The following is a 230686-nucleotide window of genomic DNA, read 5'->3' on the forward strand; positions in this document are numbered from 1 at the left end:
TTATATAAACCTTGTAAACCGTTCTTATAAGGAGACTTTCCACGTAACAGATGAAGAATATTTAGATCGTTTATATTATGAGTCGTTTCATCATACAGAAATTATAGAGCTCGTGGAAGAAATCTTTATGACAGAAGTGAAAGTGCGTAAACAAATGTTATTGCCGCTTGGAATTGAGCGAAAGCATTTTGAAGTATATGGAGCGCCGATTATCGGGACGAACCATGAATGGAAAGGGATTGTTCTTGTATTCCATGACATTACTGAGCTAAAGAAATTAGAACAAATGAGAAAAGACTTTTTAGCGAATGTGTCTCATGAACTAAAGACACCGATTACTTCTATTAAAGGTTTTTCAGAAACGCTCTTGGACGGTGCTATGGATAATAAAAAATTCTGCGAACATTTCTTGCACATTATTTTAAAAGAAAGTGAACGCATGCAAGGGTTAATTGAAGATTTATTAGATTTATCAAAGATTGAGCAACAAGGATTTAAATTGAGTATGGGGACCGTTGATATGAAGGGACTTCTTGAAGACATTCGTATGGTCCTTGATAACAAAGCAGGAGAAAAAGAAATTTCTTTACAAGTAAATGCGCTAAAAGGAGTCTCGGTCATTGGAGATCCAAGTCGTTTGAAGCAAATCTTTATTAATTTAATGAATAACGCAATCGTATATACGCCGGCTGGAGGCGTTGTTTCTGTAGAATTAGCAGAAGATAAATATAATGCTTATATAAAAGTATCGGATACCGGAATTGGTATTAGTAAAGATGAAATTCCGCGTATTTTTGAACGCTTTTACCGAGTGGATAAAGCGAGAAGTAGAAATACTGGTGGTACAGGCCTTGGATTATCGATTGTAAAGCATTTAGTTGAGGCACATCACGGTACGATTACAGTGGATAGTGAAGTTGGGGAAGGGACAACATTTACAGTTGTTTTACCAAAATCAGCAACTGAAAAATAGGATGAAGGATGTTTACAATATATTAACAATGGCTTAATTAAATATTAATAAAGGTCTGTTAATATAATACATGAAAACCCCTTCATCCAAGGAGTAATTTTGGACGAGAATGGTTATGCTGTTCTCGTCACTTCCCTTTTATGTTAGTAAACGTTTGTATATATGATAGAAAATAGCCGTTATTTTTCTTCTCTCTATTAGTCATGTTAATATAGAGAGAGGAAAGGAACGGTTTTTTCTGTGAAAAAAATCATTTCAAATTTGTATGGGGAGGTTTCTGGTTTGGAAAAAAAGGTCGTATTAGTAGATGGTAATAATATCGCGTATCGTGCTTTCTTTGCACTACCGCTTTTAAATAACGACAAAGGTATACATACGAACGCAATTTACGGTTTTACAATGATGTTAATGAGAATATTAGAGGAAGAAAAACCAACGCATATGTTAGTAGCGTTTGATGCGGGTAAAACGACATTCCGTCATAAAACGTATAGTGAGTATAAAGGAGGACGTCAAAAGACTCCACCTGAATTATCAGAGCAATTCCCGTTTATTCGTGAGATGCTTGATGCATTCAACGTACCGCGTTATGAATTAGAAAATTATGAAGCGGATGACATTATGGGGACGTTAGCGAAAGAAGCGAGTGAACAAGGGTTTCATGTAAAAGTTATTTCAGGAGATAAAGACTTACTGCAACTTGTTTCAGATAATACACTCGTATGTATTCCTCGCAAAGGGATTACAGAAGTGGATGAATATACGAAAGAAGCTTTATTTGAGAAATATAGCTTATCACCAAAGCAAATTATCGATATGAAAGGTTTAATGGGAGACCAGTCAGATAATATTCCAGGTGTACCAGGAGTTGGTGAAAAAACTGCGATTAAATTGTTAACACAGTTTGAAACGGTCGAGGCAGTGTATGAAAATATAGATCAAGTAAGCGGGAAGAAATTAAAAGAAAAGCTAGAAGCAAATAAAGACCAAGCTCTTATGAGTAAAGATCTTGCAACTATTATTACAGATGCACCGATTACAGTGCATGTGGATGATATGGAGTATAAAGGGTATGAAGCAAGTGATGTGATTCCAATGTTCGAGAATTTAGGATTTACATCCCTTTTAAATAAATTAGGTGTTACGCCAGAAGAAACGACTCCAGCTGAATTAGATGATATTACATTTGATATTGTGGAAGAAATTACAGAAGAAATGCTTCAGCAAGATAGTGCGCTTATTGTTGAAGTACAAGAAGATAACTATCACAGAGCGGACATTCAAGGTTTTGGTATTCAAAATGAAAATGGCTGTTACTTTATTCAAACAGACATTGCTCTTAAGTCAGACGCTTTTAAAGAGTGGCTTGCAGATGGAGAAATGAGAAAGCATACATTTGATGCGAAGCGTGCAATCGTTGCACTTAAATGGAACGGGATAGATATGCAAGGGATTGACTTTGATCTATTAATCGCTGCTTATTTACTTGACCCGGCTGATACGGATAAAGATTTCCGTACTGTAGCAAAAATGAAAGAAACACATGCTGTGAAATCCGATGAAGAAGTTTACGGAAAAGGTGCGAAGCGTGCTGTTCCAGAGCTAGAAGTAGTAGCGGAGCATGTAGCTCGTAAAGTGCACGTATTATATGATGTAAAGCAAACATTCGTAGAAGAGTTACAAAAGAATGAGCAATATGAACTGTTTACAGAGTTAGAATTACCACTTGCGCGTGTATTAGCTGATATGGAAGTAAAAGGTGTAAAAGTTGATACGGAGCGTCTTCGTAATATGGGAGAAGAACTTGCAGGTAGATTAAAGGAAATGGAACAGGAAATTTATAAGCTTGCGGGAACAGAATTTAATATTAATTCACCGAAGCAGCTTGGTGTTATTCTGTTTGAAAACTTAAACTTACCAGTTATTAAAAAGACGAAAACAGGTTATTCTACGTCAGCTGATGTACTAGAAAAGCTTATGGATCGCCATGAAATTATTCCAAACATTTTACATTATCGTCAATTAGGGAAACTAAATTCAACTTATATTGAAGGTTTATTAAAAGTTGTACATGAAGATTCATCTAAAATCCATACTCGTTTCAATCAAGTATTAACGCAAACAGGTCGATTAAGTTCAACGGATCCGAACTTGCAAAATATCCCGATTCGATTAGAAGAAGGAAGAAAGATTCGTCAGGCATTTGTTCCATCAGAAGAAGGATGGATTATGTACGCGGCAGATTATTCACAAATTGAACTTCGTGTATTAGCTCATATTGCAAATGATAAAGGGCTAGTTGAAGCGTTCCAACATGATATGGATATTCATACGAAAACAGCGATGGATGTATTTGGCGTTGAAAAAGATGAAGTAACTTCGAATATGAGACGACAAGCGAAAGCTGTCAATTTCGGAATTGTATATGGTATTAGTGATTACGGTCTTTCACAAAACTTAGGAATTACAAGAAAAGCAGCAGCGGAATTTATTGAAAAGTATTTAGAAAGTTTCCCTGGTGTACAAGAATACATGAGTGACATCGTAAAAGATGCGAAACAAAAAGGGTATGTGGCTACATTATTAAATCGCCGCCGTTATATTCCGGAAATTACGAGTCGTAATTTCAATTTACGTAGCTTTGCTGAGCGTACGGCTATGAATACACCAATTCAAGGGACTGCGGCAGATATTATTAAAAAAGCAATGATTATTATGGCAGACCGTCTAGAAGAAGAAGGATTACAGGCGCGTCTACTTCTGCAAGTACACGATGAATTGATATTTGAAGCGCCAAAAGAAGAAATTGAAAAATTAGAGAAGCTTGTACCAGAAGTAATGGAGCATGCAATTGAACTCGCAGTTCCGTTGAAAGTTGATTATTCTTACGGTCCAACTTGGTACGACGCAAAATAAGGAAGTGATGAAATGCCTGAATTACCAGAGGTTGAAAACGTCAGACGGACACTTGAAAATCTTGTGACAGGAAAAACAATTGAAGATGTCATTGTTACCTATCCAAAAATAGTAAAACGTCCGGATGATGCAGAAATCTTTAAAGAAATGCTAAGAGGCGAGAAGATTGAAAATATAAAGCGAAGAGGAAAGTTTTTGCTTTTATATGTAACGAATTATGTTATTGTTTCACATTTGCGTATGGAAGGTAAGTTTTTACTGCATCAAGAGGACGAGCCAATTGATAAGCATACACACGTCCGTTTCTTATTTACAGATGGAACTGAACTACATTATAAAGATGTGAGAAAGTTTGGTACGATGCATCTCTTTAAGAAAGGTGAAGAATTGAATCAAATGCCTCTTGCTGACTTAGGTCCGGAGCCGTTTGATGCTGAATTGACACCGCAGTATTTACAAGAAAGATTGCAAAAGACCAATCGTAAAATAAAAGTCGTATTATTAGACCAGCGTCTTTTAGTAGGGCTTGGAAATATATATGTAGATGAAGTTTTATTCCGTTCTCAAATTCATCCGGAACGAGAAGCTTCGTCTTTAACAGCAGAAGAAATTGAACGAATTTACGAGGCGACTGTTACAACGTTAGGTGAAGCAGTGAAGCGAGGCGGAAGTACAATTCGAACGTATATGAATTCGCAAGGGCAAATTGGCTCATTCCAAGAACTTCTAAATGTATACGGAAAAAAAGGAGAACCGTGTGTTACTTGCGGTACGATATTAGAAAAAACAGTTGTCGGCGGAAGAGGAACGCATTACTGCCCGATTTGTCAGCCGAGAATATAGAAAAGAGATAACATCGGATAGGCATTTGTCATATACATACAGCAGGGCTATGTATAAGGGAGGAGCTTACCGATGTACCTTTATTTATCTCTTATTTTATTAGCTTTTACATTAAGCTTAGATAGCTGTAGTGTAGGGCTAACATATGGTTTAAGAAGCGTAAGAATTCCACTAAGATCAATTATAATTATCGGAATGTGTTCAGCGGCTGTTATGCTTGTTTCAATGGGAATTGGACATATGATCGCGAAAATATTTTCACCTGTTATCGCAACGCGTATCGGTGGGCTTGTTCTTATTGGAATAGGAATTTGGGTATTATACCAATTTTTTCGAAGTGAGAAAAAAGAAGAACCAAAGAAAGAGGAGAAGGTTTGGAAATTAGAAATTGCTTCGCTCGGGCTAGTGATTCAAATTTTACGGAAACCGACTGTTGCAGATTTTGATAAATCAGGCACCATTTCTGCAGGAGAAGCATTGCTTCTTGGTATCGCTCTTTCTATAGATTCGTTCGGTGCTGGAATTGGTGCATCTTTATTAGGGTATGCGCCCGCTATGATGGCGATATTAGTTGCGGTTATGAGTTCTTTGTTTTTATTTATTGGAATGAAACTTGGAACGGTTTTATCAAATATGAAATGGTTACAAAAATTTACATTCCTGCCTGGGGTATTACTCATTATTATTGGAATTTGGAAAATGTAAGTATGGGCGTGGAACATTAGTTTCGCGCCTTTTATATTGTGAGGAGGATTATGATGACAGTAGTAATTGGATTAACGGGAGGCATTGCAAGCGGAAAAAGTACAGTGTCTCAAATGTTTCGTGAACTGAGTATACCAGTTATTGATGCAGATATTATTGCGCGAGAAGTTGTAGAACGAGGAAAACCAGCATATAACAAAATTGTAGAAGTGTTTGGAACGGAAGTATTACAAAAAGATGGAGAACTGGATCGGCCGAAATTAGGAAGTGTCGTTTTCTATAATGAAGAAAAACGATTGCAGTTAAATAAAATTGTTCATCCTGCAGTGCGTGAGGAAATGAATACGCAAAAGGAAATGTACATAAAAGAAGGTATGCAAGCGGTTGTGTTAGATATACCTCTCTTATTTGAAAGCAAATTAACAAGTCTCGTTGACCGCGTTTTAGTTGTAGCGGTTAAGCCACATACGCAATTAGAACGTTTAATGAAACGAAATAATTTTTCAGAAGAAGAAGCAACAGTTCGTATTCAATCTCAAATGCCGTTAGAAGAAAAAGTGAAGCATGCAGATGAAGTGATAAATAATGATGGCACAATTATGGGAACGAAAACACAATTACAGGTGATTTTAAAGAATTGGAACATTATTGACTAAAAAATTGTGAAATTAATGAAAATGCTTAGTGACATATCCCCTTTTTGTGTTATACTATTATTGGGATTGGAGATAAATAGTATAACGCATTCAAGGGGGATAACATATTATGACTCGTGTGGCAATTAATGGATTTGGACGTATTGGGAGAATGGTATTTCGTCAGGCAATAAAAGAAAGCGCATTCGAAATTGTAGCAATCAATGCAAGCTATCCATCTGAAACGTTAGCACATTTAATTAAATATGATACAGTTCACGGCAAGTTTGACGGAACAGTAGAAGCATTTGAAGATCACTTATTAGTTGATGGGAAAATGATTCGCCTTTTAAACAACCGCGATCCAAAGGAATTGCCTTGGACAGATCTAGGTGTTGAAGTTGTAATTGAAGCAACTGGTAAATTTAATTCAAAAGAAAAAGCAATTTTACATGTTGAAGCTGGAGCGAAAAAAGTTATTTTAACAGCGCCTGGTAAAAATGAAGATGTAACAATTGTAGTTGGTGTGAACGAAGACAAATTAGATATTACAAAACATACTGTTATTTCAAATGCATCTTGCACAACAAACTGTTTAGCGCCTGTTGTTAAGGTGTTAGATGAGCAGTTTGGAATTGAAAACGGTTTAATGACAACTGTTCACGCTTATACAAATGACCAAAAAAATATTGATAACCCACATAAAGATTTAAGAAGAGCACGTGCTTGCGGACAATCAATCATTCCGACAACGACAGGTGCCGCGAAAGCGCTTGCAAAAGTTCTTCCGCACTTAAACGGAAAACTTCATGGTATGGCACTTCGTGTACCAACACCAAACGTGTCTCTTGTTGACTTAGTAGTAGATGTAAAGCGTGATGTGACAGTTGAAGCTATTAATGAAGCATTCAAAACTGTTGCAAACGGTGCGTTAAAAGGCATTGTAGAATTCAGCGAAGAGCCTTTAGTATCTATTGACTTTAATACAAATACACACTCAGCTATTATTGATGGTTTATCTACAATGGTAATGGGTGATCGTAAAGTGAAAGTACTTGCTTGGTATGATAACGAGTGGGGCTACTCTCGTCGTGTTGTAGATCTTGTAACGTTAGTTGTTGACGAATTAGCGAAACAAAAAAATGTGCAACATATTTAAGTGAATAAGGGAGAGGGCAAGTGAATATTTGCCCTCTTTTTTTATTTTTTTCTGAAAAGGAAAAAAATTATATAAGTATATTTTTGAAAGTGGACATACCACGAAACGTTGTGATTACTGTATTTGTGAATCGTTTATTTTTTTTAGGGAAAAGTAAAGAGGAAAATATGACAGAAAATCGAAAAAACTGTTGTTGCAAAATGAAAATAAACAAAGTATACTAACACTCGTAAACTTAAGAGCTGAGGTACGTAGTCACTACTTAAAGGGTTAGGACCTCTCTGGACTAACTTTCCCCCGTGGTAGTGGAGCAAGCCAAATTGCAAATTAGTTTTCAATTCGAACAGTTAGAATAAATTTACAAGGGGGAACTGTAGAATGGATACTATGGATACGATGGGTCGTCACGTAATCGCTGAACTTTGGGATTGCGATTTCGACAAGCTTAATGACATGCCGTATATTGAACAATTATTTGTGGATGCAGCACTGAGAGCTGGTGCTGAAGTGCGTGAGGTTGCTTTCCATAAATTTGCACCACAAGGTGTAAGTGGAGTAGTAATTATCTCGGAATCACATTTAACAATTCATAGCTTTCCGGAGCACGGTTACGCAAGTATTGATGTTTATACTTGTGGGGATCGTATTGATCCAAATGTTGCTGCAGAATATATTGCAGAAGGTTTAAACGCGAAAACGCGTGAGAGCATCGAGCTTCCTCGAGGCACTGGTAGCTTCGAAATTAAGCAGAGAGAAACAAAAGCTCTTTAAAAAAGAACATAATTGATTTAAAATGTAAAGAGGTGTATAATGCACCTCTTTTTTAGTTTATAAAAAAGGGAAAATATAACGTACTCGTTAGTGAGATAAATTGAGCTCTTACGAATAAGTTAGCACCCCATCTACCATCTTATTTTTGAAAACGAGATGATAAAATAATGTGCTTAAACTTAAAGTGGTAAGAGAGTTAGAATGAGTTATATAATATTGTATATATATTGTCAGATGAAGTAAGTAGAGAAAAAATAAAGAGTATAGTGTAAAGGAGTGAATATATTGCGTTGTCCATCCTGTTCGCATAATGGTACAAGAGTGTTAGATTCGCGTCCGGTAGACGAGGGGCGCTCTATTCGAAGAAGGAGAGAGTGTGAAAGTTGTTTAAGTCGCTTTACGACATTTGAAAGAGTAGAAGAGTCACCTCTTATCGTTGTAAAAAAAGAAGGCACACGAGAAGAGTTTAATAAAGAAAAGATTTTGCGCGGCTTAATTAAAGCGTGCGAAAAAAGACCAGTATCTTTAAGACAATTAGAAGAAGTAACTCAAAGTGTGGAACGTGAACTTCGTAATTTAGGTATATCAGAAGTGAAAAGTGATATGATTGGTGAAATTGTTATGGAAGAACTGCGTGATATTGATGATGTTGCTTACGTGCGTTTTGCTTCTGTATATCGCCAATTTAAAGATTTAAATGTATTTATTGAAGAATTAAAAGATATACTGCAAAAAGAAAGAGAGTAGAAGTTGTATTTTATTCTCTTTACATACCGTAAGTAATGAGATAAGAGAGCTAGAAGCGAAAGCTAATAGCTCTTTTTCGCTAAGAAATTATATAATGAAGATAGAACGAATGAAGTAGAGGATAGATTGGATGAGAGAAAGGAAAAGCAAGAATGGAAAAACAGTCATGGATGGAGCTATTGCCAATTGATCGTTATAAAGTAAGTGCGAAAGGGTTACTGCATAATTACGACCGAAAAGTGTTAACGATGTTGTATCAGCCGTTAATAGGTAGTAGAGCTTTTAGCTTGTACATGACACTATGGGGAGAGTTAGAGCAAGATCGTGTGTTTGGAAAAGAGAATACACATCATTCCCTTATGGTGACCATGCAAATGCAGCTTCCCGAAATATATGAGGAACGAGTAAAGTTAGAAGCAATTGGGCTTTTGAAGGTATATATTAAGAAAGAAAAAGATATTCGAATGTTTATATACGAATTGCAACCACCTTTATCTCCGAAGCAGTTTTTTGATGATATTGTGTTAAGCATCTTTTTATACAATCGATTGAGTCGGACAAAATATAATCAAGTAAAGCAATATTTCTTAGAAGAAGAATTTGATTTTGCTTCTTATGAAAATGTTACGCGTTCTTTCAATGATGTGTTTGGTTCGTTTAATCCAGGACAGCTTGAGCATGCGCAAGAAGATCTTCGTATTCCAAAAACGACAGCTATGCCAAGTAACGAGAAGGGAGACTCTCCAAAAGTTTGGAATGATTTCTTTGATTTCTCCTTATTTGTAGATGGCTTGTCCGCTCTTGTCCCTAAAAAGGCGATTACAGATCAAGTGCGAGAATGTGTCAGTACACTTGCTTACGTGTACGATGTAGATGTGTTATCGATGCAAAATATCGTTCTTGGTACGGTGACAGAGATGCAGACAATTGATATCGAAAGGCTTAGAAAAGGAGCGCGTGATTGGTATCAGTTCGAAAACGGTCAAGCGTTACCTGTATTAAGTGAAAGAGTACAACCTCACGCTGCACGTATGATGGAAGGGAAAGAGCCTTCTACGCAAGAAGAGATGTTAATAAAACAGTTAGAGGAAATCTCACCAAAACAACTATTAAAAGAAATCTCTGGTGGTGCAGAGGCGACAAAGGCTGACTTGCAGATCGTTGAAGATGTAATGATCAATCAAAAATTAACGCCAGGTGTTGTGAATGTACTTATTTATTACGTTATGCTACGCTCAGATATGAAGCTTGCGAAAACGTATGTGGAGAAAATTGCTGGGCATTGGGCACGTAAAAAGGTCGGTACAGTAGCTGAAGCAATGGCGTTAGCGAAAGAAGAAAATCGTCAATATCAAGAATGGGCTGAGACGAAGAAAAAAGGCCGTACGTCGAAGAAAACGATAAGAAAAGAAATGGTACCAGATTGGCTGAAAGAAGAGCCGAAAGAACAAGAGAAAGAAACAGTGAAGAAAGATGTAAGTAAGAAAAAAGATGCGAGTACGTTAGATGATGAACGAAAACGACTAGAAGAAGTGTTAAAAAAATATAAGCGTGATTAATAGAAGAGAATGAACGCTCTTTGAGGTGAGAAAATGGAGCATATTCAAAATTCATTTGCAAAGTTAATGGAAAATAAAAATTTTAAAAATAGATATGAAGTATTAAAGGCGGAAGTAATGGCACATCCGCGTGTGAAAGAATTTATAGACGAACATCAAGGTGAAGTAACAACTTCTATGATTGAGCGCAGCCTTGTGAAGTTATACGAATATATTGGACAAAGTGTAGGTTGCGTAGATTGTCCGGATCTAGGTTCGTGTAAAAACATGCTGCAAGGATATGAGCCGAAGCTCGTTATCCAAGGGAAGATGATTGATATTCAATACGATCGTTGCGTTAGAAAAGTAGCATATGACGAGAGAAAGAAATATGAAAAACTCGTTCAAAGTGTATATATGCCAACTGACATTTTACAGGCAACGATGGAAAACTTAGATCCTTCAGATTTAGATGCGCGTATTGATGCAATTGGTGCTGCCAATGAATTTTTAAGTGCATATGAACCTGGTAAAAAAGTGCAAGGTTTATATTTGTACGGTAAATTTGGTGTAGGGAAAACGTATTTGTTAGGAGCAATGGCGAATGAGCTTGCTCAAAAGAAAATAAGTTCGATGCTCGTATACTTCCCTGAATTTCTACGTGAAATTAAAAGTTCGATTCAAGATAACTCGATTGGGGAAAAGATTGATGCAGTGAAACGCGTACAAGTTTTAATGCTAGATGATATCGGAGCAGAAGCGATGTCAAGCTTTGTGCGTGACGATGTGCTTGGTGCAATTTTGCAATTCCGTATGTTAGAAAACTTACCGACGTTCTTTACGTCTAACTTTGATTTCAAGGAATTGGAACATCATTTAACGTATACACAGCGTGGTGAAGCAGAACAAATGAAAGCAGCACGTATTATGGAACGAATTAAATATTTAGCGAAGCCAATTCCGATTGGCGGGAAAAACCGACGTCATAAGTAAAGAGTAAGCTGAAAAGCTTGCTCTTTTTTCGTTTTGAACACTTTTCAGAATAGGTGAATTGTAAAACGAAAAACTTCTTATAGAAAATTCATTGTAGCTTGTATCATTTTTTTCTCCCTCCCTTAATATATATAAAATTAGCAAGCCATATTGAGTGGATTTTCTAACGATAGGAAATGTAATTCTACTAAGAGTGAACTTCCACGGGACGGACTCTTATAGGATTTGTAACGTATAGATACAATCCTTTAGAGCAGGGATAAAAGGGGGGACAAAAGTGATTGAAATTTGCTTCGAAGAAAAAAATGATGCTATGCATGTATATAGACAACTATTGAAAAGAGCGGAACTGTTATATAAGGAAACGAGTGTGTATTTACAGGAACAAAAAGTGGTGATTCATATACCAGTATGTGAATCGAATTATATTGAAAAGATTTTATTGCCGGTAATGGTATATTTCATTGTGAATGTAAAGCAAAATGAGTGGATTTATACAATCTTAAAAGAGAAGTTTTTTTATGAAGAAGAGGAAGAGTGTCATCAAATATTGCATATGGCACAAGAGATTTTAAAGGGAAGAAGAAAAGAGATTGCTCGAGAATTAACACGTCACACATTTGAATCATATATTAAATCCTCTTTAAATAACTGGCTTTGTGATCCGCTTTCGTTCTCGTTTTCATCATATGTTCGTTTTCGCCTTCGTACATATAGGGAAATGGTAGCTAAGCTTGCTGAAGTGTCGATTGATGAGTATAAGTTGGAACAAGAATATCAAATGTTTATTGAGACGCTAAGGCAACAAGTGCGTAGCCGAAAATCACGTTTGTCCTGTGTGCATCTTGTTTTTGATGAAAGCTTTATTTTCTATGATGATAAAGGTAGACGTTTAAAACAGGAGAAATTGGTCCAATATATAGATGAGGAATTATTGAAGCAAAAGGATGTATATATTGATACGAAAGTAATTGCACCACTTCTTTCTATTTCGCCGAAAAAAATTTATTTATATACGAAAGAACAAGACCATAATATGATTATTACTTTGCGAAATGTATTTCAAGAACGGGTTCAATTACATGGATTACATGAGTTTGAGCGCAATGTGAAAAATTTAAAAAATAAAGGTAACGCCCTTGATTTTCTAAGTTTTTGAGCATATAATTACCTACATAAATGAAATATATTGAAATGTCATGATGAGGACATGAGTAGTTTTCTACGATTTTCAGAGAGGGAAGCCTTAGGGTGTGAGCTTCCTAATACGGGATTATTACTTACCACCTCTAAACTTTAGCAGTGAACGGTTTTTTCTAGTAATTGCTAACGGACAACACCGTTATGTTGAACTTGAGCAATTAACAATAATGTTAATTGGAACAAGGGTGGAACCACGAATTCAACACTCGTCCCTTTTTACGGGATGAGTGTTTTTTATTTTGAAAAAAAGAGGAGTGACCAGTGATGGCAGATGTAGTTAAAATTACTTTCCCTGATGGAGCTGTGAAGGAGTTTCCAAAAGGCGTAACAACTGAAGAAATCGCAGCTTCTATTAGCCCAGGCTTAAAGAAAAAAGCTGTGGCTGGAAAATTAAACGATGAGATGATCGATCTTGTTACACCAATCGAAGAAGACGGTGCAGTTTCTATTATTACATTAGATTCTGAAGATGGCTTATACATTTTACGCCATTCAACAGCCCACCTATTAGCACAAGCGTTAAAACGTTTATATAAAGATGCTAAGCTTGAGCTTGGCATTGGTCCAGTAATTGAAAATGGCTTCTACTATGATATTGATATGGAAGAAGCAATTACAGTTGAAGACTTCAAGAAAATCGAAAAAGAAATGCAAAAAATTGTGAACGAGAACTTAGAAATCGTTCGTCATGAAGTGCCACGTGCAGAAGCACTTCGTCGCTTTGAAGAAATCGGCGATGAGTTAAAATTAGATTTAATTAACGATCTTCCAGAAGATGCAGTTATTTCAATCTATGAGCAAGGCGAATTCTTCGACCTTTGCCGTGGTGTTCACCTTCCATCTACAGGGAAAATTAAAGTGTTTAAATTATTAAGCGTTGCAGGTGCTTACTGGCGCGGCGATAGCAATAATAAAATGCTACAACGTATTTACGGTACTGCATTCGTTAAGAAAGCAGAATTAGATGAGCACTTACGTATGCTTGAAGAAGCGAAAGAGCGTGATCACCGTAAATTAGGTAAAGAATTAAAACTATTTACTAATAGCCAAAAAGTAGGACAAGGTTTACCACTTTGGTTACCAAAAGGTGCAACTATCCGCCGCATTATCGAGCGTTACATCGTTGATAAAGAAGCAAGCTTAGGCTATGATCACGTATACACTCCAGTACTAGGAAGCAGAGAGCTTTATGAAACTTCTGGTCACTGGAATCACTACCGTGATGGTATGTTCCCATCAATGGAAATGGATAATGAAGAGTTAGTTCTTCGTCCGATGAACTGCCCTCACCACATGATGGTTTATAAAAATGATATTCACAGCTACCGTGAATTACCAATCCGTATTGCGGAACTTGGAACAATGCACCGCTATGAAATGTCTGGAGCATTATCTGGATTACAACGTGTACGCGGAATGACTTTAAACGATGCGCACATTTTCGTTCGCCCAGATCAAATTAAAGAAGAGTTAAAACGTGTTGTAAACTTAACTCTAGAAGTGTACAAAGATTTCGGTTTAGAGAACTATTCATTCCGTCTATCTTATCGTGACCCAGCTGATACTAAAAAGTACTATGCTGATGATGAGATGTGGGAAAAAGCACAAGGTATGTTAAAAGAAGCTATGGATGAAATGGGTCTTGATTACTATGAAGCTGAAGGTGAAGCAGCATTCTACGGTCCAAAACTTGACGTTCAAGTTCGTACTGCTCTTGGAAAAGACGAAACACTTTCAACTGTACAATTAGACTTCTTACTTCCAGAACGCTTTGAATTATCTTACGTTGGTGAAGACGGTAAACAACATCGTCCAGTTGTAATTCACCGTGGTGTTGTATCAACTATGGAACGTTTCGTAGCCTTCTTAATTGAAGAATACAAAGGTGCATTCCCAACTTGGTTAGCTCCAGTTCAAGCGCAAGTAATTCCAGTTTCTCCGCAAGTACATTTAGACTATGCGAAGAAAGTACAAGATGAATTACGTCGTGCTGGTATCCGTGTTGAATTAGATACTCGTGAAGAGAAAATTGGTTACAAAATCCGTGAAGCACAAATGCAAAAAATTCCGTACATGCTTGTAGTAGGTGACAATGAAGTAACTGAAAACGGCGTAAACGTACGTAAATATGGTGAACAAAAATCAGAAACAATTGCATTAGATGCTTTTGTTGATATGATTAAAGTAGAAGGAAAACGATAAGACAGAGCCGCGGTATACCGCGGCTTTCTTATGTATTAGAAAAAAGAAAAACTAGAAAAAATAACCAAACAATACTTATCATAAAAAAGTATTGCAAGTATGGTAGTTGTTTGTTACAATATTTCTTGTTGTTAGTAAAACACATCGCGTCTTCTTGACAGACGTCATGTCCTATGATAAACTCATCAAGGATAATAGAATATTGTTTTGTGGAACAAGTAGAAGCACCCGCTTCTCACCTGATGGACGCATTCGCAGTTTACAGGTAAATGTATTTCTTACTTAAGAATTTACAAGTGTGGGTGTCGTATGCCCGCACTTTTTTTGTCGGGTTCTATGACTACAAAAGATGTTCTGAAAAAACCTTGGAGGTGGCTTACTATTAGCAAGGATATGATGATTAACGAGCAAATTCGTGCACGTGAAGTACGTTTAGTTGGTGCAAATGGCGATCAACTTGGAATCAAGTCTCGTAATGACGCTTTAGACTTAGCTGCAAATCTTAATCTTGATTTAGTATTAGTTGCTCCAAATGCGAAACCGCCAGTATGCCGCATTATGGACTACGGTAAATTCCGCTTTGAGCAACAGAAGAAAGAAAAAGAACAGCGCAAAAATCAAAAAGTAATTAGCATGAAAGAAGTTCGTTTAAGTCCAACAATTGATGAACACGACTTTAACACAAAACTTCGTAATGCTATCAAGTTTTTAGAGAAAGGCGACAAGGTTAAAGCGTCAATTCGCTTTAAAGGACGTGCCATTACTCATAAAGAAATCGGTCAACGTGTTTTAGATCGCTTCTCAGAAGCTTGTGCTGAAGTTAGTACAATTGAATCTAAGCCTAAAATGGAAGGACGTAGTATGTTCTTAGTTTTAGCACCGAAAAACGATAAGTAATAGATAGAGGAGGAAATACCTATGCCTAAACAAAAAACTCATCGCGGCTCTGCAAAGCGTTTCAAAAAGACTGGATCAGGTAAACTGAAACGTTCTCACGCTTACACAAGCCATTTATTCGCTAACAAATCTACAAAAGCTAAACGTAAACTACGTAAAGCTGGTGTAGTAAGCGCTGGTGACTTCAAACGCATTCGTCAAATGCTTGACAACTTAAAATAAGTTCGGCTGATATATAGAACAATTAGGAGGTAATATTATGCCAAGAGTAAAAGGTGGTACAGTTACTCGTCAACGTCGTAAAAAAGTTATAAAATTAGCAAAAGGTTACTACGGTTCTAAGAGTACATTATTCAAGGTTGCTAACCAACAGGTTATGAAATCTCTAATGTATGCATTCCGTGACCGTCGTCAAAAGAAACGTGACTTCCGTAAATTATGGATTACACGTATCAACGCAGCAGCTCGTATGAATGGTCTTTCTTACAGCCGCTTAATGCACGGTCTTAAAAATGCTGGCATCGAAGTTAACCGCAAGATGCTTGCTGACTTAGCTGTTCATGACGAAAAAGCTTTCGCTGAATTAGCAACAGTTGCAAAAAACAACATTAACTAATTAATTAGTTGAAACCTTAGAAGATTTTTCTTCTAAGGTTTTTTTATTTGTATGCAAAGAGAAGTATGTCGTTATCGATATGACAAAATCAATATAAAAGCTATAGTGATATAGAAGAATATATATATGAAGCCAGGAGAATTCTCCTGGCTTTTTTCAATTATCCCCCTTTGGAAAGAAGAGTATCTTTCCTACCTGAAACGACACTGCTATAATGGAAAGATGATATGGAACTTTCATCAGATAAAATAAATTTTTTATCAGTGGACAATCCCCGGATAATGATTAACTATCACCAATCGGAGTGAACAATCTAATAGTGATGATTGAAACGTATTTGTAAATTAAGGACAAGCTATTTTGTAAAGAGATAAATGGCTGACTTATTAATAAGAAACGAAAAATAATAATGAACTTTGAGATGAAACAACATTGTTGCGTAAAATGCGATGTTGGAGGAGGACAATAGAATGGACTTACTACAACTATTTAAATTACAAAAAGAATTAGATGACCGTATTGTGAAAGAGCATGATTTACAACCGAAAAAGTTGTTAAAAGAAAAAATGTTAGCTCTTCTTGTAGAAATTGGAGAACTTGCAAATGAAACACGTTGTTTTAAATATTGGAGCAACAAACCAGCATCAGAACGTGAAGTAATATTAGAAGAATACGTAGATGGCTTGCATTTTATTTTATCAATCGGAATTGATTTAGGTATTGATAAAAACTTCCTATTCTATAAATGTGCACAAACGAATAAAACACAAGTAGAAATTTTCTTAGACACATATGCCAAAGTAATTCGTTTTACAGATCAACCATCTATTACGAACTATATTGAATTATTTACAAGCTATCTTCGACTTGGACAAGCGCTAGAGTTTGAGCAAGAAGAGATTGAAAAGGCATATTTAGATAAAAATGAAGTAAATCATCAGCGTCAAACACAAGGATACTGATTTAATTTTTGAATATTTCAATTTCCTTTTGTATAATGAAGTGACTGAAGAAAAAGGAGGGTGTTGGCAATGACAAAATTAGACGCGACATTGACAATGCTAAAAGAATTAACAGATGCACGTGGTATTGCGGGTAACGAGCGTGAACCACGCGAAGTAATGAAGAAATATATTGAGCCGTTTGCGGACGAACTTTCTACTGATAATTTAGGAAGCTTAGTTGCGAAAAAAGTAGGGGAAGAAAACGGCCCGAAAATTATGGTTGCAGGTCATTTAGATGAAGTCGGCTTTATGATCACGCAAATTGATGACAAAGGTTTCCTTCGTTTCCAAACGGTTGGTGGCTGGTGGTCACAAGTTATGCTTGCGCAGCGCGTGACAATTGTAACGCGTAAAGGAGATGTAACAGGTGTAATTGGTTCAAAACCACCGCACATCTTACCTCCAGAAGCGCGTAAAAAGCCAGTTGAAATTAAAGACATGTTCATCGATATTGGTGCTTCTAGCCAAGAAGAGGCAATGGAGTGGGGCGTACGACCAGGAGATCAAGTTGTACCTTACTTTGAATTCCAAGTGATGAAAAATGAAAAAATGTTACTTGCAAAAGCATGGGATAACCGAATTGGTTGTGCAATTGCAATTGACGTATTAAAGCAGTTAAAAGATGAAAAGCATCCAAACGTTGTATACGGCGTAGGGACTGTACAAGAAGAAGTTGGCCTTCGTGGCGCGAAAACATCTGCGAATTATATTAAACCAGATATCGCGTTCGCAGTAGATGTTGGCATCGCTGGAGATACGCCAGGTGTAACGGCAAAAGAAGCGCAAAGTAAAATGGGCGATGGACCACAGATTATTTTATATGATGCGTCTGTTATTGGTCATACTGGTTTACGTGACTTTGTAGTTGATGTTGCTGACGAATTAGAAATTCCGTATCAATATGATTCAGTAGCGGGCGGAGGAACGGATGCAGGTGCCATTCATATTGCTGTAAATGGTATTCCGTCTATGGCAATTACGATTGCAACGCGCTACATTCATTCTCATGCGGCAATGTTACACCGTGATGACTATGAAAATGCAGTGAAGTTAATTGTAGAAGTTATTAAACGTCTTGATAAAGAGGCTGTACATAACATTACATTTAATTAATAGAAAAAGCGAAGGAGATTTTCCTTCGCTTTTTTATGTTTTAAAAAGGTCGTTCTAATCCTGCAGCAGTATGAGCTCCTAAAATAATTAAACGAGTTAATTGCATGGCCATAAAATGCGGGGTATAAATCATCCCTCTTTTTAACCATGACATAATCATCCCGATATGAGCTCCTGTCACATAACTAATTAAAATATCACGAGGAACCATAAGATCTTTATCATCTGGCTGTGAAATAGACAAGCTTAATGTTAAATGTGTTTGTATTGTTTTCATCATTTTATAAGAGTAGTTTCCAGCGGCTTTATCACCAAGCATAACGTTATAGAAGTTCACATTTTCTGCGATATGTTCGAACAAAGCCAAAAATGTCGGATGTGGTGAATCAAATGTAAGTTGAAACTCTTCTTTATTTCTATTTTTCGGCTTAATAACTTCTGTTAACTTCTCTAACATTTCTTCAATGCTTTTGTCTAATAGGTCATATTTATCATGGTAATGGCTATAAAACGTAGCGCGATTTACAGGAGCACGTTCTGCAATATGTTGAACAGTTACATCATCAAATCCTTTTTCGCCTACTAAAGCGACAAAAGCATCCTGTATGAGTTGTCTCGTCCGCTTTACACGTGGATCATTTGTATTTTTAATAGACATTTTTACTTCCCCTCGTTTAATTTTCTATACTTAAACAACATATAGGTATTATATTGTTGTTTAAGCGACATTTCATGCGTAAATTGTCGGTTGTAGATTCAAAATAATTATTTATAATTATAAACGATAGTCCTTCAGAAATCAGCACCGCTCGCAGGTAGATAAATTTCAATTTACACCGCAGATGGTGTGATTTTTTTGTTTAAAAGTTAATATAATTAACAATTAAACAATCTAAACAATAAGGACGTAAATAGTTTAGAAAAAAATTATATGCGATATAAGGAGAGGAATGCAATGAATCAGTTTCGAAGAATGGTGATTATCAACATTATCACATTAATTGTACTAGTTGGCGGCGGTATTGGCGGTTATTACTATTACAATCAAGCGGAAAATTATTTAAAAACAGAAAATGCAAAAATTGATGGAAAGGTAATTCCGATTGCATCACCAGTAGCAGGTAAATTAACTGACTGGAAAGCTGAAGTAGGAAAGAATTACAATGAAAATGATAAATTAGGTGCTGTTACTGTAGCGGCAGCAAATGGAGAACAAACAGTAGATGTAACAATTCCACAAAATGCAACAATTGTACAATCAAATGCAACGACAAATGCTTTCGTTGGAGCAGGTAGCCCAATTGCTTATGCATTTGATATGAACAACTTATGGGTAACAGCAAACATTGAAGAAACAGATGTTGACGATGTACAAAAAGGTCAAGATGTAGATGTGTATGTAGATGCATACCCAGATACAACGTTATCAGGAAAAGTAGAGCAAGTTGGATTAACAACAGCGAATACATTCTCTATGTTACCATCAAGCAACGCAACAGCGAACTATACGAAAGTAACACAAGTAGTACCAGTTAAAATTTCTTTAGATCATAGTAAATCAGTAAATATTGTTCCTGGAATGAATGTGTCAGTTCGTATTCATAAGTAAGGGGGAGATGAGATGTCCTCAATTGCAATTGCAGGATATGCACTATTTTGTATAATCGTCTTCTTCCTTGTAAATCGTCTTTTACGAAAGAAAAAAACGAACGTGGGAGAAGAACAAGTCCCAGCCGTAAATAAAATAGAAGTAAGTAAGGTAGAAACAGAAGAGAAAGAAATTGAACGAAAGCAAGAAGCAGAAATTTCTAATGTAGTTGAGTTAGAAACAGGAAAGCAAGAAGAAGTAAAACAAGAAAAAGAAGTGCGGAAAAAACAAATGTCTACGCCTGTAGAAAATGTGAACGTAAAAGCAGTTGTAGCTGTATTAATTCTCGGCATGTTCGTTTCTATTTTAAACCAAACAATTATTAACGTTGCATTGCCTCCGTTAATGAATGAATTTAATGTATCAACTTCAACAGCACAATGGTTAATTACAGGCTTCATGCTTGTAAATGGTATTTTAGTACCGATTAGTGCCTTTTTAGTTTCACGATTTACGTATCGTAAATTATTCGTAGCGGCAATGTTATTCTTCACGGTAGGATCTATCATTTGTGCTATTTCAGGAAACTTTACAATGATGATGACGGGCCGCGTTATTCAGGCGGTGGGTGCAGGTATTTTAATGCCGGTTGGTATGAATATTTTCATGACATTATTCCCGCCTCATAAGCGCGGAGCAGCGATGGGATTACTAGGTGTAGCGATGATTTTAGCACCAGCTATCGGACCAACTGTAACGGGCTGGGTGATTGAAAACTATAGCTGGAACTTAATGTTCTATGCGATGTTTATCATCGGTTTAATTATTACATTCCTATCTTTAAAATTCTTTACACTAGCTCAGCCAGTATCTAAAACGAAGTTAGATGTATTCGGTGTTGTTAGTTCAAGTATTGGACTAGGTAGCTTATTGTACGGATTTAGTGAAGCAGGAAATAATAGTTGGACTAGTGCAGAGGTTGTTATTTCACTTATCATTGGTGTAGTAGGTATTGCGGTATTTATTTGGAGAGAGCTAACAACGGACAATAAAATGCTTGATTTACAAGTGTTTAAATACCCAGTATTTACTTTTACTTTAGTAATTAATGCAATTGTTACGATGGCATTATTCGGAGGTATGTTATTACTTCCGGTATATCTGCAAAACATTCGCGGTTTCACACCGATAGAATCAGGTTTATTACTACTGCCAGGATCATTAATTATGGGGATCATGGGACCTATTGCAGGTAAACTATTTGATAAGTATGGTATTCGTCCGTTAGCAATTGTCGGTTTAGCCATTACAACGTTTGCGACATATGAATTCACAACGTTATCGATGGATACACCGTATAGCGTTATTATGACGGATTATATTATACGTTCGATTGGTATGTCATTCATTATGATGCCAATTATGACAGCAGGTATGAACGCACTGCCGATGAAATTAATTTCTCATGGTACAGCAACGCAAAATACGTCAAGACAAGTAGCTGGTTCAATTGGAACAGCGATATTAATTACACTTATGACGCAACAAACGACTGCTCACGTAGCAGATTACGGCAACATGTTAACAACGTCAAACCCAATTTTAGTTGATAAAGTACACGGCATGGGGCAAAGTTTAGCAGCTATTGCTGGATCAGCGCAAGCAGGAGATGCGATGAGCACGCAACTATTATTTGGACAAATTTCAAAGCTATCTGCAATTAACGGTATTAACGATGCCTTCTTAATTGCAACGATACTCGCAGGGATTGCTTGGGTGTTATCGTTCTTCTTACCGTCAGGCAATAAATCAAATAGAAAAGCAGGGAATTAATTTCCCTGCTTTTTTTGTGCTTTTTATAAAAGGAATTCAACTAAATATAGAATGAATCCCCTGCAGACATGAGTCCCCAAAAAATAACCCCTAATATTCCTGCAATAAAAATAATGAATCCCATATTGCGTATACTTTTAATTTTTGCTTTTAACCCAATGAATCCCGCTAATAATCCAGTTAAAGAAAAAAGGATCCAGTATAGAGAAGTTGGAATAGGAAGGATTGTATCACCATTAATCCCCATGCTCCAAAAAACATAAGGTAGCAAGGTAAAGGATAGGCTGAGTATCCCTGTTAAACAAATGAGCAATTTGCGATGTTTAATTCCTGCAATAATTAAAAAAATACCGCCAAAAAGCCCACATAGAGTAAGAAGTGGTACATAGAAAATCCAAAGTAAGCTCAAAACGTGCATATATAATCTCCCTCTAGTTAATGAGTTATATTTTACTGCATAAGGTTTATTTTGGATATTATTAATGAATATGTATAAATTGATAGAAATGAGTAGTACCGATACGAATTAATAGATGTAGAGTAAGTTAGAGAGGAGGGGGCTCGTGAAAATTACAGAAGAGAACGTTGTGAATCAGCTAAGGAAAAGGAACGAAAAAGCATTATATTTTATTATCGACCAGTACGGCGGACTTATAAAAAGTATTATTCAGAAGCATTTAGCTTCGTTCGAAGATGTGCAAGAGGAATGTATGGATGATGTGTTATTGGCGATTTGGAATCATATTGAAAAGTATGATGAAGAGAAAAATACTTTAAAAAATTGGATTGCGGCTATTACAAAATATAAATCTATCGATTATGCGAGAAAATATGCGAAGGCAGTAAATGAAAAAGGGATAGATCACATAGATGAAATAGCGGTACATACCGATACGACTAAAAGAGAAATTAGTAATGATATGGAACATATATTAAATCATTTAAAGAAGAACGATAAAGAAATCTTTATGAAGCATTACGTGGAAGAAGATAGTGTAGAAGATATTGCGGAGAAAATGGGAGTGAAAACTTCTTTTATATACAATCGTCTATCAAGGGGTCGAAAGAAGTTAAGAGCATTATTTTTACATAACCGGATGAAATAAATAAGAGAAGAGGTGAAGGGAATGAAAGACCCATATGAAATGTTAAATGATATAAAAATGGATGAGAATGAATATGAAGAGATTAACTTAACTCATATAGAGAAACAGAAAATAAAAAAGCGAGTTCGTAAAAAAATAAACAAGAACAAAGCTCATACGAAACGGAATGTAGCGATTATAACATCTGCTGCGGCATTATTTATCATAATGATGACTGTAGATATGAGAAGAATGATTGCAGATATACCGTTAATCGGAAGTAAAATGGAAGACTACGTAAACAGTAGAGGCGAACCTTTAAAAGAATATAAAACGACAATAGGACAAACAGTTTATGATAACGGTGTAGAAGTACGGTTAGATGAAGTGATGATAGATGAAGGGCAGATTATTGTTAATAGTACGTTTAAGTCTAGTCGAATCAATTTAGAGGGTTCTTATCCTAGTCCTGATATTTATATAAATGGAAAACAGTTAAATGGCAGTGGTAGTGGTGGAGACAAGAAAATAAATGAGTACACGTATACATTTTTTTCAAATATAGATTTAAAAGATGATGAAATGAATCCTCTAGAAATTCGTGGAGAATGTGATGTACAAGTTGTATATAGGGATATTTCTTTAAAAGAGGGCAATTCAACATGGAAAGGAGAATGGGGCTTTTCCTTCAAAGCGTCTGGAGACAAAATAAAAGCTGAAACGAAAACAATCCCAATCCATAAGCATTTTAAATTAGAAAATGGTCAAAAAATAGAAGTGGAAGATTTAAAAGTTTCTCCTATATCTGCGAAGTTGAACTATAAGATGTTGAATGGAACAAAATTAGAGGTGAAATTTATCGCGAAAGATCAAGATGGAAAAGAGTTAATACCACATTCAGGCCTTACACTATCGAAAAATAGTTATTGGCGATTTGAAAAACTAGAAGATCGTGTAACGAAAATTGTTCTGACGCCTGTTCTAACTTCTGGTGAAGAGAGAGAAAAGAAAACGAATTATCGAAAAGTGTTAACGGAAGAAGAGTTTGAAGTTGTGATAAAAGAGTGAAAAGAGGTATCGCGATGATACCTCTTTCTAACTTAAGAATGCCAACATATTATTCATAATATGAAATAACATAGCTGGAATAATGGATTTTGTTTTTTTACATAAAATCGCCATTAATAATCCCATGAAGAAAGTAATGACCATTACTCCAAGTGAGTATGTATGAGCGATACCGAAGAAGAAGCTTGTTAAGATCGCTGCAATCCAAAATGGAAAGCGCTCTGAGAAGAAGCGAAGTATAAAGCCACGGAAAATAAGTTCTTCAAAAATTGGTGTAAGTATAGCGAAACCGAGAAGTAATAATATTTGATACTGCTTAAAAACGTCTAAGTTTAGTGCGGAAGATTGCTGCTTTATTGCGTCTTGGAACATATAATTTAATAAGATGTAATTGAGTAAAATGTTTATAGCGAAGAAAAGAAGTAAGTATACGTATGTACGCCATTCTTTCAGTGCTTTAAAGTTAAATGATTTTAGTAGTAATTTTTTTGCGGGTTCGAATTTAAAAATGAAGAATAACAACACGGCTAGTTGTAATACGGTACTTGCGGTATTTACGATAGATTCATACAGGGCAATTTGTTTTTTATCTGTAAGACCTGCTGTATAAATTGTTAAGGGCATTGCGAGGAACACAGTAATAAGTCCGGTTCCGAACAAAGCGAATAAAACGGAGCTAATAAATTGTCCCCATGACATAGAGTATTTCTGTTCATTAGAAAGTTGTGTAGCGGGTTGCATTTATAAAATCACCTCTTTATATTTGTATATTTAATTATAAAACATTCCGTTTTCGGGTGTAATGTTTAAATATTACATACAAAGGTGTATTTTCCATAAAATAATAAAAGAGGTATCACCCTATAGTGATGCCTCTTTCTTATTGATAACTATGTTCTGCCTTGTTATTCGATTTTGATTGCTCTATTTGTAATTCACGTTCTACCAATCGGTCTAACTGCTGAATAGCTTTAAGTGCTTTTTCATAAGAAATCGTTCTATAATGGTGCGCTCCGCCCGGTTCTTCATCTGCTTCATCTGCCCATTTAATAATGTTTTGAAGAGATGTCCTTTCAATTTCTTGCTGTACTAAGAAAGAATCTGTATGAAGAAGAATCGCGATAGAAATTTCTTTTGCTAGTTTCGGATGTTCTCCTAATCTAATAAGTAATTTATGAGCTCTTTCTGCTCCTTTAATTGCATGGATATCATTCTTTTTATACAAGTCATAATCCCATTCTCCCTCACTGTACCATGTGTGATGTCCGATATCATGAAGGAAACCAGCTTTTGTTGCAGCATCGACTGAGGCGTGATGCTTTTTAGCTAAGTGAAACGCATGGTAAGCGACAGCAATCGCGTGGACCATCCCAGAACGATTTACGTATTTTTGTGTAATATGGTGTTTGAAAATTTGTTCAAGCGTAATACGGTGCATAAAACATTCACTCCTTTTTATCTAATGGTGTCTATAAAGAAAATCGATCGGTTTAAATGTATTTTGAATATTGTACTCCATCTGTGTAGCGTTAGTAAAGTAGAAATGTTTAGGAGAAGAAAAATTTTATAGACATAAAAGGTCACCTTAGTTTTTTTCTAAGGTGACCTTTTATTGTTTATTTTTTTAATCCTTGCTCCAGTGTTCCTAACATTTCGTGTTTTTCATTTTCATCAGCATTTTTCCAAATGACTTCGAATAAAACGCCAAGACCTGGAAGCATTTTTTCTTCACCGCTTTGAATTGCATCGACAATCGTTTCTTGTAATTGATCTTGTGAATTTCCAGATACATTCGCTAATACAGCACCGCGTAAATTAAAACTCATTGCTTTCACCTCTTCTTCAGAATTGAAACTGACGTTAGTTTTTGTTCTTTTTTATGTAAATATGTATGAAAAATAGGCTATAATGATAAGACAAGAAGAGAGGGAAATACATATTATGAAAAACATTGATTCAGTGCAAAATCCGCGTGTGAAGCAGTGGAAAAAGCTGCAGACGAAAAAAGAGCGCGATAAAAAAGGTTTATTTTTTGTAGAAGGATTCCACTTAGTGGAAGAAGCTTTAAAAGCAGGAGTTGTAACAGAACTTATCGTTTCTGATCAGACAGATCTTCCGAAAGATTGGACAGTTAATGATGTGGAAATGTATATCGTACCTGAAGCAATCGTAAAAGTACTTCGTGAAACAGAAACGACGCAAGGCGTATTTGCTGTTTGTGAGAAACACGAGAGTGAAGTAGCTCTTGCTGATGGGAAGTTTCTTTTATTAGATGGCCTTCAAGACCCAGGTAACTTAGGGACAATTATTCGTACAGCTGATGCAGCTGGTATTCATGCTGTTGTGCTTGGAGAAGGATGCGTTGATGCATATAATAGTAAAGTGCTTCGTTCTACACAAGGTTCTATTTTCCATTTACCAGTTGTAAAAGGGAACTTAGAAGAGTGGATAGACAAGTTAAAAGAAAATAACGTTCCTGTATATGGAACCGCTCTTGAAAATGGAGTTCCATATGGTGAAGTAACACCAGCTGGTAGTTTTGCATTAATTGTAGGAAATGAAGGAAGTGGCGTAAGCGAAGAAATTCTTGCAAAAAGTGATCAAAACTTGTATATTCCGATTTACGGCGGGGCAGAATCATTAAATGTTGCGGTTGCAGCAGGGATTTTAACGTATTATTTGCAAAGCCCAGTTGCGAACAAATAAAAAACTTCTTATAATAAGTTGAAGTATATTATATTAAAAGTTAAATAACGAAAAACGTTGATAGAGAAGAGTAACTTACAAAATCGCCATAAAGGGAGAGAATGCCTTAGACTGAAAGTATTCTTATGGTAGACGGAAGTGAATTCACCTCTGGAGTTGACGCCAGGACCATATATATGTAAAGGCGTTCCGGTCAGAATTGATCGTTATAACTAATGAGTGGGCAGACCTGGTCTGTCAATTTAGGGTGGTACCGCGAATTTACCTCGTCCCTTTTTGGGAGCGAGGTTTTTTTATTTTTAAAATTAGGAGGGTTCCAAATGGAAGCACGTTTAAAAGAGCTAAAGCAAAAAGCGTTAGAGCTTATTGAAGAAGCGAAAGAGCTAAAGGGCTTAAACGACGTACGCGTAGCGTATTTAGGGAAAAAAGGTCCAATTACAGAAGTATTACGCGGCATGGGAAAATTATCAGCAGAAGAGCGTCCACGTATGGGAGCATTAGTAAATGAAGTACGTGAAGCGATTCAAACGCGTCTAGACGACAAAATTGGTAACTTAGAAAAAGCAGTAATTGAAGCAAAATTAGCTACTGAAACAATTGATGTTACACTACCAGGTCGTCCTGTTGAAACAGGTTGTCACCATCCGTTAACAGCTGTTGTTGAACAAATTGAAGATGTATTCATCGGTATGGGTTATGAAGTAGCTGAAGGAACAGAAGTAGAAAAAGACTACTACAACTTCGAAGCATTAAACTTACCGAAAGATCACCCAGCGCGTGATATGCAAGATACATTCTACATTACAGAAGAAACGTTACTACGTACACATACATCTTCTGTGCAAGCACGTACGATGGAAAATAATAAAGAAAAAGGCCCGATTAAAATTATTTGTCCTGGTAAAGTGTATCGCCGCGATGACGATGATGCGACGCATTCACACCAGTTCATGCAAATTGAAGGTCTTGTAATTGATAAAAACATTCGCATGAGTGACTTAAAAGGTACACTGCAAGTATTCGTGAAAAAGATGTTCGGTGAAGATCGTGAAATCCGTCTTCGTCCAAGTTTCTTCCCATTCACAGAGCCATCTGTAGAGATGGATATTTCTTGTATGATGTGTCACGGCAAAGGTTGCGGCACTTGTAAAGGAACTGGCTGGATCGAAATTTTAGGCGCAGGTATGGTTCACCCGAACGTACTTGAAATGGCTGGTTATGATTCAAAAGAATATCAAGGTTTCGCATTCGGTATGGGCGCAGAGCGTATCGCAATGTTGAAATACGGCGTAGATGACATTCGTCATTTCTATACAAATGATGTACGTTTCTTACAACAATTCAAACGAGCGTAAGGGAAGGAGAGGATAAGTATGTTCGTATCATATCGTTGGTTACAAGAGTATGTAGATATTAAAGATGTAACAGCACAAGAACTAGCAGACAAAATCACGAAAAGTGGTATTGAAGTAGAAGGTGTTGAAGTATTAAATAAAGGTGTAAAAGGTGTTGTAGTTGGTCACGTATTAGAATGTGAAAAACACCCAGAAGCTGATAAATTAAGCAAATGCTTAATCGATATCGGTGAAGAAGAGCCAGTTCAAATTATTTGTGGAGCTGCTAACATTGCAAAAGGTTTAAAAGTACCAGTTGCAAAAGTTGGAGCTGTACTTCCTGGCAACTTCAAAATTAAAAAAGCAAAACTACGTGGTGAAGCTTCTCACGGTATGGTTTGTGCTCTTCAAGAGCTTGGTATTGATGGGAAACTAGTTGCGAAAGAATACGCAGACGGTATCTTCATCTTCCCAAGTGACGCTGAAATTGGTGCAGATGCACTTGAAATTTTAAACTTACATGATGAAGTACTTGAGCTTGGTTTAACACCAAACCGTGCAGATTGCTTAAACATGTTAGGTGTTGCATATGAAGTCGCTGCTATTTACGGCCGTGAAGTAAAACTTCCAGCTATCAACTTACAAGAAACAGCAGAAAAAACTGCTGATTACATTTCTGTAAGTGTAGAAGCGAAAGAAGAAAATCCGTTATATATTGCGAAAATGGTAAAGAACGTAAAGATTGGTCCATCACCAATGTGGATGCAAACGCGCCTTATGGCAGCTGGCATTCGTCCAATTAGCAACGTAGTTGATATTACAAACTACATTTTAATGGAATACGGTCAACCGTTACATGCATTCGATTACGATAAATTAGGTTCAAAAGAAATCGTTGTTCGTCTTGCAAAAGAAGGCGAAAAAATTGAAACGTTAGATGATCAAGAGCGTACGTTACAAGATCACCATCTTGTAATTACAAACGGAACAAAAGCTTTAGCTGTTGCTGGTGTAATGGGCGGAGCGGATTCTGAAGTTACAAACGAGACAGTAAACGTTTTAATTGAGTCTGCATACTTTGCAGGTCAAACAGTACGCCGTACATCAAAAGACTTAGGTCTTCGTAGTGAATCAAGTGCACGTTTTGAAAAAGGAATCGATCCAACACGTACATTTGAAGCAATTCAACACGCAGCTGCTTTAATGGCGAAATACGCTGGCGGAGAAGCACTTGAAGGTGTAGTAGAAGCTGACAACTTACAAGTACAAGAGCGTACAGTATCTGTTACTGCTGAAAAAGTAAACCGTGTATTAGGTACAAATATTTCTGCAAGTGAAATGGGTACAATGTTCACAAACTTGAAATTCCCATTCACAGAAGTAGAAGGAACATTCCATGTGAATGTACCAGCACGTCGTCCTGATATTACAATTTCAGAAGACTTAGTAGAAGAAGTGGGTCGTCTATACGGTTATGACCACATTCCAGTTACATTACCTTCTGGAACAATGACTCGTGGTAAATTAACATCAGCACAAACGAAACGTCGTAAAGTACGTCGATTCCTAGAGGGTGCTGGTTTATATGAAGCTATCACATATTCATTAACAAGCGCTGATAAAGCGAAGCAATATATGGTTGAGCCAAATGAAAAAGCTCCTGTAAACCTTGCACTTCCAATGAGTGAAGAGCGTAGCCAACTTCGTTTAAGTTTAGTACCGCAATTACTAGAAGCTGTTTCATATAATGTGGCACGTAAAAACGATAGTGTTGCTTTATACGAAGTAGGTTCTGTCTTCTTACCAACAGAAGCAGGAGAACTTCCGAAAGAAGAACAACATCTTGCAGGTGTTATGACAGGACTTGCTCTTCACCATGCATGGCAAGGTGAGAAGAAAGTAGTAGACTTCTTCGTTGTGAAAGGTGTACTAGAAGGATTATTCGACGTACTTGGCGTTGCAAACCAAATCACTTATGCACCAGCAAAACGTGAAGGTATGCACCCAGGTCGTACAGCTGACATCGTATTAGATGGCGAAGTAATTGGTTTCATCGGTCAATTGCACCCAGAAGCAGAAAAACAATTAGATGTGAAAAATACATTCGTATTCGAATTATCTCTTGTAAAAGTATTTGGTGCAGACGCAGAAGAAACTTACTACGCAGCAATTCCACGTTTCCCATCTATGACACGTGATATGGCTGTTGTCGTAACAAAAGAAACAAAAGCTGGCGAAATGAAGCAAGTCATTGCTGAAGCTGGCGGAGAACTTCTGAAAGACGTAACGTTATTCGACTTATACGAAGGTGAAAAAATGGAAGAAGGCAAGAAGTCACTTGCATTCTCTATGACCTACTTCGATGCAGAACGTACGTTAACAGACGAAGAAGTAACAGAAGCACATAACCGTGTATTAACAACGGTAGAAGAGAAATTTGGTGCGGAGTTACGTAAGTAATAAAAGATTGCCGGATTCAGTCCGGCAATTTTTTTTATGGCACGATTGTCGGAAAATCGATATATTACAAAAATCGCTGATATATTTGGAGTTACGATCGATATATTGCGAAAATTGCTGATATATTTTTTGGTATCTTGCATCTTTCTCTCGAATGTAGTACATTAATTTTAGTTTAACAAAATGAAAGACGATGATAAGGAAAAGTAGTATATACTATAATCCAAAGCGAGTCGGGGACGGTGAGAGCCTGATGAGGCGGTATATGTGAAGAACACCTTGGAGTTGCTAACCGAAATTGAATCTTGTATTCAAGAGTAGACTTAGACGGGAATCCGGCCTGTTACAAACCGGGAAGTATGTATTACATACGAGTTAAAGTTGGTCTTTATGACAAATTGGGTGGTACCGCGAAGTTTAACCTTTCGTCCCTTTATGGATGAAAGGTTTTTTTGTATTTAAATATATGTGCAAAGGAGAATTTCACTATGGAAAACACATTAGTAAAAAGTCTGTATAGAGATACAGATAAATACGCAGGTCAAACAGTACAAGTATCAGGGTGGATTCGTAACTTACGTGATTCAAAAGCATTTGGTTTCATCGAATTAAACGACGGTAGCTTTTTCAAAAGCGTTCAAATCGTTTTCGATACAGAGTTAGAAAACTTCAAAGAAATTGCAAAACTTCCACTTAGCTCTTCAGTTAAAGTAGAAGGTACAGTAATTGCAACGCCTGGAGCGAAGCAACCATTTGAAATTAAAGCAGAAAAAATTGATATCGAGGGCTTATCAGATTCTGATTACCCACTTCAAAAGAAACGTCACACGTTTGAATACTTACGTACAATTGCTCACTTACGTCCAAGAACAAATGCATTCTCTGCAACGTTCCGTGTACGTTCTGTCGCAGCATTTGCGATTCACCAGTTCTTCCAAGAGCGTGGATTCGTACATGTTCACACACCAATCATCACTGGTAGTGATACAGAGGGTGCAGGCGAAATGTTCCGCGTAACAACGCAAGATTTAAACAACGTACCAAAAGGTGAAGACGGACAAGTTGATGAATCAAAAGACTTCTTCGGCAAAGAAACAAACTTAACAGTAAGTGGACAGCTGAACGCTGAAGCTTATGCATTAGCATTCCGTGACGTATACACATTCGGACCTACATTCCGTGCAGAAAACTCAAACACAACTCGCCACGCAGCTGAGTTCTGGATGGTTGAGCCGGAGATTGCATTCGCTGAATTAGGCGACGTAATGGATCTTACAGAAGATATGCTGAAATATGCAATGAAATACGTACTAGAGCATGCACCAGAAGAAATGGAATTCTTCAACAGCTTCGTTGATAAAACAGTTCTTGAGCGCATGAACAACGTAATCAACTCTGACTTCGGTCGTATCACATATACAGAAGCAATTAAAGTGCTTCAAGAGTCAGGTGCTGAATTCAAATATCCAGTAGAATGGGGTATTGACTTACAAACAGAGCACGAAAGATACTTATCAGAAGAAATTTTCAAACGCCCTGTATTCGTAACTGACTATCCAAAAGACATTAAAGCGTTCTACATGCGTATGAATGAAGATGGAAAAACAGTAGCTGCTACTGACCTTCTAGTTCCTGGCATCGGCGAATTAATCGGCGGAAGCCAACGTGAAGAAAGAATGGACGTTTTAGTAGACAGAATTAAAGAATTAGGTATGAACGAAGAGGACTACTGGTGGTACTTAGAACTTAGAAAATACGGCGGTACAAAACACGCTGGATTCGGTCTAGGTTTTGAGCGCTTCTTAATGTACATCACTGGCATGGCTAACATCCGTGACGTAATTCCATTCCCAAGAACTCCAGGTTCTTCTGAGTTTTAAGATATGAAAAAGCGAGAGGGTTTCCTCTCGCTTTTTTCCTTTTCGGCAAGAAGACTCCATCTGATTTGTGTTACGGGTGAAATCCAACAATTCAGGTGGAGATGAATTGTTGCATAGTTTATTACCCCGTAGCAAAAAGTAACGCGAAGGGGTGAATATAAATGAGTAAAAAAGTAAAAAAAGATCATTCAAGATCAAGCCTAGGTTCTCCAGAAGTAGAAGGACAAGGAACGACGACACATGAAACAGGTTCTCATAAAGTATCTTCATCAAATAAGAAGCAGAAAAGAAGCTAACATAAAAAAGGAGAGTCTTGGCGGCTCTCCTTTTTTTATATGCATTACACCTTATTATCATTAATTTCTTTTGTAATTTTATCTACATCTTTGTCTAATCGATCTAAATAGAAATACCACAGTAAGCTCATGAACACGTAATAGATGGCCATAACGCCAAGGTTATCAGATATGTTTTCGAATGTGGATTTAGTAGTGAACAAAACTCCCCAAATGGTAGAAATAATGAAGTAAGAAAGCGGGCCTACGAGGTGTACGAAAACATATAATAATTTTTTAACTTTTACAGCGTTCATATGAAAAACCTCCTTTTTCTAATCATAGATTCAAGTTCCTCACAGAAGTGTTGTAGTTTTGTTGGATTGTGTATTAACAAGCGGGCATCGTGTTTCCCGATAAATCTTCGAATCCGAAAGTTTAATAAGAAAGAACGGCCGTAACGCTCTATTAAATCGTTGAACTCTCGTTGCTCACTTAGTAGCTGAATGTTTTCTCTAATTTCAAACTGTCTTTCGTGTGGATCGCCTAGTAAAATATTTAGAATCATTTGTAGAAGTAGCAATGGGAATCTCCTCCTATGTTAGAATAATCTGTATATTTTAATTGTAACAAAAATAAAAGGACAATAGTAGAGTGAAACAAAAAACAGGAGTTTGTAAGCTCCTGTTTTTGTCGATACTATTTTAATAAGCGAAACGCCTTCTCCCTATTAGCAAAATGCATTTTTACAAACTCAGGTAATCTTTCTTTACCAAGCTTTTGAATTAATTTAGCGGCTGCAATATCAACTTGTTTACCAGCACCTTTTGGAAGTGGCATGCCAGCTTTTTTGCTTAGTTCGTTAAACTGTTTTACGAATGAGTAACGAGCTAAAATAGAAGCAGCGGCTACTGCTAAATGGACGCTTTCGCCTTTCGTCGCGAAGTAAACATTTTCACGCTGTACCTGCTTTTGCTTTACTAAATATTTGTAGTATGTATCAGGTTGTGTGAATTGATCGATTAAGACGCCTTCAGGTTTTGTAGGTGCAATTTTAGCTAATAAGTTTGTAATAGCTTTATTATGCAGTAAAGCTTTTAACTTACCTTGGTTGTTTCCTTTATCAAATAGCTCGTTATATTTTTCATTATGAAGGACAAGAGAGCTGTAAGGAACAACGTGTAGAAGTTGTTTTGCAATGGCAGTAATTTGATCGTCATTTAAGTTTTTAGAGTCTTTTACACCAAGTTCTTTTAACAGTGGGATTTGCTTAGCATCCACATATACAGCAACTACTGTCATCGGTCCGAAGAAATCACCAGTACCAACTTCATCTGACCCTACGATAGACATTGTACCGATGGAAGTAGGGGGTGCATAACGGTGTGAATCGGCAGATTTTTTTACAGCTGTTTTCGGTGTTTGAGAGACAGTTTGCCAACGAGAAGCTTCTGCTTCAGCACGGCCACCTTGGAACATTACTTTTCCAGATTTATAAGCTGTAATCGTGCAAGACGGCACCTTTGCCATGAAGATTCCGCCTTGTGGGGTTTTTGGGCTAAGTGCCTGTTTGTATTGTTGTTTCATGTCTTCAATTACTGTAGAATTTGTTTGAATTACGATAGAATTTGACATAGTGGTCGCCCCTTTTTTTATATTGTTATTTTTATCATATCGGATTGTTCTTTCTGTTTCCATAATATGATGGTTCATGGTATGATAAACTTTAGGATTCTGTACGTGATTGGAGGCCGGTGAGTTGTCACAACAAAAGGGAAAGAAAAGTCGAATTAATGTAGAAATCTATGGTCAACAATATTCAGTTGTTGGCGATGAAAGTACAAGTCATATCCGCATGGTAGCAGCGATTGTGGATGATAAAATGCGCGAACTCAATGCCAAGAATCCTTCGCTTGACACGAGTAGACTAGCGGTATTGACGGCGGTAAACGTCATACACGATTACATAAAATTAAAAGAAGAACATGAGAAATTGAAAGAAAGTATGACAAAAAAAGGAATGGAATAACATGATTGATATTATTATCATTTTACTGCTTGTTATGGGATTTTTCCTCGGCTTACGCAGAGGGTTTATTCTGCAACTTGTAAAGTTAACAAGCTTTATTATCGCATACCTTGTTGCATACTGGTACTGTAAAGATTTAGCGCCAGCACTTGCGAAATTTATTCCGTATCCATTTGATAAAAACGTATCTGTTCCAGAATGGATTGATGCAAATAATATTGAGACAGTATTTTATCAAGCGCTTGCGTTTATCATATTGTTTATTATTACAAAAATTGCACTTTCATTACTTGGTAATTTGTTAAATATGTTTGCAGAAATACCGGTTTTAAAGCAAGTCAATGCGTTTGCGGGGGCAATCCTCGGATTTTTAGAAGTATATATTATTTTGTTTGTTTTAATTATCGTTGGAAACATTCTTCCAATTGAACAAATACAAACACCATTACAAAAATCATCAATTAGCAAAATAATTGTAGACGATACACCGATTCTTTCTGAAAAGGTGAAGGAACTATGGCAGACAGGTAGCAGAGTATAACTTCTCTTTTTTCGGAAAGAGGAGTTTTTTTCTATGAAAGAAAGGCGGGGCAATGATGAAGGTAAATAAAAAACAAGTTATTAAATTATTAGAGACAATCGGTCTGTTTATGGAACTAAAGGGCGCGAATCCATTTAAAATATCTGCATTTCGTAAGGCGGCGGCAGCGTTAGAAAGTGACGATCGCAGTCTTTCTGAAATTGAAGATTTCACGAAGATTCCGGGCATTGGAAAAGGAACAGCGGCAGTTATTCAAGAATATATAGAATCGGGAACATCTGAAGTATTACAAGAGCTTGAGAAAGAAGTGCCAAGTAGCTTATTACCGTTATTAAAATTGCCAGGACTTGGTGGTAAAAAGGTGGCTAAGTTATATAAAGAACTTGGTGTTGTTGATATGGAATCGCTAAAAGCGGTTTGTGAGGAAAATAAAGTACAAGCTTTAGCAGGTTTCGGTAAGAAGACAGAAGAGAAAATATTAGAAGCAATCGATCAAGTAGGATCTCGTCCAGAGCGTTTACCAATCGCAATGGTATTGCCTATTGCCGGGGAAATAGAGGAGAAATTGTCGAATATTGCTGAAGTAATTCGTTTCTCTCGCGCTGGTAGTTTGCGCCGAGTTCGTGAAACAGTGAAAGATTTAGACTTTATCATTGCAACGTCAGAACCAGCTACAGTACGTGAGCATTTACTGCAATTCGATAATATGATTGAAGTAATCGCAAGTGGAGATACGAAAGTTTCTGTTCGTCTTCAATATGAATATGATATTTCAATCGATTTCCGTTTAGTAAAACCTGAAGAATTTATTACAACTCTTCATCATTTCACAGGATCAAAAGACCATAACGTAAAAATGCGCCAAATCGCGAAAGATAGAGGCGAGAAAATTAGTGAGTACGGTGTAGAAAACTTAGAAACAGGTGAAGTGAGAACATTTGAAACAGAAGAGGAGTTCTTCTCTCATTTCGGTCTTCCATTCATTCCACCAGAAGTGCGTGAAGATGGAAAAGAAATTGAATTAATTAAAGAGTATCCGAACTTAATTCAATTCTCTGATATACAAGGTGATTTACATATGCATACAACATGGAGTGACGGTGCCTTTTCGATTGAGGAAATGGTACAGGCATGTCGTGCTCGTGGTTATAAATTTATGGCAATTACCGACCATTCACAATACTTAAAAGTAGCGAATGGTTTAACGAAAGAGCGCCTTTGTGAACAAGCGAAAGAAATTGAACGTATGAACGAAAAGTATCCAGACATTACAATTTTACGCGGAATTGAAATGGACATTTTACCAGATGCAACACTTGATTTTGATGATGAAGTATTAGCAGAATTAGATTATGTCATTGGAGCGATTCACTCTAGCTTCTCACAAGACCGTGAAACGATTATGAAACGTCTTCGTGCTGCGCTGGAGAATAAGCATGTCACAATGATTGCCCATCCGACAGGACGCCTTCTTGGGCGTCGTGAGGGTTACGATGTAGATACAGATTTATTAATTGAACTCGCAAAAGAGACAAATACAGTTTTAGAATTAAATGCGAATCCAAATCGTCTAGATTTAAGCGCGAAATTATTAAAACAAGCACAAGATGCTGGTGTAAAAGTAGCGATTAATACGGATGCTCATACGCTTGAAATGTTAGAAGATATGGAAACAGGTGTAGCGGCAGCACGTAAAGGTTGGATTCAAAAAGATAACGTGATTAACACGTGGGATATCGAACGTTTATTAGACTATATTAAACGTAATAAGTAACACAAGGGGGACCTGCAACATGTTAGAAAGAACGTTGCGTGTATTAGAATACAATAAAGTAAAAGAACAATTACTTGAACATACAGCCTCTTCACTTGGCCGTGACAAAGTGAAGCATTTAGTGCCAAGCACTGATTTTGAAGAAATTGTAGAAATGCAAGATACAACGGATGAAGCAGCGAAAGTCATTCGTTTAAAAGGTAGTGCACCATTAGGTGGTATTACGGATATTCGCTCAAATGTGAAGCGTGCAAAGATTGGGAGTATGTTAAGTCCAAATGAACTACTTGATATTGCAAATACAATGTACGGTAGTCGTAATATGAAACGTTTCATCGAAGATATGGTTGATAATGGTGTGGAGCTTCCAATTTTAGAAACTCATGTCGCTCAAATTGTATCTTTATATGATTTAGAAAAGAAAATTACAAATTGTATCGGTGATGGCGGTGAAGTAGTCGATAGCGCAAGTGATAAACTGCGTGGTATTCGTACTCAAATTCGTACTGCGGAAAGTCGTATTCGTGAAAAGTTAGAAAACATGACGCGTTCTTCCAACGCGCAAAAGATGTTGTCTGACGCGATTGTAACGATTCGTAACGAACGTTACGTAATCCCAGTAAAACAAGAATACCGCGGTGTATATGGCGGTATTGTCCACGATCAATCAGCTTCTGGGCAAACGTTATTTATTGAACCACAAGTCATTGTAGAGTTAAATAACGCGCTTCAAGAAGCACGAGTGAAAGAAAAACAAGAAATCGAACGCATCTTATTGATGTTAACAGAAGAAGTGGCAGTAGAAGCGGATATCGTTTTATCTAACGTAGAAGTAGTTGCGAATCTTGACTTCATCTTTGCGAAAGCTTTTTATGCGAAGCGAATTAAAGCAACGAAGCCAATTGTAAATAACGAGCGCTATATGGATTTAAGACAAGCACGTCATCCGCTTATTGATCCAGAAATTATCGTGCCAAATAACATTATGTTAGGTAAAGATTTCACGACAATTGTTATTACAGGACCGAATACAGGTGGTAAAACAGTTACGCTGAAAACAGTTGGTATTTGTGTATTAATGGCGCAATCTGGCCTTCACATTCCAGTAATGGATGAGTCAGAGATTTGTGTATTTAAAAATATCTTTGCCGATATCGGTGATGAGCAATCGATTGAACAAAGTTTAAGTACGTTCTCCTCACATATGGTGAACATTGTTGATATTTTAGAAAAAGCTGATTTTGAAAGCTTAGTTCTATTCGATGAATTAGGTGCTGGAACAGACCCGCAAGAAGGGGCTGCATTAGCAATTTCAATTTTAGATGAAGTATGTAATCGTGGTGCTCGCGTTGTTGCTACGACGCATTACCCAGAATTAAAAGCATACGGATATAACCGTGAGAAAGTTATTAATGCGAGCGTTGAGTTCGACGTGAATACATTAAGCCCAACGTATAAATTATTAATCGGTGTACCAGGACGTAGTAATGCCTTTGAAATTTCGAAGCGCCTTGGATTATCTGATCGCGTGATTGATCAAGCTCGTAACCACATTAGTACAGATACAAACAAAATTGAAAATATGATTGCGAAGTTAGAAGAAAGTCAAAAGAATGCAGAGCGTGACTGGAACGAAGCAGAAGCACTTCGCAAGCAATCTGAAAAACTGCATCGCGAATTACAGCGTCAAATTATTGAATTTAATGATGAGCGCGATGAAAAATTATTAAAAGCGCAAAAAGAAGGGGAAGAAAAAGTCGAAGCTGCAAAGAAAGAAGCAGAAGGCATTATTCGAGAACTTCGTCAATTGCGTAAAGCACAGCTTATAAACGTGAAAGACCATGAGCTTATTGAAGCGAAGAGCCGTCTAGAAGGTACGGCGCCAGAGCTTGTGAAGAAACAAAAAGTAAACGTGAAAAACACAGCGCCAAAACAACAATTACGCGCAGGTGATGAAGTAAAAGTGTTAACGTTTGGTCAAAAAGGTCAATTACTTGAAAAGGTAAGTGATACAGAGTGGAGCGTACAAATTGGTATTCTGAAGATGAAAGTGAAAGAATCCAATATGGAATACATTAATACACCGAAGCAAACTGAGAAAAAAGCGGTCGCAAGTGTGAAGGGTAGAGATTATCACGTTTCGTTAGAGCTTGATCTTCGTGGTGAACGTTATGAAGATGCAATGATGCGCGTTGAAAAATATTTAGATGATGCACAGCTTGCAAGCTATCCGCGCGTATCAATTATTCACGGTAAAGGAACAGGAGCGCTTCGACAAGGTGTACAAGATTACTTGAAGAAGCATCGCGGTGTGAAAAACTACCGCTACGGTGACATGGGCGAGGGAGGCCTAGGCGTAACAGTTGTCGAATTAAAATAGCAAACAACGAAACAAAGGGGAACCATTATATGTTTATGGACAAACTTGCAAAAGTATTGTTAGCTTGTTGCGGAATATTTTTGGTGATTGGGGTTATTTATTTAGTTGTTTTTGCGAAGTAAACGAGCGTCAATCGTGGCAGAGTGATATTGCCATAGATTGACGCTTTTAATATATAGGAAAAGGAATAAGCTATGAAAATCAACCAATACATAAGCGAAGCAAAATCTTGCTCAAGACGCGAAACAGACCGTCTCATTAAAGCAGGACGCGTGGCTATTAACGGCGAAATATGTACGCACGGTGCACTCGTGAGCGATGGTGATGTGGTAACGATTGATGGACAGGTTATTGCAAAAGAAGAGAAGGAAAAGGTGTATATTGCCTTTCATAAACCAGTTGGTATTACTTGTACAGCAGCCGAGCATATTGAAGATAATATTATCGATTATATCAATTACCCAGAGCGTATCTTTCCTGTTGGGCGATTAGATAAAGCGTCGGAAGGACTAATCTTATTAACGAATGACGGTGGGATTGCAAATCAAATTTTACACGGTGATCATGAGCACGAGAAAGAATACATCGTTACGGTTGATAAGCCGTTTACAGATTGGTTTATTGATGAGATGTCCAGCGGTGTAAAGATTAAAGATGGAATGACGAAGCCTTGTAAAGTGACAAGAATGGATCAATCTACATTTCGCATCGTTTTAACGCAAGGAATGAACAGACAAATTCGTAGAATGAGCCGTGCTTTCGGGTTTACTGTAACAAAGCTAAAGCGGGTTCGTATTCTGAATATAGAGCTAGACGATCTTGAAGTGGGAAAATGGCGGAGCGTTACATCTGAGGAATTAGACATTTTAATAAATCAGTTATAGGGAGGAAAAATTTTCTCCCTATATTTTTTTGTCAGAAAAAATAAAACTATTGATTTTTTAAAAAATAGCCCATATAATAAAAAACAACAAGTTTCGACAAGATATTTTATAAAAGTAATGATGAGGACATGAGTTGTTTTTGACGATTCTCAGAGAGGGAAGCCTAGGCTGTGAGCTTCCTAATACGGAAAGACAAACTTACCACCTCTAAACTTCAAGAGTGAACTGCATGATGCATTGTAATTCTTGGCGGATAAAACCGTTATCAATTTACACGAGCTATAAAATGAGCTTATTTTGTTATAAATTCATTTTATTAGAATAAGGGTGGAACCACGATTTCAACACTCGTCCCTTTGTTAGGGACGGGTGTTTTTTGCGTTCTTTTACGGGGAAGTATGCTTGAAAGAGGATATGTGACGGCCTTTAATTCAGAATATTTTGTCAATATAAAAATATGTAGGAGGTTAGTAGAAATGAAATCATCTTTAAAGTTTTCTGAGATGTTTGCAATAAGTTTAATGTTGTTTGCACTATTTTTCGGTGCAGGTAATATGATTTTCCCGCCGGCTTTAGGGCAAGGTGCTGGAACAGACGTATGGATCGCGTTATTTGGCTTTATCGTAACAGGTGTTGGATTACCTTTATTAGGGGTAATTGTTATAGCTCTAAAGGGAGATATTAATGAGCTAGCGGGACGTGTACACCCTGTATTCGCACTTGTTTTTATCACTGCAATTTATTTATGTTTAGGCGTATTCGTAAGTGTTCCACGTACAGGAACAGTTGCTTATGAAATGAGTGTTGCACCATTTTTACCAAGTGAGATAGCTGGTCAATCGTATCCACTTGTTATCTTTACATTCATTTTCTTTGCAGTAACTTTCTATTTAGCTTTAAACCCATCGAAATTAGTGGGCCGCATCGGTAAAGTATTAACTCCGATTTTGTTAGCTGTTATAGCAATTATCGTAGGTAAAGCAATTATTACACCAATTGGAGAATTTGGTGCACCGACAGAAGCGTATAATGCTCCGCTCTTTAAAGGTTTTATTGATGGATATTTAACTTTAGATGGACTTGCAGCACTTGTTTTCGGAAATGTTGTTATTAATGCCTTAAAAGCAAAAGGCGTTACAAATAAGAACAGCATTGCAAAAGTAACAATCTTTGCAGGATTTATTGCAGCGCTCGGTTTACTACTTGTTTATTTAGCACTTGCTTATCTGGGAGCTTCTAGTGTGTCTCTTGGAATGGGAGCAAACGGAGGGATTATTTTAACAAACGTTGTAAATCATTTATTTGGTAGTTACGGAACTTTATTATTAGGGATCGCAATTACAGCGGCATGTTTAACAACTTCTGTAGGTATTGTTGCAGCTTGTGGGGAATATTTTTCTTCCTTATTACCAAAGTTTTCTTATCAAAAGATTGTTTTCATCTTCTGTGTATTAGCATTTATGGTAGCAAACCTTGGGTTAACTCAGTTAAACGCATTAGCATTACCGATTTTAATTGCAATTTACCCAATTGGTATCGTACTGATTGTATTATCACTTGTTGAAAACTATATTCGTCTTCCATTAGCTATGTATGTAGGCGGTATTGTAGGTTCATTTGCAATTAGCTTCTTTGATGGATTGCATAATGCAAATCTTCAAGTAGCGGCCCTTGCTCCTATCTTAGATAAAATTCCACTATATAGTGTAGGGATTGGTTGGCTAGTTCCGGGTATCATTGGAATTGCAATTGGATATGTAGTTTCTTTATTTCAAAAGCAAGAAGTTGCTGTAGAAAAATAGTGAAAAGAGGCTTTCTATGAAAGAAAGTCTCTTTTTTTGTAGAAAAAATTGTATATAGGGAAATTTAGATATTAAAAATTTTATACGTAATATAGTTGACAAAAAAATTAGCATTAGGCTAAGATTGACTTAGTTGTGGAAATATTTGAAGGAAAGTGAGGAGTGAAAGGTATAAGGTTTTCTATAACGATATCATTTTGTAGATAGAGGTGATAGAGTAGGAGAATGGTGGTTTTATTTTTTTTGACCTTCATTGAGAATGATAATCATCAAAAGAAATAGGGACTTATGTTAAAATGTAAATCGCTCTTTATAAGGAATAGGGAGGGATATTATTTTTAACACGTAATGAGAATGATAATCAATAATATCTACATTACATAAATAAATTACAATTAAATAATGATAGAGGATTATTATTTTTTTCTTATAAATTGAGAATAATTATCATTTTCAAAAAAGTATGGATGAAAGATAAACAAGGAGGAAGTAAGCCAAATGAGAAAGATTTCTGTATTACCCGCTTTTATTATAACGTTCGTATGTATGCTAGCTTTTCTTGTCATGCCATATGGGAAAGTTTCAGCACAACTAGCTGACGGTACTTATGATATTAACTATGTCATTCAAAAAGCGGAAAATGATTCAGCTTCAATGGCAAATGATTATTTTGAAAAACCAGCTAAGTTAGTTGTAAAAAATGGTGAGATGAGAGTACAAATTCCGATGAATCATAGTGCTTGGATTACAGAATTTAAAGCACCTGAAAACGGGAATTTTGTTGATGCAAAAGTTGTTAGTAAAGATGAATCAGCAGATAAAAGAACTGTAGAGTTTAAAATAGACGATTTATCTAAGCAAGCAGCTGCAAAAATTCATGTTGTTGTACCGAACGTAAATTATGACCATAACTACACAATTCGCTTTGCGTTTGATGCAAATGTAAAAGCGGTAGGTGGAGAAAATAAAGCAACTACTGTAACAAAGAATAATGATCAAACAAAAACAGATACACAAGTAAAAGAAGAAGTGAAGAAAGAAGAGAGTAAAGAAGCAAATATAGAGGCAAGCAAAGGAACAAATGAAAGTGGAAAAGCTGAAAAAACAGATAATCCAAAAACAGGTGATGAAGCACGCATTGGAATATTTGCAGCGTTAATTCTTATTTCAGGTGTTTTCTTAATTCGTAAAGTGAAGTTAAGTAAATAAATCTTTTGAAGGGCGATGAATATATGTTTAAACAATTAAAAATGATTATTGGCGTATTTGCTGTTTTATTTACGTTTATCGCAACACTAGGTTTACAAGATGCAGAGGCTGCTACAAAATTAGCTGATGGAAAATATAATATTGCTTTTACTGTATGGAAAGGCGATAAAGATGAATCATCTAGAATGAATAGTTATTTTGAAAGCCCAGCAACATTAACAGTAAAAAATGGAAAACAATATGTTTCATTTAAAGTGAAAGATAGTGCTTCTATTAAAAGTTTACAAGTAGAAAAAGATGGTCAATTTGTAGAAACAATCGTGTTAAGTGAAAACAAAAAAGATAATACTAGAGTTGTAGAATTTGAAGTTGCTGACTTGTCAAAAAAACTAAATGGCAAGGTGAAAATTAATATCCCAATTATTAATTATAATGCTTCATATGATATTCGTTTTGTATTTGATGGGAACAGTATTAAATAATTAAAAAATTTCCAAAAGGGAGAGTCGTTCCATTGAACAGGTATGTAAAAATTATTGTTGCTATGTTTTTAATGGCATTTACATTCGTATCAACATTACAACCGCTTGCAGTTCAAGCAGCAAGCCAACTAGCTGACGGTGAATATTCAATCGGTTTCAAAGTTCTTAAGGATACATCAGATGAAGAATCTATGATGAATCAATACTCTGTAAGTCCAGGAACTTTAAAAGTGAAGGATGGGAAGAAGAAGGTATCCTTTACGTTAGAACATAGTTCATGGATTACGAAGTTTGAAACAGAAAAAAATGGCCAGTTTGTTGCGACAAATGTAATTAGTGAAGATAAAGAAAAAGATACACGAGTAGTAGAATTTGAAGTGGACGATGTAGAGAAAGTATTAAATGCGAAAGTAAAAGTGGACATAGACTTTTTAAATTATCATCATGATTATGATGTGCGTATTGCATTTGATCAAAATAGTATTACACCGATTCATGTAGAAAAACCAAATGAAAAAGAGGATCCAGCAAATAAGCCAGATCCAAATGAAAAAACGGATCCAAGTCAGAAGCCCGACCAAAAGCCTGACCCAAATCAACAACCCAATTCTAACACAATTAACGATGGGAATTATAGTATTCCATTTAAAGTGTTAAAAGATAAGACAGATGAAGAATCTAAGATGAATACCTACATGGTAAATCCAGGAGTATTAAAAGTAGAAAACGGTAAGAAAAAGGCAATTGTAACACTAACAAGTAGCTCATTAATTAAAAATTTCCAAACGGAAAAAGATGGCGCATTTGTTGATGCAAAAGTAGTGAGTGAAGATAAAGAAAAAGATACAAGAGTAGTAGAGTTTGAAGTGGACGATTTATCAAAAAAATTAAATACAAAAGTATTTATCGAAATGGCATCAAGAAACTATAAGCAAACACATGATGTACAACTTTTATTTGAACAAGATAAACTTGAGTCAATTAAGAACGAAGAAAAGCAACCAGACGGTGATAAAAAGCCAGAGGTAGAGAAGCCGAATGTTGAAACAATTAAAGACGGTGAATACAGCATCAATTTCAAAGCCTTAAAAGATCAAACAGAAGAAATTTCAATGATGAACACGTATACGAAGAGTCCGGGCGTATTAAAGGTGAAAGATGGTAAAAAATATGTATCATTTACATTAACGAATAGTGCATGGATTACAAAGTTTGAATTTGAGAAAAATGGTTCGTTCGTTGATGCGAGTGTATTAAGTGAAGATAAAAAAGCTGATACACGCGTAGTGGAAGTAGAAGTAGATGATTTATCTAAAAAGTTAAATGCAAAAGTAAAAGTAGATATCGATTCAATGAATTATCATCATTTCTACGACATTCAATTCGCATTTGATAAAGATAGCGTTAAACCGTTAGACAATCAAGGCGGAAACGATAATCAAGGTGGAAACGACAACCAAGGCGGAAACGACAACCAAGGTGGAAACAATAACCAAGGCGGAAATGACAACCAAGGCGGAAATGACAACCAAGGCGGAAACGATAACCAAGGCGGGAACAATAACCAAGGTGGGAACAATAACCAAGGTGGGAACAATAACCAAGGTGGAAACAACAACCAAGGTAATAACACAACCATTGATCCAAAAGCCCTTAAAGATGGTGAATACAGCATTGTCTTTAAAGTTCTAAAAGATAAAACAGAAGAAATCTCAATGATGAACACATATACAAAAAGTCCAGCTGTACTAAAAGTGAAAGATGGTAAGAAGTATGTATCGTTTACATTAACGAACAGTACATGGATTACAAAATTTGAGTTTGAAAAGAATGGTTTTTTTGTTAACGCAAAAGTGTTAAGTGAGAATAAAGAGCAAAATACAAAAGTAGTAGAGTTAGAAGTAGATGATTTATCTAAAAAATTAAACGCAAAAGTAAAAGTAGATATTGATGCGATGAATTATCACCATTTCTACGATGTTCAATTTGTATTTGATCAAGGTAGTATAAAAGTTTTAGGTAATCAAGGCGGAAACGACAACCAAGGTGGAAATGACAACCAAGGTGGAAATGACAACCAAGGCGGAAACGATAACCAAGGTGGAAACGACAACCAAGGCGGAAATAATCAACCAAAAGTAATAGTTGATCCGGAAAATTTAGTGGATGGTCAATATGATATTCCATTTAAAGTGTTAAAAGATAAAACAAATGAGCTTTCAAAGATGCATGACTATACTGTACACCCAGCAAAATTAATCGTTAAAGATGGTAAAAAGTACATTGAGATGACGTTGAAAAATAGTGCATGGATTACAAAATTCCAAACGGAAAATAACAGTCTTTTTGCTGATGCGAAAGTAGTAAGCGAAGATAAAAATGCAAATACGAGAGTAGTGCAATTTGAAGTAAGTGATTTATTTGCAAAATTAAATGCAAAAGTAAAAGTTGATATCAATGAAATGAACTACCATCATTTCTACGATGTCCAAATTCAATTTGATACAAATAATATTGGTGCGTTAGGCACGATTAAAGAGGATCCAAAAAAAGATCCGAAAAATGATCCGGACAATCCAGTGATTACACCGAAAGTAGATAATGTGAAAAAAGTAGATAATCCTGATTTTAACCGAAATGCAGATGATAAGAAGAAAAAAGAAGATCAAAAAAATGATTCAAAAAAAGAGAAAAACTCAAAAACGGCAGATACAGCACAACTAGGTTTATACATGGTGCTATTGCTTGGGTCACTTGCTTTACTAGTTCGTAAATATAGAGCAGGAAGATTGTAATTTTTGGAGTCTTGATGCATGTTCGCATGCATCAAGACTTGTTTCATATTGTTTGGAAAGGAGTGGTGATTGAGAGTGAAGAAAATTGCTAGTGTACTAATGGCTATCATTCTATTAGTGAGTATAGCTGGATGCTCGGCGCCCAAAAAAGAAGCAGCAAAACAGGTAAAGAGTGAGAGTAAAGAAAGAATTGTTGCAACGACAGTTGCTGTTACTGAAATTATGGATGCATTAGAAGTAGATTTAGTTGGTGTTCCAACAAGTACGAAAGATTTACCAAAGAGATATAAAGGTTTACCTGAAGTCGGGAATCCGATGAGTCCTGATATGGAAAAGGTAAAATCGTTAAAGCCGTCAGAAGTATTATCCGTGACAACACTTGAATATGAATTAAAGCCAGTTTTTGATGGTGTGGGCATGAAAGCAAACTTTTTAGATTTAACAAGCTTGAAAAATATGCAAAATTCCATTAGCGATTTAGGTAAGCAATATGGACGTGAAAAGCAGGCTGAAGCAGTTGTAACGAAGTTAGATAACAAGGTTGCAGAGATTAAAAAAGCAGTAAAGGGAAAGAAAGAACCGACAGTGCTTATTTTATTAGGTGTACCAGGGAGTTATTTAGTAGCAACAGAGCATTCTTATATTGGAGATTTAGTGAAACAACTAGGTGGTAAAAATATTGTGCAAGGTGAACAAGTAGAGTATTTAGCTTCTAATACAGAGTATTTAAAAAAAGCTGATCCAGATATTATTTTACGAGCAGCTCATGGTATGCCTGATGAAGTTGTGAAAATGTTTGATAAAGAATTTAAAACAAATGATATTTGGAAACATTTCGCTGCAGTTAAAAATAACCGTGTTTACGATTTAGAAGAGCGCTTATTTGGGACGACAGGTAATTTAGCAGCAATTGAAGCGTTAGATGAATTGAAAAAAATGATGTATCCGTGATGCATTTTAATATAAAGGAAGAGTGGAATGAATAAAAAAACTTGGAGTTTCCTCATTGTTACTGCATTGCTTATTGTTATGACATCATTGTCAGCGATGAAAGGGAGTTTAGAAATAGGTATTGTTGAGCTTGTGCAAGGGATATTTACAGGGGGGAATGAAGATGTTGAAGTGATTAAAGATTTACGTTTCCCACGTATTATTATTGCACTATTTACTGGAGCAGCTCTGGCCGTTTCAGGTGTGCTTTTTCAAGCTGTTATGAAAAATCCACTTGCTGATGCTGGGGTAATCGGGATATCTTCTGGAGCAAGTTTTATGACACTTGTTATTATTACGTTATTCCCGCAATTCTTTTTCTGGACACCAGTATTCGCCTTTTTAGGTGGTGCGTTTGCATGTTATCTCGTTTATGCATTTTCATGGAAGTCAGGGTTAAGTCCGCTTCGCATTATTTTAGTTGGTATAGCTATTAATGCAATGTTCACTGGATTAAATGAATCGTTCATTACGATTTGCGGATACTTCATTAAGAGTATTAAGCAAACGACGACTTCTAACATAACGATGAAGACGTGGGGCGATGTAGAAATAATGGTTACATATGGAACAATTGGTCTTATTCTTGCTCTGTTTGTAGGAGCTTGGTGTAACTTATTATCGCTACAAGATAAGACTGCGAAAAACTTAGGTTTGCACGTGACGAGAGTTCGTCTTATTATTTCTGCTATTGCAGTACTTTTAGCAGCAGTATCAACAGCAATTGCAGGTGTAATTGCTTTCGTAGGATTACTCGTTCCGCACATTTCAAGACAACTAGTCGGTTCGGATCATAAAGTATTAATTCCATTTTCTGCTCTTGCAGGAGCGTTATTAATTTTGACGGCGGATACGATTGGAAGGTTAATTGTGCCACCTAACGAAATTCCAGCAGCGACGATTATGGCAGTGATTGGTGGACCATTCTTAATATTCTTGCTTAGAAAGAGTGATAAAGTTCATGGAAATTAAAAATGTAACCTTTTCGTATGATAATGTAACGGATCGATTAAAGTCGGTTAGTAGTGAAATAGAAATTGGTAAAATTACAACAATTATTGGTCCAAACGGTTGCGGGAAATCGACATTACTTGGTGTGATGTCAAGAAATCACGACCCTCGTAGCGGAGAGATAATACTCGATGGGAAGGCGATTAGTCAATATAAACCGAAAGAGTTTGCTAGAAAGTTAGCCGTTGTCCATCAACAAAATGAAGCACCGGCAGACATGACGGTAGAGAAATTAACAAGTTATGGTCGTATGCCTCATAAAAATATTTTTTCCTCGCAAACTGATGAAGATAGAGAAGCAATCGAAAGGGCTTTAGCATGTACGAATTTGCTAAGTAAACGTGATAAAGAGATTCACGCCTTATCTGGTGGAGAAAGACAACGTGTTTGGATTGCCATGACGTTAGCTCAGAAAACACCAATGCTCTTTTTAGATGAACCGACAACATATTTAGATATTTATTATCAACTTGAAATATTAGAGCTAGTAAAAGAGTTAAATGAAGTACATGGATTGACAATCGTTATGGTATTACATGATATCAATCAGGCGATTCGCTATAGTGATCATATCATCGTTATGAAAGACGGCGAAATTGTTACGAAAGGTAAGCCGAATGATGTTGTGACAGAAAGTATGATAAAGACGATATACGGTGTAGATGTCGTTGTAAAGCAAGATGAAGATACAGGGTTGTATATGGTCCCAATGGGTATTTAAATATGCGAACAATCCGTTTTGAGGTGATAATTTGAGTAGTAAAAAAGAACGGAAGAAGAATTCTTTTTTTCAACGAATACTTACAGTTGTTTTTTTAGGTACCTTTTTCTATTCAGTATATGAATTAGGTGATATTTTCATGGATTACTATGAAAATCGTAAAGTAATGGCCGAAGCACAAAACATTTATGAAAAGAGTCCGATGGAAGAGCAATCAGAAGACGGGGAAGTACGTAAACAGTTCAAAGCTCTGCAGCAAATTAATCAAGAAATAGTTGGATGGATTACGATGGATGATACACAAATTAATTATCCAATCGTTCAGGCGAAAGACAATGATTACTATTTATTTCGTAATTATAAAGGTGAAGATATGAGAGCAGGCAGCATTTTTATGGACTATCGTAATGATGTGAAATCTCAAAATCGAAATACTATTTTATATGGTCACCGTATGAAAGATGGTTCTATGTTTGGAAGTTTAAAGAAAATGTTAGATGAAGAGTTCTTCATGTCGCATCGTAAATTATATTACGATACATTATTTGAAGGATATGATCTTGAAGTGTTCTCGGTGTATACAACAACAACTGATTTTTATTACATTGAAACGGATTTTAGCAATGATACGGAATACACATCATTTTTGGAGAAAATTCAAGAAAAATCGCTGTACAAAACGGATACAAAATTGACAGCGAGTGATCAAATCGTAACACTTTCGACGTGTGACTATGCACTTGATCCGGAAGCAGGAAGGTTAGTCGTGCATGCGAAACTAGTAAAGAGACAGTAAAAAAAGTATAGAATATGAGAAGTGGTAACGCTTCTCATATTCTATACTTTAAAAAAGAAATATGTTTACTGTGCTGCAGCCATTGGCATACGTACAACTTCAACATTGTAGTAAGTGATTCTATTATCAAGAATATATTCTGGCATCCCGCCTTGATGTGAGTGAGCATCTTTAAATGCTGAGCTCTTCGTCCACCCCTGGAAATCTTCTTTTGCATTCCAGCGTGTGCTAATTGTTACTTCATCATGATCAACTGTATTTTGCGTTAAAAGAACTTCTAATCCTAAAAAGCCTGGCATCGTTTCGACTTGACCTACTTTATTAAAACGCTCAATTAATTTATGCCCATTTCCCTTTGTAATTTTAGCTGTATTTGTAACAATAATCATGTTTTATTCCTCCTATAAATATAGCCTTTATTTTCGAGAACTCATATACATCAAATGATAATGAAAATCATTATCATTGTCAATGGTAAATGTGAAATAAATAAGTTCTTTTATTATTTTGGCCAGTAAGATTTCCATTTCAAAATGTAGTAAATATGTGGCGGTTAAGTGAGAGAATGAGCGAGTTGTACTAGCAAAGCAATAATATGGTATAGTGAAACGAGGCTGTTTTTTCAGGCTCGTTTTTTAAATGCTTCCTATAGAGAAAGCATGCAAATGGAAAGGAAGTTATTATATGCGATCAGAAGTAACTGTAAAAATAAAACCGAAATTTATAAAAGAAATTAAAAGTGGATATCCGCTTATTTTAAAAGATGCGATTCAAAATTTAAATGATGTTCAGGAAGAAGGAACAATCATTAAAGTAGTAGATGAGAAGAACAATTTTGTCGGAAAAGGTTATTATGGAAAACAAAATAAAGGATACGGCTGGATTTTAACGAGAAAAGAGAGTGAACAAATTAATCAATCTTTCTTTGAAAGTAAAATAAAATCTGCCTTACATAAACGAAAGCAATTTTACAAATCAAGTGATACGACAGCATTCCGTGCCCTAAATGGTGAAGGTGATGGTCTTGGAGGCTTAATTATCGATTATTATGACGGCTATTATGTAGTCAGTTGGTATAGTGAAGGGATTTATACTTTCAGAGATGAGATTATAGCAGCTCTTCAAAAAGTAGCAAACTTTAAAGGGATTTATGAGAAAAAGCGTTTTGATACGAAAGGGAAATACATTGAAGGCGATGATTTCGTAGCAGGAGTACGCGGTGAGTTCCCGCTTATCGTAAAAGAGAACGGTGTGAACTTTGCTGTTTATTTAAATGACGGAGCGATGGTTGGTGTATTTTTAGATCAGCGTAACGTTCGAAAACAAATTCGTGATAAATATGCAAAGGGGAGAACAGTATTAAATATGTTCTCTTATACGGGTGCTTTCTCTGTATTTGCAGCGCTTGGCGGAGCGAGTAAAACGACGAGTGTCGACCTTGCAAATCGTAGTTTAAGTAAAACGATTGAGCAATTTAGTGTAAATGAAGTTGATTATGAAGCGCAAGATATTATTGTAGAAGATGTATTTCTTTACTTCAAATATGCAGCTAAGAAAAAGATGAAATTTGATATGGTTGTACTTGATCCTCCAAGCTTTGCACGCTCAAAAAAATATACATTTAGTGCAGCGAAAGATTATAAAAACTTACTAAAAGAAACAATTGCGATTACAGAAAATAATGGGATTATCGTTGCTTCTACAAATTGTAGTGCATTCGATATGAAAAAGTTTAAAGGCTTTATCGATACAGCATTTAAAGAAATGAATGGCAAATACAAAATATTAGAAGAACATTCTTTACCAGAAGATTTTCGTACCATTGATCAATTTAAAGAAGGAGACTATTTAAAAGTAGTTTTCATTGAGAAAATTAAAGGTTAATAAAGAAAAAGGAGCTCGAGTTTACTTGAGCTCCTTTTCTTATTGAACGATATTTTGTACTCTACCGACTTGCCCATCCTGCAATCGCACTTTAATGCCATGTGGATGAGAAGGGGAGTTTGTTAAAATATCTTTTACAATTCCACGTGTTAATTTACCGGTGCGTTGATCTTGTTTTAAGACAATGTCAACTTCAAGACCGGGTGCGATATTAGAACGTTTTTGTCCGTTCATTTATACACCTGTACGTCTACGCTGGTTGTTTGTTTTCTTCGTTTGTTGGTTTTGTAATTTTTTCGTTGCTTGGCTTTGATTTGTATTATTTGAACCATTTCCATTTCCTTGCTTTTTCTTTGCAAGTTGTTCACGCATTAAATCAGCTAAGCTTACTTTTTTGTTTTCTGACATGATAAGTCTCCTTTATATAAAGTTAATTATGAACAATAGTAGTGAATTTTATCATATCATTGTTATGGAAGGAAGGGAAGTTGGTTTGAAAATTCATATAATTGTTTCCAGTCTGTAGTAGTTACGATACAATTGAATTGTTAACGTTTGTAAAAAGGGGATAGACATATGTCACATCATATTTTATTAGTTGAAGACGATATTTCAATTCAAGAGATGGTGGAAAAGTATTTAATAAAAGAGGGCTTTCAAGTTACAATCGCATCTGATGGAGAAGAAGGCGTGAACACATATTTAAAAGGTTCATTTGATTTGATTATCCTCGACATTATGATGCCAAAGCTAGATGGCTTAGAGGTTGTGCGAATCATTCGGGAAAAAAGTGCAGTTCCGATTTTAATGATGTCGGCAAAAGATACAGATGTTGATAAAGCTGTTGGATTAGGACTGGGAGCAGATGATTACATTTGTAAGCCATTTTCTATGATTGAATTGGCTGCACGTGTAAAAGCGGGTATTCGGAGGTCTACGAAATATTCGGCTACAGAAACAACAGAAAAGATGATTCAAATTGGTGATTTAGCAATTGATCCAATTAATTTTACGGTTGAAAAAAACGGAAAGCCCCTCAAACTTACTTTAAAAGAATTTGAGATTTTAAAGCTATTCGTAAAGAATCAAAATCGTGTATTTACGAAAGCGCAAATATATACGTTAGTTTGGAACGAAGAGTATTACGGTGATGATAATGTTATAAATGTTCATATGAGGAGATTGCGCGAGAAAATTGAAAGTGATCCATCTAATCCAGAGTATATTAAAACGTTATGGGGCATCGGCTATAAGTTGGAAGTGATGTAATATGGTCAATTTGTTAATAGGTATTATTTTTATATTGTTATGTGTCATTTACATACAGTATAAAATGAGGAAAAACAGTAGCAAAAATTTACGATACACATACGAAAAGTTAGAAAGTATTGTAAATGAACAAACAGGCGAGAAGTTACTTGTTATGACAGATGATCTAGAATTGCAAAAATTATTAGTGGCAATTAATCAATTATTAGCTGCAAAACAGAAAACGAATGCAGATCATGCGAAAGTAGAAATTTCGATGAGAAAAATGCTTTCCAATATTTCACATGATTTAAAGACGCCACTAACAGTTATTCTTGGATATACAGAAATGTTAAATAAGGATAAAACGATAAATAAAGAAGAACAGCAAATATTACTTGAAAAGGTGCATGTGAAAACACTAGAAGTAATGGAACTGATTCATAAGTTTTTTGATTTAGCAAAATTAGAATCTGGTGACAAGGCAATTGAGATGACAAAAGTATATATGAATGAAGTTTGTCGCGAGAAGATTTTATCTTTTTATGATTTAGTGACGACGAAAGGGTTTCAAGTTCATATTGATATACCAGAAAGAAATATATATGCACTTGGAAATGTAGAAGTATTAGGTAGAGTATTGAATAATTTAATATCAAATGCGATTACATATGGAGACGATGGAAAGACACTCGGTATGACGTTAAGAGACGATGAAACGAGTGTGTATATAGATGTATGGGATACAGGAAAAGGAATTGATGAATCTCACATTAATAAAGTGTTTGAGCGTATGTACACACTTGAAGATTCCAGAAATAGATTGTATCAAGGAAGCGGTTTAGGATTAACGATTACGAAAAGGCTTGTGGAAGCGATGGACGGAGAAATACATCTTTCTAGTAAGCCGTATGAAAAAACAATTTTTACAGTGGTATTAAAAAAGATACTGTTTTAGCTTGTAGAGAAGTAGATTCTACAAGCTTTTTTTCAGCGTAAGGAATTTGTAAGGAACGGGTAAGAAAAAAGAGATTTCCGTTGTCTATTATAGAAGTATAAAGTAGTGCGAAAGGAGAAAATGACATGACATATATATTAAAAACGAATCAGCTAACGAAAGTGTTTAAAGGGAAAGAAGTTATTTCTAACGTTAACATGCATGTGAAAAAAGGAGAGATATACGGTTTCTTAGGACCGAATGGTGCAGGTAAAACAACGATTATGAAAATGATCACAAATTTAATAAAACCGACGAGCGGTGATATTGAAATTTTTGGTGAGAAGTTAACGGATACATCTTATGAATTGTTAAAGCGCATGGGGACAATTATCGAATATCCAATCTTTTATGATAAATTAACGGCGAAGGAAAACCTAGAATTACATTGTGAATATATGGGGTATTACGACAAGAACGCAATCGATCATGCTTTACATTTAGTGAAATTGCACGGTATAGATGATAAAAAAGTAAAAGATTTTTCATTAGGTATGAAGCAACGACTTGGTATTGCAAGGGCGATCATGACAAAGCCAGAATTACTCATTTTAGATGAACCAATTAACGGTTTAGATCCAATTGGTATTAAAGAATTAAGAGACTTATTTAAAATGCTCTGCAAAGAATATGGTATTACGTTATTAGTCTCTAGTCATATTTTAGGCGAGATGGAACAAATGGCGGATACAATTGGTGTAATTCAAAATGGAAAACTAATAAAAGAAGTTTCAATGAAGAGTATTAACGGAAAACAAACAGAGTACATTGAAATTACTGTTCCTGATGTGAAGCGTGCAGCTTATATTTTAGAAGATAAACTTGGCATAAAAAATTATAAAATAATGAGTGGAAACATGATTCGTGTGTATGATACGTCAGCGTCTCAGCAGGCCATTTCAAAAGCACTTATTATGAACGATGTAGAAATTGAAAGTATTAATAAGAAACATAGTTCCTTAGAAGAATATTTCTTAAATGTAATGGATGGAGAGGGCATTCATGCTTAATGGATTGCTAGTGAATCTAGTAAGTGGATGGATCGTAATGTTCATAAGTGGGATTTTATATTATAGGAAACCAGAGCGGAAATGGTTGCTAATTCTACTAGTGATAGGAATGTTAAGCGTAATTACTGCTGGAATTAGAATGTTAACAGCGTAGAGAGAGTTATATAAAGAATGGAGGCGTGGTTTGTATGCTTAGATTAATGAAGCTTGAGTGGAAAAAGCATCGATTATCTAGTTACTTTAAAAGTGTAGCAATTTGTATTATAGCAATTTTCGCTGCAATAAGCCTTATGGCATTAGGAATGAAAGCCGAGGGAGACGTGCTTTTCTCTGACTTCACACAGAACATGGCTTTAGCAAATATTGTTATTAGGATAACATTCATTATTTTTAGTTCGGTTATTTTATCACGTTTAGTAATTGATGAGTATAAGAACAAAACGATACAACTATCATTTATGTACCCGCTGCAAAGGAAAATGTTAATGAGAGCGAAATTAACAATTGTTTTTTGTTTTTGTTTTTTGAGCACGATTATCGCTACTTTCATTATTAGTTTGCTCGTATATTTTGTGAGTCCAATGATGGGACTGATTGAAACGCCAGCTACGATAGGTGAAATAATAGCTATCGTTCCAACTACTTTTATAAGTGCATTTATGATATCTGGTATAAGTTTAATTCCTTTATTTTTTGGGATGAGAAAGAAATCGACACCGACAACGATTACTTCGGCAGTAATAATTGGTATGCTGATTAGTGGTAACGTTGGTCCTGGAAACGGTCAAGTAAGTATGTTTGATTTTATAGCTATCCCAATAGTGCTCTGTTTATTAGGGATTTTCATTAGTTATTTATCGTATCGTAAAATCGACAAGATTGATGTGGCGTGAAGCAAGCATAAAACAACAACGAACTGGGGTATGAATGTTGAAAAAAATAATAGTAATTGCAATTTTACTTATTACAATTGCTAGTGCGATTTTTGGTTTTAAGGTGTTTCAGGGGAAAGGTTTTAAGAAAGAAAAGTCTTTTGAGATAAATCATATAAAAGAAATAGAAGTAGACAATGAAAACTGGGATATTGAATTTAAAAGTACAGACGCTAATAAAATAGTAATTTTGGTTCAAGGTAAACGAGTAGATAAAGAGATAGATCCCGTCGAAATAGAACAAGCAGGGAATAAAGTTATAGTTAAGCAAAAACAAAAGGCGACCAGATTCTTTAATGGTTTTACGTTTAGGAAGAAAAATAGTATATCTATAGCTGTTCCGAAGAAAGAAATAGATAAAATTGTATTAAATAATAAATCGGGTGATGTGAAAATAAAAGATATAGTAGTAAAAAGTATTGTGACAAAAGGCAACTCTGGAGATGAAATGATTGTAGGACTATCGGCCGAGAAAGGTGAGTTCACATCCGAAAGTGGAGATTTAATGTTAAAAGATAGTTCGTTACAAGAAGTAAATATAACTTCTACTACTGGCGATAATTATGTGAGAAATATAAAAAACGAAAATATGAACATCACTTCAACATCTGGGGAAGTATTACTGAAAGATATGAAAGAAGGAAAATCATTATTTGTAGAAACAAAATCAGGAGATATTGGCGTACGGTATAAAGGTGTTCCGACATCTTTAAAACTCACGGCTAAAAGTAATTCGTCTGACGTAATGGTGAATGTAAATGGACTTAAGAAAGATACAAATACAGAAAAAATAAAAGAGGGAACTATTGGTGATGCAAAAAACGAAGTGAAGATTTTAAGTAAAACAGGAGTAATTTATATTGATTAAGTCTTATGAGGAAGGAGGACTATCATGCTACGTTTAATGAAGCTAGAACTGAAGAAGTTTAAGCTTGGATGGTATGTAAGGGGAGCGATTATTGCAAATATCGCTATACTGGCATTACTGATCTTTACGAGCATCGTTTCTCAAATAGAAGGAGATCCAGAAATAAGAGATCCGCAGATGATTTTGTTAGCGGCTAGTACATTAGTAAGGGCAACATTTATTATTTTTGGTAGTGTGTTAATCGCAAGGTTAATAATTAGTGAATATAAAAACAAAACAATATTACTTATGTTTTCTTATCCAATTAACCGAAAGAAAATGATGGCTAGTAAGTTGGCTATTACAGCGGTAGTAACATTTATAACAGTTATTTTATCTAACATTTTAGTAGTAGGAGTTTTCTTTGGGATAGATAGTTATTTTTCAATTCTTCCTAATCCATTTACAGTAGATCAATTGACGCAAGAAGGAATAAAACTGGTTCCTTTAGCTATTGCAACTGCGGGAATGAGTTTAATCCCATTATATTTCGGAATGCGTAAACGTTCAGTGCCAACTACAATTGTTTCATCCCTTATCGTTGTATCAATTGCAATGAATAGCACTACGTTTTCTGTAGCAACTTTTCTTCCTCTTCAACTAGCATTGGCAGCAATTGGAGTTGTGATTGCATGTTACGGAATTAAAAATATAGCGAAGGAAGATATAACAGTATGACAAAAATAAGAAAAAAGAGTTGGCGTTACACCAACTCTTTTTTTGTATATGTATGCTTCGTTACTACTCTGTAAATTTGGAGTGTTTGCTTAAATACGCTTGCACTCCTGGAGAAATATTAAAGTTATTAGGACTTTTATATTCAATAGTAAACTCTCCGTCTTTACTTGTCTCAAATGAGATTGCATAGCTATTCATTTTAGCATCGTAAGAAGTATTTTTGACTTCCGCATCTAGATCAAAGTATTTTGTAATATATTCTTTTGATTCCGTAACTGCTGTTTGTTTTCCCCAAGGGGTACCATAACTTGTGAAATAAAGAGATGCGCTGATAACTCCAATAATAGAAGTTAGTAAAATAGTTCCCATAACTATTTTTTTATTTTTCGTATTCAATTTGGTTGCTCCTCTTCATAATATGTATTCATTTTAACGTATTTTTCCATAAAACAACCATTTGGTAAAAATAGTTTCACATGAAACAAGTTACAGAAAAAGACAAGATGTGTAAACACCTTGTCTTTTTCTGTAGTTACATTTTAGGAGCTTCCATTCCAGCTGCAGCCCATTCTTCTTTTGCAGGACCATATACGCCAGGGACTGTTAAGTCGGCTTGTCGCATTAAAACCGTCATTTGTCCGCGATGGTGATTTTGATGATTAATAAGTGTCATTAAAAATATAGAATTCGGCATAGGACGACCAAAGAAGTCATTAATAGTAGCTAAGTCTTTATCCGTCCATTCGCCTTGAAGAGCTTCAACAAAATCTGCACTCACTTTACGGTATTCATCAGCAATTGTTGTTGCAGAAGTTGGTACAGGGTAATCTTTCGTTTCTCCTTCAAACTTAAGCCCTGTGCCAGATAGTATAACTGGAATTGCCGTCACGATATGCCAAGCAACTCTGCCTAACGTCCAGTGTCCAGGTGCAATTTCTTGTGACAAAGATTCATCTGTTAATGCATTGAGCATTTTTTGAGTAGACTCAGCCTCGTATGTCCATGATTGCAAGAAGCCTTCAATAGTTTGGTACATGTTATCCCTCCTCGTTATGTTCATAGGTTAAATTCGTGAAAAAAAGATAGTTTCCTTTTGACCTTATAAGAATGAATAAAAAAGGAGACTTCCAAGAAGCTCCTTTTTAACTTTCTTCCAACTCTTCCTCACCAACCATAAGAAATAAGGTGCTCCAAGTACAGCAACATTCAAATTTGCGCTAACGATAAAGAGTTGAATAATTGTTGAGCTGAGAGCTGAAATACCGATTTCTATTAAAGCAAGGGTTGTTGAGCTAAATCCTAATTTCCATGAAAAAAGGACAATTTTAACTGCAAGTAGTCCGCCGATGAATACACCAATTGGATTGAAGTTTATATGTATATGCAGAATAGAGAAAAAGAATTTCGTTTGAGCAAGAAGGCGAAAGTACAAGCAAAAAGAGAGAAAATCGCATGTAATAATTACTAGAATGTATGGAATAAATCTGTGTTTATCCCCACTAGGTAAAGTGTTTTTTTGTTATTTAGATAGGTGTTTTCTAACTTGGTGATTTTACTTAAAAGATCGAACGTAAAGGAAGTGATCAACATGTCTTCATGGAGCAATAATATAAATGGATATTGTGGGTGTAATAATCAAAATGGTGTACATGTTGATTCATGCTGTTTTAGTTGTGATGGGACAGTTCCTAAGCTGGGTCCAACAGGTCCGACGGGCCCAACAGGTGACACAGGCCCAACGGGAGCAACGGGCCCAACAGGTGACACAGGTCCAACGGGAGCGACGGGAATAACAGGTTCAACAGGTCCAACGGGAGCGACGGGAATAACAGGTTCAACAGGTCCAACGGGAGCGATGGGAATAACAGGTTCAACAGGTCCAACGGGAGCGACGGGAATAACAGGTTCAACAGGTCCAACGGGAGCGACGGGAATAACAGGTTCAACAGGTCCAACGGGAGCGACGGGAATAACAGGCTCAACGGGTCCGACGGGAGCAACAGGAATAACAGGTTCAACAGGTCCAACAGGAGCAACAGGAATAACAGGTTCAACAGGCCCAACAGGAATAACAGGTTCAACAGGTCCAACAGGAGCAACAGGAATAACAGGGGCAACAGGCCCAACAGGAATAACAGGTTCAACAGGTCCAACGGGAGCAACAGGGGCAACAGGAGCGACGGGAGCAACAGGAATAACAGGGGCAGCAGGTCCAACAGGAGCGACGGGAATAACGGGTCCGACGGGAGCAACAGGAGCAACAGGTTCAACGGGAGTAACAGGAGACACGGGGGCAACTGGCACAAGTATAACTGCAACATACGCTTTTGCAAATAATACATCGGGAACAGCGATATCGGTACTTCTTGGTGGAACGAATGTCCCGCTTCCGAATAATCAAAATATTGGTCCAGGTATTACTGTTTCTGGGGGGAATACAGTATTTACGGCTGCAAATGCGGGGAATTATTATATTTCATATACGATTAATATAACGGCTTCATTATTAGTCAGTTCGCGGATTACAATTAATGGTGCACCTCTTGCTGGAACAATCAATTCTCCTGCGTTAGCAACTACATCATTTAGTGCAACAATTATTACGACTCTTGCGGCTGGAAGTGCCATTAGTTTGCAACTATTTGGTTTGTTAGCTGTTGCAACATTATCAACAACTACACCAGGAGCTGTGTTAACGATAATAAGATTAAGCTAAATAATAACTCTCTTATTCTTTTAAAATTAGGAGAGTTTATACATATAATAAGAAGTTAATGGAGTGAAGCATAGTTATACAAAAGTCAGAATATTATGATTGTAACGTTATGGCGACTATAATATAATGAAACCAACCATCATGAATGAACATTCATTTATTTTTATGTATTTGAAGGGGGAATGAAGGTGGAAAAACCATGGTTGAAAAGTTATCCAGAAGAAATTCCAAGTACGATTTCTTATGATATTCAGCCGCTTCATGGATATGTGGAACAGGTGGCTTCCCGTTATCCAGAAAAGAAAGCGCTTCACTTTTTAGGGAAGGATATTACATTTTCAGACTTCCACGATAAGGTGAAGAGGTTTGCAAATTATCTTCAAAAACTCGGTGTGGAAAAGGGTGATCGAGTTGCTATTATGTTGCCGAACTGTCCGCAATCTGTAATTGGTTATTATGGTACATTACTTGCGGGAGGTATCGTAGTACAAACAAATCCACTATATACAGAAAGAGAATTAGAATACCAGCTTCATGACTCGGGAGCAAAAGTAATTCTTTGTCTCGATTTAGTGTTTCCAAGAGTAACGAATGTTCAATCTGCTACAAAAATTGAACATATTATCGTAACTCGGATTGCGGACTTTTTACCCTTCCCTAAAAATTTACTTTATCCATTTGTACAAAAAAAGCAGGCAAATCTTGTTGTGAATGTGTCGGAAAGCGAAACGATTCATCTATGGAAATCAGTAGAACGAGAAAATAATGTTAATGTTGAAGTGCCTTGTGATCCTGAAAATGATCTAGCTCTTTTACAGTACACTGGAGGAACAACTGGATTTCCGAAAGGCGTTATGTTGACGCATAAAAACCTTGTTTCGAACACTTTAATGGGAGCTCATTGGCTATATAATTGTAAAGAAGGGGAAGAAGTAATTCTTGGTGTCCTTCCGTTCTTTCATGTGTATGGGATGACAGCTGTAATGAATTTAAGTATTATGCAAGGATATAAAATGGTGCTGATTCCGAAGTTTGATATGAAAATGGTTTTTGAAGCGATAAAAAAACATAAAGTCACACTATTTCCAGGGGCACCGACCATTTATATTGCTCTATTAAATAGTCCCCTCTTAAAAGAATATGATATTTCTTCTATTCAAGCTTGTATTAGTGGATCTGCCCCGCTTCCTGTAGAAGTACAGGAAGAGTTTGAGAGAGTTACAGGTGGGAAATTGGTAGAAGGTTATGGATTAACGGAGTCGTCGCCAGTTACACATGGGAATTTTTTGTGGGAAAAACGCGTGCCAGGAAGTATTGGTGTGCCGTGGCCAGATACAGAGGCAAACATTATGTCACTTGAAACTGGAGAGGCTTTACCTCCGGGTGAAATTGGTGAAATTGTTGTAAAGGGTCCTCAAATTATGAAAGGGTATTGGAATAAGCCAGAAGAAACAGCAGCTGTATTACAAGACGGATGGCTTCATACAGGGGATGTTGGTTACATGGATGAAGATGGATTTTTCTATGTGAAAGACCGTAAGAAAGATATGATTGTTGCGAGTGGATTTAATGTGTATCCTCGCGAAGTAGAAGAAGTATTATATGAGCATGAAAAAGTGCAAGAAGTAGTGACGATTGGAGTTCCCGATCCGTACCGGGGAGAGACAGTTAAAGCATTTGTTGTGTTAAAAGAAGGTGCGGAGTGTTCTGAGGAAGAATTAAACCAGTTTGCGCGTAAATATTTAGCGGCTTATAAAGTGCCGAAAGTATATGAGTTTAGAGATGAACTGCCGAAAACGACAGTCGGAAAAATTTTACGCCGTGTCCTAATAGATGAAGAGAAAAGAAAAAATGAGGATGAGCAAACGGGCTAAGGCCCTTTCTTTTTGAAAAAATAGGATTGACACTTTTCTAAATAGTCAGTATTATAAGAATATGAATGACTATTCATTCAGTCATCTTCTTGAAGGGGACAGTAAAGTGAAGAAAAATAGACCGAAATACAATCAAATTATTGATGCGGCAGTCATTGTGATTGCGGAGAATGGGTACCACCAAGCGCAAGTTTCTAAAATAGCAAAGCAAGCTGGGGTAGCTGATGGCACGATTTATTTATATTTTAAAAATAAAGAAGATATATTAATATCCTTATTCCAAGAGAAGATGGGAGATTTTGTCGAAACAATTCGTCAAAAAACAGCAGGAATTGAAAGCGCTGTATCGAAGTTATTCATGTTGGTAGAAACGCACTTCTTGCTGTTATCACAAAATGATCCTCTTGCTATCGTTACGCAATTAGAGCTAAGACAGTCCAATCAAGACTTACGCCTGAAAATAAATGAAGTATTAAAAGGCTACTTACAAGTTATGGATGAGATTTTAGAGACAGGTATAAAGCAAGGTGAATTCCAAGCGGATTTAAATGTTCGCGTGGCAAGACAAATGATCTTTGGAACAGTAGATGAAGTTGTGACCAATTGGGTAATGAGCGATCATAAGTATGATCTGGTCGCACTTTCAAAAACGGTACATGGGCTACTTATTGCAGCTTGTGGTTATCGTCAATAATGGGAGGGATCATGTTGAAATTCCTATCTGTAAGAGTTGAAGATCATATCGCGGTGGCGACGTTAAATCATGCGCCGGCAAACGCGATGTCTTCACAAGTTATGCATGACGTTACTGAATTAATTGATCAAGTGGAGAAGGATGATAACATTCGTGTTGTTGTTATTCACGGTGAAGGGCGCTTCTTCTCGGCGGGAGCAGATATTAAAGAATTTACATCTGTTACTGAAGCGAAGCAAGCGACAGAATTAGCGCAGCTTGGACAAGTTACGTTTGAGCGTGTTGAAAAATGTTCAAAACCAGTTATCGCGGCAATTCATGGAGCGGCACTTGGCGGCGGCCTTGAGTTTGCTATGTCTTGCCACATGCGCTTTGCAACTGAAAGTGCAAAACTTGGTTTACCTGAATTAACACTTGGATTAATTCCTGGATTTGCAGGTACACAGCGATTACCACGTTATGTTGGGAAAGCGAAAGCTTGTGAAATGATGTTAACAAGTACACCGATTACTGGTGCAGAAGCATTAAAATGGGGACTTGTTAACGGAGTTTTTGCTGAAGAAACATTTTTAGATGATACGCTTAAAGTTGCAAAACAGATTGCTGGAAAAAGCCCAGCGACGACTCGTGCTGTACTAGAGTTATTGCAAACGACGAAATCGTCTCATTATTATGAAGGTGTACAACGCGAAGCTCAAATCTTTGGTGAAGTATTTACGGGTGAAGATGGAAGAGAAGGTGTAGCGGCGTTTTTAGAAAAACGTAAGCCTTCATTTAGTGGCAGGTAGTTCAATTATTTTTTTAATATAAATTAACAGAAAATTAAAATTGATAGAATCTTTCTGAAAAACAAGGGGGTAAATGGAATGAACATCTACGTACTCATGAAACGAACATTTGATACAGAAGAAAAAATCGTAATTAAAAACGGTGCAATTTACGATGGCGAAGCGGAATTCATCATCAACCCTTACGACGAATATGCGATTGAAGAAGCAATTCAAGTAAGAGACGCACAAGGTGGCGAAGTTACTGTTGTAACAGTCGGTGGCGAAGATAGTGAGAAAGAACTTCGTACGGCATTAGCGATGGGCTGCGATAAAGCTGTATTAATTAATATTGAAGATGATGTGGAAAATGGTGACCAGTTCACGACAGCAAAAGTACTTGCTGAATATTTAAAAGATAAAGATGTAGATTTAATTTTAGGCGGGAACGTTGCAATTGATGGTGCATCTGGACAAGTTGGTCCACGCGTAGCAGAAGCGTTAAATATTCCGTACGTAACGACAATTACAAAACTTGAAATTGACGGTACAAACGTGAAGATTGAGCGTGATGTTGAAGGTGATACGGAAGTGATTGAAACTTCATTACCAGTTTTAGTAACAGCACAACAAGGTTTAAATGAACCTCGTTATCCATCGCTTCCAGGTATTATGAAAGCGAAGAAAAAGCCACTAGAAGAAGTAGAATTAGATGATTTAGATTTAGAAGAAGATGATGTGGAAGCAAAGACAAAAACAATTGAAATCTATTTGCCTCCTAAGAAAGATGCAGGAAAAGTGTTACAAGGCGAGCTGCAAGATCAAGTAAAAGAACTTGTATCGTTGCTCCATACAGAAGCGAAAGTAATCTAATAAAATACGAAATTATATATGCAGGAGGGAAAATCTATGGCTCGTAAAGTATTAGTAATGGGTGAGGTTCGTGATGGATCGCTACGTAACGTTTCGTTTGAAGCGGTAGCAGCAGCAAAAACAATTGCAGAAGGCGGTGAAGTAGTAGGTCTTCTAGTTGGAGACAGCGTTGCCTCTTTTGCAAATGAATTGATTCATTACGGTGCAGATCGCGTTGTGACAGTTGAAAATGATAAATTAAAATCATATACATCTGATGGTTATGCACAAGCATTTTCAGCTGTATATGCTGAAGAAAAGCCAGAAGGTATTGTATTTGGACATACAGCAATGGGTAAAGATTTATCACCAAAATTAGCAGCGAAGCTTGAAGCTGGTCTAGTTTCTGACGTAACTGCTTTAGATGTTGAAGGTGGAAATGTTATCTTTACTCGTCCAATTTACTCTGGTAAAGCGTTTGAGAAGAAGATTGTAACAGACGGTATCTTATTTGCGACAGTGCGTCCAAATAACATTGCGACGCTTGAAAAAGATGAGTCTCGCAGTGGTGACGTGTCTTCTATTACAGTAGATGTGAAAGATTTACGTACAATTATTCAAGATGTCGTCCGTAAGACGGCAGAAGGTGTTGACCTTTCTGAAGCGAAAGTTATTATCGCTGGTGGACGCGGTGTGAAGAGTGAAGAAGGATTCAAGCCATTAAAAGAGTTAGCTGACGTATTAGGTGGCGCTGTTGGAGCATCTCGTGGTGCTTGTGACGCTGAGTATTGCGATTACTCATTACAAATTGGTCAAACTGGTAAAGTTGTTACGCCAGACTTATACATTGCATGCGGTATTTCTGGTGCGATTCAGCATTTAGCTGGTATGTCTAACTCAAAAATAATCGTTGCGATTAATAAAGACCCAGAAGCAAGTATCTTCAAAGTAGCTGACTATGGTATTGTTGGCGATCTATTTGAAGTCTTACCTCTTTTAACAGAAGAGTTTAAAAAGTTAAAAGTACATTCATGATTTGAGTACCCTTGAGTTCCAAGTGAAGTACCCCTATATATAGAAAAGGTGAGAGATCCCCTGTCTCTCATCTTTTTAGTATTTAATCCGTATTTTTATATAGTATAAAGGAACACTTTTTTGTTACAATACATAACGATACATATTATTCGCCACGTATATAAGTTAATGATATACTCTTGGTAGAATATACTTGAAGGAGGAAATAAAATGGCAATTGTAAATGCAAATGACCAAAGCTTCGCAGCTGAAACTAGCGAAGGTGTTGTATTATTAGATTTCTGGGCACCTTGGTGTGGACCTTGTAAAATGATCGCTCCTGTATTAGAGGAAATTGATGCAGAATTAGGCGGAAAAGTAAAAGTAGTAAAAGTAGACGTGGATGAAAACCAAGAAACTGCTCGTCAATTCGAAGTAATGAGCATTCCAGCTCTTTTCGTATTAAAAGACGGTAAAGTAGTTGATCAAGCGTTAGGTTACAAACCGAAAGAAGCGTTAGTAGAATTAGTTTCTAAACACTTCTAAAATAAAGGGCTACCATTTGGTAGCCTTTTTTATTTTCCTTTTTTACACCTTTCCGTTACAATAAAAGAACGTATGTTGGGTGTTTTGGCATAGTATGTTTTCATGTGAAAATAAAGATGCTAAGCATGTAGAAATGGAGGGTAACGAGTGCACGAACATTTAAAAGAAAAACTGGCTATTTTACCAGATCAACCTGGTTGTTATTTAATGAAAGATAAGCAAGGAACGGTTATATATGTCGGAAAGGCAAAAGTGCTTAAAAATCGTGTGCGCTCGTACTTTACTGGTTCGCATGATGGAAAAACACTGCGGCTTGTAGGAGAAATTGTAGATTTTGAATATATTGTAACCTCCTCAAATCTAGAGGCTCTCATTTTAGAGTTAAACTTAATAAAAAAACATGATCCAAAATATAATATTCAATTAAAAGATGATAAAACATATCCTTTTATTAAAATTACAGCTGAGAAACAGCCGCGATTACTTATTACGCGAAATGTAAAAAAGGATAAGGGGAAGTATTTTGGTCCTTATCCGAATGCACAATCAGCTCATGAAACGAAAAAGCTGCTAGATCGTATGTATCCGCTTCGTAAGTGCTCAAATATGCCAGATAAAGTTTGTTTATATTATCATATGGGTCAATGTTTAGCGCCTTGTGTGAAAGAAGTGACGGAAGAACAAAACAAAGAAATTGTAGATGAAATTATTAAGTTTCTAAATGGTGGGCATAAAGAAGTTCGTTCAGAATTAGAAACAAAGATGTATGAAGCTTCAGAGAAACTAGAATTTGAACGTGCAAAAGAGTTGCGGGATCAAATTGCTCATATCGATGCGATTATGGAAAAACAAAAGATGATTATGAGTGACTTAGTGGATCGTGATGTGTTTGGGTATGCAGTTGATAAAGGATGGATGTGTGTTCAAGTTTTCTTCGTTCGAAAAGGAAAGCTAATTGAACGTGATGTTTCTATGTTTCCAATCTACGATGAACCAGAAGAGGGATTTTTAACGTTTATCGGTCAATTTTATGAGAACAGCAGTCATTTTAAGCCGAAGGAAATTGTCGTTCCAGGAAGTATAGACTCAGAGTTAGTAGAGCGCTTTTTAGAAGTTGAAGCGACACAGCCGAAACGTGGTAAGAAAAAAGATCTTGTAGAATTAGCAAATAAAAATGCGAAGATTGCTCTTGAAGAGAAATTCTACTTAATTGAACGTGATGAAGAGCGAACGATTAAGGCGGTAGATCATTTAGGGAAGCAGCTCGGGATTGAAACACCTTATCGTATTGAGGCGTTTGATAACTCAAATATTCAAGGGACAAATCCTGTTTCTGCAATGATTGCTTTTATCGATGGGAAACCAGCTAAGAAAGAATATAGGAAATATAAAATTAAAACGGTTCAAGGACCAGATGATTATGAGTCTATGAGAGAAGTTGTGAGACGCCGTTATACAAGGGCACTGAAAGAGAGTTTGCCTTTACCAGATTTAATCATTATTGATGGTGGAAAAGGGCATCTGGCAGCTGTAAGTGATGTTCTAGAAAACGAACTCGGTTTATATATTCCGATGGCAGGGCTTGTAAAAGATGACAAACATAAAACCTCCCATTTAATTATTGGAGATCCACCTGAACCTGTGATGCTTGAGCGAAATAGCCAAGAATTTTATTTATTGCAGCGCATTCAAGATGAAGTGCATCGATTTGCGATTACATTCCATCGTCAATTACACGGGAAATCTGTCATTCAATCAGCACTGGATGATATTCCTGGAATTGGAGATAAACGAAAAAAGATATTGTTGAAACATTTTGGTTCATTAAAGAAGATGAAAGAAGCTTCTTTAGCTGAATTTGTCGAAGCGGGTATGCCGAAAAATGTCGCAGAGACGATTTATACTTATTTAACAGATAAGAAGACGTTGTAGTTTACAACGTCTTCTATTTTCTGGTATAATTTCTGAAGATTTAAAATAAACCTAACTGAATGAAAATACAAAAAAGTCAACTAAACTTATATGTCTAGTTGACTGTAGGTAATGCTACACTTCAATGAGATCTTTTATATCCCATTTCACAAGAAATGTAATAGAGTCTGAACGTTTTTTCTTTTCTTCATAGGACTCTGCAACGACGTTTCGTTGCTTTTGAATTTGTTCAGCGATGAATCCAGCTTCTAATTGATAAGAAGAATGTCTGTTTTGTTTTTGACGTTCAGCGATGAGTGTGCCTTTAAGTTGGAACTGCATTTCACGACGCTTATGTTCAATAATACTTAAAGTGCCCCAGCCAGCTTTTTCAAAGAACTGAATGACTTCTTCAATTGTTTCTAGTGGATATTTTCTTGCAAGGTTTCTACCAGACCAGTATAAAATACCATCTAAATCGTTACCGATTAAATCAGGTAGTAATTCTTCACGTAGCAATTCATAAGCGAAGGCGTTCAATGAAACATCTTCTAAAGATGTTGTATCGATTGTATTTTTACTCACAATATTCCCCTCTTTCTATAGGGATTATTATATAACATTTCTCATTTATAAAAACAGATTTTTCTTTGGGGAAATCTGAATATATAAGAAGAAAAAAAGAATTGGCAAATTATATGCAAATTATGTATACGTTTTCTTGACGCTTCGACAAAAATAGGAGTAAAATGAACTTGGTATCAAATTATGCTGAAATATTTCGAATAATTTTTTCAGTTTTTCTTATGCCAATAGTGAAAAAACATTATTGTTGTAAACTAATCTGAAAACAGCAGTCAAACATTCAAGGGGGGTAATGGGGACATGAAAGGCCGCGAGTATACGTTTCGTAAGTGGCACTCATTAATGGGGGTCATCCCGGTTGGTGTCTTTTTGACGCAACATTTAATTGTAAACAACTTTGCAACACGAGGAGCAGAGGCTTTTAACAAAGCTGCAGGCTTTATGGAGCTCCTTCCATTCCGGTACGCGCTAGAGATTTTCATCATCTTTTTACCGATACTGTACCATGCTATATATGGCTTATATATTGCATTTACAGCTAAGAACAATGCGGTTTCTTACGGTTATTTCCGTAACTGGATGTTCGTCTTCCAAAGAATTTCAGGTATCGTTACACTGATTTTCATTTCTTGGCACGTCTGGGAAACTCGTATTCAAGCAATGCTAGGTAAAGAGGTAAACTATGATATGATGGCAGATATTTTAAACAATCCAGCTATGTTTGCATTTTACTTGGTCGGTGTTGTTTCAACAATTTTCCACTTTGCAAATGGACTATGGACATTCTGCATCAGCTGGGGAATTACAGTATCTCCACGTTCACAAAGAATCTCTACTTATGTAACATTAGCTATATTCTTAGGTCTATCTTATGTAGGTGTGAGTGCATTATTAGCGTTCATCGATCCACAGCTAGCAAACCAGTAAGGAGTGGGAGAGCATGAAAGGGAAACTTATAGTAGTCGGCGGTGGCTTGGCTGGCTTAATGGCAACGATTAAAGCGGCGGAAGCAGGAGTAAATGTTGAACTGTTTTCTTTAGTACCAGTAAAACGTTCGCATTCTGTATGTGCCCAAGGTGGAATTAACGGTGCCGTAAATACGAAAGGTGAAGGGGATTCTCCATGGATCCACTTTGACGATACAATTTATGGTGGGGACTTCTTAGCGAACCAACCACCAGTTAAAGCAATGTGTGAAGCAGCACCTGGTATTATTCATTTAATGGATCGTATGGGTGTTATGTTCAACCGTACGGAAGAAGGACTTCTTGATTTTCGTCGTTTTGGTGGAACACAACATCACCGTACAGCATTTGCTGGTGCAACAACTGGACAGCAATTACTATACGCATTAGATGAGCAAGTACGTCGTCACGAAGTAGCAGGACTTGTAACGAAATATGAAGGTTGGGATTTCTTACGAGCTGTTGTTGATGACGAAGGTGTGTGCCGAGGAATCGTTGCACAAGACTTACAAACAATGGAGATTAAAAGTTTCCAAGCTGATGCCGTGATTATGGCAACAGGGGGCCCTGGTATCATCTTTGGAAAATCAACTAACTCTATTATTAATACAGGTACAGCAGCTTCTGCTGTATATCAACAAGGCGCATATTATGCAAACGGCGAGTTCATTCAAATTCATCCAACGGCAATTCCTGGAGACGATAAATTACGTCTTATGAGTGAATCGGCACGTGGTGAAGGTGGCCGTGTTTGGACATATAAAGATGGTAAACCATGGTACTTCCTAGAAGAAAAATATCCGGCTTACGGAAACCTTGTACCTCGTGATATTGCAACGCGTGAAATCTTTGACGTTTGCGTAGAGCAAAAACTAGGTATTAACGGTGAAAACATGGTGTACTTAGATCTTTCTCATAAAGATCCGAAAGAACTGGATATTAAACTTGGTGGAATTATTGAAATCTATGAGAAGTTTACAGGTGATGATCCTCGTAAACTACCAATGAAAATCTTCCCAGCAGTTCACTATTCAATGGGCGGACTATGGGTTGATTATAAGCAGATGACAAGTATTCCAGGTTTATTTGCAGCAGGTGAGTGTGATTATTCTATGCACGGTGGAAACCGCCTTGGTGCGAACTCACTATTATCAGCAATTTACGGTGGTATGGTAGCAGGACCGAACGCGATTGAGTATATGAAAGGTCTTTCTAAATCGTCTGATGCTGTTTCATCTACTGTATATGAGCAAAATGAATTAATCGAAACAGAGAAATTTAACAATATTTTAACGCTTGATGGTAACGAAAATGCATATGTTCTTCATAAAGAGCTTGGAGAATGGATGACAGATAACGTTACAGTAGTTCGTGAAAATAAAAAGCTACTAGAAACTGATGCGAAAATTGAAGAGTTAATGGCGCGTTACAAACGCATTAACATTAACGATACAGCGAGATGGAGTAACCAAGGTGCTTCATTTACACGCCAACTTGCAAATATGTTTGAGTTAGCACGTGTTATTACAATTGGCGCATATAACCGTAATGAGAGCCGCGGGGCGCATTACAAACCTGAATTCCCAAATCGTGATGATGCAAACTTCTTAAAAACTACGATGGCGAAATTTGAAGGAGAAGGAAATGCACCAGCATTCCATTACGAAGAAGTGGATGTTTCATTAATTAAACCACGTAAACGTGACTATTCTTCAAAACATGATGTAGCTGCTAAGGGTGAAGAGAAGGGGGATAAGCAACATGTCTGAGAAAACAATCCGCCTCATCATTACGAGACAAGATGGACCAGATGCACAAGAGTTTGACCAAGAGTTTGAAATTCCATATCGTCCAAATATGAACATTATTTCGGCACTGATGGAAATTCGTCGTAATCCTGTTGATTCAAAAGGAAACCAAACGACTCCGATTGCATGGGATATGAACTGTTTAGAGGAAGTATGTGGCGCATGTTCGATGGTGATTAACGGAAAACCACGTCAATCATGTACAGCTCTTATTGATCAGTTAGAACAACCAATTCGCTTAAAACCAATGAAGACATTCCCAGTTGTACGTGACTTACAAGTTGACCGTAGTCGCATGTTTAACGCTCTAAAACGCGTTAAAGCTTGGATTCCAATTGATGGTACGTATGACTTAGGACCAGGACCAAGAATGCCTGAGAAGAAACGTCAATGGGCTTATGAGCTTTCAAAATGTATGACATGTGGTGTTTGCTTAGAATCATGTCCAAACGTAAATAGTAAATCTGACTTTATTGGACCAGCACCGTTATCACAAGCTCGTTTATTCAACTCACATCCGACGGGTGAAATGCATAAAGCAGATCGCTTACGTGCAATTATGGGAGATGGAGGACTTGCAAACTGTGGTAACTCTCAAAACTGTGTGCAATCATGTCCAAAGGGTATTCCATTAACAACTTCAATTGCGGCATTAAACCGTGATACAACAATTCAATCGTTTAAAGATTTCTTTGGTAGCGACAATAACTATTAATAAATATTGCCTCTTCATGTTGAAGAGGCAATATTTATAACTTTATTTTTCTGTTTATTCTGTTTATTTTGAAGGCGAAAAGGAGAGGAAACAATGAAGAGGATTTCTTATATTGAAGACTTTGAGCGATGGGAAAGTGGTTTTTCATTTTACAATCCTGTAAAAGTTCGTTTTGGTGAAGTAGATATGTTTGGGCATGTAAATAATGTCGTTGCCTTTACCTATTTTGAAGAAGCACGTATCGCATTGTTTAAAGAACTTGGGTTTATGCAAGAATGGACGCATGAATCTTCAGAAACGATGATCGTTGTTGCAGATTTACAATGTAATTTTATTAAGCAAATATATTTTGATGAACAGTTGAAGGTGTATGTAAAAGCGGGATCGGTTGGGAATTCTTCTTTAGATTTGCATTACATGGTGAAGAATACGGCAGGAGAAGTTTGTTTAGTTGGTCGTGGAATGATGGTTCAAGCATCGAAAAAAACGGGAAGAGGCGAACCGTGGCCTGAAGAATGGAAGAAAAAATTACTACAATGATAGAATGAAAGAAAAATAAGAGAGCAATTTGCTCTCTTATTTTTTGTCTTCCATCGCTTCTTCTAATGTTAAATGATGTTTATATATGTATGTAGCATACGGGTCTCCAACGTAGCGCAAATGCCACGGTTCATATGAATATTCTGTTGTTTCTGTTTTATCTTCTAAATAACGAATGACAAAGCCAAATTCATGGGCGTGTTTTGCAACCCATTTTCCTTCGGCTGTCTCTCCAAAAATAGGCTCTAATTGGAATTTAGCAGATTTTGAACTAATATCCATTGCTAAACCAGTTTGATGTTCACTCGTACCAGGAATGGCACTTACTGAATCAGCTTCAGCTTTTCCTTGACGTCTAACGTATGTATCATGTAATGATTTTTGGCGTTTGTATGAACGATAACCAGATACAGCTGTAAGTTCAAGTCCTTCTTTCTTTGCCGCTACAAACATATTTTCAAGCGCATCTGCAGCATCTTTGCGCAGTAGCGTTTTTTCTTTATCTTTTGGACTAGTAAATGGTACGTTTGGTCTTGTTAAATCTTCAGGTATGTATCCGTCTGGTAGTTTTCGATGTTTATTCACTAAGACAAGATTAGACTCTGGATTTGTTACAACGGAAAAATCATTGTCTAGCTTCTTTGCATTATGATCAGCTTTCGGAAAAGCAGGAATCTCTTCTTTTTGGTGATTACTATGCTGTTGACTTTCGACAGCTTTTGCCCCATTTTGTAGTGGTGATTTAGAACCAAAGTAAGCGAAAGAAGTGATACCGATTACAATAGTAGTGGCAGAAATAATGATTATCTTTTTCATGATGCCTTGTAATCACAGTCCTTTCTTAATAAAATATGTATTGTTTTTATTATAAGTCTAGTTTGTTGAAAAAGAAATATAAGAGTCGTAACGTAATAGAAATGCAAAGAAAATGTCAGAAAATGTGTGAAATTGTAGTATTTTTTTATTTAATTCATTTCTTATCTTTCATGAAATGAATTTTTTATGTAATATATATACATAAGAAGATGTAGCGATTATCGAGAATAAAGAACTTCTTGTATAGACTAGGAGTGAATGGGAATGGATTTTGCAACAATTATTGGACTTATTTTAGGATTTGTAGCAGTGGTAGTAGGGATGGTCGTCAAGGGCGCTGACGTAAATTCCTTATTGAATCCTGCCGCAGCATTAATTATTTTTATCGGTACATTTGCTGCAGTATGTATCGCATTTCCGATGAATCAACTAAAAAGGGTTCCAAAATTATTTAAAGTTCTTTTTGGTTCAAATAAAAAGGATTTAAGTTATGAACAGTTGCTAGAATTATTTGTTCATTGGACATCAGAAAGTAGAAAATACGGTATTTTGTCTTTAGAGCAACAATTAGACAAAATTCAAGATGAATTTCTTTTGCGTGGTATGAAATTTGTGATTGATGGCGTATCCGCAGAAGATTTAGAGCAAATTTTAGAAGCTGAATTAGAAGCGATTGAAGAAAGGCATGCAAAAGGAGCGGCAATTTTTTCTCAAGCTGGTACATATGCACCGACATTAGGGGTTTTAGGTGCTGTTATTGGTCTTGTAGCTGCACTTGGCAATTTAACTGATATTGAAAAGTTAGGTCACGCTATTTCGGGTGCTTTTATTGCAACGATTTTTGGTATTTTTTCAGGCTATGTATTATGGCATCCATTTGCAAATAAACTAAAGCAAAAATCTGCAGCTGAATTAGAGAAAAAACGTTTAATTATTGATTGTTTATTAATGTTACAAGAGGGTACATATCCGTTTATTATGAAGAACCGCATTTTAGGTGCACTTTCTGCAACTGAGCGTAAAAAGCTAGAAAAAGGAGCAGAAAAAAATGCGGAGTAAAAAAAATAGAAGAGGCAAAAAGAAAAAACACGAAGAACATATCGATGAAACTTGGTTAATCCCTTATTCTGATATGTTAACGTTGTTATTTGCATTGTTCATCGTTTTATTTGCGATGAGTAGTATAGATGCTGCGAAGTTCAAACAGATGGCAGTAGCATTTCGAAGCGAATTAGCAGGTGGAACAGGAAATAAAGAGTTTTTAAGTGATCAGAAGCCAAATGATGAAAAGGAATTATCAGCAAGTAGCCTTGAGGCAGAACAAGCAAAAAAACAAGAAGAAGCTAGAGAAAAAGAAAAAAAAGAAATGGATGAATTGAAAGCATTACAAAAAAAGATTGATCAATATATTAATGAGAAACAATTATCCTCTTCTTTTCAAACTAAATTAACTGAAAAGGGATTAATGGTGACAATATTAGAGAATGTGCTGTTTGATTCGGGGAAAGCAGATGTGAAGTTAGAATCACTAGGGATTGCAAAAGAGATGTCTAGCTTACTTGTTTCAGCGTCACCTCGTGAGATTACAGTATCTGGTCATACGGATAATGTCCCTATTGCCAATGCGCAGTTTGCATCGAACTGGGAATTAAGTACGCAGCGTGCAGTTAATTTTATGCAAGTATTACTCCAAAATAAAGAATTACAACCAGAAAAATTTAGTGCGATTGGTTACGGAGAATACCGTTCAATTGCTCCAAACGATACACAAGAAGGAAAGGCAAAGAATAGGCGTGTGGAAGTGTTTATCTTGCCTTTAACAGAGAAGGGAAAATAAAGAGGATGGCGAATGCCATCCTCTTTATTTTGCATCAAATGATTTTAAGTTGTCGCGACGGATTTTATCTTTTTCTGCATCTGATTTTTTGAAATCATAATCATATAAAGCGCCTTCCCAATCACCATACATTGGATTCGGGAAAATAATAAATTTCTCACCAAATTGTGCTTTCGAATCTGATACTGCTTGATTGCGGTCTTTTACAGACTTTCCATCAAAACCAGTGAAATCAGATAAGTTATCACCGAAGAATAAGACGATATCATGTGTTTGTGAAACGAGTTCACGTCGTTTTTCTTTTCCTTTTTCTTTCGGATCTTGTAGTAATATATGTTCTTTCGTTGCTTGAGGAGCACCTACACGCTCAAGATTTTTAATTGTTGCATCTAGTTGGTCCGTTTTACGATTTGAGATGTAGTAAATATCTACACCTTTAGATTCTGTATATTTTAAGAAATCAATTGCGCCTGGAAGGGCTTCAGCTTCAGCCTTATTAATCCAGTCATCCCATTTATACGGATAGCCTTTTCCTGTTTTTACGCTCATTGCTTGATGAGGACTGTTGTCTAAAACCGTTTCATCTAAATCAAGTACGATAGCAGGCTTTTTCTCTGTCCCTTTTGCAAGAGCTGCATCAAGCTTCAATTGACCGATATTGTATCCTTGGTAGTAAAGTGCTTTCGTTTCACCGGCTGTTTGATACCATAAATCAGCCATTAATTGCTGTTCTGTTAATTTTACTTTTTCTTCTTTTGCCACTGTTTTCTCTGGTGTTCCTGAACATGCTACAAGCGATGTAGATAGAACCGCTACAGATAATAAAGTGGTAATACCCCTCTTCATCTTCATATGTATCCTCCTTGATGTTAGAAAATCATCTTATATTATATATTAAAATATAAAAATTTTTTTATGAACATTTGCATATTGTCTTTTGTATATATAGTAGTATGTCCTATATTAGAAAGATGAGAAAAATGTTGGAAATCATTTTGTCAATTATAATTGTCGAAACGACAATTATAATTGACAAATAACATGATGTTATTTACAATTTTAACTAAATAGAACAAATGATGGATTAAGGAGATGTTACATACTAAGAGGATGAAGTGTAGTGCTATATTTTATCCTGAATAAACATAGTCTTTGAAAGAGAATATGAATGATATTAAAGGGGAGGCTTTATACTTTGAGTTTACAAATTCAAAACTTAACGAAGCAATTTGGGGAATCAAAAGCAGTTAATGGCTTGCAAATTTCGTTACCAAAAGGTGAAGTGCTAGGATTACTTGGACGAAATGGTGCAGGGAAAACAACGACAATCAAAATGCTTCTCGGATTATTAACGCCTAATGAAGGCTCTATTACATGGGATGGAAAATCATTTGGGACTAGTGGGGTAACGATTGGGTATTTACCAGAAGAAAGAGGTTTATATACAAAAAGTAGAGTAATAGACCAGTTGCGATATTTTGGTAGATTAGAAGGAATGTCGAAAAAAGAAGTAGATCTGGCTATTGATCACTGGTTAGAGCGATTAGCGATACCGGAATATAAATTTAAAACGGCAGGAGAGCTTTCAAAAGGGAACCAGCAAAAAATCCAATTAATTGCTGCCCTTCTTCATAATCCTGAACTTCTCATTTTAGATGAACCATTTAGCGGACTAGATCCAGTTAATGCTGGGATGTTAGCTAGCATTATTGAAGAACAAGTACAGAGCGGAAAGACCATTATTTTATCTAGTCATCGTATGGAACAAGTAGAGGCTTTTTGCCAACATGTATGTATTTTGAAAAAAGGCGAAGCAGTCGTAAAAGGCCAGTTAAGTGATATTAAAAAAGAATACGGTTTCCGTAATTTAACGATTGAAGATACAGAAGAGAATGTGAAGGGATTAGAAGCTATACATGTATCGTATGAAAAACAACAAGGCCTTCTTTATATGCAAGTACAAGATGATGCAGAAGCTCTAAAGATTTTACAAAAATTGCAAGAACAAGGTGTTACCTTACGACAATTTAAAATGTTAGAGCCGACGTTAAACGAAATCTTTGTAGAGAGGGCGAAATAACGATGCGTAAATTTTCTCACGTATTTTCATTTTATTTCAGGGAAGCATTTTTATCTAAAAAATCATTAATCATGAGCGCGATTTTATTTTTAATTGTTTTTGGGATTTTTGCGTTCAATCATTTTACTTCAAGTAATGATAAAAATAAGGATAAAGATAAAATTGCAGTTGTGACAGAGAGTTCTACATATAAAATACAAAAAGAAGAGTTAACTAAGTTATTACCATCAGCTAAATTAACAATTGGTTCAAAAGAAGATTTCAATAAACTGCATAAACAAGTAGAAGAAGGCGAGTTAGACGGTTTGTTTCGTGTAACTGAAAAGAATGGAGTTCCAGAAGTCACGTATATGTTTAATGGGTTCGCTAGTGAAACAAATTCTACAATTATAGCTAGTTATTTAAAGGGAAAATATATGGCGGTAACAGTTGCTAAACATAATGTTTCACCAGAAATTGCACAACAATTGCAAACCGAAATTTCTGTGAAACAAGAAGCAATAAAAGATCGTTCTGCCTCTGCCGGAATTGCATATTTCTTCATATTCGCTTTATATATGTTTATTGTTGCGTTCGGAAGCACAATTGCGATGAATATTGCTTCTGAAAAAGCTTCTCGCGTTATGGAAGTTATGATTCCGAAAGTAAAACCTCTTACGATGATGTATGCAAAAATTTTAGCGGTTGTTTCAACGGCGTTATTACAACTTGTCATATTGGCATGTGGTTATTTAGTTCCTTATTTACTAGGGTGGGTAGATTTAGAAAATGGTTCCTTATTTGGCGTAATTGATGTTACAAAGTTAGATGCAAAAATAATCGGTATGTTCCTAATTTATTTTGTTACAGGATATTTCCTGTATGCGATGATGTATGCAGCTGCTGGTGCGGTTGTTTCTAAGACGGAGGATTTGCAAGGTGTAATGCTACCGATTTCAATTTTAATAATTGCAGCATTCTTTATAAGTCTTAAATCGTTAGGTGACCCAAATAGTACTATCGTTGTTATAAGCTCTTATGTTCCGTTCTTTACCCCGATGGTTACATTCTCACGCTTTGTAGCTGGTGAAACTGGTATGTTAGAAATTATGATAACATTGGCGGGGCTTTTAGCGACAATCGGTATTTTAAGTGCTGTTACAAGTCGCATTTACGTAAATGGCGTAATGAATTACTCAGACAAAGTGAAATTTAAAGATTTAGCGAAGTTTATAAAGCGTCAATAATGAGAGAAAAGTATGATTTCCTATTGGAATCATGCTTTTTCTTTATGTATAAATTAAAAATAGTATATAATAATAAGAGTCGTCTTTTAATAGAATGAATACAAAGGAGGGTGTGCAGATGGGGATTAGTAGTCGTTTTACAGTAGGTGTTCATATGTTAACGTTACTTGCGATAGATCGAAACTCTCGCTGTACCTCTGAATGGATTGCTGGTAGTGTGAATACAAATCCAGTTGTGATTCGTCGCATTACAGGAATGTTGAAGAGAGCAGGACTTGTTGATGTACAAGCTGGTAAAGGTGGTACGACACTTGCTCGTGATTTAGAAGAAATTACATTACTTGATGTATATAAAGCAGTGGAAGTTGTAGAAGAAGGACAACTATTTTCCTTCCATGAAAATCCCAACATTGAATGTCCAGTAGGAGCTAATATTCAATCAGTATTAGAAATTATTTTAATGCAAGCGCAAGAAGCGATGGAAAACGTACTTGCAAATGTAACGGTAGATCAATTAGTTACAAACTTAAAGTCTAAAATGAAAGAGTAAAAAAGCGAGCAACCTCATAATGAGGGCTCGCCTTTTTTTATTCAGAAATATTGAAAATTCTATTTTTCAGTATTTAAAATGAATTTACCAACAATAGCTGCTACGATACCACCAAGAATTGGTGCTACGATGAATACCCATAGTTGAGAAAGTGCTTCTCCGCCAGCGAATAGAGCTGGTGCGATACTACGAGCTGGGTTAACAGAAGTTCCAGTTAACGGAATTCCTAATAAGTGAACTAAAACTAATGTGAAACCAATTACTAATCCTGCTAGAGAAGAACTTCCTTTTTTACCTGTTACAGCAACGATAACTAAAATGAATACGAAAGTTAAAATAAATTCAACTAGAAATGCTCCAGATAAACCAAGAGTTCCAAAACCATTTTGACCTAAATTATCTAAAGGTGTTTTAGCAGAGCGTAAAATCGTTACTAACGTTGCAGTTCCTAATAAACCACCTAAAATTTGAGCTAATACATAATAACAAAGTTCCATAGCGTTCATTCTTTTGTTGATGAACATAGCTACTGATACTGCTGGGTTAATGTGACATCCAGAAATTGTTCCGATGCTATATGCCATAGCCACAATAGATAGACCGAAAGCCATAGCGATTCCTAATGTTCCAATTCCTTCAATTCCGCCGCCAATGACAGCTACTCCAGTTCCGAATAATACAAGTACAAATGTACCAATAAATTCAGCGATTGCTTTTTTTAACATAATTTACCTCCTAATATTGCGCATGAAACGTATTATAACATAGGTTTTAGTATAAACAGCTAATGAAATACTATTCTGATAAGGCGAAATAGGGGGACAATAAAAAAAGAGTATAGTTCTTTGTTAGAGAACTATACTCTTTTTTATGCAGTTTTTTTCTGCTTAATGACTGGGGCAGAACGGTTTAAAACGCTATTTGCAACCATTCCTAACATAATAATAATCATTCCAAGTAGGGAAAGACCACCAGGAAATGAACCATTCAAGAAAACAATTTCGCCAAGCACGGTAAAGACCATCGTTCCAGCTTGCGTTGCTTCAACAGCTCCAAGTAGAGAGAGGTTATCTTTGGCTAAGTCAGTAGCAAAGAAAAATGTCATCGTCGCAATCACGCCAGAACATAAGGCTAACAAAAATCCTTGCAACATTTGGCTGGATGTTGGAATACCGGTAGTAGAAAATCCATATATACCAAGTAAAATTGTTATAGGTAGACTTCCTATTGCCATTCCTAATACACGTTGGAACGTATCAAGACGTCCGCCAACAAGCTCCATCATTTTTCGGTTGCCGAATGGATATAAGAAGGCTGCTACTACGACAGGTAAAAAACCTGAAATGAACTGAGTCATTGTAATATGACCTGCTGCAGTCGCTTGCATACAAATTACACCAAGTAAAATAAATAATGCGACATATAAACTACGAAGTGGAATTTTTCCGCGTACAAGTTTTGTGCCTAATTTCGTTTCTATTTTAACGAAGAATAACGGTGATAAAAGTAGCCCTGCTAATATAGTAACTTGCCAAGTTCCAGCAACGAGCCAAGCTGGAGAAAAGACAGCTGCGAAACTTAATAAAGAATAGAAACCAATACCAGCAACGGACCCCCATCCGATCCACGCTAATGGATGTTTCTTTAATTCTTCCCATAAACCCTTTAAGTTTTTGCGAAATAAAACGATAAGGAATAAAATAGGGAGAGCAAATAAAAAACGGAAGGAAGCTGTCCAGGCCCAGCTCGTTCCAGATACATTCATCGCTCGATTAATAATAAAGGTTGCGGAAAAAAAGGCTGATGATAAAAGGCCTAATAAAATTGCGCGCATGAAGCATAGCACTCCTTTCGGAATTTGATGATTACGTATAGTATAATATACTTTAAAATAATAAAAGTAAACTATTTTATACTTTAAGGTGGTTTTATAGATGAAAGAACATGAAGATATGCAAACGAAAGAAGTCATTCAGCAAGTAGGTCAGCTGTTAAGACAAATTCGAAATGAACAAAAATTAAGTTTAGAAGAATTAGCCCAAAAAACTGGGGTTAGTAAATTAACATTAGGAAAGATTGAAAGAGGCGAAACGAATCCGACGTTAGCTGTCATTTGGAAAATAACGAAAGGGTTATCGATTCCTTTATCGCGATTGATGGTTGTTGGAGAACCTGTAGCTGTGGCGCGCTGCGGAGAAGGATTTGCAGTAGATGTAGGACAAGCATGGCATTTAGAAACGATGTTCCGCTATACGAAAGAAACGGGGATGGAAATGCATCGTGCTTGTTTAAGATCGAATAGTATATATGAACCAGAAGCTCATCATGAAGGTGCTATTGAGCTTGTAACAGTAATGAAAGGGAAAGTATCGATTCAAGTAGAAAGCGATGTATACGAATTAAATGAGTTTGACTCTATTCAATTTGAAGCGAATAAAAAACATAGTTATAGAAATGAAGAAGATGAAGTAGCAGTATTACATTTAACGATGAAATATTCTTCATGAAAAAATCCCCTATAGAAAAATCTATAGGGGATTTTTTATACGCTATGCTCAAATAGATGAAAGAATGTTATTAGTAAGAGCGTGGCATAAGTAATAAACAAATAAAATAAACTAAAAACCCCGTCCCAAAACATAAAATAGCAATGACCCAAAGTATGCGAATGAGAGTAGAGCTAATATCAAAATATTCCCCTAAACCACCGCATATACCAAATAGCATTTTATCAGTTTCGGATTTACATAATCTTTTTGACATCTTCCAATCCACTCCTTTTTATCCCGCTTTAACGGGCAGTAAGACCTCCACCTAAAAATTCAGCGAAAGCAAAGAAGTTAGGTGGGGATTAACTGCCCGTAAAAGCCCGATTGGTTTAACTAATGATCAGTGGGGGGATGAACAAACCCCCCACTGATCAAAGTTTCACTTTATACCAAGCTATATACTTCTATTCTATATGGAAATTTATGAGAAGACTATGAGGTTGTATGACATTTTTTTAGAGAACAGTCGTATTAATTGTCTTAATTTTCAGTTGATATTAAAATTATAGTAAGAGGTAACTTTTAATAAAGGGTGGGGGAAATAGAGATGACAGTATATTGGCTGACTAACGTAATGCTTGAATCAGGGTATACATATGAAGAGGGGAGAATTTCCCAAACAGAAACAGAGTTATGTAGTTTACTCATTGAAGATGGACGAATTAAAAAAATGATAGCAGGGGCTGTTCAAGAGGAAGGAGTATTAATTCTTGATGCTAAGCGTTTATTAATTTTGCCAGCTTTTGAAGAGATGCATATTCATATTGATAAGACGTATTATAGTGGTCCTTGGAAAGCTTGTATGCCAGCAGAGAATATTTTTACGCGTTTTCATGAAGAAGAAAAAATTCTGCCGAAGCAATTAGCAACTGCTCAAGATAGGGCGGAAAATATGTTAGCGTTATTGCTTCGAAATGGTGCAACGAATATTAGAACGCATTGTAATGTTGATCCGATTATTGGACTTGGTAATTTGGAGGCGACGTTAGCGGCGTTGGAAACATATAAAAATCAGGTTTCTGGTAGAATTGTTGCTTTTCCGCAACACGGATTATTGCGCAGCAATTCTGTGCAACTTGTGAAAGATGCGATGCGTATGGGTGCGCATCTAGTCGGTGGAGTGGATCCAGCTACAGTGGATAATGATATTGAAAAATCATTACATACCATTATGGATATCGCAGTAGAATTTAATGCAGATGTTGATATTCATCTGCATGATGCGAATAATCTTGGGACGTTTACGATGAAGCGATTGGCAAGTTTAACAGAAGAAGCGGGATGGCAAGGTCGCGTAACAATTAGTCATGCACTTGGACTTGGTGGTGTTACGGATAAAGAAGTTGAAGAAGTGGCGGAAAGACTAGCTGCTTTAAATATTGATATTACTTCAACGGTGCCAATTGGGAAACAAGTAATCCCAATTCCGTTATTAGATAAAAAAGGTGTGAAAGTTTCATTAGGAAATGATAGTATTACTGATCATTGGTCACCGTTTGGCACAGGTGATATGCTGCAAAAGGCAAATCGATTAGCGGAACGTTTTGGGTGGAGTGACGAAAGGTCTTTAGGAAAAGCCCTTCACTTTATTACGGGTGGAAAAGAAACGTTAAACAATGAAGGGAAGCGAGCATGGCCGAATGTAGGAGATGAAGCGAGTTTTGTTTTGACGAATGCAACATGTACTGCTGAAGCGGTAGCGCGTCAAACAGAGAAACGTTTAGTCGTGCATAAAGGGAATATTGTTGTTGGAAGTTTAAATGAGGTGGAATTAAATAATCTTGTGTAAAAGAATCGTGTGAATGTTTTGAGGAGGGTTCTAATTGTGAGTGTAGAACCCTTCTTTGTTATGCTTGCAATATATTTCTTATAGGGAAGCTAGAAAGGATGAAAAATTTGGACAATCAACATAACCAAAATCATATTATGGGAACTTTGCAATGGTTTATATTTTTATTAGCGAATTCAATTGCACTACCAATTGTCGTTGGCGGATTATTTCATCTTACGACGGAAGAAATATTTTATTTAATGCAGCGTACGTTTTTTGTAGTTGGTATATCTTCTTTTTTACAAGGGTGGCTTGGACATAGACTGCCAATTGCGGATGGACCAGCTGGATCGTGGGTTGGAGTATTTACCGTACTTGCTTATGCAACGGCCGGGCAAGATCAATTACATAGTACGTTGCAAATTTTAGAATTAGGAATGATAATTTCCGGTGTTATTTTAATAGGATTAGGAGTCACTGGTTTTATCGGACGTATTTTATTTTTATTCACGCCGCTTGTGACAGGGACGTTTTTACTTTTATTATGTTTACAATTAAGCGGTGTATTTCTAAAAGGAATGCTAGGAATTACTGCTACTGTTTCTCAAATCGATGGATTTACAGCGATAATTGCGTTTAGCATATTTCTTTTCGTTATTATACTATCTAACTTCGGAAAAGGTTTTGTCAAAAGTTATGCGGTTTTAATAGGATTAATTAGTGGGTGGATTCTTTTTCTCATTGCAGGAAAAATGACGATTCCATCTCAAGTAACTCATTTTGTGCAACTTCCACATGTATTTGCTTGGGGACTTCCAAAGTGGAATACAGGTATGGCTGTATCCAGTTTCGTTATGGTATGTATTTTAGTTTCAAATACAGTGGCAGCTATTATAGCAATTAATCAAGCTACCATTCAAAAGGGGACTATTGAACAAAAACAGTTGAAGGGTGGTACGTGGGTTGGAGGGATTTCGCATATCATTTCTTCTGTATTTTCAACTGTAGGTGTCGTGCCGTTACCAGCAACGGCAGGATTTATACGTTTAACGAAACAAAAATATATACGATCGTTCTTACTAGCATGTTTGTTACTAGTCGTAATGTCGTTGTTTCCAAATATTATTCGTTACTTAGCATCGTTACCACCCGCTGTCGCATCTGCGGTTTTAATGGCTTCGTTCGTACAGTTAATTGGAATTGGGTTTCATAATATAAAACAAGTGCCAATGAGCGAAAGGAATGTAACGGTTTTAGGAGTTTCTGTATTATTTGGAAGCGGTGTTATGTTTTTACCGTCTGGAGCACTCCAATCACTGCCGTCTGTTATGCAATATATATTCGGAAATGGTTTGTTCGTAGGTACAGTTGTCAGCATATTACTAGAACAAATATGGCGTAATGAAAAGTGAGTGGATACAAAGAGTGTCTGCACTGTATAAAAGTCTAAAATAACATGTGAAATAAAGCCTATTTTCATTCACCACCCGCACATTTCGTTCATACAATATCTTGACTAAATAAACACCCAACTTACACATACACGGCTCTGGCTTAAGCAAGGAGGTTTATACCAGTTGAAGGAAAAAGCGTATCAATCTAAACCGTTACTCACAAAGAGAGAGAGAGAAGTATTTGAATTACTGGTTCAAGATAAAACAACGAAGGAAATTGCAGGTGAACTTTTTATCAGTGAAAAAACAGTACGCAACCACATCTCAAACGCAATGCAAAAGCTAGGAGTTAAAGGACGTTCACAAGCAGTTGTTGAGCTTCTTCGCATGGGAGAGCTCGAACTATAAAAAGAAAGCCGACTTTTATATGAAGAGTCGGCTATTTTTCTGTTTATATTTTGAACTTAAAAAGGTATCTCAGACTTTGAGAAGGAAGATATGTTTAAGAAAGAAACGTTAAAAATAACTACTTTATAACATGATGAGGCATTCAGGGTAGGTATCTTTGTCATTTATGAATAAGAAGGTGCAAATATGAAGTTGTATTTTAAGGATATGGAGATAGGTGAAATTAAAGATGTTTTTGGAGACATGCCATGGATGTATGGAACAATTCGTCTATCTGAAAATAGTAAACCGTTCCAAAAATATTTTCGTGAGATGGTAGACGAAGATAGTGGATTTGATTTTGAAAGCATGGATCCTGAATTTTTATATGAAGGAAATTGGTCTGTTTTTGATGAGGATAATCAGCAGTATTTAGGGATTGATATACCTGCTATTCATATGGAGGATAAAACGATTGCGTGGCGTTGGAGATAAAAGTTATAAGGTTGTGAAAATCTTCGTACGAAAGAATTCAAACGATAACAACAAGTTGACTTTTATACAAAAGTTCAGCTTGTTGTTATCGTTTTTTCCGCTTGCTATATGAATGATAAGAACATTTTATACATAAATAGGTAGTAAGGAGGGGATATGTTGAAAAGGATATTGTTAGTTTCAACAAGCGCTCATAATATGAATGGACACCCGACTGGTTTGTGGTTGGAAGAGCTCGCAGCTCCTTATAATGTGTTTAAAAAGGCTAAGTTCGATGTTGATATTGTGTCGATAAAGGGCGGTAAAGTACCTATTGATAGAGTGTCTATTCCAAATGGCATACCTCGTGAATTTAAGTATGTCGCTTCTTTATTGCAAAATACGAAGCCAATCTCAAATGTTCGTTTTTCAGATTATGATGCAGTTTTATTTGGTGGTGGGCACGGAGCGATTGTAGATTTTCCAGGTAATCCATATGTTGCAAATTTGATTGAGAATATGTACAACAATAACAGAATTGTAGCGGCTGTTTGTCACGGAGTAAGTTCTTTAGTCGGTGTAAAAAATAAAGATGGCTCGTTTTTTGTTGCCGGTAAGCGTATAACAGGTTATACGAATGATGAGGAAAAAGCTGTGCTTTTAGAAAAACGAGTGCCGTTTTTATTAGAAAGTAAATTGAAAGAAGAAGGAGCTTTGTTTTATGTTGCTCCAAATTTCACGCCGCATGTCGTAGTAGATGGGCGTTTAATTACAGGGCAAAATCCGCAGTCTAGTATGGAAATAGGGAAAGCTATAAGAAGAGCTGTCAATAAATTATAGAAAAAGTGCTCGCTACTCATAAAGATAGCGGGCACTTTTTCTATAGTATAAATGCCCCCTTAAACTAAAAAGATGTATTGAGTATAGTGACTTCATTTATAATTAATCGTGAATTTGCTATACTATTTTGTATGGACAAAAGGGGAGGCTCTTTTAATGAGAAAAGTTGCGTGTGCAAATACTTATATTAATAAAATAAAGCCCATTATTAGAAAAACGAGTTTTAGCCAATTGAAAATAGATGAAATTGCGAAATATATGGATATTAGTAAAGCTACTTTATATAAACGTTTTTCTTCAAAAGATGAGATTATTGAAGCGGTGGTAGAAGATTTTATGAACTACCTTCTTGAAGGAGATGCGGATAATCAAGATGAAAGTATGTCTTTTGCAGAACGTTTCCAAAAGACGTTTATTCACTCTTTGAAATGTGTGACATATATTTCTGATGTCTTTTTACAAGATTTGAAAGAGGCATATCCGCACTTATCTGATCGGTTAGTTGCTGCACAACAAAATCGTAATCATAATTTGCAAATGTTTTTTGAAGCTGGTATGGAACAAGGCTACTTTAATAAAATGAACGCACAATTATTTATGGTGCAAGATGATGTGATGTTAAGACGTATTATAGATCATTCTTTTTGTATTCAGTACGATATTACGTTAAAGAAAGCGATACTTGATTTTTATCAACTAAAGAAGTACCAACTTTTTAAACCAGAGTATATAGAAGCAATTGATGATTCGGAAATTGAAAAAGAAGTTATTGCTATTTTGCAAATGATTTCGTAAAAAAGCAGGTTTTCCTATAGTAATGGAAAACCTGCTTTTTTTATTACATGTTATTTTTTATGTGTTGTAATACTAATTCAGCTACTGGACCACCTGAAGCTGGGTTTTGACCAGTTATAACACGATTATCTTCTACAGCGTAAGCTTCCCAAGGTTGCGCGGCTTTTTCGTAAAGCCCTCCATTTTTAATGAGTTCATCTTCTGTTAAAAATGGAACGAATTGATCCAATTCAACTAGTTTTTCTTCTTCATTTGAGAATCCTGTTACTTTTTTACCACTAATTAAGCGTTCCCCATTATTTAATGTGATATGAAATAAACCAGCAGCTCCGTGACAAACAGAGGAGACGATTCCGCCATTTTCATAAATGTTGCGGCTAATCATTTGAAGTTCTTTATTTTCTGGGAAGTCCCAAATTACACCGTGACCGCCTGCGTAATAAATCGCAGCGTAGTCTGCTGGATTCACTTCACTCGGTTTCATTGTAGAACCGAGACGATTCATAAATTTTTTCTTTTGATACCATTCCCAATCGACGCTCTCCGCCATTGCTAAACTATGAGGATCAATCGGTGTATAGCCACCTTGTGGGCTGACATAATCTACTGTGTAACCAGCTTCTTCAACTTTTTTAACGAAATGGACAGCTTCACCAAGCCAAAGCCCCGTCGCTCTATTTAAATTTGGATATTTTTCTACGCTCGTTAATACAACTAACATTTTTTTCTTCATCATAATCCTCCTATAATGTTTCTTCTATATAAAAGTTCTTTATTTACTTAATTTTATTAAGTTAGAAATTGCAAATTTGAATATCCATGTCAGTCCTCCTTATATCGGATTCGAAATTAGTGTATAACAATCTTTGAACAAAGTAAACCAAAAACACTTAATTAGTTTACTTTGTATACTTTTTGTTGACAAACTGTAATGCTGAAACTATGATAGTTCCATGAATATCGAACAATATACATGCTTCGTTTCGAATTCAGTTTGTCGCGCGATAAATTTATACATTTGATGAAGTTGTTTAGTTGTGATAGCGGAGCTAAACAACTTTACCCCGCTATTTGCCGGGCAGTAAGATCCCGATTGGTGAAGGCTAATAATCAGCGGTGGATGAAGCCCCTGTTAATTAAAGTTTCACTTTATTTTTCATTTACAGTTACTACAATCAGGAGAGGTGTTACACATGGGGAGAGATATAATTAACCATTCAAAATGGTTTGTTTTCACATTATGTTTTATCGTTTTATTAGGACCGATGAATGCGGTTTTATTTAATGTAGCGTTAGAGGATATGGCGAACGATTTATCCATTAGTCAATCGAAAGTAAGTTGGGTTGTAGTAGGGTATTCCTTAGTTGTCGGTATTGGTTCGATGATCTACGGGAAGTTGGCTGATCGTTATAGTGTAAAAAAACTATTAATTATTTCAATTATCATATTTGTAGCGGGTTCTATTATTGGATTTATGAATCAATCTTATGCGATTACCATTCTTGCAAGATTAGTGCAGGCGAGTGGGGGCGCGGCGTTTATTGCGCTTAGTATGATTGCAGTGGCAAAATTAGTTGTTCCTGATAAGAAGCCAGGTGCATTAGCGATGATTAGTTCTTCTATTGCATTAGCGATAGGTATTGGTCCTTTAGTTGGCGGGGCTATTACAAATACATTGGGGTGGCCATATTTATTTTTATTTATGGTTATTTCAGTAGTTGGGATTTTCTTGCTTATAAAATTTATGCCAGAAGAAGCGCAGCATACGGATGAAGCGTTTCATTTTGATTACATTGGAGCGGTGTTATTATTTGCGTTCATTACGACTGTTTTATTAGGTGTAAATATTAATAGTTGGCTATTTATGTTATCGGTAGCTTTCTTATTTTTATTCACGGTTCGTATGAAGAACGCGGAGCATCCATTTATTGATATTGAGTTGTTTACAAATAAACCATTTCTTCGTTTAATAGCGGTCGGATTTATAATGAATGTGGCGCTATGTGCTAGTTTATTATTATTACCATTGCTTTTAGGCAGAGAGCACGGATTGTCTCCATTTGTTATCGGAATTGTTTTGTTTGTTGCATCACTTTTTGGTATTGTATCTAGTTTTATTACTGGAAAGATTGTCCCTTCGTTTGGAAATGTGAATATGATTTATGTAGCGTCTGTCATTATGATCGTTGGCTTTTTAATTTTGGGGTTTATTCCGAATGGGAACATAGTCGTTATTGTAGTGGCGATTATTTTAACGTTTATGAGTTATTCAGCCATTCAAGTATCATTAAATACATTTATACCGAAAACATTACATCCGGCTAAAGTTGGAGTCGGTCTTGGTTTATATAATTTAATTAATTTTTTCGGTATGGCATTTGGACCAGCTGTAGCGAGCAAAATTATGGAATCTACAAATAGTTATCGTTTGAATTTTATTTTAATCGTCATTTTAATCTCTGCTCATTTCTTCTTATTAATAGGAATGTCGTCTTTCCAAAAAAAGATGGAGTAATAAAGTGAAACTTTAATTAGTGGGGGCATCCCCCACTAATTATTAGTTAAACCAATCGGGCTTTTACGGGCAGCCCGATCCCCACCTAACTTCTTTGCTTTCGCTGAATTTTGAGGTGGGGGTCTTACTACCCGGCAAATAACGTGGTAAATACGCATTTTATATAGAAGAAACCGACTTTCATATAGAAGGTCGGTTATTTTTCTGTCTTGCAAATTATGAAAAAAAGGAGCAAAATAAAAAAGGTCCTAGTCTATATAGGTACAAATGAAAATTTTCATACAGAAGCAGTTTAAGTTAGCGAACTTAAAGTGTGTAAAATATAATGATAAAAAAAGATGATGAATGAGAAAACGGGTGATGAAGTTGAATAGAGCAATCGGTGTTATCGATTCAGGAGTTGGCGGTTTAACAGTAGCGAAGGAATTAATTCGTCAGTTGCCGAAAGAGCGTATTATATATTTAGGGGATACGGCACGTTGCCCTTATGGTCCACGTTCTCGAGAAGAAGTGCGTCAATTTACGTGGGAAATGACGGAGCATTTACTAGATTTAAATATCAAAATGTTAGTTATTGCGTGTAATACAGCAACTGCGGTTGTATTAGAAGAGATGCAGAAACAATTACCAATTCCAGTGGTAGGGGTTATTCACCCAGGATCACGTACAGCTTTAAAAGTGACAAACACGTATCATGTTGGGATTATTGGAACGATTGGAACGGTGAAAAGTGGTGCATACGAAGAAGCGCTAAAGTCTATTAATAACCGTGTTATGGTAGAAAGTTTAGCGTGTCCGCCTTTCGTTGAGCTTGTAGAGAGTGGAAATTTCGAAAGTGAAATGGCGTATGAAGTTGTACGAGAAACGTTGCAACCGCTGAAAAATACTGATATTGATACACTTATTTTAGGTTGTACACATTATCCAATTTTAGGTCCTGTTATTAAAAAAGTAATGGGAGATAAAGTACAACTAATTAGTTCAGGTGATGAAACAGCGCGCGAAGTAAGTACAATTTTATACCATAGTAAAATGTTGAATGAGGGAGAGGAACAAAGTGATCATCTCTTCTTAACGACAGGAAAAATAGGCCTATTTAAAGAAATTGCATCAAAATGGTTCGGTCAACCGATTGAAAATGTGAAACATATTCATTTAGAAAAAGAATAATAGTAGAATCCATATAAGTGAGCTCCTGAGAAATCAGGAGTTTTTTTGTTTATAGGAAGCACAGCTTGTTCTAAAAAGTGAAACAGCTCGTATACATAATAGTACAAACTTAGATTTTAGGGGGGAATGGCATGCCTAAATCCACTTTTAAATGGGTTGTTGGTGCTACTGTGAGCGCTGTTTTACTAACAGGGTGTGGCTTTATAAATCAGGAGAAAGCAACGGAACAAATTGATCCGCCAAAACAAGTTACGTATACAGAGGGTGGAAAGAAAGAAGTAGCTAAGAAAGATAAGCAAGGACAAACGGTAAATAGAGAACTATACCTTGTTGATAAAAATGGCTATGTTGTACCGCAAACGTTAGCTATACCTACTCCGAAAGCAAATGAGGTCATTCAGCAAACGTTAGAGTACCTTGTGAAAGATGGACCGGTAACGAATCTATTACCGAATGGGTTCCGTGCAGTCATTCCAGCGAATACATCGATGACACTAGATTTGAAAAAAGATGGGACGGCAGTCATTGATTTCTCTAAAGAAATGAAAAACTATGCAAAAGAGGAAGAGCGTCAGATGGTTGAGTCAATAGCCTGGACGTTGACGCAATTTAAAGAAATAAAACAAGTGCAGTTCCAAATAAATGGTGAGAAATTGGCGAAGATGCCTGTTGGTGGTACACCACTTGGTGAAGGGGTGAGCCGTGCTAATGGTATCAACTTCGATGATGAACAAGTAGCGGATGTAACAAATACAAAACCTGTTACACTTTATTTTATGGCACAAAATAATAATAAGCAGCAATACTACGTACCAGTAACACGCCGCGTTGTAGAAGGAAAAGAAAATGATTATGCAGCAATTATAGATGAACTTGTAAAAGGACCGATTCATCAATCGCTTCTGAATGATTTTAATCCAGGAGTTAAGTTGATTACGAATCCGAAGTTACAAGATGGAAATCTTACATTAAACTTTAATGAAAATATATTTATAAACCCAGATAAAAATATGGTTTCAAATTACGTATTGAAGTCGTTAGTTTTATCTTTAACAGAAAAGAAAGGCGTGAAAAGTGTTTCTATTGAAGTAAATGGTAAAGCGAATCTTATAGATGAAAAGGGCGGAAAGTTAATAAAACCTGTCGATCGTCCAGAAAACGTGAATACAGGTAGTTTTTAATCTTCAATAATTTGATATACTTAAGTAAGAAAGGGGAATTGCTTTTTTGGTTCCCCTTCTTTTATTGTATACATATCATACATTTAAATTTGGCTATACTAACAAGTAGTTATGAGGAGGTTATTTTTATGCGAGTAGATGGTAGAGAGAAAACAGAATTACGCCATATACATATTCATACGAATTATTTAAAAAATCCAGAAGGGTCAGTATTAATTGAAGTTGGGGATACAAAGGTAATTTGCTCAGCGACAATTGAAGAGCGTGTCCCACCGTTTATGCGTGGAGAAGGAAAGGGCTGGGTAACAGCTGAATATGCGATGATTCCACGTGCAACAGAACAACGTACAATTAGGGAATCAAGTAAAGGGAAAGTAACAGGACGTACAATGGAAATCCAGCGCTTAATTGGACGAGCTTTACGTGCGGTAGTTGACCTAGAAGCACTTGGTGAAAGAACAGTTTGGATCGATTGTGATGTTATTCAAGCGGATGGTGGAACGAGAACTGCTTCTATTACAGGTGCATATGTAGCAATGGTATTAGCGTTCGAGAAGTTATTACAAGCAGAAAAAGTATCTAAAATTCCAGTAAAAGATTATTTAGCAGCAACGTCAGTAGGAATTGTTGAAGAGCAAGGTGTTGTTTTAGATTTAAACTATGTAGAAGATTCTAAAGCAGACGTTGATATGAACGTGATTATGACTGGAAAAGGCCAGTTTGTTGAAGTGCAAGGAACAGGAGAAGAAGCGACGTTTAGCAGAGCGCAGTTAAATGAATTACTTGATGCTGCGGAACAAGGTATCTTCCAACTAATCGACATGCAAAAAGAAGCGTTAGGTGACATCGTATCTCATATAGAGTAGAGGTGGAAAGTATGAAACAAGTTGTTGTAGCGACAAAAAATATGGGGAAAGTACGTGAATTTGCTGAGTTATTTGAGCGATTTGATTTAGAAGTAAAATCATTGCACGATTTTCCTCATATTGAAGAAGTCGAAGAAACTGGTGAAACATTTGAAGAAAATGCGATCTTAAAAGCGGATAGTCTGAGTAGACAGCTGAATGCGATCGTAATCGCGGATGATTCAGGTCTTATTGTAGATGCTTTAAATGGAAAACCAGGCGTGTATTCAGCTCGTTTTGCTGGAGAGCCGAAAGATGATCAAGCGAATATTGATAAAGTGTTACAAGAATTAAATGAAATAGCGTTTGAAAAGCGTAAAGCTCGTTTCTACTGTGCATTAGCAGTGGCTTTCCCTGAAGGGGATAAAAAGCCTGTCATTGTAAACGGGACGTGCGAAGGGTATATTTTAGAGCAGCGCCGCGGGGAAAACGGCTTTGGATATGATCCGATTTTTTATGTGGAAGAATATAAAAGAGCGATGGCGGAACTAAGTTCAGATGAGAAAAATGCCATTAGCCACCGTGGACGTGCTCTTCGTAAGCTAGAAGAAAAAATCCCTGAATGGTTTTTAGGAGAATAAGGGAGAGAGATTGATGAAAGCTTTAATCGTAAGCGATAGTCATAGCTCTGTGAAGGAATTACAGCAGTTGAAAGAGAAATATGAAGGAAAAGTAGATGTCATGATTCATTGCGGTGATTCAGAGCTAACGCCTGCTCATGAAGAGCTGCAAGGTTTCCATGTTGTAAAAGGGAACTGTGATTATGCTAACTTTCAAGACGAAATTGTAACTGATGTAGATGGCATTCGTTTCGTAGTTGTGCACGGACATCGTCATAACGTGAAAATGACATTACAAACATTAGCGTACCACGCAGAAGAGGTAGGGGCGCAAGTTGCATGCTTCGGACACTCTCACGTATTAGGTGCAGAATTAATCGACGGCGTTTTATTTATTAATCCAGGCAGCATTTTATTACCGCGTCAGCGTGTAGAAAAGACATTTGCTTTATTAGAAATGGATGAAAATCAAATGGAAGTTCGTTTTGAAACATTAGACGGACAACTAGTTGAACAAGCAGTTTTTAAAAGAGGATAAGAAAAATTATCCTCTTTTAAAAAAGGTGTTGACTTTATGTATGGTTATACATATAATAAATATTGTCGATAGGGCAACGGCGCTAACGAAGAAAAATAAAATAACATATGCGGGTGTAGTTTAGTGGTAAAACAAGAGCCTTCCAAGCTCTGGTCGAGAGTTCGATTCTCTTCACCCGCTCCATGTCCCAGTAGCTCAGCCGGATAGAGCATACGCCTTCTAAGCGTACGGTCGGGAGTTCGAATCTCTCCTGGGACGCTAAAAAAACCTTGTTATCTTTTGATAACAAGGTTTTTTATTTGTCTAAAAATTGATATATGTGCAAAAGGTGTAAAAAAATAACGTAATATATGGTAATTATTATGTGTAACGGATTAAAGTGCATTAAGAAAAGAGCGCCATTTATGCGCCCTATTTCTCTTGTTTAATTTAAAGAATCAATAGGCTTATGAAGGAACTTAAATCCATATCTGTATTAACCCAATCGTTCACTTAGAATGTTATAAAACTTTTTACCATTCTAGTAAGATTGAGCACCGTTATCGGAACTTATCCCCGACAGTGTGTTACAATTAATAGAAGCGGAAAACGAGAATCTCCAATTGACTGGACTTGTGATTGGTTGGACAGTTTAAGAAGGTTGTATAAAAAAGGGAGATGGCGCAAAGATGGCGAGATCAAATGAGAATGATTTAACGGAGAAATTGGCAGAAGGTCACCGGAAATATGGTGATGGCAACTTTACAGTACAGAACATCGGTGATGAAACTAACCCAGATTGGACTGTCATAAAAAATGTGAGGAAGGGATCGGCAGGCATTCGTGAAGGAGAAGATATATTAAGACTGCGATCAAAATATATAAAATAGTACGGAAATGAGCGGGCCGAGAGTTCGAACCTCTCCTGGGACGCTAAGAAAACCTTGTTATCTTTTGATAACAAGGTTTTTTGTTTGTTTTAAATTAATTATTAATAAACTTCTCAAAGACAAAACCATAATCTTTCACGTTATATTGTTTCTTCGTATCAACGAGCCAGTTAAAGGCGATCTCGTTCATTTCTTTAAATTGTTCTGCTAAATTTACTTGTGCGTTTGAAATACGGCTGAAAGCGTTAGATGCCATATCTAGACTTTTATGTGCATACTGCAATGTAATATCGTTGTCGTATGAAATTTCTTCTATTTTAAGTAAAGCCTTATATAAATCTTTTAATTCTTCAATATGTTTTTTATGAACATCAATTGAATAATGCTCATCTCCCATTTGAAACTTAATTTCTACATCTAAATCAATTGTTCCCGCAGTTTCAAGTGCTACATTTTTAATTTGATATTTACTATAGCTAAAGCGGCGTAGTGTACGTTTTTTACTTGTTGCACTTGTACCATCTAGGTGGATTAATCCTTTGTTTGTGAAACAATATTCATCTGATTTTGATTTAATTAGAAAATAAATTTTCTCCCCATCTTCATGCATCACGTAATCATCAGCATCAACTTTATCATAATCTTTCGGTGTGATGACAGAACCTACATCGCTTAGTCCTAATACATCTGCAGCCATTTTCTTAAACATATAGAATCCCCCTTGTAAATTAAATTCTTAATTGTATAAAAATATATTAACACGATTTCAATAAAGTGTTTTCATATAATTAAAAACATTTGAAGGTAAGTTAAGAAAAGTAACGAATAATTATTTCAAACCTAAGTTATTTAGTAAATCTATCAGTTTAAGAGTGGATTCTCCGAAAAATAATCAAGAGAAAAAAGTTAATTTTGCAAGTAATTATAGAGAAATTCCGTGAAAACCTCTCAAGTAATATGAGGTTTTTTTCTATCCATTTTGAAATCTTACAATTCTGTAAGGTAACTGTAAGGAAGTTCGATGGTAACAAATTGCTAATCCTCTATAATGAAGGTAACAACGATAAAACGAGGAGGAAGAAATGATGAAAGGATTAATCGTAACGGGTTTAACAGTTGCTTTTGGATTTGTAGCGTATGAGAAATTAACGTATGTAGTTGATGTTGTAAAACATTTAATTGCTTAGTAAAAAAACTGCCATGAGAGGGAAAGGGAATGAGTGAATGAATGGAATGGTTATTTGGAATTATAGGTACTTGTAGTGTAGTGTTATTGTTCTTTGTCCCGAGTGGTATACTTAGTTCGACAACGAGTTTGTTCTTCTTAAGTTTGTTTGCTTGTACGATGCTTATTATTATGTTTTTAATGAAGCGAAGTAAACCAATCTTCTATTTTAGCATGATTGTTATGGCAATTATTGTTCTCCAAATTATTACCCTTGTTATATACCCCACTATTATAAAAGCTTTCCATTAATGATGAATCCTCTGCTTTAATTGCTGAGGATTTTTATTTGTACATTTTTAATTTTTAGTAAGGATTTGTTTATATTGAAATATAAAAATTAAATATTTCCATATTTCAAACAAAGGGTTTTGGGATGTTGTGTTCTTATTACTCATTTGATATATTTACTTTAAAGATAATTAAAATCTAGAAAAAGAGGCGGACGTATGGATAAAAAAGAAAATACGGTCGTATTGTTTCCACAACTATCAGAGCGATATATTGATGAAGGTTTTTTAGCACTGAAAGAGCGGAAATTCGAAGATGCATTGCGCTGCTTTGAAATATTACGTCAGTATAATGCAGAAACGGAACAAACGGAACTCGCTTCTGTTATTTGTTTGTTAGAATTAAAACATATGGAAGAAGCGAAAGACAAATGTGAACAGTTACTTGAAACAGGAGCTGTATTATTTGGTGATATTCTTGAAACATATGTGACGATTTTAGTTCAAACAAATGATTATGAAGGTGTCATTGAAATCGTTGAAAAGGTTTTGCAAACGAAAGATGTAATGCCTGAGCAAAAGGAAAAATTAGCACAGCTCGCTTTATTTGCAGAAGGTATGTTAAGTGAAGTAGATACGTCACTAGTCGATTCGAATTTTGAATTGGATGAGTTTACTAATGAAATGTTTGGAGAAAACTTTGGACAAAAGCTAAGAGCGATTCAGCAACTTTCGTTAAAAGACTTGGATCTTGCATTACCTATTTTAAAGAAATTTTTAATAGACGAAAAACAGCACCCTTATTTGAAAACTTCTATTTTATATAAAATGATAGAAAATCAAATAGAAGAAGAGATAGAGGTAGAAAAGTTTGGGAATACAATCAAGGTGATTCCAGCATTTACAGGTCATAATGAGGAGCAATCCGATAACATTATACATACATTATCAAGCCGATTAGAGCAAAATTATCCCGATATATTTGATGCTATGGTTACATATTGGAAAGAATTGCGAATTAGCGTTTTCCCATTCGCTCTATTAATGGATAAAGTGGAGATTTGGGCTGCTGTTTTAGAGAGAATTGGAAGAAAGCGTTTCGGATTGACTATTGATGAAGAAGAGCTTATGACAGCGTATAATATTGAATTAGAAGAGTTTCATATTGCCTATCAATGGTTATTACGTGTTGAAAGAGAAGGATATTTGCCCGTATAATTATGAAAAAGAATCGTTCGGTTCTTGAAACGAGCATATTCTATGTTATAATGTAAGGGTTGCAAAAGGCAGAAATCTGCCTGTTTGTAAGAGAAGAGAAGTGTAATTCTCTTACTTAATATGTTTCATATTATTCTCGAACAAAATATACCGTAGTTGTCTTTTAGACAATTAGTAGATTGGAACAGTATATCTGAAAGCTTTTGCTAGAGGATTATTTGTACTTTTGTTATTTCAAAAAAGAGATAATGAAGATTTTAATCTATAGAGGTATGTGCATACATTATTATAGTTGGAGGGAAAGAATAAATGGCTGCAAAATGGGAAAAATTAGAAGGTAACGTAGGCGTTTTAACAATCGAAGTTGATGCTAAAGAAGTAAACAACTCTATCGACGCTGCGTTCAAAAAAGTAGTACAAACAATCAACGTACCAGGTTTCCGTAAAGGGAAAATGCCTCGTCCGTTATTCGAACAACGCTTTGGTATCGAATCTTTATACCAAGATGCTTTAGATATCATCTTACCAAAAGCATACGGTGAAGCGATCGATGAAGCTGGTATCTTCCCAGTTGATCATCCTGAAATCAACATCGAGAAGTTCGAAAAAAATGCTAACCTTATCTTCACTGCAAAAGTTACAGTGAAACCTGAAGTTAAATTAGGTGAGTACAAAGGTTTAGCAGTAGAAAAAGTTGAAACAACTGTAACTGACGAAGATGTAGAGAACGAATTAAAATCTTTACAAGAGCGTCAAGCTGAACTAGTTGTTAAAGAAGAAGGAACTGTTGAAAACGGTGATACAGCTGTAATCGACTTCGAAGGTTTCGTTGATGGCGAAGCATTTGAAGGCGGAAAAGGCGAAAACTATTCTCTTGCAATCGGTTCTGGTACTTTCATCCCTGGTTTCGAAGAGCAAGTAATTGGTCTTAAATCTGGTGATTCTAAAGAAGTTGAAGTATCATTCCCAGAAGAGTACCACGCTGCTGAATTAGCTGGTAAACCAGCTACATTCAAAGTAACAATTCACGAAATCAAAACAAAAGAACTTCCTGAGTTAAACGACGAGTTCGCTAAAGAAGCTGACGAAGAAGTTGCAACTCTTGACGAATTAAAAACAAAACTTCGTACAAACTTAGAAGAAGGCAAAAAGCACGAAGCTGAGCACAAAGTGCGTGACGAAGTAGTAGAATTAGCTGCTGCTAACGCTGAAATCGAGATTCCAGAAGCTATGATCGACACTGAGTTAGATCGTATGGTTCGTGAATTCGAGCAACGTTTAAGCCAACAAGGTATGAACCTTGAGCTTTACTACCAATTCACAGGTACTGACGCTGACAAGTTAAAAGAGCAAATGAAAGAAGACGCTCAAAAACGCGTAAGAATCAATCTTGTTCTTGAAGCTATCATTGAAGCTGAAAACATCGAAGTTACTGAAGAAGAAGTAACTGCAGAAGTTGAAAAAATGGCTGAAATGTACGGTATGCCAGTAGACGCTATCAAGCAAGCTCTTGGAAGCGTAGACGCTTTATCTGAAGACCTTAAAGTGCGTAAAGCTGTAGACTTCTTAGTAGACAACGCTGCATAATAAAATAACAAGGCGCGATTTTAATCGTGCCTTGTTTTATAAATATAGAAATATATTTATAAAACTTTTCGATGAAGAAGGAAAACTTCCTTTACAAGTCGAATATACATATTTCAAAAGTTTTAAAATTTTTTTATTTGTACATAACTAGTCATATTATTTGTATTTCTCGCCACGTAGTGACATAATATGTATTTACATACGATACATTTATCGTGTACATACGAAGGCAAGAGGTTAGCACTTTGTAAGGGGTGTGAAAATATGTTTAAATTTAATGATGAAAAAGGTCAATTAAAATGTTCTTTCTGTGGTAAAACACAAACGCAAGTTCGAAAGTTAGTTGCAGGTCCAGGTGTTTACATTTGTGACGAGTGTATCGAACTTTGTACTGAAATTGTACAAGAGGAGCTTGCGAAGGACGAAGAAGTAGAATTCAAAGATGTACCGAAACCGGTAGAAATTCGTGAAATCTTAGATGAGTATGTCATCGGACAAGATAACGCGAAAAAAGCACTAGCGGTAGCGGTATATAACCATTACAAACGTATTAATTCTAACAGTAAAATTGATGATGTAGAATTAGCGAAGAGTAATATTTCACTTATTGGGCCAACTGGTAGTGGTAAAACATTATTGGCACAAACATTAGCGCGTATTTTAAATGTTCCATTTGCAATCGCGGACGCAACATCTTTAACAGAAGCTGGATATGTAGGGGAAGATGTAGAAAACATCTTACTAAAATTAATCCAAGCAGCTGATTATGATGTAGAGAAAGCGGAAAAAGGAATCATTTATATTGATGAGATTGATAAAGTGGCACGTAAGTCCGAAAATCCATCAATTACACGTGATGTATCTGGTGAAGGTGTACAGCAGGCACTTCTGAAAATTTTAGAAGGTACTGTAGCGAGCGTTCCACCTCAAGGTGGTCGTAAGCATCCGCATCAAGAGTTCATTCAAATTGATACAACGAACATCCTATTCATTTGTGGTGGAGCGTTTGATGGCATTGAGCCAATTATTAAACGTCGCCTTGGTGAGAAAGTAATTGGATTTGGTGCTGAGAAGAAAAATGCTGATGTAAATGAGAAGCATGTTTTATCTCACGTTTTACCAGAGGATCTTTTAAGATTCGGTTTAATTCCGGAGTTTATCGGTCGTCTTCCAGTTATTGCGAACCTAGAGCCGCTTGATGAAGATGCTCTTGTAGATATTTTAACGAAACCGAAAAATGCACTTGTTAAGCAATTCCAAAAATTATTGGAGCTTGACGATGTTGAGTTAGAGTTTGAAGAAGGTGCACTAGTTGAGATTGCGAAAAAAGCAATTGAACGTAAAACAGGTGCTCGTGGACTTCGTTCTATTATTGAAGGCTTAATGCTTGATGTAATGTTCGAACTTCCATCTCGCAAAGATATCGAGAAGTGTATTCTGACGAAAGAAACAGTAGCTGATAATGAACCGCCGAAATTGGTGTTACAAGACGGTACTGTACTTGATACAAAAACATCTGCATAGTGCGAAGAAGAAACAGCAATTTTTATAATTGCTGTTTTTCTTTATGTTTAGCTATGTTCCTCCGCGGAAATACTAAATGATAAAACATTGCAGGAGGAAATAAATTATGAGCTGGACAAATATATTTTTACTTGTTCAACTTGTTTTTGGTGTAATTGTCGGATTGTATTTTTGGCATTTACTTCGAAATCAGCGAACACAAAAAGTTTCAATTGATCGAGAATCGAAAAAAGAATTAGAACAGCTTCGTAAAATGCGTGAGATTTCTTTAACAGAGCCGCTTGCGGAGAAGGTACGTCCTACATCCTTTTTAGATATTGTAGGGCAAGAGGACGGGATTAAGTCGTTAAAAGCGGCTCTTTGTGGTCCGAATCCGCAACATGTAATTATATATGGTCCGCCAGGTGTCGGGAAGACAGCGGCAGCACGTCTTGTATTGGAAGAAGCGAAACGCAATCCGAAATCTCCATTTCGTACGAATGCAACATTTATCGAACTTGATGCGACGACAGCAAGATTTGATGAACGTGGTATTGCAGACCCATTAATTGGTTCAGTCCATGATCCGATTTATCAAGGGGCAGGTGCAATGGGGCAAGCGGGTATCCCACAGCCGAAAAAAGGGGCTGTAACAGATGCGCATGGTGGTATTTTGTTCATTGATGAGATTGGTGAATTACATCCAATTCAAATGAACAAAATGTTAAAGGTGTTAGAAGATCGGAAAGTATTTTTGGAAAGTGCGTACTATAGTGAAGAAAATTCGATGATTCCAACGTATATACATGATATTTTTCAAAAAGGTTTGCCAGCCGATTTTCGCTTAGTTGGGGCGACGACACGTTCGCCAGAGGAGATTCCTCCTGCTATTCGGTCACGCTGTTTAGAAGTGTTTTTCCGTGAGTTAGATACAGAAGAGATTCAAAAAGTAGCGAAGAATGCAGCTGATAAAGTGGAAATGCAAATAGGTAAAAATGGTGTTGAAATGATCGGGATGTATGCAAGAAATGGACGAGAAGCGATTAACCTTGTACAAATTTCTGCTGGTATGGCAATAAATGAAGAACGTTCTTTCATTAAAGATGAAGATATAGAGTGGGTTGTTCACTCTAGTCAACTTACACCGAAATATGAAAAACGTATTTATCCTATTCCGAGAATCGGTCTTGTAAATGGACTTGCTGTATACGGACCAAATACAGGCGCGTTATTAGAAATTGAAGTAACAGCAATCAAGGCGAAAGATAAAGGGTCGGTAAATGTTACCGGGATTGTGGAAGAGGAAAGTATTGGTAGTCAAACGAAATCCATTCGCCGTAAAAGTATGGCGAAAGGTTCTGTAGATAATGTATTAACAGTACTTCGTTCTCTAGATGTGTTGCCAGAAGGTTACGATATACATATTAATTTTCCAGGTGGTATCCCAATTGATGGGCCTTCGGCAGGTATTGCTATGGCAACAGGTGTATATTCAGCAGTGCATCGTACGTATGTGAGTAATGAAGTAGCGATGACCGGTGAGATAAGTATACACGGGGAAGTGAAACCTATTGGTGGTGTGTACGCAAAAATAAAAGCCGCGAAAAAAGCAGGTGCTAAGAAAGTCATCATTCCTGCTGAAAACATGCAACCGTTTTTGTATACAATAAAAGGAATTGAAATCATTCCTGTTCGTAAGTTAAAAGAAGTATTTGAGCTAACATTTATGCAGGAAAATATGCATCGAGACCTTGATATACATACTACTGTAGACGAAACAGATGCACAATCAATGTGAGAATGAACGATAATAAAATTTGCCAGACTTCGTTTAAGTTTGTATGCTTAAGCGGAGTCTTTTTTCCTTTTTAAAAGGGAGAAAAAACGAGGGATTTACAATTGCGGAAAATCTCTGCAATTGCATCTAGATGTATTGTAATATAAAATAGTTGAACAGGAGTTTAATTTATTATGGAGGTGCTATGTCTAGTATGAATACGAATGAAAGAATCGTACCCCTCCTACCATTAAGAGGCGTTCTCGTATATCCAACGATGGTTCTGCATCTTGATGTAGGACGTGATAAATCGATACAAGCACTAGAGCAGGCGGCAATGGATGAAAATATCATCTTTTTAGCGATGCAAAAAGAAATGAATATCGATGATCCGAAAGAAGATGACATATATAGTGTAGGTACAGTGGCGAAAGTGAAGCAAATGTTAAAATTGCCGAACGGTACGCTTCGTGTCCTTGTAGAGGGTTTACATAGAGCTGAAGTAGTAGAGTTTATCGAAGAAGAGAATGTAGTGCAGGTTTCTATCAAAACGGTAACGGAAGAAGTGGAAGATGATCTAGAAGAGAAAGCTCTTATGCGTACATTACTCGAGCATTTCGAACAATATATTAAAGTTTCGAAAAAAGTTTCAAATGAAACATTTGCAACGGTAGCTGATGTGGAAGAGCCAGGAAGATTAGCTGATTTAATTGCTTCTCACTTGCCGATTAAAACGAAGCAGAAACAAGAAATCTTAGAGATTGTATCTGTGAAGGAACGATTACATACACTTATTTCAATTATTCAAGATGAACAAGAGTTACTTAGTTTAGAAAAGAAAATTGGACAAAAAGTGAAACGTTCAATGGAGCGCACGCAAAAAGAATATTTCTTACGTGAGCAAATGAAGGCGATTCAAACTGAACTTGGTGATAAAGAAGGTAAGGGCGGGGAAGTTGAAGAACTTCGTGAGAAAATTGAACAATCAGGAATGCCTGAAGAAACAATGAAGGCTGCACTGAAAGAATTAGACCGTTATGAAAAGTTACCAGCAAGTTCTGCGGAGAGCGGTGTTATTCGTAATTATATGGATTGGTTATTAGCACTTCCGTGGACAGAAGCGACAGAAGATATGATTGATCTTGCTCATTCTGAAGAGATTTTGAACAAAGATCATTACGGTCTTGAGAAAGTGAAAGAGCGCGTACTGGAATATTTAGCTGTGCAGAAGTTAACGAATTCATTAAAAGGACCTATCCTTTGCTTAGTAGGACCTCCTGGGGTCGGGAAAACTTCGTTAGCGCGTTCGATTGCAACATCATTAAATCGTAATTTTGTCCGTGTATCCCTTGGTGGTGTACGTGATGAATCGGAAATCCGTGGTCACCGTCGTACGTACGTTGGAGCGATGCCAGGACGCATTATTCAAGGTATGAAAAAGGCGAAAACAGTTAATCCAGTCTTTTTATTAGATGAGATTGATAAAATGTCTAACGACTTCCGTGGAGATCCATCAGCGGCATTACTTGAAGTGTTAGACCCAGAACAGAACCATAACTTCAGTGATCATTACATTGAAGAACCGTATGATCTATCGAAAGTTATGTTTGTAGCAACTGCGAATACACTTTCAAGTGTTCCAGGTCCGTTGCTTGACCGTATGGAAATTATTTCGATTGCTGGCTATACAGAACTTGAAAAAGTTCACATTGCCCGTGAACATTTATTGCCGAAACAATTAAAAGAGCATGGCTTACGAAAAGGTAATTTACAAGTACGTGATGAAGCACTTCTTGAAATTATTCGTTATTATACACGTGAGGCTGGTGTTCGTACGCTAGAGCGTCAAATCGCAAAAGTTTGTCGTAAAGCAGCAAAAATTATCGTTACAGCAGAACGCAAGCGTATTGTAGTAACAGAGAAAAACATTGTTGATTTACTTGGTAAGCACATATTCCGTTATGGGCAAGCCGAAAAAACAGACCAAGTTGGTATGGCAACAGGGTTAGCGTATACAGCAGCGGGCGGTGATACACTTGCGATTGAAGTGTCTGTAGCGCCAGGTAAAGGGAAATTAATTTTAACGGGTAAACTTGGGGATGTTATGAAAGAATCCGCACAAGCAGCGTTTAGCTATATTCGTTCTCGTGCAGAAGAGCTTCAGATTGATCCGAATTTCCATGAGAAAAATGATATTCATATTCATGTTCCAGAAGGAGCAGTTCCAAAAGATGGACCGTCAGCAGGTATTACGATGGCAACGGCACTTATTTCTGCGCTAACAGGTATTCCTGTAAGTAAAGAAGTGGGGATGACAGGTGAAATTACACTTCGTGGTCGTGTATTACCAATTGGTGGTTTAAAAGAAAAAACATTAAGTGCTCACCGCGCAGGCTTAACAAAAATTATTTTGCCAGCAGAAAACGAGAAAGATTTAGATGATATTCCAGAAAGCGTAAAAGAAAACCTTACGTTTGTGCTTGCATCTCATTTAGATGAAGTATTGGAGCACGCATTAGTAGGAGTGAAACAATGAAAGTAACAAAAGCAGATATTGTAATTAGTGCTGTTAAACCAGAACAATATCCGGACAGTGATTTACCAGAAATTGCATTAGCAGGTCGTTCAAATGTCGGGAAGTCTTCCTTTATTAATAAAATTTTAAATCGTAAAAAGTTAGTACGTATTTCTTCTAAACCAGGGAAAACGCAAACGTTGAACTTTTTCTTAATCAATGAGATGATGCATTTTGTTGACGTTCCAGGTTATGGATATGCGAAAGTATCTAAAACAGAGCGCGCAGCATGGGGCAAGATGATTGAGACTTACTTTACAACGCGTGAGCAATTAGACGCAGCTGTATTAGTAGTTGATTTACGTCACCAACCAACAAATGATGACGTGATGATGTATGATTTCTTAAAACATTATGAAATCCCAACAATTATTATTGCGACGAAAGCCGATAAAATTCCGAAAGGGAAATGGCAAAAGCATTTAAAAGTTGTAAAAGAAACGCTTGCTGTTGAAATTGGCGATGAAATCGTTCTATTCTCTTCTGAAACAGGACTTGGAAAAGAAGAAGCGTGGAAGGCAATTCATAGAATGACAAAAACAAAAAACGCGTGACGAATGTCGCGCGTTTTTTTTATTTACTAAATTTTTTTATCTTACGTTTAATGTAACCTCGATATTACCTCTTGTTGCTTTCGAATAAGGACATACACCGTGAGCGGCTTCTACAAGTTCTTGTGCTTCGGCATGAGAGACGCCAGCAACGTGTACATCAAGTACAGCAGATAGGCCGAAACCACCATCTGTATCTTTTCCGATAGAAACGTGAGCAGTTACTTCTGTACTTTCTACTTTCACACGTTTTGTACGAATGACAAGTTGTAATGCACTATCAAAACAAGCGGCATAACCAGCAGCAAATAGTTGTTCTGGATTCGTTGCCTCTCCGCCTGCACCACCTAGTGCTTTCGGCATTTTTACATCAAGATTTAATATGCCATCATCTGAAATTACTCTTCCGTTTCTTCCACCTGTAGCAGTTACTGAAGCAGTATATAATTTATCCATGTTTATTCCCCTTTTCTATCATTAATTGTTTTCATTGTTTCAATTAGTTTATTTAATTGAATTAATAAAGAACGATATTCTTGTTCTGTAATTCCTAAATTTGTTGCCATTGTTGTCGGCAATGAACAAGCCTTTTCTTTTAAATCTTTACCTTGTTCTGTTAATTTAATACAAACTTTGCGCTCATCTTCTTTGGAACGAACGCGTTTTACAAGTGTTAATGATTCCATTCGTTTTAACATAGGTGTTAACGTACCGGAATCTAAAAATAGACGTTCTCCAATTTCTTTTACTGTTAGTCCATCTTGCTCCCATAGTACGAGTAAAGTAATGTACTGGGGATACGTAATACCCATCTCTTCTAAATATGGTCGATAAAAGCGGGTAACTTCTTTAGAACAGGCGTAAATAGAAAAACAAAGTTGGTTATCTAGATGTAAAGAATTCTCTGTCATACATAACTCCTTCCTAATTAAGTTTTGCACAATTTAATTTTGTAAAACCAATATAACGAAAAAGAAATACAATGTCAAATACATTGTATTGAGAAAGTTTGTGCTACAATTTGGAACAATCATACATATTTTCCTTCATGATGAAAGAAGATAGGAAAGATGATGTTATAATTCATATGGAATAGTTTCCATCACTTGATTATGAGGGCTTTTTTTGGTAACGTACAAATAGAGTTATTAATTTATAATCATTATAAAGTAGGAAGTCTTTATTAGTTTTACTGAATCTCCTTTATTACATACGGAGAATAAATAAAAAATAATCGGTTGTTCACACGATTGTCAGATTCATAAGAGGAAAGTTGTATTATGATAGTAGATAAAGTGATAAAACGGGTGAAGGGGGACATGCTGCGTGCATATTCTTGTTGTTAGTGTAAATTATCGAACAGCCCCTGTAGAATTTCGTGAGAAACTCACATTTCAGGCAGCAGAGCTAGAGCAAGCAATGACTACATTACAAAATCAAAAGAGCGTGTTAGAGAATGTCATTGTATCAACTTGTAATCGCACTGAGATTTACGCTGTTGTCGATCAATTACACACGGGACGGTATTATATTAAGAAGTTTTTAGCTGATTGGTTTCAGCTTGAAATAGAAGAAGTCGCACCATATTTAACTATTTTTGAACAAGACGGTGCAATAGATCATTTATTCCGCGTGACGTGCGGTTTAGATTCTATGGTAGTTGGAGAAACACAGATTTTAGGCCAAATAAAAGATAGCTTTTTAGAAGCGCAACAAGTAAAAGCGACAGGCACAATTTTTAATGAGTTGTTTAAGCAGGTGGTTACGTTAGCGAAACGTGCGCACTCAGAAACGACGATTGGTGAAAGTGCGATGTCTGTTAGTTATGCTGCTGTTGAGCTTGGAAAGAAAATATTTGGTGAGTTAACAGATTGTCATGTGCTTATTCTTGGTGCTGGTAAGATGGGTGAACTGGCACTGCAAAACTTATATGGAAGCGGTGCTCGAAAAGTAACAGTCATGAATAGGACGTTTACGAAAGCGGAAGTAATGGCTGAGAAATATATGGGACATGCAAAGCCTTTAAGTGAATTGCAATGTGCATTATTAGAAGCAGATATTTTAATTAGTTCAACTGGTGCATCTGAATATGTCATTACGAAAGAGATGATGACAAAGGTAGAGAAAATGCGCTCTGGTCGTCCGTTATTTATGGTGGATATTGCAGTGCCACGTGATATTGATCCAGCGATTGATGAACTAGAAGGTTCTTTCTTATATGACATTGATGATTTGCAAGGAGTAGTGGAAGCAAATCGTGCTGAGCGTTTGAAAGAAGCAGAGAAAATTCAATTTATGATTGAAGAGGAAATTGTTTTATTTAAAACGTGGTTAAGTACACTTGGTGTTGTTCCGTTAATAGCAGCTCTTCGTGATAAGGCACTTGCTATCCAAAGTGAAACGATGGAAAGCTTGGAACGAAAAATACCGAATCTTAGTGATCGTGAGAGAAAAGTAATTAGTAAGCATACGAAAAGTATTATTAATCAATTATTGAAAGACCCAATTTTAGTAGCTAAAGAAATAGCTGCTGAAGAGGGAGCAGACGAAAAATTAGCGTTATTTGCAAAGATTTTTGACTTAGAAATGGAAGATGTAGAGAGTTGTGCGGAAGAAGTAGAACATAAAAGAGCGTGGACACCATCCGTTCCATCTTTATAATTTGGAAGGATGATCGGATGAGTTTTTTAAATAACAGTATTATTTATCATATTGCAATTATTTTATATGCTTGTAGCATTAGTTTATATTTTATAGATTATTTCCAAAGTAACCGAAAGGCGAACCGATTTGCTTTTTGGTTACTTTCAATTGTATGGGTTCTGCAGTCTATCTTTATGTTACTCAGGGCTACAGATTCAGAAACGAACCCTATATTAACTTTATTATCAGGGATTTATTTTTATGTTTGGCTATTGATTACGATGTCGTTAGTCATTAATCGGTTTATGAGAATTGACTTTTTAGTCTTTTTTACAAATGTTGTCGCATTTGGCGTAAGCGCTTTTTCTATTTTTACACCGCTCGGAAAGATGTCGCCGGTACTGGCAGAGCAATTAGTTTCAGAACTTGTATATGTACATGTCGGTATGGCTATTATTTCTTATGCAACTTTCACTGTATCGTTCATTTTTTCTATTATGTATTTATTGCAATATCGCCTATTAAAAAAGAAAAAATGGAATGCGAGATTAAGAAGGTTAGGGAATTTGCCGAAGTTAGAATCGATGTCTTACGGATTAAATTTATTTTCTGTTCCATTTTTCTTACTAGCTATTTTATTAGGATGCATATGGGGATATACGAAATTGGACAATTTCCATTGGTATGATACGAAAGTGATCGGGTCTTTTGTCGTTCTATTTGTATATTGTGCTGGCCTATATTTACGAGTGGCAGATGTGTTGCAAGGGAAGAAAATCGTGCAGTGGAACATCGGAGCATTTCTCGTAATGCTAATCAATATTTTTCTATTAAGCAGTTTATCCAACTTCCACTTTTGGTATTTATAATGAGGAGAGAGAATTATGCGCAAAATTATTGTAGGGTCACGAAAGAGTAAATTAGCATTAACGCAAACAAACTGGTTTATTGATCAGTTAAAAGCACTAGGTTTACCATATGAATTTGAAGTGAAAGAAATCGTCACAAAAGGTGATGTTATTTTAGATGTTACTCTTTCAAAAGTAGGCGGAAAAGGCTTGTTTGTTAAAGAGATTGAACATGCGTTACTGACGAAAGAAATTGATATGGCTGTACATAGTATGAAAGATATGCCGGCCGTACTTCCAGAAGGATTAATGATTGGTTGTACACCGAAGCGTGTTGACCCTCGTGATGCTTTTATCTCAAAAAGCGGAGCATCGTTTAAAGAGTTAGCAGAAGGCGCTATTTTAGGTACGAGTAGTTTAAGACGCAGTGCACAATTATTAGCTGCGAGACCAGATTTACAAGTGAAGTGGATTCGAGGAAATATCGATACACGTTTACGTAAATTACAAGAAGAAGATTACGATGCAATCATTTTAGCAACAGCTGGATTACAAAGAATGGGCTGGGATAATGAAGTTATTACAGAACATTTAGATGAGACGTTATGTGTACCTGCTGTAGGACAAGGTGCATTAGCGATTGAATGTCGTGAGGATGATAAGGATTTACTACAGTTGTTAGCGCATATGAATGATGCAGTAACAGAAAGAACAGTGGCGGCAGAACGAGTATTTCTTCATAAACTTGAAGGTGGCTGCCAAGTTCCAATCGCTGGATATGCAATTCTTACAGAAAATGATGCAATCGAATTAACAGCTCTTGTCGGTTCTATGGACGGTTCTATTTTATTGAAAGAGACAGTAGTAGGAACTAATCCAGAGGAAGTAGGATTAGAGGCTGCGGACCGTTTAATTAAACAAGGCGCCAAAGAACTCATTCTTGCTGCAAATAAGGGGCAACAATAAATATGAACGCTCTCGCTGGCAAAACGGTATTAATTACACGTGCCCAGCATCAAGCGAAACAAATGAGTGTAGCGGTGAAAGAAAAGAGCGGAATTCCATTGGAAATTCCGCTTTTGCGTATGGAAGGTATGTCTCATAGGCAAATTCAACATATAGCAGGGCAGCTGCATTCGTATGACTGGGTTATTTTTACGAGTAAAAATGGGGTAGCTTTTTTTCTAGATAGCTTGAGAAAGAAGCTACCCGCAAAGACTAAAATTGCTGCAGTAGGCGTGAAAACAGGGTTAGAGTTAGAAAAGCGGGGCTATCAAGTGGACTTCGTTCCAACTTCATTTGTTGCAGAAGTATTTGCAGAAGAGTTTGTAAAAAGACTAAGTGGAAACGAGTGCATTTTATTTCCGAAAGGGAATTTAGCAAGAGATGTAATTCCAGTTGCACTTCGCGAAATTGGTGTTTCTCTAGATGAGCTAATCGTATATGGTACGAAAGAGAATGTAGAGAAAAGGCAAGAGCTTATAGTAGCGTTAGAAGTAGGGAAAGTAGACATTATTACATTTACAAGCCCTTCAACTGTTACTAGTTTTGTTCGTTTACTTGAGGGTACAAACTGGAGAGAATGGACAAAAAACTGTACAATTGCTTGTATAGGGCCTATTACGGAAAAAGAGGCGATCCTTTATTTTCCACATGTTATTATGCCGAAAGAGTACACTGTAGAAGCATTACTACAATGCATTTGTGAATCTATAAAATAAAAGAATGGGGATAGAAATCTATGAACTCTTTACAATTTAATCGTCATCGTCGCTTAAGACAAAGCGGTAATATGCGTGCGCTTGTGCGTGAAACGTTTTTACATACGGAAGATTTTATTTACCCTATTTTTGTATTAGAAGGAGAAAATGTTCGTAATGAAGTGCCTTCTATGCCAGGCGTATATCAAATGTCTTTAGATTTATTGCAAGCTGAAATGCAAGAGGTTGTTGATTTAGGTATTCGTTCTGTTATTGTATTTGGTTTACCTGCTGAAAAAGATGAAGTTGGATCATCAGCATATTGTGATCATGGAATTGTGCAACGTGCAATTAAGCAAATTAAAGGTGAATTCCCTGAGCTAGTAGTAGTTGCAGATACATGTTTATGTCAATTCACAAGCCATGGTCATTGCGGTGTAATTGAAGATGGTATTATTTTAAATGACGAGTCTCTTGCAGTTCTTGCGAAAACAGCTGTAAGCCAAGCGAAAGCAGGAGCGGACATTATTGCGCCATCAAACATGATGGACGGATTCGTAACAGCAATTCGCCATGCATTAGATGAAAATGGTTTTGGACACGTACCAGTAATGTCGTACGCTGTGAAATATTCATCAGCATTTTACGGACCATTCCGTGATGCGGCGCACGGTGCCCCGCAATTTGGTGATCGTAAAACATATCAAATGGATCCAGCGAACCGTATGGAAGCATTCCGTGAAGCAGAATCAGATGTAATGGAAGGGGCAGATTTCTTAATTGTAAAGCCAGCTCTTTCTTACTTAGATATCGTTCGTGATGTGAAAAATAACTTTAATTTACCAGTCGTTGCATATAACGTAAGTGGTGAATATTCGATGATTAAAGCAGCAGCGCAAAATGGTTGGATTAATGAAAAAGAAGTTGTACTTGAAAAATTAATTAGCATGAAACGTGCAGGAGCAGATTTAATTATTACGTATCATGCAAAAGATGCAGCAAGATGGTTACAAGAAGGAGGCGCTAAATAATGAAAAAGTTTGATAAGTCGATTGCGGCGTTTGAAGAGGCACAAGATTTAATGCCTGGTGGCGTAAATAGCCCCGTTCGTGCCTTTAAGTCTGTCGGTATGAATCCGTTGTTTATGGAGCGCGGAAAAGGTTCTAAAGTATATGATATCGATGGAAATGAATACATCGATTACGTATTATCATGGGGTCCTTTAATTCATGGTCATGCGAACGATCGTGTTGTTGAAGCTTTAAAGTCTGTTGCTGAAAGAGGAACAAGCTTCGGTGCCCCAACGGAAATTGAGAATAAATTAGCGAAACTTGTTATTGAGCGCGTACCATCAATTGAGATTGTACGTATGGTTAACTCTGGAACAGAAGCGACAATGAGTGCGCTACGTTTAGCTCGTGGTTATACAGGCCGTAACAAAATTTTGAAATTCATCGGTTGTTACCACGGTCATGGTGATTCGTTATTAATTAAAGCGGGTTCTGGTGTGGCGACGCTAGGTTTACCAGATAGCCCTGGTGTACCAGAAGGTGTAGCGAAAAATACGATTACCGTAGCGTATAACGATTTAGATAGTGTGAAATACGCTTTCGAACAATTTGGTGATGATATTGCTTGTATAATTGTAGAACCAGTAGCAGGAAATATGGGTGTTGTTCCTCCGCAACCAGGATTTTTAGAAGGTCTTCGTGAAGTAACAGAGCAAAATGGTGCATTGCTTATTTTTGATGAAGTCATGACAGGATTCCGAGTTGCTTATAATTGCGGACAAGGTTATTACGGTGTAACACCTGATTTAACTTGTTTAGGTAAAGTAATCGGTGGTGGCTTACCAGTAGGAGCATACGGTGGTAAAGCAGAAATTATGCGCCAAGTTGCACCGAGCGGACCGATTTACCAAGCAGGTACTTTATCAGGTAACCCACTTGCAATGGCAGCAGGTTATGAAACGTTAGTACAGTTAACGCCAGAATCGTATGTAGAATTTGAGCGTAAAGCTGAAATGTTAGAAGCTGGATTACGTAAAGCGGCTGAAAAACATGGCATTCCGCATCATATTAACCGTGCGGGTTCTATGATTGGTATCTTCTTTACAGATGAACAAGTTGTTAATTACGATGCAGCAAAATCTTCAAACTTAGAATTCTTTGCGGCTTACTATCGTGAAATGGTAGAACAAGGTGTATTCTTGCCACCATCTCAATTCGAAGGTCTATTCTTATCGACAGCACATAGTGATGCAGATATTGAAGCGACGATTGCAGCGGCTGAAATTGCAATGTCAAAATTAAAAGCTTAATTGTTGAAAGAAAATCGCTCTCCATAAGGGGAGTGATTTTTTTTATTCATAAAGTCAGCTTTCCATACATAAATCTGTAATGACATATAGTTTGGGAGGGGGAAAAGAAGTGGCAACAGATCATTCATTACGTTTTTCATTAAAAGAATCTGTTTGGTTCCAAAAAGGACAGGAAGTCGAAGAACTTTTGTCAATTTCGTTAGATCCAGACGTTGAGATAGAAGAGCTTGATCATGAAGTTATCGTGAGAGGGCAATTAGATTTAACGGGAGAGTATGTTGCGCGGCAAGATGATTCGGCTTATTCATTAAGAGATCTATCGCCAGCGAAGTCAATTGATTATGTAGAAACAAGGGAAGATGGGGTTAATGAACTTGTTCATTCCTTTCCGCTTGAAATATCAATTCCGAGAAACCGTGTGAAAGTAATTGAAGAACTATATGTATCTATTGAAGAATTTGATTATGAATTAAAGGAAAATGGTTGCTTACAATTATTAGCGGATATATCTATCACTGGTTTATGTGATGAAGAAAGAATCGAGGATGAAGAGGAAGAAACAGCGTATGCTGAGTTAGAGGCTGATTCCGCACAAGAAGATGAAAATAGACCTGCGCCGCACGTAGAAGAACCAGTCTATAAGGAATCAGATGAGTGGGAAGATTACGCATTTGAACCGTTCCAACTAGAGGAAAGAAAAGAGCAGGAAGTAGAGGAAGAGGAAATAGAAGAACATGAATTTGTAGAGCGTGAAGAGGAGAAAGAATCAACGCCACAATTTGAATTGTTCGGAAGAAAAGATTTCAAGAAAGAAAAAGCGAAAAAACAAGAAGAGCAAGAAGAAGAAACGTATTCACAGCGAGATGAAAATGCACTTTATTTAACGAAAATATTTACGAAAGAACCGGAAGAAGAATTTACAAAGTTAAGAATGTATTTCGTGCAAGAAGGGGATACAATCGAATCTGTTGCAGACCGTTATGAAACGTCTGTACAAAACTTATATCGTGTCAATCAAACAGAAGATATATATTTAACTGCGGGACAAATTATTTATATTCCTGTTTCAAGGGCAAAAGCGAAATAAGTGAGTGTTTTCACTCGCTTATTTTCCTAAAGGCTATGTTTTGAATAGAAAGGGTTATTCGTATGGATATTGAATTACGAAATCGCTATGAACCCATTGTAAGGCAATACAGATTGGATACACAGCATATGGAAGAGCACGGAAGTGTAACGAAAATTTACACGAATCAAGGTCCGTATGCGCTCAAGAAAATAGAAGACGGGAAGTTAGAGCGGAATAACTTTTTGCACCATATGCAATATTTGAAGGAGAACGGTTTTTCAAATTATGTACCTATATACCATGCGACGGATGGAAGTTATATTTTAAGTGACGGGACGTATAATTATTATTTAATGCCTTGGTTAGAACGTGCGGAAGGCAACGGCGAGGATAATGATCAATACCATAAAATGTTTCAAACTCTCGGGACGTTACATCAAAAAACGATGAAAGAAGAAACGTATACAGAAGAAGATTTAGAAAAACATTATACAAATATATCCGATCGCTGGGAGAATGATGGTGAGATGTTAGAAGAGTTTCTCGTAGAATCTGAAGCGAAGTGGTATATGTCTCCGTTTGAATTGCAATATTGTACGTACTATCATCATGTAATGAGGGCTCGTGAGTTTGCAACGAAGCAATTAACTGAGTGGAACGATGCGATGAAGGAAAAAGAAAAAACACGTATTACTTTTGTGCATGGTAACGTATCGCTTAATCATTTCTTATTTGATTATGAACGGAATGGCTATTTTATTAGTTTAGAAAAATCGAAGTTTGCAACACCAGTGCAAGATATAGTTGGTTTTTATTCTCGGTCTTTAAACACGTATCCAATTGCGCGAAGTGATCGGTTTGAATGGTATCAAATGTACCAAAAAAATTTCCCTTTTACGAAAGAAGAGCAACTACTCATGTTTGCGTATATGACGTATCCATCGCAATTTATTCGGCAAATCCAGTCTTATAAGAAAAGAAGAGAGAGTCGCAATGAGGAAAATGAACTTCTCGGAGTAAAGAGCTTACAACAATCGCATTGGCTCGTTAGTAATATAGAATATTTCCTTTCGCAATTACAAGCTGCCCAGCAAGGGAACGGATAAAGTGAAACTTTAATTAGTGGGGGATCTTACTGCCCGCAAATAGCGGGATAAAGAAGATAAGTAGAGGATGCTACTTATCTTCTTTTTTTGCCCAAAAAGCCGTAGTATTAAATTTATCTTGACGAATAGGGTTTCGTTTTTTACACTATTGTATATAATAATTAACAATCATATAAATGCCTTGAAGGGGAAGAGTATAACAAGAAACGTCTTCAGAGAGGAGAATCATTAGCTGGGAGATTCTCTAGATAGTTATGTTAGAAGGTAGCCCTGGAGCATCTTTTCTGAACGGAATAGTTCTCATTAGGAAAAGACGGATTTGTCCGTTATCAAATTAAGAGTATAAGCAAATTTCTGAATTTGTTTGTAAATAAAGGTGGTACCGCGATGTCCCTCGTCCTTTTTGGATGAGGGGCATTTTTTATTTTAAGGAGGGAAAATAATGTCAAACACGGAAAAGAATTTACCAACTAAATATGATCATATGTCCGTTGAAGAAGGCCTTTATCAATGGTGGCTTGAAGGCAAATATTTCGAAGCAACAGGAGATGAGAAGAAACAACCATACACAATTGTAATTCCACCTCCGAACGTAACTGGTAAGTTACACTTAGGTCATGCTTGGGATACAACTCTTCAAGATATTTTAACTCGTACGAAGCGTATGCAAGGTTACGATGTATTATGGCTTCCAGGAATGGACCATGCAGGTATCGCAACACAAGCGAAAGTAGAAGGGAAACTTCGTGAAGAAGGTATTTCACGTTACGATCTTGGCCGTGAGAAATTCCTTGAAAAAGCTTGGGAATGGAAAGAGGAATACGCGTCTCACATTCGTCAACAATGGGGGAAAGTTGGTTTAGGACTAGACTATTCTCGTGAACGTTTCACATTAGACGAAGGTTTATCTGATGCGGTTAATAAAGTATTCGTTCAATTATACGAAAAAGGCTTGATTTACCGCGGTGAATATATTATCAACTGGGACCCAGCAACACGCACAGCTCTTTCTGATATTGAAGTAATTCATAAAGAAGTTCAAGGTGCATTCTACCATATGAACTATCCGTTAACAGATGGCTCTGGTCATATTCGTCTTGCGACTACTCGTCCAGAAACGATGCTTGGTGATACAGCAGTAGCAGTTCATCCAGAAGACGATCGTTACAAGCATTTAATCGGGAAAACAGTTACACTTCCAATCGTAGGCCGTGAGATTCCAATTATTGCTGATGAGTACGTAGAAAAAGATTTCGGAACAGGCGTTGTAAAAATTACACCAGCTCATGACCCGAATGACTTTGAAGTAGGTAACCGTCATGACTTACCACGTATCTTAGTAATGAACGAAGATGGATCAATGAACGAAAAAGCTGGTAAGTATAACGGTATGGATCGTTTCGAATGCCGTAAAGCGTTAGTGAAGGACTTACAAGAAGCGGGCGTATTAGTAGAAATCGAGCCTCATATGCATTCAGTAGGTCATAGTGAGCGTAGTGGTGCAGTTGTTGAGCCTTACTTATCAACACAATGGTTCGTGAAAATGGCTCCACTTGCTGAGAAGGCAGTAGAGCTTCAACAAAAAGAAGAAGAGAAAGTAACGTTCGTACCAGAACGTTTTGAAAACACATACTTACGCTGGATGGAAAACATTCACGACTGGTGTATTTCTCGTCAATTATGGTGGGGACACCGTATTCCAGCTTGGTATCATAAAGAAACTGGTGAAGTATACGTAGGTACAGATGCACCAGCAGATATTGAAAACTGGAATCAAGATAACGACGTACTTGATACATGGTTCAGTTCAGCGTTATGGCCGTTCTCAACACTTGGCTGGCCGGATGAAGATTCAGCAGACTTTAAACGTTATTATTCAACAGATGCATTAGTAACGGGTTATGACATCATCTTCTTCTGGGTATCTCGTATGATTTTCCAAGGTTTAGAGTTTACTGGTGAGCGTCCATTTAAAGATGTATTAATTCACGGTTTAGTTCGTGATGAGCAAGGACGTAAAATGAGTAAATCTCTTGGTAACGGTATTGATCCAATGGATGTTATCGAGAAGTACGGTGCAGATGCAATGCGCTATTTCTTATCAACAGGAAGCGCACCAGGTCAAGATTTACGTTTCAGTATGGAAAAAGTAGAGTCTACTTGGAACTTCATTAATAAAATTTGGAACGCATCACGTTTCGTATTAATGAACATGGATGATATGAAGTATGAAGAAATCGATTTAACTGGTGAAAAATCAGTTGCGGATAAGTGGATTTTAACTCGCTTAAACGAAACAATCGAAAGCGTAACGCGTAACATGGATAAATATGAGTTCGGTGAAGCTGGTCGTTCATTATACAACTTCATTTGGGACGATTTCTGTGACTGGTACATTGAAATGGCGAAACTTCCACTATACGGTGAAGATGAAGCAGCTAAGAAAACAACTCGTTCTATTTTAGCTTACGTATTAGACCAAACAATGCGTCTATTACACCCATTCATGCCATTCGTAACAGAGAAGATTTGGCAACATTTACCGCATGAAGGCGAATCTATTACAGTAGCAGCGTGGCCAACAGTTCGCGAAGATTTACAAGATACAGAAGCTGCGGCAGAAATGCACCTTCTAGTTGATATCATTCGCTCTGTTCGTAACATCCGTGCAGAAGTTAATACGCCGATGAGCAAAAAAGTTCAAATGCAAATTAAAGCAAAAGATGAGGCTGTACTTGCTCAACTTACAAAAAACAGCTCTTACATTGAGCGTTTCTGTAACCCAAGCGAATTAATAATTCAAACGGATTTACAAGCACCAGAAAAAGCAATGACTGCAATCGTATCAGGTGCAGAGTTATTCTTACCGTTAGCTGATCTTATCAATCTTGATGAAGAGAGAGCACGTCTTGAGAAAGAATTTGAGAAGTTCGACAAAGAAGTAGAACGTGTACAGAAGAAACTTTCAAACCAAGGTTTCGTAGCGAAAGCTCCTGCAGCAGTTATTGACGGAGAGCGTGCGAAAGAGCAAGACTACCTAGAAAAACGTGAAGCAGTTCGCCAACGTCTAGCAGATCTTGAAAAGTAAAATGTTTTTTAGAGGCTCACTATATTGGTGAGTCTCTTTTCTTTGCGTATAATAGGAGTATGAAGGTTGTCTTTTGAAAGGGGGAAAGCATACGTGATACATACATACGAAGAAGCGATAGGGTGGATTCATAGCCGATTGAAGTTTGGTATTAAACCAGGATTAGAAAGAATGAGATGGATGCTAGAAGAGCTCGGAAATCCAGAGCGTCACATAAAATGTGTTCATCTTGCTGGTACAAATGGAAAAGGTTCAACGTTAACATATATGCGCTACATGTTAGAAGATGCAAAATATAAGGTAGGAACATTTACCTCTCCTTATATTGAAACATTTAACGAACGTATTAGTGTGAACGGGACACCAATTGCAGATGAAGAGATTACTGAACTTGTAAAGATGGTAAAGCCAGTCGTTGAAAAACTAGATGAGACGGATTTAGGGGAAGCGACTGAGTTTGAAATTATTACTGTTATGGCAATTTGTTATTTCGGTAAAGTTAATTTCTGTGATGTTGTTTTATTTGAAACAGGGCTGGGAGGGCGCTTTGATTCTACGAATGTTATTCATCCTGTTCTTACGATTATTACAAATATCGGCCACGATCATATGCATATTTTAGGGAACACACTAGGAGAAATTGCATATGAAAAGGCGGGGATTATTAAGTCTGGTGTTCCAGTTATTACTGGTGTACGAGATGAGGAAGCATTGCAAGTCATTCAAAAAGTTGCAAAGGAAAATCATGCAAACTTATACGAGATGGGCAAGCATTTTACAGCGTTACATAAACAGTCTGGCGAAGATGGAGAACAGTTCGATTTCACTTGTCCTTTCGCCACCTTTGAAGATGTGCGAATCTCAATGAAAGGTGTTCACCAAGTAGGAAACGCAGTACTTGCACTTATGGCAGTCATGTATGTCAAAACATACTTATCATTTTTAATTGAGGAAGAAGAAATAAGAACTGGATTACAGGAAGCGTATTGGATTGGGCGATTTGAAAAACTGCAAAACAATCCAGATATTATTATAGATGGTGCCCATAACCCAGAAGGTATCGAAAGTCTTGTGAAAACAGTAGAATCACATTACAAAAATAAAAATGTAATAGTTTTATTTACTGCCCTAGGTGATAAACAATTGCATAATATGGTAGATCAATTAGAAACCATTGCCGATGAAATTATTTTTACAACATTCGCCTTTGATCGTGCTATTTCTGCTGACAAGCTTGCATCGTATGCAAAGAAAGAGTCAAAACTAGTTTTTGAAAATTGGAAAGAGGCAATTGATACGAAGGTTGAAATGATTGGAGAAAATGATGTTTTTATCATAACAGGTTCTCTTTATTTCATTTCGGAAGTTCGAAAATATATTCGCGAGAAAAACTAGATAGTCTTTGCTATCTAGTTTTTCTGTTCTACAAATGAAGTCAAATGCATACATATAAGATAAATATATAGGGTTATTTGGCGAATTCCTCTGACAAATATCTCGTTTTTTTGTGAAATGAATATGATATGATGCGGACAACGATAAGAGGTGAGGTGTGAGTGTATGGACAAGCAATCACGAACGATCTCAGTGAAAGTGAATGGAACAGAAGCGAAGTATGAGGAGAAGAAGAAAGATGAATTTGAATGGATGGTAGTAGAAAGTGAAAGACCGAAAAACGTTGTTCCGTTTCAAAAAGCGAAATTGGTGTCTAAGGAAAAAAAACGAAAGAAGTGGAGCAATACGTTAATTGCAATCGTTGCAACTGCGATTGTTATTGGTACGGCGTTTGGGATGGGAATGCTACAGTTACTTAAAGGACAAGGTGCGACAGGCGGAAGCGAAGTAACAGCTTCGAAGCAGATGCGAAATGAAGAATCAAAGGTGGGTGGAACGGCAGAACAAACACCGGCACCAAAAGAGGAAAAACAAAAAGCACAGACAGGAACGTCATTAGATCCAATGAAATTATTTTTTGTGCAAGGAGGGATTTATTCTTCCGAAGAAAAGGGACAGGCCGCTCTTGAAGAGTGGAAAGGTAATGGAGGCGTTGCAGCTTTAAAACCGAGCGGTGATAAGTATGCATTAGTTGTTGGTATTGCTAGCGATGAACAAGGTATAAATCAATTAATGACGCAGTATAAAAATGATAATGTCTCCGTATTGAAAAAGAACTGGGATATAACAGATAAAGCGTTACTTAAAGATGATAAAGAAGTTGGGGCGTTTTTAACAAAAGTACAGCCATTATATACTCATTTAGCAAAATATGCTTCCAGCGTACAAGCTAGTGGAAAAAGTAATGCAAAAGATATAGGTGCGATTGAAAAAGAGTGGAAAGCAATTGAAAAAGAAGGAAAAAGTATGAAGCAGGAAGAAGCAAAGAAATTGTATATGTATACGTCAGTAGCTGTGCAAACAGTGAAGGATGGAAAAGGTGATAAGGAATCTTTGGCGAAATTAAATCAAGTTATTATTGATGGTATACTTTCATATGAAAAAATTGTTTCCCAAAAGGTGAAATAATAGGATAATGAAATGACGAAGGAAGAAGTATAGGTACTTCTTTCTTTTCTTTTGAATTTAGAGCAAAGTGCTTTCTCTATGGCAGGAATATAATCGTATTTTAGTAAAAAGTATTATTTTATTTAGAGAAAATAATATTTCTTTCATTTGTGGACAAACTATTCCTTTGATACGATTGATGTAAATGATTCTGCTTCATGTGAGAAAGGAAGGAGAAAATATGAGAAAAATTATTTTAGCATCAGGGTCACCTCGCAGGAAGGAACTGCTTGAGTTAGCGGATGTACCATTTGAAATCATTGTAAGTGAAGTAGAAGAGACGATTGGTGCGTACTCATCACCTTCTGATATCGTTATGTCCCTCGCCCTGCAAAAAGCATCTGCGGTAGCAGAAACGAATAGTGATTACATTGTGTTAGGTGCAGACACAATTGTTACATATGAATCGCGTATTCTTGGAAAGCCTTCTAATGAGGCTGAGGCGAAAGAAATGTTGCAATTATTATCAGGGAAAACACATGAAGTGTATACTGGTGTTGCAATTATAGCAAAAGACAAAACAGTCACTTTTTACGAGCGTACAGAAGTTACGTTTTGGGAATTAACAGAAGAGGAAATTGACGTATATGTTGCATCAAAAGAACCTCTTGATAAAGCAGGAAGTTATGGAATTCAAGGTAAAGGATCTATTTTTGTTCAACATATTCAAGGGGACTACTATAGTGTAGTCGGGTTACCAATTTCACGTCTTGTTCGGGAATTAAAACAATTTAATATTGATGTAACCCATGCGTAAAATTGCATGGGATTTTCTTTGAGAGAACAAATAAAGGGGTGGAGAAATGAACGGTATTCGTGATGTTGTCAAAGAAGAACAGCCACGGGAGCGTTTATTGTTAGAAGGAGCTGGAAGTTTATCGAATCGGGAGCTTCTTGCTGTGTTACTTAGAACAGGTTCTAAAGAAGAAACAGTTTTAAAGTTATCAGATAAAATTTTACATCACTTTGATGGTTTACGTATGTTGAAAGATGCAACGTTAGAAGAGCTTGTCAGTATACATGGTGTTGGGATTGCAAAGGCAGCCCAGCTTATAGCTGCTTTTGAACTTGGTAGAAGAATGGTACGTTTAGAATATCAAAATAGATACAGCATTCGAAGCCCAGAAGATTGTGCGAGATATATGATGGAAGAAATGCGCTTCCTGCAGCAGGAGCATTTTGTATGCTTATATTTGAACACAAAAAATCAAGTTATACATAGGCAAACGATTTTCATTGGAAGTTTAAACACATCAATTGTACATCCAAGAGAAGTTTTTAAAGAAGCGTTCCGCCGCGCAGCAGCCTCTATCATATGTCTTCATAACCACCCTTCAGGAGACCCCACGCCGAGCCGAGAGGATATTGAAGTAACGAAACGCTTAGTAGAATGCGGCCAGATTATAGGAATTGAAGTGCTTGACCATATTATAATAGGTGACCATAAATTCGTGAGTTTAAAGGAAAAAGGTCATATTTAAGACTATGCTTTTTACTTATTTTGTTTTATAATGTGATTTATGAGTTTTTTGTAGAAATTTATCTACAAGAAGGATAAAGATATAAAAAACGTACTGTTTTTATAATATAAAGTAAGAAAAAATGAGTCCGTGAAAACAAGAAAGGAAGATAAATAATATGTTTGGATTTGGTGGCTTTACTCGCGATCTTGGAATAGATTTAGGAACTGCGAACACGCTTGTATATGTAAAAGGAAAAGGTGTAGTTTTACGTGAACCTTCAGTAGTAGCGTTACAAACTGATACGAAACAAATCGTTGCTGTAGGTAGCGATGCAAAACAAATGATTGGTCGTACACCAGGAAACGTTGTGGCACTTCGCCCGATGAAAGACGGTGTAATTGCTGATTACGAAACGACAGCAACAATGATGAAATATTACATTCAACAAGCTCAAAAATCAAATGGATTCTTCTCACGTAAGCCTTACGTAATGGTATGTGTACCGTCTGGTATTACAGCTGTAGAAAGACGTGCAGTAATCGATGCGACTCGTCAAGCGGGTGCTCGTGATGCTTATCCAATCGAAGAACCATTTGCAGCAGCAATTGGTGCGAACTTACCTGTTTGGGAACCAACTGGTAGTATGGTTGTTGATATCGGTGGCGGTACAACAGAAGTTGCAATCATTTCTTTAGGTGGTATTGTAACAAGTCAATCAGTTCGTGTTGCGGGTGATGATATGGACGATTCAATCATTCAGTACATCAAGAAAAGCTATAACTTAATGATTGGTGAAAGAACGGCTGAAGCATTAAAATTAGAAATCGGTTCTGCAGGCGAGCCAGAAGGTATCGAGCCTATGGAAATTCGCGGTCGTGATTTAGTAAGTGGTTTACCAAAAACAGTACTAATTCAGCCAGAAGAAATTGCAGATGCATTAAAAGATACAGTAGATGCAATTGTAGAATCTGTTAAAAATACGTTAGAGAAAACTCCACCTGAATTAGCGGCAGACATTATGGACCGTGGTATCGTATTAACAGGTGGCGGAGCATTACTACGTAACTTAGATAAAGTGATTAGTGAAGAAACAAATATGCCAGTTCTTGTTGCAGAAGACCCATTAGATTGCGTAGCAATTGGAACGGGTAAAGCATTAGACAATATCGATCTTTTCAAAACTGCTGCTCGATAATATTGCAAAATAAAAATCAATGAAATTAAGAGGGTGTGAACGTGCCACAGTTTTTCTTAAACAAAAGATTAATTGTTTTGTTAGTTAGTATTATTCTTCTCGTGGCATTGATTGGAATCTCATTGAAAGAACGGAACAGTTTAACATGGCCAGAGCAGTTTGTTAAAGACACTGTCGGTGTTGTAGAACGTGTATTCCAAAAGCCAGCGAAATACGTAGCTGGATTCTTCGAAAATGTAGAGGATGTAAAGCGCACGTATGAAGAGAATAAAGAATTAAAAGCAAAATTAGATAATTATGCAGGTCTATCAGGGAAAGTAAAACAATTAGAAGATGATAACAAGAAGTTACAAGAGTTAACGGGTAAAAAAGAGTTAAATAGCCAATATACTGAAATTCCATCTACTGTTGTTTCTCGTAATCCAGATAAATGGTACGATTTAATCGGAATTGATAAAGGAGCACAGCAAGGAATTAAAAAAGATATGGCTGTAGTAACTTCACAAGGTCTAGTTGGACGAGTGAAAAGTGTATCCCAGTTTACATCATCAGTAGAATTGCTAAGCTCTATGAGCCGAACAAATCGTGTTTCTGCTATCGTACAAGGTGATGAGAAAATCTTCGGATTGATTGAAGGTTACGACAAAGAAAAGCACTTACTTCTTTTCACAAAGATTGGCTCTGATGCTCAGGTAGCGAAAGATCAATTAGTTGTAACATCTGGACTTGGTGATATTTTCCCGAAAGGTCTTGTAATTGGAACAATCGTTGATGTTCAGCCAGATCCATACGGCTTAACAAAAACAGCTTATGTAAAACCGGCCGCTGACTTGAATGACGTAGAGCATATTATGGTTGCTAAACGTGCAACGCCTTCAGCGCCATTAGAATAGGAGGGGGAGAAGAGATGATGAAGATTTTAAAAAGAGCAGCTCTTCCTCTTTTGCTCCTTTTTGTTTTTCTATTTGAAAATATGTTTGCTACTATTGTTCCAACAGAGGTTTTTTGGAAAGACAGTATAGCAGCACCTCATTTCTTTATAATTGTGTTATGTTTTATTACTGTGTACTATAGTCCGGTCCAAGGGATTTATTACGGACTCTTATTTGGTTTCTTATTTGATACCGTATACACAGAACTTGTCGGTATATATATATTTGCGTATCCGATTTTAGCTTATTTAGTTTATAGTGTGATGAAGATACTACAATTGAATTTATTTATTGTTGCTTCTATTGTACTAGCTAGCATTGTAGCACTAGAGTATTATGTGTATGGATTTTTAACTTTGTTAGGACGTACTCATATGTCAGCGTATGTCTTTTTCACAGATCGTCTCCTGTCTACTTTATTGCTAAATGCAATTTTCTTATTGATAGTTTGTTTCCCACTGAGACGATATTTAGTGCGTCTTTCAAAAGCGATGGAAGAAAAAGAAAAAAGGATTTTCTAATTTTATGTCGAATTGAATCGGTGGGGTGAACTTTAGTGGAAGAAAAAAAGCAACAAAATGTAACAATAAAAGGGACAAAAGACGGAATAACGCTTCATTTAGATGATTGTTGTTCATTCTCTGAATTACTGGAGGAACTGGATGAAAAGCTTTCTACACATTACTATGATGGTGATGGGCGCTCTTTAATTGAAGTGCATGTGAAAGTGGGAAATCGTTATTTAACAGAAGTCCAACAAGAAGAGATTCGTACGTTAATTCGTAATAAAAAGAATCTTGTTGTGGATTCAATTGAAAGTGATGTTATAACGAAAGCAGAAGCAATAGCTTGGAAAGAAGAAACAGAAATTGTCCCTATTTCCAAAATTGTTCGCTCTGGACAAGTTTTACATGTAAAAGGAAATTTATTGTTAATTGGAGATGTTAATCCAGGCGGAACGGTTATCGCTGGGGGGAATATTTTTGTCGTAGGATCATTAAGAGGAATTGCGCATGCTGGGTATTATGGGGATTCGGATGCTGTAATCGCTGCATCTGATATGAACCCGATGCAACTTCGAATTAGTGATGTGGCAATGCGGGCTCCGGAAGAGAAAGAAGACGGAGCGGAGGCGGCAGAATGTGCGTATATTAATGAGAACAATCACATTGTTGTCGATCGACTGCAACTTCTCACTCATCTTAGACCTAATTTAACAAAGTTAGAAAGGGGAATTGTATAGCTGTGGGAGAGGCAATAGTAATTACATCTGGAAAAGGCGGAGTAGGTAAAACTACAACGTCTGCGAACATTGGTACAGCCCTGGCGTTATCTGGAAAGAAAGTGTGCTTAATTGACACAGATATCGGTCTTCGAAACTTAGACGTAGTAATGGGGCTGGAAAATCGTATTGTATTTGATCTTGTTGATGTCGTTGAAGGGCGTTGCCGTTTACCTCAGGCGCTTATTAAAGATAAGCGTTTTGATGATCTTTATTTATTACCTGCAGCGCAAACGAGTGATAAATCAGCGGTAACACCTGAACAAATGGATGAATTAATACAAGTATTACGTCAAGATTATGATTACATATTAATTGATTGTCCTGCGGGGATTGAGCAGGGATTTAAAAATGCGGTAGCTGGTGCGGATAAAGCAATCGTTGTTACGACGCCAGAAGTATCCTCAATGCGCGATGCGGATCGTATTATCGGGCTTTTAGAAAAAGAGGATATTGAACCACCAAAACTTGTTATTAATCGTGTGCGTAGTCATATGCTTCATGAGCAGGATATGTTAGATGTTGATGAAATCGTACGTACATTGTCAATCGAGCTTCTTGGTGTTGTCGAGGATGATGATGAAGTTATTCGTGCTACAAATACAGGTGAACCTGTAGCGTTGCAACCGAGCGGAAAAGCAGCGTTAGCTTATCGTAATATTGCAAGACGCTTGTTGGGTGAGAATGTACCATTGCAAGCATTTGGACAAGAAAAGGTATCGGTATTTACAAAGATGAAAAACTTCTTTGGAATCCGTTAAAAGCACTTCGCATATATGCGAAGTGCTTTCTTTTTTCTTGACACGAATATCTTCCTTTCTTAGCTCATACATATGTACAAACTGTATACAACTGTTTCTATTTAAATTAGCTTAACGAAAGAAAGGAGACAGTATGAAAAATAGACGTGTAGAAGAAATTAAAAAACGGATTGCGAAAAGGAAGGCAGAGCAAGAAAGGATGGAGGAAGAGCAGTATTTTGCTGGAGGGAATTTTGATAGTGAAACAGTATTTATTGAAGAAGGAGAAAAGGAAATTCATCCTTTATTTCGAAAAGAAGTATTTTTCTTCAAAGTTTTGTTATCAGCAATATTAGTTCTTTCTGTCGCTATTTTATATAAGAATGCCCCCCCTTCTTTCGACGGTGCTAAAGCTGTTACAGAAAAAGTGATGAAAGAAGAATTTCAGTTTGCTACTGTAGCGAAATGGTACGAAAAGCAGTTTGGAAAACCGCTCGTATTTTATTCACCTACTGAGAAAAAAGAAGGAACTATTCAGCAAAAAGATTATGCTATCCCTGCTTCTGGAAAGGTGATGCAAGGGTTTCAAAAAAATGGCCAAGGTGTATTTGTTCAAACAGCTACAAATGCAACTGTTGAGTCAGTGAATGAAGGGCTAGTTGTTTTTGCAGGTAAGAAAGAGGAACTTGGTAATACGGTTCAAATTCAGCATGCAGATGGAACAGAATCGTGGTATGCGAATTTAAATGACATGACAGTGAAATTATATGATTACGTTTCAAAGAAACAAAAAATTGGAACGGTGAATAATGATGCGAATAATAAAAATGGTAAGTTTTATTTCGCGATAAAAAAGAATGAAAAATTTATTGACCCGATCCAGGTGATTTCATTTGATTAAATATAGAGAAGTTTTAACGAAGATTTCAGTGCATCCGTTATTTTGGGTTATTATTGTCATTGGTATTTTTACGGCACGTTTTAAAGAGTTACTACTGTTATTTTGTATCGTTCTTATCCATGAACTTGGGCATGCCTTCGCGGCGGCACACTACAATTGGCGTATTAAAAAGATTCAACTTTTACCGTTTGGTGGTGTGGCTGAGCTTGAAGAACATGGGAATAAGTCATTGAAAGAGGAACTTGTTGTTGTAATTGCAGGGCCTATACAACATATTTGGATGATGGTGGTAGGTTATATAGTGTTTGAAGCTGGTTGGCTGGGTGCAGATTTATATTATTTCTTTATATGGAATAATATAATTATTTTAGCATTTAATTTACTACCTATTTGGCCGCTTGATGGTGGAAAAGTATTGTTTAACGTATTATCATATCGTTTTCCTTATTTACAAGCACATGAAAAGATGATGAAATTATCATGTGTTTTTTTTAGTGTAATACTAGTGTGGCAGTTACTTTGGAATAGTAACAATATTATGATGTGGGTATTACTCATATTTTTAGCGGTGTCGTTATATCAAGAGTGGAAACAAAGACAGTATGCCTTTATGCGTTTTTTATTAGAACGTTATTATGGGAATAAAAGAGGAATTGAAAAGATTGCACCTATTGAAGTGCAATCAGAAGATCATTTATATAAGATATTCACAAAATTTCGTAGAGGGTATAAGCACTCTATTATCGTCCATGGAAAATATAAAGAACATTACACATTGGATGAAAATGAACTACTCTATGCGTATTTTACTGAAAAACGAACAACTTCATCTGTTGAAGAATTAATCGGTTAGTGTTGACGATAGCACTAACCTTTTATTATTGTAAAAGCAAAGAAGATTATAAAGTGAGGAAAGAATTTTGAAAACGTTATATATGAACTATGCAGGATCGGAAAAACGCGTTGCAATTGAAGAGAAGAAAAAAATTGTTGAGTTTTTATGGAAACGAAATGAAGAACAAGAGATTGTTGGGCATATTTATGTTGGACGTATCGTAAGAACGATTGCTGGAATGAACGCAGCTTTTGTAAACATCGGTTTAGAAAAACATGCGTACCTTTCATACGATGATGTACCATCTTCTTATCGTATACATGAAGGGCAAGCAGTACTTGTGCAAGTTGTGAAAGAGGCAATTGATACGAAAGGGCCGAAATTGACGGCGAACATAGAATTTACCGGGAAATATGTCGTTTATATGCCATATGATGAAATGCGTGCGGTTTCTCGGAAAATAAAAAACAATAAAAGAAGGCAACAGCTACTCCAAATTGAGGTAGAAGGGACAGGAGGTTATATTTTTCGCTCTGCTTCTGAAAAAGGAGAAATTGAAGAAATACAAGCTGAAATGCAAAGATTACAGCAGTTATATGAAGAGCTAAAAAGAAAAGAGGGCCAAGGAAAGGCACCGTTACTACTTCATCGACCAGCGACCTTTTTAGATCGTGTATTCCAAGAGAATCCGATTGAAACGATTGAAAAAGTAGTTGTAGATACAAGAAGTATAGTAAAAGAATTAGAAGAAAAGATCGGAAAAGAAAAAGTAACTTTTTATAATGAAAAATCTTCAATGTTTAACCATTTTGGAATAGAGCGTGAGATCGAGAAAGCACTTCAAAAAATTGTGTGGCTCCCGAATGGTGCTTATTTAATTGTGGAACAAATGGAGACGATGACTGTAATTGATGTGAATACGGGTAAGTTTACTGGAAAACAGAATTTACAAGATACAGTCCTTCGTACAAATGAAGTGGCAGCTGAAGAGATTGCACGTCAATTAAGACTGCGTGATATCGGTGGTATGATATTAATTGATTTTATTAATATGAAAAGAAGAGAAGATAAAGAAAAGGTAAGAGAATGTCTGATGGCTGCTATGCAAAATGATCGCACATATACAAGAGTGCTCGGTTTTACAGAGTTAGGGATTTTGGAGATGACACGTAAACGTAAGAAACATTCTTTACGCGACGTATTACTAGAAGAGTGTGTACCGTGCAAAGCGACGGGGTATGTGATGTCATATGAAACAATTGCGTATGAGTTAGAGAGAGAGCTAATTACATATGGCAATATAGAGGATGAGGCAGTATTAATCGCGGCACCTAAAGAATTACAAAAACAATTCTTGCAAAAAGAATTACACAAAAATATTCCATTTGAAATTTATTTCAAAGATGATATGATCGAAAAGTATGCTATTATTCGTTTTGGAAGTAAAACAGAAATTGTAGAACGGAAAAAATAGTTAGCAGAACATTTATTGACAACCGTCTATGATTCATGATAACATCTTTATGTTATAGTTTATAGCACCTAAACGGCTATATGCTACAACCGCACAAGACAGGTTCCCTAAAGACATTTATGTCTACCTCGTTTTTGGCGAGTCTTAGTAATTAAGAGGAGGTGCAAGTATGTACGCAATTATCGAAACAGGTGGAAAACAAATTAAAGTTGAAGCTGGTCAAGCAATCTACATTGAAAAATTAGATGTTGAAGCTGGTGAAACTGTTACTTTTGACAAAGTTCTTTTCGTTGGTGGCGAAAACGTTAAAGTTGGTAGCCCAGTTGTAGAAGGTGCAACAGTTACTGCGAAAGTTGAAAAACAAGGTCGCGCTAAGAAAATCATCGTTTTCAAATACAAAGCGAAAAAGAACAATCGTAAGAAACAAGGTCATCGTCAACCTTACACTAAGCTAGTTGTTGAAGCTATCAACGCTTAATCCAGGTTAACATGATTAAAATTACGATAAGTCGCACGAAATTAGGAAGTATCCAATCATTTAAAATGACTGGACATGCCAATTATGCGCCACATGGACAAGACCTTGTCTGTGCAGCAACTACAGCGGTTGTGTTTGGTTCTATAAATGCAGTGGAAGAACTTTGTAATGTGCAGGCAACTATTGAACTCGGAAGTGATGGCGGATTCTTAACGTATGAATTGCCTAATGATTTAGACGTTCATGCAGCAGAAAAAGCACAAACGCTTTTAGAAGGATTGGTTGTTTCGCTTAAGACGATCGAACTTGATTACGGAAAGTATATCCGTTTAATAGAAAAAGTGCAGGAGGTGTAACGTATGTTAAGATTAGATCTTCAGTTTTTCGCATCTAAGAAAGGTGTAGGTAGTACAAAGAACGGTCGTGACTCTCAGTCAAAACGTCTTGGTGCTAAACGCGCAGATGGTCAAACGGTTTCAGGTGGTTCAATTCTTTACCGTCAACGCGGTACAAAAATTTATCCAGGTGTTAACGTTGGTCGTGGTGGCGATGACACTTTATACGCGAAAGTTGACGGCGTAGTACGCTTTGAGCGTCTTGGCCGTGACCGCAAACAAGTGAGCGTATATCCTGTTGCTCAAGAAGCATAAGAACTCACGGAAAACTCTAACCTGAGTGCAGGTTAGAGTTTTTCTATATTAAGGGGTATCTAAATGAATGAAAAATGGACAATTATAGATGCATTGCGTCATTCAAGACATGATTGGCTCAATCGTATGCAGATGGTGAAAGGAAACCTTTCCCTTGGAAAAGTGGAAGAGATTCATAGTCTCATCGATCGTTTTGTCCAAGAAGCGAGACAAGAATCCAATCTGATAGGGCTATCAATGCCTTTATTTTCAGAGTGGATTTTAACATATAATTGGAAACAGCAGCCGTGCTTATTGGAGTACGAAGTATTAGGGAAATTACATAACTTATCTCACTTAGATGAGACTGTATGTATATGGACGAATCAATTTTTCTCAATACTTCAGCATAGTTTAGACGTATATGTTGAAAATTATGTTTGTATCACAATTGAATGTGACGCGGAGAATGCTCGTTTCTTTTTTGATTTTCGTGGTAAGCTAACGAGTGTAGAAGAACTACAGAATTGGCTTGCGAACCAAAACAATAAATGGTATTCCATTTCTTATACAGTACGAGACGAAGAAGTCTCAGTTATATTACAACCAATCGAAAAAAGTGTGGTGAAATAATGTTTGTAGATCAGGTCAAGATATATGTAAAAGGCGGCGACGGTGGTAACGGAATGGTTGCGTATCGTCGTGAGAAGTATGTACCTAAAGGTGGCCCAGCAGGTGGCGACGGTGGTAAAGGTGCAGATGTTGTTTTTGTTGTTGAGGAAGGCTTACGTACATTAATGGACTTCCGCTACCAACGTCATTTCAAAGCTGATCGTGGTCAGCATGGAATGAGTAAAGGTCAGCACGGTCGTAAATCTGAAGATTTAATCGTAAAGGTTCCACCGGGAACAATAGTAAAAGATGAAAAAACAGGTGAAATTCTTGCCGATTTAGTAACGCATGAACAAACAGCTGTAATCGCAAAGGGTGGCCGCGGTGGTCGTGGTAACTCACGTTTCGCAACACCGACGAACCCAGCGCCAGAAATCGCTGAGAACGGTGAACCAGGTCAAGAACGTGATGTCACGTTAGAACTTAAAGTGCTAGCAGATGTTGGACTTGTTGGATTCCCAAGTGTAGGTAAATCTACATTATTATCTGTTGTATCATCAGCGCGTCCGAAAATTGCAGAGTATCACTTTACAACAATCGTTCCAAATCTTGGTGTTGTTGAAACTGGTGATAACCGCAGCTTCGTTATGGCTGACCTTCCTGGACTAATTGAAGGCGCACATGCCGGCGTCGGACTTGGACACCAATTCTTACGTCATATTGAGCGTACACGTGTAATCGTGCACGTTATCGATATGTCTGGTTTAGAAGGCCGTGAGCCATATGAAGATTATGTAACAATCAATAGTGAACTAAAAGAATACAATATGCGTTTAACTGAGCGTCCACAAGTTGTTGTTGCAAACAAAATGGATATGCCAGGTGCAGAAGAAAACTTACAAGCATTTAAAGAAAAATTGGGAGACGAAGTGAAAATTTTCCCAATCTCAGCTATAACGAAACAAGGTGTTCGTGACTTACTATTTGAAGTAGCGAACTTATTAGAAACAACACCAGAATTCCCAATGTACGATGATGTAGAAGAATCTGAAGCAAGTGTAATGTACAAATTTGAATCTGAATCTAATTTTGAAATTACACGCGAAAGTGATGGCACATTTGTTATTTCTGGTTATGATATTGAGAAAACATTCAAAATGACAGACTTCTCACGTGATGAATCTGTACGCCGATTTGCTCGTCAAATGCGTGGAATGGGTATTGATGAAGCCCTTCGTGCACGTGGTGCAGTAGACGGAGATATTGTAAAAATTCTTGAATATCAATTTGAATTTATCGATTAAGACTGCCGAAATATGGCAGTCTTTTTTTATTGTAAATGTCTGATTCGTATAGGAAAAAATACCCACTAATTTAATTTTCAATTTATAATAGAACAAGGAGTGGCTTTGGAAGAATTTTTTATGGGGAGAAAACGAACATGTATAAAATATTAATTGTAGAAGATGATGAAAAAATAGCGAGAATATTAGAGGAGCATTTAGAAAGGTATGGCTATCAATCGTTTAGAGCAAGTGATTTACGTCATATAAAAGATGAGTTCGTAAAAATAAATCCTCATCTCGTATTACTGGATATTAATTTACCATATTTTGATGGTTTTTATTGGTGTCGTCAAATTCGTACTGTATCGAATGCGCCGATTATTTTTGTTTCTGCAAGAACAGGGGAAATGGATCAAGTAATGGCGATCGAGAATGGTGGAGATGATTACATTACGAAGCCATTCCATTTAGATATTGTAATGGCTAAGGTGAAAAGTGCACTTCGTCGTGGCTATGGTGAGTATGCCTCTGTTGCTGAGAGTGATTGTTTAGGTGTAAATGGACTGTTGTTATTTCCGTCCCAGCACATTGTTGAGTGGCAGGGGCAACAAACGGAGCTGACAAAAAATGAATTTTACTTATTAGAATGTTTAATGAAACAAGCAAATCAATATGTAACGCGTGAAGAACTGTTAGAAGCCCTGTGGGATGAGGTAGCTTTTGTTGATGATAATACATTAACCGTAAATGTAAAACGCGTAAGGAAGAAACTAGAGGAGCTAGGCATTCAAAATGCAATTGTAACGAAACGCGGATATGGTTATGCGCTTCTTACAGAGTGGGGCGAAGGGCATGAAGGTTAAAAATTACTTCATGGACCGTTTTTCTTTACTTCTTTCTTATATTAGTAGCCTTTGTTTATTTGGGCTCGTTTTGCAGTTGCAAAGTTTTTTAGAAAAAAGATCCATTGATTGGAGTACGTGGTTATATGGGCTTTTATTAGGGACAGTTGTATTTATTGTATACCTTATTTACGATTATCGAAAACGAAGTATATTTTTAAAAAGAATCGAAAAATATGTTGCTAGCGGAAATACATTACACGACTCTTTACTTATTGATACTTCTTATACGTCAGAGCAAGAGATGGTTGTTGAATCGTTTACGCTATTAAGACAGCAATATATGAATGAAGTTCATAAACAACATGCGAAAGAACAACAGCAAATGATATTTATGAACCAATGGATTCATCAAATGAAAACACCAGTATCGGTTATAGAATTGCTATTACAAAAGTTTGGTAAAGAGCATCGTGAAGCAAGAGCAACAGTTGAAAGTATTCGCGAAGAAAATAATCGTATACTAAATGGTTTAGATTTAGCGTTACATATGGCAAGGTTAGAGCAATTTGCGAAAGATTATAAAGTAGAAGTAGTAAATGTGATAGATATCATCAGGGGTATTATTAATGAAAATCGAAAATCTTTCATTCAATCGTCGGTATTTCCGAAAGTAATGTTTGATGAAGATACTTGTATGGTTGCATCTGATAGAAAATGGCTCAGTATTGCTATAGGGCAAATTGTTGTAAATGCAATTAAGTATACGAAAATTTCAGAAGCAGAGAAAAAGGAAATTCAATTTCAAATTGAAGAGAAAGATCAAAAGGTGTTACTACATATTAAGGACAATGGAATTGGTATTCCAAAGCAAGATGTAAAGCGTATATTTGATCCATTCTTTACGGGAATAAATGGCCGTAAAACGAGAGAAGCGACTGGAATGGGTTTATATATTACGAAGGAAATTTGCGATAATTTACATCATGGAATGTATGTGCAATCGGCTGAAGGGGAAGGGACAACATTCACGTTCCAATTTGCAAAAGATGAAGAATATCATACATTAATGAGAAAAATGACAAAACTGTAAGATAACAAAACGTTTTGTAAGGGAAATCACTCGTTTCTTTTTCTTATTTTTCTTATAGTAAATGTAAGAAGAAAACACATAGGGGGATTAGAAATGAGTGTTCTTGAAGTAAAAGGATTAACAAAGGTGTACCAATCAAAAGGTTCAGTAGCGACGACTGCTTTAAATGATATAAATTTTAAAATAGAAGAAGGCGAATTTGTAGGGATTATGGGTCCTTCAGGAAGCGGGAAAACAACGCTTTTAAATTTATTAGCAACAATTGATAAGCAAACTTCAGGTCATGTGCTTGTAAATGGCGAAGAAATTAATCAAATGCGTGCTGCAAAATTAGCAGAGTTTCGCCGTACACATTTAGGGTTCATTTTCCAAGATTTTAACTTACTTGATACGTTATCGATTAAAGAAAATATCATTTTACCACTTGTAATGGCGAAGAAATCTGTAAATGAAATCGATGCAAAAGTGCTTGAGATTGCAAAGTTCTTAAATATCGAAGAAATATTAAATAAAAAAGTATATGAAGTATCAGGCGGACAGCAACAACGTGCAGCAGCTGCGAGAGCAATCATTCATGAACCGACGTTAATTTTAGCGGATGAGCCAACTGGAAACTTAGATTCAAAGTCAGCAAAATCATTAATGAGCGCGTTGCAAGATTTACATGAACAAAAGAAAGTGACAATTGCAATGGTAACGCATGATCCAGTAGCGGCGAGTTATTGTGAGCGTATTCTTTTCATTCGCGACGGAGAAATTTTTTCAGAAATACATAAAGGAAGAACGAAACAAGCCTTTTTCCAAGAAATTCTGGACGTACTTGCGATGCTAGGAGGGGAATATCATGAACTTTCGCCAGCTCGCGCTTAATAACGTAAAAGGAAATTGGCGTAATTATAAAGCTTTCCTTATTAGTAGCTGTTTATCGATTGTCGTATTTTTCATGTATGCTTCCTTTATTTATCATCCAGATGTCGTAAGTGGTAATATTAGTATGAGAGAGATGATCTCAAAAGGGCTAGAATCGATGAATTATATTGTAGTCATCTTCTCAGCACTCTTTATTTTATATGCAAATTCAACATTTTTACGAGCAAGAAAAAAAGAGTTTGGTCTATTAACATTAATAGGCGGAACAAAATCTCAACTTGGCCGAATGATTATATTAGAACAGCTTATGTTAGGTAGCATTGCAATTGTAGTAGGTATTGGGCTTGGCATGCTTTGTTCAAAATTATTTTTCCAAGCATTAAGCGTAATATTGAAAATAGATAAAACACTTCCACTCGTATGGAATAGTAAAGCAATTCTTATTACAGCAGGTATATACTTTATTCTATTTTTAATCCTATCATTGTTTAGTGTTTGGACAGTAGGGCGCTTGCAAATTATTGATTTATTAAGAGAAGCAAGAAAACAAAAAGTAGAACCTTTTGCATTTACATCGTTATGTGTAGTTGGTATAGGATGTATTATTGTTGCATATGTACTGAGCTTCCAAGTGACATTTATGAATTTTATCATTCTGTTTTTACCGATTGTAGGGCTGACGATAGGCGGAACTTATTTACTGTTTACACAAGGTAGTACAGTCGTATTAAAAGCATTGCAAAAAAGAAAAAGATCTTTTTATACATATCCAAATATGTTCGTACTTAGCAATCTTATTTATAAAATGAAAGATAATGCTCGTTTTCTATTTGTAATTTCTATCATTACGGCCGTTGTATCTTCAGCAGTTGGTACACTGTACGTATTTTTTGAGGATATGAGTTATAAGGCAGTAACTAGTACCCCGCATGCTATTTCGTATGAGGAAAAGGGAATAAATACGCATAATGTCATCAAAGAAGGAAAGGCAAAAGAATTAATAAAAAAACACGGATTTGAAGAAGCGCGAGAAGTAATGTACGTAAAACTTCCTGGAACTCAAAAAATCACGATGTTTAACAGTGAACATGAAGTACCGATGGCGATTGTTTCAGAAAAAGAATATAATGCTGAAGTACGTAAACAAAAGAGAGAACAAGTTAGAGAAGTTCATAATGCACCAGGTAGTGCAACGATGGTCGTAATGGATATGGCGAACGATATGATGAAGATAGATCGTACGAAACCGTATGAAATTAAAATTAACGGACAAACGCAGTCTGTTCAATTAAATGAGCCAACTCCATTTTCTGTTTTTAATGATAGTGAATATCTCATTGTGAATGATCAAGATTTTGAGAAATACGCAAAGCTCGTACCAGATGAAGAAAAGACGAAATATTACGGTTATTATATAGAAGACTGGAAAAGTACGGAAGACCTTGTGTTAGATTTGAAAAAGGAAATTGTACCAGATAAGCAAGGGGAATTAAATAACTCGGTGCTCGCCTATAAAAATATAAGGGAATCAGGAGCAATTACGATGTTTATCGGTTTCTTCGTAGCTGTACTGTTCTTCTTCTTCGCTTGTAGTATGACATACTTTAAATGGTTTAACGATAAAGAACAAGATCGTATTCAATTTAAATCGTTAAAGAGAATCGGTATGACAGATAAAGAAATTCGTAAAATTGCGATTCGACAAATGGGCGTTATCTTCTTTATCCCAATTTTGATCGGTGCAATTCATAGTGGATTTGCTCTTCATACGTTAGGGAAAATGCTTTATATTGATTTATGGAAATCAGGTGCGATTGTAATTGGAGCATACATTGTAGCTTCTGCGATTTACTTTATGATCGCGCAAAGGGGATATTTGAAACACGTGCAAAGCTAGAGAAACCTCTAGCTTTTTGCCTATGTAGTAAGTTATAGGGGGACGATAGATGAACATTCGGCAACTAGCGCTGCAAAATATAAAAGGAAATTGGCGTAATTATAAAGTGTTTTTCTTAAGTAGTTGTTTTGCGATATTTGCGTCTTTTGCATACATGTCTGTCATTGTACATCCGTATATGCAAGAGACGATGTGGTATCAAAACGTACGCTGGGGACTTATCATATGTAATGTTATAATTATTTCTTTTTTCGTCATATTTATTTTGTACGCTACTTCTATTTTCATAGAGGCACGTAAGAAAGAATTAGGATTATATATGTTAATGGGAGCAACGAAATCTAACGTAATAGGAGTGATTATGACCGAGCAAATATTGATCGGGGTATTTGCTAATATTTTCGGTATTGGGCTTGGTATAATCTTTTTAAAGCTCTTTTTCATGGTGTTTAGTATGTTACTGGGGCTTCCGAAAGAACTCCCTGTCATATTTGATGTGAGAGCAATTGGGGGAACGTTTATTACGTATATGTTCGTATTTGTTGTTTTATCTTTTATAAGTGCTTTACGAATATGGAATATAAAAATCATTCGGTTATTGAAAGAATTTCGAGCAGATAAAAAAGAGAAGAAAACATCAATGTGGCTTTGTATATTCGGCTTTATTTGTTTAGGGATAGGATATGCGTTAGCGTTACAAGCGACGGTGACAACGATAGCATTCTATTTTTTCCCTGTGTCTATACTTGTCTTTTTCGGAACGTATTTTTCTTTTACACACGGCACTGCTCAAATATTAGAAATGATAAAACGAAATAAAAAGATTATGTATACATACCCGTATTTATTTATAGTGAATCAATTGTCACATCGAATGAAGGAAAATGGTCGTTTTTTCTTTCTAATGTCAATGGCAACGACGTTTGTAGTTACGGCAACAGGTACGGTATTTTTATATTTTTCTGGTATGCAAGATATGTGGCGGGGCGGGGGAGTACACTCATTTTCTTACATAGAAAAAGGTACTTCTTCTCATGAAGTCTTTGCGGAAGGTGCGGTTGAACAATTATTGCATCAATATGGGTATAATGATTTTCAAACTATGAGTTTTGTTGGAGTGTATGCATCTTTTCAGTCCAATAAGGGAGAAACAGAAGTAGCGCCGCTCATTAAAGAAAGTGAATACAATCAAGAGGCAAGAAAACAAAAACAGAAAACGTATCATCCTAAAAAAGGAACAGTTACACTCGTTTATTATAGTAAATACAATCATCCGTATATGTATGATCAAAAAGAGATTCAATTGCAAGTAATGAATCAACCATATCAATTCGTATTTAACGGTCAGAAAGAAGGGGTTCAATTTAACCATCATCCTTCGTACATTAATGGTCTGTTCTTCGTTATGAATGATGAAGATTTTGACAGTATAGCAAATCAGGTTCCTGATTCTGAAAAAATGATATATAGAGGCTACACATTACCAAATATCGAAAAGACGAAGAAATTAAATGAAGATTTACGGAAACATATGAAACAAGATAATAATGCATTTCGAAGCAATATGGAGTTATATGTAAATATGAAAGAAGGCGGCGATATTACTCTATTTTTAGGCTCATTTATTAGTATATTATTCTTTCTTACTTCATGTAGCATCGTATATTTTAAATGGTTTCATAACATTTCATCGGATCGTAAAGGGTACGGGGCGCTCTCTAAGCTTGGAATGACGAAAGAAGAAGTGTGGAAAATTTCCCGTTGGCAATTGTGTATGCTATTTTTTGCGCCAATTATAGTAGGAAGTATGCATAGTGCAGTTGCGCTATATACGTTTCATAATACGATCTTTATGGATGGTTCATTAAGAAAAGTAGGCTTGTTTATTCTGTGTTATATCGCTGCATGCATCGTTTATTTCTTTTTCGCTCAAAGAGAATATAGGAAACATTTAGACTAGCAAACGCTAGTCTTTTTTAAATATTCGAAATTTACATAGAAGAATATAAAAAAGTATGGTATAACAGTAAGAAAACGAAAAAGAGGGGAAAAGACGATGATTCGAGTAGGATATTTAGGACCGGAAGCAACATTTACAAATATGGCGGTGAGTCGTTTTTTTCCGGAAGCAGAGCATGTACCGTATCGCACGATTCCAGACTGTATTGATGCAGCTGCAAATGGAAATGTAGACTTCGCAGTTGTACCGTTAGAAAATGCCATAGAAGGTTCAGTGAATATAACGGTTGATTATCTTGTACATGAGCAGCCGCTCTCCATTGTAGGAGAAATTACAGTACCAATTCAGCAGCATTTACTTGTACATCCGCAGTATGCAGAAGTGTGGGATGAAGTATATGCGGTGCATTCTCATCCGCATGCCATTGCACAGTGCCACAAGTTTTTAAATGAAGAATTAAAAGGAGTAACTGTTCGAGATATGACATCAACAAGTGCTGCTGCGCAATATGTGAAAGAACATCCTGAAGAAAAAATCGCTGCCATTGCAAATGAAGCGGCCGCAGAAAAATACGGTTTAACAATTGTAAGGCGTGATATTCATACGCACAAAAACAATCATACACGCTTCCTAGTGCTCCATAAGAAAAAGAAAACCATACTCCCAAATAACGGAGAAAACCGCGGAGAGAAAACGACGCTTATGATAACGTTACCTGCTGATTATGCAGGGGCACTATATCAAGTGTTATCAGCTTTCGCATGGAGAAAATTAAATCTATCAAAAATCGAATCGCGTCCGATGAAAACAGGACTAGGAAATTACTTTTTCTTAATTGATGTCGATAAAGCATACGATGATGTATTATTGCCAGGCGTAACGATGGAACTTGAAGCGCTCGGTTTTTCTGTTACTGTGCTGGGGAGTTATTCTTCTTATTGGTTGTAAGAGAGGTGGATGAACTGTCGACATTTCCCTTCTAATTGCTGGTATAATTTCATCGGATAATACATTTTGTGATAGATAAATAGAATCCCACCTATAAATGGTGGGATTCTATTTATTTTAACTTCGCAAGACGATCCTCTAACTGCCCACGCCAAATATCGGCTAGCTCTTTTACAGCAAGAATCTTTTCAATGCCATCTCTATCTTTCCTATTATGAAAATAAATTTCGTTAGAGAACAAAACAGAAACATTGCTCGGTTGACGTTCTAGTAATGTAATTTTTGAATCTTTACGTACGTTACCTTCTTGAAGAACACGGCATAGGTAGCCAGTAAATCCAGTTGCTACAATGCGCGGCAGTATGCCAGGAATACCAAGGCGTTTTGAAATTGTGCTACAAGGTACTCTCGCTTGTGTCACTTGAATGATTGCTTCACCTAGTTGATATGTATCTCCGATGCAAACATCACGCTCTAACATATTTGTTACGGTAATGTTTTCGCCAAATGTGGAAGCTGGAAGCGTAGTTTGAAATTCTTCTTCCCATAGTGCGTAATGTTCGTGTGGGTACACACAAACTGCGCGGTCAGGTCCCCCATGGTGTTTTAAATCCGCTACATCATCACCACGAAATCCATCTTTTGAGAGAAAAGCTTCTTCTGCAAGTTCTTTACATATACCAGTAATCATTTCTTTATCTTCGCTATATTTCATTTGTTTTGGTTTGCCAATGCTAAAGTGAACGAGTTCAATTCCCATGTTTGAGCCCCTTTACAATTGATTACAATATTATATCACTAAAAAAGCACAGAGAATGATAAAAACTCTGTGCTTTACATGAATTAATAAACGAGAAATCCTGCTTTATCTAGTGCCTCGCAAGCAGCATCTAACTTTTCTTTTGAATCTGCCTCAATTGTATGTAAGTGAATACCATCTGTTAGTTGCGAAAGATAGGAAGCATTCGTATTTTCAATTTTTTGTAAATATTGCTCTACATCAAAGCGATTGCTTACCATGATGGACGCTGTTAAGTCACCGTATACAGGATGCTCAACTTTTACATCTTTAATCGTAACGCCGTGGTCAACAAGCGTTGTAAGTTCTTGACGTACTTCCGCTGGTTTATGTTGGCATACAATTACGCGTTCGAAAGCTTGTTGTTTCTCTTGTGGTTTTAAATATAAATACCCTTGAGCAGTCGCAATAATTGGTTCGTTTCGTGCTTTAAGCAAGGAAATATCTTGCACGATAACTTGTCTACTTACATTTGTCTTTTTCGATAGTTCATTCCCAGATAACGGTTCATTTGCAGCGAGAAGCCACTGAAGGATAAGTTGTCGTCTTTCTTCACCTAAAATCTTTTTTTGTTCATTTTGTTTCATTATGATTTAACACCTCTATAAAATTGATTTCCAATTGTGTGTAGTGCATGAATAGTAGTATCAATTTGATCTTTCGTTGTTTGTTGTCCGAAAGAGAAGCGAACATATTGTTTTGCCTCTTCATACGTTTTTCCAATTGCAAGCATTGTTTTCGAAGGTTCTTGTTTACCGACTTGGCAAGCACTTCCAGTGGAAATGGCAATACCATGGCGATTACATTCTAGCATTGTATATTGACCTTCTATTCCTTTTATTGTAACCCCAACAATATGTGGTAAACAAGAAGTAGAATGACCTTCTACTTGAATTTCTAGAGGAAGCGCTTGTAAATGTCTTAAAAAGTAGGATCGTAACTCTTTAAAACGTAAGCTCTCTTCTTGTTGATTTTTTAATATATTCTCAGCAGCTGTTAAAAAAGATGCGATGCCAGGAACGTTTACCGTACCTGGGCGAAATCCTTTTTCATGAGAAGTTCCCGGAAATATTTGTGCCCAGCGAACTTGGGGATTTATATAGCAAGCGCCAACACCCTTTGGTCCGTATATTTTATGTGCTGAAACAGAGAGACTATCAATTCCCATCTCAAAAACATTGATAGGAAGTTTACCAAATGTTTGTACACAATCTGAATGAAATAAAACGTTATATTTTTTTAAAAGTGCCCCGATCTCTGTGATGTTTTGAACGGTTCCGATTTCAGAGTTTCCATGCTGTATGCTTGCTAGAACAGTATTTTCTGTAATAGCTGTTTCTAAATCTTCTAAATGAATTAGCCCGTCTTCATCAACAGGTATTTCAGTAATGGTATACCCTTCTGATTGTAAGGATTGAAAATAACTTCGAATGGATGCGTGTTCCATAGGTGTCGTAATAATGTGCTTCTTATTTCGAGCATTGAGAAGGGATTGAATCGCAAGGTAGTTGGATTCCGAGCCACCGCTTGTGAAGAATGCCCCTTGTTCCTTTCCACCAATCATTTCAGCAAATGTTTTACGGCAAACTTGTAATAAAGAAGAGGCTGTTCCTCCAATATCATGTAAACTTTGTTCATTTCCGAAGTATTGCGATGCTGCTTTCATATATGTGTGTAATGCTTCTTCACTCATAGGTGTAGTAGCTGCATAGTCAAGATATATCATCATGTAAGTTCCTCTCCCTAGTAAGAGTTACATTTCTTGTATTTTTTAAATGGTAGTGAAAATAAGAATTATAAAAAAACTCTTGTCATTATTTTAAAACTATGTAAATATAGGTGTCAAGACAGTTGAAAAGTGTAAAGTAGGAGGCAACAATTATGCCAAGTGCAGATGTCTTAATTATTGGAAGTGGCGTTGCGGCACTTCGTGTTGCGAAAGAGATTTGTCACGAAAAGAATGTGATTATTATCACAAAGGAAAAAAATCGTAATAATAATACATATTTAGCGCAAGGTGGAATTGCCGCAGCGGTTGCTACATATGACAATCCAAATGATCATTTTGAAGATACGTTAGTAGCAGGATGTCATTATAACAATGAAGATGTGGTCCGTTATTTAGTCGAGGAAGGACCGAAAGAAATGAATAATCTCATTGAAAATGGAATGAAATTTGATGGAGATGAAACGGGTCCTCATCTTGGAAAAGAAGGCGCACATCGAAAGCGTCGTATTTTACATGCAGGTGGCGATGCAACAGGAAAGAATTTATTAGAGCATTTCATTCAAGAAGTAGCTCCGCACGTTACGGTAGTGGAACAGGAAATGGTGCTCGATTTTATTATAGAAAATGATAAATGCGTTGGAGTTTTAACAAGAACTAGTGAAGGGAAGTTGAAGCGTTACGTTGCAGAGTATACGGTGTTAGCAACAGGTGGGATTGGCGGTTTATACGCCTTTACTTCTAACGATAAGACAATTACGGGTGATGGACTTGCGATGGTGTACCGCGCAGGCGGGGAGCTCGTAGATTTAGAGTTTGTACAGTTTCATCCAACAATGTTATACGCGAACGGGCGATGCTGCGGCCTCGTCTCTGAAGCTGTCCGTGGTGAAGGAGCTGTCCTTATGAATGGAAAAGGGCAGCGTTTTATGATGAATATACACCCTGATCACGATCTCGCACCACGTGATGTAGTAGCAAGAGCGATTCATGAGCAGCTTTTGGCGGGTGAACAAGTGTATGTAAATATCGAGTCTATTCAAAATTTCGAAGGACGTTTTCCGACTGTATCATCATTGTGTGAAAAGAATGGTGTCGATATAAATGAAAAACGCATTCCAGTCGTACCCGGTGCTCATTTTCATATGGGCGGCGTGAAAACGAACTGTGATGGGGAGACGTCCATTCCAAATTTATATGCGGTTGGTGAAGTAGCTTGTAATGGTGTTCATGGAGCAAATAGATTAGCAAGTAATTCATTATTAGAAGGTCTTGTGTTTGGAAAAAGAATAGGACAACATATTTTAACGAAAGCGACAAAAGAAAGCTGGAACAACGTGGCTGGGAAGGAAAAGAAGTTTATCGTTCTGAATCATTTGCCGGCGAAAGAAGAAATACAAGAATGCATGATGAAATATGTTGGGATTGTGCGAACAGAGAAAAGTTTATCTTATGCAAAGAGATGGCTTAGTAAGTACGGTGTTCGAAATATGATATTACAACATGATGTTCTTACAAATGAAGAGATAACGCTTATTAATATGTTAACAGCCTGTGAGCTTATAGTCGTGTCAGCTTTGCAAAGGGAAGAAAGTATTGGTGGCCATTATCGAAGTGACTATCCAGATAGAAATAGCGTAAAAAAAGAGATCGTTCGAGTGAAAAGAAAACTACAACTTGTGTGATGAAGGGAAGAGGGGCTCTATGAACACGATAAAAGTGAAAGAAGCATTAAATCGATTTTTTCTAGAAGATATAGGAGAAAGAGATGTAACATCTCAGCTTATTTTTCCGGACAATTTACTTTCAAAAGGAACGTTTCTTGCGAAGGATACAGGTGTCTTTGCGGGGCGTTTAGTAATTGAAGAAGGATTTAAATTAATTGATGAAAGAATTGAAGTGGAGCTTCATAAAAAAGATGGAGATTTTGTAGAAAAGGGCGAAATAATAGCAACTGCGCAAGGACCAATTGCTTCGTTATTGACGGCAGAGCGCGTTATATTAAACGTTATCCAGCGTATGAGCGGGATAGCTACGATGACACATAAAGCTGTTCTTGCTTTAGATAGCGGCCATACACGTATTTGCGATACGCGAAAAACGATGCCAGGGCTACGCATGTTTGATAAGTATGCAGTCGTGTGCGGAGGCGGATTTAATCACCGTTTCGGTTTATATGACGGTGTCATGATTAAAGACAATCATATTGCTTTTGCTGGTTCTATTACGAAAGCTGTTACATCGGTGAAAGAAAAATCAGGACATATGGTGAAAGTAGAAGTGGAAACAGAAACGGAGGAGCAAGTGAGAGAGGCTGTAGCTGCTGGTGCAGATATTATTATGTTTGATAACCGTACGCCAGATGAGATCCGGGAGTTTTCAAAGATTGTACCAAGTGCCATCGTTACGGAAGCATCAGGAGGCATTACAATTGAAGATTTATCGAAATATGGAAAAACAGGGGTCGATTATATTTCACTTGGAGCGTTAACACATTCAGTGAAAGCACTTGATATTAGTTTCAATATTGAGGCGTAAGGAAAGTGGCTTAGAGGGGGGAGAAAGGAATATGAGTATTTTAGAAAAAGTGCAACCGATTGAAACGATGTTACCAGAGCGTTATTACACGATGACAACAGAAGAAATGGAAAAGCGTGTTCGTGAAATTAAAGCAAAAATGGGGAAAACACTATTTATTCCAGGACATCATTACCAAAAAGATGAAGTGGTACAATTTTCTGATGCAGCAGGAGATTCACTTCAGCTTGCACAAGTTGCAGCGAGCAATAAAGAAGCGAAATATATTGTATTTTGCGGTGTACACTTTATGGCAGAAACAGCAGATATGTTAACGACAGATGATCAAATCGTTATTTTGCCAGATATGCGTGCAGGTTGTTCGATGGCAGATATGGCAGATATTGAACAAACAGAAAGGGCATGGAAAGAGCTCGCAAAATTATTTGGAGATACGATGATTCCGTTAACATATGTTAACTCTACAGCTGCAATTAAAGCGTTTTGTGGTCGTAATGGCGGAGCAACAGTAACTTCTTCTAATGCAAAACAAATGGTGTCTTGGGCGTTTACACAAAAAGAGCGTCTTGTCTTTTTACCGGATCAACATTTAGGAAGAAATACAGCATACGATTTAGGTATCCCATTAGATAAAATGGCAGTATGGGACCCACATACAGATTCATTAGAGTACGATGGAGATATAGAAGGAATTCAAGTGATTTTATGGAAAGGGCATTGTTCGGTTCATCAAAACTTTACAGTGAAAAACATTGAGAATGTACGGAAGAATCATCCGGATATGAATATTATTGTACATCCAGAATGTTGTTATGAGGTTGTCGATGCTTCGGATTACGCAGGATCAACGAAATATATTATTGATATGATTGAAGCAGCGCTACCTGGAAGTAAATGGGCAATTGGTACAGAGATGAATTTAGTGAACCGAATTATTCAGCAACATCCAGATAAAGAGATTGTTTCACTTAATCCATTTATGTGTCCGTGTTTAACGATGAACCGAATTGATCTGCCGCACTTATTATGGGTGCTTGAAACGGTAGAAAGAGGAGAAGAAATTAACGTTATTAGCGTAGATAAACAAGTGACTGAAGAAGCGGTTCTTGCATTACATCGTATGTTAGAGCGTGTGTAAAGCAACGGTATTTCTGTTGCTTTTTTTCATGCATATAATCATAACGAGAACAAAATGGGCATACATTGTTTTGAAGAAATCATTGCGATTTTCTTATGCTTATTCCACTTCTAATGATATTGAAAATCGAAGAAGTGATACAAGTGAAAAGAAGTTAGCGTTATTTAGAAAGGGTTACTTCATGAGATTTGTTACTTATAGATAAGTTATACAGGAGGGGGAAATTTTGAAAATTCATATCGTGCAAAAAGGGGATACCCTTTGGAAAATTGCGAAAAAGTACGGAGTAGATTTTGATACGTTGAAAAATACAAATACACAACTTAGTAATCCAGATTTAATCATGCCAGGTATGAAAATTAAAGTACCATCAAACAGCGTTCACGTGAAACAACATGCTGGAGCAGGTTCATCACCTCCAAAACAATACGTAAAAGAAGTACAGCAAAAAGAATTTGCAGCAACGCCAACTCCGCTTGGAATAGAGGATGAGGAAGAAGTTACGTATCAATCAGCGCCAATTACACAGCAACCTGCTATGCAACAAACACAAAAAGAAGTGCAAGTAAAACCACAGAAGGAAATGCAAGTGAAACCACAAAAAGAAGTACAGGTAAAACCGCAGAAGGAAATGCAAGTGAAACCACAAAAAGAAGTACAGGTAAAACCACAGAAGGAAATGCAAGTGAAACCGCAAAAAGAAGTACAAAAAGAAAAGCCAATTCAAATGGAAAAACCAGTTGAAAAACCGTCTGTTATTCAAAAACCAACTGTTATAGAAAAACAAAAACCAGCAGAAAAAGAAAACACAAAATTTTCGGTAAATGTATTACCACAGCCGCCGCAACCACCAATAAAAGCAAAAAAAGAATATAAAATTTCAGATGTAATTAAAAAAGGAAGCGAGTTAATTGCTCCTCAAATTACTAAAATGAAACCTAATAACATCATTTCTCCGCAAACGAAAAAAGATAACATAGTGTCACCACAAGTGAAGAAAGAGAACGTAGGAAATATAGTATCACCGCAAGTGAAGAAAGAGAATATAGGAAATATAATATCACCGCAAGTAAAGAAAGAGAATGTAGGAAATATAGTATCACCACAAGTAAAGAAAGAAAATGTAGGAAACATAGTATCACCACAAGTAAAGAAAGAAAATGTAGGAAACATAGTATCACCACAAGTAAAGAAAGAAAATGTAGGAAACATAGTATCACCACAAGTAAAGAAAGAAAATGTAGGAAATATAGTGTCACCAAATGTATCGAAAGAGAATGTAGTCATTCCGCAAGTAATACCGCCAAATATTCAAGTACCAAACATCATGCCAATGTTGGATAACAATCAGCCACCAAATATCATGCCAATGTTGGATAACAATCAGCCACCAAATATGATGCCAATGTTGGATAATAATCAACCACCAAATATGATGCCAATCATGGATAATAACCCAATACCAAACATCATGCCAATGTTGGATAATAATCAACCACCAAATACGATGCCAATCATGGATAACGACCAAATGCCAAATATGATGCCGATAATGGATAACAACCAAATGCCAAATATGATGCCAATCATGGATAATAATCAAATGCCAAATATGATGCCAATCATGGATAATAATCAAATGCCAAATATGATGCCAATCATGGATAATAATCAAATGCCAAATATGATGCCGATAATGGATAATAATCAAATGCCAAATATGATGCCGATAATGGATAATAATCAAATGCCAAATATGATGCCGATAATGGATAACAATCAAATGCCAAATATGATGCCGATAATGGATAATAATCAACCACCGAATATGATGCCATATCAAATGCCATATCAAATGCCATACCAACAGCCTATGATGCCGCCTAATCCGTATTATCAACAACAAAATCCATATCAAATGCCATATCAGCAAGGAGCACCGTTTGGACCGCAATATACGTCTATGCCAAATCCAAATATGATGCCAATGGATAATAATATGCCACCGCTCGTGCAAGGAGAGGAAGATTGTGGATGCGGAGGAGAGAGTAGGCTATATAGTCCGCAACCTGGAGGGCCACAATACGCGAATCCTTTATATTATCAACCAACTCAATCGGCATATGCGCCACAGCCAGGAACGATGTATTATCAACCAGATCCACCAAATGTATTTGGGGAGCCAGTTTCAGAAGAAGAGGACGAAGAGGAAGTTTAAAAAAGGCGGGATTATTCCCGCCTTTTTTGTATGTAAAGTCGTTCTGAAAATGGAAGATTTACATCAAATGTTAGAAAATCCCCAGTGAAATATTAACAGTGTAAAAACCTTCTCTGTTACTCATCATAAGAGGGAGCTTTTCAGAAGAGAAGTTCATTCTAACAGAGGGGGTTTTTGTATTGAATACGAAAGTAAAAGTGATTGCTGCTTCTTTGTTAGTTACCAGTGCATTAGCTGCATGTGGTACACCAAAAGATAACAATGCAATGGATGGACGTAACTACAATTACGAGCGTACATCTTATAATGATACACACCAGTACCGTGATAATGTAACGCGTAACGATCGTTATACAGATTATGTAACATATAGAAATGGTCGTAACGATACAGGGTATAACAATTATTACCGCGATGTAAATTACAACGGTCAAATTGCTAACCCGCATCCAACACGTAATATTACAATGAACAATTCATACATTAACAATGATGGTAAAACAGCAGAAAAAATAACAAATCGTGTAAAGCGTATGAATAACGTAGACCGCGTGTCTACAGTTGTATATGGAAACGATGTGGCGATTGCGGTAAAACCGCGTAATCCAGTATCGAATGAAACGGCACTTGCAAACGAAGTTCGTCAAGCCGTTGCAAATGAAGTTGGAAACAGAAATGTATATGTTTCTGTAAGAAATGACATGTTTACTCGTGTCGATGCAATGAGTACACGCCTACGTAATGGTACAGTTACAAACGATTTTAATCGTGATATAGGGAATATGTTCCGAGACATTCGTTACGGTTTAACTGGTACTATGCGATAGCAAAACAAAAGAGGAAGGGGTAGCCCTTCCTCTTTATTCATCGTTGTCTTGTAAACGACGTTTTTTAATGAAATAACTAATGGAATAAGAAATTAAAAAGCATATGAAGAAAATACTACCTGTTAAAATAGCTTGGAAAAAAGGTCTCTCTGGACTGAAAAGGATATAAATAATAGCTATAATAATTCCAACAATAAGAGAACGTAAGACAAGCTTGTAATAAGGAGTTAAGTTTATTTCCTTTTCACCTTCTTCTACATCGATTGAAACACTTAACTGTAAATAAGCAAGTAAAATACTTGTAAGCATAAATAATAGCCATAATGGAGATTTCGTAATTTGATCCATTCCTTCAGTGAATCCGATATAGCTTAAAATGCCAATTATACCAAGCGATTGAAAAAGAAAGGCAATACGTACGTTTTTTAATGTTTTCAGAATGAGACGTTCATCCTTTATTTTTTTCACAATATCCATCTCCTGTTTATTATGATTTCGCTGTTATATTAATTGTAACATATATATTGCATTTATCAATTTATAATTTACATAAATTCCGTTTGGGTAAAAGAGGAAATAAAATATTTTTATAAACATGTTGCACTCATACTTTATTAATGTTATATTAGCAAAGCGATGAGCTAATTTACGTAAGACGAGAGATATGCTTAAGTGCTAAACACGCGAATGTGGTCGCCTGGTCTCTCGCCGTAAACGCATCAAGACGCCTGCTTTGCAGGCGTCTTTCATTTTATATAAAAACAAATGCTAATGCAGATAAAGATAAAACTTTATCTGCATTTTTTTATTTTCGAGAGAAATGTAATATGGTCATTTATATGGATAAAACCTCCATTTCCGGAAAAACTACTAATGAAAGTTTGATCTTGCCTAAAAGAGGTGAACGGAAATGAAATGGATACTGATTGCGATGCAAGCTTTCGTTATGATGTTTTGTTTCGTTTATGAAACGAATGTGAAGGCGGAAGGGCCAGTACCAGAAGTAACAGAAAAAGAGCCTGAAGTTACAATTTTATTAGAGCGAATGTATGTTGATGGAGAAGTAAGTGAGGAAATCTTTACAGAAAAAGTAGCGGACTTAGAAAAGTTTTTACAGCAATATAAAGAATGGCAGCTCGTTGATCGTGATGATGTGCAAATCGTATTACAAAAGAAAGTTGATGATATTTCTCCATTATTAAAGACGAGCGGTTATTTCGGTGTTTCAGAGGAAGGGATATTACAAATTTTCAAAGGTGTACCGAAAAGTGATAATGCGATTCATTCCTTCTTTCAAATTGATATGAAAAAGCTTGAGAGTTATGAGCGTGCGAAATTGAAGCGTGGTATTCGCATTAAATCAAAAGAAGGTTTTGTGAAGACGATTGAAAAAATGAAGCAATACGCAGTGCAAAGTAAGAAAAAAAGCAGCTCGTGGTGAGCTGCTTTTTTTCTTACTTGTTTTTATCTAAAATTTGTTTTGCGATTTCATCGATTAACATATCTTTTCCGATTGGATTGAAAGCTTTTGTATTGAAGATTTCATTCGATACTTCATATACGTGATTGTTTTTAACTGATTTATTGTCCTTCCAAACGGCACTGTTTTTATAGTCTTCGTAAACTTTATCAGCTTCGCCGCCAAAGTTTACAATAAACATTTGGTCAGGCTGGAATGCAACAAGACCTTCTAGCGATACTTGTGCCATCGTTTGTTTTAAATCTGTACCTTTTGTTGCTGGAAGTTTTAAGTCATTAAAGATGATGTCACCGTATCCGAAGCTACCGTATACACGGAAGTTTTGTGGTGTAACTGCGACGAACATAAAGTTCTCATCTTTTGTTTTTTCTTTAATTTTTTTAGATAAAGAGTCTGCTTTTTTATCGTAGTCTGCAATCCATTTGTCTGCTTTCTTTTCTTCGTCAAATAGTTTACCTACTTCTTTAAACTTACCGCGCCAGTCTTCTAAGTTTGTTTCTAAAACAACTGTTGGTGCAACCTTTTCTAATTGATCATAGATCTTCAATTGACGATTATTTAAAATAATTAAGTCTGGTTTTAATGCAGTAACAGCTTCTAGATCAACTTTAGGTGCCCAGTACCACCCTACTGCTTTTACTCCGTCTAATTTTTCTGTTAAATGATTTTGGATTTTATCTTTATATGTGTTTGCTGTACCAACAGGTTTGTGTCCAAGAAGTAATAATTCTTCTGTTGATCCAGATAGGTCAACAATTCTCTTTGGATTTACTGGAATTGTAGCTTCCCCCTTAGCGTGTTTTACAACTTTTGTTTTCGGTTGTTCTTTCGCTTTCGATTCTTCTTTTTGAGAAGAACAGCCAACGATAGAAAGAACAACTAGCATAATAGTAAATAAAATAAATAGCTTCTGTTTCATCCTGATGTAACCCCTTTAATTAGTATTGATAATCATTATCGACTTCTGTATATTAAGGTGCTTCATACTTTCTGTCAATGGAAAATAACAGAAGTTTCAAATGGAGAACATTTGTTGGGGTAGTCTCGCTTTTCTATCATTAAATATGTTAAAATGGAATACATGATTTAAGAGGGAGAGATCGTATTTTGTTTGAATATGTTACAGGTTACGTGGAGTATGTAGGACCGGAATATGTCGTAATTGACCATAATGGAATTGGTTATCAAATTTTCACGCCAAATCCGTATGTATTTCAAAGAAGTAAGCAAGAAATCCGTGTCTATACATATCATTATGTGAGAGAAGATATTATGGCACTTTACGGGTTTAAAACACGTGAAGAGCGTTTATTATTTACAAAATTGTTAGGTGTGTCTGGCATTGGACCAAAAGGTGCACTTGCAATTTTAGCTTCTGGTCAAACAGGACAGGTCGTTCAAGCGATTGAACATGAAGATGAGAAGTTTTTAGTGAAGTTCCCGGGCGTTGGAAAGAAAACAGCGCGCCAAATGATTTTAGATTTAAAAGGAAAACTAGCTGATGTCGTGCCAGATGCATTTGTTGATTTATTCTCAGACACAGAACGTTTTGATGAGAAGAAAGGTTCATCAGCTGAGCTTGATGAGGCGCTGGAAGCTCTGCGCGCACTTGGATACGCAGAACGAGAAGTTTCTCGCGTTGTACCAGAGTTATTAAAAGAATCATTAACGACGGATCAGTATATTAAAAAGGCACTTAGTCTTTTACTAAATGGTAAGAGGTGAGTATAATGGACGAACGTCTCCTTTCAGGGGAATCTGCATATGAAGATTCGGATTTAGAATATTCATTACGGCCACAGACGCTCCGTCAGTATATTGGCCAAGATAAAGCGAAACATAATTTAGAGGTATTTATTGAAGCAGCGAAAATGCGTGAAGAAACGTTAGATCATGTGCTTCTATATGGACCACCAGGACTTGGTAAAACGACGCTTGCCAATATTATTGCTAATGAAATGGGCGTAAATGTTAGAACAACTTCAGGTCCAGCAATTGAAAGGCCGGGAGATTTAGCAGCTGTATTAACAGCACTTCAGCCGGGTGATGTATTATTTATTGATGAAATTCATCGTTTGCATAGGTCAATTGAAGAAGTGTTATATCCTGCGATGGAAGATTTTTGCCTTGATATCGTAATTGGAAAAGGGCCATCAGCACGGTCTGTACGTTTAGATTTACCGCCATTTACATTAGTTGGAGCAACGACCCGTGCGGGGGCATTATCAGCGCCGCTTCGTGACCGTTTCGGTGTACTTTCAAGATTAGAGTATTACACAGTAGATCAGCTTTCTGAGATTGTTGAACGTACAGCAGAAGTATTCGAAGTTGAAATTGATTCGTTAGCCGCACTAGAAATTGCAAGACGTGCTCGTGGTACACCTCGTATTGCGAATCGTTTATTACGACGTGTACGAGATTTCGCACAAGTTCGTGGTAACGGAACGGTTACAATGGAAATTACACAAATGGCGTTAGAACTACTGCAAGTAGATAAATTAGGTCTAGATCATATTGATCATAAATTATTGCTTGGTATTATTGAGAAATTCCGTGGTGGTCCAGTTGGATTAGAAACAGTTTCGGCAACGATTGGAGAAGAATCCCATACGATTGAAGATGTATATGAGCCGTATTTACTACAAATTGGCTTTTTACAACGAACGCCAAGGGGTCGAATTGTAACACCACTTGCTTATGAGCATTTCGGAATGGAGATACCAAAAGTATGACGGAGATGCCAAAATTGCTTATTACAGCAGGTATCTTACTTATCGTTGTTGGATTAGCTTGGAAGTTCATAGGAAGACTTCCAGGCGATATTTTTGTGAAAAAAGGAAACGTTACCTTTTATTTTCCTATCATCACATGTATTGTGTTAAGTATTGTATTATCTTTTATTATGTATATAATAAATCGATTTAAATAAGAAATAGGTGGATATAGTTATGGATATAAATCTGTTTGATTTTCATTTACCAGAAGAACTTATTGCACAAGTCCCATTAGAAGATCGTGAAACATCAAGATTAATGGTGTTAGACCGTGAAACAGGTGATATTGAGCATAAACATTTTACGGACATTCTTTCTTACTTACATGAGGGAGATTGCTTAGTTTTAAATGAAACAAAAGTAATGCCTGCTCGTTTGCACGGTGTGAAAGAAGATACAGGCGCACACATTGAAGTACTTCTTCTAAAGCAAGAAGAAGGCGATAAGTGGGAAACACTTGTTAAGCCAGCGAAACGTGTAAAAGAAGGAACTGTTATCTCTTTTGGCGAAGGGAAATTAAAAGCAACTTGCACAGGAACTGCAGATCAAGGTGGACGTCATCTTGAATTTTCATATGACGGCATCTTCTATGAAATTTTAGATGAACTTGGGGAAATGCCACTTCCTCCATATATTAAAGAGACGCTAGAAGATCGCGATCGCTATCAAACGGTATATGCGAAAGAAATTGGCTCAGCAGCAGCACCGACTGCAGGACTTCACTTTACAGAAGAGTTACTTGAGAAGTTAAAACAAAAAGGTGTTCAATTAGCGTTCATTACCCTACATGTAGGACTTGGAACATTTAGACCAGTTTCTGCCGATACGATTGAAGAACACCATATGCACGCAGAATATTACCATATGTCTGAAGAGACAGCGGCATTATTAAACCGTGTAAAAGAGAATGGTGGACGTATTATTACTGTAGGTACGACATCAACTCGTACGTTAGAAACAATTGCGACAGATCATGACGGCAAGCTTTGTGCTGCTTCTGGCTGGACAGATATTTTTATGTACCCAGGTTATGAATTTAAAGCAATTGATGGTTTAATTACAAACTTCCATTTACCGAAATCAACATTAATTATGCTTGTAAGTGCATTTGCAAATAGGGATAATGTACTTCATGCTTATAATGAAGCAGTAAAAGAAAAATATCGTTTCTTTAGCTTCGGTGATGCAATGTTCGTTGCATCTCACGCTAAAATGGGAAACAAATAAAAGGAGTAAATTATGACAGCAATTCGTTATGAATTTATTAAAACTTGTAAACAAACGGGTGCCCGTTTAGGACGTGTACATACGCCGCACGGTTCATTTGATACACCAACATTTATGCCAGTTGGTACACTTGCAACAGTTAAGACAATGTCACCAGAAGAATTAAAAGCAATGGATTCTGGTATTATTTTAAGTAATACATATCATTTATGGCTACGTCCAGGTCACGAAATTGTTCGTGAAGCAGGTGGTTTGCATAAATTTATGAACTGGGACCGTGCGATTTTAACTGATTCTGGTGGTTTCCAAGTATTTAGTTTAAGTGACTTCCGTCGCATTGAAGAGGAAGGCGTTCACTTCCGTAATCACTTAAATGGAGATAAATTATTCTTATCACCAGAAAAAGCGATGGAAATTCAAAATGCATTAGGTTCAGATATTATGATGGCATTTGATGAGTGTCCACCATTCCCAGCTACTTTTGAATATATGAAGAAATCTGTAGAACGTACAAGCCGCTGGGCAGAACGTTGCTTAAAAGCACATGAACGTCCACAAGATCAAGGTTTATTCGGTATCGTACAGGGTGGAGAGTTCGAAGAGCTTCGTCGTCAAAGTGCGAAAGACCTTGTTTCAATGGACTTCCCTGGTTATGCTATAGGTGGTTTATCTGTTGGGGAACCGAAAGATATTATGAACCGTGTACTTGAGTTTACAACACCACTTCTTCCAGATAATAAGCCACGTTACTTAATGGGAGTGGGTTCTCCTGACTCATTAATTGATGGTGCAATTCGCGGAGTTGATATGTTTGACTGCGTACTTCCAACTCGTATCGCTCGAAATGGTACATGTATGACAAGTGAAGGTCGTCTAGTTGTAAAAAATGCAAAATTCGCAAGAGACTTCGGTCCACTTGATCCAAACTGTGATTGCTATACATGTAAAAATTACTCTCGTGCGTACATTCGTCACTTAATGAAATGTGATGAAACGTTTGGAATTCGTTTAACGTCTTATCACAACCTTCATTTTCTGTTAAACTTAATGGAGCAGGTGAGACAAGCTATTCGTGAAGACCGTCTTGGCGATTTCCGCGAAGAATTCTTTGAACAGTATGGCTTTAATAAACCGAATGCTAAAAACTTCTAATACATAATTTAAAAGGAGGAACAAAAGATGAATCCAGGTATGATGAATATCGTTATGATCGTTGCGATGTTTGCGATTTTTTATTTCTTATTAATTCGCCCGCAACAAAAGCGTCAAAAAGCAGTTGCTCAAATGCAAAATGAGTTAGCAAAAGGTGATGCTATCGTAACAATCGGTGGTTTACACGGTACAATCGAATCAGTAGATGAGACGAAAATCGTTATTAAATCTGGTGGTTCACACTTAACTTTCGATCGTAATGCGATCCGTGAAGTTGTGAAAAACTAATGAGAAAGGCCCTGCATGAAATGTGCAGGGCCTTTTTTAGTTGTTTTGTTTTGACATATTTACCCCGAAAATACCACCGAGTGTACTCGCGCCCATTAATGCTAATTGATAAAGTAACTGGGAGTTCGATAAAGTTTGAGAGAAGCCTAAATAGTTAACTAGAAAAACAAGTATAGCGAATGTAAGGCCTGTTGTGAAACCTACTAGCCAACCTTTCCCTTGTGCTTTTTTGCCGGCAGTAAATCCGGATATAAGCATAGATAAAAGAGCTAGTATAAAAATAGTAACGGCTAATGTCTCTTCAGTCATATCTGTAAACTTTAATAAAAGAGCCATAACCATGCTAATAATTGATGCGAAAATTAATAAGGTAATGATACCAAAGCCGATTGCGGTTGATAATTTTTTCGTTCCATCCATTTATACATTCCCCCTTTTTAATACAAGCATATTTTCTTTTTGCCCAAGTTAGACTAGTTTATTTTTTATAGGGGAGTCTATACGTAAAAAGGAGATGTAGAAATGGAATGGGTATCAATCATTGGCCGGACGATGCTTTTGTATATCATCATATTAATTATTTTTCGTCTTATGGGTAAACGTGAAATTGGAGAGTTAAGTGTATTAGATTTAGTCGTATTCATTATGCTTGGGGAAATGGCTGTAGTCGCAATTGAAAATACCGATAAATCACTTTGGCACCAATTAGTTCCGATGACTTTTCTTATGTGTATACAGATTATTTTGTCAGTCATTTCATTAAAGTTTCAACGATTTCGGCATTTAATAGAAGGTGAGCCGGCTATTCTTGTAAATGCGGGGAAAATTGATGAAAAGAAGATGAGAAAGCAGCGTTATAATATAGATGATTTATTGATGCAATTAAGGGAGCAAGGAGTTGGAGATATCCGAGATGTAGAATACGCTATTTTAGAACCATCTGGGAAGTTATCTGTCTTTCAAAAACAAAAAGGTAAACAGGATACATTGCAGTTTACTCTTCCTCTTATTATTGATGGAGAAATTCAATTGAATCATTTACAAATGATTGAACATACAGACGAATGGCTCATTGGAAAATTAAAAAACTTAGGTTATAACGATATCACACAAATTTTATACTGCAGCTTTCAAAACGGACAATTTTTTGTTGATTTGAAAGAAAACTAGAGGCTTACTATATGAAATAGTAAGCCCGTTTACTTCAAAAATGAAAGTTTTCGAATGATTGGAAGTCGACTTAACTCTTCTTTTCGAATGATTTTGAAAGTGAAGAGGAGGATGATATAAACGATTGTTGTTAAAGTGATTTCCCATAATGTTTGTACGCCGAGTGAATGAGAGAAAATTATATATTTATGAAGGTAAAAACCGAAAGCGCCTGCAATACTGATAGCAAGTCCGCCAAAAATGTAGTCTTTTGCGTAAATGGTAAATGTAATTTTCTTTAAAACAGTAGCGTAATGAAGGAATGTTACCGTCACTATATTTGCTGCAATTGCAAGGGCAACCCCCATCATTTGAAAATCTGGCCTTGAAGCTAGTACAAAAATAACGATTAATTTCACGATGGCGCCAATAAATGTATTCATCATTGCAGCTCTTGCTAAGTTTAAAGCTTGTAAAACAGAGGTAAGTGGACTTTGAAAGTAATGAAATAAAAAGCAAGGTGCAAGAAGCTGGATAAATGCTGTTGCACTATCCGATCCATACATAAGAGTTAAAATAGGAGAAGCGAATACGTATAATATAACGACTGACCACCCACCAGTAATTAATGAGATCCGAAGAGCTTGTTGGAGGCGGTGTTCCACTAATTTATGCTGCCTTTTAGCCATTGCTTCACTAATAGATGGAACGAGTGCTGTAGAAAGAGCGTATGTAATAAAGGCTGGCAGTGATAGAAGTGGGAATGCATAACCGTTTAATATACCGTATTGCTGGGTTGCGACAGAGGCAGCAACTCCGGCAATCGCTAAGCTTTGCATAACAACGATAGGTTCAAAAAAATATGAAACGGAACCGATTAAACGACTTCCTGTAGTTGGAAGGGCAATATCCATAAGAGAATAAAATGTACCCTTGCTCTCCTTTACAGTAGTGAAAAATCCAGAGCGTATAGATAAATGTTTTTCGCGCTGGAATAAAGTGAGTAAAAATAATAACGATGCAACTTCACCGAGAACGGCTGATAACATAGCGCCAGCTGCAGCATATTCTACACCGTAAGGTAAAAATAACTGAATGCATATAGCGATAATTGTAATGCGGACAACTTGTTCTATAACTTGAGCATAAGAGCTAGGTTTCATATTTTGTTTCCCTTGGAAATAACCGCGTAAAACAGAAGAAACAGCAATAACAGGAACGACAGGTAAAATGGCCATTAATGGATAGTACGTTCGTTCATCAGTTAATAATGTTTTTGCTAAAATAGGTGTGAGGAGCATAATTCCGATTGTTAAAATGATACTAATAACGGATGTAACAGCTAATGATACTGTTAATATTTTTTTAACTCTTTGTTTATCGTTCACAGCTTCCGCTTCTGCTACAAATTTTGCGATTGCGACAGGAAGGCCGATTTGTGTTAATGTAATTGCTAGAATGAATGTAGGAACGGCCATCATATAAAGGCCAACACCTTCTTCCCCTAAAATACGTGCCATTACAATCCGGTTAATAAATCCAAGGATTTTGGTAATAAAGCCGGCTATCATTAAAATAAATGCGCCTTTTAAAAAGCTTTGTCTCGTCATGGTCTTCTCCTACCTTCTCAAAATCAGTGGAATGATTTACAATAATTTATATGCACGTATGAGACAAGAATGACAAGCATTTAAGAGAGTGAAGTATGAGAGTGCTCTTGAAAGTAGTTATTGCTGTCCATTAGAGCGGGATTAAAAGCGACTTTTCGTGCTGAAATAAGAAGGAGATGTTTATGTATGTTAGAAAAAGAGGCTTTGGTAGAATCATACCGCGGACAGTTACAAGTCGTTTTAGAAAGCAAAGTAGAAGAGTTTCACATGTTCGGTTATGACCGAGTAACAGATGATGATATTTGGAAGTTTCTTAAAGTGAAGAAGTGGAAAAAAATAAACGGTGATGTTAGATTATATGAATTAGTAAATGATGTATTAAGAGTAAGTACTAATGAATATATGAATTATTTAACTGTTGAAGCATATCAAGCACCACTTTGGTCATTTGATGAATATGAAAATAAATAACCGACTGCAATTGGTTTGTTCTTCCTTTTGCAGTATAATGATAGGTATTGATAATGAGGAAATAATTATGTCTAAGATTATATATAAAGGGGGTAGTGAAGAGAAAAAATAAATAATGAAAGTGTAGGTATTGTGAAAAACTTACCGACACAGCTAGTGATGAACTAGCAAAATTATAGAAAGGAAGTCTACTAACTAGGCGTATGCACACGTGTAAAAGTAAATCGTAAGAGATTTATTTAAAGTGTTAGTAGCAGAAAGAGGGTACATATGGCAAAGCGTGGTACGAGAATTGCCGCCTTTTTCCTCATCGTTTTATTAATCGGTGGAGTAATTGGTGCGGCAGGAAAAGACATAGCAAAAGGAATTAGTCTAGGACTAGACCTTCGCGGTGGTTTTGAAATTCTATATGAAGTAAAACCAGCCAAAAAAGGTGATAAAATCGATCGAGACGTACTTGTAAGTACAGTAGGCGCTCTTGAAAATCGTGTCAATGTTCTAGGTGTAAGTGAGCCGAACATTCAAATCGAAGGGCAAGATCGAATTCGCGTACAGCTTGCTGGTGTACAAGATCAGCAAAAAGCACGTGAAATGTTATCAACACAAGCGAAATTAACATTCCGTGATGTAGATGACAACCTTCTTATGGACGGAACGGATTTAAAAGGCGGCGGAGCGAAGCAAACATTTGATGAGCAAGGCCGTGCGAGCGTAGGTCTTACACTAAAAAGCGCTGATAAATTCCGTGAAGTAACTGAAAAAATTTCAAAAATGCCACCACCAACGAATTTAATGGTAATTTGGCTTGATTTTGAAGAAGGAAAAGATTCATACAAAGCAGAATCTGCAAAACCGAATCCGAAGTTCTTATCAGCAGCAACAGTAAGCCAAGTGTTTAATCAAGCTGAAGTATCTATCGTAGGTGGAAACTTCACAGTTGAAAGTGCGAAACAACTTTCATCTTTATTAAATGCAGGCGCACTTCCTGTTGATTTAAAAGAAATGTATTCAACATCAGTTGGAGCGAAATTTGGACAACAAGCGTTAGAACAAACAATTTTCGCTAGTGCGATCGGTATCGCTCTTATTTTCTTATTTATGCTTGTATTCTACCGTTTACCAGGAATTGTAGCGGTTATTATGTTAGGTTTATACATTTTTGTTACATTACTTGTCTTTAACTGGATGCATGCAGTGCTTACGTTGCCAGGTATTGCGGCGTTAGTGCTCGGGGTAGGTATCGCAGTTGATGCGAATATTATTACGTACGAGAGACTGAAAGAAGAGCTGAAAATTGGTAAGTCAATGATGTCAGCATTTCGTGCGGGTAACCATCGTTCATTAGCAACAATTTTAGATGCGAACATTACGACTCTTGCAGCAGCTGGTGTGTTATTTGTTTATGGTAATAGCTCTGTAAAAGGATTCGCAACAAGTTTAATCGTAAGTATTTTAGTTGGTTTCGTTACGAACGTATTCGGTACTCGTTTCTTACTAGGATTACTTGTAAAGAGCCGTTACTTCGATAAAAAACCAGCATACTTTGGTGTGAAACAAAAGGATATTATTCCATTAACAAAAGGTGTAGTACATCCACCGACAAGATTTGATCGTATTAACTTCGTAAATATCGGTCATAAATTCCTTGTTTTCTCGATTGTAGTTGTAATTGCAGGTGCAATTATTTTACCAATTTTCAAATTGAATCTTGGTATTGATTTTGCGAGTGGTACACGTATCGACTTGCAATCAAAACAATCAGTTACTGTATCAGATGTTCATAAAGATTTTAAAGAATTGAACATTGATGTGAAGGAAGAAAATATTGTACCTACTGGAGATGACAATAAAGGTTTCGCCGTTCGTACTTTAGGTGTTCTATCAAAAGATGAAATTGCGAAAACAAAAACATTCTTCCATGATAAATACGGTACAGATCCAAACGTAAGTACAGTTTCACCGACAATCGGTAAAGAGATTGCACGAAATGCATTTATCGCAGTATTAATTGCTTCTGCGGTTATCATTTTATACGTAAGTATTCGATTCCGATTTACGTACGCATTATCTGCAGTGCTTGCATTATTACATGATGCGTTCGTTATGATTGTTATATTTAGTATTTTCCAGTTAGAGGTAGACTTAACGTTTATCGCTGCGGTATTAACAATCATCGGTTATTCTATTAATGACTCGATTGTTACATTTGATAGAAACCGTGAATTATACAAACAGAAAAAACGAGTTCGCGATATAAAAGACCTAGAAGAAATCGTAAATGCAAGTATCCGCCAAACGCTTGGTCGTTCAATTAACACCGTATTAACAGTGTTATTCCCGGTAATTACGTTACTTATCTTCGGTAGTGAGTCATTACGTAACTTCTCGTTTGCGTTACTTGTTGGATTAGTTGTAGGTACGTACTCTTCTGTTTTCGTTGCTTCTCAAATTTGGTTAATGCTTGAAAACCGTCGTTTGAAAAAGGGTAAAAACAAGAAAAAGGTTGAGAAAGTAGAATCTGAACCGCAAGTATAAAAAAGATGATGTCTCTTTATGAGGCATCTCTTTTTTCGTTTGTGGATACAATAAGATAGCAACTTTTTAACAGAAGTAAGATGGAAGAAGGTGGTGATGTTATCGCTATTTTTGCTACAATAAAAAGATAGGTTAAGAAAAGAAGGGATTTTAATTATGGAAAAAGATGAACGTTTTAAACAGGCCGAGTTTGGTGCTATTGTCGGGATCGTTGGTAATATTATATTAGCGATTGTAAAGGCGGTAATTGGTTATATTGGGAACAGTAAAGCACTATTAGCGGATGCCGTACATTCTGCATCAGATGTAATTGGTTCGCTCGCTGTACTTTTTGGATTGCGAGCAGCAAAGCAACCGCCCGATGAAGATCATCCGTACGGTCATGGTAAAGCGGAATCGATTTCAGCAATTATTGTTGCAGTATTATTATTTATTGTGGGAATCGAGATAGCGATTTCGTCTATAAAAGCTTTTTCGCAGGAACTAGAACCACCGAAGGGAATTACGATTTTTGCTGTTGTTCTTTCAATTATCGTGAAAGAAGGAATGTTTCAATATAAATTCCGATTAGGGAAGAGGGTAAATAGTGATGCAATTATTGCAAATGCATATGAACATCGTTCGGATGTATTTTCTTCAATTGCAGCTTTAATCGGTATTTGTGCAGCGATTATTGGTGGTAAGTTCGGGTTGGATTGGCTTGTATATGCCGATCCAATTGCAGGATTATTTGTTTCACTTCTTGTTGCAAAAATGGCGTGGAGTATTGGGGCAGAAGCAATTCATGCAACGCTTGATCATGTTCTTCATGAGGAAGATGTTGTTCCGCTTAGAGAAGCAGTACTTCAAATAGATGGTGTGAAAAAAATCGGTTCTTTATATGCAAGGGAGCATGGTCATTACGTTATTGTCGATATTAAAGTTTCTGTAGATCCATACATTACTGTAGAAGAAGGGCACCGCATTGGAAAGCATGTGAAAGAAACGCTTATGGAACAAGATAACGTACAAAATGTGTTTGTACATATAAATCCGTATTCTCCAAATTAAACATTATTAACATTTTAGTATATAGATATTGCAGCGTAGTTTGCATTATATTGTCACCCCTTAATCTGTCTTGTATAATGAACAGGTTAAGGGGTGATTTCGTGTTACAACCGAAGACGCGTTGGAAAGAAAAAGAATATAATGACGAGCGAGTGAGTGAATTAGCAAGTAAATTAAAATTATCACCACTTGTCGTTTCGTTATTCCTCGGTAGAGGACTAGATACAGAAGATAAGATTTTAGATTTTTTAAATACAGAAAATCAAGAATTTCATGATCCATTTTTATTAGAAGGAATGGATAGAACGGTAGAACGTGTAAATAAGGCGATTCAAAATGGAGAGCAAATATTAATATTTGGTGACTACGATGCGGACGGAGTAAGTAGTACGACTGTGTTATATCTTGCTTTGCAAGAATTAGGTGCAAATGTAGAATTTTATATCCCAAACCGTTTCACAGAAGGTTATGGACCAAACGAAGAAGCATTTCGTTGGGCGCATAGCGCAGGATTCTCACTAATTATTACTGTCGATACTGGTATCGCAGCAGTACATGAAGCGAAGGTAGCGAAGGAGCTTGGAATAGATCTTATTATTACAGATCACCATGAGCCACCACCAGAATTGCCAGAAGCACTTGCGATTATTCATCCTAAATTAGATGGCGGTGTATATCCGTTTCACTATTTAGCTGGTGTAGGTGTTGCATTTAAAGTTGCACATGCACTACTAGGTCGTGTACCAGAACATTTATTAGAAATTGCAGTAATTGGTACAGTAGCCGATTTAGTGTCACTTCATGGTGAGAATAGATTGCTAGTGAAGCGCGGTTTAAAGCATATGCGCATGACGAAAAATATCGGACTAAAGGCGCTATTTAAAGTTGCTAACGTTTCGCAAAGTGAAATTACAGAAGAGAGCATTGGATTCTCACTCGCACCGCGCATTAATGCAGTTGGCCGTTTAGAAGATGCTACGCCGGCTGTACATCTTTTATTATCAGATGATCCAGAAGAAGCGAAAGAGCTAGCTGAAGAAATTGATGAGCTGAACAAACTGCGAAAAGATATTGTAAAGCAAATTACAGAAGAAGCTATCGCTGAAGTGGAACATAATTTCCCGCCAGAAGACAATAAAGTACTAGTACTGGCAAAAGAAGGCTGGAATCCAGGTGTAATTGGAATTGTCGCATCTAAATTAGTTGAACGTTTTTATCGTCCAACGATTGTATTATGCATTGATCCTGTAAAAGAAACGGCAAAAGGTTCAGCACGTAGTATTGCAGGATTTGATTTGTTTGCAAACTTGTCAGATTGTAGAGAGTTATTGCCACACTTCGGAGGACATCCGATGGCAGCGGGAATGACGCTACATATGAATGATGTAGATGAATTGCGCCGCCGCTTAAATGAACAAGCAGAGGTAATTTTAACAGAAGAAGATTTTATTCCAATTACAGCTGTTGATGTCTTTTGTAAAGTGGAGGATGTAACACTGGCAGCAATTGAAGACATGCAAAAGTTAGCGCCATTTGGTGTTGGGAATCCAAAACCGCGTATTGCAGTGAAGGATGCAGAGTTAGAAAGTATTCGTGCAATCGGATCAGATGGCTCTCATTTGAAAATGGCTCTTCGCGATGGACAAGCGACACTGGATACAATCGGATTTGGATTTGGTGCGTATGCGAAAGAAATTTCTCCAGTTGCAAAGGTATCTGTAATAGGAGAAGCATCTATCAATGAATGGAATAATTTTAAGAAGCCGCAATTAATGGTACAAGATATTGCTGTAGAGGCGTGGCAATTATTTGATTGGCGTAGTATGCGTAACATAGAAGCGAATGTAGCAGAACTTCCGAAAGAAAAAATAACGATGGTGTATTTTTCTGAAGAGGTATTGAATAAATTTTCTTTAGAAGACTTTAAAGAGCATATGATGCATGCATCAGAAGTGACTCATTTAGACGATCAATACATCGTGTTACTTGATTTGCCAAAAGGAACAGATGAATTAAGAGATTTATTTAAAGTTGGGTTCCCGTCGCGAATTTATACGCTATTTTATCAAGAGAATAATCATTTATTTAGTACTGTTCCAACGAGGGAACATTTTAAATGGTACTATTCGTTCTTGAGCCAAAAAGCACCATTTTCTTTAAGACAATATGGAGAACAGCTATGTCGACATAAAGGTTGGTCAAAAGATACAGTAAATTTCATGACACAGGTGTTTTTTGAGTTAGAATTTGTTACAATAAAAGATGGCGTCATTTTTATGGCAGACAAAAAACAAAAGCGTGATTTAATTGAATCGAACACATATCGTGAGAAAATGAACCACTTACAATTAGAAAAAGAATTGGTTTATAGCACATATCAGCAACTATATACATGGTTTGAAACGATTCGTAATCATAAAGAAGTAGAACAGTTAGGGTAAAGGATTTGTATTTACAAACCTTTTAGATCTGAGGAGGATTCAGAAATATGGATTTCAAGCAACATATCGCAATTGTACCGGATTATCCAAAAGAAGGTATTGTATTTAAAGACATTACACCGTTAATGAACGACGGTAAAGCATACAAAGCAGCAACAGATGCAATCGTTGAGTATGCAAAGAAAAGAGACATTGACGTTGTAGTAGGGCCAGAAGCACGTGGCTTTATTATCGGTTGCCCAGTTTCTTATGCGTTAGAAGTAGGTTTTGCACCAGTTCGTAAATTAGGAAAATTACCACGTGAAGTAATTACAGTTGACTACGGTAAAGAATATGGTAAAGATGTTTTAACAATCCATAAAGATGCAATTAAGCCAGGTCAACGCGTATTAATTACAGATGATCTATTAGCTACAGGTGGAACAATTGAAGCGACAATTAAGCTAGTTGAAGAACTTGGCGGAGTTGTAGCAGGAATTGCATTCTTAGTAGAGCTTACTTACTTAGATGGTCGTAAAATGTTAGATGGTTACGATGTATTAGTATTAGAAAAATACTAATCACTATATAGGTAAAACTACGGTGATAAGAAGTACCCGTGAATCTCTTGGAGAGGAGCGGGTACTTTTGTATAATTGCACAAAAAAATAAGGTGAAATGTCAGTAAAATCTTTTCCTTTTCACAATTCACAATCATTAGGTTATAATGATAGAATATAATTTATTCTACTTAATTAAGATAAAGTCAATTTTCAATAAAAGGTGATTCGATGGCAAATGAGCAGGTACTAACAGCTGAACAGGTACTCGAGAAAGCAAGTCAATATTTAGCAGATGAAGATATTGAGCTAGTGGCACGTGCCTATGAATATGCACGTGATGCGCATAGCGAACAATACAGAAAATCGGGTGAACCGTACATTATTCATCCAATTCAAGTTGCAGGTATTTTAGTTGATTTACACATGGATCCAGCTACAGTATCAGCAGGTTTCTTACATGATGTAGTGGAAGATACAGAAATTACATTAGAAGATATTGAACGGGAATTTAATAAAGAAATTGCTATGCTTGTCGATGGTGTAACAAAGCTCGGAAAGATTAAATATAAATCTCATGAGCAACAACAAGCAGAAAACCATCGCAAAATGTTTATCGCAATGGCTCAAGATATTCGAGTTATTTTAATTAAACTAGCTGATCGTCTTCATAACATGCGTACATTGAAACATTTGCCTCAAGAGAAGCAGCGACGCATTGCAAATGAAACGTTAGAAATCTTTGCACCTTTAGCACATAGACTCGGAATTAGTACTATTAAATGGGAGCTAGAGGATACGTCACTTCGCTATTTAAATCCACAGCAGTACTATCGTATTGTAAATTTAATGAAGCGTAAACGTGCAGAGCGTGAAGAATATTTAGACGAAGTAATGACTGGTATTCGTGAGAAATTAAAAGAAGTTGCAATTCAACCTGAGATTTCTGGAAGACCAAAGCATATTTACAGTATTTATCGTAAAATGGCACTGCAAAATAAACAGTTCAATGAAATTTACGATTTATTAGCTGTACGTGTCGTTGTAAATAGTATTAAAGATTGTTATGCAGTACTTGGAATTATTCATACGTGCTGGAAGCCGATGCCAGGTCGTTTTAAAGATTATATTGCGATGCCGAAAGCAAATCTATATCAATCTCTTCATACGACTGTAATTGGGCCGAAAGGTGATCCGCTTGAAGTGCAAATTCGTACGAAAGAAATGCATGAGATTGCAGAATTCGGGATCGCGGCGCACTGGGCGTATAAAGAAGGAAAAACAGCAGAAACAACAGGTACATTAGAGAAGAAACTTACATGGTTCCGTCAAATATTAGAATGGCAAAATGAAGCTTCTAATGCAGAAGAGTTTATGGAGTCATTAAAAATTGATTTATTCTCTGACATGGTATTCGTCTTTACACCGAAAGGCGACGTAATGGAATTGCCACTTGGATCTGTTCCGATTGACTTTTCGTATCGCGTACATTCAGAGATTGGAAATAAAACAATTGGTGCAAAAGTAAACGGGAAAATGGTGACGCTTGATTATAAATTAAAAACTGGTGACATCATTGAAATTTTAACATCGAAACATTCGTATGGGCCAAGTCAAGACTGGGTGAAACTTGCTCAAACATCTCATGCAAAAAACAAAATACGTCAATTCTTTAAGAAGCAACGTAGAGATGAAAATATTGAAAAAGGCCGTGAACTTGTTGAGAAAGAAGTGCGTAGCCTAGAGTATGAGATGAAAGAAGTGTTAGCTCCTGACAATTTAAAACGTGTTGCTGAAAAATTCAACTTTGCAAATGAAGAAGATATGTTTGCAGCAGTTGGATATAGCGGGATTACAGCGTCGCAAATTGTTACGCGACTAACGGACAAATTCCGTAAGCAACGTGAAGAAGAAGAAATCGTTGAAGTTAAAGAAGTTCGTAAACCGATGAAAATTCGAAAATGGGATTCTGGCGTTAAAGTAAGTGGTGCGGATAATTTATTAATTCGTTTATCAAAATGCTGTAACCCAGTACCAGGTGATGATATCGTTGGTTATATTACGAAAGGCCGAGGTGTATCGATTCACCGCCGTGATTGTGTAAATGTTCATACAGAAGAAGCTATAGAACGTTTATTGGAAGTAGAGTGGGAAGGTAGTCCTGAAAAAGAAATTGAGTATAACGTTGATATTGAAATTTCAGGTTACGATCGCCGTGGCTTATTAAATGAAGTATTACAAGCTGTTACAGAGACGAAAACGTATATTTCGGCAGTTTCTGGTAGAAGTGACCGTAATAAGATGGCGACAATTAATATGTCAATCTCTATTCGTAACTTACAGCACTTGAAAAAAGTAGTAGAACGCATTAAACGTGTTCCAGAAATTTATGCAGTACGACGCATGATGCATTAATAGGGAGTGTAGAAAAGATGAGAGTTGTTTTACAACGATCAAAAGAAGCGTCTGTCACAGTAGACGGTGAGATCGTAGGACAAATTCCGTTCGGTTTAACATTACTAGTTGGCATTACGCATGAAGATACAGAAAAAGATGCAACTTACATTGCAGAAAAAATTGCGAACTTACGTATTTTTGAAGATGAGAGTGGAAAGATGAACCATTCTGTACTTGATGTAGAAGGACAAGTTCTATCAATTTCGCAATTCACATTATACGGAGATTGCCGCAAGGGAAGACGTCCCAACTTTATGGATGCTGCCAAACCTGATTATGCAGAGCGTTTATATGATTTCTTTAATGAGGAAGTTCGTAAGCAAGGATTGCATGTAGAAACAGGGAAGTTCGGAGCAATGATGGATGTTTCTTTAATCAATGATGGTCCGGTGACCTTAATTGTGGATAGTAAATAGTGTTGCTTAAAAAAGAGGGGATTACATAATCCCCTCTTTTTTATACATTGTTGTATGTTTTGTTCATTTATCTCGCTATTTGTGGGAGATCCACTGCCCGCCGAAGCCTGATTAGTGAGGGTTAATAATGAGTGGCGATGGACAAAACCCTTATTCATTAAAGTTTTACTTTATTTGGAATCAATAGCTGTTTCAGTTATGTATAACTCTTTCATCAATATGGAACAATAAAAAGTAAAACATCTATATTGAATGTGAGGGATATACGTATGCGTATGAATGAAAAAGGGCATTCTGTTACAAATGGTGCAAATCAACTGTTTAACGTAAATTTTCATGATTTTATTTCAAAAGAGCAAAACAATACTTCAATGGAACTTGCTTCTGAGTTTGGGATTTCTCTTCAAGATGTAAAGCGTCTAAAGAAGCAGATTGAACGCTCTTAGAGTACTTGACAATCCTACTCAACAAACGTATAGTAATTTTATATTTACATATGAATATAACCGTTGATAGAGAAGAGTAAATGAGACACACATGGAAAGAGAAGAAATGTCTTAGGCTGAAAACATTTCTGCATGATGACTGATTGAATGACACTCTAGAGGTTTCAACTTGAACGGCATATATGCTTAGTAGGGATGAACGCACATTTAAGCGTTATTAAAAAAGTGGAAGCATACGTGCTTCAATTAGGGTGGCACCACGGGTATAATACTCTCGTCCCTACTGTTCAAACAGTAGAGGCGGGAGTTTTTTTATTTTTATTAAGATTAAAACAATTTGAGGAGGAACTGAATATGTCTATTCAAATCCCACGCGGAACGCAAGATATTCTTCCAGGTAGCGTTGAGTTATGGCAGTATATCGAAGGGCAAGCACGCGAAATTTGCCGTCGTTACAACTATAAAGAAATTCGTACACCAATTTTTGAACACACTGAGCTATTTTTACGTGGTGTTGGTGATACGACAGATATCGTACAAAAAGAAATGTACTCATTCCAAGATCGTGGAGAGCGCAGTTTAACATTACGTCCAGAAGGTACTGCACCTGTTGTACGTTCTTACGTTGAAAACAAAATGTTCGGTGATGCAACACAACCAACGAAATTATACTATATTGGTCAAATGTTCCGTTACGAAAGACCACAAGCAGGTCGCTATCGTCAATTCGTACAATTCGGTATTGAAGCAATCGGTAGTAACGATCCTGCGATTGATGCAGAAGTAATTGCACTTGCTGTAGAGTTTTACCGCGGCATGGGCTTAAAAAATATTAAAGTTGTATTAAACAGCTTAGGTGATGCGGCGAGCCGTCAAGCGCACCGTGATGCGTTAATCGCACACTTCGAGCCACGTATCGGTGAGTTCTGTTCTGACTGCCAATCTCGTTTAGAAAAGAATCCTCTTCGTATTTTAGATTGTAAGAAGGACCGTAACCATGAATTAATGGGAACAGCACCATCTATTACAGAATACTTAAACGAAGATTCAGCAGTATACTACGACAAAGTTCAAGAACTATTAACGATGATGGATGTTCCATTTGAAAAAGATCCGAACTTAGTACGTGGTTTAGACTACTACCAACACACTGTTTTTGAAATTATGAGTGAGGCAGAAGGTTTCGGTGCTATCACTACATTAAGCGGCGGTGGCCGTTATAACGGGCTTGTACAAGAAATCGGTGGGCCAGAAATGCCAGGTATCGGTTTTGCGATGAGTATCGAACGTTTAATTATGGCGCTAAAAGCTGAAAACATAGAATTACCAATTGAACATAGTATTGATTGTTATGTTGTAGCGCTTGGTGAAAAAGCGAAAGACCATGCTGCGAAAATTGCGTTTGATCTTCGTAAAGCTGGATTATCAGTTGAAAAAGATTATTTAGACCGTAAAATGAAAGCACAATTTAAATCAGCAGATCGTCTAAAGGCGAAATTTGTAGCTGTATTAGGGGAAGATGAGCTAGATAAAGGCATCATTAACTTAAAAGATATGGCAACAGGCGAACAAGAAGAAGTAGCATTAGATGTATTTGCTTCATACGTAGCAGAGAAATTAATATAGGGGGAACTTACAGTGGCTGAAAGAACACATGCATGTGGAAAAGTAACAGTAGAAGCAGTTGGACAAACAGTTCAATTAAAAGGTTGGGTACAAAAACGCCGTGATTTAGGTGGATTAATCTTTATCGACTTACGTGACCGTACAGGTATCGTGCAAGTTGTATTTAACCCAGAAACATCAAAAGAAGCGTTAGAAATAGCAGAAACTATTCGTAGTGAATACGTATTGCACGTAGAAGGTACAGTTGTTGAGCGTGGTGAAGGCGCAATTAATGACAATATGGCAACGGGTCGTATTGAAGTACAAGCAACGAAAGTAAACGTATTAAATGCAGCAAAAACAACGCCAATCATTATTGCTGATGATACAGATGCATCAGAAGATGTGCGTTTAAAATATCGTTATTTAGACTTACGTCGTCCTGCAATGTTTAACACATTCAAAATGCGTCACGACGTAACGAAAACAATTCGTAACTTCTTAGACACAGAAGAGTTCTTAGAAGTGGAAACACCAATTTTAACGAAGAGTACACCAGAAGGAGCTCGTGACTATTTAGTACCAAGTCGTGTACATGATGGTGAATTCTATGCGTTACCACAGTCTCCACAATTATTTAAACAGCTTCTTATGGTCGGCGGATTTGAGCGTTACTATCAAGTAGCACGTTGTTTCCGTGACGAAGATTTACGTGCAGACCGTCAACCAGAATTCACGCAAATCGATATCGAAGCTTCATTCTTAACACAAGATGAAATTTTAGATATGATGGAGCGCATGATGACGAAAGTTATGAAGGATGCAAAAGGTGTAGAAGTGAGTGCACCATTCCCTCGTATGAAATATGCTGATGCAATGGCTCGTTACGGTTCTGATAAGCCAGATACACGCTTTGAAATGGAACTAACAGACTTATCTGAATTTGCAGTAGGTTGTGGTTTTAAAGTATTTACAAGTGCTGTAGAAAGCGGCGGACAAGTAAAAGCAATTAATGCAAAAGGTGCTGCGAGCAAATACTCTCGTAAAGATATCGATGCATTAACTGAATTCGTAAAAGTATACGGTGCAAAAGGTCTAGCTTGGCTTAAAGTGGAAGAGGACGGCTTAAAAGGACCGATTGCGAAATTCTTCGGTGAAGAAGAAGCAAACGCGTTAATGGCTACATTAGAAGCTACTGCTGGCGACTTATTACTATTCGTAGCAGATAAGAAGAGTGTTGTTGCAGATAGCTTAGGTGCACTTCGTTTACGTCTAGGTAAAGAGCTTGAGTTAATTGACGAAAGTAAATTTAACTTCCTATGGGTAACGGATTGGCCACTTCTTGAGTACGATGAAGATGCAGATCGTTACTTCGCAGCTCACCACCCATTCACAATGCCATTCCGTGAAGATGTTGAGTTATTAGAAACGGCACCAGAAAAAGCACGTGCACAAGCATATGACCTTGTATTAAATGGTTATGAGCTTGGCGGTGGATCACTTCGTATTTACGAGCGTGACGTACAAGAAAAAATGTTCAAAGCACTTGGATTCTCACAAGAAGAAGCACAAGAGCAATTCGGATTCTTATTAGAAGCATTCGAATACGGTACTCCACCACACGGTGGTATCGCATTAGGTTTAGACCGTCTTGTTATGTTGCTTGCAGGCCGTACGAACCTTCGTGATACAATTGCATTCCCGAAAACAGCAAGCGCAAGCTGCTTATTAACAGAAGCTCCAAGCCCAGTAGCAGAAGCACAGCTTGAAGAGTTAAACTTAAAATTAAGCTTAAAAGAACAGAAGTAAGAATAAAGTCTAGATGGTTATACTATAGCCGTCTAGACTTTTTTTGAGAGGTTGTTTAAAAAGTCCGGTTTAGATAACTGTCGCATCTCATCGTTACGTATGCTAGTCCGGTGCTCGAGTAGTACTCCTACACTGCGCTCCTCCTAGCGTGCGTGCCTCGATATGCTCGGTTCTCTAAATCCTCCTTTTTAAACCGTATATTTAGGGGGAAATAAAAGTCCGGTTTACACTATGTTTTTATTCTCGAAATATGTATTTTTAGGAATTCTATAACTTTTTCTATACAAATAGTCGGAAAAACGCTAGAATACATGATAGACCATTTTTGTAATAGGAGTGTAGAGCTGAATGTTACATCAATTTTCACGTAATGAATTAGCCTTCGGTAAAGAAGGACTTGAAATATTAAAAAATAGTACAGTCGGTATTTTAGGAATTGGCGGCGTAGGGTCATTTTCGGCAGAGGCGTTAGCACGTTCTGGTGTAGGACGTCTCGTATTAGTCGATAAAGACGTTGTAGATATTACAAACGTAAACCGTCAAATTCACGCGTTAGTATCTACTGTAGGGCGTTCAAAAGTAGAATTAATGAAAGAGCGTATCGCAGACATTAATCCAGAGTGTGAAGTAATTGGACTAGAAATGTTTTATACTGATGAAACATATGAAGAGTTCTTCAAACATGGATTGGATTTTGTAGTAGATGCATCTGATACGATTACGTTCAAAATTCATTTAATTAAACAGTGCTTACGTCGAAAAATTAAAATTATCTCATGCATGGGTGCAGCAAATAAAATGGACCCAACTCGTTTCCGTATTGCGGACATCTCTAAAACACATACAGATCCAATTGCGAAAGTAATTCGTACGAAGCTTCGTAAAGATGGTATTAAAAAAGGTGTAAAAGTTGTCTTCTCTGACGAAAACCCAATCGTAATTCGTGAAGAAGTACGTAAAGAAATCGTACCAGACGAAAATGCAAAAATTCGTAAAGCGAAATTACCACCTTCATCAAATGCATTCGTACCATCTGTGGCAGGCCTAATTATGGCAAGTCACGTTGTACGTGAACGTATTAAAAACGTTGAAGTGAAGCGTGTAGGGCAAGAATAAAAAGAAAGCATATATCCGTCTAGGGTATATGCTTTTTCTATTAGGTGACATCCGTTTTAATTTTCTGCAGAATAAATAATATCTAAATTTCCATTTTGATCTGTCTTGAAAATTGGAGCAATCTGTTCTTCTTGTTCTTCAACTGAAACGAGTTTTCGAGCACGGTCCATAATTCTAACAAGCATTGCATAATCTTCTTCGATTGCTTGTTGTTTTTTTGAGAGTACCGCTAATTTTGCTTCCAGTTCATGATTCGTTTTTTTCAAAGTCGTGAGCTGAGCTTGTAATACTTCATTTTCAGTTTGTAACTTTGCGAGTGAAGGGTTGGTATGCTCTAAGTTTTGCAAAAACGAGATGACATGTTGCATTGTAAGGTCCTGTTTGTTTGGTATAATATCTTCTGAAAACTCGGCATCAATTACGAGTTGTTTCGTTTGCGTGAAATGCTCTTTTTCTATTTTAGCTTCAGAGCGTTTTAATTCTTTACGTTGTTTTTTTGCAAGTTGCACCGCATCTTCGTAATTCGGTCTTACTTCAGCATTCCATCTAAATCCGCAAGCTGCGGAAGTGCGGTTCAATGTATCGCCGACTTCATCGAATGCTTTTATTTGTGTGCTACCGCTGCGAATATGTCGTAAAACAGTTTCTGCTAAAAGGAGATCGTCTTCTTTTGTCCATGCATCTTGACGTGTTTTCATAAGCGAAGCCTCCATAATGGTGACGTTTTCGCTTAGGTTACCCTTTATTTTTCGTTTTATTCGAACTTTGTAATCTTTCATATACAGTAGAAAGTGCTTGCTCAAATTTCCCTGTCGTTTTCGGTTTATAATATTGTTTGTTTTTTATTTTATCAGGTAAGTATTGTTGTTGTACCCATCCATTTGGATGGTCGTGTGGATACAAGTATCCAATGCCTCTTCCAAGTGATTCTGCGCCTTTGTAATGACTATCTTTTAAATGACTTGGAATGTCGCCTGTTTGACCGTTACGTAAATCGTGTAATGCAGTATCAAGTGCTTTGTAAGCTGAGTTTGATTTTGGTGATAAGCAAAGCTCGATAACAGCATTTGCAAGTGGTATGCGTGCCTCTGGGAATCCAACTCGTTCCGCTGATTCTATAGCTGCTAGTGTACGCGGTCCGGCTTGTGGGCTAGCAAGTCCGATATCTTCATATGCCATAATAAGAAGACGTCTACCAATGCTTTGTAAATCACCAGCTTCAATAAGACGTGCTAAATAATGAAGTGCTGCATTTACATCACTTCCGCGCACCGATTTTTGAAATGCCGATAATACGTCATAATGAGCATCTCCACCTTTGTCGTGAACGAAGCTCTTTTTTTGCAAGCATTCTTCTGCAATTTCTAGCGTAATTACCGCAGCTTTTTCGTCCGTTGTAAAGCTAGATAAAACAGCTAGTTCAAGTGCATTATAAGCAGAACGCATATCTCCACCAGATGCATTTGCAAAGTGATGTAATGCTTCCGGCGTAACCGTCACATCATATTCCCCAAGACCTTTTTCTTTATCTTCAAGTGCTCGTTTTAAGCCAATTAAAAGATCATCTTCTGTTAATGCGTGTAATTCGAAGATTTGACAACGACTTCGAATAGCAGAATTAATAGCATGGAACGGATTACTCGTTGTTGCACCGATTAAGGTAAGGAGTCCGCTTTCTAAATGAGGTAATAGAAAATCCTGTTTTGCTTTATCTAGACGGTGTACTTCATCTAAAATTAAAACGAGGTGTCGATGCATCTTTGCTTCTTGTACGACAACTTCCATATCTTTTTTATTATGAGTAACAGCGTTTAATAGGCGAAAAGGGGTTCCAGTACTTCCTGCAATTGCGCTCGCAATGGATGTTTTTCCTGTGCCTGGAGGGCCGTATAAAATCATAGATTGAAAATGATTTGCTTGGACCATTCGCCATAAAATTTTTCCTTCACCAACTAAATGTTGTTGTCCGATAATTTCTTGAATATTTGTAGGGCGCATTCGATGTGCGAGTGGCTGTTTCATTTTTACCGTCTCCCTTAATGTATAATCTCTTTCTATCGTATCATTTTTTTTAGTGGAATTTGAAATAGGATGCTGTTTTGTGGGAAAAATGAATATAAATATTTTCATTTTTCTTTCAATTGTAATAATTTCCGAGTTTTTCAATGTGATTTTATGTTATCATTTTGATACACAAGTTGAAATTTCTTATAATACTATATTATGCTATAATTTCATAGGATTTTAAATTGTGTTCTTTTATAAATAAGATATAACCAATAGAAGTGAAAATTTGAAAAGAGGTGCAAAATAGATGAAGATTTCAACGAAAGGCCGCTACGGCTTAACAATTATGATCGATCTTGCAAAAAAGTTTGGTGAAGGTCCAATTTCCTTAAAATCAATTGCGCAGGCACATGATTTATCGGAACATTACTTAGAGCAATTAATTTCACCACTTCGTAACGCTCGTCTAGTAAAGAGTACGCGCGGGGCATATGGCGGATATGTATTGTCTGATCAGCCAGCTAACATTACAGCTGGGGATGTAATCCGTGTATTAGAGGGTCCGATTAGTGTTGTAGAAATGATAGAAGAAGAGGAACCGGCACAACGCCAATTATGGATGCGTGTTCGTGATGCGGTGCAAGAAGTGTTAGATAGTACAACGTTAGAAGATTTAGTACGTTATGAGGAAGAAAATCACGGGGGCTATATGTTTTACATTTAATTCCTTGTGAAACGATTTGGAAAGAAGGAGATTTAATGGAACGCATTTACTTAGATCATGCTGCGACATCTCCGACTCACCCAGAAGTGGTCGAAAAGATGATTCCATATATGACAGAAACATTCGGGAACCCGTCTAGTATTCACTTTTATGGACGTCAAACGCGCCATGCAGTAGATGAGGCGAGACGCGCGGGAGCGCGTAGCATTCATGCGAATCCGAATGAAATTATATTTACGAGCGGTGGTACAGAAGCTGATAATTTAGCGCTTATAGGTGTAGCACGTGCGAATCGTCATAAAGGTAACCATATTATAACGACGCGAATTGAACATCATGCAATTTTGCATACGTGTGAATTGTTAGAGCGCGAAGGGTTTGAAGTGACATATTTACCTGTTGATGAAACAGGACGCGTTCAAGTTTCTGACATACAAAATGCATTAACAGAAGAGACGATTCTCGTATCCGTTATGTTTGGGAATAATGAAGTCGGGACGATGCAACCAATCGCGGAAATAGGGAAGTTGCTAAAAGAGCATCAAGCATATTTCCATACAGATGCGGTACAAGCTTACGGATTAGTAGAAATAGATGTGAAAGAGTTCAGTATTGATTTATTATCGATTTCAGCTCATAAAATTAACGGACCGAAAGGTGTAGGGTTCCTATACGCTGGTGCAAATGTGAAATTTGAACCGTTATTAATAGGCGGGGAGCAAGAAAGAAAACGCCGTGCTGGTACTGAAAATGTACCGAGTATCGTTGGTTTGCAACATGCAATTTTGTTAGCTGAAAAAACTCGTGAGCAAAAAAATGCCCAATATGAAGAGTTTAAAGATATAATGGTATCTGTCTTCAAAAATGAAGACATTACTTTCGAGGTAAACGGAAACTTAGAATATCGATTACCACATGTGCTTAATATCAGTTTTACAGGAATGAACATTGAACCGTTCCTTGTGAACTTAGATATAGCTGGCATTGCAGTGTCAAGTGGCTCGGCGTGTACAGCTGGTTCGATTGATCCATCACATGTATTAGTAGCGATGTTCGGAAAAGACTCCGATCAAATACGTTCATCCGTACGCTTTAGTTTCGGACTTGGAAATACGAAAGAGCAAATTGAGAAAGCGGCGTACGAAACAGTGAAAATCGTGAAGCGATTAACACAAAATTAGCATGGGAGGTGACATGATGAACAAACTACCTCAAGAAACACGCGTTGTCATCGGGATGTCCGGTGGCGTCGATTCATCTGTAGCAGCTCTTTTATTAAAAGAGCAAGGTTACGATGTAATCGGAATTTTTATGAAAAACTGGGATGATACAGATGAGAATGGTGTCTGCACAGCAACAGAAGATTACAATGATGTAATTGAAGTGTGTAACCAAATTGGCATTCCGTATTATGCAGTAAACTTTGAAAAACAATACTGGGATAAAGTATTTACGTACTTCTTAGATGAGTACCGAGCTGGTCGTACACCAAACCCAGATGTAATGTGTAATAAAGAAATTAAATTTAAAGCATTTTTAGAGCATGCGATTGCGCTTGGTGCTGATTATGTAGCGACAGGTCATTATGCACGCGTTGCTTATATGGACGGCGAATATAAAATGCTTCGCGGCGTTGATGATAATAAAGACCAAACGTATTTCTTGAATCAATTAAGCCAAGAGCAATTATCAAAAACAATGTTCCCATTAGGTGAATTAAAGAAACCGCAAATTCGTGAAATGGCGACAGAAGCTGGTTTAGCGACAGCGGCGAAGAAAGATAGTACTGGTATTTGCTTTATCGGTGAGCGTAACTTTAAAGATTTCTTAAGCAACTATTTACCAGCGCAACCAGGTGTGATGCAAACATTATCTGGTGAAGTGAAAGGGAAGCATGACGGTTTAATGTACTATACAATTGGACAACGTCATGGCCTTGGTATTGGTGGTAACGGTGATCCGTGGTTTGCTGTTGGGAAAAACTTGAAAGAAAACATTTTATATGTTGATCAAGGATTCCATAACGAGCTTCTATATGGTGATGAAGTTATTGCTACGAATATCGGCTGGGTAAGTAATGAAGCGAAAGAAAAAGAATTTAAGTGCACAGCGAAATTCCGTTATCGTCAAGAAGACAATAAAGTAACGGTTCAAATCGTTGATGAAAATACAGTTCGTATTCTTTGTGATGAGCCAATTCGTGCAATTACACCAGGACAAGCAGTTGTTTTCTATGATGGAGATGAGTGCTTAGGCGGTGCTACAATTGATGAAGTATATCGTAGTGGTAAGAAATTGGATTATTTAGGATAAAATGAGAAGCCTCTGCCGATTAGCGGTTAGAGGTTTCTTTTACATAAAGCGAATTTTCGTTCGCTTGGAAAATACATTCTTTGTTATAATTTGTTGTAGAGGTGAAGGACATGTCAAACAAACTTGAAACAGGTATTCAATATATGCAAGAAGGAAACTGGGAAGAAGCTGCTAAAAATTTCACAGAAGCAATCGAAGAAAATCCGAAAGATGCGCTTGGATACATTAATTTTGCGAACTTATTAGATGTACTAGGTGATAGTGAAAGAGCAATTTTATTTTATAAACGTGCATTAGAATTAGATGGTAAATCTGCGGCTGCTTATTATGGATTAGGAAATGTATATTACGGTCAAGAGCAATTTGTAGAGGCAAAGGCTGTATTTGAACAAGCGATGCAAGCGGGATTACAATCAGCTGATGTAACATTTATGTTAGGTATTACACATGTGCAGCTTGGAAATGATCGTCTTGCACTTCCATTTTTACAAAGAGCAACAGAATTAGATGAAAACGATGTAGAAGCTGTGTTCCAGTGCGGACTTTGCTTTGCACGTTTAGAACATATTCAAGAGGCGAAACCTTATTTTGAAAAGGTATTAGAAATGGATGAAGAGCATGCAGATGCGTATTATAATTTAGGTGTTGCGTACGTATTTGAAGAAAATAACGAGAAGGCTCTTACTTTATTTAAGAAAGCAACTGAAATTCAGCCAGATCACTTTTTAGCTGGTAATGGTGTTCGTTTATTGGAGCAAGAAGCTGAATAAGATGAAAATATAGTTTAATGGGTAGTTATCCCTCATCTAAATAGGTGGGGGATGTACTGCTCATTAAAGTGAAACGAACCGGAAAGGAGAGGAAAGATGGGAAATCAACATGCAATGGATTTGTTTGAGGAAGATAAAAAGTTTATAAAAGCGCAAGTTCTTCACACCATTTTCCACAATGAAGAAAACCTCTATTCCGTTGTCAGTATGAAAGTCATTGAGACGAATGAAACGTACGACGAAAAAAAAGTGATGATAAACGGTCATTTTCCCCGCATGCATGAAGATGAAGTGTTTACATTGACAGGTCATTTTAAAGACCATCCGAAGTATGGGAAACAATATTTAGTTGAAACATTTAAGAAAGAATTGCCGCAAACAAAAGCTGGTATGGTGCAATATTTAGCGAGTGATTTATTTAAAGGGATAGGAAAGCGTACAGCTGAAAAAATTGTGGATCATCTTGGGGAACATGCCATCTCTAAAATTATGGACGATCCTGATGCGTTAAATGGTGTTGTTAACAAGCAAAAAGCGCAAGAAATATATGAGACAATTGTTGAACATCAAGGACTAGAGAAAGTAATGAGTTTTTTAAATGGTTACGGTTTTGGAACGAAGCTTTCTATTAAGATTTACCAGCAATATAAAGAGATGACGTTAGAAGTGATTCGTAATAATCCGTATAAGCTTATTGAAGAAGTGGACGGGATTGGATTTGGAAGAGCGGATGATATAGGACGTGCGTTAGGAATATCGGGTAATCACGATGATCGTGTACGTGCAGGGTGTTTTTATACGCTAGAGAATGTTTCGCTGCAACTCGGTCACGTTTATATGGGAAAAGATCAACTTGTAAGAGAAACGATGTCACTTTTAAACAACCAAGAAGGAAGAGTGACAGAGGAAGACATTATAGGCTGCGTTGAAATGATGCAAAGTGAAGGGAAAGTTATCATAGAAGAAGAACGAGTGTATTTAGCATCGTTATTCTACTCTGAAAAAGGTGTTGTAAAGTCTATTCGCAGGCTTATGAATCAGGAGGAAACACCTTCATTTCCTGAAGCAGAAGTGTTAAAGACGTTAGGTCAAATTGAAGAACAACTGAGTGTACAGTATGCACCGTTTCAGCAAGAAGCGATTCAAACGGCACTTCATAAACCGATGATGTTATTGACAGGTGGACCAGGAACAGGGAAAACAACAGTTATTAAAGGAATTGTTGAAATGTATGCATCACTCCACGGATTATCGTTAAATCCGAATGAATATAGCGATGATAATCCATTTCCGATATTATTAACGGCTCCAACAGGAAGAGCAGCAAAGCGAATGAGTGAATCGACAGGACTTCCAGCTTGCACAATTCACCGGTTACTTGGTTGGACGCCAGAAGGGTCTTTCCAGCGCAATGAAACGGATCCGGTTCAAGGGAAGTTACTCATTATTGATGAATTTTCAATGGTTGATATTTGGCTTGCAAATCAGCTGTTTAAGTCATTGCCGACGAACATCCAAGTTATCGTTGTAGGTGATGAAGATCAGTTACCATCTGTAGGGCCTGGACAAGTGTTGAAAGATTTATTGAATGCAGGTGCAGTTCCGACAGTAAAGCTTACTGAAATTTATCGTCAAGCGGAAGGCTCATCTGTTATTCAACTCGCCCATGCGATAAAAAATGGAACGCTCCCACCAGATTTAGCGCAAAATCAAAAAGATCGTTCGTTTATCGGCTGTACAGGAGCTCAAATTGTTGAAGTTGTTAAGAAGGTTTGTGAAAATGCTAAGACAAAAGGGTTTAGCGCAAGAGATGTACAAGTATTGGCCCCGATGTATCGTGGCCCTGCCGGTATTAATGTACTAAACGAAGCGTTGCAAGAAGTGTTTAACCCGAAAAGGGAAAAGAGTAAAGAAATTGCTTACGGTGATGTTGTATATCGAAGAGGCGATAAAGTACTGCAACTCGTTAATCAGCCAGAGAGCCAAGTGTTTAATGGTGATATCGGAGAAATTGTTTCGGTGTTTTATGCGAAAGAGAACGTTGAACAACAAGATATGATTATCGTTTCATTTGATGGCATTGAAGTAACATATACAAAGCCAGACTTAAATCAAATTACACATGCCTATTGCTGTTCGATTCATAAATCGCAAGGTAGTGAGTTTCCGATTGTGATTATGCCGATAGTAAAAAGTTACAATCGTATGTTACGTCGTAATTTAATTTACACTGGCATTACAAGAAGTAAGAAGTTCCTTATTATTTGCGGGGAGGAAGCAGCTTTCCAGTCTGGTGTAAATCGCCTTGATGATGCAATGCGTCAAACGACTTTAGCGGGTCGCTTGCAAGAATCACAAGGAGAAGTACAGATGGTAACAGTTAATGGCGAAGAAATGGACGTGGAAAACATTTCACCGTATGATTTCATGTAACAAGGTGAAATTATATAGTGAAACTTTCAAACGTATAACGTTGAAAGGCTCCAGTAATGTATAAATGAATGCGGTTTGGACATAATGGCGAATAGAATCTGGGAGAATGTAAGGAGATGAAAGCCATATGTTCATTTGTCCAAATTGCAAAGGGAAAGACATTGGAAAAATAGGTGTCAACCAATTTTATTGCTGGAATTGTTATATCGAATTATCGGTTTCAAAAGGGAAAATCCATACGCATCAAGTGGAGGAAGATGGTTCATTAAGCTCTCTTGATGATTTATTTGATGAGAACGAAAGAACGATCGGATAACGAAAAGGGGGATTTACTTTGAATCTACGCAATTCATTAATCGCATTAGGTGTTGGAGCGGCAGCATATCAATATGCTCGCAAGCAAGATGTATTTTCAAAACGCAATATGAAAAAAGCACGTAAGATGATTAAATCTTATTTATAAGCGCAAAAAACTCCCTTCATGATAAGGGAGTTTTTTTATGCACTTGTATGTAAATATAAAAGTCCGATTTCAGAGAAGAGATACGATAGGCCGTAACATCCAACGCCAAGCATTCCGTAATGAAATAACTGCTTCGCCCTTTCTTTTCGCGAGGAACGAATAAAAAAACCTTTCCAAATCCCAAACCCGATACAAACCCATTCAAGAATCATAAAAAGTGCTGATAATACGAGCATAAATAAAACCATTATTAGCCCTCCTGATTATATTGTTTCATGCTGCATTCTCAGGGGTGGTTGTCCTTGTTATGTTATGTATATGTATGTCTTTACAAAACAGTATGGTCTGCACGAAAAGATTTTAAAACTTTTGCACATAACCTACCCTGTTTATTTTCAAAATAAAGGTGGAGGAGGTTTTTCGTGTGAAGAATCTTAAAATCATTTGGATATATCGTTTAGGGTTATTGTTACTTGTATTTCTTTGTTTACTTGTCTTTTTAAAAATTAAGCCGCTATGGGCACCGATTATTTTTGTATTTAAAGTGGCAATTACACCGTTTCTTATTGCATGCTTTATTGCGTATTTATTGCATCCTTTAATTGAAAAAATTCATAAAGAAGGGATGCCACGTACACTTGCTATTTTCCTTATTTACATCCTTTTCTTTGGCGGAATTGGTTATGGGATTTATAAAGGAACGCCAGTTGTTATTAAACAGTTACAAGAGATTAATGAACAATTTCCGCAGTTTACAAAAATGTATGATTCTTGGATGGATGGCGTCACAGAACAAACAGCAAATTTCCCATCATTTATTCATGAAAAGGTGAAACAAATTTTTGATGGTGTAGAAACGAAGATACAATCACTTTTAAATAAAGTGATGAGTACGGCTCGTGGCGTACTGGATTCGTTGCTTATTATTTTCTTAATACCGTTCATTGTATTTTACATATTAAAAGATTACGGTGAATTTTATCACATCTTTTGGAAACTAGTCCCAAGTAAGTGGCGTAGTACAGGGCAAATGCTGGCGAAAGAAATTGATAAGTCACTCGGAAGTTATATTCGAGGACAGTTATTTGTTTGCTTAGTATTAGGGGGAGTATCTGTTCTTTCCTTTTGGTTTATCGGTATGAAATATCCATTATTACTCGGCATTATTATTGGGGTAACGGATATAATCCCGTACTTCGGTCCTATTTTAGGGGCGATTCCGACATTGATGATTGCGGCAACGGTATCAACGAGTTTACTCATTAAGGCGGGAATTACGATTGCTATTTTGCAATTTTTGGAAAGTAACATTTTATCACCTTACATCGTTGGTAAGTCACTTCGTATGCATCCTGTTATTATTATGCTTGCATTACTAGTTGGAGGAGAGATAGCTGGGATTGTAGGATTACTAATATCAGTTCCAATTTTAGCGGTTATTCGTACAGTGATTGTTCATGTAAGACCTCTTTGGAAAAAAGAAGATGTGTAATATGAAAGCCCTCTACTTATAAAAGTAGAGGGCTTTCATTATTTAGAGAGTTGCTCGTGTATTTGTTGAACGAGAGAGTTTACATCATTTGTTTGAATATGCTTTATTTTTTTCCATTCATTATCGTACATAAATATAATTTGATTGCTGAAAAGCCGCTTTTGCTCTTTTAGATTAGAAATGTTTGCAAAAGAGTACTCTTCAAATATTGGGTTCTTACTTACATCTGGTCCATAAAAGAAGAGCCGTTTGTTCGTTAAAATTAACAGTCCTGGTCTTGCAACGGAACGATAAATAAATATATCTAATGAACATGCAGTGTAAAATAATATCGTTTCGTCAGTCGTTAATATGTTTTTAGCCTTGTTCAATAAAGTTGTCATTTTGCTCACTCCTTTATTATTGATAATTTAATTATAACAAAAAAATAATATTCTGAAAAAAATATAGAGGTAGTACAATTTATTAATAAATGCATAATATATTGAAAGGCTGTTAAGAATGAATAGTAGAATAACTATGGTTAATGCAATATAAATGATTATCTACATTGACAAACTTAAGAGAATTCTATTATATTTAGTCATATAATACATTAAATCAATGACGGAAAAAGTACGTTACAGTCCATTTATAGAGAGAAGCTTCCATATGGCTGAAAGAAGCTTTAAATGAAGGGTAACAGAAAGCTAATCCTGAGAGCAGCTAATCACTGCCGTCTTGCCACGTTACGGCACCATGAGGTGATGAATTGATGGTTATAATAATCAATTCATAATTAGGGTGGTATCGCGAGTTAACTCTCGTCCCTTTTATAGGGGCGGGAGTTTTTTATATTTAAGGAGGAAAATACAATGAAACAACTAACAGGCGCACAAATTCGTCAAATGTTTTTAGACTTTTTCCAAGAAAAAGGACATGCAGTAGAACCTAGTGCATCACTAGTTCCACATGAGGATCCATCTCTTTTATGGATTAACAGTGGTGTAGCAACATTAAAAAAATATTTTGATGGACGTGTAATCCCGCAAAATCCACGTATTACAAATGCTCAAAAATCAATTCGTACAAACGATATTGAAAACGTAGGGAAAACAGCTCGTCACCATACATTCTTTGAAATGTTAGGTAACTTCTCAATCGGTGATTACTTTAAAGAAGAAGCAATTACTTGGGCTTGGGAGTTCTTAACGAGCGACAAATGGATCGGATTCGATAAAGAATTACTATCAGTCACAATCCATCCAGAAGATGAAGAAGCATTCACAATTTGGAATGAGAAAATGGGTGTTCCGAAAGAGCGTATCATCCGCTTAGAAGAAAACTTCTGGGATATCGGTGAAGGACCAAGTGGACCGAATACAGAGATTTTCTATGACCGCGGAGAAGCTTACGGTAATGACTTTAGTGACCCAGAATTATATCCAGGCGGAGAAAACGAGCGTTACTTAGAAGTATGGAACCTTGTATTCTCTCAATTTAACCATAATCCAGACGGTTCATATACACCACTTCCTAAGAAAAACATCGATACAGGGATGGGTCTAGAGCGTATGACATCTATCGTTCAAGATGTGCCTACAAACTTTGACACAGACTTATTCATGCCGATGATTGGTGCAACAGAATCAATTTCTGGTGAGAAATATCGTAATGGTGACTTAGAAAAAGATATGGCGTTTAAAGTAATTGCTGACCATATCCGTACAGTAACATTCGCTGTTGGTGACGGTGCGCTTCCATCTAACGAAGGTCGTGGTTATGTATTACGTCGTTTATTACGCCGCGCGGTTCGTTATTCGAAGAAATTAAACATCAATCGTCCATTCATGTTTGAATTAGTGCCGGTTGTTGGAGAAGTAATGAAAGACTTCTACCCAGAAGTACTTGAAAAGAAAGATTTCATTGCAAAAGTTGTGAAAAACGAAGAAGAGCGTTTCCACGAAACACTTCATGATGGTGAAGCAATTTTAGCTGAAGTTATCACAAAAGCAAAAGAAGAAAAAACAACTGTTATTTCTGGAGTAGATGCGTTCCGTCTATATGACACATACGGTTTCCCAATTGAATTAACAGAAGAATATGCAGAAGAAGCTGGTATGACAGTTGATCATGAAGGCTTTGAAAATGAAATGGAAAAACAACGTGAGCGCGCACGTGCTGCTCGTCAAGACGTTGATTCTATGCAAGTTCAAGGCGGTGTCCTTGGAGAAGTGAAAGTAGCGAGCGAGTTCGTTGGTTACGGTACAGTTGCGACAGAAAGTAACGTTGTTGCACTTGTGAAAAACGGCGAATACACAGACAGCTTACAAGCTGGCGAAGAAGGACAGTTAATGCTTGATGTAACACCATTCTATGCTGAGAGCGGCGGACAAATTGCAGACCGTGGTTACCTTCTTGCTGACGGCGTGAAAGTTCTTGTAAAAGACGTACAAAAAGCACCAAACGGTCAAAACTTGCACAAAGTTGTTGTTGAAGAAGGTACATTAACGAAAGATGCGGCTGTGAAAGCTATTATCGATACGAAAAACCGTAGCAGCGTTGTGAAAAACCATACAGCAACTCACTTACTACACCAAGCATTAAAAGACGTACTTGGAACGCATGTTAACCAAGCAGGTTCTCTTGTAACTTCTGAACGTTTACGCTTTGACTTCTCTCACTTCGGTCAAGTACAAGCTGACGAATTAGAAAAAATTGAGCGTATGGTAAACGAGAAAATTTGGGAAAGTATTGATGTTGAGATTTCTCAAAAAGCAATCGAAGAAGCGAAAGAAATGGGCGCAATGGCATTATTCGGTGAAAAATACGGTGATGTTGTACGCGTTGTACAAGTAGGCGATTACAGCTTAGAGCTTTGCGGTGGTTGTCACGTTGATAATACAGCTTCTATCGGTATTTTCAAAATCGTTGCTGAGTCTGGTATCGGTGCAGGAACTCGTCGTATTGAGGCGGTAACTGGTAAGTCTGCATACGAATTAATGAACGATCAAGTAGGTTTATTAAAAGAAGCAGCAGGAAAAATGAAAACAAATCCGAAAGATATTTTAATAAGAGTAGATGGTTTATTTGCTGAAGTAAAACAACTTCAAAAAGAAAACGAATCTCTTGCAGCAAAATTAAGCAATATCGAAGCTGGAAACTTAACTGATTCAGTAATGACAGTTGATGGCGTGAACGTATTAGCGGCAAAAGTAAATGTTGCAGATATGAACAACTTACGTACGATGATGGATGACCTTAAAAATAAATTAGAGTCTGCAGTTGTCGTATTAGCGTCTGTAAATGATGATAAAGTAAACATCTTAGCTGGCGTAACGAAAGATTTAATTAGCCAAGGATACCATGCGGGTAAACTTGTGAAAGAAGTAGCTTCTCGTTGCGGCGGCGGCGGTGGTGGCCGTCCTGATATGGCTCAAGCAGGCGGTAAAAACCCAGCGCAAGTTGAGGAAGCTTTAGCATTTGTACAAGAGTACGTTAAATCTGTTTCAAAATAAAGAGATAGTAGTGTACAATGGTAGGGAGAGGAGAAGTTCTTCTCCCTATACTTACTATATAAGTGAGGTGCTTGAAATGGACGGTTTTGATAAAACAATGAAGTTTAGCATTCAAGATGAAAAACAGAGTGTCCATGTAAATGATGTACTTTTAACTGTGTATGATGCACTTCAAGAAAAAGGCTATAATCCGATTAACCAAATCGTCGGTTATTTATTAAGTGGAGACCCAGCATACATACCTCGCCATAAAGATGCACGAAGCATCATTCGCAAGCTTGAACGTGATGAGTTAATTGAAGAGCTTGTGAAGTCTTACTTGAAACATCATCGTGAGGAGTAGTTTATGCGGATATTAGGTTTAGATGTAGGTACAAAAACAGTCGGAGTTGCAATGAGCGACGAAATGGGCTGGACAGCGCAAGGATTAGAAACAATTAAAACTAACGAAGAACGAGGTCACTTTGGTTTTGATCGTATTTCTGAGTTAGTAAAGCAGTACAATGTGGACAAAATAGTAGTAGGTTTACCTAAAAATATGAATGGTACAATTGGCCCACGTGGTGAAGCGTGCCAACAATTTGCAGAAAACCTACGAGAGCTGTTACAATTAGACGTTGTAATGTGGGACGAGCGTTTGTCAACGATGGCAGCGGAACGTTTGCTCATTTCAGCTGATGTAAGCCGTAAGAAGCGAAAGCAAGTAATCGATAAGATGGCTGCAGTCGTAATCTTACAAGGATTTTTAGATAGTAAATAAGAGGTGACCAAAATGGAAGAAAATCAAATTACAATTGTAGACGAAAAAGGTAACGAACATTTATGTGAAATTATTTTCACTTTTGATGCTGAAAAATTTGGCAAAAAATCATACGTAGTCTTCTCTCCAATCGGAGAAGTAGACGAAGATGGAGACCCGATTTATGATGCAATGGCTTATGAGCAAAATGAAGAAGAGGGCGGAAGTTTACTTCCAATCGAATCTGAAGAAGAGTGGGAAATGGTACAAGAAATGTTCAACACTCTAGCTGATGAGCAAGAAGCTGAATAATAAGTACTAAAAGGTGGACGACATATAGTCCATCTTTTTTTATATGTAAAATGAAAGATTTTTTGTCGAAACCTTGTAATCCTTTGTAGTATAATGAGACGGATTGTAGAAAAATAAAATGTCTATCTAAAAAAGATAAATAAATTTATTGTGTTTTTATATCGTGTTGTATAGAAAGATATACATACGGTCTACAATTTAATTAAGGAGGAAGAGTGTTGATAGAGAATCAAGTGAAAAAGAAGCGTAGACGCATTTTTTTATTTTCGATTATTGCACTGCTTTTAGTTTGTGGTTCAGTCTATGCGTATATTTCATCCGCATTAGGACCAGTTGATAGCGGGAATAAAAAAGAGATGGAAGTAGAAATTCCAAAAGGATCATCTACTAGTAAAATTGGTGAGATTTTAGAAGAAAAAGGTGCTGTGAAAAACGGTACAGTTTTTAGTTTTTATACAAAGGCTAAATCTAAAAATTTACAAGCGGGTACATATTTATTAAATCCTTCAATGAATGCCTCAGATGTTATTGAACAAATGTCATCTGGTAATGTACATCGTCCACCTCTTTATAAAGTGACGATAAAAGAAGGGGCACAAGTAACTGAAATTGCAGAAACGGTTGCAAACGAATTAAAGTGGAATAAAGATGATGTCGTACGTCAATTAAACGATAAAGCATTTATTCAAAAAATGCAGCAAAAGTATCCGAAGTTGTTAACGGATAAAATCTTTGATAGCAATATTAAATATCCATTAGAAGGTTATTTATATCCTGCGACGTACTCTTTCTATAAAAAAGATACGACGTTAGAAGAAATCGTAATCCCAATGCTTGAGAAAACGAATGCAATCATTGTTCAAAATGAGGCGAAAATGAAAGCGAAAAACTGGGATGTTCACCAGCTTTTAACATTGTCTTCACTTATTGAAGAAGAGGCAACAGGCTTTACAGATCGTCAAAAGATTTCTAGCGTCTTTTATAATCGTTTAGCGAAAGGTATGCCACTGCAAACTGATCCAACGGTATTATACGCACTTGGAAAGCATAAACAACGTGTATTATATGAAGATTTAAAGATAAACTCACCGTACAATACGTATGTTGTGAAAGGATTGCCGGTTGGTCCGATTGCGAACTCTGGTAAGCATTCAGTGGAGGCTGCATTAGAACCTGCGCAAACGGATTATTATTATTTCTTAGCTGCACCAACTGGTGAAGTGTACTATGCGAAAACATTGGAAGAGCATAATGCATTAAAGCAAAAATATATTACGAAAAAACAGTGAAATGGGGAGGGATAGCGAAAAAAGTCGCACATCCCTCTTTTTTGTGGTAAAATATATCGGGTTAAAAACTGGCAGAAGAATCGTTTTTAATATCAAAACGGGACGTACAAGCTAAGGGTGAAGCTGGCTTGTATTTTTATTGCATTCTATGTGTGAAAAGACGTCATAGAGGCACTTCTCCATGTAAATAAGGAGGACCATTATGGAGGATGCAGTTAACGAGTACCTATTATCATTTATTGATCCAAAAGATAAATTAATTCTTGAAATGGAAGACTATGCGAAAGAAAATCATGTGCCGATTATGGATCGACTTGGAATGGAATTTATGTTGCAATTTTTACGTTTAATTGGACCAAAAAGCATTTTAGAGCTTGGTACAGCAATTGGCTATTCTAGTATTCGTATGATGCAAGCTATTCCAAATTCTCGCATTGTGACAGTTGAGCGCAATCGCGAGCGATATGAAAAAGCACTTGAATATATAGAACGTTCACCAGTTAAAGAGCGTATTTCCGTTATTTACGGTGATGCGTTAGAAACAGGCGAACAAGTAGAAGAACATGGAACATTTGATGTTATTTTTATTGATGCAGCAAAAGGACAATATCGTCGCTTTTTTGACTTATATGAACCGTTATTAAATCCTGGTGGCGTAATTATTTCAGATAATGTTATGTACCATGGCCTTGTGACGACAAAAGAGAAAATCGAAAACAGACGTACACGTGGTTTAATCCGTCGTATTAAGACGTACAATGAATGGCTTATGAACCATGAAGGATATGATACAACGATTTTCCCAATTGGTGATGGAGTAGCTGTTAGTAAAAAGAGAGGGTGACCAAGGTATGAAGAAACCTGAATTGTTAGTAACGCCAAAAGCAGTGGCGGATATCGAACCTCTTGCGAAAGCAGGAGCAGATGCGGTAATGATTGGTGAGCAAAAGTTTGGTTTACGTTTAGCAGGGGAATTTTCACGTGAAGATGTGAAACAAGCTGTGAAGATTGCACATGAAAATGGTGTAAAAGTATACGTAGCAATGAACGCTATGTTCCACAACGATAAAGTAGAAGAATTAACAGATTATGTTGCATTTTTAAACGAAGTAAGTGTAGATGCAATTGTCTTCGGGGATCCAGCAGTATTAATGGCCGTTCGCGAAGTAGCGCCAAATATGCAGTTGCACTGGAATACAGAAACAACAGCAACAAACTGGTTCACTTGTAACTACTGGGGACAAAGAGGAGCAAAGCGCGCTGTATTAGCTCGTGAGCTTAGCTTAGATGAAATTGTTGAATTAAAAGAAAATGCTGAAGTGGAGCTTGAAGTACAAATTCACGGTATGACTTGCATGTTCCAATCAAAGCGTTCGCTAGTAGGAAACTACTTTGAGTATCAAGGGCGTAATCTTGACATTGAAAAGAAAAAATATGAAGAGAATATGTTCTTATATGACCCAGAGCGTAACAATAAATATCCAATTTATGAAGATGAAAATGGTACTCATATTATGAGTCCAAACGATATTTGTTTCATCGATGAATTAGAGGAACTAATTGATGGTGAAGTAGATAGCTTAAAAATTGATGGTGTACTAAAAAGCTCTGCATACATTATTGAGGTAACGAAGAAATATCGTAAAGCAATTGATTTATGTGTAGAAGATCGTGATGCGTATTATGACGTGAAAGACGATTTATATAAAGAGATAGAAGAAATGCAACCGGTAAATCGTCCGTTAGATACAGGATTCTTCTTTAAAGAGACGGTTTACTAAACGAGGAGGGTGTAGGAAATGACTGTACAAGAAATTTCACGAGTAATCGATGGCAAACGCGTTATTGTGAAGAAACCTGAACTGTTAATCCCTGCGGGTAACTTAGAAAAATTAAAAGTAGCTATCCATTATGGGGCAGATGCTGTATATTTAGGTGGACAAGAATTTGGTCTTCGTTCGAATGCAGGTAACTTTACACTGGAAGAAATGGCAGAAGGTGTGAAATTTGCGAAGAAATATGGAGCAAAAATATATGTAACAACAAATATCTTTGCACATAATGAAAATATGGACGGGCTAGAGGAATATTTAAAAGGGATTGAAAAAGCTGGCGTAACGGGAATTATCGTTGCTGATCCGCTTATTATTGAGACTTGTAAACGTGTAGCGCCTTCTGTTGAAGTACATTTAAGTACACAACAATCACTATCCAACTGGAAAGCAGCACAGTATTGGAAAGAAGAAGGTTTACATCGTCTTGTATTAGCTCGTGAAGCAAGCTATGAAGAAATGAAAGAAATTAAAGAAAAAGTGGATATTGAAATTGAAGCATTCGTCCATGGTGCAATGTGTATCGCATATTCAGGCAGATGTACGTTAAGTAACCATATGACGGCACGTGACTCTAACCGTGGTGGTTGTTGTCAATCTTGCCGCTGGGACTATGATTTAGTTCAAACAGTATCACAACATAAAGATGCAAAAGAGCTGCCTCTATTCCAAGAAGAAGATGCTCACTTTGCAATGAGTCCAAAAGACTTAAATTTAATTTTATCAATTCCGAAAATGATTGAAATTGGAATTGATAGTTTAAAGGTTGAAGGACGTATGAAATCAATCCATTACGTAGCGACTGTAGCGACTGTATACCGTAAAGTAATTGATGCATATTGTGCGGATCCGGATAACTTTGAGTTTAAACAAGAATGGTTAGATGAGCTGGATAAATGTGCAAATCGTGATACAGCTCCTGCATTCTTTGAAGGGGTTCCAGGACATCAAGAGCAAATGTTTGGAAATCATAGTAAGAAAACAACGTATGATTTCGCTGGTTTAGTGTTAGATTATAATGAAGAAACGGGCATCGTAACGATTGAGCAACGTAATCATTTCAAACCAGGACATGAAGTGGAGTTCTTTGGGCCAGAAATAGAAAACTTTACGCAGACGGTGGAGAAAATTTGGGATGAGGATGGAAACGAATTAGATGCAGCGAGACATCCGTTGCAAATCGTGAAATTCAAAGTGGATCAACCAGTGTATGTGAATAATATGATGCGCAAAAGCATACTTCAATAAGAAAGAGTTGATAGTCGAATGGGGACGAATAAGCCTGTTGTAATTGGAATTGCTGGTGGTTCGGGATCAGGTAAAACGAGTGTAACGAAAGCGATTTTTGACCATTTTAAAGGTCATTCTATTTTAATCTTAGAGCAAGATTATTATTACAAAGATCAAAGCCATTTACCAATGGAAGAGCGTTTAAAAACAAATTATGATCATCCGCTTGCGTTTGATAATGATCTGTTAATTGAACATTTGCAGCAGTTACTTGCATATGAGCAAATTGATAAGCCTGTATATGACTATACATTGCATACGCGTTCAGAAGAAGTTATTCCAGTTGAGCCGAAAGATGTAATCATTTTAGAAGGAATTCTTATTTTAGAAGACCCACGTCTTTGTGAGTTAATGGACATTAAGCTATTCGTTGATACAGATGCAGATCTTCGTATTTTACGCCGCATGCAGCGTGATATTAAAGAGCGCGGTCGTACGATGGATTCAGTTATTGATCAATACGTAAGTGTTGTACGTCCAATGCACAATCAATTTATTGAGCCTTCTAAGAAATTTGCGGATATTATTATCCCTGAAGGTGGACAAAACCATGTTGCAATTGATATTATGGTGACAAAAATTGCAACAATTCTTGAACAAAAAGTAAATTTGTAATAGCATAGTAAAAGATATACGATAGGAAGGGATTTTTTCCCGTCCTATCGAATACAATGAAACATGCAACCTCATCTATATATAGGTGAGGGCATATTTATATCAACTTTCCATACATATCTTCTTTATATAAAGAAGAATTGGGAATACGGGGTTGTATGTGACAACTCCGCTAGTACAGGCGTGCTAGAAACCTCCGCTATACATATAAGTGGGGGAGTTTTCATATGGAACTCCTCTTTTTTTCGGGGGATTGGTATATAAAAGGAGTGGAAAATATGGCAACAGAAAAAACATACCCTATGACGCAAGAGGGTAAGCAAAAGCTAGAGAACGAACTTGAAGATTTAAAAACGGTAAAACGTAAAGAGGTTGTAGAGCGAATTAAGATTGCACGTAGCTTCGGAGATCTTTCTGAGAACTCTGAGTACGATGCAGCAAAAGATGAGCAAGCGTTCGTAGAAGGACGTATTACACAATTAGAAAACATGATTCGTAACGCAGTTATCATCACAGATAACGGTGAAGAATCTACAGTTGTTACATTAGGTAAAACAGTAACATTTAAAGAGTTACCAGGTGGAGATGAAGAATCTTACACAATCGTAGGTAGCGCAGAAGCAGATCCATTTGAAGGAAGAATTTCTAACGATTCTCCAATTGCAAAAAGCTTATTAGGTAAGCAAATTGGTGAGAAGGTAGCAATCCAAACTCCAGGTGGAGAAATGCAAGTAGAGATTATCTCTGTAAAATAAAAAAGATTCTCCCGATGGGAGAATCTTTTTTATTTTATTTGTAGAACGAAAAAATTGTATAAACATTCGAATGGTTCGACAAAAAATGTCAAAAAATCACCTGAAGCTTTGATATCATAATTAGGAACTATAGGTTTTAAAGGGGAAAAGGGGCTAATTATGAAACATAAAATTTTTACAGGACTGGTTTGTAGTATATCTATATTAGCGCTTGCTGCGTGCGGAACGAATGAGGAAACTACATCATCAAAGGGCGAAAAAGTAAAGCAAGAAGAAAAAAAGGATACTAGAGCAACTGAGAGTTCAAAAAGCGTAGAAAATCCACGAGAAAAAAAGGAATTTGATGAATTTGATTTAGCATATCAATTAGCTATTGTCATGAAAATATTTCAAGATGTAACAATTAAGTACGATTATGCGATTGGGAATCCAGATTATTTATTGCGAGATTCGATGGATCAAAAAACAATAGATGACATGAAGAATATGTTGCAAGAACAGGCGAAGAATAATGATAAAATTTTAAAGGATGAAGTGAATCAAGCATATACATATTTAAAACAATCGAAAGTAAGTAATAAAGATGATATTCAAAAAATAATAGATGCACAAAATAATTACTTACAAATTGTAGATAAGATGATTGTTTGTATTGATTCTGTAACAGTCGAGAATGCAAAAGAAAAAAGAAATGAAATGAATAATTTAAGTAAGGAATATTTAAAAGTAGCGGCTAACGTAACAACTACTGTAATCGAAGTTGCCAAAAATAATGGAGTGAATGAAACAGAATTTAGATCGCTTCTTCTGAAATTTCTAGAGAAGCCAAAGAAGCAATAATAGCATATATAATACCTATTTTAATTTAGGGCTTGTATAAATAAAATAGTACCTCGTCTAAACTACAATAGACGAGGTGTTTTTTTATGAAAATAAAGCGGAGAATTACAATTGTTTTAATTTGTTTTATATGTGTCATGTTTATATTACTTTGTCGTTTAATTCAAATACAAATTATAGGTACGGAATCATTTACTAGTCGCAAGATAAATTTAATCGAAAAAAGTGTTACACAACGGACGCAATCCATTACGGTAGATGATGGACGAGGCCATTTTATAGATCGGAACGGTAAGGAAATAGGTGAGAAAAAGTATCCTGTTTTAATTGTTTTTCCATTTCTACAAATAAAAAATGACATGTTAGAGAAAATTGCGCATATCATTGGTGTGTCGAGACAAGAGATTGAAAGTCAAATGAAAGATAAGAAAAGTGCATTTATCATGCGAAGAGGAAATGGGCCATTTCGCTTGGCACGAGAGCAGATGGAGAAGGTCAATCAATTAAATGTATTAGGTATTGTAGCAGCTGAAGTTCGTTTACGGCAAACAGGCGTGATGAATCATTTAATTGGCGATGTGGGTGAGAATGAACGAGAATTTCAAAAACGATACGGAGAAGTAAGAAAAATTTCAAAGCAAACGCCAATTGGCATTTCAGGATTGCAGCAATCGTTTGATGAATTTCTTTTGACCGATGGAGAGGCAAAAGTATTGTATCAGGTTGACCGACAAGGAGAACCGATTTTTGGAAAACAAGCGAAATATACGTCGCCTGGAAATCCATTTTATCCAGTGACGATTCAAACTACTTTACATAAAGGGTTACAGCAAAAAGCAGAAGAAGTGGTTGAAGCAAGCGAAATAAAGAAGGGGGGATTAGTGTTACTTGATGTAAAGAAAAATGAAATTTTAGCGATGGTCAGTAAACCATCTGTACAGGTGAAAGATGAGCGTTTATATAAAACTACACTTGAAAATCAAATGTTAACACCACATTTTCCCGGTTCTGTTTTTAAAACAATAGTTGCAGCGGCAGTGATTGATCAAAATGAAAATGTGTTTAATCGTACATTTAATTGTAATAAAGATTTATATGGTGAAGAACACCCACAAGTTATGATGGGTACACTTAGTTTTAAAGAGAGCTTTGCTAGAAGCTGTAACAGGACATTTTCAGAGTTAGGTAACGAGCTAATGCAAAAGGATAAGATGGTGTTAGAAACTTACGTAGCAGCTTTAGGAGGCGCTGGTAAGGTTGGATGGAAAGGTTCTGTATTTCATACAACTCATTTTGAGCAGATGCCAGAGGAGAAGAGTGTTACCATTTGGGAAAGTGAAGGAAATAAGAGTAGTAAAAAGGCGGTAGCGCAAACAGCAATTGGACAGAAAGATGTACGCATGTCACCTCTAGCGATTGCAAATATGATGGCGACGATTGCTAGAGATGGAGAAAAGATGGAAGTGAAAGCTGTTGAAAAGATAATGTATAAAAATGGAACGGACTTTTATACGTTTGAAGACCATACATTAGGTGGAAAACAGCTTTCGTATGAAACGGTGAAAACATTACAAGAGTTATTAAGGGGCGTTGTAACAACGGAGAAAGGAACAGGAGCCGCATTCAGGTCGTTACCACTAAGTGTCGCTGGAAAATCTGGGACAGCGCAAACAGGAAAAGGGACGAAAGTGAATCGTTGGTTTGCAGGTTATTTTCCCTATGAAAATCCAAGATATGCTTTAGTTGTCGTGGATATAGAAACGAATAGCAATGTAAATAAAGTTACACCTATTTTCAAAGCTATCGTAGAATCAATCTATCGATTAGAGATTGAAAAGTAATCTTGCAATTCATAGTGAAATGTTTTCATTTCGTGAAAATATTATTGTAAATGTTCAACCTTTCTAGATTTAATGTTACAATAGCAAGTATGAAAAACTGCATGGAGGTTTGAAGAATGGCAGGAGGATCTAGATTCCAACAGAAACAACAAAAACGTCGTCAAAACGGTGTTTTAAATATTGCAATTGCAATTGTATTAATATTAGTAGCTATTGTATCATATCAATTGTTTGTTCCTGAAAGAAAAGAGCAAGCGTCTTCTAGTGATAAAAAAGTAGCTCAGCAAACAACGAAAGAGAATAAAGCTGAGAAAGCTAAAGGCAAAGAAGAGACGAAGAAGAACGAGCAAGATAAGACAGAGGCTAAGAAGCAGGAAGAAGAAGAGAAGCAAAAGGCTGAGGAAGAACAGAAAAAAGCTGAAGAAGAAGCGAAAGCTAACGAGAAAGCACCAGCTGAAAAAACACAGTCACAGGCAACAGATGCTTATACGAAATCTTCTTGGAAGCCAGTAGGTACAGAGCAAGGTGCAACACCTGCGATGACGTTTAAAAAAGGTACAGCAGATTGGAATGAGATGAATCAAGCGATTTCAGCTGCAATTGACGTTCCAGTAAATCAATTAGTTATCCATAGAATTGGAAATAACGGTAAGAATAAAGCTTACGGTAACGTACAAGATAAACAATCAGGTAAAAAATATTATGTGAATATTGATTGGGTAGAAAATGAGGGCTGGAAACCAGTACTTGTTCAAACTCTAAACTAAAAAAGAGAGGCTCCTTAGGAGCTTCTCTTTTTTAGTTAGTATAATTTCTTTAATTTAAAATGAACAACCGCGCTATAATATGGTCTTTTGCTTTCGGGATCCATAACCATTTGATGCGAGATGTGATGAACTTCAAGCATAAGTGCTTTATTATTATCGATTTGTTCACTAATTTTTCGTTCCAAAGAAGCTAAGTCTCCTGCTTCGAAAAACTCTACTTTATCTTCTAACATTTCAAAGGTAAATGACACGAAGACGACCCCTCTCCTATGTAATCAACTATAGTGTAACAAAGAAAAGAAGGAAATACTATGTACATTTCAATTGACATTTTTAGCAAGAGGGCATATCATACTGATAAAACCGATAAGAAAAAGGGGAATTTTTATGGGGACAGAATTTAATGGTTTATTTGATGAGTGGGCTCATACGTACGACTCATTTGTACAAGGCGAAGATATACAATATAAAGAAGTTTTCGCTCGTTATGAGGATATTCTAGAGGATGTAGTTAACAAGTCATTTGGTAATGTATTAGAATTTGGTGTTGGTACTGGAAATTTAACAAATAAATTATTACTTGCTGGCCACACAGTTTACGGTATAGAACCGTCACGTGAAATGCGCATGATTGCAAAAGAGAAATTGCCGCAAGAGTTTTCGATTACAGAAGGTGATTTTCTTTCGTTTGAAGTTCCAAATTCAATTGATACCATTGTAAGCACCTATGCATTTCATCATTTAACAGATGATGAAAAAAATGTAGCGATTGCGAACTATAGTCAATTGCTAAACAAAGGTGGTAAAATAGTGTTTGCTGATACGATATTTGCAGATCAAGATGCATATGATAAAACTGTTGAAACAGCAAAACAAAGAGGTTTCCATCAGTTAGCAAACGATTTGCAAACGGAATATTATACACGTATTCCAGTCATGCAGTCTATTTTTGAAAACAATGGCTTCCATGTAACGTTTACGAGATTAAATCATTTCGTTTGGGTAATGGAGGCAACTAAGCAATAGAAAGAGGGATTAGATTGAGAATTGCTGTAATTGGAGCAATGGAAGAAGAAGTACGTATTTTACGTGACAAATTAGAACAAGCAGAAACAGAAACGGTTGCGGGTTGTGAATTTACGAAAGGACAATTAGCAGGACATGAAGTAATCTTGTTAAAGTCTGGTATTGGTAAAGTAAATGCAGCGATGTCAACGACAATTTTATTAGAAAGATATAAGCCTGAAAAAGTAATTAATACTGGTTCAGCTGGTGGCTTCCATCATTCTCTAAACGTTGGAGATGTAGTTATTTCAACAGAAGTTCGTCATCATGACGTAGATGTAACAGCATTTAACTATGAGTATGGTCAAGTACCAGGAATGCCTCCTGGATTCAAGGCTGATGAGGCATTAGTTGCATTAGCTGAGAAATGTATGCAGGCAGAAGAAAATATTCAAGTTGTAAAAGGTATGATTGCAACAGGTGATTCATTTATGAGTGATCCGAACCGCGTTGCAGCAATTCGTGATAAATTTGAAGACCTTTATGCAGTAGAAATGGAAGCAGCAGCTGTTGCACAAGTATGCCACCAATATGAAGTTCCGTTTGTTATTATTCGTGCACTTTCTGATATTGCTGGTAAAGAATCAAATGTTTCATTTGATCAATTTTTAGATCAAGCAGCTCTTCATTCTACAAACTTTATCGTAAAAGTACTAGAAGAGTTAAAGTAATGTAACAAAAAGGCAACTGTCTCATATAAAGAAAATACATACAGTTGCCTTTTCTTTATTGGCAAATAAGGGGGAGAACACGATGAATGTATATCGTGGAGTTCATGAGTTGATTGGTCATACACCAATTGTAGAAATTACTCGTTTTTCACTTCCAGAAGGGGTCCGTTTATTTGCAAAGCTTGAATTTTATAACCCAGGTGGAAGCATTAAGGACCGTTTAGGAAGAGAATTAGTCGAAGATGCGCTAGAAAAAGGGCTTGTTACCCAGGGTGGAACAATTATTGAACCAACTGCTGGAAATACTGGTATTGGACTGGCACTTGCGGCGTTACAACATGATTTACGCGTTATTGTTTGTGTACCAGAGAAATTTAGTATTGAAAAACAAGAATTAATGAAAGCACTAGGCGCAACGGTCGTGCATACACCGACTGAGCAAGGAATGACCGGTGCAATTGCAAAAGCGAAAGAGTTAGTAAATGAAATACCGAATTCATACTCTCCAAGTCAGTTTGCAAATGAAGCAAACCCTCGTGCTTATTTCAAAACATTAGGTCCTGAACTTTGGGATGCATTGAACGGAGAGATTAACATATTTGTTGCAGGAGCAGGAACTGGTGGTACATTCATGGGGACTGCATCTTATTTGAAAGAAAAAAATGTAGATATAAAAACGGTTATTGTGGAACCAGAAGGATCTATTTTAAATGGTGGTAAAGCTGGTTCACATGAAACGGAAGGGATTGGCCTTGAATTCATCCCGCCATTTTTGAAAACATCGTATTTTGATGAAATTCATACAATTTCTGATCGAAATGCATTTTTACGAGTAAAGGAATTAGCGCAAAAAGAAGGACTGCTCGTTGGGAGCTCTTCAGGAGCAGCGTTTCATGCAAGTTTACTTGAAGCAGAGCAAGCGGCACCAGGTACAAATATTGTAACGATTTTTCCTGATAGTAGTGAGCGTTATTTAAGTAAAGACATATACAAAGGATGGGAATAAAAAATGAGAGCAAAGACAAAGTTAATTCATGGTATTCGCATAGGAGAACCTTCAACTGGATCTGTAAACGTACCGATCTATCAAACAAGTACGTACAAACAAGAAGCAGTTGGTAAACATCAAGGATATGAATATTCACGTACAGGTAACCCAACACGTGCAGCTTTAGAAGAAATGATTGCTGTATTAGAAAACGGCCATGCGGGATTTGCATTTGGCTCAGGAATGGCTGCTATTACAGCGACAATTATGTTGTTCTCAAAAGGTGACCACGTTATTTTAACAGATGATGTGTATGGTGGAACGTACCGCGTTATCACGAAAGTATTAAATCGCTTCGGTATTGAGCATACATTTGTAGATACAACCAACTTAGAGGAAGTTGTAGAAGCAATTCGTCCGAATACGAAAGCGATTTATGTGGAAACACCAACGAACCCATTACTGAAAATTACTGATATTAAGAAAATATCTACTCTTGCTAAAGAGAAAGATTTATTAACAATTATCGATAACACATTCATGACGCCATATTGGCAGTCGCCGATTACTTTAGGAGCAGACATTGTACTTCATAGTGCAACGAAATATTTAGGAGGTCATAGTGACGTAGTTGCAGGCCTAGTAGTTGTAAATAGCCCGCAATTAGCAGAAGACCTTCACTTTGTACAAAACTCAACAGGAGGCATTCTTGGCCCACAAGATAGCTTCTTACTACTTCGTGGTTTAAAAACATTAGGAATTCGAATGGAAGAGCATGAAACGAATTCACGCGCAATTGCCGAGTTTTTAAATAACCATCCAAAAGTAAATAAAGTATATTACCCAGGTCTTGAGTCACATCAAAACCATGAACTTGCAACAGAACAAGCAAATGGATTTGGTGCTATTATCTCATTTGATGTAGATAGCGAAGAAACATTAAATAAAGTACTTGAGAAATTACAATACTTTACACTTGCTGAAAGTTTAGGAGCAGTAGAAAGTTTAATTTCTATTCCATCTCAAATGACACATGCATCAATCCCAGCAGATCGCCGCAAGGAATTAGGAATTACAGATACATTAATTCGTATTTCTGTCGGTATTGAAGACGGCGAAGATTTAATTGAAGATCTAGCACAAGCGCTAGCATAATAAAAATGCACTGCTAATACAGGCAGTGCATTTTTATTACGTTATTTTGTGAAACATTTCACAAAATAGACATACACAAATGAAATAATTTCATGTATATTAAGTTCATGAAGTGTTACTCACGAACAAACTTGTGAAATATTTCACAAACAATGAGGTTCATGTAGGAAAGCAACTCTATTTTTTTTGCGCTAATCGGGACTGATTACGACCTATAGGGTCTTATTTAGTCCAAGATAGCAGAATAGGAGGAATTTACATGGTAGTCAAAGAGAAAGTTGTAAATGAAATGCAGGAAGTAAAAGAGATGATTGATACGTTAGTGAATAACGGTCGGAAGGCTTTACAAGCATTAGAAAGCTTTACACAAGAGCAAATTGACAACATTGTTCATGAAATGGCATTAGCAGGTGTTGATCAACATATGCCACTTGCAAAGTTGGCTGTTGAAGAAACAGGGCGTGGTGTATACGAAGATAAATGCATTAAAAATATTTTTGCTACTGAATATATTTGGCATAGCATAAAGAAAGATAAAACAGTGGGGATTATTCACGAAGATCCTCATGAAGAAATAATAGAAATTGCGGAACCTGTCGGTGTAGTAGCTGGGGTAACGCCAGTAACGAACCCAACGTCGACAACAATGTTTAAAGCATTGATTGCGATAAAAACGAGAAATCCAATTATTTTCGCATTTCATCCTTCAGCACAAAACTGTTCCATTGCAGCGGCGAAAACAGTATATGATGCAGCGGTGAAGGCAGGGGCACCAAAACATTGTATTCAGTGGATTGAAAGACCTTCTGTCGAAGCAACGAAACAATTAATGAACCATGAAGGTGTTGCACTTGTTTTGGCAACTGGAGGAGCAGGTATGGTGAAATCAGCTTATTCTACTGGAAAACCAGCGCTAGGTGTAGGTCCTGGTAATGTACCATGTTATATAGAGAAATCAGCGCATATAAAACGAGCCGTTAATGATTTAATTTTATCAAAAACATTTGATAACGGTATGATTTGTGCATCAGAACAAGCAATCATTGTAGATAAGGAAATTTATGATGATGTGAAAACAGAAATGATTGCAAACAATTGTTACTTTGTAACAGAGGAAGAGAGAAGAAAATTAGAAAAACTTGTTATTAATGAAAATACATGTGCAGTAAATAGTGATATTGTAGGGAAATCCGCACAGTATATTGCCGAATTAGTTGGAATTACTGTGCCTAAAAATACAAAAATGCTTGTAGCTGAAATTCAAGGTATCGGAGCAGCCTATCCACTATCTCGTGAGAAACTGAGTCCAGTATTAGCCTGTGTAAAAGCAAATTCATTAGAAGAAGGATTTACATATTGCGAAGAAATGTTAAACCTCGGTGGTTTAGGACATTCAGCAGTCATCCATTCTGTAAATAAAGAAGTGCAAAAGCAATTTGGATTACGAATGAAAGCTTGCCGCCTTATTGTAAATGCCCCTTCCTCACAAGGTGGAATCGGCGACATATATAATGGATTTATTCCATCACTTACGCTTGGTTGCGGTTCCTACGGGAAAAACTCAGTTTCTCAAAACGTAACAGCGACGCATTTATTAAATATAAAAAGGTTGGCAAATAGAAAAAAGAATATGCAGTGGTTTAAATTACCACCCAAAATTTATTTTGAAAAACATGCGACAGCATATTTAGCGAATATGCCTAACATTTCACGCGCATTTATTGTAACGGATCCAGGAATGGTTGAGCACGGATATGTAGATACGGTTACACATTATTTACGTAAACATGCAAATGATGTAAAAGTTGAAGTTTTCTTTGAGGTTGAGCCAGATCCATCAGATGAAACAGTGTTTAAAGGTGCGGAAATGATGGGAAGTTTTAAGCCAGATGTAATTATCGCACTTGGTGGTGGTTCAGCTATGGATGCAGCGAAAGGGATGTGGCTTTTCTATGAGCACCCAGAAACAACATTCTATGGAATTAAACAGAAGTTTTTAGATATAAGAAAACGTACATGTAAATATCCGGAATTAGGAAGTAAGGCGCAGTTTGTTGCCATTCCAACAACATCAGGAACAGGATCAGAAGTGACACCATTCGCGGTTATTACAGATAAGAAAAATAATATAAAGTATCCGCTCGCGGATTATGAATTAACACCAGATGTAGCAATTGTTGATCCACAGTTTGTAATGACAGTACCACCACATGTAACAGCAGACACTGGTATGGACGTATTAACGCATGCAATCGAGGCGTATGTGTCTGTTCTAGCAAATGACTATACAGATGGATTAGCATTAAAGGCCATTGATCTCGTATTTAAATATTTACCAAGAGCATTTAAAGATGGAAATGACGAAGAAGCACGAGAAAAAATGCATAATGCTTCTGCAATCGCAGGGATGGCATTTGCAAATGCTTTCCTAGGCATTAATCACAGCTTAGCACATAAAATTGGACCGGAATTTCACATTCCGCATGGGCGTGCGAATGCAATTCTTATGCCGCACGTAGTTCGCTATAATGCTATTAAGCCAAGAAAACACGCATTGTTCCCAAAATATGAGCACTTTGTAGCTGATGAACGCTATGCACATATTGCGAGAACACTCGGGCTTCCAGCAAGTTCAACAACAGAAGGTGTGGAATCACTCGTCCAGGCAATTATTGATCTTGGAAAAAGCTTAAATATAAATATGAGTATTGCAGGACAAGGAGTTGCTAAAGATGAATTTGAAGAGGTTGTTGGATTATTAGCAGAAAGAGCTTTTGAAGATCAATGTACAACAGCTAATCCAAAATTACCTCTCATTTCAGAGCTGAAAGAAATTTATATGGAAGCATATAAAGGAGAGTAATGGTTATGAAAGAGTCGCAATAAAGCGGCTCTTTTTCTTTTGGAAAACATCTCCCAGAATGGCTGTATTTACTTGTCTTTAAGTTTAAGAGAATATGATACAGTGAAATGGAGGAGTGAGAATATAATGAAAGAATTACAAGAAAAAATAGAAGATTATACTCGGTTCGGACAAATTCTTCTCGCGGTAAGTACATTGTTAATGGTTGGTTTATTGATTCCGAATGGAGCAAAAGAAACAATACAATTTTTTGTTATGATGGGAAGTATCGTTATATTTTTAAGTTTATCATTCTTTTTCTTTCAGCGTGTGAAAGTGATACGAGATCAGTTAGAGGGAAATGAATGTGAGTAATATTATGAAATAGAGCACTACGAAAAGGACGAATCTTTTTGTAGTGCTCTTTGTTTTTTGTAAAAAATGTATGCGGTTTATATTGACAATGATAATCCTTATCAATTAAAGTAGAATAGTAGTTAATGATTATCATTATCAGTTAGAGGTGGAAGAATGAAAAAATCTATTGCGCTATTCACAGCGATTTTATCTATTTTTTTCTTATTAATCGGTTGCAGTGCAAAAGGAAACGAAAAAGCATCTGCAACAAAAACAGAAAAAGGAAAAGAGAAAATCGAAGTTACCGACCTGTCAGGAAGAAAGGTAACATTTGATAAAGTGCCAGAGAGTTTTGCAACATTAAGTATGGGGGACATGAATATTATTCATGCTTTAGGTGGAAAAATAGTAGGTCGTCCAGATACAAAAATAACTCTTCCAGAGGAGTTAAAGAAAGTACAAGTAATCGGGAATGCACATCAGCCGAATTTTGAGCAAATTGCTAGTTTGAAACCGGATGTACTTATTGCTAACAATGGATTCCAAAAGAATGTTCCAACGGTTGAAGGACAAGGAACGAAAGTAATGATTTCTTCTGCGAACTCTGTACAAGATATTCAAAAGAATATTGAAATATATGGAACGGTAATGAAGAAAGAAGATAAAGCAAAAGAACTTAACCAAAAAATTAATGATCAAATAAAGAAATATGAGAAAAAGAGCGATGTGAAAGCATTGCTAGTGTATGGAGCACCAGGCACTTATTTAGCAGCATTACCAACATCTTTATCAGGTGATATTTTAGAAAAAACAGGTGGAAAAAATATTGCAGCCGATTTTCCAGAAATGAAGGAATATCCGCAATATGCGCAACTAAGCGTAGAACGCATTATTGAGGCAAATCCAGATGTGATTTATTTAATTACACATGGAGATCCAAATAGCGTTAAAAAAGCATTTGAAGGCGAAATGATGAAAAATGAAGCGTGGAAAAATTTAGATGCAGTAAAACAAAATCGTGTAGTTATTTTGCCACCTGACTTATTTGGATCAAATCCTGGAACAAAAGTTACAGAAGCGATGGACTTTATGTATAAAAGTATACAAGATGTAAGGAAATGATAAGTATGGAAAGTAGTGGAGTAGTAAGGGAAAAGGAACATCCTTTTGCGAAAAAAAGATGGATAATAGCAGTTACTTTAGTTGTATTAACGATTCTAGGTCTTTTTTACGGTCTTTTTGCAGGAAGTTTGTCCTTTTCTTTACGAGAAATTCTAGCTGGCATACAAGATGAGGGTTCGACAGTTCATCGAATTGTATGGGATCTTCGTATACCGAGAGTGCTCATTGGATTTATAGTGGGAACGTGTTTAGCAGCATCTGGTGCACTGCTACAAGGGGTTATGAGAAATCCTCTTGCAGATCCTGGTATTATCGGGGTTTCATCTGGAGCAGGCCTTGTAGCAATTGTAATTATGATTTTATTCCCTCAGCATATGGCTTTTTTACCGCTCGGTGCGTTTTTAGGAGCTTTCATAACGGCGATGGTCATTTATGCTTTATCATGGCAAAAAGGGGCACCTCCTTCAAGAATTGTCTTAGTAGGGGTGTCAATTAATGCATTAATTGGTGCAGCGACGTCAGCGTTAATGTTATTACATAGTGACAAAGTACAATCCGTGTTACCGTGGTTAGCAGGCGGCATTGGTGGTGTAAGTTGGGTACATTTAAACATGATTATTTATTATGCAATATTCGCTATTATACTAGCCTTCTTTGGTATTAAGCATATTCGAGTATTAATGCTTGGAGATGAAATGGCGAAATTATTAGGTTATAACGTGGAGAGAAGCCGGTTTTTTTTAATAGTAGTAAGCACATTATTAGCTGGAATTGCGGTTAGTGTTTCTGGTCTTATTGGATTTGTCGGTCTTGTCGTACCACATATGTTACGCTTATTAGTTGGAAATGACTATAAATATTTACTGCCATTGTCATGCCTTGGCGGAGGGATATTACTTGTTTTCGCGGATGCGATAGCTCGAAGTTGGTTCGATCCAATTGAATTGCCTGTAGGTATTTTATTATCCTTCTTAGGTGGTCCGTTCTTCTTATATTTAATTCATAGAGGAGGAAAGCAACGTGATTTCCGTTAACACAGTGTTTTACGCACATTCTGAAAGATTTCAAATGCAAAATATGAATGTACATATTAAAGCTGGAGAGATCGTTAGTTTAATTGGACCGAATGGGTCGGGGAAATCTACTTTGCTTCGTTTAATGGCAAGATTACTTAAACAAAGCGAAGGGGATATCATTTTAGATGGAAAAAGTATTCATACGATGAAAAGTGCCGATGTGGCGAAGCAATTAGCGATGTTACCACAAATGCATGATCATCAATTAGATTTAACAGTGAAAGAATTAATCGAATTCGGAAGAGGCCCTCATAAATCATGGAGCAGTCGCTTAAATAAAGAAGATGAAGAAATTGTTGATTGGGCATTGTCTGTTACAAATCTTAAAGGGTATGAATATCGTCTTTTGCAATCTTTATCAGGAGGAGAAAGACAACGTGCCTGGATTGCAATGACGCTAGCACAACGTACAAATGTTTTATTATTAGATGAACCAACAACTTTTTTGGATATCGTTCATCAATTGGAAGTAATGGAACTTGTGAAACGATTAAACGAGGAGTTTGGTATGACAATTGTAATGGTTTTACATGATATTAACCAAGCGGCTCAATATAGTGATCGTTTACTCGTATTAAAGCGAGGGAAGCTTCAGTATGACGGTATACCAGAAGAAGTGTTATGTCATGAAATGTTTCAACGTGTATTCGGCATAGATGTAGATATTTTTCAAGGTAGCGACAAGCCATTTTTCACACCAAAACGAATTTCTAAAAAAGGAGGAGCAAGATGCGAACAGAAGAATGTATTACCACTGAGTTAGTAAGAGAATTTGTTATGGCAGCTCACGGAGATTTAGAGAAAGTACAAGAACTGTTGGCTGAATCCCCAAGCTTACTTCATGCCTCTTACAATTGGGGCGGATCAGATTGGGAAAGTGCGTTAGGGGCAGCGGCACATGTAGGTCGTAAAGATATTGCTCTCTATTTACTAGAAAAGGGTGCTCGAATGGATATTTTCGCGGCCGCTATGCTTGGAGAATTAGAAGTTGTACAAGCTATTTTAGTAGCACAACCAGAAGCATTACGTGCATCTGGTCCACATGGTATTTCCCTTCTTCAACATGCACGAATGGGCGGGGAAAAAGCACAGCGTGTATTTGAGTACTTAACGGTGCTCTCTTAATGACCGCAAAGGTTCTTATGTGCGGTAAACTTTTCACTTTCATATAATTGAAAAGTTTACCGCCCGTTAGAACGGGATAAGTATCTAGTATATTTGAAAATCCTACACCCCCCTCAATTGTAGTTTTCGTTATGCTAGTTATGATATGGATGCAGTAGACAATATTTGTCTACTGCCTTTTTTAGATTCTTTCAGGATTGAATATTCTGTATTTTTCCCTTGGTTCATTTATAATAGATAGTAACATTTAGTATATATACAAAACATGATCGTGTAGTTAAGTACAAATTCGTGGGAAGGAGTGCAGATATGTTTCATACAGATCGTTTACAAATTCGCAAATATACAATGGATGATTTACAGTTCTACGCTTCACTATGGGGAAATGAGAAGGTAATGCGCTATATTGGAAATGGGACGTTAAAAACATATATGCAATGTAAAAAAAGTTTGGAGGAGTGGGTGATTCCTAGCTATAAAAACGGTCTCGGTTTATTTGTATTGATTGAAAAGGAAACGGGAATACGAATTGGTCATGCAGGGTTAGTAAAGCAGCAGATAGATGGAAAAGAAGAAATTGAAATTGGTTATTGGTTATTACCTCAGTATTGGGGAAAAGGGTATGCGAAAGAAGCAGCGGCGGCATTTCGAGACTATGGTTTCCAAGCGTTACGAATGAATAAATTAATTTCTATTATTAATCCGGATCATCCCGCTTCAATCTTTGTTGCTAGAAAAACAGGGCTTAGTTATGAGAAAACAACTTCATTTCATGGGATGGACGTTCTTGTTTATTCCATTAAACGCGTTGGATGAAAAAAGGTAAATTGCATCTTTTGAAGAATGGTATATAAAAATAAAGGGGGGATTACATGTATATTTATCATAATGGCCTTATTATTCGTGAGGGAACGAATGGTGTGCCAGCATATGCAATTAAAACTTTATTCGAAGATGCTGGTTGGAGTAATGATAATATCCCTTCTTGGCAAATTGAAAAATTCACGATAGCATTTGAAAATTCAACATGGGCATTCACAATTTGGGATGAAGAAGAGATGATTGCGATGGTTAGAGTCATTTCTGATGGAATCATGATCGCGAACATAGTAAATTTAGTTGTGAAATGTGAATATAGAGGGAAGGGGTTAGGTAAGAAACTTGTCGCTCTTTGTTTGCAAAAGTTGCCACATGGAGACTGGTTTGCACATACATCTGCGAGTAATTTTGATTTTTATAGAAGTTGTGGTTTTGAGGTGAGAGAGTTATCGAGAAATGGAACATGTGCGTACTACGGGTATCAAGTAGCAAAAAAAGATGGGCACCGATAAAAGTAAGATAGTGTAGAAAAAGGATCGCTATTTTAATAATATAAACTGAACTGAGACTCATTTTATGATAAAATAAAAGAAAATTCTGTTTATTAAACGGGGGATAAAAATGAATGTAAAAGTTGGGGATGTATTTAAATACGAAAGAAGATTTACTGAGGAAGAGGTTTTTGAATTTGCAAATATTACAGGAGATAAAGGTAGACATCATATGGAATATGATGAAAATGGACGTTTAATGGTTCATGGTTTATTAACTGCTAGTATTGGAACGAAAGTAGGAGAAGAATTACATTACATAGCAAGAGAATTAGTAAGTGAGTTTATTAGACCGGTTTTTACAGGAGATACGATCACTTGTGAATTAACTTTAACAAATATTGAACAGATGGAAGGATATAAAAAGGTTTCAATCGAGTCAGTTTATCGCAATCAACATGAAAAGACTGTACTAGTTGGGACAAGTTATGGAGTTATAAGGGGATAAAAAAGAAGCCTGATTTACAGGCTTCTTTTTTTATTTAATAAACACGTTTTCGATTTTCTGCATGACTAGAGATGAGTAATAATGCAGTTTCTTCTCCTATATTACGAACAATATGAGGAACACATGCATTCCAAGAGAAAGAATCACCTTCTTCTACAATTGCAATATCTTCTCCATGTTGAACTTCTAGTTTTCCGCGTAATACAAGGTGACATTCTTCCCCTTCATGGGCATTTGGTATATTTTCTTTCGGAAACCCAGCAGGAATTTCCACAAGATTTAGGCGAAGGCCACCTTGTTCTGCAACATGTTCAATTCTTTGTTCATCTTTTCCGTATACACTGTATTTACGCTCTACCTTTTTGACAACTTTCAGCCGATCTTTTTGTTCTAATAATAAATAGGGAAGGGGAACGTTTAAAAAATTGGAGATTGTTTCTAAAGTTGAGATAGATGGTGATGTTTTATTATTTTCAACCTGACTCATAAATCCTTTAGAAAGACCTGTTCCCTCACAAATTTGTGCAATTGTTATGCCTCTACGTTGACGAATTTCACGTATTGCAGAACCAATATTCATAAAATCAAGCTCCTTTTTGTAAACAACTATTTGTATCATAGCAAAAAAAATATATTTTTTCCCAGTGAAAATGAATTGACGAATAAAAAAAATTAGTGTATGTTTTGTATTGTAAATAAAAGTTTTGTATAAGGAAACTATAAAGGAGAGAATGAAATGAATCAACATATCGGTAACTTAATTATTCGTATCGTGTTAGGGGTAACATTCTTTATGCACGGTTTAACAAAATTCCAATCGGGGATTGACAATATTGCAGGGTGGTTTACAAGCATTGGTTTACCAGGAGGTCTTGCATACGGTGTAGCAACAGCGGAAGTAGTTGGTGGTATATTGTTAATTCTAGGTTTAGGTGTAAGATATATTGGATTATTATTTGCACTTGTAATGGTTGGAGCAATTGTAAAAGTAAAATGGTCAGCTGGTTTATTAGGAGATGGAAAAAATCCTGGCTTCGAATTAGAACTTGCATTGTTAGCAATGGGTGCGTACTTATTTGTTGCGAAAGCAGACGGTTTTGTAGATAATTTCTTAAAAGAGAGAATGTTAAAGAAGAACTAAATTAAATGGGGGGCTAACAAGATGAGTTTTCAACTTCATCCCGACACAACACTTGATGTTGTTCATTTATATGTATCAAATATAAAGAAATCACTAGAGTTTTATACAGAAGTACTAAGTATGAAAGTACTAAAAGAAGATGAAATGGTTGTTACATTTGGGAATGAAAATAACGAACCACTCCTTATCATTGAAGAAAAGAAAGAAGCTCTACCAAAGCAAAGAGGGAGAACGGGGTTATATCATTACGCAATCTTATTACCAAGCAGACAGGATTTAGCGAATATTCTTCGTCATCTTGTAGAAATGGTATATCCACTGCACGGCGGAGCCGACCATTACTTTAGTGAGGCCCTTTATTTAGCTGATCCAGATGGAAACGGGATTGAAATTTATCATGATCGCCAAAAAGAAGTTTGGCGTGATGAGAATGGAGAACTACCATTTGTTAGTAACCCGTTAGCTGGTGAAGAACTATTACAGCAAGGAAGTACATGGAATGGATTTCCGGCGGGTACTGTGATGGGACATATTCATCTCCATGTAGCTGATTTGGAAGAAGCGAAACGTTTCTATGTGGATGGTCTTGGTTTTGAAGTAACAATCCCAGCTCGTAATGGAGCGTTGTTCGTATCGGCAGGTGGCTATCATCACCATATCGGTTTAAATACGTGGCAAGGTGAAGAAATACCGCCGCAAATGCCAAATTCCGTCGGCTTGAAATATTTCACAATTGTACTAGCGGATGAAAAACAAAAAGAGCAAGTATGTGAAAGCTTAAAAAATATTGGCAAAGTCGCTACGTACAAAGATGGAATATTACAAGCCCAGGACCCATTTGGACATTGTATTCATTTCAAAATAAAAGGAGAAGCCTAAAAAAGGCTTCTCTTTTTTTACTTTCTTATAATTGCTTTTTCGTTTTGTAAAAATAGTTCATCAAACTGCTTTGCAAGCTCAAAATCTAGTTTCGTTAAACCTTTTGCATTCCAAGATGACAAAGTAATAATGACTGCTTTATACTGGATAAGGATAAATGGATGGTGATTACGTTCTTCTGATAGTTTGGCGGCTTCAGAGACAAATTCGACTCCTTTTAAGTAGTCGGAAAACATATATTTTCGTTCAATCCATTTTTCATCTTTTACTATCCATTTATCCACCTTGAATAATTCCCCTTGAACTTCTTCTTCAGTTAATCGCAGCATCATTTTTCACATCCTTTACATGCAGTAGTGCAAGACCATTGTTAATAAGGCGTGTTACAGCTTCGTCAGTTGTGAAAGTAGAAAGTTGTTGTAATAATGCTGCTGATGTTTCGTGCCCTTTGTTATGTTCTAGAAGTAATTCTAATATTTCAAGGCGAAGTAGCCATTCTTTCGGATACAATTTATTTAATACCTCTTGAATCGCTACTAATTGTTCGACATGCGCGTCGTGTAAAATACCTTTATTTCGAATGTCACGAACTGTTTGATACATACGATCTAGCTCAGTTAATGTGAGAGGTGCTGGAGTTTCTTCTATTTCTTCATCAACTGGGAAAAACGATGCTGCATCTGCTGCTCCTGGGAATACAGAAGTGATCTCTGAACCAACAGCCATATCAAATGCGCCCCATGAAGCATCAAATAATACGCGGGCGTTATAAGTAACTGTGCAATCGATAAAGGAAATAAGAGCAATTTTCTTATCATTTTTTATAATATCTGTTACTGTTCCTTTTACATGAATACCACTTGCAAAAGTAAACTCAGCAATATTTCCAATCGTAATTCCTAATGATTGTAATTCTTCATCTGTACAATTTTCTAATGCAACATTTTCAGTGAGTAATCCAATTGGTGTTCCAAAGCCGTCACTGTGTACAGCAGTAGAATGATTCGCTAGTTGTTTATTGTGAATTGCTAATGCTGTTGGCGAACTTGTTCGCATGTAAATCAATTCACCTGCATCGTTTTCAATTGTCTCGGTGAATGTACCTGTAATTTGTAATCCACTATTTAGCTCAGCAGTTGCATGATTTTCAGAGCGAATTGCTTTTTCTAAGCCTTCTTTACCACCTGTTTTAAAGGCCATCGTTTCAGCGAATTTCTCAAGTGCTTCTGTTAATTCTTCAAATGATTCACAAACAAATAGTTGTGGTTGCATTTTTGTTACGTCATAAGTTGTTCTTGTACAAGCTTCAATGGAAAAAGGAACTTTTTCTACAGCGTCTGTTAAGCAATGTTTACTTTCACCAACAGAAGAAAGGAGCCCAGCACCGTAGATTTTTGGATCGTCTATATTTCCAATTAAGCCGTATTCTACTGTCCACCAGAAAAGACGTGAAATTTGTTCAGCTTCTGATAAACCAGAAACTAAGTTTTGTTTTTCAATTACATTATTTTCAGCAGCGGCAACTTCGTCAGGAGTAGAAGTAGGGCTTTCTTTTACGATTGTTAATGTACGAACAGCTTCAAAAGCATCATGTTCTTCTTTTGTAGAGAAAGCTTTCGCACCAATTTGTCCAAAGCGTTTCACATAATTCGCATATGTAGGATCCAGTAAAATAGGTGCGTGTCCTGCTGCTTCGTGTACGATATCTGGAGCTGGTGTGTACTCGATATTTTCTACTTTGCGAATATCTGTTGCGATTGGTAGTAAGCCGTGTCCTTGGAAATCAAAGAATGCTACGCCGGGAATAAGTCCATCAATTGTTACAGCTCCCCATCCGCTTGGTGCTAAACAGTCATTCATTTCTTCTACCTTTGGAATTGCATCTATATTTATACCAGATGATTGTAGTCCGTTCACATAGGCTGGATGAGCAACGTCTTTTAAGAAACTATGATTTTGTCTCATAATGTAACGCCAAACAGCGTGATTCACCGGTGTATATTGATCATAATGCTGCGTGGATACGAATGGTTTTAAATGCGATGGAATTTCTGTTTTCTTTGTCATTTAGACATCCTCCTTGTTTTCTATAAAATTGAATATTGGTTGGGTATAGCTGGAACCACCACCTTTCAAAATTGTAAGCGCTTATAAAATTTTATCATAAGATTCGGAATTATTTAACATTTGTTTCTGTGAGAAATAGAAAAAGCCCCTATCGGAAAATCCGATAGGGGCGAAAGAATCGCGGTACCACCCTATTTGTAAGTGAAAACATACTTACATCTCAATTCATGATAACGGAAAAACTCCGTCTTTTCCTTCATGCGTACAAGCACTACGAAAAAGAAGCTCCAGAATTGTAATTCATACTTATATATGTGCTAATTTCCACCGACCATTAGCTCTCTGTAACAGGGATATAAGATATTACTGCGATTCTTTCAACGCGTATATATGAAATTGTGCAAAAGGGAAGGACGCAAAAAAGCCCCTATCGGAAAATCCGATAGGGACGATAAAAATCGCGGTACCACCCTAATTGTAAACAGAAAAATTGTTTACCACTCATTTTAAGATAACGGAAAGATCCGTCTTTCTCTTCATGCATTATGTGCACTACGGGAAAGAAGCTCCAGAATTGTAATTCACGCTTGTATATGTACTGATTCGCACCAACCATCAGTTCTCTGAGACAGGGATATAAGTCGCTACTAGTATTCCTTCAAAGCCGATATATAATTCGTTCAACTAAACTATGTTTTGTATTATAAAACTATTTTTAAAAGGTTGTCAACAATAATTTTATCCCGCTATTTGTGGGCAGTAAAACTCCTACCTCAAAATTTGGCCGGAGCAAAGAAGTTAGATGGAAGCCTTATTGCCCGTAAACGTCCGATTGGTGAGTGCTGATTAAAGTTTCACTTTATTTCACTTCTAAATCAACATTTAAATTAGTCGTATTTCCAGCTGCATCGGTTGCTACAATATGAATAGTATTTTTTCCTTCTTGTAATTGATTACGATCGAAATAAATTTCGTAGTTTTTCTCCCAAGTGTTTAGGAATGCACTCTCCCATACACCATTTCCGTTAATTTCATATTGCATTCTTACTGGAATACCAGGTGCAATCCAACCAGATTCTGTCATCCAATCTAGTAGAATATCATCAACTTTTCCTCTAATTATGAGATTTTCTTGATCAATTTCGTGTGTTAACTTAGGTGCTGTTCGGTCGATAAATACAGCTCCTGTTTGTTTTGTTTCTCCACCAGAGTTAGAAGCAACAGCTTCGATTTGGTATAAGCCATCAGGTAGAGGGGATCCATTAATTCTTGTACCATTCCATTTGAAAGATTTATAACCAGGTGTTTCATTTTTACCTTGATATACCATGCCTTGATATGTCACGCGGTCTTTCGTAATTAAATTAGCATGAAAGGCTATGTCTTCAACTGGTGTAACTAAATAGTAATTGATTAGGTTGTCATCTAGTATTTTGTCATTATTTGGACTGAAAGTAGAATTAACGATTTCAAGGCCATCAATACGTTTGTATTCTTTCGGATCAATGCTAAATGTAAATGGAATACGCATTTCTTCAGTTTTTCCTTGTTCTTTTACATACAGATTTCCTGTATATACGCCTTGCGGTAAGGAGCTATCTACAGTAATAGTAAATGGTTTTTCAATATTACTATTCGGTTTCAAACTAATAGAAGAAGGGAAAGAAGTTTGGATTTTTGTTTTTGTATCTAGTAATTCAATACGAGTTGAAAAGTTTTTCTTTTTGTTAGAAAGATTTTGTAACGTAATATTTTGTGTTAGTTTCACTTTGCCGCTATTCGGTTTAATAAGACCGAAACTTACATTGTTCGGTTTCACTAACGCATCCGTTTGAGCTGCTTTCGGAATGTTAATTAAACCTGATCCTTGTGCCATAACAGGATATGTATTTTCATTGACATCCTTTAATGTTTTTGCAGTGTTGGCAAGAGCAGATTTCAATTGTTCTGTCGTCCAATCAGGATGCATTTGACGTAGTAAGGCAACGGCTCCTGCTACTTGTGGCGCAGCCATACTTGTTCCGTTGTGAGATTCATAGCCACCCCTTGGTACCGTACTAGTAATTTGTACGCCAGGTGCAACAACATCAGGTTTTATGAGCCAACTTCCTTGTGATGGTCCTCTGGAACTAAAGTTACCAATAAGTTCTGTTTTGTTCGGTTGTCCAATTTTTATATTTTTCTTTCTTTTTGTAATTAAATTTTTCAACTCTTCACCATTTTTATTTGATAGTTGCATAACTGGAAGAGCTATCTCTTCACGGCCAAAATATTCAGGCATAATATTAATTTCTTTTTCATTAGAAATTAGTAGCACCCCGATAGCTCCAGCTTGTTTCGCTTGTTCTGCCTTTACTAACGTACTCGAAGTTCCTTGTAAAACAAGGGCGAACTTCCCTTTCACATCTTGTTTAGCGTAATCACTTGAATTACCGTAGCCAACATAGACAAGCTGAGCATCGTTTCCTACTTGGAAATCTGCTTTTGATAACGGTAATCCTTGGTAAGGTTTATTAGAACCAGCTACTTGGAATGTTGGGAATGGAATAGAAACAGTCGATGCGCCAACAGAGATGACACTACTTGCGTTACCAGGAGCATCAACAGACCAAGGTTTTGGTCCATCATTTCCATTTGAAACAACTGCAGTAACACCAAGTTTTGCGGCGCGTTCTAACGTCATTGTTACAGGTTGATCAGGGACATTCAAATCTTGACCGAGAGATAAATTTAAAACGTCAGCACCATCTTGAATAGCGCGCTCAATACCTTGAATAATATCATCGGTCGTACCAGTTCCACCATCGTTCATGACACGGTAAGCGAGTATAGAAGCATTCGGAGCAACGCCTTTAATTTTTCCGTTACCAGCAATAATACCAGCTACATGAGTACCGTGTACGTTACCATCCATCGGATCGTTATCCTCATCGACTGTATCGTATCCACCGATATAGTTTGCTTGTAAGTCGGGGTGTGTATAGTCTACGCCAGAATCAATAATAGCGACTTTCATGCCTTTTCCATCAAGCGGTTTGCCAGATGGATCTTTTAAATTCCATGCTTCAGGTGCACCGATTGTCGGTCCGCCAATATTTGGCGCTTCTGCTTTAGTAGCGCTTTTTGCTGTTTCATGCAATTTATATGTTAAGTTCGGATAAACAGCTTTTACTTCGGGTAAAGAAGCTAAAGCAGCAACTTGATCTCCTGGGATAGAAATAGAGAATCCAGAAAATAACGTGCTATACGTTTCTTTTATCTTTGCTTTTGGTGCTTTTTCTTTAATTTTCTTTGTTGTATCCTCTTGCGCCTTTTTTAGTTGTGCATGGTATGATTGCACATTTCCATTTTTTAAATCTGGAGCATGCTGAATGTTACTTTGTGAAGCGAGCGGAGCATGATGCAATTCTACAATGACTGAAATTTCTTTTGATGTTTTTGTTTCAACATTTTGCGCGATTTTGTTTTCTCCCCATTGCTCAATATTCGCTTTTAACTGTGGACTAAATTGCTTCTCCTTTTGCAGCGATTCAGCATGCGCGCTTAAAGCTCCAAAACTAGAAAAGACAAGCGCCATACTTAATAGTGCAGATGTAGTTTTTTTCATTGAAACTCCCCCTAATAAAAAGTGCTAATATTCCGAAAAAATTTATCTTACATTTTTGTTCTGAAATATAAAATCGAATGTTGGCTAAACTATACTTTCGACATAATTCATACCAATCCTCTTTGAATTAAAAAAATTCGGGAAATTTTTTGGGATTATGTCGAATGGCTCATGCACAGTGGGGGAAGCCCATCCTCCACTGTGCATAAATCCACAACAATTGTGCAGTAACTGCCAATCAATGCGGAGTGAAATTCGCATATAGTAAGTGGAATATGAGGAATGCTATAAGAAAATGGAGGGACGTATGAAAAAAATTATCGTGAGTAGTAGTGTGGTTTTGTTTATTTTTTTATCTTCAATGTTTAGTACTCGTGCGGAACATAATGGGGTGAAGGTTGCTTTTATTCGTCATCATGATCTTTGGGTTAAAATTGATGGAAAAGAAAAACAAATAACTAAAGGCGAGTACATAACAGGGCCGAAATGGTCTCATGATGGAGAATGGATTTCTTATGCTAAAGGAAAGAAGCAAAACACCTTGGAGTTGTACCGACTGGAAGATGGAAAAAAAGTTAGGCCATTGCAATCTGAGGTATCGAATTATCAATGGTCACCGAAAGAGAATATAATTGCATTTGTATTTGCAAATATATTAAATACGTTTGATGTCAAAAATAAGAATACAGATTTTGAAAATGTGTCAGCTGGTGTAGGTGATTATGCATGGTACCCTGATGGAAAGAAGTTTCTTGTATCTTCTGAAGCACACTTACTTCCAACAGGATGGACAGGAGCTCAGCTATATGAAGTGCAAATAGATGCACATATGAATCCTCACAAAATGAAGCATTTGTATGCATTACCAAATGAACATGATGATTTTCTAGCGCTAGTTGCAAGTGGGTTTGAGTGGTCATCGGATCAAAGGTGGATTTCATTTTTAGCGGTACCGACAGCTTCGTGGTCAGCTGATAGTAATACGCTTTGCTTAGTTCGAGCAGATGGCAGTCGCTTTGAAAAGGTAGATCAAATGTTATTAAACACACAATGGTTCAAATGGGCGCCATCCAAGAATATTTTAGCTTATATTGAAGGAAGCGGAAGAGTTGCGTTAGAGAATAAACATTTAAAAGTAAAAGAGCTGCCGGCACTTCAGCAGAACACCTTTACGCCGAAAGGATATGTTGATTGGGATTTTGTATGGAAGAACGATAAAGTAATGATCGTTTCACGAGCAAAAGAGGCAGGGATAGAAACTCCGCCAGAAAAAAGGTCACTGCCATCCTTATATGAGATCGATAGTACAAGCGACGAACAACATCAAATCACAAAGCCACCCCATAAGCAAGGTGACTATCATCCCATCTTTATGAAGAAGAACAATCAATTAATTTGGATACGTTCGGACCGTAAGAAAGCCAATGTATGGCTTTCCAGTAGTGATGGAAAACAGGAAAAGAAGTGGATTGAAAATATAGATGTACCAGAATGGTATTATGAGAAATGGAACTGGGAAAATGTCATCTCGGTAAAAGAAGAATAAAAAACCTGCCTAAAAGATAATTTTAGGCAGGTTTTTTATTGTTATTTATGTGTTTTATTTGGCTTTTTTTTCGCGGGGTTTCCGTTTCCTTGACGCTTTCTATTTTGTTCATCTTTTGCTTGTTTTTCATGTAGTGTATCTAAAAAGTCATTCGAGTTACTCATTTTTATATCGCTCCTTTCATTTCGTCCTAATTACTATAACCATTTAGGAGGATAATCATGAGATAAAAGTTAAGCGCTTAATTTTCTTCGATAGTATACGTAAAATATGCCATACGTAATAAATAGCATAAGTAAAACTTGTAACTCTACATTTTCTTTTAAAATAGTTGCGACAGAAGATGGTAAGTAAGGTGATGTATTACTCGTTCCTAAACCTAACCATTTGTTTAAGAGGTTAATGATACAAAACATGAAAACACCAGACCAGCTTGCAATAATTGCTTTCTGTTTAATTTTTGTTTCACGTTCATCATCTGTAATCCAAGGATTAGCGGTTTTATCACTATTAAAAAATCCATTTATGTATCCCCATATGATCATTCCGATAAAGGCGATAATCCATTTCATATTTGTGATTCCCCTCTCTCTTGTAAAAAGTATTTTACATATTATAATTGTAATGTTTTTCAATTAATTGTATCAAATGTTTTTTACATACCAGTTTTTCATATAGCAGGAATAAAGAATGAGATAGGGAAGAAATATGTAAGAGGATTTCATAGAGAGAGGAGGCTGGATATGAAGCTTGTCTTTGTTCGGCACGGAGAAGGTGAACATACAAAGGATTTGCCGTCAAGTTTACAAGTGCTTCATCCGCCATTAACGGATGAGGGAAAGAATCAGGCTAAATTACTTCAATGCAATGTGCCATTACAAGAAACGGATATATTAATTGTTAGTCCTACACGTAGAACTTTACAAACAGCGGCAATATGGAGTGAGAAAGTAACTTGTCAAAAAATCGTCCACCCATATGTATCCCCACGTATTTTTCCTTATCGAGAAGGAGCGAAAACATTACCATGTGATGACATAGTAGATCAGGGGATAATAACAAATTTATTTCCACATTTTTCGATAGAGAAAAGTACAAATAAGCAGTTATGGACGGAAGGTATAAATACTATTTCAGAGAATAGCTTTCAGCAAATAGTAGATGAATTTCTTCTTTGGTGTTATGAGCTAGGTACGGAAAGAATTTGTATTGTATCTCACGACGGGACAATTACTGCGTATAGGCAATATTTGCAGAAAGTCGTGTTAACTAGATATGATTTTTTGCAAGAAACGGGTATATATGAAATGGAGGTAACCCATAAAAGTCTGATTGATGAAATCTAATGATAGGGTTGAGGGTATATGTTGAATGTTGCACTAGTAGTTGGCTTTAATTCCGATTTAGAGGCGCAATCAATTCGAGCATCGCTTGAATATTTTGGGGCAAAAGTTATAACATACTGGATTGGTAGACCGAAAGAGTTCATCGATATTCTTTCTGGAAAGAGTTTATATAATGATATTAATTATGTTGTCTTTTGCTTTCATGGTGAGGAAGGAAAGTTTGTCATGGAAGAGTTAGGTGAAGATATATATGAACAAGATGAACCGAGGGGATACTTTGGTGCAGCAGAAATTTATAAATATGCAAAATTGCATAATACACATATTGTAAATAGCGGGTGTACGTTAGGGGAGAGAAAACTAGCAGAATCTTTTTTACGTAGTGGGGCGAAATCGTATATTGCATCGATAGATTATGTAGATGGGAATGCAGCACTTATGTTTACAATACGCTTATTTTATGGGCTTATTAACCATGCAAAAACGTTAGAAGATGCTTTTCAAGAGGCAAAATTAATTGATGAGGAGACACGTACATTTCAATTCTATAAATAGTAAAAAACGCCTTTATTCTATATTCGAATAAAGGTGTTTCACATTTAACTCACATTTTTTTTACATTTTCTTCAATGAAAATGATTATCACCTATGGTATGATATGTTCAAGTTTTTACAGGTAAAAAAAGTTACTATATAAACGTTAGTTTTTAATGTTTCATACACATGTCACAAATTATTCGTAATTAACGTTTTATAAATAAGTAACTAATGTTATTATATTATCTGTAACTAACTTAATTACAACTTTAGGAGGAAGATATGGTTATTCAATTTTTAAGAGAAAACAAAGCAGTTTCTTTTGTGTTAGCAGTAATTCGAGTATATCTTGGTTACACATGGTTAATGGCTGGAATCGGTAAACTACAAGGAAAAGGATTCGATGCAACAGGTTATCTACAAGGTGCAATTGAAAAATCTAAAGGAGCACAACCGGCTGTTCAATCTTGGTGGGCATCATTTTTACAAGATTTCGCAATTCCAAACGTTGATCTATTTAATACACTTGTAACGTGGGGAGAAATTTTAGTTGGAATTGGTTTAATTATAGGCTGTTTAACAAAAACAGCGGTCTTTTTCGGTCTTGTAATGAACTTTTCCTATATGTTTAGTGGGTCAATTGGTGTCAATCCTGAAATGGTTATTCTATCAATGTTCGTTCTAGTTTCTGGTATGAATGCTGGTAAATTTGGAATAGATGGTTTCGTTATTCCGAAAGTACTAGGATCAAAAACTCAAAAACGCCAAAAGCAAGCTGCTTAATATATGAAAGCGGGTATCTCAAAATGAGATACCCGCTTATGTTATTTTTCAACTTTTATTGGATTGTTTTTAAAGAATTCTTTTACATAACCTACAAATTCTTGTGGCTCTTGACGAAATGGTGCATGATAACCTTTTTCGATAATATGGAAAGTACTATTTTTTAAGAATTGATGATACGTTTCTCCTTCTTTCCAAGAAACGCTACTATCATTTTTTCCCCATATAATTAAGGTTGGTTGTTTCAGTTCATTTGCATTGATTTGAAGACGTCTAGGCCATAATTTCATTTTATTGTAATGCTCTTCGTCATTACGTTTAAATTTCACTTTACTTTCATCATAATCTGCAACAGCAGAAACGGTATTTAAATCAGTCGACAACTGTGGTTTTGGTGAGCCTTGTTTATTAACGAATGTATGAGGACCACCTGTAGCATCAGTTAAAATAAGGTGGGTAACGGCTTCAGGATATAAATATGTTAAATTAAGAGAAATTTCTCCGCCCATTGAGTGTCCCAGTATTGCAAACGAATCATAACCTAGTTTTTTCATTAATTTATAATACAAATTTGCATGAGTTGGGAAAGAATAATAAAAATCCATCGGCTTAGATGAGCGCCCGAAGCCTAAAGCATCTACAGAAATAATTGTATGATCTTTTGCTAAATCTGAGTAAATCTTTTGAAAACCATCTGACGATCCTCCAAATCCATGGATCATAAGTAAAGGTGGCTTTTCATTACCAATCTTTTTAAAGTAAATGGTTTGCCCATCTATTTCTACCATTTTTTCCTCGGTAGCTAGTTTCGCTGTAAGTGTATTTTTAACTTGTTTTACTTGTTCTACTGGCTTTTCTGCTGCACTACATCCTACTAATAGTGTAAGAGTAAGACAACCTACCATAAAATAGCTAAATCGCTTCAATGAGGTGTCCCCTTTCTAACATAACGCTGTATCTATCATAGCAAATAGCATATTACGATTTCCAGGAAGTTGGCTACCACTTTTTATCATAAGAGGTGAAAGGAGCGTTTCTTGGAAACTTTCTGTTTGAAGAAATTGACGAAATGAAAATTGTGAATGTGGGACATCAATCCTTACTGTGCCATTCCAACATTCACAGATTCTCTTGAATAATTGAATAGCGTCCTGCTCTTGCTTTGCGATAAGTGGATTGACGCATAATATATTTCCTTTTTGTATACATAAGGAAAAAGCTTCTATACAGTTATTTCTCTCAATTTTAAAAGAGTGGCTTGTTCTTGGTAAGAGTAATGAATAAAGTAAAGAACGATTAGCGCCAGTTGTAATTTGATCGAGAGAAATAAGTGAGACAAGATCTTGTTCTTTCACTTGTTGCGTATGAGTAATATGTGTTTTAGTAGTTTGTTTCTCAAAACGATGAATCGTTGTTACTGTTTTAAATCCGCATGATGTATAAAGAGGCTCGCCAGCTTTTGTTGCAAGAAGTGCAATTGGTTGTTTTGGGAGAGTGTGTTCTAAGCAACGATTTAGCAAAATACGCCCGATGCCTCGGCCTTGAAAATTAGGATGAACGATTAACATGCCAATAGTAGAAAAACTATCTTTAAAAGGAAATACTCCTCCAGCTGCAATCAGTTTATTTTCATGCATATAACCAATAAGTGTGCCGAGAGAAAGATACATTTCGAATTGCTTTTTCATAAATGCTTTATCTTGTAACCATCCAATAGCTTTGCAAAGGTCGAGTAAATCAAAAATAAAAGATTCATCTAGCTTTATTGTTTTCATAAATACTCCCCACATTTCTATTAATTTTCATAAAAGTAGATTGAAAATGTTAAATAAGAGATTTACGTTAAATGAAATCCAACTTGTTTATATTTGGATTGTAAAGGCGAAGAATGTTGATACGAACAGACAAACTTATACAAATTATAACTGATATTTACATAAGTTAACAAAAAATTTACATATAACTAATTTTCTCTTAATAGTCTTCTATTAAATTTGATAGTGGGAAATGAATAACCTAATTAGGGGGACAATATAGTGAAAAAGTTTGTAAAAAAAGCATGGCCATTTGCAGTTGTGGCGTCGTTAGCTGTTACTTCGGTAGCAACATGGAATTTTACTCGTTCTAGTGAGGTTAATGCAGATGAGAGCGGAAGCAATGCAAAGATTAAAAATGTCATTGTATTAATTGGGGATGGTATGGGACCTTCATACATGACGGCTCATCGTTATATGAAAGATAATCCAAAAACTTTTGAGATGGAATCTACAGAGTTTGATAAGCATCTTGTAGGAACACAAAAAACATATCCGGAAGATGAACATGAAAATATCACAGACTCTGCATCAGCAGCAACAGCTATGTCAGCGGGAATTAAAACATATAATGCGGCAATTGCAGTTGATAATGATAAAGCAGAAGTGAAAACTGTTCTTGAACAAGCGAAAGAAAAAGGGAAATCAACAGGATTAGTTGCTACTTCTGAAATTACACATGCAACACCAGCTGCTTTCGGTGCGCATGACATTAGTCGTAAAAATATGGATGCAATTGCAAATGATTATTTTGATGAAAAAATTAAAGGGAAGCATAAAGTAGATGTTATGCTTGGCGGCGGCGTAAAAAACTTTGTTAGAAAAGATCGTAATCTTACAGAAGAGTTTAAGAAATCTGGTTATAGCTACGTAACAGATCGAGATCAATTGTTAAATGATAAAAACGATCAAATTTTAGGTTTATTTGCACCAGGCGGTTTAGATAAAATGATTGACCGTAATGAGAAGACACCTTCATTAGAAGAAATGACAAATGCAGCAATTGAGCGTTTGAACAAAAATAAAAATGGTTTCTTCTTAATGGTTGAAGGAAGTCAAATCGACTGGGCTGGACACGATAATGATATCGTAGGTGCAATGAGTGAAATGGAAGACTTTGAAAAAGCATTTAAAGCAGCGATTGAGTTTGCGAAAAAAGATAAAAATACGTTAGTCGTTGCAACGGCAGACCACGCTACTGGCGGATTATCTTTAGGTGCGAATGGTGAGTATAACTTTAAAGTAGATCCAATTAAAGCTGCAAAACGTACACCAGACTTCATGGCAAATGAGATTGCAAAAGGTGCAAATGTAGAAGAGACATTGAAAAAATATATTGATTTACAATTAACACCAGAAGAAATTAAAGCGGTAAATGATATTGCTCCTTCAAAAGATGTAACAAAGATTGATAATGCGATTGAGGATATTTTCAATAAGCGTTCGGTTACAGGATGGACTACAGGTGGGCATACAGGGGAAGATGTAAACGTATATGCATTTGGCCCTGGTAAATACTTGTTCTCTGGCGTTCAAGAGAATACAAATATCGCTAAACGTGTCTTTGATATTGTTGGCGGTGGCGATCCGAATAAAGGAAGACGCTAATTATAAATGAAAGTGAGGCGAAATGCCTCACTTTTCTTTTTAGGAGATGGGAAGATGGGGGCTTTTTTCAGAGGGATAGGATCCCTTCTAATAGGTGTAGTATTGCTAGTTGGATGTCAATCCAAAGAGAATCAGATAGAAAAAAAATCTACTACTACAAAAGCTGAGGAAAAGGTACAAATAACGAAAGAAGAAGAGAAATCGATTCAAGATGTTATGGAGAAGTTTGTACGGACGACAAATGAAAAAAATCTTGCTGAACATATGGAGTTATTTTCAAAGAAGATGCCTAGTGCTGAAGACTTAAAAACACAAAAAGAAGCAGCTTTTCAAAAGGGAAATAAGAAAATCGAATTGGAACATATAGATATGAAAGCTAGTAAAGCAGGGTATGTTGTTGTTGAAACGAAGGAAAAAGAAATAGAGGGGGAGGTCACTCTTCAGAAGAACGTACAGTATGCGCTTGGAAAAGAAGAGGATGGATGGAAAATTGAAGAGGTTCGCATGATAGGGAAGAAATAAAGTGAAACTTTAATTAGGAAGTCTTACTACCCGTAAATAGCGAAATAAAAAAGGTTCTCATTGGAGAGAACCTTTTTTATAGTGGTAACAGAATTTGATTTGAACATGCTTCAATATCATCAATATCTTGGCGAATGGTTGCCATTTTATTATCAAGATCTTCAGCTTTCATTGCTGCATCGTGTAGTTCATCTTTTAAATACTCAGGTATTTTCCCTTCATATTTATAGTAAAGTTTATGTTCTAAACTTGCCCAAAAATCCATAGCAAGTGTACGTAACTGAATTTCTGCAAATACATCTTTTGTACCAGAATTCAGTGATAAAGGATATTTAATAATCATGTGTAAACTTTTATATCCGTTTCCCTTTGGATTAGCGATATAATCTTTTACTTCAATGATTTCCATATCTTCACGCTTTTGAATAACATTTTTTAAATGATAGATATCTTCTACGAAGCAACATGTAATACGAATGCCGATGATATCTTGTAAATGAGTTTGGGCATTTTCAACTGTTGGTAATAAATTTTTACGCTCAAGCTTTTTAATAATACTTTCAGGTTGTTTTAGTCTTGTTTTTATATGTTCAAACGGGTTGTAATCCTCTAAAAATTGAGCTTCCCGGTTCATAATTTCAAATTTAGTTTTTAACTCTTCTAAAGCAAATGTATATGGTAGTACAAAAGCTTTCCAATAGTTAACTGTTGATTGATTATATTCCATTTATATACACACCTTTTCCAATTTACAAGCGAGGTTGTTATTATACTAAATACCAAAGCATATAAGCGCAAGCAGCAAATGATGAGATCATAAAACGATATTTAGTTTTCATACTTTCAACTCCTTTCGAGTAAGATTCTATATAAATAAACGTGATTGTTAATAAGTTCACTATGTATAATTCTTATAGTAATAGATTCGTGTGAATTTCGTATGAACTAATTGTTTCAGCTTTTTGTCTTTTTTTGTGAAGCATCATTATTATCCATAACTTAAAGTGTTTTCATTTGATTTATTTTATTTATTTGATTGTATAAATTAATGTATATTTGAATTTATGGTTATTAAGGGGCTATAAGGTGAACTTTGAAGAATTAGCAATTGCTAGACGTTCTGCAATGAAATTTGTACAAGAAATAGAAATCCTTGATGAGGATTTTAAAAAATATTTGAGCTAACAAAGCTTTCTCCATCTTGTTACAATTTGCAACATACACATTATGTTGTAATTCGTGATCAAGAGCGCAAAGAAAGATTAAAAGAGTTAGCTTTTAGGCAGTATAAAGTATCAAGTGCATCTGCAGTAATACTTGTTTGTGGTGATAAGAGAGCATATCAAAATGTCGAAAATATTTATTTCGGTATGAAGGTTTTAAAGATGATTGATGAATGTGAGTATGAAGATGCAATTAGGCAAACGAAAGGGTTATATGAAGGAAAAGGAGAACGCTTCATGGAAGAGGAAGCGATTAGAAATGCTTCGTTAAGTGCGATGACTTTTATGTACGCAGCTAAATATTATGGCTATGATACGTGTCCAATGATCGGTTTTGATGAAAAAGCAGTACAAAGTGAATTAAATATGCCGGAGCATGTAGTGCCTGTTTTAATGATTACGATAGGAAAAAGTGATACTACTAAAACTCGCCCACGAGGATATCGAAAACCGATTAGTGAGTTTGTTACATACGAAACATTTTAATACAAGGTATAGATTACTTAAACAAAAGGGTTCTATTTAGATCCCTTTTGTTTTGCAATTGACAAATAGAATGAAGTTATATAATATATAAATCGTAATCATTACGTTTTAGTTTGCGATCTTTAAAAGAAAGGAGAATTACAAATGCGTGTAAATATTACATTAGCTTGTACCGAGTGCGGTGATCGTAATTATATTTCTAAAAAAAATAAACGAAACAATCCAGAGCGCATCGAACTAAAAAAATATTGTCCACGATTAAAGCGAGTAACGTTACATCGTGAAACGAAGTAGAAGACTAGAGATATCTCTAGTCTTTTTTTGTTTATATTTCTTTGGTTTTGTTTGTTATAATTACCTTAAATTGTAATAAAGGGAGCGGTATGATGAATCAAAAAGATAAAGAAAGAAAAGAGCAAGTGGCTCATATTATTAACATTTCAGATGATTATAGTCTTGTTGTAGATGATCAAGAAGGTGTGGATGACCCATATCATCTATTATGGTGGGAACATAAAGCGGATGAGGAGAGAACAATACAGATTACACTGAATAGACATACCGGTAATTTAATTGACTTTAGGATAGAGGAGGGAAATTCTATTTCGAGCGGCAAGGAAGCGATAGAGGAGAATAAAGCAAGAGAGATTGCAAATGTATTCTTAAAAAAATATATAAAAGAAGGATATGAATTTTATACATATGTAACTGTTAAGGATAATTGGCGCGGTTGGAAAGAAGTAAATTATATGCAAGAAGTGAATAGCTATCCATTGCCGAATACAGGGTGTGTCGTGCGAGTTCATCCTTCAGGTAATGTTGTGCATTTTCGTTATAATGGACAAAAAGCTATCGAGAAAAAACCGTTATGGCCAAGTGAAATTGTTGAGGAGAATGTCGTTTTAGAAAATTTGAAAGCTAGACAAAATATGAGACTTGTATTTGTAGATTTAACACACTCTTCATGTGAGTATGAAAATGGAGAAGAAGTAAAAGGGGACCATCTTGTATATGAACCAGAACCTAGTCATGCATCTATTAATGCAAGTACGGGAGAAGATTTATTTGGATCAGAACATTATAAATTACCGCCGACAGTAGCTGTTGAAAAAACAAAGAAAGGTAGCCGGCAAGGTGACATATTCGAATTATTTGGCTGGGATAAAGAAAGTTTTACAAAAGTAGATGAAACGGAAAATGATGATGAAATAAGGATGAAATTTGTTCTGAAAGAGGAATTACAAAAACAGAAAGAAGAACAGAATCCATATTTAATGAATGAATTCTTTAAGAAGCATTTACCGATGTTAAAATATAATAATTTAATTGGCATTACGGTTGATAAATTAACCAGTGAATTAATTGGTTTTATAAAACTGACAGAAGATAAAGAAGCAAAGCAAATACTGTCTAGAGAGGAATGTTTACAAAAAGCAATTCAATTTTTAGAGCGAGTGATTCCGGATATCACACAATATCTTTGCCTTTGGGAGGAACGTGAAGAAGCAGAAGATGGGATTGAAAGATTTAACTTTTCCGTATATGTGAATGGTATTCCGGCAGAGTATAAGCACTTTATGATCAACATCAATGCAGAAAATGGTGCAGTGATGCACTACTCTGGAGAGTCTAGCAAATTTATAAAAGAATTACTTGCATATGAAACAACACCAAAAGTAACAAAAGAAGAAGCGTTAGAAATATACAGAGAGGCTATCCGAGTTAAATTAGAATGGTCTATAGATCATGACGTAGAGGAAACGGTATATCAATTGCTGTATAAACAAACAACGGATGAAAATTATAAAGAATTCTTCGACTGTAGTCGAGAAATTCGTTATATTGATGCGCATACCGGGGAGAAAATTTGGAGTGAGTATTAGTAAAAGCCAATCGATACGTATCGACTGGCTTTTACTATGTTCTTAGAATCATTTATTAATTGCCGTTAAGTGGTTGAAGAATACCATCTTGAGCTTTTGACCAATCATATAGGTTTCCATCAGATCCCACTGCAAAATTTAGCGCACGTGAGTTCTCAGGAGATTCGCGTCCGTATAATACGTCGTATAGCTTAATACCATTTAATGTGCCAATTAGTTTGTCTTCACTGGAGCTGTAACGAATTTCATTTGAGCGAGCTCCCATTCTTTTTTCTAGAACTTTTATAGCATCTTCACTTGTGAATGTATTAGTATCAGTTTGTTTATTTGGTTGCTTAGCTGGTTGTTGCTCTTTTTGTGTGTTTTTAGATTCTGCTTCAGGTTTCGTATTATTTTCAGTTTTTGCATTGTTTTTAGTTGTTGTGCTGTTCTCAGCTTTTGCACTGTCTTTTGATACGGCAGTATCTTGTTTAGTAGCCTCAGCTTTTGTAGGAGACGTTTGTTGTCCACAGGCTGAAAGTAAGAAAAATGATGATGTGAGTATTACAAGGTTTCTGATTTGTGATGTAGCGTATCGCATGAAAACACCTCTTTCAAAATTTTGGAACTTAACATATTGTAATACATTGGAAAAAATATTCCAGGTATGAAAGACGTATTTCGTTCGACAAAAAGCTAAGGATTCCATATTTATATCGTACAGACACAAATAACCTCACGCCCACATACACATAGTA

The 230686-nt window shown here is 36.6% G+C and carries 230 protein-coding genes, 2 tRNA genes, 1 pseudogene and 11 other annotated features (1 of these 244 only partly in view); of the genes and pseudogenes, 188 read left to right on the forward strand and 45 right to left on the reverse strand.

What is annotated here, in order from left to right; all coding sequences use genetic code 11:
* The 17 genes from phoR to QEP67_RS04585 form a co-directional block, all read left to right on the forward strand.
* Window positions 1-973, forward strand: the 3' portion of a protein-coding gene (gene phoR / locus QEP67_RS04505) for a sensory box histidine kinase PhoR (RefSeq protein ID WP_001032131.1). It extends 791 nt beyond the left edge of the window; only the last 973 of its 1764 coding nucleotides appear in the window; the start codon falls outside the window, past its left edge; it ends in the stop codon at window positions 971-973.
* 282 nt (window positions 974-1255) lie between these two features.
* Entirely contained in the window at window positions 1256-3889 is a 2634-nt protein-coding gene (gene polA, locus QEP67_RS04510) for a DNA polymerase I (RefSeq protein ID WP_000412833.1), read from the forward strand.
* Window positions 3890-3901: 12 nt separating this feature from the next.
* Complete coding sequence (gene mutM, locus QEP67_RS04515) at window positions 3902-4732, forward strand: DNA-formamidopyrimidine glycosylase (RefSeq protein WP_001114486.1); 831 nt, start codon at window positions 3902-3904, stop codon at window positions 4730-4732.
* Window positions 4733-4804: 72 nt separating this feature from the next.
* Window positions 4805-5437, forward strand: coding sequence for a sporulation membrane protein YtaF (ytaF, locus tag QEP67_RS04520; protein WP_000281738.1), 633 nt, complete (start codon window positions 4805-4807; stop codon window positions 5435-5437).
* A 53-nt stretch (window positions 5438-5490) separates the two neighbouring features.
* Window positions 5491-6093, forward strand: coding sequence for a dephospho-CoA kinase (gene coaE, locus QEP67_RS04525; protein ID WP_061673013.1), 603 nt, complete (start codon window positions 5491-5493; stop codon window positions 6091-6093).
* Window positions 6094-6202: 109 nt separating this feature from the next.
* On the forward strand, window positions 6203-7231 hold the full coding sequence (locus QEP67_RS04530; RefSeq protein WP_000198966.1) for a glyceraldehyde-3-phosphate dehydrogenase: 1029 nt from the start codon (window positions 6203-6205) through the stop codon (window positions 7229-7231).
* 387 nt (window positions 7232-7618) lie between these two features.
* Window positions 7619-8002 carry an adenosylmethionine decarboxylase gene (gene speD / locus QEP67_RS04535; RefSeq protein WP_002003660.1) on the forward strand — a complete coding sequence of 128 codons (384 nt, stop codon included), beginning with the start codon at window positions 7619-7621 and terminating at the stop codon, window positions 8000-8002.
* A gap of 285 nt (window positions 8003-8287) precedes the next feature.
* Complete coding sequence (gene nrdR, locus QEP67_RS04540) at window positions 8288-8749, forward strand: transcriptional regulator NrdR (protein ID WP_001203687.1); 462 nt, start codon at window positions 8288-8290, stop codon at window positions 8747-8749.
* Between the two features lie 152 nt (window positions 8750-8901).
* Window positions 8902-10308 carry a DnaD domain protein gene (locus QEP67_RS04545; RefSeq protein ID WP_000415024.1) on the forward strand — a complete coding sequence of 469 codons (1407 nt, stop codon included), beginning with the start codon at window positions 8902-8904 and terminating at the stop codon, window positions 10306-10308.
* A 33-nt stretch (window positions 10309-10341) separates the two neighbouring features.
* Window positions 10342-11280 carry a primosomal protein DnaI gene (gene dnaI, locus QEP67_RS04550; RefSeq protein ID WP_000400115.1) on the forward strand — a complete coding sequence of 313 codons (939 nt, stop codon included), beginning with the start codon at window positions 10342-10344 and terminating at the stop codon, window positions 11278-11280.
* A gap of 277 nt (window positions 11281-11557) precedes the next feature.
* On the forward strand, window positions 11558-12439 hold the full coding sequence (gene ytxC / locus QEP67_RS04555) for a putative sporulation protein YtxC (RefSeq protein WP_000569617.1): 882 nt from the start codon (window positions 11558-11560) through the stop codon (window positions 12437-12439).
* 31 nt (window positions 12440-12470) lie between these two features.
* Window positions 12471-12700: a binding site (T-box leader), on the forward strand.
* Between the two features lie 47 nt (window positions 12701-12747).
* Window positions 12748-14685 (forward strand): threonine--tRNA ligase, encoded by a 1938-nt coding sequence (thrS, locus tag QEP67_RS04560; protein ID WP_000786074.1) that lies wholly within the window; start codon window positions 12748-12750, stop codon window positions 14683-14685.
* A gap of 210 nt (window positions 14686-14895) precedes the next feature.
* Window positions 14896-15016: a sequence feature (ribosomal protein L20 leader region), on the forward strand.
* A gap of 62 nt (window positions 15017-15078) precedes the next feature.
* Window positions 15079-15582, forward strand: coding sequence for a translation initiation factor IF-3 (gene infC, locus QEP67_RS04565; RefSeq protein ID WP_000973214.1), 504 nt, complete (start codon window positions 15079-15081; stop codon window positions 15580-15582).
* 21 nt (window positions 15583-15603) lie between these two features.
* Complete coding sequence (rpmI, locus tag QEP67_RS04570; protein WP_001125946.1) at window positions 15604-15804, forward strand: 50S ribosomal protein L35; 201 nt, start codon at window positions 15604-15606, stop codon at window positions 15802-15804.
* Window positions 15805-15841: 37 nt separating this feature from the next.
* Window positions 15842-16198 (forward strand): 50S ribosomal protein L20, encoded by a 357-nt coding sequence (gene rplT / locus QEP67_RS04575; RefSeq protein ID WP_001138364.1) that lies wholly within the window; start codon window positions 15842-15844, stop codon window positions 16196-16198.
* A gap of 470 nt (window positions 16199-16668) precedes the next feature.
* Window positions 16669-17160 (forward strand): dUTP diphosphatase, encoded by a 492-nt coding sequence (locus QEP67_RS04580; RefSeq protein WP_000365057.1) that lies wholly within the window; start codon window positions 16669-16671, stop codon window positions 17158-17160.
* A 69-nt stretch (window positions 17161-17229) separates the two neighbouring features.
* Complete coding sequence (locus tag QEP67_RS04585; protein WP_000163550.1) at window positions 17230-18315, forward strand: M42 family metallopeptidase; 1086 nt, start codon at window positions 17230-17232, stop codon at window positions 18313-18315.
* A 40-nt stretch (window positions 18316-18355) separates the two neighbouring features.
* Here QEP67_RS04585 and QEP67_RS04590 read toward each other — a convergent pair whose 3' ends face one another.
* On the reverse strand, window positions 18356-18973 hold the full coding sequence (locus tag QEP67_RS04590; protein WP_000023655.1) for a TetR/AcrR family transcriptional regulator C-terminal domain-containing protein: 618 nt from the start codon (window positions 18971-18973) through the stop codon (window positions 18356-18358).
* Between the two features lie 297 nt (window positions 18974-19270).
* Between QEP67_RS04590 and QEP67_RS04595 the strand changes: the two genes are divergently transcribed.
* Both QEP67_RS04595 and QEP67_RS04600 read left to right on the forward strand, forming a co-directional pair.
* Entirely contained in the window at window positions 19271-19924 is a 654-nt protein-coding gene (locus QEP67_RS04595; protein WP_001071411.1) for an HlyD family efflux transporter periplasmic adaptor subunit, read from the forward strand.
* Window positions 19925-19936: 12 nt separating this feature from the next.
* On the forward strand, window positions 19937-21736 hold the full coding sequence (locus QEP67_RS04600; protein WP_000094768.1) for a DHA2 family efflux MFS transporter permease subunit: 1800 nt from the start codon (window positions 19937-19939) through the stop codon (window positions 21734-21736).
* Between the two features lie 40 nt (window positions 21737-21776).
* Here the strand turns inward: QEP67_RS04600 and QEP67_RS04605 are convergent, their stop codons facing one another.
* A complete protein-coding gene (locus tag QEP67_RS04605) occupies window positions 21777-22154 on the reverse strand; it encodes a hypothetical protein (RefSeq protein ID WP_000558271.1) in 378 nt (125 codons plus the stop codon).
* A 145-nt stretch (window positions 22155-22299) separates the two neighbouring features.
* Here QEP67_RS04605 and QEP67_RS04610 point away from each other — a divergent pair, with 145 nt between their 5' ends.
* Together QEP67_RS04610 and QEP67_RS04615 are read left to right on the forward strand one after the other, a co-directional pair.
* The gene (locus tag QEP67_RS04610) at window positions 22300-22842 is read left to right on the forward strand and encodes a sigma-70 family RNA polymerase sigma factor (RefSeq protein WP_000704586.1); all 543 of its coding nucleotides are present in this window, start codon (window positions 22300-22302) and stop codon (window positions 22840-22842) included.
* A 21-nt stretch (window positions 22843-22863) separates the two neighbouring features.
* Window positions 22864-23889, forward strand: a complete 1026-nt coding sequence (locus QEP67_RS04615; protein ID WP_000654752.1) for a DUF4179 domain-containing protein — start codon at window positions 22864-22866, stop codon at window positions 23887-23889.
* A gap of 27 nt (window positions 23890-23916) precedes the next feature.
* Here the strand turns inward: QEP67_RS04615 and QEP67_RS04620 are convergent, their stop codons facing one another.
* The 3 genes from QEP67_RS04620 to sspI all read right to left on the reverse strand — a co-directional run bounded on the left by QEP67_RS04620 (window position 23917) and on the right by sspI (window position 25715).
* Entirely contained in the window at window positions 23917-24630 is a 714-nt protein-coding gene (locus tag QEP67_RS04620; RefSeq protein WP_001182118.1) for a CPBP family intramembrane glutamic endopeptidase, read from the reverse strand.
* Window positions 24631-24769: 139 nt separating this feature from the next.
* Window positions 24770-25327: an HD domain-containing protein gene (locus QEP67_RS04625; RefSeq protein ID WP_000554785.1), complete on the reverse strand. Its 558-nt coding sequence runs from the start codon at window positions 25325-25327 to the stop codon at window positions 24770-24772.
* 178 nt (window positions 25328-25505) lie between these two features.
* Window positions 25506-25715, reverse strand: a complete 210-nt coding sequence (gene sspI, locus QEP67_RS04630; protein WP_000009511.1) for a small acid-soluble spore protein SspI — start codon at window positions 25713-25715, stop codon at window positions 25506-25508.
* A gap of 82 nt (window positions 25716-25797) precedes the next feature.
* Here sspI and QEP67_RS04635 point away from each other — a divergent pair, with 82 nt between their 5' ends.
* From QEP67_RS04635 to QEP67_RS04655, 5 genes are all read left to right on the forward strand, one after another.
* The gene (locus tag QEP67_RS04635) at window positions 25798-26595 is read left to right on the forward strand and encodes an RNA methyltransferase (RefSeq protein ID WP_002107601.1); all 798 of its coding nucleotides are present in this window, start codon (window positions 25798-25800) and stop codon (window positions 26593-26595) included.
* A gap of 48 nt (window positions 26596-26643) precedes the next feature.
* Window positions 26644-26872: a binding site (T-box leader), on the forward strand.
* A gap of 43 nt (window positions 26873-26915) precedes the next feature.
* Window positions 26916-27950 carry a phenylalanine--tRNA ligase subunit alpha gene (pheS, locus tag QEP67_RS04640; protein ID WP_000388217.1) on the forward strand — a complete coding sequence of 345 codons (1035 nt, stop codon included), beginning with the start codon at window positions 26916-26918 and terminating at the stop codon, window positions 27948-27950.
* Between the two features lie 18 nt (window positions 27951-27968).
* Window positions 27969-30389, forward strand: coding sequence for a phenylalanine--tRNA ligase subunit beta (gene pheT, locus QEP67_RS04645; RefSeq protein ID WP_000498160.1), 2421 nt, complete (start codon window positions 27969-27971; stop codon window positions 30387-30389).
* Between the two features lie 184 nt (window positions 30390-30573).
* Window positions 30574-30825 (forward strand) — a binding site (T-box leader).
* Window positions 30826-30877: 52 nt separating this feature from the next.
* Complete coding sequence (gene asnS / locus QEP67_RS04650) at window positions 30878-32269, forward strand: asparagine--tRNA ligase (RefSeq protein ID WP_353706530.1); 1392 nt, start codon at window positions 30878-30880, stop codon at window positions 32267-32269.
* Window positions 32270-32430: 161 nt separating this feature from the next.
* A complete protein-coding gene (locus QEP67_RS04655; protein WP_000039594.1) occupies window positions 32431-32565 on the forward strand; it encodes a YuzL family protein in 135 nt (44 codons plus the stop codon).
* Between the two features lie 44 nt (window positions 32566-32609).
* Here the strand turns inward: QEP67_RS04655 and QEP67_RS04660 are convergent, their stop codons facing one another.
* From QEP67_RS04660 to rnhC, 3 genes are all read right to left on the reverse strand, one after another.
* A complete protein-coding gene (locus tag QEP67_RS04660; protein WP_000994750.1) occupies window positions 32610-32861 on the reverse strand; it encodes a hypothetical protein in 252 nt (83 codons plus the stop codon).
* Entirely contained in the window at window positions 32858-33127 is a 270-nt protein-coding gene (locus QEP67_RS04665) for a hypothetical protein (RefSeq protein WP_000925543.1), read from the reverse strand. The genes QEP67_RS04660 and QEP67_RS04665 overlap by 4 nt, the downstream gene beginning before the upstream one ends.
* Before the next feature lie 116 nt (window positions 33128-33243).
* Window positions 33244-34179 (reverse strand): ribonuclease HIII, encoded by a 936-nt coding sequence (gene rnhC, locus QEP67_RS04670; RefSeq protein WP_000071603.1) that lies wholly within the window; start codon window positions 34177-34179, stop codon window positions 33244-33246.
* Window positions 34180-34303: 124 nt separating this feature from the next.
* Here rnhC and zapA point away from each other — a divergent pair, with 124 nt between their 5' ends.
* From zapA to srtB, 13 genes are all read left to right on the forward strand, one after another.
* The gene (gene zapA, locus QEP67_RS04675; protein WP_000082701.1) at window positions 34304-34573 is read left to right on the forward strand and encodes a cell division protein ZapA; all 270 of its coding nucleotides are present in this window, start codon (window positions 34304-34306) and stop codon (window positions 34571-34573) included.
* A 1-nt stretch (window position 34574) separates the two neighbouring features.
* Entirely contained in the window at window positions 34575-35114 is a 540-nt protein-coding gene (locus QEP67_RS04680) for a CvpA family protein (RefSeq protein WP_000565411.1), read from the forward strand.
* Between the two features lie 55 nt (window positions 35115-35169).
* The gene (gene polX, locus QEP67_RS04685) at window positions 35170-36888 is read left to right on the forward strand and encodes a DNA polymerase/3'-5' exonuclease PolX (protein WP_000867527.1); all 1719 of its coding nucleotides are present in this window, start codon (window positions 35170-35172) and stop codon (window positions 36886-36888) included.
* A gap of 19 nt (window positions 36889-36907) precedes the next feature.
* Complete coding sequence (locus QEP67_RS04690) at window positions 36908-39268, forward strand: endonuclease MutS2 (protein ID WP_000893722.1); 2361 nt, start codon at window positions 36908-36910, stop codon at window positions 39266-39268.
* Window positions 39269-39462: 194 nt separating this feature from the next.
* A complete protein-coding gene (locus tag QEP67_RS04695) occupies window positions 39463-40152 on the forward strand; it encodes a 23S rRNA pseudouridine(2604) synthase RluF (protein WP_000700742.1) in 690 nt (229 codons plus the stop codon).
* A gap of 108 nt (window positions 40153-40260) precedes the next feature.
* Window positions 40261-40511: a binding site (T-box leader), on the forward strand.
* A 117-nt stretch (window positions 40512-40628) separates the two neighbouring features.
* Window positions 40629-41954 carry a branched-chain amino acid transport system II carrier protein gene (brnQ, locus tag QEP67_RS04700; RefSeq protein WP_000842660.1) on the forward strand — a complete coding sequence of 442 codons (1326 nt, stop codon included), beginning with the start codon at window positions 40629-40631 and terminating at the stop codon, window positions 41952-41954.
* Window positions 41955-42452: 498 nt separating this feature from the next.
* The gene (gene isdC, locus QEP67_RS04705; protein WP_001226899.1) at window positions 42453-43163 is read left to right on the forward strand and encodes a heme uptake protein IsdC; all 711 of its coding nucleotides are present in this window, start codon (window positions 42453-42455) and stop codon (window positions 43161-43163) included.
* A 23-nt stretch (window positions 43164-43186) separates the two neighbouring features.
* Window positions 43187-43645 (forward strand): NEAT domain-containing protein, encoded by a 459-nt coding sequence (locus QEP67_RS04710; protein WP_002107604.1) that lies wholly within the window; start codon window positions 43187-43189, stop codon window positions 43643-43645.
* Between the two features lie 32 nt (window positions 43646-43677).
* Window positions 43678-46440: an NEAT domain-containing protein gene (locus QEP67_RS04715; protein ID WP_353706531.1), complete on the forward strand. Its 2763-nt coding sequence runs from the start codon at window positions 43678-43680 to the stop codon at window positions 46438-46440.
* 75 nt (window positions 46441-46515) lie between these two features.
* Window positions 46516-47391 carry a heme ABC transporter substrate-binding protein IsdE gene (gene isdE, locus QEP67_RS04720; RefSeq protein ID WP_000717348.1) on the forward strand — a complete coding sequence of 292 codons (876 nt, stop codon included), beginning with the start codon at window positions 46516-46518 and terminating at the stop codon, window positions 47389-47391.
* A 27-nt stretch (window positions 47392-47418) separates the two neighbouring features.
* The gene (locus QEP67_RS04725) at window positions 47419-48402 is read left to right on the forward strand and encodes an iron ABC transporter permease (RefSeq protein WP_001036828.1); all 984 of its coding nucleotides are present in this window, start codon (window positions 47419-47421) and stop codon (window positions 48400-48402) included.
* On the forward strand, window positions 48392-49162 hold the full coding sequence (locus QEP67_RS04730) for an ABC transporter ATP-binding protein (protein ID WP_000403736.1): 771 nt from the start codon (window positions 48392-48394) through the stop codon (window positions 49160-49162). The genes QEP67_RS04725 and QEP67_RS04730 overlap by 11 nt, the downstream gene beginning before the upstream one ends.
* 31 nt (window positions 49163-49193) lie before the next feature.
* Window positions 49194-49958 carry a class B sortase gene (srtB, locus tag QEP67_RS04735; RefSeq protein WP_000095590.1) on the forward strand — a complete coding sequence of 255 codons (765 nt, stop codon included), beginning with the start codon at window positions 49194-49196 and terminating at the stop codon, window positions 49956-49958.
* Window positions 49959-50023: 65 nt separating this feature from the next.
* On the opposite strand, the gene isdG is transcribed toward srtB, so the two are convergent.
* Window positions 50024-50347: a heme oxygenase gene (isdG, locus tag QEP67_RS04740; RefSeq protein ID WP_048565760.1), complete on the reverse strand. Its 324-nt coding sequence runs from the start codon at window positions 50345-50347 to the stop codon at window positions 50024-50026.
* 295 nt (window positions 50348-50642) lie between these two features.
* Here isdG and QEP67_RS04745 point away from each other — a divergent pair, with 295 nt between their 5' ends.
* Window positions 50643-51842, forward strand: coding sequence for a class I SAM-dependent rRNA methyltransferase (locus QEP67_RS04745; RefSeq protein WP_048565759.1), 1200 nt, complete (start codon window positions 50643-50645; stop codon window positions 51840-51842).
* Window positions 51843-51881: 39 nt separating this feature from the next.
* Here QEP67_RS04745 and QEP67_RS04750 read toward each other — a convergent pair whose 3' ends face one another.
* Both QEP67_RS04750 and QEP67_RS04755 read right to left on the reverse strand, forming a co-directional pair.
* Window positions 51882-52076 (reverse strand): YwbE family protein, encoded by a 195-nt coding sequence (locus QEP67_RS04750; protein ID WP_001014310.1) that lies wholly within the window; start codon window positions 52074-52076, stop codon window positions 51882-51884.
* The gene (locus tag QEP67_RS04755) at window positions 52077-52250 is read right to left on the reverse strand and encodes a hypothetical protein (protein ID WP_001293584.1); all 174 of its coding nucleotides are present in this window, start codon (window positions 52248-52250) and stop codon (window positions 52077-52079) included. It abuts the gene before it with no gap.
* 168 nt (window positions 52251-52418) lie between these two features.
* On the opposite strand from QEP67_RS04755, the gene QEP67_RS04760 reads away from it, so the two are divergent.
* The 7 genes from QEP67_RS04760 to QEP67_RS04790 all read left to right on the forward strand — a co-directional run bounded on the left by QEP67_RS04760 (window position 52419) and on the right by QEP67_RS04790 (window position 57614).
* Window positions 52419-53111 carry a response regulator transcription factor gene (locus QEP67_RS04760; RefSeq protein WP_000018032.1) on the forward strand — a complete coding sequence of 231 codons (693 nt, stop codon included), beginning with the start codon at window positions 52419-52421 and terminating at the stop codon, window positions 53109-53111.
* Between the two features lies 1 nt (window position 53112).
* Complete coding sequence (locus QEP67_RS04765) at window positions 53113-54048, forward strand: HAMP domain-containing histidine kinase (protein ID WP_000247667.1); 936 nt, start codon at window positions 53113-53115, stop codon at window positions 54046-54048.
* A 125-nt stretch (window positions 54049-54173) separates the two neighbouring features.
* Window positions 54174-55097 carry an ABC transporter ATP-binding protein gene (locus QEP67_RS04770; RefSeq protein WP_000221072.1) on the forward strand — a complete coding sequence of 308 codons (924 nt, stop codon included), beginning with the start codon at window positions 54174-54176 and terminating at the stop codon, window positions 55095-55097.
* On the forward strand, window positions 55090-55251 hold the full coding sequence (locus tag QEP67_RS04775) for a hypothetical protein (protein WP_000931779.1): 162 nt from the start codon (window positions 55090-55092) through the stop codon (window positions 55249-55251). Before QEP67_RS04770 ends, QEP67_RS04775 begins: the two co-directional genes overlap by 8 nt.
* Before the next feature lie 34 nt (window positions 55252-55285).
* Window positions 55286-55990 (forward strand): ABC transporter permease, encoded by a 705-nt coding sequence (locus tag QEP67_RS04780; protein ID WP_048565758.1) that lies wholly within the window; start codon window positions 55286-55288, stop codon window positions 55988-55990.
* A 34-nt stretch (window positions 55991-56024) separates the two neighbouring features.
* Entirely contained in the window at window positions 56025-56897 is an 873-nt protein-coding gene (locus QEP67_RS04785; protein WP_000913813.1) for a DUF4097 family beta strand repeat-containing protein, read from the forward strand.
* 24 nt (window positions 56898-56921) lie between these two features.
* Complete coding sequence (locus QEP67_RS04790; RefSeq protein WP_000945195.1) at window positions 56922-57614, forward strand: ABC transporter permease; 693 nt, start codon at window positions 56922-56924, stop codon at window positions 57612-57614.
* 63 nt (window positions 57615-57677) lie between these two features.
* Here QEP67_RS04790 and QEP67_RS04795 read toward each other — a convergent pair whose 3' ends face one another.
* Together QEP67_RS04795 and QEP67_RS04800 are read right to left on the reverse strand one after the other, a co-directional pair.
* Window positions 57678-58010 (reverse strand): hypothetical protein, encoded by a 333-nt coding sequence (locus QEP67_RS04795; RefSeq protein ID WP_001093307.1) that lies wholly within the window; start codon window positions 58008-58010, stop codon window positions 57678-57680.
* Between the two features lie 136 nt (window positions 58011-58146).
* Complete coding sequence (locus tag QEP67_RS04800; protein WP_341056928.1) at window positions 58147-58650, reverse strand: DinB family protein; 504 nt, start codon at window positions 58648-58650, stop codon at window positions 58147-58149.
* 552 nt (window positions 58651-59202) lie between these two features.
* On the opposite strand from QEP67_RS04800, the gene QEP67_RS04805 reads away from it, so the two are divergent.
* From QEP67_RS04805 to uvrC, 8 genes are all read left to right on the forward strand, one after another.
* The gene (locus tag QEP67_RS04805; RefSeq protein WP_353706532.1) at window positions 59203-60330 is read left to right on the forward strand and encodes a collagen-like protein; all 1128 of its coding nucleotides are present in this window, start codon (window positions 59203-59205) and stop codon (window positions 60328-60330) included.
* A gap of 188 nt (window positions 60331-60518) precedes the next feature.
* Window positions 60519-62204, forward strand: a complete 1686-nt coding sequence (locus QEP67_RS04810; RefSeq protein WP_000414730.1) for a long-chain-fatty-acid--CoA ligase — start codon at window positions 60519-60521, stop codon at window positions 62202-62204.
* A 61-nt stretch (window positions 62205-62265) separates the two neighbouring features.
* Window positions 62266-62898 (forward strand): TetR/AcrR family transcriptional regulator, encoded by a 633-nt coding sequence (locus QEP67_RS04815; RefSeq protein WP_002008659.1) that lies wholly within the window; start codon window positions 62266-62268, stop codon window positions 62896-62898.
* A gap of 11 nt (window positions 62899-62909) precedes the next feature.
* Window positions 62910-63686: an enoyl-CoA hydratase gene (locus QEP67_RS04820; protein WP_000911294.1), complete on the forward strand. Its 777-nt coding sequence runs from the start codon at window positions 62910-62912 to the stop codon at window positions 63684-63686.
* 78 nt (window positions 63687-63764) lie between these two features.
* Entirely contained in the window at window positions 63765-64538 is a 774-nt protein-coding gene (gene etfB / locus QEP67_RS04825; protein WP_001029035.1) for an electron transfer flavoprotein subunit beta, read from the forward strand.
* Window positions 64539-64574: 36 nt separating this feature from the next.
* The gene (gene etfA / locus QEP67_RS04830; RefSeq protein WP_283882969.1) at window positions 64575-65552 is read left to right on the forward strand and encodes an electron transfer flavoprotein subunit alpha; all 978 of its coding nucleotides are present in this window, start codon (window positions 64575-64577) and stop codon (window positions 65550-65552) included.
* A gap of 210 nt (window positions 65553-65762) precedes the next feature.
* The gene (gene trxA / locus QEP67_RS04835) at window positions 65763-66077 is read left to right on the forward strand and encodes a thioredoxin (RefSeq protein WP_001018945.1); all 315 of its coding nucleotides are present in this window, start codon (window positions 65763-65765) and stop codon (window positions 66075-66077) included.
* Between the two features lie 147 nt (window positions 66078-66224).
* The gene (uvrC, locus tag QEP67_RS04840; protein WP_000544268.1) at window positions 66225-68009 is read left to right on the forward strand and encodes an excinuclease ABC subunit C; all 1785 of its coding nucleotides are present in this window, start codon (window positions 66225-66227) and stop codon (window positions 68007-68009) included.
* A 114-nt stretch (window positions 68010-68123) separates the two neighbouring features.
* Here the strand turns inward: uvrC and QEP67_RS04845 are convergent, their stop codons facing one another.
* The gene (locus tag QEP67_RS04845) at window positions 68124-68573 is read right to left on the reverse strand and encodes a YslB family protein (RefSeq protein ID WP_000042225.1); all 450 of its coding nucleotides are present in this window, start codon (window positions 68571-68573) and stop codon (window positions 68124-68126) included.
* Between the two features lie 300 nt (window positions 68574-68873).
* On the opposite strand from QEP67_RS04845, the gene sdhC reads away from it, so the two are divergent.
* The 4 genes from sdhC to QEP67_RS04865 all read left to right on the forward strand — a co-directional run bounded on the left by sdhC (window position 68874) and on the right by QEP67_RS04865 (window position 72601).
* Window positions 68874-69500 (forward strand): succinate dehydrogenase cytochrome B558, encoded by a 627-nt coding sequence (gene sdhC, locus QEP67_RS04850; protein WP_000678354.1) that lies wholly within the window; start codon window positions 68874-68876, stop codon window positions 69498-69500.
* Between the two features lie 13 nt (window positions 69501-69513).
* Window positions 69514-71307, forward strand: coding sequence for a succinate dehydrogenase flavoprotein subunit (gene sdhA, locus QEP67_RS04855; protein ID WP_000676749.1), 1794 nt, complete (start codon window positions 69514-69516; stop codon window positions 71305-71307).
* Window positions 71300-72061: a succinate dehydrogenase iron-sulfur subunit gene (gene sdhB, locus QEP67_RS04860; protein WP_001291830.1), complete on the forward strand. Its 762-nt coding sequence runs from the start codon at window positions 71300-71302 to the stop codon at window positions 72059-72061. Before sdhA ends, sdhB begins: the two co-directional genes overlap by 8 nt.
* Window positions 72062-72154: 93 nt before the next feature.
* Window positions 72155-72601 carry a thioesterase family protein gene (locus tag QEP67_RS04865; RefSeq protein WP_000822751.1) on the forward strand — a complete coding sequence of 149 codons (447 nt, stop codon included), beginning with the start codon at window positions 72155-72157 and terminating at the stop codon, window positions 72599-72601.
* A gap of 36 nt (window positions 72602-72637) precedes the next feature.
* Here the strand turns inward: QEP67_RS04865 and QEP67_RS04870 are convergent, their stop codons facing one another.
* Entirely contained in the window at window positions 72638-73417 is a 780-nt protein-coding gene (locus QEP67_RS04870) for a M15 family metallopeptidase (protein ID WP_353706533.1), read from the reverse strand.
* A 264-nt stretch (window positions 73418-73681) separates the two neighbouring features.
* Between QEP67_RS04870 and motA the strand changes: the two genes are divergently transcribed.
* Window positions 73682-74476: a flagellar motor stator protein MotA gene (gene motA / locus QEP67_RS04875; protein ID WP_000344855.1), complete on the forward strand. Its 795-nt coding sequence runs from the start codon at window positions 73682-73684 to the stop codon at window positions 74474-74476.
* Window positions 74466-75254 carry a flagellar motor protein MotB gene (motB, locus tag QEP67_RS04880; RefSeq protein WP_001256743.1) on the forward strand — a complete coding sequence of 263 codons (789 nt, stop codon included), beginning with the start codon at window positions 74466-74468 and terminating at the stop codon, window positions 75252-75254. Before motA ends, motB begins: the two co-directional genes overlap by 11 nt.
* 24 nt (window positions 75255-75278) lie before the next feature.
* Here the strand turns inward: motB and QEP67_RS04885 are convergent, their stop codons facing one another.
* A complete protein-coding gene (locus QEP67_RS04885) occupies window positions 75279-76106 on the reverse strand; it encodes a 5'-nucleotidase, lipoprotein e(P4) family (protein WP_061672424.1) in 828 nt (275 codons plus the stop codon).
* Window positions 76107-76449: 343 nt separating this feature from the next.
* On the opposite strand from QEP67_RS04885, the gene QEP67_RS04890 reads away from it, so the two are divergent.
* The 3 genes from QEP67_RS04890 to QEP67_RS04900 all read left to right on the forward strand — a co-directional run bounded on the left by QEP67_RS04890 (window position 76450) and on the right by QEP67_RS04900 (window position 79110).
* Window positions 76450-77334, forward strand: a complete 885-nt coding sequence (locus tag QEP67_RS04890) for an ATP-binding cassette domain-containing protein (RefSeq protein WP_048565755.1) — start codon at window positions 76450-76452, stop codon at window positions 77332-77334.
* Between the two features lie 2 nt (window positions 77335-77336).
* Window positions 77337-78560 carry an ABC transporter permease gene (locus QEP67_RS04895; protein ID WP_001224961.1) on the forward strand — a complete coding sequence of 408 codons (1224 nt, stop codon included), beginning with the start codon at window positions 77337-77339 and terminating at the stop codon, window positions 78558-78560.
* A 118-nt stretch (window positions 78561-78678) separates the two neighbouring features.
* Window positions 78679-79110 carry an Rrf2 family transcriptional regulator gene (locus QEP67_RS04900; RefSeq protein WP_000512998.1) on the forward strand — a complete coding sequence of 144 codons (432 nt, stop codon included), beginning with the start codon at window positions 78679-78681 and terminating at the stop codon, window positions 79108-79110.
* Window positions 79111-79169: 59 nt separating this feature from the next.
* Here QEP67_RS04900 and QEP67_RS04905 read toward each other — a convergent pair whose 3' ends face one another.
* Complete coding sequence (locus QEP67_RS04905) at window positions 79170-79835, reverse strand: aquaporin (RefSeq protein WP_000913204.1); 666 nt, start codon at window positions 79833-79835, stop codon at window positions 79170-79172.
* Between the two features lie 143 nt (window positions 79836-79978).
* The gene (locus QEP67_RS04910) at window positions 79979-80944 is read right to left on the reverse strand and encodes a multidrug resistance efflux transporter family protein (RefSeq protein WP_001201646.1); all 966 of its coding nucleotides are present in this window, start codon (window positions 80942-80944) and stop codon (window positions 79979-79981) included.
* 100 nt (window positions 80945-81044) lie between these two features.
* Between QEP67_RS04910 and QEP67_RS04915 the strand changes: the two genes are divergently transcribed.
* Complete coding sequence (locus QEP67_RS04915) at window positions 81045-81617, forward strand: XRE family transcriptional regulator (protein WP_000658052.1); 573 nt, start codon at window positions 81045-81047, stop codon at window positions 81615-81617.
* A gap of 70 nt (window positions 81618-81687) precedes the next feature.
* On the opposite strand, the gene QEP67_RS04920 is transcribed toward QEP67_RS04915, so the two are convergent.
* Window positions 81688-81873 (reverse strand): PspC domain-containing protein, encoded by a 186-nt coding sequence (locus tag QEP67_RS04920; RefSeq protein ID WP_000044335.1) that lies wholly within the window; start codon window positions 81871-81873, stop codon window positions 81688-81690.
* A gap of 333 nt (window positions 81874-82206) precedes the next feature.
* Between QEP67_RS04920 and QEP67_RS04925 the strand changes: the two genes are divergently transcribed.
* From QEP67_RS04925 to QEP67_RS04950, 6 genes are all read left to right on the forward strand, one after another.
* Window positions 82207-83448, forward strand: a complete 1242-nt coding sequence (locus QEP67_RS04925) for an amidohydrolase family protein (protein ID WP_000219571.1) — start codon at window positions 82207-82209, stop codon at window positions 83446-83448.
* A 98-nt stretch (window positions 83449-83546) separates the two neighbouring features.
* A complete protein-coding gene (locus QEP67_RS04930) occupies window positions 83547-84842 on the forward strand; it encodes a purine/pyrimidine permease (protein WP_000792694.1) in 1296 nt (431 codons plus the stop codon).
* A gap of 165 nt (window positions 84843-85007) precedes the next feature.
* Complete coding sequence (gerE, locus tag QEP67_RS04935; RefSeq protein ID WP_000659484.1) at window positions 85008-85232, forward strand: spore germination transcription factor GerE; 225 nt, start codon at window positions 85008-85010, stop codon at window positions 85230-85232.
* 186 nt (window positions 85233-85418) lie between these two features.
* Window positions 85419-85706, forward strand: coding sequence for a hypothetical protein (locus QEP67_RS04940; RefSeq protein WP_000780757.1), 288 nt, complete (start codon window positions 85419-85421; stop codon window positions 85704-85706).
* A gap of 156 nt (window positions 85707-85862) precedes the next feature.
* Window positions 85863-86525, forward strand: coding sequence for a type 1 glutamine amidotransferase domain-containing protein (locus QEP67_RS04945; RefSeq protein WP_002107622.1), 663 nt, complete (start codon window positions 85863-85865; stop codon window positions 86523-86525).
* 156 nt (window positions 86526-86681) lie between these two features.
* Entirely contained in the window at window positions 86682-87320 is a 639-nt protein-coding gene (locus QEP67_RS04950) for a TetR/AcrR family transcriptional regulator (RefSeq protein ID WP_001233004.1), read from the forward strand.
* 43 nt (window positions 87321-87363) lie between these two features.
* On the opposite strand, the gene QEP67_RS04955 is transcribed toward QEP67_RS04950, so the two are convergent.
* Entirely contained in the window at window positions 87364-88053 is a 690-nt protein-coding gene (locus QEP67_RS04955; RefSeq protein ID WP_000728525.1) for a type 1 glutamine amidotransferase domain-containing protein, read from the reverse strand.
* Between the two features lie 460 nt (window positions 88054-88513).
* Here QEP67_RS04955 and QEP67_RS04960 point away from each other — a divergent pair, with 460 nt between their 5' ends.
* From QEP67_RS04960 to QEP67_RS05000, 9 genes are all read left to right on the forward strand, one after another.
* Entirely contained in the window at window positions 88514-89836 is a 1323-nt protein-coding gene (locus QEP67_RS04960) for an MFS transporter (RefSeq protein ID WP_064459815.1), read from the forward strand.
* 360 nt (window positions 89837-90196) lie between these two features.
* Complete coding sequence (gene racE, locus QEP67_RS04965) at window positions 90197-91006, forward strand: glutamate racemase (RefSeq protein ID WP_000774000.1); 810 nt, start codon at window positions 90197-90199, stop codon at window positions 91004-91006.
* Between the two features lie 131 nt (window positions 91007-91137).
* Window positions 91138-92187, forward strand: coding sequence for a spore germination protein GerM (gene gerM, locus QEP67_RS04970; RefSeq protein ID WP_001126754.1), 1050 nt, complete (start codon window positions 91138-91140; stop codon window positions 92185-92187).
* A 128-nt stretch (window positions 92188-92315) separates the two neighbouring features.
* Complete coding sequence (gene rph / locus QEP67_RS04975) at window positions 92316-93053, forward strand: ribonuclease PH (RefSeq protein WP_001261774.1); 738 nt, start codon at window positions 92316-92318, stop codon at window positions 93051-93053.
* Window positions 93054-93064: 11 nt separating this feature from the next.
* Window positions 93065-93673, forward strand: a complete 609-nt coding sequence (locus QEP67_RS04980; protein WP_000815937.1) for an XTP/dITP diphosphatase — start codon at window positions 93065-93067, stop codon at window positions 93671-93673.
* A 13-nt stretch (window positions 93674-93686) separates the two neighbouring features.
* The gene (locus tag QEP67_RS04985) at window positions 93687-94190 is read left to right on the forward strand and encodes a metallophosphoesterase (RefSeq protein ID WP_000645515.1); all 504 of its coding nucleotides are present in this window, start codon (window positions 93687-93689) and stop codon (window positions 94188-94190) included.
* 109 nt (window positions 94191-94299) lie between these two features.
* Window positions 94300-94373 (forward strand) — tRNA-Gly (locus QEP67_RS04990).
* A gap of 1 nt (window position 94374) precedes the next feature.
* Window positions 94375-94448 (forward strand) — tRNA-Arg (locus tag QEP67_RS04995).
* Between the two features lie 410 nt (window positions 94449-94858).
* A complete protein-coding gene (locus tag QEP67_RS05000; RefSeq protein ID WP_000124457.1) occupies window positions 94859-95059 on the forward strand; it encodes a hypothetical protein in 201 nt (66 codons plus the stop codon).
* A 94-nt stretch (window positions 95060-95153) separates the two neighbouring features.
* Here the strand turns inward: QEP67_RS05000 and QEP67_RS05005 are convergent, their stop codons facing one another.
* Window positions 95154-95768, reverse strand: a complete 615-nt coding sequence (locus QEP67_RS05005) for a PH domain-containing protein (protein WP_000473869.1) — start codon at window positions 95766-95768, stop codon at window positions 95154-95156.
* A 519-nt stretch (window positions 95769-96287) separates the two neighbouring features.
* Between QEP67_RS05005 and QEP67_RS05010 the strand changes: the two genes are divergently transcribed.
* From QEP67_RS05010 to ysxC, 7 genes are all read left to right on the forward strand, one after another.
* Complete coding sequence (locus tag QEP67_RS05010; protein WP_001983650.1) at window positions 96288-96536, forward strand: hypothetical protein; 249 nt, start codon at window positions 96288-96290, stop codon at window positions 96534-96536.
* Window positions 96537-96733: 197 nt separating this feature from the next.
* Complete coding sequence (locus QEP67_RS05015; RefSeq protein ID WP_000358261.1) at window positions 96734-97732, forward strand: hypothetical protein; 999 nt, start codon at window positions 96734-96736, stop codon at window positions 97730-97732.
* Window positions 97733-98041: 309 nt separating this feature from the next.
* Window positions 98042-99319 (forward strand): trigger factor, encoded by a 1278-nt coding sequence (tig, locus tag QEP67_RS05020; protein ID WP_000729261.1) that lies wholly within the window; start codon window positions 98042-98044, stop codon window positions 99317-99319.
* Window positions 99320-99583: 264 nt separating this feature from the next.
* On the forward strand, window positions 99584-100843 hold the full coding sequence (clpX, locus tag QEP67_RS05025; RefSeq protein WP_000472285.1) for an ATP-dependent protease ATP-binding subunit ClpX: 1260 nt from the start codon (window positions 99584-99586) through the stop codon (window positions 100841-100843).
* Window positions 100844-100949: 106 nt separating this feature from the next.
* The gene (gene lonB, locus QEP67_RS05030; protein ID WP_000119166.1) at window positions 100950-102620 is read left to right on the forward strand and encodes an ATP-dependent protease LonB; all 1671 of its coding nucleotides are present in this window, start codon (window positions 100950-100952) and stop codon (window positions 102618-102620) included.
* A gap of 184 nt (window positions 102621-102804) precedes the next feature.
* Entirely contained in the window at window positions 102805-105135 is a 2331-nt protein-coding gene (gene lon / locus QEP67_RS05035) for an endopeptidase La (RefSeq protein WP_000097312.1), read from the forward strand.
* Window positions 105132-105728 (forward strand): ribosome biogenesis GTP-binding protein YsxC, encoded by a 597-nt coding sequence (gene ysxC / locus QEP67_RS05040; protein ID WP_000869124.1) that lies wholly within the window; start codon window positions 105132-105134, stop codon window positions 105726-105728. Before lon ends, ysxC begins: the two co-directional genes overlap by 4 nt.
* A 36-nt stretch (window positions 105729-105764) precedes the next feature.
* Here the strand turns inward: ysxC and QEP67_RS05045 are convergent, their stop codons facing one another.
* Complete coding sequence (locus tag QEP67_RS05045; RefSeq protein ID WP_000359787.1) at window positions 105765-106181, reverse strand: organic hydroperoxide resistance protein; 417 nt, start codon at window positions 106179-106181, stop codon at window positions 105765-105767.
* 2 nt (window positions 106182-106183) lie between these two features.
* Entirely contained in the window at window positions 106184-106636 is a 453-nt protein-coding gene (locus QEP67_RS05050) for a MarR family transcriptional regulator (RefSeq protein ID WP_000138545.1), read from the reverse strand.
* Between the two features lie 415 nt (window positions 106637-107051).
* Between QEP67_RS05050 and hemA the strand changes: the two genes are divergently transcribed.
* From hemA to pheA, 32 genes are all read left to right on the forward strand, one after another.
* The gene (hemA, locus tag QEP67_RS05055) at window positions 107052-108386 is read left to right on the forward strand and encodes a glutamyl-tRNA reductase (RefSeq protein ID WP_000547847.1); all 1335 of its coding nucleotides are present in this window, start codon (window positions 107052-107054) and stop codon (window positions 108384-108386) included.
* Window positions 108387-108403: 17 nt separating this feature from the next.
* Entirely contained in the window at window positions 108404-109237 is an 834-nt protein-coding gene (gene ccsA / locus QEP67_RS05060) for a cytochrome c biogenesis protein CcsA (RefSeq protein WP_000008998.1), read from the forward strand.
* 15 nt (window positions 109238-109252) lie between these two features.
* Window positions 109253-110182, forward strand: a complete 930-nt coding sequence (hemC, locus tag QEP67_RS05065) for a hydroxymethylbilane synthase (protein WP_001226426.1) — start codon at window positions 109253-109255, stop codon at window positions 110180-110182.
* A 2-nt stretch (window positions 110183-110184) separates the two neighbouring features.
* Window positions 110185-110937, forward strand: coding sequence for a uroporphyrinogen-III synthase (gene hemD / locus QEP67_RS05070; protein ID WP_353706534.1), 753 nt, complete (start codon window positions 110185-110187; stop codon window positions 110935-110937).
* A 20-nt stretch (window positions 110938-110957) separates the two neighbouring features.
* Complete coding sequence (gene hemB, locus QEP67_RS05075; RefSeq protein ID WP_001087076.1) at window positions 110958-111947, forward strand: porphobilinogen synthase; 990 nt, start codon at window positions 110958-110960, stop codon at window positions 111945-111947.
* Window positions 111947-113236 carry a glutamate-1-semialdehyde 2,1-aminomutase gene (gene hemL, locus QEP67_RS05080; RefSeq protein ID WP_000712935.1) on the forward strand — a complete coding sequence of 430 codons (1290 nt, stop codon included), beginning with the start codon at window positions 111947-111949 and terminating at the stop codon, window positions 113234-113236. Before hemB ends, hemL begins: the two co-directional genes overlap by 1 nt.
* A 109-nt stretch (window positions 113237-113345) precedes the next feature.
* Window positions 113346-114323 (forward strand): stage VI sporulation protein D, encoded by a 978-nt coding sequence (gene spoVID, locus QEP67_RS05085; protein WP_000179735.1) that lies wholly within the window; start codon window positions 113346-113348, stop codon window positions 114321-114323.
* A gap of 62 nt (window positions 114324-114385) precedes the next feature.
* The gene (gene ysxE, locus QEP67_RS05090; protein WP_000350664.1) at window positions 114386-115411 is read left to right on the forward strand and encodes a spore coat protein YsxE; all 1026 of its coding nucleotides are present in this window, start codon (window positions 114386-114388) and stop codon (window positions 115409-115411) included.
* Between the two features lie 172 nt (window positions 115412-115583).
* Window positions 115584-115816, forward strand: a binding site (T-box leader).
* A gap of 37 nt (window positions 115817-115853) precedes the next feature.
* Window positions 115854-118499 carry a valine--tRNA ligase gene (locus QEP67_RS05095; protein ID WP_000072220.1) on the forward strand — a complete coding sequence of 882 codons (2646 nt, stop codon included), beginning with the start codon at window positions 115854-115856 and terminating at the stop codon, window positions 118497-118499.
* A 93-nt stretch (window positions 118500-118592) separates the two neighbouring features.
* The gene (folC, locus tag QEP67_RS05100) at window positions 118593-119894 is read left to right on the forward strand and encodes a bifunctional tetrahydrofolate synthase/dihydrofolate synthase (protein WP_000582058.1); all 1302 of its coding nucleotides are present in this window, start codon (window positions 118593-118595) and stop codon (window positions 119892-119894) included.
* A gap of 165 nt (window positions 119895-120059) precedes the next feature.
* On the forward strand, window positions 120060-121022 hold the full coding sequence (locus tag QEP67_RS05105; RefSeq protein WP_064449238.1) for a hypothetical protein: 963 nt from the start codon (window positions 120060-120062) through the stop codon (window positions 121020-121022).
* Window positions 121023-121242: 220 nt separating this feature from the next.
* Window positions 121243-121818, forward strand: a complete 576-nt coding sequence (locus tag QEP67_RS05110) for a Maf family protein (RefSeq protein ID WP_001226270.1) — start codon at window positions 121243-121245, stop codon at window positions 121816-121818.
* 46 nt (window positions 121819-121864) lie between these two features.
* A complete protein-coding gene (gene radC / locus QEP67_RS05115) occupies window positions 121865-122542 on the forward strand; it encodes a DNA repair protein RadC (protein ID WP_001013378.1) in 678 nt (225 codons plus the stop codon).
* Between the two features lie 157 nt (window positions 122543-122699).
* Entirely contained in the window at window positions 122700-123719 is a 1020-nt protein-coding gene (gene mreB, locus QEP67_RS05120; protein WP_000466737.1) for a cell shape-determining protein MreB, read from the forward strand.
* 41 nt (window positions 123720-123760) lie between these two features.
* The gene (gene mreC / locus QEP67_RS05125; protein ID WP_001135496.1) at window positions 123761-124612 is read left to right on the forward strand and encodes a rod shape-determining protein MreC; all 852 of its coding nucleotides are present in this window, start codon (window positions 123761-123763) and stop codon (window positions 124610-124612) included.
* A 14-nt stretch (window positions 124613-124626) separates the two neighbouring features.
* Window positions 124627-125172, forward strand: coding sequence for a rod shape-determining protein MreD (mreD, locus tag QEP67_RS05130; protein ID WP_000975757.1), 546 nt, complete (start codon window positions 124627-124629; stop codon window positions 125170-125172).
* A gap of 35 nt (window positions 125173-125207) precedes the next feature.
* A complete protein-coding gene (gene minC / locus QEP67_RS05135) occupies window positions 125208-125894 on the forward strand; it encodes a septum site-determining protein MinC (RefSeq protein ID WP_000391511.1) in 687 nt (228 codons plus the stop codon).
* 2 nt (window positions 125895-125896) lie between these two features.
* Entirely contained in the window at window positions 125897-126694 is a 798-nt protein-coding gene (minD, locus tag QEP67_RS05140) for a septum site-determining protein MinD (RefSeq protein WP_000503312.1), read from the forward strand.
* Window positions 126695-126827: 133 nt separating this feature from the next.
* Window positions 126828-127574, forward strand: a complete 747-nt coding sequence (gene spoIVFA / locus QEP67_RS05145) for a stage IV sporulation protein SpoIVFA (RefSeq protein WP_000797469.1) — start codon at window positions 126828-126830, stop codon at window positions 127572-127574.
* On the forward strand, window positions 127567-128427 hold the full coding sequence (gene spoIVFB, locus QEP67_RS05150) for a stage IV sporulation intramembrane metalloprotease SpoIVFB (RefSeq protein WP_000599080.1): 861 nt from the start codon (window positions 127567-127569) through the stop codon (window positions 128425-128427). Before spoIVFA ends, spoIVFB begins: the two co-directional genes overlap by 8 nt.
* A 67-nt stretch (window positions 128428-128494) precedes the next feature.
* Window positions 128495-129883 (forward strand): Rne/Rng family ribonuclease, encoded by a 1389-nt coding sequence (locus tag QEP67_RS05155; protein ID WP_000855439.1) that lies wholly within the window; start codon window positions 128495-128497, stop codon window positions 129881-129883.
* A 77-nt stretch (window positions 129884-129960) separates the two neighbouring features.
* Window positions 129961-130038 (forward strand) — a sequence feature (ribosomal protein L21 leader region).
* 14 nt (window positions 130039-130052) lie between these two features.
* Window positions 130053-130361, forward strand: coding sequence for a 50S ribosomal protein L21 (gene rplU / locus QEP67_RS05160; RefSeq protein WP_000270907.1), 309 nt, complete (start codon window positions 130053-130055; stop codon window positions 130359-130361).
* A gap of 11 nt (window positions 130362-130372) precedes the next feature.
* A complete protein-coding gene (locus QEP67_RS05165; RefSeq protein WP_048565744.1) occupies window positions 130373-130717 on the forward strand; it encodes a ribosomal-processing cysteine protease Prp in 345 nt (114 codons plus the stop codon).
* Window positions 130718-130720: 3 nt separating this feature from the next.
* Window positions 130721-131011, forward strand: coding sequence for a 50S ribosomal protein L27 (rpmA, locus tag QEP67_RS05170; RefSeq protein ID WP_000944957.1), 291 nt, complete (start codon window positions 130721-130723; stop codon window positions 131009-131011).
* A gap of 63 nt (window positions 131012-131074) precedes the next feature.
* Complete coding sequence (locus QEP67_RS05175) at window positions 131075-131623, forward strand: sporulation initiation phosphotransferase B (protein WP_001003578.1); 549 nt, start codon at window positions 131075-131077, stop codon at window positions 131621-131623.
* The gene (gene obgE / locus QEP67_RS05180) at window positions 131623-132906 is read left to right on the forward strand and encodes a GTPase ObgE (RefSeq protein WP_000497116.1); all 1284 of its coding nucleotides are present in this window, start codon (window positions 131623-131625) and stop codon (window positions 132904-132906) included. Before QEP67_RS05175 ends, obgE begins: the two co-directional genes overlap by 1 nt.
* Before the next feature lie 137 nt (window positions 132907-133043).
* A complete protein-coding gene (locus QEP67_RS05185; RefSeq protein WP_048565743.1) occupies window positions 133044-133751 on the forward strand; it encodes a response regulator transcription factor in 708 nt (235 codons plus the stop codon).
* Complete coding sequence (locus tag QEP67_RS05190) at window positions 133741-134823, forward strand: HAMP domain-containing histidine kinase (protein WP_000865389.1); 1083 nt, start codon at window positions 133741-133743, stop codon at window positions 134821-134823. The genes QEP67_RS05185 and QEP67_RS05190 overlap by 11 nt, the downstream gene beginning before the upstream one ends.
* Before the next feature lie 93 nt (window positions 134824-134916).
* Window positions 134917-135693 carry an ABC transporter ATP-binding protein gene (locus QEP67_RS05195; RefSeq protein ID WP_000114530.1) on the forward strand — a complete coding sequence of 259 codons (777 nt, stop codon included), beginning with the start codon at window positions 134917-134919 and terminating at the stop codon, window positions 135691-135693.
* Entirely contained in the window at window positions 135668-137590 is a 1923-nt protein-coding gene (locus tag QEP67_RS05200) for an ABC transporter permease (RefSeq protein ID WP_001011396.1), read from the forward strand. Before QEP67_RS05195 ends, QEP67_RS05200 begins: the two co-directional genes overlap by 26 nt.
* 49 nt (window positions 137591-137639) lie before the next feature.
* Window positions 137640-139550, forward strand: coding sequence for an FtsX-like permease family protein (locus tag QEP67_RS05205; protein ID WP_001026330.1), 1911 nt, complete (start codon window positions 137640-137642; stop codon window positions 139548-139550).
* Between the two features lie 96 nt (window positions 139551-139646).
* Window positions 139647-140498 (forward strand): prephenate dehydratase, encoded by an 852-nt coding sequence (gene pheA, locus QEP67_RS05210; protein WP_000621715.1) that lies wholly within the window; start codon window positions 139647-139649, stop codon window positions 140496-140498.
* 112 nt (window positions 140499-140610) lie between these two features.
* Here the strand turns inward: pheA and QEP67_RS05215 are convergent, their stop codons facing one another.
* From QEP67_RS05215 to QEP67_RS05225, 3 genes are all read right to left on the reverse strand, one after another.
* Entirely contained in the window at window positions 140611-141258 is a 648-nt protein-coding gene (locus QEP67_RS05215) for an MOSC domain-containing protein (RefSeq protein WP_000510684.1), read from the reverse strand.
* Window positions 141259-141341: 83 nt separating this feature from the next.
* Window positions 141342-141884 carry a transcription repressor NadR gene (locus QEP67_RS05220; RefSeq protein WP_000812274.1) on the reverse strand — a complete coding sequence of 181 codons (543 nt, stop codon included), beginning with the start codon at window positions 141882-141884 and terminating at the stop codon, window positions 141342-141344.
* Complete coding sequence (locus QEP67_RS05225; RefSeq protein ID WP_000973754.1) at window positions 141884-143026, reverse strand: IscS subfamily cysteine desulfurase; 1143 nt, start codon at window positions 143024-143026, stop codon at window positions 141884-141886. Before QEP67_RS05225 ends, QEP67_RS05220 begins: the two co-directional genes overlap by 1 nt.
* 152 nt (window positions 143027-143178) lie before the next feature.
* On the opposite strand from QEP67_RS05225, the gene nadB reads away from it, so the two are divergent.
* The 5 genes from nadB (at window position 143179) to QEP67_RS05250 (ending at window position 149744) form a co-directional block, all read left to right on the forward strand.
* Window positions 143179-144708 (forward strand): L-aspartate oxidase, encoded by a 1530-nt coding sequence (gene nadB / locus QEP67_RS05230; protein WP_001138521.1) that lies wholly within the window; start codon window positions 143179-143181, stop codon window positions 144706-144708.
* Between the two features lie 19 nt (window positions 144709-144727).
* The gene (gene nadC / locus QEP67_RS05235; protein ID WP_064470245.1) at window positions 144728-145561 is read left to right on the forward strand and encodes a carboxylating nicotinate-nucleotide diphosphorylase; all 834 of its coding nucleotides are present in this window, start codon (window positions 144728-144730) and stop codon (window positions 145559-145561) included.
* Window positions 145562-145592: 31 nt separating this feature from the next.
* Window positions 145593-146699: a quinolinate synthase NadA gene (gene nadA, locus QEP67_RS05240; protein ID WP_000025321.1), complete on the forward strand. Its 1107-nt coding sequence runs from the start codon at window positions 145593-145595 to the stop codon at window positions 146697-146699.
* Window positions 146700-146925: 226 nt separating this feature from the next.
* Window positions 146926-148917 carry a spore coat assembly protein ExsA gene (gene exsA, locus QEP67_RS05245; protein ID WP_353706535.1) on the forward strand — a complete coding sequence of 664 codons (1992 nt, stop codon included), beginning with the start codon at window positions 146926-146928 and terminating at the stop codon, window positions 148915-148917.
* 179 nt (window positions 148918-149096) lie between these two features.
* On the forward strand, window positions 149097-149744 hold the full coding sequence (locus tag QEP67_RS05250; RefSeq protein ID WP_048565738.1) for a YhcN/YlaJ family sporulation lipoprotein: 648 nt from the start codon (window positions 149097-149099) through the stop codon (window positions 149742-149744).
* Between the two features lie 33 nt (window positions 149745-149777).
* Here QEP67_RS05250 and QEP67_RS05255 read toward each other — a convergent pair whose 3' ends face one another.
* On the reverse strand, window positions 149778-150221 hold the full coding sequence (locus QEP67_RS05255) for a branched-chain amino acid ABC transporter substrate-binding protein (protein ID WP_074651162.1): 444 nt from the start codon (window positions 150219-150221) through the stop codon (window positions 149778-149780).
* A gap of 433 nt (window positions 150222-150654) precedes the next feature.
* On the opposite strand from QEP67_RS05255, the gene QEP67_RS05260 reads away from it, so the two are divergent.
* Window positions 150655-151185 carry a BofC C-terminal domain-containing protein gene (locus QEP67_RS05260; RefSeq protein ID WP_046956297.1) on the forward strand — a complete coding sequence of 177 codons (531 nt, stop codon included), beginning with the start codon at window positions 150655-150657 and terminating at the stop codon, window positions 151183-151185.
* A gap of 13 nt (window positions 151186-151198) precedes the next feature.
* Here the strand turns inward: QEP67_RS05260 and QEP67_RS05265 are convergent, their stop codons facing one another.
* Window positions 151199-152143 (reverse strand): iron-hydroxamate ABC transporter substrate-binding protein, encoded by a 945-nt coding sequence (locus tag QEP67_RS05265; RefSeq protein WP_341056896.1) that lies wholly within the window; start codon window positions 152141-152143, stop codon window positions 151199-151201.
* Between the two features lie 188 nt (window positions 152144-152331).
* Between QEP67_RS05265 and ruvA the strand changes: the two genes are divergently transcribed.
* Genes ruvA through yajC form a run of 6 tightly spaced genes read left to right on the forward strand, consistent with a single transcriptional unit; the run spans window position 152332 to window position 156665 of the window.
* On the forward strand, window positions 152332-152949 hold the full coding sequence (ruvA, locus tag QEP67_RS05270) for a Holliday junction DNA helicase RuvA (protein WP_000464511.1): 618 nt from the start codon (window positions 152332-152334) through the stop codon (window positions 152947-152949).
* Between the two features lie 5 nt (window positions 152950-152954).
* Window positions 152955-153956, forward strand: a complete 1002-nt coding sequence (gene ruvB, locus QEP67_RS05275; RefSeq protein WP_000344465.1) for a Holliday junction branch migration DNA helicase RuvB — start codon at window positions 152955-152957, stop codon at window positions 153954-153956.
* On the forward strand, window positions 153953-154153 hold the full coding sequence (locus QEP67_RS05280; RefSeq protein ID WP_000138162.1) for a DUF2905 domain-containing protein: 201 nt from the start codon (window positions 153953-153955) through the stop codon (window positions 154151-154153). Before ruvB ends, QEP67_RS05280 begins: the two co-directional genes overlap by 4 nt.
* Window positions 154154-154172: 19 nt before the next feature.
* Window positions 154173-155225 carry a tRNA preQ1(34) S-adenosylmethionine ribosyltransferase-isomerase QueA gene (queA, locus tag QEP67_RS05285; protein ID WP_048565737.1) on the forward strand — a complete coding sequence of 351 codons (1053 nt, stop codon included), beginning with the start codon at window positions 154173-154175 and terminating at the stop codon, window positions 155223-155225.
* A gap of 12 nt (window positions 155226-155237) precedes the next feature.
* Window positions 155238-156377: a tRNA guanosine(34) transglycosylase Tgt gene (tgt, locus tag QEP67_RS05290; protein WP_000125371.1), complete on the forward strand. Its 1140-nt coding sequence runs from the start codon at window positions 155238-155240 to the stop codon at window positions 156375-156377.
* A 27-nt stretch (window positions 156378-156404) separates the two neighbouring features.
* Window positions 156405-156665: a preprotein translocase subunit YajC gene (gene yajC, locus QEP67_RS05295; RefSeq protein WP_001068064.1), complete on the forward strand. Its 261-nt coding sequence runs from the start codon at window positions 156405-156407 to the stop codon at window positions 156663-156665.
* 36 nt (window positions 156666-156701) lie between these two features.
* Here yajC and QEP67_RS05300 read toward each other — a convergent pair whose 3' ends face one another.
* Window positions 156702-157085, reverse strand: a complete 384-nt coding sequence (locus QEP67_RS05300) for a TIGR04086 family membrane protein (RefSeq protein WP_000349129.1) — start codon at window positions 157083-157085, stop codon at window positions 156702-156704.
* A 102-nt stretch (window positions 157086-157187) separates the two neighbouring features.
* On the opposite strand from QEP67_RS05300, the gene QEP67_RS05305 reads away from it, so the two are divergent.
* Window positions 157188-157835 carry a DUF421 domain-containing protein gene (locus QEP67_RS05305; protein ID WP_000455380.1) on the forward strand — a complete coding sequence of 216 codons (648 nt, stop codon included), beginning with the start codon at window positions 157188-157190 and terminating at the stop codon, window positions 157833-157835.
* Between the two features lie 29 nt (window positions 157836-157864).
* On the opposite strand, the gene spoVB is transcribed toward QEP67_RS05305, so the two are convergent.
* The gene (gene spoVB, locus QEP67_RS05310; protein WP_000198305.1) at window positions 157865-159424 is read right to left on the reverse strand and encodes a stage V sporulation protein B; all 1560 of its coding nucleotides are present in this window, start codon (window positions 159422-159424) and stop codon (window positions 157865-157867) included.
* A 186-nt stretch (window positions 159425-159610) separates the two neighbouring features.
* Here spoVB and QEP67_RS05315 point away from each other — a divergent pair, with 186 nt between their 5' ends.
* The 11 genes from QEP67_RS05315 (at window position 159611) to QEP67_RS05365 (ending at window position 174309) form a co-directional block, all read left to right on the forward strand.
* Window positions 159611-159895, forward strand: a complete 285-nt coding sequence (locus tag QEP67_RS05315) for a post-transcriptional regulator (protein WP_000890214.1) — start codon at window positions 159611-159613, stop codon at window positions 159893-159895.
* A gap of 270 nt (window positions 159896-160165) precedes the next feature.
* Window positions 160166-162430: a protein translocase subunit SecDF gene (gene secDF, locus QEP67_RS05320; protein ID WP_001119055.1), complete on the forward strand. Its 2265-nt coding sequence runs from the start codon at window positions 160166-160168 to the stop codon at window positions 162428-162430.
* Between the two features lie 156 nt (window positions 162431-162586).
* The gene (locus tag QEP67_RS05325) at window positions 162587-163480 is read left to right on the forward strand and encodes a cation diffusion facilitator family transporter (protein WP_000409733.1); all 894 of its coding nucleotides are present in this window, start codon (window positions 162587-162589) and stop codon (window positions 163478-163480) included.
* Between the two features lie 101 nt (window positions 163481-163581).
* Window positions 163582-165921 carry a single-stranded-DNA-specific exonuclease RecJ gene (gene recJ / locus QEP67_RS05330; RefSeq protein WP_000941221.1) on the forward strand — a complete coding sequence of 780 codons (2340 nt, stop codon included), beginning with the start codon at window positions 163582-163584 and terminating at the stop codon, window positions 165919-165921.
* Window positions 165922-165968: 47 nt separating this feature from the next.
* A complete protein-coding gene (locus QEP67_RS05335) occupies window positions 165969-166481 on the forward strand; it encodes an adenine phosphoribosyltransferase (protein ID WP_000346221.1) in 513 nt (170 codons plus the stop codon).
* A gap of 210 nt (window positions 166482-166691) precedes the next feature.
* A complete protein-coding gene (gene relA / locus QEP67_RS05340) occupies window positions 166692-168875 on the forward strand; it encodes a GTP diphosphokinase (protein WP_001262796.1) in 2184 nt (727 codons plus the stop codon).
* 17 nt (window positions 168876-168892) lie between these two features.
* The gene (locus tag QEP67_RS05345) at window positions 168893-169333 is read left to right on the forward strand and encodes a D-tyrosyl-tRNA(Tyr) deacylase (protein WP_001266955.1); all 441 of its coding nucleotides are present in this window, start codon (window positions 168893-168895) and stop codon (window positions 169331-169333) included.
* A 269-nt stretch (window positions 169334-169602) separates the two neighbouring features.
* On the forward strand, window positions 169603-169779 hold the full coding sequence (locus tag QEP67_RS05350; protein ID WP_001242605.1) for a hypothetical protein: 177 nt from the start codon (window positions 169603-169605) through the stop codon (window positions 169777-169779).
* A 54-nt stretch (window positions 169780-169833) separates the two neighbouring features.
* Window positions 169834-170064 (forward strand) — a binding site (T-box leader).
* Between the two features lie 69 nt (window positions 170065-170133).
* Window positions 170134-171405, forward strand: a complete 1272-nt coding sequence (hisS, locus tag QEP67_RS05355) for a histidine--tRNA ligase (protein WP_033658806.1) — start codon at window positions 170134-170136, stop codon at window positions 171403-171405.
* A gap of 12 nt (window positions 171406-171417) precedes the next feature.
* Window positions 171418-173193, forward strand: coding sequence for an aspartate--tRNA ligase (aspS, locus tag QEP67_RS05360; RefSeq protein ID WP_000840881.1), 1776 nt, complete (start codon window positions 171418-171420; stop codon window positions 173191-173193).
* Window positions 173194-173541: 348 nt separating this feature from the next.
* Window positions 173542-174309: a tRNA threonylcarbamoyladenosine dehydratase gene (locus QEP67_RS05365; protein WP_000903181.1), complete on the forward strand. Its 768-nt coding sequence runs from the start codon at window positions 173542-173544 to the stop codon at window positions 174307-174309.
* Window positions 174310-174365: 56 nt separating this feature from the next.
* Here the strand turns inward: QEP67_RS05365 and QEP67_RS05370 are convergent, their stop codons facing one another.
* A complete protein-coding gene (locus tag QEP67_RS05370; RefSeq protein WP_000857719.1) occupies window positions 174366-175007 on the reverse strand; it encodes an RsfA family transcriptional regulator in 642 nt (213 codons plus the stop codon).
* 37 nt (window positions 175008-175044) lie between these two features.
* Window positions 175045-176331: a replication-associated recombination protein A gene (locus QEP67_RS05375; protein ID WP_000812941.1), complete on the reverse strand. Its 1287-nt coding sequence runs from the start codon at window positions 176329-176331 to the stop codon at window positions 175045-175047.
* Window positions 176332-176623: 292 nt separating this feature from the next.
* Here QEP67_RS05375 and QEP67_RS05380 point away from each other — a divergent pair, with 292 nt between their 5' ends.
* The 7 genes from QEP67_RS05380 to QEP67_RS05410 all read left to right on the forward strand — a co-directional run bounded on the left by QEP67_RS05380 (window position 176624) and on the right by QEP67_RS05410 (window position 183019).
* Window positions 176624-177040, forward strand: coding sequence for an Rrf2 family transcriptional regulator (locus tag QEP67_RS05380; protein ID WP_000704116.1), 417 nt, complete (start codon window positions 176624-176626; stop codon window positions 177038-177040).
* Window positions 177041-177075: 35 nt separating this feature from the next.
* Window positions 177076-178221, forward strand: a complete 1146-nt coding sequence (locus QEP67_RS05385; RefSeq protein WP_000439915.1) for a cysteine desulfurase family protein — start codon at window positions 177076-177078, stop codon at window positions 178219-178221.
* Between the two features lie 16 nt (window positions 178222-178237).
* A complete protein-coding gene (gene mnmA / locus QEP67_RS05390) occupies window positions 178238-179353 on the forward strand; it encodes a tRNA 2-thiouridine(34) synthase MnmA (RefSeq protein ID WP_001038022.1) in 1116 nt (371 codons plus the stop codon).
* Window positions 179354-179463: 110 nt separating this feature from the next.
* Window positions 179464-180123, forward strand: coding sequence for a tetratricopeptide repeat protein (locus QEP67_RS05395; RefSeq protein ID WP_353706536.1), 660 nt, complete (start codon window positions 179464-179466; stop codon window positions 180121-180123).
* 96 nt (window positions 180124-180219) lie between these two features.
* Window positions 180220-182556: an ATP-dependent RecD-like DNA helicase gene (locus QEP67_RS05400; RefSeq protein WP_000528051.1), complete on the forward strand. Its 2337-nt coding sequence runs from the start codon at window positions 180220-180222 to the stop codon at window positions 182554-182556.
* A 127-nt stretch (window positions 182557-182683) separates the two neighbouring features.
* Window positions 182684-182872, forward strand: coding sequence for a hypothetical protein (locus QEP67_RS05405; protein WP_000469281.1), 189 nt, complete (start codon window positions 182684-182686; stop codon window positions 182870-182872).
* A gap of 18 nt (window positions 182873-182890) precedes the next feature.
* The gene (locus QEP67_RS05410) at window positions 182891-183019 is read left to right on the forward strand and encodes a YrzQ family protein (RefSeq protein ID WP_001053553.1); all 129 of its coding nucleotides are present in this window, start codon (window positions 182891-182893) and stop codon (window positions 183017-183019) included.
* 35 nt (window positions 183020-183054) lie between these two features.
* Here QEP67_RS05410 and QEP67_RS05415 read toward each other — a convergent pair whose 3' ends face one another.
* Window positions 183055-183267, reverse strand: a complete 213-nt coding sequence (locus tag QEP67_RS05415) for a hypothetical protein (protein ID WP_000242555.1) — start codon at window positions 183265-183267, stop codon at window positions 183055-183057.
* A gap of 176 nt (window positions 183268-183443) precedes the next feature.
* Between QEP67_RS05415 and QEP67_RS05420 the strand changes: the two genes are divergently transcribed.
* Window positions 183444-184511 carry an AI-2E family transporter gene (locus QEP67_RS05420; RefSeq protein ID WP_000793120.1) on the forward strand — a complete coding sequence of 356 codons (1068 nt, stop codon included), beginning with the start codon at window positions 183444-183446 and terminating at the stop codon, window positions 184509-184511.
* A 38-nt stretch (window positions 184512-184549) separates the two neighbouring features.
* Here the strand turns inward: QEP67_RS05420 and QEP67_RS05425 are convergent, their stop codons facing one another.
* Window positions 184550-184894, reverse strand: coding sequence for a PH domain-containing protein (locus QEP67_RS05425; protein WP_000209469.1), 345 nt, complete (start codon window positions 184892-184894; stop codon window positions 184550-184552).
* 211 nt (window positions 184895-185105) lie between these two features.
* Window positions 185106-185325: a binding site (T-box leader), on the forward strand.
* A gap of 40 nt (window positions 185326-185365) precedes the next feature.
* On the opposite strand from QEP67_RS05425, the gene alaS reads away from it, so the two are divergent.
* The 13 genes from alaS to QEP67_RS05490 all read left to right on the forward strand — a co-directional run bounded on the left by alaS (window position 185366) and on the right by QEP67_RS05490 (window position 198288).
* Window positions 185366-188008, forward strand: coding sequence for an alanine--tRNA ligase (gene alaS / locus QEP67_RS05430; RefSeq protein WP_000811811.1), 2643 nt, complete (start codon window positions 185366-185368; stop codon window positions 188006-188008).
* Window positions 188009-188084: 76 nt separating this feature from the next.
* Window positions 188085-188351: an IreB family regulatory phosphoprotein gene (locus QEP67_RS05435; protein WP_000348590.1), complete on the forward strand. Its 267-nt coding sequence runs from the start codon at window positions 188085-188087 to the stop codon at window positions 188349-188351.
* Between the two features lie 3 nt (window positions 188352-188354).
* Complete coding sequence (gene ruvX / locus QEP67_RS05440) at window positions 188355-188768, forward strand: Holliday junction resolvase RuvX (RefSeq protein WP_353706537.1); 414 nt, start codon at window positions 188355-188357, stop codon at window positions 188766-188768.
* A 12-nt stretch (window positions 188769-188780) separates the two neighbouring features.
* The gene (locus QEP67_RS05445; protein ID WP_000392245.1) at window positions 188781-189059 is read left to right on the forward strand and encodes a DUF1292 domain-containing protein; all 279 of its coding nucleotides are present in this window, start codon (window positions 188781-188783) and stop codon (window positions 189057-189059) included.
* A 218-nt stretch (window positions 189060-189277) separates the two neighbouring features.
* On the forward strand, window positions 189278-190348 hold the full coding sequence (gene mltG / locus QEP67_RS05450) for an endolytic transglycosylase MltG (RefSeq protein ID WP_353706538.1): 1071 nt from the start codon (window positions 189278-189280) through the stop codon (window positions 190346-190348).
* 202 nt (window positions 190349-190550) lie between these two features.
* The gene (locus QEP67_RS05455; RefSeq protein ID WP_000389094.1) at window positions 190551-191192 is read left to right on the forward strand and encodes an O-methyltransferase; all 642 of its coding nucleotides are present in this window, start codon (window positions 190551-190553) and stop codon (window positions 191190-191192) included.
* Between the two features lie 7 nt (window positions 191193-191199).
* Complete coding sequence (locus QEP67_RS05460; RefSeq protein WP_000742784.1) at window positions 191200-192129, forward strand: peptidase U32 family protein; 930 nt, start codon at window positions 191200-191202, stop codon at window positions 192127-192129.
* An 18-nt stretch (window positions 192130-192147) separates the two neighbouring features.
* Window positions 192148-193428 carry a U32 family peptidase gene (locus QEP67_RS05465; protein ID WP_000217975.1) on the forward strand — a complete coding sequence of 427 codons (1281 nt, stop codon included), beginning with the start codon at window positions 192148-192150 and terminating at the stop codon, window positions 193426-193428.
* Between the two features lie 18 nt (window positions 193429-193446).
* The gene (gene udk, locus QEP67_RS05470) at window positions 193447-194085 is read left to right on the forward strand and encodes a uridine kinase (RefSeq protein WP_000537082.1); all 639 of its coding nucleotides are present in this window, start codon (window positions 193447-193449) and stop codon (window positions 194083-194085) included.
* Between the two features lie 278 nt (window positions 194086-194363).
* Window positions 194364-194840, forward strand: a complete 477-nt coding sequence (gene greA / locus QEP67_RS05475; RefSeq protein WP_000179964.1) for a transcription elongation factor GreA — start codon at window positions 194364-194366, stop codon at window positions 194838-194840.
* A 159-nt stretch (window positions 194841-194999) separates the two neighbouring features.
* Window positions 195000-195680 carry a hypothetical protein gene (locus QEP67_RS05480; protein ID WP_000680870.1) on the forward strand — a complete coding sequence of 227 codons (681 nt, stop codon included), beginning with the start codon at window positions 195000-195002 and terminating at the stop codon, window positions 195678-195680.
* Between the two features lie 86 nt (window positions 195681-195766).
* Window positions 195767-197521 carry a penicillin-binding transpeptidase domain-containing protein gene (locus QEP67_RS05485; RefSeq protein WP_000695137.1) on the forward strand — a complete coding sequence of 585 codons (1755 nt, stop codon included), beginning with the start codon at window positions 195767-195769 and terminating at the stop codon, window positions 197519-197521.
* 116 nt (window positions 197522-197637) lie between these two features.
* Complete coding sequence (locus QEP67_RS05490; protein WP_000897090.1) at window positions 197638-198288, forward strand: YrrS family protein; 651 nt, start codon at window positions 197638-197640, stop codon at window positions 198286-198288.
* Window positions 198289-198323: 35 nt separating this feature from the next.
* Here the strand turns inward: QEP67_RS05490 and QEP67_RS05495 are convergent, their stop codons facing one another.
* Entirely contained in the window at window positions 198324-198539 is a 216-nt protein-coding gene (locus tag QEP67_RS05495; protein ID WP_000010985.1) for a YrzA family protein, read from the reverse strand.
* 136 nt (window positions 198540-198675) lie between these two features.
* Here QEP67_RS05495 and QEP67_RS05500 point away from each other — a divergent pair, with 136 nt between their 5' ends.
* From QEP67_RS05500 to QEP67_RS05560, 13 genes are all read left to right on the forward strand, one after another.
* Window positions 198676-199314 carry a class I SAM-dependent methyltransferase gene (locus QEP67_RS05500; protein ID WP_000536332.1) on the forward strand — a complete coding sequence of 213 codons (639 nt, stop codon included), beginning with the start codon at window positions 198676-198678 and terminating at the stop codon, window positions 199312-199314.
* A gap of 14 nt (window positions 199315-199328) precedes the next feature.
* Window positions 199329-200024 (forward strand): 5'-methylthioadenosine/S-adenosylhomocysteine nucleosidase, encoded by a 696-nt coding sequence (gene mtnN, locus QEP67_RS05505; RefSeq protein ID WP_001217038.1) that lies wholly within the window; start codon window positions 199329-199331, stop codon window positions 200022-200024.
* Window positions 200025-200106: 82 nt separating this feature from the next.
* Complete coding sequence (locus tag QEP67_RS05510) at window positions 200107-201030, forward strand: O-acetylserine dependent cystathionine beta-synthase (RefSeq protein WP_353706539.1); 924 nt, start codon at window positions 200107-200109, stop codon at window positions 201028-201030.
* Window positions 201031-201033: 3 nt separating this feature from the next.
* Entirely contained in the window at window positions 201034-202167 is a 1134-nt protein-coding gene (locus tag QEP67_RS05515; RefSeq protein WP_001201925.1) for a bifunctional cystathionine gamma-lyase/homocysteine desulfhydrase, read from the forward strand.
* Between the two features lie 259 nt (window positions 202168-202426).
* Window positions 202427-205030: a bifunctional acetaldehyde-CoA/alcohol dehydrogenase gene (adhE, locus tag QEP67_RS05520; protein ID WP_064470255.1), complete on the forward strand. Its 2604-nt coding sequence runs from the start codon at window positions 202427-202429 to the stop codon at window positions 205028-205030.
* Window positions 205031-205156: 126 nt separating this feature from the next.
* Window positions 205157-205384 (forward strand): YrhC family protein, encoded by a 228-nt coding sequence (locus QEP67_RS05525; RefSeq protein WP_016135354.1) that lies wholly within the window; start codon window positions 205157-205159, stop codon window positions 205382-205384.
* A 156-nt stretch (window positions 205385-205540) separates the two neighbouring features.
* Window positions 205541-206488, forward strand: a complete 948-nt coding sequence (locus QEP67_RS05530) for an ABC transporter substrate-binding protein (RefSeq protein WP_016135353.1) — start codon at window positions 205541-205543, stop codon at window positions 206486-206488.
* A 5-nt stretch (window positions 206489-206493) separates the two neighbouring features.
* Window positions 206494-207522, forward strand: coding sequence for an iron ABC transporter permease (locus QEP67_RS05535; RefSeq protein WP_064472653.1), 1029 nt, complete (start codon window positions 206494-206496; stop codon window positions 207520-207522).
* On the forward strand, window positions 207509-208327 hold the full coding sequence (locus QEP67_RS05540) for an ABC transporter ATP-binding protein (RefSeq protein ID WP_048565728.1): 819 nt from the start codon (window positions 207509-207511) through the stop codon (window positions 208325-208327). Before QEP67_RS05535 ends, QEP67_RS05540 begins: the two co-directional genes overlap by 14 nt.
* Window positions 208294-208689, forward strand: a complete 396-nt coding sequence (locus tag QEP67_RS05545; RefSeq protein WP_001258431.1) for an ankyrin repeat domain-containing protein — start codon at window positions 208294-208296, stop codon at window positions 208687-208689. Before QEP67_RS05540 ends, QEP67_RS05545 begins: the two co-directional genes overlap by 34 nt.
* Before the next feature lie 237 nt (window positions 208690-208926).
* Entirely contained in the window at window positions 208927-209505 is a 579-nt protein-coding gene (locus tag QEP67_RS05550; protein ID WP_074651160.1) for a GNAT family N-acetyltransferase, read from the forward strand.
* Between the two features lie 56 nt (window positions 209506-209561).
* Entirely contained in the window at window positions 209562-210020 is a 459-nt protein-coding gene (locus QEP67_RS05555; RefSeq protein WP_000276112.1) for a GNAT family N-acetyltransferase, read from the forward strand.
* A 109-nt stretch (window positions 210021-210129) separates the two neighbouring features.
* Complete coding sequence (locus QEP67_RS05560; RefSeq protein WP_001101452.1) at window positions 210130-210507, forward strand: MaoC/PaaZ C-terminal domain-containing protein; 378 nt, start codon at window positions 210130-210132, stop codon at window positions 210505-210507.
* Window positions 210508-210541: 34 nt separating this feature from the next.
* Here QEP67_RS05560 and QEP67_RS05565 read toward each other — a convergent pair whose 3' ends face one another.
* Window positions 210542-211087, reverse strand: coding sequence for an XRE family transcriptional regulator (locus QEP67_RS05565; protein ID WP_001020697.1), 546 nt, complete (start codon window positions 211085-211087; stop codon window positions 210542-210544).
* Between the two features lie 156 nt (window positions 211088-211243).
* Here QEP67_RS05565 and QEP67_RS05570 point away from each other — a divergent pair, with 156 nt between their 5' ends.
* Window positions 211244-211648, forward strand: a complete 405-nt coding sequence (locus QEP67_RS05570; RefSeq protein WP_001071551.1) for a DoxX family protein — start codon at window positions 211244-211246, stop codon at window positions 211646-211648.
* Window positions 211649-211669: 21 nt separating this feature from the next.
* On the forward strand, window positions 211670-212527 hold the full coding sequence (locus tag QEP67_RS05575; RefSeq protein ID WP_000009827.1) for a VOC family protein: 858 nt from the start codon (window positions 211670-211672) through the stop codon (window positions 212525-212527).
* A gap of 17 nt (window positions 212528-212544) precedes the next feature.
* On the opposite strand, the gene QEP67_RS05580 is transcribed toward QEP67_RS05575, so the two are convergent.
* From QEP67_RS05580 to QEP67_RS05590, 3 genes are all read right to left on the reverse strand, one after another.
* Entirely contained in the window at window positions 212545-212859 is a 315-nt protein-coding gene (locus QEP67_RS05580; protein ID WP_000979547.1) for a 4a-hydroxytetrahydrobiopterin dehydratase, read from the reverse strand.
* The gene (locus QEP67_RS05585) at window positions 212840-214594 is read right to left on the reverse strand and encodes an aromatic amino acid hydroxylase (RefSeq protein WP_000163176.1); all 1755 of its coding nucleotides are present in this window, start codon (window positions 214592-214594) and stop codon (window positions 212840-212842) included. Before QEP67_RS05585 ends, QEP67_RS05580 begins: the two co-directional genes overlap by 20 nt.
* Before the next feature lie 162 nt (window positions 214595-214756).
* Window positions 214757-214984, reverse strand: a binding site (T-box leader).
* Between the two features lie 51 nt (window positions 214985-215035).
* Window positions 215036-215265: a binding site (T-box leader), on the reverse strand.
* A gap of 188 nt (window positions 215266-215453) precedes the next feature.
* Window positions 215454-218201: a S8 family serine peptidase gene (locus QEP67_RS05590; protein ID WP_353706540.1), complete on the reverse strand. Its 2748-nt coding sequence runs from the start codon at window positions 218199-218201 to the stop codon at window positions 215454-215456.
* A gap of 307 nt (window positions 218202-218508) precedes the next feature.
* Between QEP67_RS05590 and QEP67_RS05595 the strand changes: the two genes are divergently transcribed.
* Window positions 218509-219747 (forward strand): PD40 domain-containing protein, encoded by a 1239-nt coding sequence (locus QEP67_RS05595; RefSeq protein ID WP_000721092.1) that lies wholly within the window; start codon window positions 218509-218511, stop codon window positions 219745-219747.
* A gap of 41 nt (window positions 219748-219788) precedes the next feature.
* On the opposite strand, the gene QEP67_RS05600 is transcribed toward QEP67_RS05595, so the two are convergent.
* Together QEP67_RS05600 and QEP67_RS05605 are read right to left on the reverse strand one after the other, a co-directional pair.
* A complete protein-coding gene (locus QEP67_RS05600) occupies window positions 219789-219911 on the reverse strand; it encodes a DUF4023 domain-containing protein (RefSeq protein WP_000071861.1) in 123 nt (40 codons plus the stop codon).
* A 69-nt stretch (window positions 219912-219980) separates the two neighbouring features.
* Entirely contained in the window at window positions 219981-220319 is a 339-nt protein-coding gene (locus QEP67_RS05605; RefSeq protein ID WP_000871130.1) for a hypothetical protein, read from the reverse strand.
* Window positions 220320-220490: 171 nt separating this feature from the next.
* Here QEP67_RS05605 and QEP67_RS05610 point away from each other — a divergent pair, with 171 nt between their 5' ends.
* The 3 genes from QEP67_RS05610 (at window position 220491) to QEP67_RS05620 (ending at window position 222413) form a co-directional block, all read left to right on the forward strand.
* Window positions 220491-221093: a histidine phosphatase family protein gene (locus QEP67_RS05610; RefSeq protein WP_000779733.1), complete on the forward strand. Its 603-nt coding sequence runs from the start codon at window positions 220491-220493 to the stop codon at window positions 221091-221093.
* Window positions 221094-221111: 18 nt separating this feature from the next.
* Window positions 221112-221648: a hypothetical protein gene (locus QEP67_RS05615; protein ID WP_000935627.1), complete on the forward strand. Its 537-nt coding sequence runs from the start codon at window positions 221112-221114 to the stop codon at window positions 221646-221648.
* Between the two features lie 264 nt (window positions 221649-221912).
* Window positions 221913-222413 carry a DoxX family protein gene (locus tag QEP67_RS05620; protein ID WP_000236597.1) on the forward strand — a complete coding sequence of 167 codons (501 nt, stop codon included), beginning with the start codon at window positions 221913-221915 and terminating at the stop codon, window positions 222411-222413.
* A 41-nt stretch (window positions 222414-222454) separates the two neighbouring features.
* Here QEP67_RS05620 and QEP67_RS05625 read toward each other — a convergent pair whose 3' ends face one another.
* Window positions 222455-223339: an alpha/beta hydrolase gene (locus QEP67_RS05625; RefSeq protein ID WP_000819824.1), complete on the reverse strand. Its 885-nt coding sequence runs from the start codon at window positions 223337-223339 to the stop codon at window positions 222455-222457.
* A 15-nt stretch (window positions 223340-223354) separates the two neighbouring features.
* The gene (locus tag QEP67_RS05630) at window positions 223355-224188 is read right to left on the reverse strand and encodes a GNAT family N-acetyltransferase (RefSeq protein WP_000848976.1); all 834 of its coding nucleotides are present in this window, start codon (window positions 224186-224188) and stop codon (window positions 223355-223357) included.
* Window positions 224189-224449: 261 nt separating this feature from the next.
* Between QEP67_RS05630 and QEP67_RS05635 the strand changes: the two genes are divergently transcribed.
* Together QEP67_RS05635 and QEP67_RS05640 are read left to right on the forward strand one after the other, a co-directional pair.
* The gene (locus tag QEP67_RS05635) at window positions 224450-225835 is read left to right on the forward strand and encodes an alkaline phosphatase (protein WP_000714921.1); all 1386 of its coding nucleotides are present in this window, start codon (window positions 224450-224452) and stop codon (window positions 225833-225835) included.
* A 54-nt stretch (window positions 225836-225889) separates the two neighbouring features.
* The gene (locus tag QEP67_RS05640) at window positions 225890-226357 is read left to right on the forward strand and encodes a hypothetical protein (RefSeq protein ID WP_000500660.1); all 468 of its coding nucleotides are present in this window, start codon (window positions 225890-225892) and stop codon (window positions 226355-226357) included.
* A gap of 76 nt (window positions 226358-226433) precedes the next feature.
* On the opposite strand, the gene QEP67_RS05645 is transcribed toward QEP67_RS05640, so the two are convergent.
* Window positions 226434-227084, reverse strand: coding sequence for a GTP pyrophosphokinase family protein (locus QEP67_RS05645; RefSeq protein ID WP_000456222.1), 651 nt, complete (start codon window positions 227082-227084; stop codon window positions 226434-226436).
* A 359-nt stretch (window positions 227085-227443) separates the two neighbouring features.
* On the opposite strand from QEP67_RS05645, the pseudogene QEP67_RS05650 reads away from it, so the two are divergent.
* The 3 genes and pseudogenes from QEP67_RS05650 (at window position 227444) to QEP67_RS05660 (ending at window position 229949) form a co-directional block, all read left to right on the forward strand.
* Window positions 227444-228066, forward strand: a pseudogene (locus QEP67_RS05650) (nitroreductase family protein).
* 144 nt (window positions 228067-228210) lie between these two features.
* Window positions 228211-228360: a 50S ribosomal protein L33 gene (rpmG, locus tag QEP67_RS05655; protein WP_001265617.1), complete on the forward strand. Its 150-nt coding sequence runs from the start codon at window positions 228211-228213 to the stop codon at window positions 228358-228360.
* 92 nt (window positions 228361-228452) lie between these two features.
* A complete protein-coding gene (locus tag QEP67_RS05660; protein ID WP_353706541.1) occupies window positions 228453-229949 on the forward strand; it encodes a YcdB/YcdC domain-containing protein in 1497 nt (498 codons plus the stop codon).
* Window positions 229950-230004: 55 nt separating this feature from the next.
* Here QEP67_RS05660 and QEP67_RS05665 read toward each other — a convergent pair whose 3' ends face one another.
* A complete protein-coding gene (locus QEP67_RS05665) occupies window positions 230005-230529 on the reverse strand; it encodes a hypothetical protein (protein WP_064459824.1) in 525 nt (174 codons plus the stop codon).
* Window positions 230530-230686 lie beyond the last annotated feature (157 nt).

It is taken from the genome of Bacillus cereus group sp. MS39 (genome assembly GCF_040448665.1).
Taxonomy (GTDB): Bacteria; Bacillota; Bacilli; order Bacillales; family Bacillaceae_G; genus Bacillus_A; species Bacillus_A wiedmannii.

Coding starts and splice junctions, on each gene's coding strand:
- mutM (WP_001114486.1), top strand. CDS start 3,902: ATGCCTGAATTACCAGAGGTTGAAAACGTCAGACGGACACTTGAAAAT.
- ytaF (WP_000281738.1), top strand. CDS start 4,805: ATGTACCTTTATTTATCTCTTATTTTATTAGCTTTTACATTAAGCTTA.
- coaE (WP_061673013.1), top strand. CDS start 5,491: ATGACAGTAGTAATTGGATTAACGGGAGGCATTGCAAGCGGAAAAAGT.
- QEP67_RS04530 (WP_000198966.1), top strand. CDS start 6,203: ATGACTCGTGTGGCAATTAATGGATTTGGACGTATTGGGAGAATGGTA.
- speD (WP_002003660.1), top strand. CDS start 7,619: ATGGATACGATGGGTCGTCACGTAATCGCTGAACTTTGGGATTGCGAT.
- QEP67_RS04545 (WP_000415024.1), top strand. CDS start 8,902: ATGGAAAAACAGTCATGGATGGAGCTATTGCCAATTGATCGTTATAAA.
- dnaI (WP_000400115.1), top strand. CDS start 10,342: ATGGAGCATATTCAAAATTCATTTGCAAAGTTAATGGAAAATAAAAAT.
- thrS (WP_000786074.1), top strand. CDS start 12,748: ATGGCAGATGTAGTTAAAATTACTTTCCCTGATGGAGCTGTGAAGGAG.
- infC (WP_000973214.1), top strand. CDS start 15,079: ATGATGATTAACGAGCAAATTCGTGCACGTGAAGTACGTTTAGTTGGT.
- rpmI (WP_001125946.1), top strand. CDS start 15,604: ATGCCTAAACAAAAAACTCATCGCGGCTCTGCAAAGCGTTTCAAAAAG.
- rplT (WP_001138364.1), top strand. CDS start 15,842: ATGCCAAGAGTAAAAGGTGGTACAGTTACTCGTCAACGTCGTAAAAAA.
- QEP67_RS04580 (WP_000365057.1), top strand. CDS start 16,669: ATGGACTTACTACAACTATTTAAATTACAAAAAGAATTAGATGACCGT.
- QEP67_RS04585 (WP_000163550.1), top strand. CDS start 17,230: ATGACAAAATTAGACGCGACATTGACAATGCTAAAAGAATTAACAGAT.
- QEP67_RS04590 (WP_000023655.1), bottom strand. CDS start 18,973: ATGTCTATTAAAAATACAAATGATCCACGTGTAAAGCGGACGAGACAA.
- QEP67_RS04595 (WP_001071411.1), top strand. CDS start 19,271: ATGAATCAGTTTCGAAGAATGGTGATTATCAACATTATCACATTAATT.
- QEP67_RS04600 (WP_000094768.1), top strand. CDS start 19,937: ATGTCCTCAATTGCAATTGCAGGATATGCACTATTTTGTATAATCGTC.
- QEP67_RS04605 (WP_000558271.1), bottom strand. CDS start 22,154: ATGCACGTTTTGAGCTTACTTTGGATTTTCTATGTACCACTTCTTACT.
- QEP67_RS04615 (WP_000654752.1), top strand. CDS start 22,864: ATGAAAGACCCATATGAAATGTTAAATGATATAAAAATGGATGAGAAT.
- QEP67_RS04620 (WP_001182118.1), bottom strand. CDS start 24,630: ATGCAACCCGCTACACAACTTTCTAATGAACAGAAATACTCTATGTCA.
- QEP67_RS04625 (WP_000554785.1), bottom strand. CDS start 25,327: ATGCACCGTATTACGCTTGAACAAATTTTCAAACACCATATTACACAA.
- sspI (WP_000009511.1), bottom strand. CDS start 25,715: ATGAGTTTTAATTTACGCGGTGCTGTATTAGCGAATGTATCTGGAAAT.
- QEP67_RS04635 (WP_002107601.1), top strand. CDS start 25,798: ATGATAAGACAAGAAGAGAGGGAAATACATATTATGAAAAACATTGAT.
- pheS (WP_000388217.1), top strand. CDS start 26,916: ATGGAAGCACGTTTAAAAGAGCTAAAGCAAAAAGCGTTAGAGCTTATT.
- pheT (WP_000498160.1), top strand. CDS start 27,969: ATGTTCGTATCATATCGTTGGTTACAAGAGTATGTAGATATTAAAGAT.
- asnS (WP_353706530.1), top strand. CDS start 30,878: ATGGAAAACACATTAGTAAAAAGTCTGTATAGAGATACAGATAAATAC.
- QEP67_RS04655 (WP_000039594.1), top strand. CDS start 32,431: ATGAGTAAAAAAGTAAAAAAAGATCATTCAAGATCAAGCCTAGGTTCT.
- QEP67_RS04660 (WP_000994750.1), bottom strand. CDS start 32,861: ATGAACGCTGTAAAAGTTAAAAAATTATTATATGTTTTCGTACACCTC.
- rnhC (WP_000071603.1), bottom strand. CDS start 34,179: ATGTCAAATTCTATCGTAATTCAAACAAATTCTACAGTAATTGAAGAC.
- QEP67_RS04680 (WP_000565411.1), top strand. CDS start 34,575: ATGATTGATATTATTATCATTTTACTGCTTGTTATGGGATTTTTCCTC.
- polX (WP_000867527.1), top strand. CDS start 35,170: ATGAAGGTAAATAAAAAACAAGTTATTAAATTATTAGAGACAATCGGT.
- QEP67_RS04690 (WP_000893722.1), top strand. CDS start 36,908: ATGTTAGAAAGAACGTTGCGTGTATTAGAATACAATAAAGTAAAAGAA.
- QEP67_RS04695 (WP_000700742.1), top strand. CDS start 39,463: ATGAAAATCAACCAATACATAAGCGAAGCAAAATCTTGCTCAAGACGC.
- brnQ (WP_000842660.1), top strand. CDS start 40,629: ATGAAATCATCTTTAAAGTTTTCTGAGATGTTTGCAATAAGTTTAATG.
- isdC (WP_001226899.1), top strand. CDS start 42,453: ATGAGAAAGATTTCTGTATTACCCGCTTTTATTATAACGTTCGTATGT.
- QEP67_RS04710 (WP_002107604.1), top strand. CDS start 43,187: ATGTTTAAACAATTAAAAATGATTATTGGCGTATTTGCTGTTTTATTT.
- QEP67_RS04725 (WP_001036828.1), top strand. CDS start 47,419: ATGAATAAAAAAACTTGGAGTTTCCTCATTGTTACTGCATTGCTTATT.
- QEP67_RS04730 (WP_000403736.1), top strand. CDS start 48,392: ATGGAAATTAAAAATGTAACCTTTTCGTATGATAATGTAACGGATCGA.
- isdG (WP_048565760.1), bottom strand. CDS start 50,347: ATGATTATTGTTACAAATACAGCTAAAATTACAAAGGGAAATGGGCAT.
- QEP67_RS04745 (WP_048565759.1), top strand. CDS start 50,643: ATGCGATCAGAAGTAACTGTAAAAATAAAACCGAAATTTATAAAAGAA.
- QEP67_RS04750 (WP_001014310.1), bottom strand. CDS start 52,076: ATGAACGGACAAAAACGTTCTAATATCGCACCCGGTCTTGAAGTTGAC.
- QEP67_RS04755 (WP_001293584.1), bottom strand. CDS start 52,250: ATGTCAGAAAACAAAAAAGTAAGCTTAGCTGATTTAATGCGTGAACAA.
- QEP67_RS04760 (WP_000018032.1), top strand. CDS start 52,419: ATGTCACATCATATTTTATTAGTTGAAGACGATATTTCAATTCAAGAG.
- QEP67_RS04765 (WP_000247667.1), top strand. CDS start 53,113: ATGGTCAATTTGTTAATAGGTATTATTTTTATATTGTTATGTGTCATT.
- QEP67_RS04770 (WP_000221072.1), top strand. CDS start 54,174: ATGACATATATATTAAAAACGAATCAGCTAACGAAAGTGTTTAAAGGG.
- QEP67_RS04775 (WP_000931779.1), top strand. CDS start 55,090: ATGCTTAATGGATTGCTAGTGAATCTAGTAAGTGGATGGATCGTAATG.
- QEP67_RS04780 (WP_048565758.1), top strand. CDS start 55,286: ATGCTTAGATTAATGAAGCTTGAGTGGAAAAAGCATCGATTATCTAGT.
- QEP67_RS04785 (WP_000913813.1), top strand. CDS start 56,025: ATGTTGAAAAAAATAATAGTAATTGCAATTTTACTTATTACAATTGCT.
- QEP67_RS04790 (WP_000945195.1), top strand. CDS start 56,922: ATGCTACGTTTAATGAAGCTAGAACTGAAGAAGTTTAAGCTTGGATGG.
- QEP67_RS04800 (WP_341056928.1), bottom strand. CDS start 58,650: ATGTACCAAACTATTGAAGGCTTCTTGCAATCATGGACATACGAGGCT.
- QEP67_RS04805 (WP_353706532.1), top strand. CDS start 59,203: ATGTCTTCATGGAGCAATAATATAAATGGATATTGTGGGTGTAATAAT.
- QEP67_RS04815 (WP_002008659.1), top strand. CDS start 62,266: ATGAATGACTATTCATTCAGTCATCTTCTTGAAGGGGACAGTAAAGTG.
- QEP67_RS04820 (WP_000911294.1), top strand. CDS start 62,910: ATGTTGAAATTCCTATCTGTAAGAGTTGAAGATCATATCGCGGTGGCG.
- etfB (WP_001029035.1), top strand. CDS start 63,765: ATGAACATCTACGTACTCATGAAACGAACATTTGATACAGAAGAAAAA.
- etfA (WP_283882969.1), top strand. CDS start 64,575: ATGGCTCGTAAAGTATTAGTAATGGGTGAGGTTCGTGATGGATCGCTA.
- trxA (WP_001018945.1), top strand. CDS start 65,763: ATGGCAATTGTAAATGCAAATGACCAAAGCTTCGCAGCTGAAACTAGC.
- sdhC (WP_000678354.1), top strand. CDS start 68,874: ATGAAAGGCCGCGAGTATACGTTTCGTAAGTGGCACTCATTAATGGGG.
- sdhA (WP_000676749.1), top strand. CDS start 69,514: ATGAAAGGGAAACTTATAGTAGTCGGCGGTGGCTTGGCTGGCTTAATG.
- sdhB (WP_001291830.1), top strand. CDS start 71,300: ATGTCTGAGAAAACAATCCGCCTCATCATTACGAGACAAGATGGACCA.
- QEP67_RS04865 (WP_000822751.1), top strand. CDS start 72,155: ATGAAGAGGATTTCTTATATTGAAGACTTTGAGCGATGGGAAAGTGGT.
- QEP67_RS04870 (WP_353706533.1), bottom strand. CDS start 73,417: ATGAAAAAGATAATCATTATTTCTGCCACTACTATTGTAATCGGTATC.
- motA (WP_000344855.1), top strand. CDS start 73,682: ATGGATTTTGCAACAATTATTGGACTTATTTTAGGATTTGTAGCAGTG.
- motB (WP_001256743.1), top strand. CDS start 74,466: ATGCGGAGTAAAAAAAATAGAAGAGGCAAAAAGAAAAAACACGAAGAA.
- QEP67_RS04885 (WP_061672424.1), bottom strand. CDS start 76,106: ATGAAGATGAAGAGGGGTATTACCACTTTATTATCTGTAGCGGTTCTA.
- QEP67_RS04895 (WP_001224961.1), top strand. CDS start 77,337: ATGCGTAAATTTTCTCACGTATTTTCATTTTATTTCAGGGAAGCATTT.
- QEP67_RS04900 (WP_000512998.1), top strand. CDS start 78,679: ATGGGGATTAGTAGTCGTTTTACAGTAGGTGTTCATATGTTAACGTTA.
- QEP67_RS04905 (WP_000913204.1), bottom strand. CDS start 79,835: ATGTTAAAAAAAGCAATCGCTGAATTTATTGGTACATTTGTACTTGTA.
- QEP67_RS04910 (WP_001201646.1), bottom strand. CDS start 80,944: ATGCGCGCAATTTTATTAGGCCTTTTATCATCAGCCTTTTTTTCCGCA.
- QEP67_RS04915 (WP_000658052.1), top strand. CDS start 81,045: ATGAAAGAACATGAAGATATGCAAACGAAAGAAGTCATTCAGCAAGTA.
- QEP67_RS04920 (WP_000044335.1), bottom strand. CDS start 81,873: ATGTCAAAAAGATTATGTAAATCCGAAACTGATAAAATGCTATTTGGT.
- QEP67_RS04925 (WP_000219571.1), top strand. CDS start 82,207: ATGACAGTATATTGGCTGACTAACGTAATGCTTGAATCAGGGTATACA.
- QEP67_RS04930 (WP_000792694.1), top strand. CDS start 83,547: ATGAAAAATTTGGACAATCAACATAACCAAAATCATATTATGGGAACT.
- QEP67_RS04940 (WP_000780757.1), top strand. CDS start 85,419: ATGAAGTTGTATTTTAAGGATATGGAGATAGGTGAAATTAAAGATGTT.
- QEP67_RS04945 (WP_002107622.1), top strand. CDS start 85,863: ATGTTGAAAAGGATATTGTTAGTTTCAACAAGCGCTCATAATATGAAT.
- QEP67_RS04950 (WP_001233004.1), top strand. CDS start 86,682: ATGAGAAAAGTTGCGTGTGCAAATACTTATATTAATAAAATAAAGCCC.
- QEP67_RS04955 (WP_000728525.1), bottom strand. CDS start 88,053: ATGAAGAAAAAAATGTTAGTTGTATTAACGAGCGTAGAAAAATATCCA.
- QEP67_RS04960 (WP_064459815.1), top strand. CDS start 88,514: ATGGGGAGAGATATAATTAACCATTCAAAATGGTTTGTTTTCACATTA.
- racE (WP_000774000.1), top strand. CDS start 90,197: ATGAAGTTGAATAGAGCAATCGGTGTTATCGATTCAGGAGTTGGCGGT.
- gerM (WP_001126754.1), top strand. CDS start 91,138: ATGCCTAAATCCACTTTTAAATGGGTTGTTGGTGCTACTGTGAGCGCT.
- rph (WP_001261774.1), top strand. CDS start 92,316: ATGCGAGTAGATGGTAGAGAGAAAACAGAATTACGCCATATACATATT.
- QEP67_RS04980 (WP_000815937.1), top strand. CDS start 93,065: ATGAAACAAGTTGTTGTAGCGACAAAAAATATGGGGAAAGTACGTGAA.
- QEP67_RS04985 (WP_000645515.1), top strand. CDS start 93,687: ATGAAAGCTTTAATCGTAAGCGATAGTCATAGCTCTGTGAAGGAATTA.
- QEP67_RS05000 (WP_000124457.1), top strand. CDS start 94,859: ATGGCGAGATCAAATGAGAATGATTTAACGGAGAAATTGGCAGAAGGT.
- QEP67_RS05005 (WP_000473869.1), bottom strand. CDS start 95,768: ATGTTTAAGAAAATGGCTGCAGATGTATTAGGACTAAGCGATGTAGGT.
- QEP67_RS05010 (WP_001983650.1), top strand. CDS start 96,288: ATGGAATGGTTATTTGGAATTATAGGTACTTGTAGTGTAGTGTTATTG.
- QEP67_RS05015 (WP_000358261.1), top strand. CDS start 96,734: ATGGATAAAAAAGAAAATACGGTCGTATTGTTTCCACAACTATCAGAG.
- tig (WP_000729261.1), top strand. CDS start 98,042: ATGGCTGCAAAATGGGAAAAATTAGAAGGTAACGTAGGCGTTTTAACA.
- clpX (WP_000472285.1), top strand. CDS start 99,584: ATGTTTAAATTTAATGATGAAAAAGGTCAATTAAAATGTTCTTTCTGT.
- lonB (WP_000119166.1), top strand. CDS start 100,950: ATGAGCTGGACAAATATATTTTTACTTGTTCAACTTGTTTTTGGTGTA.
- lon (WP_000097312.1), top strand. CDS start 102,805: ATGTCTAGTATGAATACGAATGAAAGAATCGTACCCCTCCTACCATTA.
- ysxC (WP_000869124.1), top strand. CDS start 105,132: ATGAAAGTAACAAAAGCAGATATTGTAATTAGTGCTGTTAAACCAGAA.
- QEP67_RS05045 (WP_000359787.1), bottom strand. CDS start 106,181: ATGGATAAATTATATACTGCTTCAGTAACTGCTACAGGTGGAAGAAAC.
- QEP67_RS05050 (WP_000138545.1), bottom strand. CDS start 106,636: ATGACAGAGAATTCTTTACATCTAGATAACCAACTTTGTTTTTCTATT.
- ccsA (WP_000008998.1), top strand. CDS start 108,404: ATGAGTTTTTTAAATAACAGTATTATTTATCATATTGCAATTATTTTA.
- hemC (WP_001226426.1), top strand. CDS start 109,253: ATGCGCAAAATTATTGTAGGGTCACGAAAGAGTAAATTAGCATTAACG.
- hemD (WP_353706534.1), top strand. CDS start 110,185: ATGAACGCTCTCGCTGGCAAAACGGTATTAATTACACGTGCCCAGCAT.
- hemB (WP_001087076.1), top strand. CDS start 110,958: ATGAACTCTTTACAATTTAATCGTCATCGTCGCTTAAGACAAAGCGGT.
- hemL (WP_000712935.1), top strand. CDS start 111,947: ATGAAAAAGTTTGATAAGTCGATTGCGGCGTTTGAAGAGGCACAAGAT.
- ysxE (WP_000350664.1), top strand. CDS start 114,386: ATGGATATTGAATTACGAAATCGCTATGAACCCATTGTAAGGCAATAC.
- QEP67_RS05095 (WP_000072220.1), top strand. CDS start 115,854: ATGTCAAACACGGAAAAGAATTTACCAACTAAATATGATCATATGTCC.
- QEP67_RS05105 (WP_064449238.1), top strand. CDS start 120,060: ATGGACAAGCAATCACGAACGATCTCAGTGAAAGTGAATGGAACAGAA.
- QEP67_RS05110 (WP_001226270.1), top strand. CDS start 121,243: ATGAGAAAAATTATTTTAGCATCAGGGTCACCTCGCAGGAAGGAACTG.
- radC (WP_001013378.1), top strand. CDS start 121,865: ATGAACGGTATTCGTGATGTTGTCAAAGAAGAACAGCCACGGGAGCGT.
- mreB (WP_000466737.1), top strand. CDS start 122,700: ATGTTTGGATTTGGTGGCTTTACTCGCGATCTTGGAATAGATTTAGGA.
- mreD (WP_000975757.1), top strand. CDS start 124,627: ATGATGAAGATTTTAAAAAGAGCAGCTCTTCCTCTTTTGCTCCTTTTT.
- spoIVFA (WP_000797469.1), top strand. CDS start 126,828: ATGAAAAATAGACGTGTAGAAGAAATTAAAAAACGGATTGCGAAAAGG.
- rplU (WP_000270907.1), top strand. CDS start 130,053: ATGTACGCAATTATCGAAACAGGTGGAAAACAAATTAAAGTTGAAGCT.
- QEP67_RS05165 (WP_048565744.1), top strand. CDS start 130,373: ATGATTAAAATTACGATAAGTCGCACGAAATTAGGAAGTATCCAATCA.
- rpmA (WP_000944957.1), top strand. CDS start 130,721: ATGTTAAGATTAGATCTTCAGTTTTTCGCATCTAAGAAAGGTGTAGGT.
- QEP67_RS05175 (WP_001003578.1), top strand. CDS start 131,075: ATGAATGAAAAATGGACAATTATAGATGCATTGCGTCATTCAAGACAT.
- obgE (WP_000497116.1), top strand. CDS start 131,623: ATGTTTGTAGATCAGGTCAAGATATATGTAAAAGGCGGCGACGGTGGT.
- QEP67_RS05185 (WP_048565743.1), top strand. CDS start 133,044: ATGTATAAAATATTAATTGTAGAAGATGATGAAAAAATAGCGAGAATA.
- QEP67_RS05190 (WP_000865389.1), top strand. CDS start 133,741: ATGAAGGTTAAAAATTACTTCATGGACCGTTTTTCTTTACTTCTTTCT.
- QEP67_RS05195 (WP_000114530.1), top strand. CDS start 134,917: ATGAGTGTTCTTGAAGTAAAAGGATTAACAAAGGTGTACCAATCAAAA.
- QEP67_RS05200 (WP_001011396.1), top strand. CDS start 135,668: ATGAACTTTCGCCAGCTCGCGCTTAATAACGTAAAAGGAAATTGGCGT.
- QEP67_RS05205 (WP_001026330.1), top strand. CDS start 137,640: ATGAACATTCGGCAACTAGCGCTGCAAAATATAAAAGGAAATTGGCGT.
- pheA (WP_000621715.1), top strand. CDS start 139,647: ATGATTCGAGTAGGATATTTAGGACCGGAAGCAACATTTACAAATATG.
- QEP67_RS05215 (WP_000510684.1), bottom strand. CDS start 141,258: ATGGGAATTGAACTCGTTCACTTTAGCATTGGCAAACCAAAACAAATG.
- QEP67_RS05220 (WP_000812274.1), bottom strand. CDS start 141,884: ATGAAACAAAATGAACAAAAAAAGATTTTAGGTGAAGAAAGACGACAA.
- QEP67_RS05225 (WP_000973754.1), bottom strand. CDS start 143,026: ATGATGATATATCTTGACTATGCAGCTACTACACCTATGAGTGAAGAA.
- nadB (WP_001138521.1), top strand. CDS start 143,179: ATGCCAAGTGCAGATGTCTTAATTATTGGAAGTGGCGTTGCGGCACTT.
- nadC (WP_064470245.1), top strand. CDS start 144,728: ATGAACACGATAAAAGTGAAAGAAGCATTAAATCGATTTTTTCTAGAA.
- nadA (WP_000025321.1), top strand. CDS start 145,593: ATGAGTATTTTAGAAAAAGTGCAACCGATTGAAACGATGTTACCAGAG.
- QEP67_RS05255 (WP_074651162.1), bottom strand. CDS start 150,221: ATGGATATTGTGAAAAAAATAAAGGATGAACGTCTCATTCTGAAAACA.
- QEP67_RS05260 (WP_046956297.1), top strand. CDS start 150,655: ATGAAATGGATACTGATTGCGATGCAAGCTTTCGTTATGATGTTTTGT.
- QEP67_RS05265 (WP_341056896.1), bottom strand. CDS start 152,143: ATGAAACAGAAGCTATTTATTTTATTTACTATTATGCTAGTTGTTCTT.
- ruvB (WP_000344465.1), top strand. CDS start 152,955: ATGGACGAACGTCTCCTTTCAGGGGAATCTGCATATGAAGATTCGGAT.
- QEP67_RS05280 (WP_000138162.1), top strand. CDS start 153,953: ATGACGGAGATGCCAAAATTGCTTATTACAGCAGGTATCTTACTTATC.
- queA (WP_048565737.1), top strand. CDS start 154,173: ATGGATATAAATCTGTTTGATTTTCATTTACCAGAAGAACTTATTGCA.
- tgt (WP_000125371.1), top strand. CDS start 155,238: ATGACAGCAATTCGTTATGAATTTATTAAAACTTGTAAACAAACGGGT.
- yajC (WP_001068064.1), top strand. CDS start 156,405: ATGAATCCAGGTATGATGAATATCGTTATGATCGTTGCGATGTTTGCG.
- QEP67_RS05300 (WP_000349129.1), bottom strand. CDS start 157,085: ATGGATGGAACGAAAAAATTATCAACCGCAATCGGCTTTGGTATCATT.
- QEP67_RS05305 (WP_000455380.1), top strand. CDS start 157,188: ATGGAATGGGTATCAATCATTGGCCGGACGATGCTTTTGTATATCATC.
- spoVB (WP_000198305.1), bottom strand. CDS start 159,424: ATGACGAGACAAAGCTTTTTAAAAGGCGCATTTATTTTAATGATAGCC.
- QEP67_RS05315 (WP_000890214.1), top strand. CDS start 159,611: ATGTTAGAAAAAGAGGCTTTGGTAGAATCATACCGCGGACAGTTACAA.
- secDF (WP_001119055.1), top strand. CDS start 160,166: ATGGCAAAGCGTGGTACGAGAATTGCCGCCTTTTTCCTCATCGTTTTA.
- QEP67_RS05325 (WP_000409733.1), top strand. CDS start 162,587: ATGGAAAAAGATGAACGTTTTAAACAGGCCGAGTTTGGTGCTATTGTC.
- QEP67_RS05335 (WP_000346221.1), top strand. CDS start 165,969: ATGGATTTCAAGCAACATATCGCAATTGTACCGGATTATCCAAAAGAA.
- relA (WP_001262796.1), top strand. CDS start 166,692: ATGGCAAATGAGCAGGTACTAACAGCTGAACAGGTACTCGAGAAAGCA.
- QEP67_RS05345 (WP_001266955.1), top strand. CDS start 168,893: ATGAGAGTTGTTTTACAACGATCAAAAGAAGCGTCTGTCACAGTAGAC.
- QEP67_RS05350 (WP_001242605.1), top strand. CDS start 169,603: ATGCGTATGAATGAAAAAGGGCATTCTGTTACAAATGGTGCAAATCAA.
- hisS (WP_033658806.1), top strand. CDS start 170,134: ATGTCTATTCAAATCCCACGCGGAACGCAAGATATTCTTCCAGGTAGC.
- QEP67_RS05365 (WP_000903181.1), top strand. CDS start 173,542: ATGTTACATCAATTTTCACGTAATGAATTAGCCTTCGGTAAAGAAGGA.
- QEP67_RS05370 (WP_000857719.1), bottom strand. CDS start 175,007: ATGAAAACACGTCAAGATGCATGGACAAAAGAAGACGATCTCCTTTTA.
- QEP67_RS05375 (WP_000812941.1), bottom strand. CDS start 176,331: ATGAAACAGCCACTCGCACATCGAATGCGCCCTACAAATATTCAAGAA.
- QEP67_RS05380 (WP_000704116.1), top strand. CDS start 176,624: ATGAAGATTTCAACGAAAGGCCGCTACGGCTTAACAATTATGATCGAT.
- QEP67_RS05385 (WP_000439915.1), top strand. CDS start 177,076: ATGGAACGCATTTACTTAGATCATGCTGCGACATCTCCGACTCACCCA.
- mnmA (WP_001038022.1), top strand. CDS start 178,238: ATGAACAAACTACCTCAAGAAACACGCGTTGTCATCGGGATGTCCGGT.
- QEP67_RS05395 (WP_353706536.1), top strand. CDS start 179,464: ATGTCAAACAAACTTGAAACAGGTATTCAATATATGCAAGAAGGAAAC.
- QEP67_RS05400 (WP_000528051.1), top strand. CDS start 180,220: ATGGGAAATCAACATGCAATGGATTTGTTTGAGGAAGATAAAAAGTTT.
- QEP67_RS05405 (WP_000469281.1), top strand. CDS start 182,684: ATGTTCATTTGTCCAAATTGCAAAGGGAAAGACATTGGAAAAATAGGT.
- QEP67_RS05415 (WP_000242555.1), bottom strand. CDS start 183,267: ATGGTTTTATTTATGCTCGTATTATCAGCACTTTTTATGATTCTTGAA.
- QEP67_RS05425 (WP_000209469.1), bottom strand. CDS start 184,894: ATGACAACTTTATTGAACAAGGCTAAAAACATATTAACGACTGACGAA.
- alaS (WP_000811811.1), top strand. CDS start 185,366: ATGAAACAACTAACAGGCGCACAAATTCGTCAAATGTTTTTAGACTTT.
- QEP67_RS05435 (WP_000348590.1), top strand. CDS start 188,085: ATGGACGGTTTTGATAAAACAATGAAGTTTAGCATTCAAGATGAAAAA.
- ruvX (WP_353706537.1), top strand. CDS start 188,355: ATGCGGATATTAGGTTTAGATGTAGGTACAAAAACAGTCGGAGTTGCA.
- QEP67_RS05445 (WP_000392245.1), top strand. CDS start 188,781: ATGGAAGAAAATCAAATTACAATTGTAGACGAAAAAGGTAACGAACAT.
- QEP67_RS05455 (WP_000389094.1), top strand. CDS start 190,551: ATGGAGGATGCAGTTAACGAGTACCTATTATCATTTATTGATCCAAAA.
- QEP67_RS05460 (WP_000742784.1), top strand. CDS start 191,200: ATGAAGAAACCTGAATTGTTAGTAACGCCAAAAGCAGTGGCGGATATC.
- QEP67_RS05465 (WP_000217975.1), top strand. CDS start 192,148: ATGACTGTACAAGAAATTTCACGAGTAATCGATGGCAAACGCGTTATT.
- udk (WP_000537082.1), top strand. CDS start 193,447: ATGGGGACGAATAAGCCTGTTGTAATTGGAATTGCTGGTGGTTCGGGA.
- greA (WP_000179964.1), top strand. CDS start 194,364: ATGGCAACAGAAAAAACATACCCTATGACGCAAGAGGGTAAGCAAAAG.
- QEP67_RS05480 (WP_000680870.1), top strand. CDS start 195,000: ATGAAACATAAAATTTTTACAGGACTGGTTTGTAGTATATCTATATTA.
- QEP67_RS05485 (WP_000695137.1), top strand. CDS start 195,767: ATGAAAATAAAGCGGAGAATTACAATTGTTTTAATTTGTTTTATATGT.
- QEP67_RS05490 (WP_000897090.1), top strand. CDS start 197,638: ATGGCAGGAGGATCTAGATTCCAACAGAAACAACAAAAACGTCGTCAA.
- QEP67_RS05500 (WP_000536332.1), top strand. CDS start 198,676: ATGGGGACAGAATTTAATGGTTTATTTGATGAGTGGGCTCATACGTAC.
- QEP67_RS05510 (WP_353706539.1), top strand. CDS start 200,107: ATGAATGTATATCGTGGAGTTCATGAGTTGATTGGTCATACACCAATT.
- QEP67_RS05515 (WP_001201925.1), top strand. CDS start 201,034: ATGAGAGCAAAGACAAAGTTAATTCATGGTATTCGCATAGGAGAACCT.
- adhE (WP_064470255.1), top strand. CDS start 202,427: ATGGTAGTCAAAGAGAAAGTTGTAAATGAAATGCAGGAAGTAAAAGAG.
- QEP67_RS05525 (WP_016135354.1), top strand. CDS start 205,157: ATGAAAGAATTACAAGAAAAAATAGAAGATTATACTCGGTTCGGACAA.
- QEP67_RS05530 (WP_016135353.1), top strand. CDS start 205,541: ATGAAAAAATCTATTGCGCTATTCACAGCGATTTTATCTATTTTTTTC.
- QEP67_RS05535 (WP_064472653.1), top strand. CDS start 206,494: ATGGAAAGTAGTGGAGTAGTAAGGGAAAAGGAACATCCTTTTGCGAAA.
- QEP67_RS05545 (WP_001258431.1), top strand. CDS start 208,294: ATGCGAACAGAAGAATGTATTACCACTGAGTTAGTAAGAGAATTTGTT.
- QEP67_RS05555 (WP_000276112.1), top strand. CDS start 209,562: ATGTATATTTATCATAATGGCCTTATTATTCGTGAGGGAACGAATGGT.
- QEP67_RS05560 (WP_001101452.1), top strand. CDS start 210,130: ATGAATGTAAAAGTTGGGGATGTATTTAAATACGAAAGAAGATTTACT.
- QEP67_RS05565 (WP_001020697.1), bottom strand. CDS start 211,087: ATGAATATTGGTTCTGCAATACGTGAAATTCGTCAACGTAGAGGCATA.
- QEP67_RS05570 (WP_001071551.1), top strand. CDS start 211,244: ATGAATCAACATATCGGTAACTTAATTATTCGTATCGTGTTAGGGGTA.
- QEP67_RS05575 (WP_000009827.1), top strand. CDS start 211,670: ATGAGTTTTCAACTTCATCCCGACACAACACTTGATGTTGTTCATTTA.
- QEP67_RS05580 (WP_000979547.1), bottom strand. CDS start 212,859: ATGATGCTGCGATTAACTGAAGAAGAAGTTCAAGGGGAATTATTCAAG.
- QEP67_RS05585 (WP_000163176.1), bottom strand. CDS start 214,594: ATGACAAAGAAAACAGAAATTCCATCGCATTTAAAACCATTCGTATCC.
- QEP67_RS05590 (WP_353706540.1), bottom strand. CDS start 218,201: ATGAAAAAAACTACATCTGCACTATTAAGTATGGCGCTTGTCTTTTCT.
- QEP67_RS05595 (WP_000721092.1), top strand. CDS start 218,509: ATGAAAAAAATTATCGTGAGTAGTAGTGTGGTTTTGTTTATTTTTTTA.
- QEP67_RS05600 (WP_000071861.1), bottom strand. CDS start 219,911: ATGAGTAACTCGAATGACTTTTTAGATACACTACATGAAAAACAAGCA.
- QEP67_RS05605 (WP_000871130.1), bottom strand. CDS start 220,319: ATGAAATGGATTATCGCCTTTATCGGAATGATCATATGGGGATACATA.
- QEP67_RS05610 (WP_000779733.1), top strand. CDS start 220,491: ATGAAGCTTGTCTTTGTTCGGCACGGAGAAGGTGAACATACAAAGGAT.
- QEP67_RS05615 (WP_000935627.1), top strand. CDS start 221,112: ATGTTGAATGTTGCACTAGTAGTTGGCTTTAATTCCGATTTAGAGGCG.
- QEP67_RS05620 (WP_000236597.1), top strand. CDS start 221,913: ATGGTTATTCAATTTTTAAGAGAAAACAAAGCAGTTTCTTTTGTGTTA.
- QEP67_RS05630 (WP_000848976.1), bottom strand. CDS start 224,188: ATGAAAACAATAAAGCTAGATGAATCTTTTATTTTTGATTTACTCGAC.
- QEP67_RS05640 (WP_000500660.1), top strand. CDS start 225,890: ATGGGGGCTTTTTTCAGAGGGATAGGATCCCTTCTAATAGGTGTAGTA.
- QEP67_RS05645 (WP_000456222.1), bottom strand. CDS start 227,084: ATGGAATATAATCAATCAACAGTTAACTATTGGAAAGCTTTTGTACTA.
- rpmG (WP_001265617.1), top strand. CDS start 228,211: ATGCGTGTAAATATTACATTAGCTTGTACCGAGTGCGGTGATCGTAAT.
- QEP67_RS05660 (WP_353706541.1), top strand. CDS start 228,453: ATGAATCAAAAAGATAAAGAAAGAAAAGAGCAAGTGGCTCATATTATT.
- QEP67_RS05665 (WP_064459824.1), bottom strand. CDS start 230,529: ATGCGATACGCTACATCACAAATCAGAAACCTTGTAATACTCACATCA.